This is a genomic window from Aquabacter cavernae (assembly GCF_003993795.1).
GTDB lineage: Bacteria > Pseudomonadota > Alphaproteobacteria > Rhizobiales > Xanthobacteraceae > Aquabacter > Aquabacter cavernae.
On sequence record NZ_RWKV01000016.1, the window covers coordinates 1 to 226946 of the forward strand.

Genomic DNA, 226946 nt, shown 5'->3' on the forward strand with positions numbered 1-226946 from the left:
TCGAACACCACCGCGCTCTCGCTGGCATTGCTCTCCGTCACCTCGTCCGCGAGGAAGCGGGGGGCGCTGTCGGCGTAGAAGTCGCAGTTCCAGGCGCACTTCTCCACTTCCGCCTCGGCCTCGGGCAAAGGCTTGCCCATCTCCTGGGTGATGAGCAGGCCGTACCGCTCCTTGCCCGCCCGCAGCACGCGGGCCATGCGGCGCAGAAGCTCCACGCGCTCGGACAGCGGCGTGCGCGCCCAGATCGCCTGGGCGGACACGGCACCCGTCAGCGCCGCATCCACCGCAGATGCGTCATGCGGCTCGAAACGCGCAAGCTCTGCGCCCGTCGCGGGGTTGAGGGAGATGATCATCTGAAATCCTCAGCTCAGGCAGCGCGCGACGGGCTGGCGGCGACGAGACGGGCAATGACCGCCTTGGCGAAAGCCGTCGTACCGGTGGTGCCGCCAAGATCGCGGGTGCGGGTGGCCGGCTCGTCGATGGTCGCCTCAACGGCGGCCTCGATCACAGCGGCCGCCGCGATGAGCGCATCGTTGCCATCGCGCCGGCCGCGCCAGTCCAGCAGCATGGCGGCCGACAGGATGAGCGAGGTGGGATTGGCGATGTCGCGGCCCGCAATGTCGGGGGCGGAGCCGTGCTGCGCCTGGGCGACGCAATTGTTGGCGCCCGCATTGATGGACCCGCCAAGGCCCAGGCTGCCGCACAGTTCGGACGCCTCGTCGGAGAGGATGTCGCCAAACATGTTGGTGGTGACGATCACGTCGAACGTATCGGGGCGACGGATGATGTGGGCGCTCGCCGCATCGACGATCAGGTCGTCCAGCTCCACGTCCGGGAAGTCCTGCGCCACGCGACGCACTTCCTGGAGGAACAGCCCGTCGGACAGGCGCAGCACATTGGCCTTGTGGACCGCGGTCAGCTTCTTGCGTCGGCCCCGGGCGATCTCGAACGCCGCACGCGCCACACGGGCGCTGCCCTTCGCCGTCACCTTGCGCACCGCCAAAGCGATGTCGGGCTCCGGCATGAACTCGCCGCCACCGGCGAACATGTTGCGGTCGGCGTAGAAGCCCTCGGTGTTCTCACGCACGATGATGAGATCCATGGGCTTGCGCAGGATGGACATGCCCTCGCGCGACCGGCACGGGCGCACATTGGCATAAAGCTCGAAGGTCACGCGCAGCGCGCCGGAGGGGTTGATGCCGCCCTTGTCCTTCGCGGGATATTCGTAATGGGACACCGGGCCGAGAATGACGCCGTCCATCTCCGGCACGCGCTTCATCACCGGGTCCGGCAAGGTGGTGCCCTGCTCCTTCAGCGCCTTGAGGCCGATATCCATCTGTTCAAAGGAAAGGCCGAGACCGAGCCTTTCGTCGGCGGCCTTGAGGACCGCGAGCGTCGCCTCGGTGATTTCGGGGCCGATGCCGTCGCCGGGGAGCACGAGGATCTTCATCAGAAGTGTCCGTTCTTCAGGAGGGAAAATCGAAGAGCCGCGCCGCATTGGCAGCGAGGATGCGGTGGAAGGCGGCGTCATCGCCGCACCATGACTTGAGCGTGCGCAGCGCGGCTGCGCTGTCGATCTCGCGGAACGGTTCCACCGTGAGCGGCCCGCGGGCCGCCCGGTCCTTTCCGCCGCCGGTGTGCGGCCAGTCGGAGGCCCACACCATGCGGTCGGGCCGGGCCTGGATCATGGCGCGGGCGATGGGCTCAAGGTCTGCGGATCCGGCCAGTGCGGAGGCGCGGTAGAGCGCCGACAGCTTGACCCACACCTTGCCCGTCGCGAGAAGGTCGATGAGTTCCGCAAAGCCGGGCTGGCTCGGCCCGCGCTCCGCCTTGGCTCCGGCGAAATGGTCGAGAATGACGGGAGACGGGCTGGCGGCGATGGTTTCGGCCAGCCCCGGCAGCAGGGCCATGTCCGCATAGATCTGCACCGCGAAGCCGTGGCCGGCCACGCGACCGGCCGTAGCAGCGAAGGCATCCAGCGCGGCTTCGACGCGGGTCTCACCCTTGGATTCGAGATTGACGCGCACGCCCCGCACGCCGGCCGCCCACAGCGCCCGCAGATCGGCGGCGCTCGTGGCGCCGGGGTCGATCACCGCCACCGCCCGTCCGCGCCCCCGGAGCCGGGTAAGCGCATCGAGCAGGCAGGCATTGTCGGTGCCATAGACGCTGGCCTGCACCAGGACCACGCGGTCGATACCGAGCCCGTCGAGATGCGCCTCAAGCATGGCGAGGCTGGCGCGGCCGGGCGTGTAGGCCCGGCCATCCGCGAGAGGGAAGAGCGCCGGCTCGAACACATGGACGTGGCAGTCGCACGCGCCGGCGGGAATGCCGAGGCCGGCGACGTCGCGCTTCTGATCCGCCGTCACCGGCTTTGCCTCCGCCATCACCTGCCGCCCCACCCAGACTTTTATGTCGTTGAGGGATTGGTAGCGGAGCGTTTGGTACTTTTCAATCATAAAATACCAAACTTGATAGACTTCCAGTTTCCAACCGTCTCGGCGCCCGCCGCCGCTTGCAGGATGACAAGCGGCGGGGCACATGGACGGGCATGGAAACGCCGCTCGTCACACAGCTCGCCGCGCAGATCGTCGATCACATGAAGGCCGAGCGGATCGAGCCCGGCACGCAATTGGTCGAGCGAAAGCTGGCTGAGCAATTCCGCGTCTCCCGCTCGCCGGTTCGGCGGGCTCTGACGCTGCTGGAGCAGTCCGGCCATGTGGCGGCGAACCCCAGCCGGGGCGGCTTTACCGTGTGCGCCTTCGCCATGGACGCCGCCGCGCCGCCGAAGCCCTTGGCCTGGGACGAGGACGAGACCGCGTACCTGAAGATCGCCGAGGACAATCTGGAAGGCCGGCTGCCGGACAAGGTCACGGACAGCAAGCTGGCCCGCGATTACGGCCTCTCAAGCGCGCAGCTTCGCCGCGTGCTGGCGCGCATCGCCAATGAAGGCTGGATCGAGCGCCTGCCCGGCCATGGCTGGGCCTTCCTGCCCATGCTGAAATCCATGCAGTCCTACCAGGACAGCTATCGTTTCCGGCTGGCCATCGAGCCTGCGGCGATCATGGAACCCGGCTTCGTCCTCAACCGCGCGGCTTTGATCGCCTGCCGCATGCAGCAGCAGGAACTGGTGGACGGGCGCATCTGGGAAGTGTCCAACCCGACCCTGTTCGACCTCAACCGGAATGTCCACGAAGCCATCATCGCCTGCAGCCGCAACGTCTTCTTCATCGACAGCCTGAAGCGGGTGGACCGGCTGCGCCGGCTGATCGAGTACAAGCAATCCCTGGATCGCCAATATGCCGCTGTCCGGTGCAGCGAGCATGTGCAGCTCATCGACCTGCTTCTCGCGGAACGGCGCGAGGACGCGGCCGTTTTCATGCGGCGCCACCTCACCTCGGTCAGCATCGAGAAGATGATCGAACGCGCGCCGCGCGGCTGATCCTTGCAGCGGACGCCGGCGTGCCTGCCGCCGCCGGGAGCCGGCGGCGGATCGGGACTTTCGCCGAGAATGACGCGCCCTGCCTCACCGGCTGAGATAATCGAACGCCGAGAGGAGATGGCACTTCACCACATGGATGAATTCCTCCACCGGCACATGCTCGTCCACGCTGCCCATGCCGCGCGGGGCGGGGCCGTGGACGATGGCGGGCAAGCCCTTGTAGCGCCAGAGGCGGGCGTCGGTGGCACCCAGGCTGATGATGGGCGCCGGATCGATGCCTGAAATGTGCTTCGCGTTCTGGCGCACGTAATCCATCATCTCCGTGTCCGGCGGGGTCCAGGCCGGCTCCTCCGACAGGAGGACTCGGTAGGTCATTTCCGGATAACGGGCGACGATCTCGTCGATGCGCGGGAGAATGTCCTTCTCCGTCAGGCCGTTGGGCACGCGGATGTCCACCTGCACGCGGCATTCGGCGGCGATCATGTTCACCTTGATGCCGCCCGAGACGAGGCCGGGATTGACCGTCACCTTGCGGATGATGGAAGCCGCGCCCGCGCCATACTCGCCGTCGATCACCTGCGCCGCCGAGGTGATGGCGGATTCCAGGTTTCCGAGATCGGGAACGCTGATCTCCTTCAGCTTGGACAGTTCGGTGATCAGCTCGCTGGCGATCACCGTCGCGCTCGGGCTCATATGGGTATAGGCGCCGTGCGCGCCGGGCGTGCGGATGCGGAATTCCAGCCAGAGCGGCCCCTTCTCGCCGAAGCGGATGGTGCTGATGCCGCTCGGCTCGCCATTGAGGCAGCAATCGCCGAACACCTCGGGGCGATGCTCCGCCAGATAGCGCGCGCCCCAGGGGCCGAACGTCTCCTCGTCGGACACCACCACGAGGGAGAGCTTGCCCTTCAACTGCGCGCGGATGCGGCTGAGATAGGCATAGGTGAAGATGGACGCCGTGGTGCCGCACTTCATGTCGGCCGAGCCGCGCCCATAGATCTTTCCGTCCACCAGGGCGCCGCCCCACGGATCGTGGCTCCAGCCGCTTTCATCCTCCACCGGGAACACGTCCATATGGCCGTTGAGCGCCAGATGGCGACCGTCCGCGCCGCCCTCGAAGGAGGCGACGATGTTGGGCATGATCTCGTTGGGCGCGATCACCTCATAGGGAAGCTCCTGCGCCTCCAGGAACCGGCGCACATGCTCGGCGGCCACCAGCGTGTCGCCGGGCGGATTGGGGGTGCGGCAGCGGATGAAGTCCTGGGCGAACGCGATGAGCACCTCGCGGTCCGCATCCACCCAGGCTTCAAGATCTTGCTTCGTCACGGTCATGGGTCGCTCTCCAGGTCTTGCTGTTGGGGCGTGCCGATCCCGCGGCTCTCAATAGCCGGCGGCGGGATCGACAAGATGCAGGGGCGTCTGTCCGGACACGGCGCGACGGATGTTTTCCGTCACTTGCGCCATCGCCGTGTCCGGGTTGGTGGCGCTGGAATTGTGCGGCGTCACCGTGATGGCGGGATGCGTCCAGAAAGGATGCTCCGGGGGGAGCGGCTCCTGCCGGAAGACATCCAGAACCGCATGCCGCAGGCGGTCTTCATCGAGCGCGGCCACAAGCGCCGCGTCATCGACGAGCGCGCCGCGCCCCACATTGATGAGCGCGGCGCCGGGTCGGATCTCGTCGAAGAACCGGGCATCCACGATGTCCCGCGTCTGCGCGGTCAGCGGCAGCAGGAGAACGAGGATGTCGCATTGGCGCAGGAAGGCGGAACGCTCCACCTCCCCCGCATAGGTCTCGAACGCCATGCCGCTTCGGCGCGACCGGCTCCAGCCCAGCACGCGGAAGCCGATGCCCGAAAGAGCCGCCGCGCAGGCCTGGCCAAGTTCCCCGAGGCCCAGAATGCCCACGCAGGTGCGCTCCGGCGGCTGGGGGTGGATGAAGTCCCAGCGCCCGTCCCGCTGGGCCCGCGCGCTTTCCGGCAGGCGCCGGTGGAGCGCCAGGGTGTGCATCAGCACATATTCGCTCATGCGCGCGGTGAGGCCGGGATCCACCAGCCGCGCGATGGGCACGCCCTTGGGGAGCCGGGTGTCGGCGAGGAAATGATCGACCCCCGCCCCCAGAACCTGGATCAGCTTGAGGTTCGTGAGCGGCTCCAGAAGTCCCGGTGGGTGCTTCCAGACCACGGCCGCCGCCACATCCTCCGGCGGCACCCCGTCGAGGGTCCGGCGCATCTCGAAATCCGGCAAGGCGCGCTGGATCGCATCCGGCCAGCGCGGGTCGCTGGCGTCGCTGTGAAAAAGGATCACTAAGGGCCGGGATCCGGTCATGACCATTGCCATAGAGAGATGGATGGGAGGAGCGGAAACGGGCGGGCGCTATCCCGCCTGCGTCTCGATTTCCTGCTGGTAGCGGATGGCGATGGGGCTCACATTGTTGCGCCCGAGGAAGCTGCCCTTCTGGGAGCAGCGCACCACGTAATTGGCCGCCGGCCGCCGCGTGCTCTCATAGTCCCGGAGCGCCTGGTCGATGTCGCTCGTGTTCGCGAAGGCATCGCGAAGCGCCAGGGCATCGATGAAGGTCTGGCTCGCCCCCTGCGCCATGTCGGGCATCATGGGATGGGCCGCATCGCCCAGAAGGGTGATGCGGCCCTGGGTCCATGTGTAGGGGATGCCGTCCACGTCATAGAGCGGGCTCTCGACGATGATCTCCCGGGGCGTCATGGCCAAAGTCCGGGGGATATGCGTCTTCGTCCAGGCGCTGAAATAGGCGATGAAGTCGTCCAAAGTGGCGGCGCCCGACACGGAGCCGAACCAATAGGCCTTGCCCTCGCCGATGGGGATGACGGAGAGCCATCCGCCCGGCGTGTAGAAGCCGGTCTGCGCGGCTGGATCCACATCCACATCCGCCAGATCCACCACCGCGCGCCAGCGGAAGGCGTGGTGGTCGTTGGGCCGGAAGCTCACGCCGCCGATGATCTGCTCGCGAATGGTGGAATAGATGCCGTCCGCGCCGATGAGCACGTCGCACTCATAGCTCTCGCCATTGGTGAAATGGCAGACGGCTTTGTCGCCTTTGTCCTCGACGGACTTCACCTCGTAGCCGAACTTGATCTTCTCCATGCCGTACGCCTCGGCCAGCATGGTGCTCAAGGACAGGCGGTAGATCCCGACGGACGGCGCGCCGTATTTCTCCGGCCAGTCCTGCGTCTCCACATTGAAGAGGGGCTGCCCCTCGCGATCATAGCCGAGATAGCGGTCGAGCTTCACGCTCACCGCGTCGTAGCGCTCGCGCAGGCCGAGCCCGTAGATGGCGCGCCCGGCATTGGGCCACAGATTGAGCCCCGCGCCCGTGGCGCGTAGCAGCGGGGCCTTCTCGAAGACATCCACCTCGAAGCCCAGGGATGCCAGACCGATGGCGGCGGACACCCCGCCCAGTCCACCCCCGCAAATTCCAACGCGCATCTCGCTCTTCCTTCGACTGGACCGCCCGATTGGTTCACGTCTGGCGGCACGGGCCGGGCGTCGGGCGGGAGGGGCGCGCGCCCTCCCCGTCCGCCTCGCTTCAAGGCCGGGAAATATTCGTCTGCCCGGCGAACCGGGGAATGCTCACCCTTCAGGCGCGATTACTTGCGGCTCCAGGCGTCGGCCACCGCGTCGTGATAGGGGATCTTTTCCTTGGCGGGCGTGTATTGCCCCGTGGCGGTCATGTGGTTGACGTGCGCCGCGATCTCTTCGAGCGTGGCGAACCACACACCGCCCTTTTCCAGCATGGTCTGGATCATCTTCTCCATGTAGATCGCCCGCGAGAGGCGCCCCATGACGAAGGGATGCCAGACGGCGATCCACAGGCCGCCATACGTCCAGGCGGCCTCGAACTCGGCCATGAACACATCCATGGCCCGCTGCGGCGAGTTCACCTGGATGTGGTAGTTCAGGTCCGAATTGATGGTGAATTGCGGCCAGTCATCGAGGCCCCAATGGGTAGGAAGCTCCACAAGAGAGCCACGGTCGCCTTCCACGATATAGGGAACGTCATCCCCCATGAGGGATGAATCATAGGCGAATCCCTCGCGGCACAGGTAATTCAGCGTATTCTTCGAGAAGCGATAGCTCGGCGCCCGGAAGCCGCGCGGGCGCATGCCCGTCACCTTCTCCAAAGCCTCCAGGCTGCGCATGAACCAATAGTCCTCCATCTCGGCCGACAGCGTGTCGAGCCGCTCATGGAGATAGCCGTGGGCGCCCACCTCGTGGCCACCGTCCAGCATCATCCGGACCGTGTCGGGATAGCGCTCCGCCGTCCAGCCCGGCACGAAGAAGGTCTGTTTCAGGTCATACTGCTTGAAGATCTTCAGGATGCGCGGAACGCCCACCAGATCGTAGCGCAGCAGGGATGCGGTGCCGATCAGCGTGTCCGCCGTATGCCGGTGGGCATAGTGCAGAAGGCAATCGGTATCCATGTCGAAGGTGATGGCGACGGCGCAGCGGGCGCCATTGGGCCATGGAATGGGATTCTCGATCATGCCCCTTCTCCCTCGTCGGCTGGAGCAATGCTGAAATCTTGCCCGCCCCTCGCCGGAAGGAACGGCCGCGCAGCCTCGTGCCTGCGGTGCGCGGCCATCTCCTCGGGAGGGCGTGGAGCCGGCGGCGGGCGCCGCCGGCCAAGGGTCACTTCTTGTCCGTCGCCGGGGCTTCGGTGACCGTGCCGAACGGCGCCAGGTTGGGGGCGTCGAAATAGCGGCCGGTCATGCCGTAGCCGTTGGCCATGCGCTCCCAGCGCCCGGTCAGGAGCATGAAGTCGATGGAGGTGTTCAGGAAGTTCAGGAGGTCCTGGTTGCCGCGCTTCACGGTCCAGGCGATGGGCAGCAGGTTGTAGGGGTTCGCCTGGAACAGATCCACCACGCCGGGCTGCACCGACGCATAGCGGCGCGCCTGCCAGGCATCCTCGACGCCCACATCCGCGCGGCCGGCCGAGACCTCCACGAAGGGCGCCGTGAGGTTGCCGGTGCCGAGGGCGACGATGGTCGCCTTCGGGAAATTCTCCCTCACATATTCCTGCGCCGCGCCGCCCTGGACGACAGCGATCTTGAGGCCGTCCTGGTTGAAGTCGGCGAGCGCCTTGAAGCGCTCGTCGCCCTTCTTCACGATGGCGCTGTAGCCGAGATAGTGGATGGGCTTGGTGAATTCGACCGCCGCCGCGCGCTGGATGGTGGCGAAGGTGCCCGCGATGGACATGTCGAACTGGCCCGACTGGAGGCCCGCCGCGAAGTTCGCCCAGGTGGTCTCCACCAGCACCGGCTCGACGCCGATGGTCTTGAAGATGTAGCGCAGGCCATCGACGTAATAGCCCTTCACCTCGCCCGTCGCCGGGTCCTTGATGGTGCCGGGGGGCGAGGGAATATAGCCGACCTTGATGGTCTTATCCTTCAGGATGCGGTCCATGACCTGCGCGCCCGCGGGCTGAGCCCCGGCGGAGACCATGAGTGCTGCCAGCATCCCCCAGAGGACGAGCGGACGGCGGAAAAGGCTCTTCATCAGGTGATCCTCTCTCTTGACGGCCAAAGGTGTCGGCCCGCTCAGCGCAGGACGCGTTGAAGGAATTCCGCGGTGCGCGGATGGGACGGGTTGGTGAAGATCTTTTCCGGCGTGTCGATTTCGACGCGATTGCCGTCGTCCATCATCATCACGCGGTCGGCCACATCGCGGGCGAAGGCCATTTCGTGGGTGACCACCACCATGGTCATGCCGTCGGCCGCGAGGGCGCGCATCACGTCCAGAACCTCGCCCACCAGTTCCGGATCGAGCGCCGAGGTGGGCTCGTCGAACAGCATCACCTCCGGGTTCATGGCGAGCGCGCGGGCGATGGCAGCCCGCTGCTGCTGGCCGCCGGACAGGGTCTCGGGATAGACATCCACCTTCGCGGAAAGGCCCACCCGATCCAGCAGGGAGCGGGCCTGCGCGACCGCGTCCTCGCGCTTGCGCCTCTGGACCACGATGGGCCCCTCGATGACGTTTTCGAGGACGCTCATGTGCGGGAACAGGTTGAAGTTCTGGGACACCATGCCCATGCGCGCCCGCACCGCCGCGATGCGGGCCGGCTTGTCCTTCACAAGCGCGCCGCTGGCGCTCTTGCGGTAGCCGACGAGCTGATCCCCCAGCCAGATCTCGCCGAAATCATAGGCCTCCAGGAAGTTCATGCACCGCAGAAACGTGCTCTTCCCGGAACCGCTCGGGCCGATGATGGCCAGCACTTCGCCTTTGGTGATGTCGAGGTCGATGCCCTTCAGAACCTGGTGGGTCCCAAACGATTTCTGCACATTACGTGCCTTGATCATGATCTCTTTCATTGGCGCAGCTGCCACTTCCGCTCGAGGCGCTGCGAGGCATAGATGATGGGGTAGATGATGACTGCGAAGGCCACGGCCAATACGGTGTAGATCTCCAGCGGCCGGTAGGTGCTGTTGATGAGGTTGTTTGCCTCGTGAAGCAGCTCGTAGACCGCCAGGGCCGAGCCCAGCGTCGTCAGCTTGATGAGCGAGGCGAACTCATTGATGAAGGGCGGGATCATCCGCCGGATCGCCTGGGGCAGGATGATCCTGCGCATGGACTGCGAATAGCTCATGCCGATGGCGCGCGCGGCGTCCCACTGGCCCTTGCTGATGGAATTCACCCCGGCCCGGAAGATCTCGCCGAAATAGGCCGCCGCATGCAGGCCGAGGCCCACGGACACCGAGGCGGTGTTGCTCAACTGGAGCCCCGTGAGGATCGGCAGCGAATAATAGATCCAGACCAGCTGCACGAGCGCGGGCGTGGAGCGGAACAGCTCGATGAAGGTGGCGGCCGGGGCGCGCAGCAGGACCATCTCGCTGCGCCGCATGAGGCCGAGCGCAAGACCCAGGGTCAGCCCGATCAGCGTCGCCCAGAAGGTGATCTGGGCCGTCACGATCGCGCCGCGGATGAAGACCGCGCGATAGTCCCAGACGATCTGGAAGTGCCAGGTATAATCCATAGGGTGTAGATCAGCCTCCAGACACTACCATATGTTGCGTCATCATCTTTGCATGCTGCATGCAACTTTTTAAGCAAAGCAAGGCATGTGCCAGCCGAACGATGGCGGACCTTAGGTGCGATTACGGAGGCCCATGCGGGATCGGAAACGGGGTGAAAAGTGGCGTCCGAGGCAAAGCCGTGCCCAATTCGCTGGCACCTGCCGCAGCGTTAATCAGAACACGAGGCGGTCGCGCTGCTCTTCATTCCACCGAAGGCCCTTCGAATGCGCGCGCCCCCTTGAACTTCGCGCCGACGCGCTGCAAGTCTCACTCTGCATGCAGCCCATCGCGGGTTCGCCGCAGGTCCGCCCAAGGCGAGATTGCGAGACGGGCTGCGCCTAAGACGCCCGGAAGATGGGCAAGGGATCAGAGGCCGGGAGAATGCGGAACAGTGCGGGGGAAAATGGGGGATCTTCCGGGCAGCAGACAGATCCTGCCGAACCGTCCCGGCTCCAGCGGACCGTTCTCGTGCAGCCGCTGACGCCTGCCGTCACGCGATCGGCGCGCGTGGCGGATCAGGTCTATCGCCATCTGCGCCGGGCCATCATTTCCGGCGAGATCGAATCCGGCGCCCGCCTGCGGGAAGTCGAGATCGCCCAGACGCTGAATGTCAGCCGGACGCCCGTCCGCGAAGCCATCTCCCGCCTCATCGGCGACCTGCTGGTGCGCGAGCACGAGACCACGGGCGTCGAGGTGGTCGATATGGCCAGCGACATGATGGACGTCCACCATATCCGCGAATCCCTCGAACTGTGCGCGGCCCGCCTTGCCGCGGAGCGCATCACCGACGCGCAGCTTCAGTTGCTGGAAGACCTCGTGGAGAGGGGACAGACCGCCTCGCCCGAAGAGCGGGTGCGCATCAACCACCAGTTCCACGTCACCATCATCCAGGCCTCGGGCTCGCCGCGCCTGATCGAGATGATCACCAGCTTCAACGAATATTTCCTGCATCCCGCCTGGATCACGCGCAGGGAAAAGAAGCTGGTCGGCCAGGCGCTCCGGGATCACAAGCAGATCGTTGACGCGCTGCGCGCCCGCTCCCCGGACCAGACGGAGAAGATCCTCCGCCGCCACCTGAAGCTCGGCCTCATGCAACTGGCCGACGGCGGGTGAGGGCAGAAACCTTCGACGTGGCGCCGACCGCAGGCCCGACCATCAATTCGGACCGACGTGATCGCCTTCCGCTCACCGCTCCCGGCGGATGCGCGGCGTGGCCCGCCTCGTCTCACATGCCCCAGGATCGAGATCGACCCACGGCAGGCAGCCAAGCATGCCATCTCGGGCCGGGCGCTTCCCCCTGCCCGAGATGGAGCTTACGCATGCGTGTGGCTTTGGGTGCTCAAGCGCCCTTGATCGCCGCCTGCAGCTTCTCTTCCTGCTCCGTGGAGAGGTTGGTCCAGAGCACCTTCCCACCGAACTTGGACATGTCAGCCACGACCTTGTCGGCGGTGACCTTCCGAACGAGCACGCACAAGGCCGCCTGTCCGATGCCCAGCGCGGAGCTGGCCTGCTTGACGAAGTCGTCGTTGATGCCGACGTCCGTGAACCTGCCCGCGAGCGCCCCGGCACCCGCTCCCACGGCCATGCCCAGCAGCGGGTTGAGGAACAACAGGCCCACAAGGCCGCCCCAGAGGCCGCCGGAAGCCGCGCCGGTCAACGTGGTATTGACCAGCTGGTGCAGCTTGATGGAGCCGTCTTCCTGGCGCACGGCGATGACGGCGTCGCCCAGCTCGATCAGGTATTCCTTCTGCAGCTTCAGCAATTCCTGCCGCGCAGCCTCCGCCTTTTCCTCATTCTCATACGCAACAACGATAAGGTCGGCCATGATACCCTCCTGCGCTGGAGACACGCCTTCATTCGGAAGCGTTTTCTCGCAACTCACTATATGCACATTGAACACTACGGCCCTTTGACCGGCCGGTGCCGGGAATAGCTTAAGCCCGAGCTTATGGGAACGGGTGTCAGCCCTGCCCCACCTGCGCCGCGGGGCGCAGCCGGACAGGCACGGACTTGTAGCTCGGAACACCGCTGGCGCGGTCGTAATCCTTATATCCAATCAGCACGTTCGCTTCGGGATAATAGGCCGCAACCGACCCGCGGGCGATGGGATAGGACACCGCCGTGACCCCGGCGAGGACCCGGTCTTCCTGCGCGACAATGTCGATGCAGTCCCCATGCGCGAGCCCCGCATCGGCAAGGTCATCGGGGTGGATGAACACCACGTCCCGCCGCCCCGTCACGCCGCGATAGCGGTCGTTCAGGCCGTAAATGGTGGTGTTGTATTGGTCGTGGCTGCGCAAGGTGGTGCAGACGAGCGTGCCTTCATCACGCCCGTCATCCTCGTCGAGCGCCGAGGAGGTGAGGAAATGCGCCTTGCCGTCCGGCGTGTTCCATTTGCGCTCCGATGCCGGAACCGGCAGGCGAAAGCCGCCGGGGGTGCGGATGCGGGCGTTGAAATCCGCGAAATCCGGAAACACCTCCTCGATCTTGTCCCGGATGCGGTCATAGTCCGCCACCATGCCCTCCCAATCGATGGTGCTGTCGGGCAGCGTCGCGCGGGCGATGGCCGCGAGGATGGACACTTCGGAGCGCAATTGGTCCGACGCCGGCTTCAGGCGTCCGCGCGAGGCGTGGACCATGGACATGGAATCCTCGACCGTCACCGACTGGGCGACACCCCCCTGCAGGTCGCGCTCGGTGCGGCCGAGGCACGGAAGGACATAGGTGTGCTTGGCGGTCAGCAGCGCCGAGCGATTGAGCTTGGTGATGATCTGGACATTCAGGTCCATCCCACGGAACGCGGCGAACGCCACCTGCGGGTCGGGCATGGCCACGGCGAAATTGCCGCCCAGCCCGATGAAGGCGCGCGACGATCCATCGGCCAACGCGGCCAGCGTGCGGACCGCATTGTGCCCGTGCTTGCGCGGCGCCTGGATGCCGAATGCCTTGTCCAGGCGCGCAAGGAAGGGTTCCGCCGGGATTTCCGTGATGCCGACCGTGCGGTCGCCCTGCACGTTGCTATGTCCGCGCAGCGGGCAAATGCCGGCGCCTTCCTTGCCCATGTTTCCGCGCAGCAGGAGCAGATTGACCACCTGGCGGACATTCTCGGTGCCGTGGCGGTGCTGGGTGATCCCCATGCCATAGCAGGCGATGACGCGCTCGGCCGACCAGTAGGTCTCGGCCATGCCCTCTATGGCCGCCCGCGTGAGGCCGGAGCGATGCTCGATATCGGTCCATTCGGTGCCGTTGAGATCCGCGACGAGGTCCTCAAAGCCGACCGTATGCTCGCCGATGAACACGCGATCCAGCAGGCCGGGACCGCCATTGCCGAGATCGGCGGTGTCGGCGGCCAGAAGGGCCTTCATCATGCCCTTCAGCACGGCCACGTCCCCGCCGACCTTCACCTGATGGTAGGAGGACGCGAGGGGCGTGGACTGGAGGGTAAGCATCTCCACGGGGCTCTGCGGCGGGGCGAAGCGCTCCAGGCCGCGTTCCTTCAACGGGTTGAGCACGACGATGGGCTTGCCGCGCAGCGAAACCTCGCGCAGCGTGGTCAGCATGCGGGGATGATTGGTTCCCGGATTGTGGCCGATGCAGAACACCGCGTCCGCCGCATCGAAATCCTCCAGCGTCACCGTGCCCTTCCCCACGCCGATGGACTGGGGCAGCCCCACGCTGGTGGGCTCGTGGCACATGTTCGAGCAATCGGGGAAATTGTTGGTGCCGAACGCCCGCGCGAACAGCTGGTAGATGAAGGCCGCCTCGTTGGAGGCCCGGCCGGACGTGTAGAATTCCGCCTGGTCGGGATGATCAAGTGCCTGCAGCTGCGCGGCGATCCCCGCGATGGCCTCCTCCCAGGAGACCGGCACCATACAGTCCGTGGCGGGATCATAGCGCAGCGGCTCGGTGAGCCGGCCGACATTCTCCAGGTCATGATCCGACCAGGTCCACAGCTCGGAAACGGTATGGCCGGCGAGGAACTCCGCCGTCACGCGCTTGGAGGTGGCTTCCCACGTCACGGCCTTGGCGCCGTTCTCGCAGAACTCAAAGGATGAGGTGTGCTTGGGATCAGGCCACGCGCAGCCGGGGCAATCGAAGCCGTCAGGCTGGTTCATCTCCATCAGCGCGCGGGTATCCGGGCTGGTGCCCATTTCGTTGCGCACCGCCTTCGCTACGGCGGCAAGCGCGCCCCACCCGCCGGCCGGGCCGGAATAAGGGGCGACGCCTTCAACAGGTTCATTGCTCATGGGACGACCTCGTTGGCTCGGTGACGAATGGACTGAACACATCCCGCCTCTGCTGCGCTGCGCGCGACAGCCGATGAGCGGGACGGAAAACGCATAAGCTCGAACTCAATCTCGTCGCGCATCGCCCGCGCAGGTGTCAGCCCGGCGTGACCAACACACCTGCCTCCAGCCGCACGATTTCGTCGGCGAAGGCTTGTGCTGCGGCGGGATCGTGCGTGATCAGGAGCGTGGTGCGCCCATGGGTGGCCATGGCGAGGGAGGCCAGAAGGCGACGCGCGGTTGTTGCGTCGAGGTTTTCCGTGGGCTCGTCCAGCACCAGAATGCGCGGCTCCCGCACCAAGGCGCGGGCCAGGACCAGCCGCCGCGCTTCGCCCGCCGACAGCCGCGTGCCGCCTTCGCCCACGAATGTGTCCAGACCATCGGGCAGGCGCGCCACGACATCGGACAACAACGCTGCATCCAGAGCGCGCGCCATGGCCGCCTCGTCGGCCTCCGGCGCCGCCATGAGTAGGTTGGCCCGGATGGAGCTGTTGAACAGATGGGTCTCCTGCGCGGCCACGCCCACCAAGGCGCGCAGATCCTCCGGGCGATACAGGCGCAGATCGTGCCCGCCGAGCCGGATGTCGCCGTCATACTCCCAGAAGCGCAGCAGAAGGCGCCCGATGGAACTCTTGCCCGCCCCGCTCGGCCCGAGGATGGCGATCCGCCGCCCGCTGGGGATATGCAGGTCCAGCCCGTCGAGCGCGAACGGGGCCGCCGGCCCGTACCGCAGGCGCACGGCGGAAAAGCGCAGGCTGAAATCGTCCGGGACGGGTGAAGGCGCGACCGGGGATGTCACGTCCGGCGGCGTGTCCGCGAGGGCGAACATGCGGCGCGCGGCGGCCATCACCTCGCCCCAGCGCTGCACGGCGGCCGGCAAGGTCGCGACGGCCTCGAAGCTCGCCAGCGCCGCCAGGGTGAGCGCGGGGGCCATGGCCGGTGCGAGCGCGCCCGCCGTCACGCCGGCGATGGCCAGGACGGCGACGCCCCACAAAGCGAGGGACGCGCACAGGCCGAAGGCCGCCTCCGCCAAAGCACCATAGGCAGCAGCGCGCCGCTGGGCTTCCAGCAGGCGCCCGCTGATCCCGTCGATGGCCGCAAGCTGGCGCCCGCCGGCGCCCGCCGCCCGCAGGTCCGGCGCGCCCTGGACGAGATCCACCAGGGCCACCCGTAATTCGGCGCGCAAATGCACCGTTTCCGCGCTCGGCCGGGCGGCGGCCCGGCGTGTGAGCGCCGGCACGAGCCCGCCCGCGCACAGCAGCAGGCCCGCCACCACCACGGCCGCAGGTGGATGCAGGAGCGACAGGACGGCGATGATCGCCACCGCGCAGACGAGGGACACGGCGAGCGGCGTCCCCAGCCGCAGGAATGCGTGCTGGAGGGTGTCGATATCCGCCTGGAGGCTGGAGGCGAGATCGGCGCCCCGGCGGTCCTGAAGCTGGCCCGGCGAGAGGGGGATGAGGCGGCGGAACAGCCAGAGCCGCAGATGCGCCACGACGCGGAAGACCGCTTCATGGCTCAGGATACGATCCAGATAGCGCCCGCCGGTCCGCAGGATGGCGAAGAACCGGATCCCCGCCGCAGGCAGGAAATAGTTCATCATCCCGGTGGTGACACCGGCGATGGCCATGGAGGCGATGAACCAGCCCGCCACCGCCATGAGGCCGAAGCTGGCGAGAATGGTGACGCAGGCGGCGAGCCCGGCGAGCAGCATCCAGCCGCGCTGCGCGCCCGCGAGGCCCAATAGCCGGCCGAGGAGGGCGAAGTCCCCCTTCATGGCGCAAGCCCCGCATCGCGCAGCAGGGCGGAGAAGCGCGCGCCATCCGCCATGAGCTGCGCACGAGCCCCCGCCTCCACGATGCGCCCGTGATCCATGAAGAGGATGCGGTCCGCACGCTCCACCGTGGCGAGGCGATGGGCCACCACCAGCGTCGTGCGTTCGCGGGCGAGGTCGCGGACGGCCGCGCTCACCGCCGCCTCGGTCGCGCGGTCGAGGCCCGCCGTGCCTTCGTCCATGATGAGGAGGCGGGCATCCTGCTTGAGAAAGGAGCGGGCGAGAGCGATGCGCTGCACCTGCCCGCCCGAAAGGGTCTGGCCATGCTCACCCAGCGGCGTGTCATACCCTTTCGGGAGAGCCGCGATGAAAGCGTCCGCCGAGGCGTGGCGCGCGGCGGCACGCACCATTTCAAGATCGGCGGTGGGATCACCCAGCCGGATATTGTCCAGCACGCTGCCCGCGAACATGTGCGGCCGTTGCGGCACATAGGCGACGGCCCCCATGAAATGGGCCGGATCGAGGGCCCGCAGATCGTGACCGTCCACCAGGATGCGCCCGGACTGGGGGGTGAGGAAGCCGAGGAGCAGGCTCAGCAACGTGCTCTTGCCCGCCCCGCTCGCGCCCACCAGGGCCGTGATCTCGCCCGGCTTCAGGTCAAATGAGACCCCATCCACGGCCGGCCGCCCATCCTCCCAGGCATAACCCACCGCCTCGCACCGCACGACGATGCGGGGGCCGAAGGCGGGGCGCGCGGCGCCGGGAGCGGGAGCCTTCTCGCGCAGCAGGCCGAGGATGCGCTCGCCCGCCGCCAGCGCTTCCATGCGGGCATGATAGTCCACGCCGAGCTGGCGCAGCGGCGCGTAGAATTCGGGCGCCAGCAGCAGCACGAAGAAGCCCGTCTCGAAAGCGAGCATCCCGTCCAGGAGACGGAAGCCGATGAGCACGGCCACCACCGCGATGCCAACGGTGGCGAAGAATTCCAGCGCCAGCGCGGAGAGGAAGGCCACGCGCAGCACCTGCATGGTGGAGCGCCGGTAATCCTCCGATGCGGCGGCCAGGATCTCGGTTTCCCGCACTTCCGCATTCAACGCCTTGAGCGTGACAAGGCGCTGGAGCGCATCGAGAAGCCGGCCGGAAAGCCGCGTGAGGCTCTGCCATTGCCGCCGGTTCATCCCTTCCGCCTTCTGGCCGAGGATGATCATGAAGAGCGGGATGACAGGGGCGGTGGCCAGGAGCACGAGGCCGGAAATCCAATCGCGCGGCAACACCACGGCCAGGATCACCAGAGGCAGCGTGGCGAGAATGCCCATATGGCTGAGGAAGCGGGAGACATAGGGCTCCAGCCCGTCCACGCCCTCGATGACGATGGTCGCGAGATCGCCGGAGGCGGACGCCCGGCGCGCGGGGGCCACCGCCTCCACATGGCGCAGCAGTTGTGTCCGCACCCGGGCCTTGAGGCGGGCGGCGGCGGCCAGCGCCGCGCGGTCGGCACCGTGGGTGAGCGCGAAGCGCAGCAGGAGCAGGGGCAGAACCGGCAGGAGCCAGGGCCACGCGGCCTCCACCCCGCCTTGCCCCATCACCACCGGCGCGATGGCGGCGGCGATGAGCCAGGCCTGGGGCACCACGAGCGCGGCGGAGAGGGCGCCGAGCGCCATGGCCCGGCGCAGCAGCGGCCCGCCGGCCGCCTTGGCTTCACCGCGCAACCATGGCTCGACACGGGCCGCCTGCGCGGACGATGCGGCCTCGCTCCCCTTACCCATGGTCAGGCAAGGGGCGAGAAGGGAGGAGGAAGAGCGGGCGGATCACGAAGATGGACCGGCGCGAGGGCTCAGAGCCTCTTTGCGCCGTCGCCCTTGGCAGAGCCGGCGACGATGTGGACCACATCCCCCGCGGGCGCGGAGGCGTTGCCGCCGCCGGCCTTGGCCTCCTCCTGCGCCTCGAACAGGACGCCGGCGGAAACCGCCACCAGGATCATGAAGCCTGTGCCGAGCACCCAGGAGAGATACCAGGGACCGTAATCCCCCAGGATCACCGCGATCACGATGGCGATGACCGAGATCCCCATGGCGATGATATATTGCATGAACATGGGCGATCCCCTCAAAGCGCGTGTTCGGACGCCGCGACGTCCTTGACATCGACCTTGCCCCGCATGACCCAGAACGCCCAGCTAGTGTACCAGACGATCAGCGGCATGAAGACGAGGGTCCAGCCCGTCATCCAACCCAGGGTCCTGAGGCTGGAACCGGAATTCCAGACCGTCAGGCTATGCGAGGGGTTGGTGATGGACGGCATCATGAAGGGGAACATGGCCGCGCCCACGGTTCCCATGACGCCGATCCAGGCCAGCGCCCCAAGCCACCAGGCCAATGCCGGCCGGTTGGCGGCCAGGGACAGCACGCCGAGGATGAGACCGGCATAGGTGAGCGCCGGGAAGGTCCAGAGGGCGGGATACTTGGCATAGTTGGCGAGCAGCGCGCCGGCCTCGCGAACCACCTGCTGGTGCAGAGGGGTCTGCGCGGCGGCGGCGGCCGGCCCGCTCACCAGCTTGAACCCGTCCATCGTCGCCACCCAGAAGCCGCAGCCGGAGAAGACGACCACGGCCACGAGGGCGAAGACCACGGCGGCGGTGCGGGCCCGGTCGCTGACCGGCGCCGAAGCCGCAGCCGCAAGGCGCGTGCCGCCCATATAGATGGCGAGCGACAGGGACATCACCCCGCACAGGACGGCGAAGGGATTGAACAGGCTGATGAAGCTGCCGGTATAGTAGGAGGTGAGGCGCCAATCGAAATTGAACGGCACGCCCAGGATCACATTGCCGACGGCGGCGCCGAACACCACCATGGGGATGCAGCCGCTGATGAAGAGCGTCGCGTCCCACACATTGCGCCAGCGCTCGGACGGCATCTTGCTGCGGTACTCGAAGCCGAGCGGCCGCACGATCATGCTCCAGAGCAGCACCAGCATGACGATGTAGAAGCCGGAAAAGGCAGTGGCATAGACGAGCGGCCAGGCGGCGAAGATGGCGCCGCCGCCGAGGATGAACCACACCTGGTTGCCGTCCCAGTGGGGGCCGATGACGTTGATGGCCACCCGGCGCTCCACGTCCGTGCGGCCCACATAGCGCAGGATGGTGCCCACGCCCATGTCCATGCCCACCATCACGCCTATGCCGGTCAGCAGCACGCCCAGCAGCACCCACCACAGGACCTTCAGGAGGGCGTAGGCCTCCAGTGCGAAGAAACCTTCCATCTCAGTAGGCCCCCGCCAGCTTGGCCGCGCCCGCATGCCCGTGGGCTTCGGGGCCCTTCTTGATGAAGTGCAGCATCAGGAAAATCTCGACGATGGCGAAGATGGTGTAGAGCAGCACGAACCCGCTGATCGAGAACACCATGTAGGACACCGAGTGGGTGGAGGCCGAGAGCCAGGTGGGCAGCATCTCGTAGACCGACCAGGGCTGCCGCCCCACCTCCGCCACAAGCCACCCCATCTCGCAGGCGAGGAACGGCACGGGGATCATGAGCACCGAGGCCCACTGGAACCAGCGCTGCGTCTCCACCTTGTTGGCCAGCGACATCATGGTGGCGAGCACCATGTAGGCCAGCATCAGGAGGCCGAACCCCACCATCAGGCGGAATGACCAGAAGACGATCCAGACTTCCGGGATGGCGTCGCGTGCCGCCTGCGCGATGTCGGCATCGGTCACCTTGGTGAGATCGCCGCCGGGCGCGTAACGCTGCACCAGGAAGCCGTATCCCACATCGGCGCCGTGCGCCTTGAACTGCGCCAGTGCCGCTGCGTCCTGCGGGTTGGCGCTCAGCTTCTCCATGGCCTGGACCGCGGGAATGCCGTTGCGCACCCGCTCGCGCGCCCTCCCCTCCAGTTCGTCGATGGCCGGGACGGTGCCCGACCAGGAGTGCGTGACCAAGAGCGAGAGCAGGGCCGGGACGGTGATGGCGAAGTCGTTGCGCTGCTCCGCCTGGTTCGGCAGGGCGATGGCGGTGAACGACATGGGCGCCGGCTCGCTCTTCCAGAGCGCCTCCATGGCGGCCAGCTTCGTGGGCTGCACATGGGCGCCCACATAGCCGAGCGCGTCACCGAGGGTGAGCACGCCCGCGCTGCCCAGCACGCCGAACACCGCCGCCACCCGGAACGAGCGGCGCGCGAAATCGATGTGGCGCCTCTGCAGAAGATACCAGGCGCTGACACTGCAGACGAAGATAGCGGCCGTGACATAGCCGGCCAGCACTGTGTGCACGAACTTCGCCTGGGCGTCCGGGTTGAAGAACAGGTCGGCGAAGCTCGTCAGCTCCATGCGCATGGTCACCGGGTTGAATTCGGCGCCCTGCGGATGCTGCATGAACGAGTTGGCGACCAGGATCCACAGCGCGGAGAAATTCGAGCCCAAGGCCACGAGATAGGTGACGATGAGATGCTGCGCCTTGGTGAGGCGATCCCAGCCGAACACCATCAGGCCGATGAAGGTGGATTCCATGAAGAAGGCCATCAGGCCCTCGATGGCCAGCGGCGCGCCGAACGTGTCACCCACGAAGCTGGAATAGTAGGACCAGTTCGTGCCGAACTGGAATTCCATGGTGAGGCCGGTGGCCACGCCCAGGGCGAAATTGATGAGCAGCAGCTTGGTCCAGAACTGCGTCATCTGCCGGTAGATCTCCCGGCCCGTGGTCACATACACCGTCTCCATCACCGCCAGGAGAACGGTGAGGCCGAGCGTGAGCGGCACGAACAGGAAGTGGTAGAGCGCTGTCGATGCGAATTGCAGCCGCGACAGATCCACGACGAGATCATTCACCATGCACCAGCCCCCACGAATCGCTCGGCACCCCTGCGGCCCTGCGCAGTAACAATCCGGCGAGCGTTCACTGCTGAGGATGGCTCAAGTTATTCTAATTCGTCAACCGCATCGGCAGCTTTGCCGTGCAATCGCCACCAGTGCATTCAAAATACGCCTTGCATTCCTGAAACATATTCCGCTCAGGAGAAGAGATCAGCCGGCTACCTCTTTTTCTGAGCCTATGAAAATGGAAGTCTTTTTCTTGTACTTTATGCTCTTCAAAACTTATATTTTTTAGTTTTCTCAACGATATTAAAAGTTTTTCTGTGAAAAAAGAAACACATACGATTTCGATTTCTTACTGTAGCCCCCAGAGTTCAGTCTAATCAACGAACCGCAGGCGGGCGATGGGAAGGAGCAATGATGCGCGTGTTCATCAATATGCTGCACGCGATTAACGACGAGGCCCCGCTTCCGGACTGACGGCCTGCAACCCGGATGCAACGCATTGAAGCCGCTTTCACTCCCGTGGCTCAGTCTCGCGCCGCGAGCGCCGCCTTGAGGGCTGCATTTTCCGTTTCGAGTTCCGCCAGATGCTCGCGAAGGGGCAGAACGGCACGGGCGATCTCATCCTCCGTGAAGCGCGGCGTGATGTGTTGCGGGCAGTTCCAGTCGAACGCCTCGAGCCGGACCTTGAAAATCCGATCGGGCCTTGCCTTCGCCTTGGGATCGATGACGCGCTCCGTCAGCGCCGGATCCGCATCCACCGGCACCACTTCGATATGCCCATAGATCTTGAGCCGGGCCCGGCGCGGATAGTCCATCAGGATCATGGAGACACGGTCGTCGGCGCGCAGATTGCCCAGGCTGATATATTGCCGGTTGCCGCGATAATCGGCGAAGGCGATCGTGGTCTCGTCCATGAGCTTCACGAAGCCGGGCGCACCGCCGCGATGCTGGACATAAGGCCAGCCGGTCTCGGACACCGTCGCCATGTAGAAGCTGTCGCGCTGCGCGATGAAGGCGGCCTCATTGGGCGTGAAGCGGTCGAACGCGCGATGTCCCTGGAAATCCTCCCAGAGGTGGCTCGCGCCCATCTCCGCCTGTGCGGCGCGCACACTCGGCGTCACGGCGATATCCAGAAATCCGTAGGACATGGCCTTCTCCCCTTCACACCCGCAAATGAACCCGTTGGTGCATAGATAGAGCATTCCGCCTATCGAGATAATCCGATAAGAGTGAGAGATACTCTTCCAGAATTTGGAATAAAATGGACCGCCTGGAGGCCATGTCGATCCTGCTCCTCACCGTGGAGAAGGGCAGCTTCACGGCGGCGGCCAAGGCGCTCAACATGCCCTTGCCGACGGTGAGCCGAAAGCTGCGGGAGCTTGAAACCCATCTCGGCACGCAGTTGCTCGTGCGCAGCACACGGAAACTGGCGCTGACCGATGCGGGCGCCACCTATGTGGGCGCGGCCCGGCGCATCCTGCGGGAGATCGACCATGCGGAGCGTGTCGCGTCGGGCGAATTTGAAGCCCCGCGCGGCGAACTGGTGATCACGGCGCCCATCCTGTTCGGCCAATTGCACGTCCTGCCCATCGTGACCGAATTCCTGGCGACCTATCCAGAGATCTCGGTCCGGCTCCTGCTGTCGGATCGCAACCTTCATCTGATCGAAGACCATGTGGACATGGCCGTGCGGATCGGGACCTTGCCCGACAGCAGCATGGTCGCGACCCGTGTCGGCGCGATGCCGACCGTGGTGTGCGCGAGCCCCACGCTCCTGGCCACACGCGGCACACCGAAGCTGCCTGACGACCTCGCGGCCTTTCCGTGCGTGACGTTTGACGCGTTCGCTCCAAGAGCGATCTGGACCTTCACGCGCGGTGATGGATCCGGAACCGTCGAGATACCCATCACGCCGCGCCTGAGCGTGACCACGGCCGCGGCCGCCGTCTGGGCCGCCATGCAGGGCATCGGCGCGACGCGGCTGTTCCTCTACCAATGCGCGGACGCGCTGCGGCAGGGAGATCTCCTGCCGATCCTGCGTGACTTCCAGCTCGACCCGGCGCCCGTCAGCCTACTTCATGCCGCGCGCGGGGCTCTCCCGCTGAAGATGCGGGTTTTCCTCGATTTCGCGACAGGCCGCTTGCGAACCCGGCTGATCGGCCTGGGCCAATCCATGGCCGAATGAGCCGAAAGGTCCGCCGCATTGCCCCCGGTCATCGCGCGATCACAACAGCGGGGGGCGGTGCCTCACCGCGCGAAGGGCGTGCTAGGGTGACGAAGCGTCCGGCACGCTCCGAGAGAACCGCCAGCCCGGAATGCATCGAAGAATGCAAACCCAAGGAGGACTTCATGCCCGCGAAATACGTGAAAACTTTCGCCGCCGCTTGCCTTCTGACGCTTACCGCCGGGGCTGCTCACGCCCAGACCGCGGACATGACATTCTTCGTGTCCAGCGCGGGATCGGGCAAAGGGGCGGACCTTGGCGGCCTCGAAGGGGCGGATGCCATCTGCCAGCGCCTCGCGCAGGCCGCGGGTGTGGGCGGCAAGACCTGGCGCGCCTATCTCTCGACGCAGGCTGCGGGCGGGGCGGCGGCCGTGAATGCCCGCGATCGCATCGGCCCCGGACCGTGGCGTGATGCCAAGGGCGTGGTCATCGCCACCAGCGTCGCCGACCTGCACAGCGCCTCCTCCAATCTCACCAAGCAGACCGCGCTCAATGAGAAGGGCCAGGTCGTGAACGGTCGTGGTGACACGCCGAACACGCACGATATCCTGACAGGCTCGCAGCCCGACGGCACGGCCTTCGGCCCGGGCGAGGACCGGACCTGCGGCAACTATACCAAGAGCGGCACGGACGGTGCCGTGATGGTGGGCCACCATGACCGCACGGGCCTCGATGATTCTGCGGCGGCGAAGTCCTGGAACTCGTCCCACCTCTCGCGGGGCGGCTGCAGCCAGGATGCCTTGAAGGGCACCGGCGGCGCCGGCCTGCTTTATTGCTTCGCGACAAATTGATGCCGCGAACGTCACGCTCGTTGTGACGTTGCCAGAGAGACGTAGCCCGAGAGACGTGGCCTGAGAAAAGGGAGAGCGTGCGAAATGTCTTCTGAAACAGAAGATCATATGGGCCGCCGCGACTTCCTCGTCTCATCCATTGCCGTCATTGGCGCATCGGCGGCTCTGGTCGCCGATGCCGACCGCGCGAACGCGCAAGGACCGGCTGCCTCCCCTGCCGGCCCCACGCCCGGGAAACCCGGGGGAACGGTCTTCACCGGTGACGTGATCGACGGGAAGAAGGTGGTCAGCGCGCTCAACGTGGATGACCTGGAGCCCGGCAAGAAGCACCTTCTCTATTTCCAGGGCGTCCAGATGCCCACCGGCCAAACTTGGTATGTGTCGGTGGTGGTCGCGAAGGGCGCAAAGCCGGGCAAGCGCGTCGTCCTCGTCAGCGGCGTGCATGGCGACGAGATGAGTTCGGTGCACACGGTCCAGAGCGTGATGAACCAGCTCGACCCCGCGCAGATGTCGGGCACCGTGATGGCGGTCACGGACGTGTCCCGCCCGGCCTTGGAAGGCATGCAGCGCCGATGGCCCAATTCGGGCAGGGGCGCGGATCTCATCGACATGAACAGGGAGTGGCCGGGGAACGAAAACGGCCTCACCGCCCCCAGCCGCCATGCGGGGCTCCTGTTCAACCGCCTGCTGCGGCCGAATGCCGACGCCGCCATCGACTTCCACACCGGGACGACCGGCTTCGACGTCACGGCCTTCAACATCGGCGGCATGGATGTGCCCGAGATCAAGGCGATGGTGGAGCTCTACCCCGTGGGCCAGATCTTCGACAATCACGTCTATCCCGGCGTCCTCCACAATGCCTTGATCGATGTGGGCATCCCCGCCTTCACCCCGGAGATCGGCGCGGCGCGCGTCGTGGATCGCGAGATGAGCGCACTGTTCGTGGAGGGCACGCTGAACGTCATCAAGCACCATGGCATCCTTCCCGGGCCCATGGGCCGGACGGGCAAGGACGTGAACGTCTTCGTCGGCAACAGCGCCATCCCGATCCTTGCGACCCAAGGCGGCCTTGTGGAGCATCTGGTGAAGCTCAATGACAAGGTGACAGCCGGGCAGAAGGTGGCCGTCCAGCGCAACAGCTTCGGGGAAGTGGTGGCGGAATACACAAGCAGCGTCGCCGGAGAAGTCGCGGGCCAGCGCAGCGACGCCATGGCCGAGCCCGGCAATCCCCTCGCCTTCATCCTTTTCCAGAAGGCGACGCGGGACGGCGGCGATACCTATCCCGAGTGATCCTGCCTTCGATGCTCGCCTCTGCATGTTCGTGCCGATACGGCACGCTGTGGGAACGATCGAACACCGCAGTGGCCGTTGGAGATGGACACTACCAGAACCTGACCTCGGCAGTGCCCGCAATGGGTCAGCGCGGGCGGCGGAGCGATCACGGGAATGTACCGCGAGAGCGTCTCAGCCTTTCATGGAAACGCTGAGACGCTCACTCTCTTTGTTTTACCGCATTTCCTTCACGCGAACCGCTTCACACTTCGCTCGGAAACGCTCACTCTTTTTGTTTTACCGCGTTTCCTTCACGCGAACCGCTTCACACTTCGCTCGGAAACGCTCCAGCGTTTCAAGATTAAGTTATGAAATACGTAGCTGCTTGAATTCGACAAGGCCCCTTTACGCGGACGCAAGTCGCCGACGCAGCGGCAGACCGGCCAACAGGCCGGCGCCGCTTGCAAAGAGAAAGACCCATCCGGACAGGGCGCCGGCATGGATGCCGGACAGCAGCACGCCCACGGTGCAGCCAAGCGCCGTCATGGCGCCCCACCCCATGAGCAGGCCACCCGCAAGGCCGGCCACGACATCCTTCCCGGTGGGGCGCCTGGGCGCGAATTGCCCGGCCAGCAGTGCCGCGACGAAGCTCGCCCCCACAAGCCCGGTGATGAAAACGCCGTTCTCGGAGAGGAGAGCGGTCTGTATCGCCGTGGCGCAACCGCGGAACGTGTCCAGTCCATGGAGCGTATCAGGAAGCCAGCCGGCCGCGTTGGCGGCGGTGCGCGCCAGGCTTCCAATCTCGGCGGTGACGCCGAGGGGCCCCACCCGCAGATAGCTGGCCGCGGACAGCACGCCGACCGCAATGCCGCCGATTGCGGCGGGCCAGCGCGCCACGAACAGCGCATGGGCGACGCTGCGCAGGTCGAGGGGGCGGGACGTGACGGGCTCGGCAGTCCCCCGTGAGAAGCGCAGGGCCAGCGCCGCCAGAAGGGCAAGGACCAGGAAGGTCGCGCCCAATGTGCCGGCATAGCCGAGATGATGCGGCAGCCAGACCACCGGCGCGTTCGAGATGACCGCCAGATAGAGCGTATTCCAGGTGAGAAAGCCCAGGACGAAGCCGGCGATGGTGCCGATGAGCGCGAACGGGGATGTGGGCGAGCCCTCTCCCAGCCGATAGAGGTGGGCGGAGATGCACGAGCCCGATATGGCCATGCCGAGGCCGAATGCGAAGGCGGCGCCGGCCAGCACCACACTCACCGGGCCGATATGGGCATCGGGAGGCAGGCGACCGGGCAGCGGCACGGGCAACCACGCCCCGACCACCAGCACATAGCCTGCCGCCCCCACGGCGAGAGCAATGAGGATGGACAGCACGCCGCGCGGATCGCCGCCTTCAACCAGATCCCGCGTATGGCAGAAGAAGCAGAAGCGCGCCCGCTGGAGCACCACGCCGAACACCGCACCCAGCGCAAGGGAGAGGCTGAGCGACCTGGAAGCGGCATCGCCTGCGGCGAGGTGCAGAATCCCGAGCAGGATCGCGCCGGCGACGATGCCGGCGGTGAGGAGGGAGGCGGAGCGAGCCATGGGGATGCCTGGAACGGAAAGACGGCGGCCACCGAGGCGCCGCCGTCCATCGCGGAATGATGGAATGAGGATGTGAGGCGGAGCTATTTGCCCTGCCAGACCGTTCCGGCCACGTTGGCGATGGGGACGCCCACCGCGTTTCCGTACTCGGTCCAGGACCCATCGTAATTGCGCACCTCGTACCCCAGGATGCGGGAGAGCGCGAACCAGGTGTGGCTGGAGCGCTCGCCGATGCGGCAATAGACGATGACCGGCTTGGAGCCATCCACGCCCGCGTCCGCATAGAGCTTCTTCAGCTCCTCCTTGGACTTGAACTTGCCGGTCTCAGGATCAACCGCCTTCGACCAGGTGACATTCTTCGCGCCCGGGACGTGGCCGGCGCGGATCGACAGCTCACGCGAACCTTCCGGGGCGAACAGCTTGCCGGAGAATTCATCGGGCGAGCGGATGTCCACGATGACCGCATTCTTCTTGCCATCGACCACTTCCAGCACGTCCGCCAGCCGCGCGCGCAGTTGCGGGTTCGCCGCCGAAACGGTCAGGTCGGAGCGGGCATAGGCCGGAACCTTGGTGTCCAGCGGCAGGCCCAGCTTCTCCCAGTATTTGCGTCCACCATCCAGCAGCTTCACCTGATCGCCGAGGCCATAGATGTTGAAGACCCAGGCGCCCCAGGCCGCGAACCAATTATTGTTGTCGCCGTAGAGGACGATGGTGGTGTCCTTGGTGACGCCCGCCTTCTGGAGCAGGTCCTGGAACTTCGCGGAAGAGGCGATGTCGCGCCGCACGGTGTCCACGAGATCGGTATGCCAGTTGATGTTCACGGCACCGGGAATATGGCCGCGCTCATAGACGCCGGGATCGACGCTGACCTCGAACACCCGGACCTTCGGATTGTCGAGGTTCTTCGAGAGCCACTCCGCATCCACCAACGGCCCCTGTTGCGCCAGCGCGGCGACGGGCAGGAACAAGGCAAGGGCGCCTGCAACCAGCGCCCCCGCCCATGAGCGAGAGATCGACATGGGAATTTCCTTCGCATGGCCCGCTTCTTCGGGCCTTGGACGCGCAGGATTACCCAAGGGAATTTAAACGTCAATCATATCTATAGATTAAATTATATCACTCCCGAAACCCGCCCCACCAGCCCCCGCACCCCGCTCGTCATTGAACCTCCCCGCGAACCGAAGGGCGGATCCGCTTGCGGGCCGAGGGACTTCTGAAGCGACCGCGCGAGGTTCGCGAGCTGGGGCGCAATCTCCGTTTCGAGCACGGGCGTGGACAGGCTGGCGGCCGGGGCTCCGCAATTCAGCACATAGGGCACCGTGCCGTCCGGCATCGCGCGTGCGCGCGGCTCAGATCCAGCACATTTGGAATGTGATGCACTTGCAGCTCGTTTAGTTTTTTCTTTTTAAATCAATTCTTTAATAAAGAAGCTGGCGAGCGGAGGCCGACGAAGATGAGAACTATGAGATCGTCATAATTATCTGACAGATAAGCAGATCTTTCGCATTTTGCGGAAATCCGCGGGTTTCGGCAGCAGAAATGAAGAAGGGGCGGCCATATCGGACAAATGGCGGTGTTCTACGCCGCTTCACCTCACCGGAAATGTCACTCCGGTCAGTTCTTCGGAGAGGGTCCACAGGCGCCGCTGGACGGCCGGGTCGTAGGAGTCGGAGCTGGAGGTGACCAGCTTCGGATATCCGCGGACTTCACCCCACCCGCCGGGGCCGTAATATTGCCCCCCGAGGACGGCCGGATCGGTAGCGGCCCGCAGCGTCGGCAAGGCACCCATTTCGGGCTTTTGGGTAAGCAGCGGTGCCAGCCAGCGGATGGGGCCACGAAACGCGGCTGGCAGATTTCGGACGAGTTCCGTGTTGGACACTCCGGGATGGGCCGCCACCGCGATCGTGGTGCCATGCGGGGCGAGGCGGCGCTGCAATTCATAGGTGAACATCAGGTTGGCCAGTTTGGACTGGCCATAGGCGCCAGCGCGGCTGTACGAACGCTGCCATTGCAGGTCGTCGAAATGGATGGCGGCCTGAATACGATGGCCGGTGCTGCTGACTGTCACGACGCGGGAGCCGGGAACGGGCAGGAGGCGGTCGATCAGGAGACCTGTTAGCGCGAAGTGGCCGAGGTGGTTGGTGCCGAACTGCAGTTCGAAACCGTCCGAGGTGGTCTGCTTCGAAGTGTACATCACGCCGGCGTTGTTGATCAGAAGATCGATGCGCGGATAGGCGGCCCGCAGGTCGGCCGCCGCCGACCGGATCGAATTGAGCGAGGTCAGGTCGAGCGCCTGGACCGCAACGTCACCGGCGATGCGAGCGGCTGCCTGCTTGCCTTTCCCGACATCGCGGACCGCGAGAACCACTTTCGCTCCATGCGCGGCAAGCATCCGTGCCGTCTCAAAACCCAGCCCAATGTTGCCGCCGGTGACGATCGCGACCCGACCGTGCTGGCCGGGGATGTTCTGCTCGGTCCAATTGCTACTCATGACGCACTCCTATAGAACCGGCGGTCTGTAATAATGGAATTTAAAGACCGCCGGTCTTATGTCAAGAGACCGACGGTCTTTAATTGAGGGCGAAGGTTTGACTTTTCAGCGGGCGCGAAACGAGGAGCAGCGGGAGGCTCGACGCAGGGTCATCCTGGATACGGCGGCGGGGATGCTCGACGAGATGCCTTTGGCCGAGCTGAGCCTCAACGAACTCAGCCGCAGGGTGGGCTTGGCCAAGTCGAACGTCCTGCGCTATTTCGAATCGCGCGAGGCGGTGCTGCTCGAACTGCTGGACGATTTCCTTGGCCGCTGGCTCGTCGATCTGGCGGCCGAACTGGCCGGAGGCATCGACGCGCAGGCGGCGCCGGAAACACGATCCGCTCGGCTGGCCGAGATCCTCAGTTCCTCGCTGGCGGACCGGCCGGTGCTGTGCGACCTCTTCGGCGCGCAGGGCGGCGTCCTGGAGCACAATGTTTCGATCGAGGCGATCAAGCGGCACAAGCGGTCCTCGCTCGGCAGGCTCGCGACCATGACCGGACTCGTGCGGCAATATCTCCCCGAAATAGGTGACGGCGCGCAACTGTTCTGCCTGATGGGGCTTCTCTCGGCGGGCGCTATGTCGGCCTACGTTCCGCCGCCACCCAGCCTCCTCGCCGCGTATGCGGAAGAGCCTGCCCTTGGCGTCCTGCACATGGAACTGCGTGAGGCGCTGCGGGCGTCCTTCACCTCGACGCTTCTGGGGGTGCTACCACGTGCCTGACAGAGCATCGATCAACCAGCGGCTCATCCGCGCTGGATCTTCAGTCCCAGCATTCGATGCCACCATATCGGTCTGAAGCGTGGAATCGACGGTTCTCTTTACCGCATAGTGGTATGCGGCGATCGGCGGAAATATCGGGCCACAAAGGGAAATCGGCGGAGCTGGCGGAGAGAGAGGGATTGTCTCCCTAAAACCCGCTAAGCCATTGATATAGATGTGCCACATGCCGCGCACGGGTATCGCAACGGGTACAGTCGCCGTCGCTCTACGTCAACGGCTTGCGCGAGAATTCGCCTCCGGGGCAGTCTCGTCCTGGAACAGGGGCTGAGACAATGCGGACGATCATGATCATCGGAAGCCTCGCGCTGGCAGCGACGTCTGCGACGGCACGGGATCGTTGGGCTGGGGAATGGGCCGGAGATTGCGGACAAGACGTCCAATGCTGGATTACCATCTCCCCCGGCCGCTCAGGATACGCAATTGGGTGGGTGGTCGCCGATCGGATGGATGCGAACAAGGTCCTGTGCAGGCTCGATGTAACTTCGGTCAAGAATTCTCAGCGGCTCTCGGGGACGACCGCCGATGGTCGCGCGATCACCGTCATGATCGTCAAAGGGGGAGCCGCGATCCGGGTGGAGGGCACCCCTGCGGTTTCATGCGGGGGAGCAGAGCGGCCGGTGACGGGGGTGTATTCCCCGATCGGGGATTGAGCTGGACCAGCGAGAGCGCGACGCACTCTATAGAAGCAGAACGAGTTCGATTCCTCTTACCACGACGATTTCGCCGCCGAACCATCAACCTTTTTCAATGGAGGGTTCCATGGATGCGAGAGATGACTACGTTAATCGCATCAAATTGGCGGAGAATCAATTCAGACTAGCTTGCACTGTTCATCTGGCGGTGTGCAACGAATTGCAGACGCTTGATGTTCCCGTAGAATGGAACTTTGGAAGGCATCGCGTATCTTATCGCGAATTCGGATTGAGATCCGATCAAGCTCCTCTTGCCGCAAGCTTGCTCGAAGATACTGCCATGTTCGCGCTGGTGAGCACAATTCGCGATGCCTTGGTTAACGTATTTCCAAATACAAAAAGCAACGAAAATACCAAAATTGTTTCCGCGTACCAGATCAGCCGAATGATTCGAAATGCTTTCGCGCATTCAATGGTTGATCCTGTTTGGTCCATCGATTCCGATTGCGTAGATCGGGTGTTTGCCATCGAAGACGTCATCGAAATTAAGACCCGAGGGATTCATGGAAAGCGGGTGAAGTGGACGGATTACGGTGGTCCTCTGGCGATTTTTCATTTCGGCCGGTTCGTACGAGAGGTGCTTCTTGAATCGCCCGTAGATCCCAACAGAAAGGAACCCGATTTCCCCTCTATCGCCTCCTATCAATTGGGCCGCATGGTCTGGCGCAAGGTCGATGAGTTGCCTAACGGCTTGGTCGAGGTTGCCCGCGCAGGACCGGGCGAAAGCATCGATCTCGGGAATGGGTATCGTCTTGTTAATTTGGGCAAGGAAAATACCAAATGATGTCGAAGGCGCGTCGTGCTTTCCAATCCCTGATTGGGCGTCTTACGGGTTTCTCGACACCCATATTCGGGGTTTCGTGGGAGCCTCCCACGCTGGAGCGGGACGTGGTCAGGCGTCTCGTGACCTTCCTTGAGGACCGCCGGGTTCTATACGTCCCATACTGCCTGGAAATTCCCAGTGAGGTCGAAGCCTCTGTTCTCCTCATCAGGGAGGAGTTAACGCGAACCCTCCAGAGCCTTCCTGAGGCCTCTCCCGCGGCAGCCACTGCGCGGGCACTTCGTGCGGCCTGCCGCAAGTTCCTTGATGAGCCACGACCAGATTTCAGGAACATCTGCGGCCAATATGGTCGCTGGACTGATCGGATAGGCGACGAGCAGGCCGGATTCTTCGTCGCCCTCGGGGAGTTGCGGGCGTCATTCGGAATTCACGTCGGAACCTTGGCGATTGCCTATGGAATTGACGTCGAGGAGGAACTCGCCGCGATCCTTCCCTCAGAGGAAGCTTCCGAAGCATAGGAAGAGAATGCCTGTCCTCGCTTCGATGGTCTCAAAGTGTGTCTCCGCTTCCTAGGAGATGAAGGCTGGGAGCTTGGAAGGGCTGCCGCGTGAAGAAGGATGGTCGCCGTCCCCCATCGCCATCTTGAAGCAATGTGGAAGGGACTCAGGTTAAAAATGGACGAGGTCGTAGAAGCGATTGGACAGAACGTCATCGGCCGTAGGAGAGCGATCAGGCGGGGCCGTTGCGAGGCCATACAGCGCATATCATGGGTCGGGATGGATGATCCATCATCCCGATCCGGCCGCGTTCAGCGCTGCTCAAGAAGCGATCGCGATCCCGACCCTCGTCTCGCAGGCCAGCCGGAAAGGCGCCCCGGGAGAAGCCTGCCTTCTGCGGCTGCCCGCGCAGCTTGAATGAGCCGGTTTCCCCTTTCGCGCCATTCCCTCAGGCAGTGGGAGGGGCGGCAACGAACTTCGATTTCCCGGCGACGCCACTCGTCGCCGGGGATCGTTTCGAAGAAGGCCTGGAGGGCTGTATCCGAAGCGATGGTGACATCGCGACCGAGGAATGGACACCACCGCTGTCCCGGAAGCCGAATGCGCCGCCATCGATCATGGCTGCTGGCGGATCGTCCGTCGCACAGCAACCAAGCCCCGAGGTCGCCATCGTAACGGACATATTCGTGATGGGCATCACCAGTGGCCCGCCGGATGACGTATCGACGGAGACGGGATGCTGCGCGATCGGGCATCGTCACATCGCCAGATTGGGGCTGCCGGGATCGTCGCTTTCCGGCGTGTCCTTCGTCTCCTGGGAAAGCTGCTCAGGATCGGACTGGCGGCGTTGCATCGTGAGCTCTTCTGCACCGAGTGAACGGAAGCGGCCAAGTTCCGGGATGAGGTCTACCGGCTCGGCTTCGGCGAGTTCCCGGCGCTGGTCATCGTCGAGATATGAGCTCACGAATGCCCGGAGTTGCGGGCTCAGCCTTCCGAGCGCTGCGATGTCTCCTGCGGCGGCGGAGCGCAAGGTCTCCGCTTCTCGACTGCCGGCACGAACGAGGCCGACAGCGACGTCGTGCTCCTTGGCCTTTCGGACCTCAGCCTCCCATGCGCGTTGGGCGACATCGGAAGGCTGGCACCGATGCAACTCGACGCCTGCCCGCTGCGCCTCGAGCCAGAGCATGTCACGGTCGGCGCGGCTCCACGGGCCGGAAAGCTCGGCATCGCCGTCCCAAGCCTCACTGGCCTTGAGGATGATGGCTCTGGCGGCTTCCGGACTCAGATGCCCATGGAGTTCAACGTGGTCTCCCGTATCGTGGAGATGAGCACCTCCCGCGTCGACCCAAGCGCCATCGGGCGTCGGCGTCGCATCGTATCCGCGCTCACGCCACCACGTGACCAGACTTTCAGTGACGTGCGCCGAAACGGAGGTCGGGCGTGGCGTCGTGACACCAATCCGGCGGGCCTCACCCGCTGGCACGAGGCGTTCGATGTCCCAGCCGCCTGCGGCAGCCAGTTCTTCCGCCAACGTTCCCGCCCGGCCGACGGGCCCCCAGGTCCTGACGACGCCCGCCTTCCGATCTATCTCTACCCAGCCGCGATCACGCATGAGGATCCGCGTTGGCGTGGAGGGACCGCCGGCCTTCACCATGTGCAGATCGTCGCCCCATCCGGTGGCGTCGAAGCCGGGGACTGCTGCTGCGAGCAGCTTCGTCTTGTAATCCTGCTTGTGGCCGGTCGGGCCGAACCTCTTGATCGCCATCGTTGAATCCCTCCGTGCCTGGGATTCAGGATGTGGGAAAATGCTGCCGGCGGTAGCCGGCACGAGGATCCGCTGGGCATCGTCAGCCAGAGCCCCGATGTCGATACGGGAGAGAGCGAGCGCGGTTGCACGATCGCGGATGGAACGACGCATCGGGCGCAGCCGAATGGCCTCCGCGTTGGAACGGATACTGGTCACGTCGATCCGACGAAGAAGCGCTACCGTCGCCCGATCGGAAGCGGTCCAGCGGGTACGCGTGCCTGGATCTCCGTGAGCATTTCCGAGTGCTGTCCCAAGATCGCTACGATCGTCTTCAGCAGCGACTTGATCTCGTCGAGACTCCCGGACGCTTCGGGCTCCTCGAGGAGGCTCAGGAGCGGCAGGAGGCTGCGCCCGATCTCGTGGGCGCCACGGGCTTCCCGGAAGATGGCCTCGCCCGGAGACCTCGGGCGGCTGGTGTCGTCGGGCATCGTTCTGTTCCTCCTGATTGGGCATAGAAAGGGAGCCGAGACGTCGCCTGACGTCAGCGGCAACGATCCTCCTGCCGTCTTCTCGAGCGGCGGCAGCGAGGATGCGGGTGAGACCGTGGACGCCTGCGGTGCGGTCAATGACGATCGGGCCGCGATCCCCTCGAGCGAGACGCAGACCTTGATCGGCGAGGGCGGCGGCGAAGGCCGGGCCGTCATCGGAACTGCGCCAGGCAACAAGAGCAGCAGCGCGTATCTCGGTGATCGGGGTGCCGGTGCGGTCAGCTTGCCCCCGTTCTCGGGGAGTTTGAGTGGCCACCGGGCGGCGGCCGCCGAGAAATCCCGCGGCCTCCATCGCATTGGCGACGTCGCGACGCCCATCCTGCACAAGGGCCTGATGGACGGCGCGGTTGTGCTTGCCGCGCACGAAGGGGAGGCCGCATTCATGCTCGACGAGACGGCTCACCTTCTCGCGGCGGGCGTATTCATGTGAGAGGTCCGTGACCTTTCCGTCCGGGCGCACGAGGCTGTAAACTACATGGTAGTGCGTGCGCCGGCTCTTGATGTGCTCCACGCCGCAGCGAGGGGCATCCTGAAGGTCGAATTCACGCTCATAGGCCGCCAGGAAGGCGTTCGTGACCGCCTCTCCGTCAGCCCCTATGGGAGGGTCGACATGAAGGTGATGAACAGGCCGATCGGTGCGACCGCGCCGGGAGACGGCGACGAGCTCTGCGATCTGGGATTTCAGATCGGCGGAGACTAGGTGTCGGGCTTCAAGCAACCGAACCTCCTGACCTCCCTTGCGGCTCAGGAGGTGGCGGCTCAGGGCGGGACCGCCGGCGCCTCGCGTTGAGCCCGCAATCACGTCAACGGCTCAGGCGGGAAACGAGCCGGGCAACGTCGGACTGCACGGATCTCAGGTCTGCGAGGGCGTTCTCGGTGTCGGTATGAGCCGCGTGCCCTGTTTCCCGGAGAACGCGGCAAAGCTGGACGAGCGCCCCGCCGGTTCTGGCGATGGCTGCCGCGAGGGTGCTGACCTCGACGAGATCGGCGGACGGGATCGTGGCGGGTCGTCGGGGAGGCGAAGGGGGCAGTGAATGGAATTCACTACGGTTGGGGAGGGCGCGGACGATTTCCTGCCGGACCCAGCCCGCCTTTGACAACCCTGCTCGTGAAGCGGCTGCCTCGAGGGAGGCGAACAGGTCTGGAGCAAGACGAATGCAGACGCCGGGCTTCATTGCTTCGCTCCGGAGGAAGAGCCTTCGATCGGTTCCATGCTCGGCTCCATCTCGTGAGTGGGGGTCAACGGGGGAGGGAACTCCTCCCCCTTGCCAGCATCGGGGCACTGCCGCAGGCAGATGCAACGACGGCTGGCTCACCCACGGTCGATCGCCGGCGGAGAAACGACAAGCGGTCGGAGAGCGTGCCTTTCGGTAGCCCATGGGACTGCCCCAGGCTGCGCGGTTGCCGTTCGACGAGGAGTTCCCCTACTGTCTTCCCCGCTTTGGGGGAGTCGGGAATGAGTGCGGCGGTTGAAGCGTTCATAGCGCGCTGGCAGGGGCGTGAGGGCGGGCAGGAGCGGGCGAATTACGCGCTCTTCCTTCCGGAACTCTGCGCCGTGCTGGGGCTGGCCCCGCCCGAACCCGCCGGTGCGTCTTCCGAGAGCAATGACTACGTGTTCGAGCGGGCGGTGAAGGAGATCGGCCGCGACGGTGCTGTCTCGTCCAAACGCATCGACCTCTACAAGCGTGATTGCTTCATCCTGGAGGCCAAGCAGTCGCGTTTCGCCGGTGCCAAGAAGCTGGCCGACGCCCCTAAGGATGGCGGCGCGAAGACGCGCGGGCGTCGTGGCGCCGACCGGGCTTGGGACGTACTGATGATGAATGCCCGGCGGCAGGCCGAAGACTACGTGCGCCTGCTTCCCGCGACCCACGAGCCGCCGCCGTTCGTACTGGTCTGCGACGTCGGCCACTGTATCGAGGTCTATGCTAATTTCCGGCGCGACGGGAAGGCCTACGACCAGTTTCCGGATCGCGCCTCTTTCCGCATCTATCTGGAGGATCTGCGCGACGATGCCGTCCGCGCGCGGCTGAAGGCCATCTGGACCGAGCCCATGACGCTCGATCCTTCCCGCCACGCCGCGCGGGTCACGCGCGACATTGCCGAGCGGCTGGCGGCTGTGTCGAAGGCACTGGAGAAAGAGAGTTACGCGACCGAGGAGGTGGCCATGTTCCTCATGCGCGTCCTCTTCACCATGTTCGCCGAGGACGTGGGCCTGCTGCCGGAAGACTGCTTCAAGGCCCTGCTCAAGGAGTGCGAAGCGGATCCCGGGATCTTCCCCGGCATGCTCGAGGATTTGTGGCGGGCCATGGACGAGGGCGGGTTCACGGCCACCATCAAGACCAAGGTGCGCCGCTTCAACGGCGAGTTCTTCAAGAACCGCCGTGCCCTGCCGCTGGACAAGAGGGCCATTGGCGAATTGCGGGCGGCGGCGGCATACAATTGGCGCGACGTCGAGCCCGCCATCTTCGGGACCCTGCTGGAACAGGCGCTCGATCCCGTCGAGCGGCGGCGCCTCGGCGCCCATTACACCCCCCGCGCCTATGTGGAGCGGTTGGTCATTGCCACCATCATCGACCCGCTGCGGGCGGAATGGGCGCAGGTGCTCTCCACCACCGAGAGGCAGAAGGCGGCGGCGCGCGGCAAGGACGCGGCAGCAACCGTGAAGGCCTTCCACGACAAGCTGTGCGACACGCGGGTTCTCGACCCGGCCTGCGGTACAGGCAACTTCCTTTATGTCTCGCTGGAACTGATGAAGCGTCTCGAGGGCGAGGTGCTTGAGGCGCTGGCGGACCTCGGCGGGCAGGAGGCGCTGATCGGCCTCGAGGGCCATTCGGTCGACCCACACCAGTTCCTCGGGCTGGAGATTAATCCCCGCGCCGCAGCCATCGCTGAGCTGGTGCTGTGGATCGGCCATCTCCAGTGGCATGTGCGCACGCGCGGCGGCCAGCCCAGCGAGCCGATCCTGCGAGCTTTCAAGAACATCCACTCTCTGGATGCGGTGCTGACCTGGGACGGCTATCCGGCGCCGCAGTGGGTCGACCGCGCTGAGGCCTATCCCAACCCGTGCATGCCGGAATGGCCGAAGGCGGAGTTCATCGTCGGCAACCCGCCCTTCATCGGCGGGAAGGATCTGCGCGCGCGGCTCGGGGACGCCAAGACCGAGGCTCTGTGGGCGGCGCATCCGCACATGAACGAGAGCGCGGACTTCGTCATGTATTGGTGGGACCGCGCTGCCGACATCCTGCTGCGTAAGGGCACGGCGCTGCGTCGGTTCGGCTTCGTCACCACCAATTCCATCAGCCAGGTGTTTCAACGCCGGGTGATGGAGCGCTACCTCGCCGCCAAGAAGCCGCTGTCGCTGGTGATGGCCATTCCCGACCATCCCTGGACCAAGGCCGACAGGGACAGCGCCGCCGTGCGTATCGCCATGACGGTGGCGGCGAACGGCAAGCGCGAGGGCCTGCTGCGCGAGGTGATAGGCGAGGACGGCATCGACACTGATGCGCCGATCATCACCTTCCACGACCGGACGGGAACGATCAATTCGGATCTGACCGTGGGGGTAGATGTCGGCGAAGCAATCGAACTCGTGGCTAACAGCCATCTGTGCTCAAATGGTATGAAACCTTTGGGGGCGGGCTTTATCCTGTCAGCCAGCGAAGCGCGCCGAATGGGCTACGGTCTCGGACGAGGGGTGGAGCGTCACATTCGGCCTTATCGAAATGGGCGGGACATCGCGCAGCGATCGCGTGATGTTTACGCAATTGACTTCTATGGATTAGATATAGATTCCGTCCGGTCTCATTTTCCAAAAATTTATCAACATCTTCTTGAAACGGTTAAGCCAGAGCGAGAATTGTCTGCAGTTCGTTCAAAAACGAAAGATGCTCAAGAGTATGCTAGGCTTTGGTGGTTATTTTGCAAGCCAAGACAAGAAATGAGATCGTTCTTAAATAATTTATATAGATTTATTGTAACAGTTCAAACTTCTAAGCATCGCGTATTTTCGTACATGTCCAATGATTTGATGCCTGATCAAAAGCTTATGGTTTTTGGCTTGGATGGGGGACATCACCTAGGCATTCTGTCATCGAGAGTACATACTACCTGGACTCTTAGAACATGCGGCTGGTTAGGGGTGGGCAATGACTCTGTTTACGTGAAGACACGTACCTTTGATACCTTTCCCTTTCCTATCGTCACCTCGGTTCAGAAAGCTAAAATCCGCGACCTCGCCGAAGAGCTCGACGCCCACCGCAAGCGCGTGCTCGCCGCGCATGATCATCTCACCCTCACGGGGCTCTACAATGTACTGGAGCGCCTGAAGGCCGGGGCTGCGCCCGCCGACCTAGACGCGAAGGAGCGGCGCATCTTCGACGATGGTCTCATCCTCATCTTGAAGGAGCTGCACGAGAAGATCGACGCCGCCGTGGCCGATGCCTATGGCTGGCCCGTGGACCTCCCGGAAGAGGAGGTGTTGGCCCGCCTTGTCGCGCTCAACAAGGAGCGTGCGGCGGAGGAGAAGCGCGGCCTCGTGCGCTGGCTGCGGCCGGATTACCAGATCCCCCGCTTCGGCTCCGCCGCCGAAAAGGCGAAGCAGCTCGAAGCCGATCTCGGAGACGAAGTCCCCGAAGCGGCGACGGGCGGGCGTCCGGCTTTCCCGAAGACCGATCGAGACCAGACCATCGCCGTTATGGGCGTCTTGATGCAGGCCGCCGGGCCGCTCGACGCCGCCGCCATAGCCGCCACTTTCAAGTCCGCTCCGAAGGTACGAGCGGCGGTGGCCGATGTTCTCCAGGCCATGTTCCGGATGGGGCAGGTGGCCTCTACGGACGGTACCTCATTTGCGCTCCGTCGAGCAGCGTAACGCCATTGGCCCGGCACGCATCGTTGCCGGTCTTTGTCTTGGGAATGAGGAGGGAGTGGCCAGAGAGAAAGGGGCTTTCGACAGGCCATTTCGGAGAGGAGAGACTAGCGGACCGTGATGGGTAGATCGTCACCATGATCGTGGCGCCGTGGTGGGGCTTCTTTTTTACTATAGACCATATTCCCCACCCCCTCTTCACGGTCTCGGACAGGCGGGTGCACCTGAAATTGAGAAGCATGAAGGCGCTCGTCTCCATCGGGAAGGTCGGAGTATCAGGGGCCGCCGAATGCGAGGCGCATCCCGGCCCGAGCTGCCGAAGCCTTCTCGCGTTCGTTCGAGGAGAGGACGCCGTGCAGCGCTTTCTTGCCCCGGGCGATCAGCGCGGGGACATCCGCTGCCTTGGTCGCTTCCCAGAAGCTCGAATGCCCGATATCGCGAAGGAAAGCTGCGGCGTCCGCCCATGGCCCGGGGGCATGCTCGACTCGGTCAAGCAGCGTCGTATGGACTGCCTTGGTAGGGGTGGTTGCCCGCCGCTGCGTGACCTGTTCCAGGGCATCGGTGAGCCACTTAGCGCGAGCGTGTAGTTCGCTTTGGAGCTTGCCGAGACTGTACTTCCCGGTCGATGCCAGCAGCGCCTCGGCATCCTCAATGATCCGGAGCACGATCAGCATGCGGTCGATGACCTGAGGCACTAGTTCGTCGCGAGCTTCGTTGGCCATTTCCCGCAGCGTATCGGCCGCCGTCGGGGATGCCCGGATGACCTTGGCCTTCTCCGCGGCTTCATCATCCTTCTGTCTCTTGCGATGTGTCTTCACGATCTTGTCGACGTCTGCCACCTGGAGCTTCTCGCCCTCCTTCACGCGGTCAAGAACGTCCTCAAGGGCTGCTTCGGGTGCTGTTGAAAGGCGAACGATGGCGGTCTGCGGAAGCGCAAGATCCTCCAGCAGCATCGATTTATCCCGGAAGCATCGGAATACATTTATCGCATCCCTTGCCCACTGCTCCGACATTCCCGTTTCGGCCAGTATCCAGGGCCGCCATGCGCCATGGGGGAGCACGTCGCGCCACCTCTCCAATCGCTCGCCGATGTCCATGAGTGCGCCCAGCGCTTGAACTAAGCTCTTGCGGATTGCGTTTGCGTCCGCGCGCAGTGCCTTTCGTTGCTCGGCCGGGATCTGGTCGTAGTCAAAGCGGACGACGACGTCGGACGCCATTGTGTCGTTACTTGGTAGGCGTTTGGCCATTGGCGGGACCATCCTGCAAGGATCTGTTCTACGGACAACGGCAGAATGTTCTCAAATCCCCAATCATTGGGGATTTCTACCCGTGATGGCAGGCGTCACCGCGTCGTTCCGGCGGGCCAATTCGTGCGGACAGTCTTTCGGTCCAGACCGGTGCGGCGCGCTATACCTGCGACGGTGACCGTCTCTCCGGAAGCTTGCCCCTCTTCGATGGCTTCCCGGACCACCTCCGCTGATCGGGATCGGCGAAGCCCATGGGTGTAATGCGCACCGATAGCCTGCCGGGCACTGACGCCCTGAACGTCGACGACCTCGTTCGCGCAGGCACCGCTATCTCTTGTCTTGTCGGGCTTGCATAGATCGGGAGCCCAACGCGTAGCTGCATAATCCACGACGCGGTAGAGGATCGCTTGCGCCTGTTTCGGATGCTCCGCACTCTCGCTGGCGCGGGGCACTAGCGCTTCGAAGAGCTGCTGGGCAAGGGCGTCTCTGTCGCCGGTACGGATCGCCTCAAGGTAATCTACACTTTCGGCCCGGTGGAGCGCCTTGAGGGTTTCGTAAGTCCACGCTTGGAATGTTGCGAAGAGAACGTTGGACGCCTTGCGGTCTGTCCCAGCGAGCATCGAGGCGCTCTCCCGGATCATCGTCCGCCGGTTGGCCCGGGTATCCACCCAATCCCCCCACTCGCTGAGATTGGGAAATGTGGTTTCGTTCCAAATCGCGATCGACCAGAACGGGCTCAAGGGATTCTTGAAGCGCATGGCATTGGAGAGGGCACCGGGGTCGGCGCCGAGCGGAAGCAGCGCCTTCGTGATCCCTGCATGGACACCGCGCCAGAAAGACATGATGTCCCGTCGGCAGCGGGTATCGTTGGAGAACCATGTGCCTTGGTTGTACGGGAGGAGATAGATGGCATGTGGCCGCTCGATCCTCCCATCGTCGTCCTCGAAACCCACGACGACATGGGGCAGGCACGGCAGCCGGAGCTGCTCGAATTCGTATTGTAGCGCAGCCCAAGACGGGAACGTGTGATCGAGGTCTATCCGGAAGGCGCCGCGGACCTCACGGTTGAGTACAATCCAAGGTTCATCCAGCCCGAGAATTTTGGCGTCGGTATTGGACATGACGTCTTTCGAGCGACCGACCTGCATCTCACTCTGGCGTGGAGTGAGTTGCACGATGCGGCGGAGGACATGGCTAGCGTCAGACCGCAGCCCTTGCTCCAGGAATGGCTCGCGCCAACGCCCACCGATGTTGCCGCCGTGGAACTTGAAGCCCTCGGCGAGCCGCCGGTGAATCAGCTCGCGCCTGGCGATGAATCGCTCGATGAAGAGCTGGTTCTCTGGCGTGGCTTTGCCACGCTTCGGTGGCCGCCAGTCCGACATGGCTTCGCGCAGCCACCGCTCTTCGGCCCAACGGGTTTCAAACTCCCGGACTGGGCCGTCCGGCAGAGGCAAAATTTGTTGACGGTTCGGATCAGAGGAAGGCGTCGACTGGCTCGGGGGAATGCCGAGCCGGGCGGTCACCCGTCGATGCGACGGGCAGGTTTGACGCGTGCGATGCCGGTGATCATCCTAGACCTCGTTCACACCCCCCTCGCGAGCGCCTGCCAGCGCGATGACCGAGGGGGCCTTCAATTCAAGGCTGTGGTTCGGCGGCGAATGGGTCAAGCCCGCTTGGTGAAGGGGATCACCCGGACGACGCCATCCATGTCGAGCCGTCGGGCTATGGTCTGACTATCTCAAGAGTGCGCAGAAAATCGCACGAAATGCCCTTCGCGCGCGCGGCGACGCCAATCATGGCTCACGGGGGCTTTCGGCTCGGTTGCGGCCACCCACCTCTTCGGGGATCAGCGCGGACCTCCCCGGCGAGACCTTGGGACACTAGGTGGAGCTAGCCGCGCATCTTCTAGCTGGGTCGAAGCCAAGATTGGGTTCGCTTTTTGGGGCGGGCTATCTCGCTTGAGTGGTCTTCGACGCCGTCACCAAGTAGGGGCTGACGTCAAGCCCCTCGAGGAGGGGAAGTGCCGCGAGGACCTTGACTTCATCGACCCGCAATTGGCTCTTGCCATAACGGCGGCCAACGGTTTTCGGGGCGTGGCCGGTTTGACGGTCCGAAGTCCGCTCGTCGACCTTGGCGATGCTCATGATGTCCTTCGCGGTATGCCGCGAGGAATGGAAAGTCTGCTCGTAAGGCTTGTGGATTCCAATTTCCCGAAGACGTCGATTGAGACGTTTCGATGCCGCATCGGCGGGACGCTCGACTGCACCACCTTTCCCGGAGCGAAACGCATGAGGGAATATCCATTGGTCGTCAGTGCGAGATTTCGCGTACGCGACGAAACCTGCGTCGACTAGAATTTGATGCAAGGCAAAGGTACGGCGGGACTGCTTCGTCTTGATCTTCCGTTCCACCGTCTTGCCGCCCAGCATGAGAAGATCCGTCCTCAGGTCGGCTACCCAAAGCCCCGGCGTGATCTCATAGACATCCTTCCCCTGAAGGAAGACCAGCTCCCCCACGCGAGCACCGGTTACCGTACCGAGCAAAGGGAGCCATTTCAGATCCGGCCGGACTTCTCGCGCGGCTGCCGCGAACCAGATGTTCAGTTGCTCCACGGAGAATGGCTCCCGAGTTACGGACTCGGTCGCCTTGGACGAAATAGAAACGGGTGCGCTCAGTGGATTAAAGAACTTATGTTGCGCAGACAAGTATCTAAAAATTCCACGGAGCGGCGAAATATAATTCGCTTCGATAGAGGTTCGCGTTAAGGTCGATGATCGCCTATTTTCTGGCAGAGACTCATTGTATTCTGCGGATTCGGCGAGCGTTAAATTTTTCGTCTCTTCTCTCTTCGACCAATTCTCGGGAACTCGAACGAGAACGTTGGCAAAATGCTGGAAATCGGAAAACGTATAGGCTCCAGCAGGCTTGTCGCCAGCGAAGCTCATGAAGTTCCGAATTCTCGCCTCCAATGTTCGGACGCGCCGTGGGTCCGTTCCCTTGATCACTTGGTTCTCAATCCAAGGGGTTATGGTTGAAGACAAGAGCGGCCCCGCTGGCCCGCCGGTAAAGTGCTGCATCCGCCCGGCAAGCTCAGAGACCGTCGCCTCGATGGCATTCAGCCGCTGACTTCCCGCAGCACGACTTGCCTCCTTCACAGTGTCGCGGATCGCTAGAATTCTCTCCGAGGCATCGGACACGAAGGCCGCTGTACGCTTCTGCTCCTGATACCGGTCGGTGAGGAGGCGAAGCTCCAGGGCCTTGAGATCGGCCAGACGACGCCTCTCCGCAGACTCGGCAATGGCCTCCGCATCCGCGATGGACTGAATCAGCATCTCCTCGAGTGTCCGTATCAGCTCGTCGCGCGGATCGTCCTTGCCCATGAAGTCGCCGTTTCTTGCTGCCGAGAATCGAAGTTCGACCCACCCTGCCATGATCCTCACGATCCGACGAGCCGCTGGGAGAGGCATGGCCCCGAGCGGAATACGGATTGGCGACGAGCCGAACAGCGTGACAAGGTCGGACGGAATCCGAATCTGGAACCGCAGCCCGAATTGGCGTCTATCGAGGTACATGGCGCGAGTACACTCACGGGTACGAAGGCCCGCGTCGCTCATGAAACATCAATTAAATCAATGGGTTAAAGCTGGCGGAGAGAGAGGGATTCGAACCCTCGATACAGTTTCCCGTATACACGCGTTCCAGGCGTGCGCCTTCAACCACTCGGCCACCTCTCCGCAGGCGCTGGGCGCGCGGGGTTTTGCGGCAGCAGGACATTCCAGGGGAATGCCGGAGCCGCAAACCCTCGCCTCGGGTCCGCAGACGCGAACGGTGCCGGTTGAGAGCACCAACCCCAGGCGAGGCGGCGGAATATAGCGGTTCACATGGCTCTGGCAAGCCGTGTTTCGCCACTTTTCCGCGGAATTACCGCATGCTCTCAGTCGCGCAGCAGATCGTTGATGGAGGTCTTGGAGCGGGTCTGCTCGTCCACCCGCTTCACGATCACCGCACAGGCGAGCGAGGGGCCGGGGGTGCCGTCCGGCAGCGGCTTGCCGGGCAGCGCGCCGGGCACCACGACGGAATAGGCCGGAACCTCGCCGATGAAGATCTCGCCGGTCTCGCGGTCCACGATCTTGGTGGAGGCGGACAGGAAGACGCCCATGGAGAGAACCGAGCCGCGGCGGACCACGACGCCCTCAACCACCTCGGAGCGGGCGCCGATGAAGCAATTGTCCTCGATGATGACCGGGCCCGCCTGGAGCGGCTCCAGCACGCCGCCGATGCCCACGCCGCCGGAGAGGTGCACATGCTTGCCGATCTGCGCGCAGGACCCCACCGTCGCCCAGGTGTCCACCATGGTCCCCTCGCCCACATGGGCGCCGAGATTGACGAAGGACGGCATCAGCACGACGTTCGGGGCGATATAGGCGGAATGGCGCACGATGGCGCCCGGCACGGCCCGGAAGCCCGCCTTGCGGAAATCCGCGCTGTTCCACCGCTCGAACTTGGACGGCACCTTGTCCCACCACGCCGCGCTGCCGGGGCCGCCGGTGATGATGTTCATGTCGTTGAGGCGGAAGGACAGCAGGACCGCCTTCTTGAGCCACTGATTGACGGTCCAGGAGCCGTCTGCGGCCGGGGCGGCGACGCGCGCCTCGCCGGCGTCCAGCATCTTGAGCGCCTGCTCCACGGCTTCGCGCACCTTGCCGCGGGTGGAGAAGTCGATCTCGGCCCGCTTCTCGAAGGCGTCGTCGATGATGGTTTCCAGTTGCGCGTGGGACATGGGCTTCCTCTCAGGATCGTTCCGCCGGCAAGGCCGGCATTAAAGTAAGGCGGGCGGGCCTCAGCCACGCTCCTTCACGGCCAGGAATTTCAGCTTCGGCCATTCCTCGATGGCACGGTCCAGCACCCACTGGCTGCGGGCGAGATAGACCGGGGCATTGTCGCGATCGAGGGCGAGGGAGAAGCGGTTGCCTTCGGTGAAGCGTTCCACTTCCGCATGCTCGCCCGAGACCCAGCGGGCGGTGACGAAGGATACCGTCTCGTAGCGGATCGGCACGCCATATTCCTTCTCCAGCCGCGAGGCGAGAACGTCCAGCTGGAGCGTGCCCACCACGCCGACGATGGGCAGGGGATCCGCCATGGGGCGGAACACCTGCACGACGCCCTCCTCCGCCATGTCCTGGAGCGCCTTCTGAAGCTGCTTGGTCTTCATGTGGTCGCCCAGCATCACCCGGCGCAGGATTTCCGGCGCGAAGTCCGGAATGCCCTCGAAGCGGATGGTCTCGCCCTCTGACAGGGTGTCGCCCACCCGCAGGAGGCCGTGATTGGGAATGCCGATGATGTCGCCCGCCACCGCCTCGTCCACCGTCTCGCGCTCCTGGGCGAAGAAGAAGATGGGGTTGGCGATGGCCATCTGCCGCTTCTCGCGGGCATTGAACAGCTTCATGCCCCGCTTGAACGTGCCCGAGCACAGGCGCACGAAGGCCACGCGGTCGCGGTGGTTGGGGTCCATATTGGCCTGGACCTTGAAGACGAAGCCGGAAACGTTGTCCTCCTGCGGCTCCACCGTGCGGCCATTGGCCGAGCGGGCCAACGGGCTCGGGCCGAAGCCGCCCAGGCCCGCCAGCAGTTCCGGCACGCCCATCTCCTTGATGGCGCTGCCGAAGAAGACCGGGGAGAGATGCCCCTCGCGAAAGCTCTCCAGATCGAAGGGCGGCAGGATGCCGAGGGCGAGGCTCAGGCCCTCCACGCTCTCATTGAGGATGCGCTCCTCCACTCCTTCGAGGCCGATCAGGTCTTCCGGATGTTCAAACGGCACCACGCGGGTCAGCGGCCCGCCGCGCTCCTCCACCAGCAGCGCCCGCTTTCCGGGCACGTCGATGAGGCCGCGCGCGTCCACGCCCATGCCGATGGGCCAGGTGAAGGGGGTGAGATCCAGCGCCAGGGTGGCGGAGATGTCGTCCATCAGGCCGATGGGGTCCAGGCCCTCGCGGTCCACCTTGTTGATGAAGGTGAAGATGGGGATGTCGCGCAGCCGGCAGACCTCGAACAGCTTGCGCGTCTGGCTTTCGATGCCCTTGGCGGCGTCGATCACCATCACCGCCGCGTCCACGGCCGACAGGGTGCGATAGGTGTCCTCGGAGAAGTCCGAGTGGCCCGGCGTGTCCAGCAGGTTGAAGACGATGCCGTCGCGCTCGAACGTCATGACCGAGGAGGTCACGGAGATGCCGCGCTGCTGCTCGATCTCCATCCAGTCCGAACGGGTGCGGCGGCGCTCGCCGCGCGCCTTCACCTGTCCCGCCTGCCGGATGGCGCCGGACGCCAGCAGCAGCTTTTCCGTCAGCGTGGTCTTGCCCGCGTCGGGATGCGAGATGATCGCGAAGGTACGACGGCGCGTATAATCGGGGCCCCCGGACGAAGCGGCGGCAAGGGAGGCGGACGGGTCGAGCATGCGCCCTTCTAGCCGGAAATGCCCGCCGATCAAACAGGCGACACGTTCTGCGACCGTGATATGATTGATTCATTACAGGGAGAAGAGCATGTGCCGTGCCCTGCTTTCCGCAAGGGAAGCAAACATCAAAGGAGCGGCCGCCAAAGCAGCGGCAGCCATCGCCTTCTTCGGCCTGTTCCTCGCCGCCTCGCCGTCCCTGGCGCTCATGGCGCCGGAATATTACGAACGCGCGCGCGCCAATGCTCCCGATGTGGTCGTTCTGAAGGTCACCACCGTAACGGGGCCGGAAGCGGCCTATGGCAATTGCAAGGTGGAAGGCACGGTGACCGGGGTGGAGCGCGGCCGGCGCTATTCCGTGGGCGCGCCGCTGGCTGTGGAGGTTCCCTGCCGGAAGCCCGGCGCCAAGCCCCCGCTCGGAGCCGTCCTCTACAACGCCTTCGTCGATCTCCAGACCTATCCCTTCGGCCGCGCCTACCTGCTGGCGGACGGGAAGCTCTCCCTCTACCAATACCACCCGCTCCAGCGCTTTCCGTAAGGCCCTGGAGGGCAACGACTTTCAAGCGGTCGGGACGGTTCTCTCGGAAAGTGGCGTTACGGCCGGGCTCGCCCCGGCCACCCACGGGGTTCGACTGGGTTCACGCTCGACGCAGAGGCGTGGATGCCCGGGGAAAAACCCCGGGGCATGACGGACCTAAGAAGCCAAAATCCATCCATAGATCTGAATGTCGATCGGTCTTCGGCCGGGCACGGGAACGCCGCCATACGCGGCCTGAGACCGCGCGGAGTGAAGCGGCCGCTCCAACACCATTCGTGCGGAGCGGGCCGGGATGCGCGTCAGTCGCCGGTGCCGGGCTCCGGAGAGAACAGATCTTCCTTGCCGGGCTTGCCGTCCCACTCCTTGGCGTCCGGCGGCGCGTCACGTTTGATGGTCATGTTCGGCCAGACCTTGGCATACTCGGCATTCAGGGCGAGCCACTTCTCCAGGCCGCCCTCGGTATCCGGCTTGATGGCCTCGGCGGGGCATTCCGGCTCGCACACGCCGCAATCGATGCATTCGTCCGGATGGATGACGAGCATGTTCTCGCCTTCGTAGAAGCAGTCCACCGGACACACAGAGACGCAATCCGTGTATTTGCAGCGGATGCAGTTCTCGGTGACGACATAGGTCATTGACGTGTTCCTTACCGCCGGATCAACGGGCCCCGGCGCATTTAACGCGACTAATCCGTTATTTCCTCATAAGTCGCGATAGCTGATGTAGCATCCTCTCGCCGCTCGGAAAAGCCGATCACCCGAAGGACGCGCACAGCGTGATGAAGGCTGACCGTCACCACCTGCCCGATCCGCACCATGTGGCCGGCGCTGGTGACGCGGGCGCCATCGACCCGCACATGCCCCTCCCGCACCAGGGCGGCGGCATCTGCACGCCCGCGAACCACGCGGGCGTGCCATAGCCAGAGATCAAGCCGCTGGCGGGCCAAGGGCCCCGGAACGGTGGACGCCGGGTCGCTCACTCAGCCTCCCTTTTTGTCCGCCTCCATGCGCGCCTTGAGCGCGGCGAGGGCGGCGAAGGGGCTGTCCGGATCGGCCTGCTTCTCGCGGCGGCGATCCTGATGGACCTGGACGCGCTCGGGACGCGGACCGCGCTGGCCCTCGCCCTCGGGACGGGGACGGAACGGACGGTCGCCACGCGGCGGACGCTGCTGGCGCTCGCCCTCAGTGCCGGGCGCACCCTGCGCGGCACCCTCGCGGGGCTCACCGGAGCGCTGCTGACGGTTGCCGTGGCGGTGCTGCGGGCGGCCGCCTTCGCGCCGCTCCTCGCCTTCGCGGGAACGGTGATGGCCCTGTCCGCGCTCGCCGTGGCCGCGCTCGCCCTGGGGACGATCCCCCTGGGAGCGATCGCCCTGGCCGCGCTCGCCGTGCGAACGCTCGCGACGCGGAGCACCGGGCGGACGGCCCGGACGCCACACCTCGATCAAGGCCGGCTCGGACGGCTCCGCCGCTTCCGCGACAACGGAGGCCTCGCCGACGGCGGGTTCGTCCGCAACCGGCTCAACCGCCTCGTCATCGCTTTGCGGAGCGACTTCGGCCTCCACGGCCTCCTCGACGACAGCGACGGGAGACTCGGTCTCGGCAGCTTCGACCTCGACGGCCTCAGCCCCTGCGTCCTCAGCCTCGACAGCTTCAGCTTCGATGACTTCCGCCTCGGTAGCCTCGGTCTCGACGATGTCGGCAGCGGCCTCTTCCGGCGCTTCCGCTTCGTCGGAGGTCACCTCGGCGACGGCCTCCACATGATCGAACAGGAGGTCGGCCTCGATGGAGCCTTCCGGCGCGGGCGCAAGATCCGCCACCACGGGGGCGGCAGGCGCCTCGGCCTCCGGCGGCGGCGCCGCGCGGCGCTCCATGCGGTAGCCCAGCGACTTCAGGATGGACGCGAAGTCCTCGCCCGAGCAGCCCGCCAGCGAGGTCATGCCCACGGTGACGGTGAAGCCACGCCCGTCCACGGCACCCGCCGGCTTGGGGCCGGGCGACTGAGGACGCCAGGCCAGCGCAGGGCGGATCAGGTCCGCGAGGCGCTCCAGAATGTCCACGCGCACGGCCCGCTCGCCGCACACGCGGAAGCCGGCGGCGCGGTAGAGGCCCTTCTGGATCTCATGGTCCACGGGAATGGAGGTGCGGCCCGACGAGGCGAGGCTGGGCAGCTCGTCCAGGCCCTTCTGGGCGAGGCCGCCATGCTTGAGCGCATACAGCTCCAGCGCGAGCGCGCGGGGCGCAGGCTTCAGCAAGGCGGGCAGATAGATGTGGTGGGCGCCGAACCGCACGCCATAGCCACGCAGGGTGGCGCGGGCGGGCTGGTCGAGGGTCTTCATCTCCTCGCCAACCTTGGTGCGCTCCAGCACGCCGAGGCTCTCGACGATCTGGAAGGCGATGCCGCGGGCGATGCCCTGGAGGTCCTGCGCCTCGGCGAGCTTGGTGAGCGCGCCCAGCAGCTTCTCCACATGGGCCTTCACCCACAGCGCCACGCGCGCATCCACCTGATCGCGGGACGCGCCCGTCAGGTGCTCGTCGGCGATGATCTTGAAGCGCGGGGCCAGCACCGTGTCACCGGGGATGAGCTTGGCCACCGGCTCGCCGATCCAGCGGATCGTGCCGTCGGCGGTGAGGACGAACGCCTCGTCCACCGCGGCGGACAGGCGGGTCGCCCGCGCCTCGATCTCGCCGGCCAGGGCCTTCTGGGCCGCGGCGCGCAGGGCTTTTGCCTCCTCGCCGCCGGCGGAAGGGTCGGGTGCGAATTGAAAGCCCTGGAGGTGGCCGATCATGTGGCCCTCCACGGTGACATCGCCGGTCTTGCTGATCTCAGTTTCGAGCATCTTGTTCTCTCGCAGGCGCCGCATGAGCACGCTGGTCCGTCGATCCACAAAGCGTTGTGCCAATCGCTCGTGCAGCGCATCGGACAGCTTGTCTTCGACCCCTCTCGTGACGCCTTGCCAGTGGTCCGGATCCTTGAGCCAGTCGGGACGGTTGGCAACGAAGGTGAGGGTCCTCACCTGCGCGATCCGTCTCGACAGCGTGTCGATGTCCCCTTCCGGGCGATCGGTCAAGGCGATTTGACGCGCGAACCACTCGTCCGGGATGCGACCGCCTGTCCCGACATGGTCAAAAAGCGTGCGCACAAGCTCCGCATGGGCCCCCGGAGAAATCTTCCGATAGTCCGGCACCTGGCACACATCCCACAGCCGCTCCACCACCGCGGGGGCCGTGACACGGCTGAGAATCTCGGGGTCGCGGCCCATGATTTCCAGCACTTGCACGTCGTCGGCCGTGGGCGCGCGGGTCAGGCCCTCCTCCCGCGGCGGCAAGGAAAGGCTGTCCTGCAGCGCCTTGATGGAGGTATAATCAGGCACTGCGTTGCGCCATTGCAACACCTTAGCGGTGTCGAACACATGGCTCTCCAAACGCTCCACCAATTCCGGCTCGAATGCGGGGCAGCGGCCGGTGGTTCCGAACGTTCCGTCCCGCGTGGCGCGGCCGGCGCGGCCGGCGATCTGCGCCATCTCGGACGGATTGAGCCGCCGGAACTGCCAGCCGTCGAACTTGCGGTCGGACGCGAAAGCCACATGGTCCACGTCCAGATTGAGGCCCATGCCGATGGCGTCGGTGGCCACCAGATAGTCCACGTCGCCGCTCTGGTAGAGTTCCACCTGGGCGTTGCGGGTGCGCGGCGAGAGCGCCCCCATGACCACCGCCGCCCCGCCCCGCTGGCGGCGGATCAGCTCGGCGATGGCATAGACCTCGTCCGCCGAGAAGGCGACGATGGCCGAGCGCGGCGGCAGGCGGGTGATCTTCTTCTCGCCCGCGAACGAGAGCGTGGACAGGCGCGGGCGCACCGACACGGTGAGCCCCGGCAGCAGCTTTTCCAGCAGCGGGCGCATGGTGGCCGCGCCCAGAACCAGCGTCTCGTGCCGTCCGCGCCGGTTGAGCAGGCGGTTGGTGAAGACGTGGCCCCGGTCGAAGTCGCAGGCGAGCTGGATCTCGTCGATGGCCACGAACGCCACGTCCAGGTCGCGCGGCATGGCCTCCACGGTCGCCACCCAATAGCGCGCATTGGGCGGCTTGATCTTCTCCTCGCCGGTGATGAGCGCGACGTGCTTCGGGCCGATGCGGTCCACGATGCGCTGGTAGACCTCCCGCGCCAGCAGGCGCAGCGGCAGGCCGATGAGCCCGCTCTCATGGCCGAGCATGCGCTCGATGGCGAGATGGGTCTTGCCGGTATTGGTGGGGCCGAGCACCGCCGTCACCCCCCGCGCCCGGATCGAACGCGGAAGGACCGGGAGTTTGGTCACATCATCCATGGGCGGGGTACGAAATCCGGCGCTGAAGGTCTCGGTCTGTATCATATCGGGATGCCCGGCCCATTGCGCCACCCTTTCGGGCAAACGGACGCGGAACAAAGCGGGCCCGAATCGCTGATCCCGCCCCGGAGCGCCTTTGTTCCAAGGTCCTCAGGCCGCAGGCGTTGCTGTGCCGAACCGGCACCGAATCAGGGCTCGAAGCCGGTTGGCCCTGTGTTCTTCCGGGGAACCCCACCCTCCCGTCGCGGGTTGGATGCACAGGATCCGACAAGGAGAAACGCCATGCGCCTCGCATCCGCCGCGCTCCCCATTCTGGCGCTCGCCGCCGTGTCGCTGACCACCCTCGCGATTCCGGCATCCGCCGAGGACACACCCATGTCCGTGCCGGCCCCGCGCCAGCCGTCCGGCGCGCTCGTGCCCGATCCCCTGGCGACGCCCGGCAGCAGCCGGCAGGGCGGCGCCACACTGGAGACCGACCCGAACACCACAGGCACCATCCGCTCGCGCGATACCAAGGGGCTCCCGCAATCGCCGGAAAACCTCAACGTGCTCGGCTGCAAGCAGATCGACCCTCTGTGCCAGGGCGAACCGCGCCGCTGACCATGCTGCGGCGCACCCTGGAAGCCGCTTGACTTAGGCTGCCTGCCGTCGCTTGGTGGCGCCATGGAGCCTCTGGTTGAAGTGGCCGCCCCCCTTGAGGCGGCGGAAGATGCACGCGCGCGTCGGGAAGCGGATACGCCGCATTCGCCCGTGGTGCGGTTCGGGCCCGAGGCGCCGCTGAAGCTCGATGCCGGCGTGCTGCTGCCGGGCCTCCAGATCGCCTACCAGACCTATGGCGAACCCAATGCCGCGCGCTCCAATGCGGTGCTCGTCTGCCATGCTTTGACGGGCGACCAGCATGTGGCGAGCGTCAATCCCGTCACCGGCAAGCCCGGCTGGTGGGAGACCTTGGTGGGCCCCGGCAAGCCCATCGACACGGAACGCTTCTTCGTCATCTGCTCCAACGTGCTGGGCGGCTGCATGGGCACCACCGGCCCGGCCTCGCGCAATCCCGCCACGGGCAGCGCCTACGGCCTCGACATGCCGCTGGTCACCATCCGCGACATGGTGAATGCGCAGGCCATGCTGCTGGACCATCTGGGCATCGACGAATTGCTGTGCGTGGCGGGCGGCTCCATGGGCGGCATGCAGGTGCTGCAATGGGCGGCGAGCTATCCCGACCGGGTGCGCTCGGCCCTGCCCATCGCCACCGCCGCGCGCCATTCCGCCCAGAACATCGCCTTCCACGAAGTGGGCCGGCAGGCCGTGATGGCCGACCCGGAATGGCATGGCGGCCATTATCTCCAGCATGGCGTGACGCCCCATCGCGGGCTCGCCGTGGCGCGCATGGCCGCGCACATCACCTACATGTCCGATCAGGCGCTGCACCGCAAATTCGGCCGCCGCCTGCAGAACCGGGAATTGCCCACCTTCGGCTTCGATGCCGATTTCCAGGTGGAGAGCTATCTGCGCTACCAGGGCGAGAGCTTCGTGCAGCGCTTCGACCCCAATTCCTATCTCTATGTCACGCGGGCCATGGATTATTTCGACCTCGCCGCCGACTATGACGGGGTGCTGGCCAATGCCTTCCGGGGCAGCAAGACGCGCTTCTGCCTCGTCTCCTTCACCAGCGACTGGCTGTTCCCCACGCAGGATTCGCGCACCGTGGTCCATGCCCTGAACGCCTCCGGCGCCAGCGTCTCCTTCGCGGAGATCGACAGCGACAAGGGCCATGACGCCTTCCTGCTGGACGAGCCGGAGCTGACCGCCATCGCCCGCGGCTTCCTGGACAGCGCGGCCAAGGCCGCCGGCCTGCCCGCGGTGCGCACGCGATGAGCGGACCCGTGACCCTCCCCGCGCCCGCTTTGGTGAACCGCGAGAGCGGCGTGCGCACCGACCATGTGGTGGTCGCCGACATGGTGGCGGCGGGCGCGCGGGTGCTCGACGTGGGCTCGGGCGACGGCGCGCTGCTGGAATTGCTGGCCACCACCCGCGGCTGCGATGCGCGCGGCATCGAACTGTCCCGCGAGGGCGTGAATGCGGGCGTGGCGCGCGGGCTGGCGGTGGTGCAGGGCGACGCGGATGTGGACCTCGCGCACTATCCCGACGATGCGTTCGACTATGTGATCCTGTCCCAGACCCTCCAGGCGACCCGTCGCCCCCGCTGGGTGCTGGAGCAGATGCTGCGCATCGGGCGGCACGCCATCGTGTCCTTCCCCAATTTCGGCCATTGGCGCTCGCGGGTGGACCTGCTGCTGCACGGGCGGATGCCGGTGACGGAGAACATGCCGCTCGCCTGGTATGAGACGCCCAACATCCACTTCTGCACCATCCGCGACTTCGTGGACCTGGTGGAAGTGATGGGCGCGCGCATGGAAAAAGCGGTGGCGCTGGATTCCTCCGGCCATCCGGTGCGCTTCAACCTGCCCTGGTCGGTCTGGAACCTGCTGGGCGAGCAGGCGGTGTTCCTGCTGACGCGCAAGGACTGATACTAAAGGCCCGCGCGGCGCGTGAGCGACACCCGCTTGGCGCCGGTCAAGGACCGGGGCGGTTGGACTGAGCCTTCAACTCGCCGGAATGCCCTGGCCGAACACCGGCTCCAAGGACGGCACCAGCGAGGGACGCTTCACCGGCGCGGGCCGGTAGAGCTGCTTGGTGGCCTCCACGATATGCACCCCCGCGAAGGGCAGCGAGAGACCGCCGCCGAGGCGCTCCCACGCCACCGCCGTGCGCAGCAGCCAGCGGGAGGAGACCGGCGGGAAATAAAGCGCCTCGTCCCAGCCCACGGGCGTGAACAGCGCCTCCCGCAACAGCCGCACCACCTGCCCGCGCGAGAAGGGGCGCCCGTTGCCGAACGGCGTCGTGTCGAGCCGCGCCCACACGCCCCGGCGGCTCGGCACCACCGCCAGAAGCCGCCCGCCGGGCGCCAGCACGCGCCAGACCTCCCGAAGGCTGGCGGCGGCGTCGGGCGTCATCTCCAGCAGGTGGACCGCCACGACACGGTCGATGGAGGCGGTGGGGAGCGGCAAGGCGCCCTCGTCCGCCAGCGCCGCGAGGGTCGGCGCGGAGGAGGGCCAGCGCACAACGCCCTGGGCCGCCGGCATGAGGGCGATGCAGCGCTCCGCCTCCTCGCGGAATACGCCCAGATAAGGGGTGGCATAGCCGATGCCCAGCACGCTCAAGCCCCGCACATCCGGGAGCCGGGAACGGATGGCCCGGCCCAGCAAACGCCGGGTCACCACCCCCAGCGGCTGGGCATAGAAGCTGCGCAGATCGACGACGTCGAGGAACATACTCCCCCCTTCACGCTTGCTTTATAGCATGTCCAGGAGACGTGATGAGGGTTGCCCCGCCCCCCCGGCGTGCTACTCAGGGGCACATCTTCGAGCCTTTAGGAGACGGTTATGGCTGCCGAGATTCGGATCGTGCCCTGCCTCGCCGACAATTTCGCCGTGCTGATCCATGATCCGGTGGCGCAGGCCACGGCGGTCATCGACGTTCCCGAGGTGGGGCCGGTCCTCGCCGCGCTGGAGCGGGAAGGCTGGACGCCCAACCAGATCCTCGTCACCCATCACCATGCCGACCATGTGGACGGCGTCCCGGCCCTGAAGGCCCGCTACAATGCGACCGTCGTCGGCCCCAAGGCCGAGGCCGCAGCCATTCCCGGCATCGACGTGGAAGTGGTGGACGGCGACCCGGTGGCCGTGGGCTCGCTGGTGGGGCGCGTCATGGAGACCCCCGGCCACACCGCCGGCCATGTGGTCTATCTGTTCGAGGACGAGCGGCTGCTGTTCGCGGGCGACACCCTGTTCGTCATGGGCTGCGGGCGGCCCATCGAGTGCGAGCCGCCGGTGCTCTGGAAGTCGCTACAGCGCCTGCGCACGCTGCCGGACGACCTCGCCATCTATGTGGGCCACGAATACACCGTCTCCAACGCCAAGTTCGCCCTGAGCGTGGATCCGGACAACGGCGCGCTCCAGGCCCGCTTCGGCGAGGCGCAGGCGGCGCGGGCGGAAGGCCGTCCCACCATCCCCACCCGGCTGGGCGACGAGAAGCTGACCAACCCCTTCCTGCGCGCCGACGATCCGGCCATGGCCGCCCGTCTCGGCCTGGGCGAGGCGGACAGCGCGGCGGTGTTCACCGAGCTGCGCGCCCTCAAGAACAGCTTCAAGGGCTGAACCGTGCAGGCGATGCGCGCCGAGGAGGTCATCGCCCTTCTCGGCCTCCAGCCCCATCCCGAGGGCGGGCATTTCCGCGAGACCTATCGCGAGGCCGGTGGGGAGGGCGCACGCGGTGCCTCCACAGCCATCTATTTCCTGCTGGCGGCGGGCGAGCGCTCCTACTGGCACCGGGTGGATGCCTCCGAGGCGTGGCATTTCTATGCGGGCGCACCGCTCCTGCTGGAAATCGTCACGACCGAGGGCGACCGATCGGCCCACACCTTGGGCAACGACCTTGCCGCGGGCGAGCGCCCGCAGGCAGTGGTGCCGCCCCACGCCTGGCAGTCCGCGCGCTCGCTGGGCGCCTGGACCCTGGTGGGCTGCACGGTGGCGCCCGCCTTCCGGTTCGAGGGCTTCGAACTGGCCCCGCCCGGCTGGGAGCCTTGAGAGAGGCTAACCATCAAGGCGGTCTCTCAAACCTCGGCAGAGCGTCACGCCCTTAGACATTCTCCCTGCTTGGTGGAAGCGTCGGGCAGGCTCTGGTTATGGCGCACCGCACCTCCCTCTTCCCTCGCGGGAGAGGGCTGGGGTGAGAGGGCCTCTCCGCCAGCACAGACCTATGAGGTCACTCCAGGCGCCCCCTCACCCGCCTCGCATATGCTCGGCACCCTCTCCCGCGAGGGGAGAGGGGTGTAACGGCTGAGGCCGCCCTTAAAATACCAAGGCGTTCCCGGGCTCAGTTCCGCACGAAATGGCCGGGCCGGAAGGTCCACACCGTCAGGCCGGAAATGGTCCAACTCCGTACTTTCCAGCGCGGATCGAGGGGCGCGTCCGGGGCGGGCACCGCCTGAGCCTGTCCCTTGGCCGATGCCTTGGACGGCGCGGCCTTGGTGTCATCCACCGCCTTGCCGGGCGCATCGGCCCATGCGGAAGACCCGCCGAGGAGCAGGGCCGCCAGAAGAAGGGCGCGCGGCGCCCGTTTCGCCATCTCACGCATCAGGGCCTCCCGGAAAGGGAAACGGCGCCGCCCCGGAGAGGGACGACGCCGTTCGAGACTACACCCGCCGCGCCTGAAAAGCGCGATGGGACTTAAGGTCAGGCGCGCGCGAGATCGCTCAGCAGGCTCGCGGCCAGCGTGAGCTTGGACAAGGTGAGGCCGGAGGCCACGATGTCCTGCACGGTGGCACGGGAGCGCTCCACCTCCTTGCGGCGGCTCTCCACCCAGGCATTGACGGCATCCGCGCCGCTCTTGCCGGTGGCGAGCATTGAGATGCTCACGTCGCGCACGAAGGTCTCGATCTGGCCCATGGCCCGGTCGAGGGCGAGTTGGTCGTAATAATCGGGCGCCAGGATGCTGCCCGCCGCCGAGATCACCTCGTCCACCGCGAAATAGCGGCCCGCCGCGAAGAAGGTGGCGGCAGCCTCCGCTACCGGGCGGCCGGTCTGCTGGGAGAGGAGCACGATGTCCGTGCCCGCTTCCAGCGGCCGCAGCCCGGCAATGGTGCGCGCGAGATCCGCGGGCACCTGGGCGGCCACCAGTTCGTCCACCTTGCGGTTGCGCAAGGCGAGCCAGTTTTCCGGCAGGGTCTCGTCCAGCACCGCCGCGAGCGCGGTGACGCCGTCGCGATACTGCGCCACCACCGAGCCGAGGCCGGCGGCAAAGCTGGCATTGCGCAGGAACCAGATGGTCCGGGCGATGACCAGGGACTGCACCTCCGCATAGAGGCGCAACTGCACGTCGCCGGTGATGCGGTTGTCCAGCGCGTCGATGGCGGCATTGATGGCGGGCAGGCCGAAGCTGTCCCGCACCGCCACGAAGGCCCGCACGATGCCCGCCGCGTCCGCGCCGGTCTGGTCCGCGATCCGCGCCAGGGTGGCGGGGCCGCCCTGGTTGATGATGGCGTTGGCGAGCGCGGTGGCGATGATCTCCCGCCGCAGCCGGTGCGCCTCGATGGCGGCCGGGTAGCGGTTCTGGAGCGCGTGGGGGAAGTAGCCCACCAGTTCGTCCGCCACATAGCGGTCGTCGGGTACGTCGGTGGTGAGCAGTTCGGCATAGAGCGAGAGCTTGGCATAGGCCAGCAGCACCGCCAGTTCGGGACGGGTGAGCCCCTCCCCGCGCGAACGGCGCTCGTTGATCTCGCTGTCGCCGGGCAGATATTCCACCGCCCGGTCCAGCTCGCCCCGCAGTTCCAGCATCTGCATGAGCCGCTGCTGGAAGCCGGTATCGGCCGTGCCCGCCCGCTGGGCGAGGGACAGAGCCAGGGTCTGGAGATAATTGTTGCGCAGGACGAGATGGCCCACCTCGTCCGTCATCTCGCCCAGCAGCGCCGCACGGTCGGGCGCGGAGAGCACGCCCTCGGCCACCGGCATGGAGAGCGCGATCTTGATGTTCACCTCCACGTCGGAGGTGTTCACGCCCGCCGAATTGTCGATGGCGTCGGTATTGAGGCGCACCCCGCGCCGCGCCGCCTCGATGCGCCCGCGCTGGGTCATGCCCAGATTGGCGCCCTCGCCCACCGCCTTCACCCGCAGGTCTGCGGCGGCGATGCGGATGGCGTCGTTGGCCCGGTCGCCCGCCTGCGCGTCGGTCTCGAAGGAGGCGCGCACATAGGTGCCGATGCCGCCGAACCAGAGCAGGTCCGCTTCCGCCTTCAGGATGGCGGTCATCACCTCGTTGGGGGTGGCCTCCAGCTTCTCCAGGCCGAGCACCGCGCGGGCCTCGGGGGAGAGCGGGATGCTCTTGGCGGTGCGCGGGAACACGCCGCCGCCCTGCGAGATCAGGCTCGCATCATAATCCGCCCAGGAGGAGCGCGGCAGGTTGAACAGGCGCTGGCGCTCCGCATGGGAGACCGCCGGATCCGGGGTGGGATCGAGGAAGATGTGGCGGTGGTCGAACGCCGCCACCAGCTTCAGCGCCGTGGACAGCAGCATGCCGTTGCCGAACACGTCGCCCGACATGTCGCCCACGCCCACCACGCGGATGGAGGTGGTCTGGATGTCGATGTCGATCTCGCGGAAATGGCGCTTCACCGCCTCCCACGCGCCGCGCGCGGTGATGCCCATGGCCTTGTGGTCATAGCCCACCGAGCCGCCCGAGGCGAAGGCGTCGTCCAGCCAGAAGCCGTGCTCCTGGGAGATGCCGTTGGCGGTGTCGGAGAAGGTGGCCGTGCCCTTGTCGGCCGCCACCACCAGATAGGGATCGTCCCCGTCCATGCGCACCACATTGTCGGGATGCACCACGGCGCCGCCCTTCAGATTGTCGGTGACGTCCAGGAGGCTGGAGACGAAGATCTTGTAGGCGGCGATGCCCTCGGCCTGGATGGCGTCGCGCGAGCCGCCGGCGGGCAGGCGCTTGGGCACGAAACCGCCCTTGGCGCCCACCGGCACGATCACGGCATTCTTCACCTGCTGCGCCTTCACGAGGCCCAGCACCTCGGTGCGGAAGTCCTGCGGCCGGTCCGACCAGCGCAGGCCGCCGCGCGCCACATGGCCGAAACGCAGATGCACGCCTTCCACGCGGGGCGAATAGACGAACACCTCGAATTGCGGGCGCGGCAGAGGCAGCCCTTCCACCTTGGCGCTCAGATACTTCACCGCGATGGGGCCCTTCGGGCGCCCGTCCGTGTCGAGTTGGTAGAAGGTGGTGCGCAGCGCCGCGTCCACTAGGTTCAGGAAGCGGCGCAGGATGGTGTCCTCGTCCAGCGAGGACACTTCCGCGAGGGCCGCCTCGATCTCGCGGCGCAAGGGCTCCTCGCGGGCGGCGCGGGCGTCCGCATCGCCGTCCAGGCGCGGGTCGAAGCGCGCATGGAAGAGCTGCACGATGCGCGCCGCCACGTCCGCATGGCCCACCATGGTGGTCCACAGATAGTCCTGGCTGTAGGGGATGCCGGCCTGTCGCAGATAGCGCGCCAGGGCGCGCGCCAGGGCCACGTCCCGCCAGGTCATGGCGGTGTCCAGCAGCAGCGCGTTGAAGCCGTCGCTCTCGGCCTCGCCGCGCAGCACCACGGTCAGCAGGTCTTCCAGGCGCTCGGCGGAGCCGGACACCTCGATGGTGCCGCCATTGCTGCGCTCCAAGGACATGTCATGCACCCAGGAGGCGACGATCCCGCCGTCCGGGCCGGTGGGGCGCAGGCGATAGGTGCGCTCGTTGATGGGCTTGAGGCCCATATTCTCCAGCATGGGCACGCGCTCGGAGAGCGGCAGCGGCCGGCCGTAGGAGATGAGGCGCAGCGAGATGCGGGTCGCCGGGTCGTCGTCGCGCCGGTAGAAATCGAGGGCCACCGGCCGCTCGGCCGAGAGGCGCTCCAGGCGCTCGATGTCGGCCACGGCGGTCTCGACATCATAGGCCGCGCTGTAGCCCTCGCCGAAGGCCGAGCCGTAGCGCTCCATGAGGGCGCCGGTCCGGGCGCCATGGGCCTCGCGCAGCGCGTCGCGCAGCTTGTCGCTCCAGGACAAGGCGTCCTCGGTCACGGCCTGTTCCAGCGCCGCGCGGTCCACCACCGGCACCGGGCCGCCGCTGGGGCGGTTGATCATGAAATGCACGCGCGTCAAGGGCACGTCCGCGAGGAAGGTGGGGGTGAAGCCGCCCACCTTGCCGCCGAAGATCTCCGCGAGGCGCGCGCCGATGCGCGCCCGCAGCGGGCCGTCATACCGCTCGCGCGGGACGAAGACGAGCACGGACACGAAGCGCCCGAACGCATCCGGGCGCGGCAGCACGCGCACGCGCGGCCGGTCATAGAGGGAGAGGATGTCCAGGGCGTAGGGCAGCAGGGTGTCCGCATCGATCTGGAACAGGTCGTCGCGCGGATAGGTCTCCAGGACGGTGGCCAGCGCCTTGCCCGAATGGCTGTCCTCCTCGAACCCGGCGCGCTGCACCACCAGCGCGGACTTCAGGCGCAGATAGGGGATCTGCCGCACCGAGTGGGTGTAAACGTTGGAGGTGAACAGGCCGATGATGCGCAGCTCGCCGGTCTGGCGGCCGTCCGGGCCGTGCAGGCGCATGCCCACGAAGTCCAGATAGGCGCGCCGGTGCACCCGGCACCACTGGCTCGACTTGGTGATGAGCAGTGGCTTGGACGGATCGGTGAGGCCACCGGCCCCGACCACATCGCCCAGTTCCGTCACGGACGGATCCCGCAGGATGCCGAGGCCGCTCTCCGGCACCAGCGTGCCGTCCGGCCCGCACGCATATTTGCGCACGCCGATGAAGATGAAATTGTTGAGCGTGAGCCATTCCACGAAGTCCGCCGCCTCGGCGCGGTCGGACGTGGCATAGGGCAGCGCCTCGCTGCGCAGGGTCTTGGCGAGGCCTTCCACCTGGTCGCGCATGGCGAGGAAGTCGGCATTGGCCACGCGCACGTCGTCCAGCGTCTGGTCGAGCGCCGCCTTCAGGGCCGCCCGGCCCTCCTCGGTGTCGATCTGCTGGACGTGCAGGTGGATGAGGCTCTCATGGGGCATGTCGCGGTGCGCGGCGGCATGCAGGTCCGCCTCCACCCGCAGGAGCGCGCCGTCCGGCGCGCGCGTCACGGCAAGGATGGGGTGGGAGGTGAGCTTCAGGTCCAGCGCCCGGTCCGCCAGCTCGCCGGCCACCGAATCGAACAGGAAGGACATGTCGTCGTTGACGGCTTCGACCACCGTGATGGCGGGGGCGCCCGGCCAGTCGGGATTGTAGACCCGCACGTCCGGGCGGCCCGGCGCGCGGCGCGAGAGATGGGCGAACGCCTCCTCGGCGAGCCGCACCAGCGTATCCGGCGTCAGCGTCGCCACGTCTTCGGGCGCGGCGCCGTTGAGCAGCGCGGCCGCAAAGGTCTGCGGCACACCCTTGGTGGCGAGCGCATCGACCGCTGCGTCGATGCGCGCGCGGACCGCTTCCACCGTGGTGAGTTCAACTGTGTGGACTGTCATGGCCGGCTCCCCCGCTTGGCCCTGCATGAATGACATGCGGACTGACCTTCGAGACTCTATTCTTGCCCTGGTCGATCTCGCACGTCGGCACGATGAAACGATGACAAAACCTCAATAGGGACAGCACCATGACGGGCCAGAAGAAGACAGGCAAGCCGAAGAACGCGGCGAAAAAAACTGCCCCCAAGATGAGCGCGCCTGGAAAAAAGGCAAAGGTGACCGCGGCTGAGCCGAAGCTGCGCGACGACGCCCCCGCCATCGCGCTCGACCTTCCTCCGGCGCCGCTCGATGCCGCCACCCAGGCCTATTTCGACAAATGCGTGGAGAAGATCGGCTTCGTGCCCAACGTGCTCCAGGCCTATGCCTTCGACCTGACGAAGCTCGGCGCCTTCGCCGCCATGTATAACGACCTGATGCTGGCGCCCTCCGGCCTCTCAAAGCTGGAGCGGGAGATGATCGCGGTGGCCGTCTCCAGCGTGAACCGCTGCTATTATTGCCTGACCGCCCATGGCGCGGCGGTGCGGCACCTGTCCGGCGACCCGGTTCTGGGCGAGCAGATGGTCATGAATTACCGTGCGGCGCGGCTTGAGCCCCGCCAACGCGCCATTCTCGACTTCGCGGTGAAGCTCACGGAGCGCCCCCATGAAGTCGAGGAGGCGGACCGGGCGGCCTTGCGCGCCGTCGGGCTGTCGGAACGGGATGTTTGGGACGTGGCGGCCGTGACGGGCTTCTTCAACATGTCGAACCGCATCGCCTCCGCCACCGACATGCGCCCCAACCTCGCGTATCACGGCGAGGCGCGCGGTCCCGCCGCATAGCGAGGGAGTCGGGAGTTCGACATGATCCACGTCGTATAGTTAGACTATACGACGGAGAACAATCATGAGAATCAGCGCCCGCAACATCCTGGAAGGTACCGTGGTGGAAGTGGTTCGCGGGGCGACCACCGCCCATGTGCGCCTCGAAGTGTCCCCCGGCACCATCATCACCGCCTCCATCACCAATGAGGCGGTGGACCAGCTCGGCCTCGTGGCGGGCCAGCCCGCCTCCGCGGTGATCAAGGCGTCCGACGTCATGATCGCGGTGGATGACTGATGACCAGGACCGCCGCCGCCCTCCTGGCCGCGGCAGCCTGCCTGCTCGCTCCGCTGCCGCCCGCGGCGGCGGGGTGCCTCGACGGCCCCTGGCCGCTGGAGCGCGAATCACAGGTGCTCGCCGCCGCCGCCAGCGCCGCGCCCCTGGACAGCACCGCTCCGGTAGGCGTCAAACCGTTCCAGGCGCTCACTCTTGCCCTCGCTCCACCCACCGAACCGCCCGCGACCCCGCCCGCAAAAGGCGGCCCCAATGGCGGCTCCCTGCTGCTGCGGGTGGAGACGCCCAGCCTCTATCAGGTGACCTTGCCGGAAGCCGCCGCGGGTGGACATCGTGCAGCAGGAACAGACGCTGCCCCCCGCCGCCTTCACCCCCGCCAAGGACTGCCCCGGGGTGCGCAAGAGCGTGCGCTTCACCCTGAAGAGCGGCCCCGCTTTGCTGCACATCAGCCGCGCTGAAGCCACACGCCTTACCCTGGTGCTGTCACGGGTGGATACGCCCGGCGAGTAAGCCCCCGTCGCATATGACAATCCCCAGGCTGAAGCCTTGGAATCGATCATCCGTTCAAATTCGCCCTTTGGACGTATTGACGCCGGACGATCTTATCGTGATACGGTTCCGCAAAATTAAGAAGCGTCCTCGAAGGCGTTTGGAGGGAACCAGCCTGGGGCATCATGCCCCCCGGCCAAAGCGAGGGGATTTGACTGCGATATGGACACAGTCTCGGACGTGCCCTACATCGTTGAAGCATCCGGTCTAACGAAGGAATTCAAGGGTTTCGCGGCGGTCAAGAACGTCGACCTGCGGATCCGCCGGCACACCATTCATGCCCTGATCGGGCCGAACGGTGCCGGAAAGACCACCTGTTTCAATCTCATCACGAAGTTCCTGGAGCCCACGCGCGGGACCATCCGGCTGAACGGGCGCGACATCACGCGCACCAAGTCGGCGGATATCGCGCGGCTCGGCATGGTCCGTTCGTTCCAGATCTCCGCCACCTTCGGTCACATGACCGTGTTGGAGAATGTGCGCGTGGCGCTGCAGCGCAAGCTGGGCACCTCGTTCCACTTCTGGAAGTCGGAAGCCTCGCTGAGCGAGCTCAATGATCGCGCCATCGAGCTGATCAAGGACGTGGATCTGCTCACCTACACGAACCACCTCGCGGTGGAGCTGCCTTATGGGCGCAAGCGTGCGCTGGAGATCGCCACGACCCTGGCGCTGGAGCCCGAAATGCTCCTGCTGGACGAGCCCACCTCGGGCATGGGCCGCGAGGACATCGCGCGCACCGCAGACCTGATCAAGCGCGTCTCCCATAACCGCACCGTCCTCATGGTGGAGCACAACCTCTCCGTGGTGGCCAACCTCTCCGACCAGATCACCGTGCTCGCGCGCGGCGAGATCCTCACCGAGGGTCCCTATTCGGAGGTGTCGAAGAATCCCCAGGTGATCGAGGCCTACATGGGCACCGGGCACGGAGCGCACTGATATGGCGACCGCGAACGCAACGCCCCTGCTGCAGGTGAAGGATTTGCACGGCCATTATGGCGAAAGCCATGTGCTGCACGGCATGACCTTCGACATCAATCCCGGCGAGGTGGTGACCCTGCTCGGCCGCAACGGCGCGGGCAAGACCACCACCATGCGGGCCATCATGGGCCTGCTGCGCAAGCGCGCCGGCTCGATCCGCTACCAGGGCGTCGAGACGGTGGGCCTCGCCCCCAACAAGATCGCCCGCATGGGCATCGCCATCTGCCCGGAAGAGCGGGGCATCTTCTCCTCGCTTTCGGTGCGCGAGAACCTGCTGCTGCCGCCCGTGGTGATGCCCGGCGGCCTCAGCGTGGACGAGGTGCACGAGCTGTTCCCGCGCCTGGAAGAGCGCCGCAACAGCCAGGGCACCAAGCTTTCGGGCGGCGAACAGCAGATGCTGGCCATCGCCCGCATCCTGCGCACCGGCGCCAAGCTGCTGCTGCTGGACGAGCCTTCCGAAGGTCTCGCCCCGGTGATCGTGCAGCATATCGGCGAGATCATCCGAACCCTCAAGACGAGGGGTTTCACCGTGCTGCTCGTGGAGCAGAACTTCCACTTCGCCTCAACCGTCGCCGACCGCCACTATGTGGTCGAGCACGGGCGCGTGGTGGACATGGTTCCCAATGACAAGATCGCGGAAAACGCGGCGCGTCTGGAAACTCTCCTCGGCGTCTGACCGAGGTCTTTCGTGACATCGCGGCCGGCCCTAAGCCGGCAGGAGGAAACACATGCGTTTCACAGCCATGCTCATGGCCGCCGCCAGCGTGTTCGCTGTCTCGGCTGCTCATGCCCAGACCCCGGTCAAGGTGAAGATCGGCGTTCTCAACGACCAGTCCGGCCTCTATGCCGACCTCGGCGGCCAGGGCTCCGTCTGGGCCGCCAAGAAGGCGGTCTCGGACTTCAATGCGGCCTCCAAGGGCCTGCAGGTCGAGGTGGTCTTCGCCGACCACCAGAACAAGGCCGACGTTGGCACCTCCATCGCCCGTCAGTGGTATGACGTGGACGGCGTGGACCTGATCGTCGATACGCCCAATTCCGGCGTGGCGCTGGCCGTGAGCCAGGTCACCAAGGAAAAGAACAAGGTCTTCATCAATTCCGGCGCGGCGACCTCCGACCTCACCGGCAAGGCCTGCTCGCCCAACACGGTCCACTGGACCTATGACACCTGGGCGCTGGCCAACGGCACCGGCAAGGCCATGACGAAGAACGGTGGCGACACCTGGTTCTTCCTCACCGCCGACTATGCCTTCGGCCATGCGCTGGAGCGTGACACGTCTGAAGTCGTGAAGGCCAATGGCGGCAAGGTGGTGGGCAACGTCCGCGTGCCCCTCAACAATGCCGACTTCTCCTCCTTCCTGCTCCAGGCCCAGAGCTCCAAGGCGAAGGTCATCGGCCTCGCCAATGCGGGCGGCGACACCATCAACTCCATCAAGCAGGCTGCGGAATACGGCATCGTCGAGGGCGGCCAGAAGCTCGCCGGCCTGCTGATCTTCCTCACGGACGTGCATTCGCTCGGCCTCAAGACCGCCCAGGGCCTGAACCTGACCTCGGCCTGGTATTGGGACATGACGGACGCCAACCGCGCCTTCGCCAAGGAATTCTCCGCGGCGAACGGCGGCAAGTTCCCGACCGACGTGATGGCCGGTGTCTATTCCGGCGTCACCCATTACCTGAAGGCCGTCGAGGCCACCAAGAGCGCCAAGGACGGCGCGGCCGTGGTGGCGGAGATGAAGAAGATCCCGACCGACGACAAGCTGTTCGGCAAGGGCGAAGTGCGTGCGGACGGACGCCAGATCCATCCCATGTACCTGTTCGAGGTGAAGAAGCCGTCGGAGTCCAAGGGCCCCTACGACTACTACACCCTGAAGGCCACCATCCCGGCGAACGAGGCGTTCCGCCCGCTCGACCAGGGTGACTGCCCGCTCGTCAAGAAGACCTGACGTGACGCGCCGGCCGAGAGCGCAGCTTTCGGCCGGCCCTTCCCTCACAGAGACCACGATCCATGTTCGAGCTCATCGGCGTCGCGCCACAGGCATTGTTCGGTCAGTTGCTGCTGGGCCTCATCAACGGGGCCTTCTACGCCATGCTGAGCCTCGGGCTCGCGGTGATCTTCGGCCTGCTGAACGTCATCAATTTCACCCACGGCGCGCAATATATGATGGGCGCCTTCGGTGCCTGGATGGCGCTGAACTATCTCGGCATTCCCTTCTGGGGCGCCCTGATCGTCTCGCCTATCGTGGTCGCCATCATCGGCATGATCATCGAGCGCACGCTGCTGCGGCGGCTCTATAATCTCGACCATCTCTACGGCCTGCTGCTCACCTTCGGCCTCGCCCTCATCATCGAGGGCCTGTTCCGCAGGCAATACGGCTCCTCGGGCCTGCCCTACGGCAATCCCCTGCCGGGCGGCACCAATCTGGGCTTCATGTTCCTGCCCAATTATCGCGCCTTCGTGGTGGTGGCCTCGCTCGTCGTCTGCCTCGTGACCTGGTTCGTCATCGAGCGCACCAAGCTCGGCTCCTATCTGCGCGCCGCCACCGAGCGCCCTGACCTCGTCCAGGCCTTCGGCATCGACGTGCCGCGCATGATCACGCTCACCTACGGCTTCGGCGTGGGTCTCGCGGCCCTGGCCGGCGTGCTCGCGGCGCCTGCCTATCAGGTCAGCCCCACCATGGGCTCGAACCTCATCATCGTGGTGTTCGCGGTGGTGGTGATCGGCGGCATGGGCTCCATCATGGGCGCCATCGTCACCGGCTTCGGCCTCGGCGTGGTGGAGGGCCTCACAAAGGTCTTCTATCCGGAAGCCTCCTCCACCGTGATCTTCGTCATCATGGCCATCGTGCTCATGGTGAAGCCCACCGGCCTGTTCGGCACGGCGAAGTGAGAAGGGACTGACAATGACCACCACCCCTCTCGCCGTGACCGCCCCCCAGCAAGGCTTCTCTCCCGTGCGCATCCTCATCGGCATCGTGGTGCTCGCCGCGCTCATCGCCGCCCCGTTCGCGGTCTATCCCGTCTTCCTCATGAAGGTGATGTGCTTCGCGCTGTTCGCGTGCGCCTTCAACCTGATGCTGGGCTATACGGGCCTGCTCTCGTTCGGCCATGCCATGTTCTTCGGCGGGGCCAGCTATATCTGCGCCCATACCATCAAGGTGATGGGCTTCACGCCGGAACTGGGCATCCTGGCCGGCGTCGCCTTCGCGGCTGTGCTCGGCCTGCTGGTGGGCCTGCTGGCCATCAAGCGCCAGGGCATCTATTTCGCCATGGTGACCCTGGCCCTCTCGCAGATGTTCTTCTTCTTCTGCCTGCAGGCCAAGTTCACCGGCGGCGAGGACGGTCTCCAGGCGGTGCCGCGCCGCGCCTTCTTCGGCGTCTACGACATCACCTCCGACTTCAACCTCTATTATGCCGTGCTGGTGATCTTCCTCATCGGCTTCGCCATCATCTACCGCGCGGTGTATTCGCCCTTCGGGCAGGTGCTCAAGGCGATCCGCGAGAATGAGCCGCGCGCCATCTCGCTCGGCTATCGCGCCCAGCAATACAAGCTGCTCGCCTTCGTGCTGTCCGCCGCCCTCACGGGTCTTGCGGGCTCCACCAAGGCCATCGTCTTCCAGTTGGCCTCTCTCACCGACGTCGCCTGGCAGATGTCCGGCGAGGTGGTGCTGATGACCCTGGTGGGCGGCATGGGCACCATTATCGGCCCGGTGGTGGGCGCGGCGGTCATCGTCGCCATGCAGAACTACCTGGCCTCGCTGGGCGAATGGGTGCTGGTCATCCAGGGCGTCATCTTCGTTCTGGCGGTGTCCCTTTTCCGACGCGGCATCGTGGGCGAAGTCATCGCCTTCGTGAAGGCGCGCAAGGAGAAGGCTGGGGCCTGAGCCTTTTTCCCCGGGCCGGCATCCTGCGATGCCGGTCCGCGATCACTTCCCCCTTCCGCCGGACCGCCATCACATGATGCCGGTCCGTGATCACCTCTCCCTTCGCCGCACCGCCATCACATGATGCCGGTCCGCGATCACTTCTCCTCTTCGCCGGACCGCCATCAAATGATGCCGGTCCGCGATCACTTCCCCCTTCCGCCGGACCGCCATCAAATGATGCCGGTCCGCGATCACTTCCCCCTTCCGCTGGACCGCCATCAAATGATGCCGGTCCGGCATGGGCCCTCCCCCGCCTCCCATGGCAGACTGCGCCGAAACGGGAGGACGGGATGACACCCGATAACGTGATCGACCTCGGCCCCGCGCCTCTCATGGACGGGTTCCGCCTGCTGGACGTGGCGGCGAACGGCCTCACCTTCCGCGCCGCCGTCGCGGGTGAGGGACCGCCCCTCCTCCTGCTCCACGGCCATCCCCAGACCCACGTCACCTGGCGCAAGATCGCGCCCGCACTCGCCCGTGACTTCACCGTGGTGGCGGCGGACCTGCGCGGCTATGGCGACAGCGCCAAGCCCGCGGGCGGGCCGGACCACATCGCCTATTCCAAGCGCGAGATGGCCAAGGACCAGGTGGCGCTCATGGCGCGGCTCGGCCATCCCCGCTTCGCCCTGGTGGGCCATGACCGGGGCGCGCGCGTCGCCCACCGCATGGCGCTCGATCACGCCCCGGCCGTCACGCGGCTCTGCGTCATGGATATCGCGCCCACCGCCACCATGTATGCGCGCACCGACAAGGCCTTCGCCACGCGCTATTTCTGGTGGTTCTTCCTCATCCAGCCCCATCCCTTGCCGGAGCAGCTGATCGGTGCGGACCCGGACTATTTCCTGCGCCACCATCTCAACGGCCAGTCCAAGACGCCCGGCGCCACCGAGCCGGAAGCCTATGGGGAATATCTGCGCTGCTATCTGGACCCGGCCACCCGCCACGCCATCTGCGAGGATTACCGGGCCGCCGCCGGCATCGACCTCGTCCACGACGCGGCGGACGCGCAGGCCCGCATCACCGCTCCCCTGCTCGCGCTCTGGGGCGCGCGGGGGGTGGTGGGCGAGCTTTATGACGTGCTGGACACTTGGCGGGAGAAGGCGACGGATGTCTCCGGCCACGCCCTCGATTGCGGCCACCTGCTTCAGGAGGAGCGGCCGCAGGAGACGCTGGCCGCGCTGCAGGCGTTCCTGCGCGCCTGACGGCGGTTCGCGTCAAGTCGCTTGATCCCGGAGCCTTGCCCGGCTTCAATGGCGCCCGGTCGCTTGGATACGTTTGCCCTCGCCCACGGGAACGGGCATGTCCGCGCGGCATCAGGACCGCGCCGATGGGACACCCCGGCCGCGCGGAGCGAAACCCGCGCGGCGCCGGTCGAAGGCCGGAGCCGTTGGCACGAGACTTCCCCTTGCCCGATTTGCCCGCCGTCTCGGTCTGCATCCCCGCATCGCCCGATGCCGATGGACTCCTGGAGGATTTGGAGCTTGCGCTCGATTCCCTCGTGGTCCAGCGCTTCCTGGACTATGAGGTGGTGGTCACCGACGATTCGCGGGACGATGCGGTCGAGGCCCTGATCCGCACCTACGATTTCGGCGGCCGGATGCGCTATTTCCGCAATCCGCAGCCCCTCCAGGTGCCGCTGAACTGGGACGAGGCGGCCCGGCTCTCCCGCGCCCCGCTCATCAAGATGCTGCTGCCGCAGGATCGATTCGCCCATGCCGACGCGCTGGGGCGGTTTGTGCAGCTGATGGCGGACACGCCCGATGCCCTGCTGGGCGTTGCCGGCGCGACCCATGAGGAGACGGGCGAGGCTCTCGTTCCCACGCCGGAGACGGTGGCCGCCTTGCGGCGCCAGCCGGAGCGGCTGTTGCGGGAGAACCCGCTCGGTCCTCCCAGCACCACCATCCACCGCCGCACCCCGCCGCTGGACTATGACCTGCGCCTGCGCCTGAAGGCGGACGTGGACTTCTACATGCGGGCCCTGCGCCTCAATCCGCGCCTCGCCGCATTGGAGGAGCCACTGGTGCTGCTCGGCCCGCCCGCCGCGCCGCAGGAGACTGCGGGCGAAGTGCGCGAGGCTGTGCTGATGCTGGAAAAGGCCCTGGGCCAGGTGCGCGATGACCGCGACACCGCCAAGTTCCTTTGGGGGCTGATGAAGACGCACAAGGTGCGCAATGCGCGCCAGCTCGCGCGCATGGCCGATCCGCCCCCCTCGGTGCTGGCCTATGTCCAGCACCTGTTCGCCCATCCCCCCCGCGAGCCCCGTCGCGGGCTCTTCGCCTTCCTCGGCCGCCGCACGTAACGGCGACCGAGGACCTGCGTTTCCTCAGCCCGCCACGGCGGCGGCGATGGCGGCGCCGCATTGCGCGGTGGTCGCCGTGCCGCCCAGATCCCGGGTGCGGGTGGCGGGATCAGCAAGGGCCGTCTCGATGGCGGCGATCACCGCATCGGCGGCGTCCTTCTGGCCCAGATGCTCCAGCATCATGGCCCCTGACCAAATCTGGCCGATGGGATTGGCGATGCCCTGTCCCGCAATGTCCGGCGCCGAGCCGTGCACCGGCTCGAACATGGAGGGGAAGTCCCGCTCGGGGTTGATGTTTGCCCCCGGCGCGATGCCGAGCGAACCGGCCACCGCCGGGCCGAGATCGGACAGGATGTCGCCGAACAGGTTGGACGCCACCACCACGTCGAACCGATCCGGGTTCATGACGAAATGCGCCGCCAGGATATCGATATGGTACTGGTCGGTCCGCACGTCCGGATAGGCCTGCTTCACGGCGGCGAAGCGCTCGTCCCAGAAGGGCATGGTGTGGACGATGCCGTTGGACTTGGTGGCCGATGTCACATGCTTATTCGCGCGGGTGCGGGCCAGCTCGAAGGCATAGCGCATGATGGCGTCGGTGCCCTTGCGGGTGAAGACCGCCTGCTGGGAGGCGAATTCCTCGGGCGTGTCGCGATACATGCGCCCGCCGATCTCGGAATATTCGCCCTCGTTATTCTCGCGCACCACGAAGAAATCGATATCCTCAGCCGTGCGCCCCGCCAGCGGGCTGGTCATGCCCTTGAGCAGACGCACGGGGCGCAGGGCCACATACTGGCGGAAGTTGCGGCGGATGGGGATGAGCAGGCCCCAGAGCGAGACATGGTCGGGAACGCCGGGAAAGCCCACCGCGCCCAGATAGATGGCGTCATGGCCCTTGATGCGGTCGAGCCCGTCCTTGGGCATCATCTCGCCGTGCTTCTGGAAATAAGCACAGCTCCAGTCGAAATGATCCCACTGGAAGGAGAGACCGAAGCGCTTGCCGGCGGCTTCCAGCACGCGGATGCCCTCGGGCACCACTTCGTTGCCGATGCCGTCACCGGGAATGGTGGCGATGCGATACTGGGCCATGGACGTGCCTCCTTCTTGTTTCGCGCGAACCCTATCGCGGAGGGCGGGAAATGCCCTATGCCGATTGCACCTTGTTCCATATCGGGAGCGCATGGATGGAGGCGGCCTGGCTTGAGGACTTCCTCGCCCTTGCGGAGTGCATGAACTTTTCCCGCGCGGCGGAGCGGCGGAACATCACGCAGCCCGCCTTCAGCCGCCGCATCCGCGCGCTGGAGGCGTGGGTGGGCGCCCCGCTCATCGACCGCGACACCCATCGCCTCGCTTTGACCCCCGCCGGAACCGCCTTCCTGCCCGCCGCCGAGCAGGTGCTGCACCTTCTCCAGCGCGGGCGCACGGCGGCGCGCGAGACGGCGCAGGCGGGCGCGGGTGAACTCACCTTCCTCGCCACCCACGCTCTCTCCCTCACCTTCTTTCCCCAATGGCTGCGGAGCCTCGAAGGCGCGGTGGGCGACAGCGCGGTGCGGCTCATGGCCGACAATATGGTGGCCTGCGAGCGCCTGATGCTGGAGGGCCGCGCCCAGTTCCTCCTGTGCCACCACCATCCCGCCGCCCATCTGCGCCTGGAAGCGCCCGCCTTCCGCTCCGTGCGTCTGGGCGGGGACATGCTGGTGCCGGTCTGCGGGCGGGATGGGGACGGCGCACCGCTCCATTGCCTGCCGGGCACGGCGCAGGTGCCCCTGCCTTATCTCGCCTTCAGCACGGAATCCGGCATGGGTCGCATCGTCGAGGCGGCGCGGGCGGCGGGTGGACCTGCGGCGGCGCTGCGGCCGGTCTTCACCTCGCATTTGTCCACCGCGCTCGCCGCGCAGGCGGCGGCCGGGCGCGGCATCGCCTTCGCGCCGCTGAGCCTCGTGGCCGATGACCTCGAACCCGGCGGCCGCCTCGCGCGGGCGGGCGACACCGCCTGGGACATTCCCATGGATATCCTGCTGGTCCGCCCCCGCGCCCGCATGATCCCGGCGGCGGAAGCTTTTTGGGAGATGGCGGCGGGCTAGGTGGGATCGACCTTCAAGCGGTCTGGACGGCTTCTCTACGAAGCGTCGTCATGGCCGGGCTTGTCCCGGCCATCCACGCGGTTCCGCTAGGTGCGCGCTCGACGCAGAGGCGTGGATGCCCGGGACAAGCCCAGGCATGACGGCCCCTAGGTCAGGCTCGAATTTCCCCAAAAGGTCAATCCGAACTGAAGAGTGCTGCACCACGCAGGCTGCATCAACGTTCGTGGATCAAACTCGCGCGCCGGTCAGCCCAGCGCCTTCTCCAGCCGGTCGGCGATGGTGGTGAGAACCTTCACGCGGCACCAGTGCTTGTCCTGCGCCTCCACAAGGGTCCAGGGGGCGTAATAAGTGCTGGTGCGGTCCACCATGTCGGTGACGGCCGCATCATAGAGCGGCCATTTCTCGCGGTTGCGCCAGTCCTCCGGCGTCAGCTTGAAGCGCTTATAGGCGATGCGCTCGCGTTCCTCGAAGCGGCGTGCCTGCTCCTCGGGGGTGATGGCCAGCCAGAACTTCACCACCACATAGCCGGACTGGCTGAGCTGGTGCTCGAAATCATTGATCTCGCCATAAGCGCGCTCCCAGTCCGCCTCCGGCGTGAACTGTTCCACCCGCTCCACCAGCACGCGCCCGTACCAGGAGCGGTCGAACACCGCCACGTCCCCATGGCGGGGCACCGAGCGCCAGAAGCGCCACAGATAGGGCCGCGCGCGCTCCTCATCGCTGGGCGCGCTGATGGGATGGACGCGGAAATGGCGCGGATCCAGCGCCTGGCGCAGGCGCATGATGGTGCTGCTCTTGCCCGCCGCGTCGCTCCCCTCGAACACGCAGATGAGCCCGCTCTTGCGGAATGCCTTGCGCTCGGTGAGGTCCGTGATGCGCTCCTGCTGCGCCTCCAGCTGCTCGCGATATTCCTTGTCGGCCAGGGTCTGGCTGTAATCGAGGTTCGCCAGCAGGGAGACCTTGGGCAGGCTTTCCGGCTGGAAGGCCGGCACGGCGGCGGCCGGCGCGGGCTGCTCCGGGGCCGACGCCTTGCGCAGCATATCCATGAGCGCCTCGCCCACCATGGCGTCGCGGTAGCGCGGGTCTTCGGAGGGCACCACCACCCAGGGCGCCTCCACGGTGGAGGTGACCCGGAATGCCTCGGTCGCCGCCTCCTCCAGATGCCGGCGCTGCTTGCGCCCCTTCACCTCGGCCCATTCGCGCACCACGGGCCGGTCGGGATCGCGGTCACTCATGGCCTCGAAGCGGCCTTCCGCCTTCTCCGGCTCCAGATAGAGCCAGAGCTTCAGCAGGAGCACGCCCTCCTGCCAAAGCATGTGCTCGAAGCGGTTGGTTTCCGCGAGCCGCTCACTGAACCGCGCCCGACTCTCATCGCCCCTCACATGGGCCGAGAGGATGTCGTGATACCAGGAGCCGAGCACGATGCCGATCTGTCCCGCGCCCGGCATGTCCCGCCAATAGCGCCACATGCGCGGGCGGGCGCGCTCCTCGTCGGTGGGCGCCTCATAGGTGAGGGTGACGAGCTTGCGCGCATCCAGCCAGCCATAGAGCTGGTTCAGCACCGCCCCTTTTCCGGCTCCGTCCGCGCCGTTGAGCAGCACGAGAATGCTGCGTTTCTTTGCGGCGATCATCTCCGCCTGAATGTCGAGCAGGTCTTCCCGGAGCTTGGGTTCCATGGCCTTGAAGGCGGCCTTGTCGAGACGGCGCTCGATCTTCATGGATTCGAACATGATGGTCCTCGGTCGCGGCGGATGCGACCAATCTGGCGGACCAAGCATGGTCTTTCAATGACTTGACCCGGCAAACCCGCCACGGACCTCACTTCACCTCAGGCGGTGCCGTCTCCGACGTCTCATCGGGCACAACGGGCTTCACCTGGAGGCCTGAGAATGACACCTCGCCCGACGCATATTCCTCCGAGGCGGAGCGGGCATCGTGGACGAGACGGACCACCTGCACGCTGCAGCCGGGCGCTTCCGGCAACGTGATATCGAAGCTGAAATCCTGCCAGCCGCGCGGCGACCCGAAGAGCTGGGAGCTTTCGCCCGCCAGCGTGTTGGAGGGGAAGCAGCGCACCTGCCATTTCATGCCGCGCTTGGCACTCATGTTCCCGGCCTGCCGCCCGGAAAAGACATAGCTGCCGGGCCGCAGGGCGGCCACCTGGAGCACGCCGCCGAACCGCACCCGCCCCACCCCGAACTGGATGCGCAGCGCACGCTCATGCTGCTGGCCCGGAATGCGCACGAAGCGCGCGGTCACGTTCCGGCCGCGGCCGATCTGCCAGTCGAACGGCAGGCCGGAGGGGTCGGTGGCAAAATCCAGGTTCCGCACCGGCAGCAGGGCGGCCAATTCCGCGTCGCTCAGAAGCTGGAGCCAGGTGTTGAAGCTGCCGTCCGCATCCTTGGCCTTGAACAGGCGCGCCGTGAGATAGGGGCCGAGTTCCTTCGCCTCCGGCGGCGCCCCCGCCTCCTTCATGGCGATGAACAGCGCAACCGCGTTCTCATTGCTCACGAAATCGCCCAGCGTATTGAAGAAGGCCTTGCGCCAGGGCGGCGAGGTGGCCAACTCCGCCGCCAGCGCCGGGCGCCCCTCCGGATCGGAGGCGAGCGCGTAGAGATAGCTGAGGGCGAATTTGGACAAGGCCGGCATGGTGCGCAGGAGCGCATTGGCCTTGTCGAGCACGTCCGGATAATCGTGCCGCACATAGCTCTGGTTGAGCAGCCACAAGGCGGCCACCGGCTCGCGCCGGGAGCGCGCATAGGCGGCGCGCATGTCCCGCTCGGCGACCTCCGGGTCCCTCTCCATTTCCGCCTTCAGGCGCATGGCCTCCGCATCGAGCGGCGCACGCGCCAGGATGCGGTCGGCCAGTTCCGCGATGACGGCGCGGGTGGCATCGATCTGCTCCTGGGTGCCGAGCGGCGTGTCCCCCGCTTCCGAGGGCAGAGCCGGCACGCCATCCGCGTCTGCCGAAGTCTCAGTGGTTTGGGACGGATCGGTGGCGGGCGCCCCCGAGGCTCCAGGGTCGCTGGCTGACGGATCGGTCGCGGCCGGATCCGTCCCGTCAGCCGTGCGCGGGATCGCCGGTTCCTGCGCGCCGGGAACGCCGTCCGGTGGCGTGGACTGGGCCGCGATCAGCCGGTTCAGTTCAATGCGCGCCTGCAGCGCCTCCCCCTTCAGCACCACCGCATTGTTCGGCGCGAGGATCAAGGCAAGGCCGGGAGCGCGGCTCATCAAGGCGAGGGGCAGGGAGGTCGTGGCCACGAACACCAGAAGCAGCAGGCCGAGGACGCCGAACCCGGCCGCCCGCCGGGGATGGGCGGCGAGGGTCGCCTTCAAATTCCCGAAGAGGCGGGCGAAATCCGGGCGCGGCACGCGCGCGGCCAAGTCCTGGATCGGCCGTGGCACACGCACATTCAGACCGAACCGGGAGCGGGAGCCGGAGCGGCGATGTTGCTGGCGATGCCCCTGCCCCTTGCTCCTCTGGAAGAAGCGCTTCACGGGCGCCTCCGGAAGAGGCCGAGAATGCGATTCCACAGGCTTCTCGGCTGCATCCGGCGCGGGCGGACGGCGCCGAACGTGGCGGCGGAGAGGGTCGGCCAGCGCCGCATGGCGCCGGGCTGCGCCTTGCCGTTCGCTGCCTTGCCATTCGCTGCCTTGCCATTCGCTGCCTTGGCGCCAGCGACGGGTGGCCCCCGGCGCGGCGCGGCTTCCGCCTGGCCCCGCATCCGCTCGCGCTCATAGGCGGCGCGACGCTCGTCGGACTTCAGATTTTCCCAGGCGCGCGAGACGCGGGCGGTGAAGATCTCGCGATCCTGGTCCGCGCCCGAGCGCAGGGCATGCCGGTCGGGATGGAGCCAGCGCATGAGCATCGCCATGTTGTGGCGCAGCTCCGCATGGCTGGACCCGGTGGTGCCGCCGAGCACACGATAGCTGTCGGAGCGGCGATCCAGCAGGATCTGCTCGATGAAGAAGGCCGCCGCCTCTTCCAGCACATCGTCGGTATAGCCGGTGCGCCCTCTTGCCTTCGCCACCTCGGCCTCTTCCCCCACCGCCACGGCGAGAAGAGAGGCGACCCCCGGCGGCAGCGCGCCGCGCCGCACCGACCGCACGGAGGCGGGGTCCTTCATCAGGGAAAGGGCGGCCGAAAGCGCGTCGCGTCCCGCCATGGGTCACGCCGCCACGGAAGCGTCAGTGTCCGACTTCTTCGGGGCGGGCTTCTCCTGGGCCTCCGGCGGGGGATTACCATAGGAATAATGGGAATTGTCCTGCCCATAGCCGTAATTGTGCCCGTAGCCATAGCCGTAGCCATAACTGGAGGACCGTGCGTCATACTTGGTGAGCACGATGCCGAGCGGCGTGGCACGGGCCATCTGGAGCCGCGTGAGGGAGTTACGCACAAGACCCCGGCGGGCCTGGCCGGCGCCCACCACGAACACCGTCGCCGAGGCCGCCGCGCCGAGAAGCTGCGCATCCGCCAGGCCGAGCATGGGCGGGCTGTCGATGATGACGAGGTCGAACATCTCCAGCGCCACGGAAATGAGCGAGAAGATGTGCGTGCCGCCCAGGATGTCGGCGGCATTGGGCGGCAGCGGGCCGGAGGCGACCATCCAGAGATTGGCCACGTCCGTGTCCTGGATCACATCCTGGATCGGGCACATGCCGGTCAGGTAATTGGACAGGCCCACCGAATTGGAATGGCCCAGCTTGTCGTGCAGCGAGGGGCGGCGCATGTCCGCATCCACCAGCAGCACGGTCTTCCCGGTGACCGCGAAATGGCGGGCCAGCGCGATGGCGGTGGAGGACTTGCCCTCGGACGGGCCACCGCTGGTGACCACGATGGAGCGCGGCAGGCCGTGCTCGGTGGAGAATTGAAGGGAGGTGGCCAGCGAACGATAGGCTTCCGCCACCGGCGATCGGGGATTGCCCAGATCGGTGAGCAGGCCCTCCGGGAAATCGCTGGCGGGCACCACGCCCAGGATGGGCAGGCCCAGCGACCTCTCCACGTCGTCCGGGGACCGCAGCCGGTCGTCCAGCATCTCGATGAGATAGGCCGCGGCGAAACCCACGATCAGCCCGCCGAACAGGGCGATGGCGATGATCTTGAGGAATTGCGGATGGGACGGGGAATTGGGCACCGCCGCACGGTCCACGATGAAGATGTTGTTGGTGCCCACGCCCCCCGCAACGTCCACTTCCTTATAGCGCTGCAGAAGGTTGTTATAGAGCGATCGGTTGGAATCCACCTCGCGCTTCAGGATGCCGTAGCGGATGCTCTTCTTCTGAAGCTCCAGCACCTCGGTGGTGAGGTCCGTGATGCGGGCCTGCATCTGCTCTTCCTGGCGCAGCGAAGTCTCATAGCCCGCCTTCAGCGCGCTTCGCACCGTCGCCACTTCCGCGGCGATCTGCTTGTCCACGGCGGATATCTTGCTGGAGATCTCCATCATCACCGGATAGTTCGGCTTGAAGGTCTCCAGCTTCTCCTCATAGTCGCGCCTCAGGTCGTTGCGCTGGATGCGCAAGCCCTCAATGACCTTGTTGTTGAGGAGCTGCGGCAGGCTGGTGGAGGGCGTCTCATCCACCTGCTTCCACGCCTGCTCGGCCTGGATGCGGCTGGAAATCAGCACGCCCAGCGCAGCATTGGCGGCCGAGAGGTTGGTCTCCGCGATGGATTGCTGGTCGCTGGTCTGGACCATGTTCTCGCGCTCGGCGAAGGCGAGCATGGCCTTTTCCGATTCCTCCAGGCGGATCTTCAACTGCTTGAGCTGATCCTCCAGGAACACCTTGGCGTAGGAATTGGCCTCGAATCGGCGGTCCAGATTGGAGGCCACATAGGCATCCGCATAGGCATTGGCGACCGCAGCCGACCGGGCGCGGTTGGAATCGGTATAGGTGATGTCCACGAGGCGCGAGCCGGCCAGGGGCTTCACGACCATATCGTTGCGCAGGCGGCTGACGGCGCGACGCCGGTCAGCGGCCTCCTTGGCATCCTGGGCATCCGCCGCGTTCTCGTTGTCCGACGAGGAACCGAACGAAAACAGGCCGAGCACGGAGCCGAGCAGCGAAGGCTTGGCGCTTACGAAATCCGGCGCCTGGTCCAGCCCCATGGCAGCCACCACGCGTTCGGACATCGCGCGGCTGCGCAGCAATTCATGCTGGGTCTTCTGGAATTCCAGGCCGCCGATTTCGGTCGGCGAAGTCATGCCCCCTTCCACGACCTTGCCCGCCTCGCGGTCGATCTGGATGCGCACGGTGGCGGAATAGAGGGGGGTGGCGAGGAAGCAATAGACAGCGCCCAACGCGCCAAACGCACCGGCCGTGGCCAGGATGAGCTTGCGCCACTTGAGGGCGACACCGACGAAGCGCCGAATGGCACCGGCAAGGTCCGATCCCTCCTCGGGAATGTCGGCAACGCCATAGCTGCCGACACCATAGGAGTCGCGCGGGGCCGGAACGCTCCTCGGCTCGACCGGAACGGGAACGTTTCGGCCGCCCCCTCCCGGTCGGCCCGCTTCGACCAAATCACCGCGCATCGAGTACTTCCACCTTGCCTGCCCCTCACGGCCGGACGGAACGCCGCCCCGCCGGACAAGACCATGTTTCAACGCAACCGGACCGCAACTCGTCCGAATACTACCCTATGAAAGGCCATCAGGCATTCATCTTCGGCGGAGCGCCCGCCCCGGCCGGGAAACGGTCCCGCTCACGCCGCTCGCCCTCCGCGGCCCCTGCCTCAACATGACGTGACGGCAGATGTCCGCAGATAAAGGCCAAGGCGTCAAATATTGGCAAGCCCAAATGCTGGCCGCTCAGCCTCTGCTCTCACCAACGCCTGCTCCGCGCGCGTTAGATCCAGGCGAACGCATTCACCACCGGCACCACCGAGAGGATGCTCTTGAAAGCCTCCTTGGCATCGGACGAAGGCACCATGATCACGTCGCCCGCCACAAGCTGGGGATTGTCCACGGTCCCCTCGCGCACGTCGCGCATGTTGAAGCGTGCTGCCGCCTGGCGTCCTTCCACGGTCCGGAAGATGATGATGGTGCCGTCCGACAGGCTGGTGTCGATGCCCCGCGCCATGGCGATGGCCTGGACGAGATTCATGCCGCCCTGCAGGGGGAACACGCCCGGCTGGCGCACCACCCCGTCCACGGTGACCTTCTGGCTGTTATATTCCTTCACCAGCACGCTGACCTGCGGATTGCGCAGGTAATTCTCACCGAGCTTGCGGGCGAGATCCCGGCCCAGCTCATTGGGGGTGCGGCCCGCCGCCTGCACTTCGCCCACCAGCGGGAAGTCGATGCGGCCATTTTCACCCACCTGGACCACCTTGGTGAGATCGCCCACCTTGAAGACGGTGATATCCAGCAGATCCAGAGGCCCGATGCGATAGCTCTGGGAGCCGGGGGTGCGCTCGGCGACGGCCTCGTTCAGGAGGCGCGTGGGCACGCGCGCGCCAGCCGCCTCGGAACCACCGGCAGAGGCATCACTGGCGGCGGCAGCCGCCGCCGTCGAGGCCGCGGTCGGCGCGAAATTGACCGAGCCGCTGCCATCATTGGTGGACCCGCCGCTACCCGAGGAGCCGGCGCAACCTGCCAACAAGACCAGCAGCATCGCTGCGCCCAGCACCTTTAGCATGCCCCTCACCTTCCCCCTGCGGCTGCGGCCGCTCCACCCGGATGGGCGCACTTTCGCCCGGATCTCCGTCACACAGTATAAACGAAGGACGCCCGGATACCATCTGGCCTGCTTCCTGCGGCCCCACCAGGCGGCAGGCCGCCTTCCAGCCCTCCTCCAGGTCCGGCGGGCGCCCCACGGGATCATGCGTGTCGGTGGCCAGGATCTGCACCCGGCCCTCGCCGATCATCCGCTCCGCCCAATAGAGCGGGCGGCGCCCGAAGCGCCCGGTGAGCGAAGAGGCCGTGACCTGCATCCACACCCCGCGCTCGGCGAGCCGGACCATGAGGTCATACCCGTCCTCGATCCATTTCAGGCGCTCGGGATGGGTGATGATGGGCACATAGCCCGACAGCAGGATGGCGAAGACCAGATCGTCGAAGCGCGGCGGCGCCACATTGTGGGGCGGTTCCACCAGCACATAGCGCGTGTCGCCCAGGGTCAACAGATGGCCCTGGCGCAGGCCCGCGACGAAATCCGTCACCACATGGTTGTCGGCTCCGGGGAACAGAGTGAGGTCTATGCCCTCCTCGTCCAGGCGCATCTGGAGGCGCGCAACCGCCTCCCGGATTGCATTTCCCGAATTATGGTAAACGCCCGGTAAAATGTGCGGCGTGCAGGCCACGGCTTGGACGCCCTGCGCCTCATAGATGCGCGCCATCTCCAGCGACATCTCTTCGGAGCGGGATCCATCGTCGATACCCGGCAGAATATGGCTATGCAGATCGATCATCGGACAATCTCGGCTGCCGGGCGGAAAACGATTGCCACGACTGGCCGTCCTTGGGTTTTCCTCAAGATCCCCACGCTCAAAAAGCGACCGGATTGGGGCGCTTCACGGAAATCGGAGCGAAACTATCCCGCCGCCCTTAATGGCGCCTTGACGCCGGGGCCAAAAGGGCAGGCAAAATCTTCAGCTTGACCTTGTTTCTGTCACCCAAGGGCAACACGGGAAGCCTGGAGCGGGCCCGGAGGGACTGGACGCATTGCGGCACCAGACCCCCCATGTTATTTCGGACCATAATTAGTCTGAATTGGCGTGGGGTATTGATAGATGACGAACCGGATGATTCTTGCGGGGCTTAGCGCCGCCATCCTCGCCACCTCGTCGGTGGCGGCCATGGCCGCACCTTGCGGTCCCGCAGTTCTGTCCAAGGTGGACGGCAAGGTTCTCGTCAATCGCGGCGTCGGCTTCATGGACGGCAAGCCGGGCATGCCGCTTGCTGTGGGCGACCACGTGATGCTGCGCGGCGGCTCCGCCGAAGTCCTCTTCGTGAACGGGACGGGCAGCGCGCTTTCCGGCGCCAAGTCCATGTCCATCACCGCCTGCTCCGCTGATGCCTCCCGGCTGACCAGCCCCGCTTTGGCGCAGTTCGGTGGATTGGGACCTATCACCTCTACACTGCCTGCCGCCACACCTGTAAGGGTGACTAACATCACGCCTTATGAAGGTGGAGTGACGCAGCCCGTGAGTGATGCGATGACGACGACCATGGTCGTCGGCGGGGGCGTTGCAGCTGCCGCTATCGCTGGGTTGGCGATAGCCGCCGGCAATACAGGCGGCAGCAAGAGCACCCTGATCTCCGTCAGCCCCTGACGGGCGCGCCTCTGCGCTTAGACTTGAGAATTCAAAAGAGCCGGCATGACTCATGCCGGCTCTTTTGCTTTGCGCCCTTGCTCCGAACGGCCTGACACGCGCTGGGCTCCGGGGCGGCGCCCCCTCTTCAATCGAGCACCATACCGCTCGGACCGCCCTTGGGTGATCACACGCCAGAACAACGCACCCCGCGCTGCCGACAGGCGGATAGCCTGGAAGGCGCGACCCAGAAGCAGCCCCCTGAAGTTGCATCCACAGCATTCCCGCTGCGCGGATTGCGACTTCTGCCCAGACATGATATGCGGGACTTAATAATCCGAGTTGGGGTGGGGTACTGATTCATGAAACGTCGGATGGTCCTTGCGGGGCTGAGCGCCGCCATCCTCTCCACTTCGTCCGTCGCTGCGCTCGCTGCGCCGTGCGGTCCCGCTGTCCTGTCCAAGGTGGACGGCAAGGTTCTGGTCAATCGTGGCGTCGGCTTCCTTGACGGCAAGGCGGGCATGCCGCTCGCGGTCGGCGACCATGTGATGCTGCGCGGCGGCACCGCCGAAATCTTGTTCGTGAACGGCACGGGCAGCGCACTCTCCGGTGCCAAGTCCATGGCGATCACCGCCTGCTCGGCCGACGCTTCGCGGCTCACCAACCCGGCTCTGGCGGGGATTGCCATGGGCGACTCGGGTGCGCCTACGTCATCCAATTTTCTTTTCGGCTCCACTCCTGCGCTCCCGGACATGAACGGCAACACCAACACAGTCACCCGCGCAAACTTCGGTGTAGGCGGTGGCGGTGGTGCCAACTTGCTCGGCCTCGGCCTCGGCGTGGCGGGATTCGGCACGGTCATGGGAGTATCTGCCTCCAGAAGTTCCGGGAGCAACAATAGGATCATTTCGATCCAGCCTCTCCAGCCCGTGAGCCCCTGACGCTTCGTGTCTAAGCTTAGACCTGAGATTTCGGAAGGACCGGCATTTCCCATGTCGGTCCTTTTGCTTTGCGCCAGCGTGATGCTGGGCGGCGCGACGCGCGCCGGCGTGATCGGCGATGCCATCCTGCAGCTCGCCTCCGTTCCCTTCCTTCTCGTCGCCCTGTGGCTTTGGGCGGATCGGCTCAGCACAGAGACGGACTGGCGCGCGCGGCTTCGTCAGCCGTCCGTCCTGCTCGGCTGCGCCATGGCTGCGCTGAGCGCACTCATCCTTCTGGCGCAATTGATCCCGATCTTCGGCTCGGCGGCCTCGGGCGGCATCTGGAGCGAAATCGCACGACGGGGCGGTGAAGCGGGTGGCCCTGCGGTGGGGACCGGAAGCTCCAGCATCGCCCCGGACCTAAGCGCGGCGGCGATCGCCGCCGTCCTGCCTGCGCTGGCCCTGTTTCTGCTCGTCGCCCTGCTGAACCGCCGGGACCGCATGCGCCTCGCGGGCTGGGCGACGCTGCTAGGCCTTGTGAGCCTCATACTCGGCGTGCTGCAGGTCCTGTCCGGCCCCTCTTCACCGCTCCGCTTCCATTGGCCCACCAACACTCAGGAGGCGGTCGGCTTCTTCGCGAACCGCAACCATTTCGCCGCCCAGATGTACGTGACGCTGCTGTTCGGCATCGTCTGGCTGACGCATCGCTGGCAGGGCCGCTTCTCCGCACCGCGCTTCACCGCCGAAAAGGCGCAGGCGGCCGGAGTGGCGGTGAGCTTCGCGCTGCTGGTCTTGGGCGTCATCTTTCTCACGCGCTCTCGCGCCGGCATCGTGATCGCCCTACTGTCCATCGCCCCCCTTGTTATGGTAGCGCCCGCCATAACCCGCATCCTCACGGGCACCAGCCGAGGAACCTCCGGCACCCGCACAAAGGTGGCAGCGGCTGTGGCCATCCTGGTCCTTCTGATCGCGGCCCTCGGCGCAGAACGCGCAATGCCGCGCTTCGAGAACTCCATTCTCAATGATCTGCGCGTACCGATCCTGACAACCTCCTTGAGCGCACTGTCCCACGCCTTGCCCTCCGGCACCGGCCTTGGGACGTTTGTACCGGTCTTTCAAGCCCACGAAGGGACCGACCAGCTTCTCCAGATGTATGTGAACAGGGCCCATAACGACTGGATTGAGTTCATTATCGAAGCCGGCCTTCCCGGCCTGCTGTTAATCGCAACTTTCCTCGCCTGGTTCGGGATACGCTTTTTCTCGGTCTGGTTTCGGCCGGAAGCAGACCTTCGCGCGCAGGACATCCTCTTCGATCAGTTTTCCGCCGTTATCCTGCTGCTTCTGCTGCTGCATTCGGCGGTGGATTATCCGCTGCGAACCACAACGATGCTCTGCTATTTCGCCATGTGCTGTGCCTTCCTGGTGAGCCCGCCACGGCACGCGGTCCGATCGCCCGCACCTGATCTCCGGCAACGCTCCACGCGGGCGGGTTCGAAATCCGCCAGGGCCTTCCTGCGCGAGACGTGATGCAGCGCACTCCGGGAAAGCGCGAAAATATCGCAATCAAGCAGTTCAGGGTTTTCATTATAGACTGAAACACTTAGCTTCGCGCCGGATCGGTCAGGCCGATCGCGTACGAGCAGGGATATACAAGGCGCGACGCCTCTTAAGCAGCTCGCAATGGAAGCGGCACCCAGCGGCCCTACCTCTAGGGGATAGCAGCGTATCGGTTTCTTAATTGTACGATGGTACGGATACCTGCTTATTTTTTAGGGTAGGATAATGTTGAGGGCAGTTGGCGTGGCACATACGAGATTTAGCCTCGGCAGAACCGGCCGCTCGCTTCTGACGAACGTCTATTTTCAAGCCTTTGGCGGAATCGCGTTTGCTTTGGCAACTTCCGCGGTGATGATTCCGAATAATCGTGTCACGATATTCGATACGAATATCGTCAACACTTTCATCGGAACTCTTTCCGCCATTCTGCTCGGCTTTTTCATTCTGAGAAAACTCGAAGCCTTTCCGGGCACCCGCGCGATCGGATACGTCATCCCCGTATTCGCAACGTCATTCATGATCATATTCACGTTATTTTTGTTCATCCGCCTTGAATATGGGCGCGTTCAATTCATCAGCTCATTCATATTTACCTGCACATGGTTCATCGTCGTATTATATTTGGCGCATCGCTATAGCCGCCGTATCCTCGCTATTCTCCCCTTCGGCGATGCCCCTTCGCTCGTCGGGCTCCATGGCATTCATTGGAAGATGCTGACCAACTCCTCCGCAGTCCCGAATAGGGTGGATGCGGTCGTGGCCGATCTCAGCGCGGACCTGCCCGCCAACTGGCAGCTCTTTCTCACCGAGACCGTCCTGTCCGGCGTCCCCGTCTTCAACGTGAAGCAGGTGCGCGAGGTGCTGACCGGCCGTGTGGAGATCCGCCACCTTTCGGAGAACACGCTCGGCTCCCTGAACCCGAACGACGGCTTCCTGGCGCTCAAGGCTGTGTATGATTTCCTTCTGGCCGCCATTGCCCTCATCTGCCTTTGGCCGCTCCTGCTGGTGATCGCATTGGCCGTGAAAGTCGATTCACCCGGCCCGGCCCTGTTCCGCCAGCAGCGCGTGGGCCTGCGGGGCAAGGTCTTCACTGTCTACAAGTTCCGCACAATGGTCGTGTCCCCCATGACGACCACGCCGCGAGATTTTGCGAGAACCCTTCCTGACGACGCGCGCATCACGCGGTTCGGGCGATGGCTGCGCCGGTCCCGGCTGGATGAACTGCCGCAGATTCTCAATATCCTGAAGGGCGATATGAGCTGGATCGGGCCACGCCCGGAGGCCGTTCCCCTTGTGCGCTGGTATGAAGCGGAACTGCCCTTCTATCGCTACAGGCACATCCTGCGCCCGGGCATCACGGGCTGGGCACAGATCAACCAGGGGCATGTCACCGAGATCGATGAAGTTCTCGAAAAGCTTCACTACGACTTTTTCTACATCAAAAACTTCTCGGCCTGGCTCGATATCCTCATCGTCTTGAAAACCATCAAGATCATGGTGACCGGCTTCGGCGCCCGCTGAGGGCGGCCCCCCCGCGGCGGCGTCACCTGCCTTTTGCCGTCCCGTCCCACTGCGCGATGACGCCCCGATAGATATCGATGACGCGCTGCTGGTCGAACTCGCGCACCATCTTGGCTCGACTTGCCTGCCCCATTTCCACCTGCGCGCCATAGGGCAGATCCAGGAAGCGCCCCATGGCCACCGCAAGGCTATCCGCGTCGCGCGCATCGCAGAAGAAACCGGAAATATCCCGATCCACGACGGCCCGGCATCCGGGAACGTCCGACGCGATGAGAGGCCGCCCCATGGCCGCGGCCTCAATCAGCGTGCGCGGCGCACCTTCTCGGTAAGACGGCAGGACCACGCAATTGGCCGCCGCGATAGAGGGCCGGACATCGTCCGTCGTGCCCAGATATTCGACGCTCCCCTCCCGGACCCAGCCTTGCACGGTCGCGGCGTCAATGGCCGTCCTGTTCTGCGATCCGGTCGCGCCGAGCAGTTGGAAGCGGGCATCGATGCCCTGCGCCCGGATCATGCGCGCAGCCTCCACGAACTCATGCACCCCCTTGTCCCGCAACAGTCGGGCAATCATGAGGAAAACCGGCCTCGTGCCGGCAGCCGGATATGCCGTCATTGCAAAGCGATCAAGGTCGATGCCGGAACCTGGAACCAATTGCGCTTGCCGGGCATCCACAAGGCCCAAGTTCAGGAAAAGCTCCCTGTCATCCTCATTCTGAAACAGGATGACGGGGAGCCCCCTGAAGGCATGGCGGTACAACCGTTCTGCAACCGCCTGCATCAACCCGCCCGAGAGAAAGGCTGTACCGAGGCCCGTCACGTTCGGCACGAAAGAAACCCCCGCCCCCCGAGCGGCCATGGCGCCGAAAATATTGTTCTTGATGGTGTAGCTGAGGACAATGTCGGGCTTCTCTTGCCGAAGGATGTGCTTGAAGCGACGCAGCAGCATCAGGTCGGCGACGGGATTCAAGCCCTTCACGCTCATCTGGAGCGGCCGCACACGACATCCCATGCGCTCCAGATCCCCGATCGTATGATCGTGCGGCGCCAGAATTGTTACCTGATGGCCGTCATCCAGCAGGGCCGCCGCGAGCGTCCGACGAAAATTCCAGATGTTCCAGGCCGCATTCACGGTCATTAAGATATGCATTGACACGAATTATCCCGCGCGGCGTTCGACGTTACCAATTTTCAACAACGCAAATCATTTATTCAACAACAACCAAAGATGCCTGCTCCTCAGGAACCCCACTCCCGACGACTGCATTTGGCTTAATTTGAAAGCCCGCCTGTGCCCCCCCGATAACACGCAAGCCAGCGCTGTTCGGCCGCCCGGCCCCGAAGCGAGAAACGTGGAGTCCCTCAACGGAGAGAGATGCCGGGCGCTCGACAAGAATGGCGTCGCCCTCAACACCCTCGACCACGATGTTACGCAACGCGATCGAGAGAGCACCCGGGCCTTTTGGATCGGAGCCCGATGCATGAATGGCGGCGCCGAAGCGGCTGTCGGTGCCGGTCACATCGGTTAGCCTCCAATCTTCCAGACTTATGCCTACCCCCTCCCGAATCCGGGTCCAGCCGGATTTGGTGAGGCGGACATCGATCAACTTGATTTCCGGAACAGCCGGCCAGTTCCCATACGGCCCCGACCTTGAAAAGCCGATGTCAAACGCAGGAAACCTCCCGCTACCAGCCTCTACCCCTCGAACATTCCGGATAAGAATACGACCACCAACTGTCGGGCGACCAGGCTTCATCACCCCGGCCAAATACTCCTCATATGTCGGCGGCGTCGTCGGCTTGTAGTTCAACTTAACTATGTTCCCAACTTTCTCGGCGGACACGGCACTCACACTCACATCCTCTATTGAAGAGAAATCCAAACACTGCCCGCCATTCTTGAAAAAAACATTCGAGATATTGACATTAATTGCAACTCGATCAAAATCGATAGCCTCAACAAAATTATCGAATATTATATTGTCAACTACAACGTTATTAACATATGAAAAGTTCATACCCTGCGTTACATCTTTAAATGACAGATTATACATATGTATATTACTGCAATTCTGCAGCGTAATCGTTGAACCTGCCCGCTTTGGCAGGCCCTGAAACGAGCAGTTGGATATTTTCACGTCCTTCGACCCCACGATATGGAAGCTTCGAAGGTTTCGCCCCACGCCACTGCCATCGAACTCGAACCGCAGACCATCTACAGCAACCGGTCCAAGCGCGTTCTCGTCCGCGGTTTTGCGCGCGAGAAACGCGTAATTCACCTCGATCACGTCGGCCGGACGATATCCTCGAAATCGGACCGTCGCCCCGGAACCACTGAGCCTGAGGCCCGGCCGGGGAATGCTCACGGCAAAGTGGCAAGGTGACAAGGTATTGCCATAGGTGAAGGGACTGTCCTGGTTTGCGATTAAAAGCCAGACATTCTCTTGCCCGCCAAGATCTACAGGACGGCACAGATCGACGACCGCCTGAATTGCAGAGGTATCATCAGACCTCCCATCGCCAAACCCACCCACTTGCTTTGGACTCACCACTGGGTCGCTCAGAACCCAGGCTTGTCCGGTAGCATCGGTAAACGACGAGCCATCGGGACGGTCAGAACGGCGCCATGTGCCCCCACCTCCGTCTCCAACGACCCTGTAACCACCGGTTTGAAGCGTGCCTATGTTTTTCGCATACTGGCCCGTTCGGGCTTGCAGGGTGGTTTCGACATAGGCCAGCCCCTCATCGCCCCTCGCCTCACCGAGCTGACCGCGCAAAGCCACAAAACCAGCAGCGAGAAGCACCGCGCGTCGTGACAACGACTTATGGCCAAGCATGGTTTTCCCTCAGCTGCGATTGCCATTCAACGAACGGTGACACCGTGGAGTGCCTGAAAGCTCCCGTCGAGAGAGCCCCTAGGCCCTCCCGGCGAGAGCCACGGTACCTCGCATGACCTGCAAGGAAAACGTCAGGTGGGGCTCGATGACGACTGAAGCAGCCTCGAAGCGAGATAAAACCCACGCCCAATCCGCAATTCGCAATGGAGGCCAACTGTCCATAATCGCTAGCAATACCGCGCGCCACCCGACCAAAAAGTCCAAGACATGCCTACGCTTGGTTCCATGACCCTCGGGCGTTAATGTATGGCATGTGATCCGCTGGAACCTCCAGCGGCATTGAATGTGCCGTGATGAGCATGAACGGGATTTTCCATATAGTACGCGCCCACCCGACCGGGCTCACACGCACCGGCCGGCTGCACGGCTTCAGAATGCCGGGGATTCCGCCGCTCGCGGCGGACACTCCGCCGCCAGCGTCAGAGCGCGCGGCCATCGCAAATCGTCCGCCACCCCCAGCATCAAACCGGCCTTTAACAGCCGACATTTGGCTCGCATGACTCACCGGATCACAGTCTTGCCGGCTTCGCTTTGGACGGGTGTAGAGGAGCGTGCAATTCGCGCCGCCTCAACTCAAGCTTATCGTGGCGGCACGCATTGCTTGGGCAAAGATTTTTGCCGGATCCAGCCTTTAACAAAGCATGGGCCCCTTCCCAGCTTCCAGAGGCATACAGACAGGCGCCTCATGGGCTTCGATTCAAACGTCCACCAGTCCGCCCGCCATCTGACTGCATCAAATTCCACCGACGCAGGATCTGCGGGCACTTTCGAGACGAAACTCGCTCGCCACTTTGCCAATAGAACCGGGTTCGAGACAGGACAAACGTCCAACGAGTCAATCAAATGACTACCTATACATTGATAATTCTAATACTTTCGTGTTTGTTTTTTTCCATTCGGGCCCACGGAGTTTTTTCATTTTCGACGCTGGGAACAGTTGGACTTTTTGCCTATAGCATACCATCCGTTCTTGAAATTACTTACCCATTTCATTACGGCCTCAGTTCGCGCGATACGCCGCTCATTCCTGCCTCGACGGAGACAGGCATCGTAATGATAGCCGCCTGGACCACATTCACAGTGCTTATCGCGCTGCCGACCTCGAGACCGAGAACGCTACAAACGCCCATCCCTCTCCGTGACGAGACGGCATTGCTCTACGCACTTCTCATCCTGTTTGCGGCCGGCCTCCTTTATATGATGGTGAACCAAGGTCCCTTGTTTTTTCTGCATGCGCGCGACGAACAGGTTGAGAGTGGCGTAAGGCTCATTTGGCGTTGGATTGGTCCGGCGGGGCTTATTCTTGCTACGAACATGCGTCACTGGCCCGCCGCAGGCATATTTATCGCCGGAATATGCCTGCACTTCATATCCGGAGATCGAACAATTATCATCATATCGATGATGTGCTTCTTCGTTACCAGCTCAGATGGGCGATCTGCATTAAAATTGATGCTTCGCCCACGCGTTATCATGATAACGTTTATAGTTGTTGCTATCGCTTTTATTGGAAAACCTATATATATATCAATCAAAGCTGGATCTCTAGATCCACTATATTATTCAATTTCACCAGAAGGAATAGATCAGGTTTTAAAAGCTTACGAGCCACTGAGCACGTATAATATCATCGACCTTGTCGTTCGAAATGATTTTTATCTGCCTATTCACCTGCTCGCGGAGGGCGTTATTGGGCAATTTTTAATTGCGCCGTCTCTTTTTGGGATTGATAGCAATTCATTTAACACAGCGTTTACCGCCACTTTCGCAGACATGATTACATATGGAATTGCGGGTAATTATTGGGCCCAAGCATTTTCAACAGGTGGCTATATAATGGTAATATTATTTTCCGCACTATACGCCACGATACTTAGAACTTGCGATTACATATATCGCCAAAAATCCGGTGCGGTAAAAATTGGGGCAGCCCTGATCGGCGCGTTGTTTTCTGTATACATCCATCGAAACTCGCTCGACAATTGTCTCGCCTTTGTTCGGCAAATCGTCATCGCCTTAACATTGGCTAAACTGTTGGCTGGGCTATTGCTCTTTGATTCACGCCCCAAAGGTCGCCGCGTGGCACAGCGAAACTTCGCTGCAGCGTCCCGCCGAACGGGTTCCAACACCCCGCATCGGAGGGCGTGACGTGGAACCAAGCCTCAGTGCCGGCGGCACACCAACGATAGGACAGGGAGTGCAGGATAAATTGGACGCCCCCCGGACGCCCTCAGACGCCCTCCCTCTCCTTGCGATTTGCATTCCCAGCTACAACCGAATTGGCCTCCTAGTCCCTCTCGTCCGGAAAATTTTATCCCTCGACGGCCCGTTCGAAATTTGCGTTCACATCGACGGCTCAACGGACGGAACCCAGGACGCTCTGCGGGAAATCAATGACCCAAGACTGATCGTCACCTCCGCGAAGAACCAAGGAAAAACCAGCTCCCTTATCGCCGCCGTTCGAGCCTCACGTGCCGTCTTCGTCATGCCGTTTGATGATGACGACGAGATCGATTTAGCCGGGCTACGCGCCGCACTTCAGCGCTGCAACGAGCCCCTCCCCTCTCATATCGGCGGTTTTATTTATCACATGTCCGGTGAAGCCGGAGATTGGTCCCAGGCACCATTTCCCGAGAGAATCTCGAATTACATTAAACTGCGCGCAGATCAGGGTATAAACGGCGATAAGAAGGAAATTGTACGCAGAGAAATATTTAAGGAATGCGCCTATGACCCCAAAGGTGCATACCGACGCGCTCCGACCTCTTTGACCTGGGCACGCATAGCTATACAATATGATGCATACTGCCTTAACGAAAACCTGGGCGCAAAGCATTATCTATCGGGGGGCATTACAGCAAATATTACGCGCGTAAAGCTCAAGAACGCATACCCGATGTACCTCGTCTATCGTGTACATGTCATCGCTTTTTTTCGCGGGCGCTATCGGAGCACTCGCTACTTCCTGCGCGCGCTCGTCCGCATGATTGGATATGGCGTTTTGTCCCTGAAAGAGATCGGTCGAGGCCGCACGTCATGATCCGCAAGCTTATTGAGGGGCTTGGGATCCGAGCGCTGCCCGGCGTCCTCAATCTACTGGCGCTGGTGGCCCTTTCCGATCGGCTCACCCCAAGTGCCTTCGGTCTTTATTCGACAGCCGTTGCCGTCGCTGGCTTTATCACCAGCATGGTATTCGGGCCGCTTACCGCCTCTATCGTCGCTCATCACGCAAAGCATGATGTGGAGGGACGCGCCGGGCTCTACGAATCAACTGTCTTCACAACTGCGCTGGCCATCGCTCTTATATTGGCAGCGATTACCGGCATTATAAGTTCGATGGGGCTCTTGTCATGGACCTACATCGCGCCTGCGATCGCGCTGGGTATTTACACACTGGTTCTTGAGTTTTCGCGGGCACGCCTGAATTTCTGGTCCTACGGCATTGCATCCGTCTTTCAATCCATCGCCTTCCTGGCTGCCATCGTGATTTTGGTACAGGATCGCGATACTTCAACCCAAGCTCTTCTTGCTTTCACACTCAGTTATGTTCTTGCGATCGTTGTTTCTCTTGGACTCAGCGGTTGGCCACGGTTGATCGCGCCAGATATTGGCCTACTGATTCCAACCATTCGCTCTGGCGGAGGGTATACGCTCTCGATCGCATTGGAAAATGGTCTGTATCTCGGGATGAGATTTGTGGTGATGCTCTTTGGATCGTCGCAAGCGCTTGGGGTATTCTCATTCAGCGTTGACCTAGCGCAACGTGTTGTAGGAATATTTACGAACATCACCTCCTTCATTGTTGTCCCGCTTGCATTTAGAGGTCAAGCCTCTGGAGCAAGCAGGTTCAATTCGACGTTGTATAAGGGAGGGGCGATTGCCCTGCTCGTGTCCATTGCGGCGCTGGTTTGCACTCACGCGCTTCGCGAGCTCGGCATCGTCCCCGTTCTCAATGGCCCCTTGTTCGACCCCGCAGCATTTACGATTATTTCTTTCGCAGTAATCGTAAATCGCCTGAAGAAGTTAACGATAGATCCATTTGCGTTGCGAGCGAACCGCGCTGCGATTTTGGTTTTTGGCTTTGCCGTTGCTACTCCGATCGCGCTCGGACTTGCGATTGGCTTTCAGAAAGTCAGCCCTCTGGCCGCGCCGGCTGCCTATCTCTGCGGCTACATTATTGCGGCAATTTCGACGTTCATCGCTTTGCGCACGTTTGACAAGAGCGCTTTCACATGAGGGAAAGCCAAATCCAGTCAACTTGACGATAATCTGATCTGATGAAAATACGCTTTAAATTTAGCGTATTACAAAACTGTACCGCCGACTCAAGAGTCCTTGTCGAATATTTCATTGTAGACAGGCTTGGAAACGACTCCTAACTGACCGCTGAATCCAAAAGCATGCATCTGATCGTAAATGTCCTTCGGTGTTGCTGAAAAACGTGACAGCGCCTCTCTGTTGATTTCAATAATGACTCGGCGCACGCCTGTCTCAGAGAGCCACCCTGCCAAGCCGTTCAACACGAGAAGTTCCGCGCCTTCTACGTCGATTTTCACGATCGTTGTGCGCCCCCCCCTGAGGGTGTTGAGCGTCGCTTTCAGCACGTCCCCGCCCATGGTCAGAACTTCTGTCGTTCCGCTTTCCGAGAAATGGGCTCCTCCCGTATGTGAGCTTGGCCCAGCTTCAAACTTTTGGATGCTTATCGCGGTGCTGATAGCCGCCGGAAATGCCCAGACGTTATTTGCCTGGTTCAGGGAGATGTTACGGACAAGCCTTTGGAAGACCGGAAGTGAGGGCTCGAAAGCAACGACGCTACCCCCTGCCCCGACCCGCTTGGCCGCAACAAGGCTGAAGACACCGGCATTTGCTCCGATATCCACGAAGCAATCGCCCGCTTTGAGTATGCTCAATGCATCGAAGACATCGTCATAGACGCCGGTCAAAGACATTGCCGTTGTCGCGTCCGCAGCGGTCGTCATGAGTACACCGTATCGCGATCTGACGGGCACATCGCGGATCACCGTGGAGAGCGCACGGACAAAGCGCGACTTTCCTCTATGATTCGGACAACGGGTATACAGGCTGATTGCCCCGCCGACGACAGACTTCAAAAAGACCTCCCAGATTTACGCAAGAAATACATTAAACGCTCAATGTTTACGTCGCATCATCTAATCGATCTGCTCCCCGCACTATTCCGTTTCCGACACTTCATCGAGCAGCACACCGACACCCGCTATCCGTCCAGAAACGATACACGCCGTCCTTTGGGAGCAAGTTCGCCTTTGCGTGCTAAAATGCAGACCCAATGTTTCCGGCACGAAGGCAAGTGTGGATCTCTTCTCTACCCACCGCCCCTCTCGATCATGGCAACAAGGTAACTCGCCACCCCACGCCTACCCAGGAAGGGGATTATATCCGGCTCCCGCTCGCAATCCCGAGCCTCACAAAGGGCGTCTGCCAGCGCATCCGTGAGCGCACCTGTCAGCGGAACAACCGCCAGTCCGGGAATGGCATCCAGCTCACCCGCACAATCTGTGGTCACCACTCTCTTAATCCCACTCGCCAGCATTTCGAGGATAACGTTCGGAAAACCCTCGCGATCCGATGTCAGGAGCCCCAGCTCGCATTGGGCCAGGATAGCAGATGGCAGGGGATGAAACCCCGCGAATGTCACATGGCCGGCAATGCCAAGCGCCCGCGCCTGCGCTTCGAGGGCTTCCCGCAGCGATCCCTCGCCGATCATCACCAGATGCATCCCGGTTTCACCGGCCGCATGCAGCGCCTGGAGCGTGGCAATGGCGCGCTCCGGCGACTTGACGGGCTCCAGGCGGCCGCACCACGCAATCTTGATGCGATCCGCAGGCATTGTACCGATTGCATCCGGCGGCGCCATGCGCCGGCCCGCCTCGATCCGCTCCATGTCGATGGGATTGGGAAGCGTCGCGAGCTTTTCGCGGAACCGCCCCTGCGTATGAAAGTCCAGCGAGGCGCGCATCCGCTCCGTCTGGCAGACGATCAGGTCCTGGGCCCCATAGAGCTTGTACAGCATTCGGATCAGCGCCCCGCGGCGCCCGAAATTCCGATCGAAGATCGTTGTCGATTCACGCGCCACAAGGCGAACGACCCGCAAGGCTCCAAGACGGCGCATCAAGCTGCAGAGCGCGTTCAGATGCGTGCTGGAACTGAAGACGAACGCATATCTCTTACGGACCAGGCACCACAGCAGAGGGAGAAGCCCGCCGCCCTCGTTCGCGGCCAAGGTATAATGCAGCGTCACGTTGCCGAGGGCTTCGAGGTCATCGAGTGTGCCCGTCCGCGACCAGCACAGGACGAACACCTCCACACGGGCGAAGCGCCCGGACAGAGCCGCCTCGCGCGCCATCATGTGGACCATGCGCTCGGCCCCGCCCATGCGGTCGGACGGCATCAGGAACAGGGCGCTGCCCGTCCCGGCAGCCGGATGCGGCGCCCCCCCGCCGACGTCGCGCGCGGCCTCGCGCAGCCCGCTCACATTCGCGTCTCCGGCTTGCGCAGCACATAGATGAAGGTCTCGGCCGCGTCATTCTGCATGACGAGGTAGAACAGAAGCTGCGTCAGGCGCCAGGCCAGGAAGGCGGGAACGAACACCGAGAAATAGGACGACATCCAGAACAGCCGGCGCTCCTCCACCTCAAGCCCGTTGGCGCGCGCCAAGGCTTCGATCTGGCTGGGCGTGCAGCGGTCATAATAGGCCTTGAACCCGTCATGCCCTTCCCCCTTGTGGGGAAAGAGGGCAAACAGCACACGGCGCTTCACATTCTCCGGCAGGACGCGGTTGAGGCGCGCGAACATGGCATTGCGGCAGGGCGCGAAGATAAAGATCCGGCCGCCGGAGCGAACCGTGGACGCCATGGCGCGCATGGCCCCCGCCGTGTCCGGCACATGCTCCAGCGTCGCCTGGCAGATGACCACATCCGCGTCGCCCTCCCCCTGGAAGGTGCACAGGTCATGGGCGATGATCCGGTCATAGGCACCCGCCGGCGCGGCGGCCAGTTCGCCGGCATCGATATCGAGGCCGACCACGCGCGCGCCCAGCTCTGATTTGCGCGCCACGGAGAGATAGGGTTGCGACCCGCCGCCCAGATCATAGACGAGGTCATGGGCCTGCACCGCATGTGGCAGAACCTCCCGCAGGAAGGTGCCGTTGCCGTCCTGACGCAGCTTCTCCGGCAAGGCCCGATCGAGCGCCGCAGAGAGCTTTCTGTTCAATCCGACAAATTGCGATAGCACGCGCCGCCTCCGCTCTGTCCCGCGCCGCATGAAGACCCCATCACAGGCGCAGGTCCGATTCCTGCCGGGCCAGAAGGTGCTTCAGATCATACAGCACATGAAGCGGCTTGCCGTAGCGGCGGGCGCCCGCGCTTCCACCCGCGCGAAACGCATCGTGCGCCACCGCGAGCACCACCCCGTCATAGGCGCCCGCCTCCGGCGCCTCCACAAGGTCGATCCCGTATTCGTGGCGGGCCGCCGCCGCATCGGCCCAGGGGTCGTGCACGTCCACCTGCACGTCATAGTCCTTGAGCTCGGAAATCACGTCCACGACGCGCGTATTGCGCAGGTCGGGGCAGTTCTCCTTGAAGGTCAGGCCCAAGAGCAGCACGCGCGACCCGTGAACCTGGATCCGCTTGCGCAGCATGGCCTTCACCATCTGCCCGGCCACATAGGCGCCCATGCCGTCATTGATGCGGCGCCCGGCCAGGATCACCTGCGGATGGTATCCCATCGCCTCGGCCTTGTGGGTGAGGTAGTAGGGGTCCACGCCGATGCAGTGCCCGCCCACGAGGCCGGGGCGGAAGGGCAGGAAGTTCCATTTGGTGCCGGCGGCCTTCAGCACCGCCTCTGTGTCGATGCCCATGCGGTTGAAGATGATGGCCAGCTCGTTGATGAGGGCGATGTTCAGGTCCCGCTGGACGTTCTCAATGACCTTCGCCGCCTCGGCCACGCGGATGGACTCGGCCTTGTAGGTGCCCGCCGTCACGATGGAGGCATAGAGGGCGTCCACCTCGTCGGCGACCTCTGGGGTCGAGCCGGACGTGACCTTGCGGATCGAGGTGAGGCGATGGGTCTTGTCGCCGGGATTGATGCGCTCGGGCGAGTAGCCGCAGAAGAAATCCGTGTTGAAGCGCAGGCCCGAGACCTGCTCCAGCACCGGAACGCAATCCTCCTCCGTCGCCCCCGGATAGACGGTGCTCTCGAAGATGACGATGTCGCCCGCCTTCAGCACCTGGCCGACGGCCCGCGATGCGCGGATGAGGGGCTCCAGATCCGGCCGCTTATGCGCGTCCACCGGCGTGGGAACGGTCACGATGAAGATCCGCGCCGCGCGAAGGTCTTCGAGGTTGGAGGAAAACCGCAGGTGGCGCGCCTCCACCAATTCCTCCGGTGTCACCTCCAGGGTGCTGTCGCGCCCCTCGGAGAGTTCGGCAATGCGATGTGCGTTGATATCGAAGCCGATCACCGGACGTTGCTTGCCGAACTCCACGGCGAGCGGGAGGCCGACATAGCCAAGGCCGACAATGGCGAGTGTCTTCTGCGAAGATGTGATCATTCCTGCCCCGATCGGGATCACTTCCCGTAATATGCTCGGTACCACTCCACGAAACGTGCAATGCCATCCCGGAAATCGGTGTTCGGGCGATAGCCCGTCAAATGCTGCAGCAGGCTCGCGTCGGCCCAGGTGGCCGGAACGTCGCCCTTCTGCATCTCCATGTAATTGCGGATCGCCTTCTTGCCGAGGCAGTCCTCGATGGCGTCGATGAAGTCCAGCAACCGCACCTTGTCGGAATTGCCGATATTCACGATGCGGAACGGCGCGACCGGCGAGAGGCTGTCACCTTCGGGGACAACCCCATCCACCGGGCGCACGGGAACGGCGTCGATCAGCAGGCGGATGCCGCGCACCAGATCATCCACATAGGTGAAGTCGCGGTACATGTCGCCGTGATTGTAGATGTCGATCGGCCGGTCTTCGAGGATCGCGGCGACGAACTTGTAGAGCGCGAGATCGGGCCGCCCCCAGGTGCCGTAGACGGTGAAGAAGCGGAACATGGTGGTGGGCAGCGACCAGAGATGCGCATAGGCATGCGCCATGCTCTCGTTCGCCTTCTTCGTGGCCGCATAGATGGTGAGCTGGGTGTCGGCCTTCTCGGTCTCCGTAAACGGCATCAGCTCGTTCGCCCCATAGACGGACGAGGTGGAGGCCATCAGCAGGTGCTTCACCTCAAGCCGGCGGGCCGCCTCCATCACGTTGAAGGCGCCGATCACATTGGCGTCGAGATAGGCCCGGGGATTTTCCAGGCTGTAGCGCACGCCCGCCTGGGCGGCGAGATGCACGATGATGTCGGGCTGGAATTCATTGGCCATGGCGTCAAAGCGCGCCTGGTCCTCCAGCATGCCTTCCACGGCCTTGAAATTGGGGTTTTGCAGCAGCATCGCATGGCGGCGGCGCTTCAGGTTGACGTCGTAATAGTCCGTCATTCCGTCATAGCCCTGGACTTCGAAGCCCTCGGCCAGAAGCAGGCGTGCAAGATGGAATCCGATGAAGCCGGCCGTGCCGGTGATCAGAACTTTACGCGGCCCCTGCCCCTTTTCCATCACCGTCTTATTCCTTCAAGCCGGACAATATATCCGGGCGTCCGCCCACCGCACCCGCGGTCTCCTCCTGGCTCGCCGAAGGGCGAGCAGGGATGGAGCCTTCTTATCCTCGATTGCTCCGGCCTGGGTGGCGGATATGTCGTCGGCTGAGGAAAGCGCAGTTTGTCCCGCGACCAATAACGCGGCGACTGAGAGAAGCCAATTGTCGGGTAATATAAAACCCAGGATCCGGGACACGCGGATCGAGGTCTTTTTCCTCTCGTTCCGCGACCGGCGGATGGGAGGGCGGCATCGCGAAGTGCCCGCCGAAACACGCAATCGCACACGCCCCCGCGCAGACCGCTCTTGACCGGCGCCCGGCGGGGCCTTCCGATGGGTCCTGTCTTCGCCAGCCCTTCCGGACCCGATGCCCGCCTCTTCCTCCTCCCCTCTTTCTTCTTCGCTCCCCCGCATCGTCATCCTCTCCACCGGCGGCACCATTGCCGGGGCGGCGGATGCGCGCTCCAAGGGGGGCTACAATGCCGCGGCGGTGAGCGCGCAGAGCCTCATCGCCGCCGTGCCGGGCGCGGAGGAGATCGCGCGGATCGATTTCGAGCAGGTGGCGGCCATCGGCAGCCAGGACATTACGGACGCGGTCTGGCTCACCCTCGCCCGCCGCATCACGGAACTGGCGGCGCGCGACGATGTGGATGCCCTCCTCGTCACCCACGGCACCGACACCATGGAGGAGACCGCCCTCTTCCTCCATCTGACGCTCGCCACGGACAAGCCGGTGGTGATGGTGGGCGCCATGCGGCCCTCCACGGCGCTGTCGGGCGACGGGCCGGCGAACCTGCGGGCCGCGCTCATGGTGGCGACCCATCCCGAAAGCCGGGGGCGGGGCGTGATGGTGGTGCTGAACGACACCATTCACGGCGCGCGGGACGTGACCAAGACCAGCACCACGCAGGTGGAGACCTTCCAGTCCCCCAATCTCGGGCCGCTGGGTTATGTGACGCCCAATGGCGCGGTGTTCCTGCGCCCTGGAACGCCCCGCATCACCCTTCCCCTGCCCGAAAGCGCTCCATTGCCGCGTGTCTCCATCGTGCATGCCTATGCGGGCATGGACGACCTGCTGATCAAGGCGGCCATCGATGCGGGCGCCCGGGGGCTGGTGCTGGCGGGCGTGGGGGATGGAAATGCCGCCCGAACGGTCATCGCGGCCCTGGCGGAAGCGGCAAAGGCGGGCGTAGTGGGGGTGCGGGCGAGCCGCTGCCCCCTCGGCCCGGTCCTGCGCAATATCGAGGTGAGCGACGACGCGCTCGGCCTCGTGGCGGCGGGGTTGCACAATCCCGCCAAGGCCCGCGTGCTGCTGCAAGTGCTGCTCGCCAACGGCGTCACCACGCCCACCACCGTCCAGTCCGCGTTCGACCGGACGGATTGAGCGGCTGCATATCCGGATCCGGTAGAACCGGCCCATAGAGGTCGCCGATCGGCACTCGCCGCCAGCGGTTGCTCACCCGCAGTCCCCTTCGCAACGGTTCATGGCCGGGCTTGTCCCGGCCATCCACGTCGCACCGACAGCGCAGACGTCATTGGGCGTTCCCGGCGGCACCGCGTGGATGCCCGGGACAAACCCGGGCATGACGGCATGCTGCGGCATCCGATGCCGGGCGTGAATCCGTTCCGGCCTAAAGCGGCCCGAATTTCGGCGGGGGAATGCGGCGGCGGGAGGCGGCTTCATAGGCGGAGGCGATCTCCAGGAGCGCATCCTCCCGGCCCGGCTCCGCGCGGAACACCAGGGAAAAGGGCAGGCCCGGCTCGGGCAGATGGGTCGGCACTTCGGAAAGGCGCGAGACCCAGCGCGAGCTGTCCGGCAGCAGCGCATGCACGGGATCGTAGACCGTGGTCACGAAGCCCGCCGGCACCAGCACCTCGGTGAGGCCCGCATTGGGACCGTCGAAGGATTCCGGCAGCAAATTCTGGTCGCGGGAGGAATCCGTGCCCATGGTGGTGCGCGGCTGGGGCGCGCCGCCGATGAGCGCGGGGGCGAACGGCGTGTGGAGCCGCACCAGCGCGTCCAGCCGGTTCTCATAGATCACCATCATGTCGAGGCGCCGCAGCAGCTCCCGCAGCATGATGCGCTCATTCACGCCCTGGCGCTGGTCGAAGCGGTTGCGGATGTCGGTCACGTCCTCCCAATTGCGGAAGGCGGATTTCTGGTCGTCACCCCAGAATTTCGAACGGGCGTTGAGCGCCGCCCAGTCCTTCAGGGTCTCGGTGATGCCTTTGTCCGCCCAGTCTCGCACGCGACGGTCGAGATATTGGGAGATGTGGAAGCGGAAGGCGTTGGCCAGTTGCTGGGGCTGGATGGTGATGAGGTCCAGCGCCTCGGGCGGGGCGATCTGCCCTTCCGCGAGGCCCACCATATAGTCGATGGGCGCCATGTCGCCGGTGCCGAACACCTTGCCGGGCATGAATTCCGTGGGCCGGATGGCGGCCACGAATTCGGGGAAGAGCGGCTGGCCGTCACGGCCCAGGCGATAGAGCAAGTCCGGCATGAAGACCGGCACGAGGCGGGCGAGCGCCGCCTGGAAGTCCACCGCCATAGGCTCCACGTCCGGGTCCGGCGTGCAGTGGCGATGGGCGCTTTCAACCAATTGCGCGCCGAGCGCGTCGCGCAGCACGGCCTTCATCTCTCGGTCCGCCGCCTCCACGATGGGCCGCTCGGTCATGGAGCCGGGCGGAATGATCATGGATTCCCGGATGATGCCGATGCGCATCCCCTCCAGGCTCTTGCGCGCCCCCACATGCGCCGCGAAGGACGGAAGGATGGTGGGGCGCGGCACAGTGGTGAACACGTCGCGCGGGTCATAATAGGTGCCGTCGGGATTCTTCAGCGCGTCCAGAACCTTGGCGCAATCCGCCAGGGTGCGGGCGTGAATGCCCGTGCGGTCCACATGGATGTCCGCGCCGATGGCCCCGCCGTCGAAGCCCAGCAGCGCCTTGTGGGGCAGGATGAGCGCAATGCCGTTATGGTTGGAAGGGCCGCGACAGGAGGCGCGGGTCTCTTCGCCCAGGCTCGCCATGACCATGTTGGTGCTCACCGACACGCCGGAGCCGGAGGAGGAGCCCAGCGAGGCGGAGCGGGCGGTGTCGTAGGGATTGGCGGGCGTGCCGCCCCAGGAGGAGCGCTGATTGCCCAGGATGGAGGGCAGAAAGCTTTCCGCCACATGCGGCCCGCCGGGATCGCCCGCGCGACCGTTATATTCGGTCATCACCGCCTTCGCGAAGATGATGGCGCCCTTCCGGCGCAACTGCTCCACGAGGATGTGGTCGCGGGCGGGCGCGTCCATGTCATAGGCGGCATCGCCCCCGCCGGTGGAGCGCATGTCCTTGGTGTCGAACGCATCCTTGAAGGAGAAGACGACGCCATACATGGGCATGGCGTCCAGGTCCGGCTCACAGCCGTAGCGTTCGTCCAGCGCCGCCGCCTGCTCGCGGGCATCGGGAAGCTGGCGGAAGATCTCGCAGACCGGCGGCGCGCCCGCCGGCAGCGGGCCCTTGGACGGGTGCAGGTCGTAATCGCCCCGACAGGTGACGGAACGCTCGCCGCGGATGTTGAGGGTGGCCAGCGCATTCACTTGGCCCGCGTCGGGCGTGCCCACCACCCAGCCATATTGCTGGAGCACGGCCGGGTCCGAGGCGGTGGACTCCATGCGGCCATATTGCAGCGGCGGCCCGGCATAATCCTCAAGGTCCGGCATGAGGTCCGCCGCCTTCACCGTCTCGCTCGGGAACAGGGTCGGCACCTCGCCCCGCACCGCGCCCGCCACGGGGCCGATGGGCGCGCCGTCCGCCGTCACGAGGCGCACCGAGGGGCCGTTATAGGCGCGCACGCGGGCGAGATACTGCTCCACCACGTCCAGGCAGGTGGTGGCGCCGCTACGGATGGCGGCATGCAGCTCGGCGATGGTCGCCTCTTCCACGCGGAAAGGAGACGCGGAAGACGGGGCGGAGGAAGAGGTCACGGAAGGCCGTCCTTGCTTCAACAGGGCATGAGGGGAAAGCCGGCGGGCGGCCGGACATCGCAGGGCTGGAAACGCGAAAGGCGGATCAGGCGGGCCGGTCCACCAAGGCGGCTCCCACCAGCGCATCGCGGGGAATGAGCGCCGCCAGCGCCTCTTCGCTGAGCCCCTCCGTGCCTTCGGGACGAAGCGGCATGATCATGTAGCGAAGGTCCGCATTGCTGTCGTGAACGCGCACCTCCACATCGCCCGGAAAGGCGAGGCCGAACTCGCCCAGCACCTTGCGCGGCTCGCGCACCGCGCGGGAGCGATAGGCCTTGCTCACATACCAGGCGGGCGGCTCGCCCAGCAGCGAGCGCGGATAGCAAGAGCACAGGGTGCAGACCACCAGATTGTGGGTCTGCGGCGTGTTCTCGATCACCGTCAGCTTCGCCTCGGTGACGGCGATGTCCAGCTCGCGGGCGGCGGACTTGGCGTCGGCCATCATGCGCGCCTTGAAGGCGGGATCCACCCAGGCGCGGGCCACCATGCGCGCGCCCTGGTGGGGCGAGGCAAGGTCGTTCACCGCGAGGCGGCGCATGATCTCGTCGCCGGTGAGGATGCCCTGCTTGATCAGCATGCCCCGCATGGCGAGGTAGCGCGCCTCCGAATAGGTCAGCTCCAGGTCGTCATCCTCGCGGGTGGGATGGGGGCCGTGCGGATGGTCGTGGTCATGATCGTGGGCATCGTCGTGGTCGTGATCATGGTCGTGCGCGGTCATGTGGAGGGCTCCCTCGCTCAGGCCGGCTGTAGCCAGTGATGGTAGATTTCGATGACGAGTTGGTCCTGCGGGCGGCCCTCATAGTCCGGCCACAGGTCGGCCTGCGCGAAGCGCACGCGATAGAGCGGAATGCGTGCGCCGCCGACACGCCCATAGGCGCGCTCCTCGGGATTCTCGAAGTCGCCGCACACCTGGTCGATCACGCCCACCTTGCCGCGCACATAAAGCGGGGTGCGCACATGGCCGGGCTTGCCGAGGTCGAGAATGCGCACCTGCGCGCCCAGCGCGTGGCGCGGCGCGTCAGGCCACATGGTCGCGGGTTCCGGCGGTGAGGATGGCGAGGGCGCGCCGCTCCAGCTCCACGCCGTCCAGGATGCCCTTCTCCACCAGCAGCGCCGCGACACCATCCACGCGCCGCCCGTAGAAACTGGCGCCGGCATAGTGATCGGGCGTCATCTGCTCCACCGCGCGGCGGAATTCATCCAGATTGACCAGGCCCTTGGCGATGAGGACGTTGAACATCGCGATCATGGCCTTCTCCCAGTAAAGCTGGGGCACCTCCTCGCGCGGAACCGGGCCGGAGGGCAGCCCGCCCACGTCGGAAATCAGGCGCTCGCTCATGGGAGACCTCCTTGCGCGGACCACCCCGAAGGCAGGGCGGCGCAAGAAGCTTTACGTATATGCAAGAGACTTTCAAGAGCGCAGGCGCACGCCGGGCGCGGAAGCTCAGAAGGAAGGGGGCGCGTTCACGATCAGGAACTCCGCCTCCACCGCGAACGGATTGCGGTAGGTGTGGGAGAGATCCGACGGAAAGCTGAAGGAATCGCCCGCCTCCAGGGGATGAACGACGCCGTCGATCACCAGTTCCAGCCGACCGCGCAGGACATAGCCGAATTCCTCGCCGGGATGCGCGATCCCCTCGCCCGTGGAGGCGCCGCAGGCGAGCCGGTTGAGATAGGCCATCATCAGCCGCCCGGACTGAGACAGCCGCTCGATCTCGGCCCCCGCGCCGGACGGGTCGCGCAATTGCACCGGCCGGCGATCCGCCGCCCGCGCCACCACGCCCTCCGGCCGTTCAGACCAGTGCAGCAGGTCCGCCACCTTCAGGTTCAGCGCCGCGCAGATGCGTTGGAGCATGCGCAGCGAGGGCTCCACCTTGTTGTTCTCGATGCGCGAGAGCAGGCCCTCCGAGCAGCCCGCCCGATCCGCCAGTTCCTTCAGCCGCAGGCCATGGGCGCGCCGCATGAGCCGCAGATGGGGCCCGATGCCGCCGCCCGCGACTGCGTCCTTCTCGGCCTCCGGCTTTTGGCCCGCTTGCGTCATCAGGCGCCCCGCCGCCCCTTCTCGGCCAGCAGGCCCTCGAAATAGGCGATGGTCTTGCGCAGGCCCTCCCGCAGGGGGACGCTGGGTGCCCAGCCGAGCTGATCGCGGGCGCGGGAGATGTCGGGCCGCCGCTGGCGCGGGTCGTCCTGCGGCAGGGGCTTGCGCACCAGCTTGGAGGACCCGCCCACAAGGTCCAGCACTTCGCCCGCCAGTTCGGCGATGGTGAATTCTTCCGGATTGCCCAGATTGACCGGTCCGGTCACATCGTCGGGCGAGGTCATGAGGGCTTCGAGGCCGGCCACCAGATCGTCCACATAGCAGAAGGAGCGGGTCTGGCTGCCGTCGCCGAAAAGGGTGATGTCCTGGCCGGTGAGGGCCTGCACCACGAAGTTGGACACCACGCGCCCGTCATTGGGGTGCATGCGCGGGCCATAGGTGTTGAAGATGCGCGCCACCTTGATCTGCAAGGCATGCTGGCGATGATAGTCGAAGAACAGCGTCTCCGCGCAGCGCTTGCCCTCGTCATAGCAGGCGCGCGGGCCGATCGTGTTCACATTGCCCCAATAGGCCTCGGTCTGGGGATGCTCCTGCGGGTCGCCATAGATCTCGGAGGTGGAGGCCTGGAGGATCGGCACCTTCAGCCGCTTGGCGAGCCCGAGCGCGTTGATGGCGCCGATGACACTGGTCTTCGTGGTCTGGACCGGGTCGAACTGGTAGTGCACCGGGGAGGCCGGGCAGGCGAGATTATAGAGGGCGTCCACCTCGATATAGAAGGGGAACGTCACGTCGTGCCGCATCAGCTCGAAGCGGGGATGGCCGAGCAGGTGCTCGATGTTGCGCCGGGTGCCCGTGTAGAAATTGTCGATGCACAACACCTCGTGCCCCTGCGCCAGCAGCAGGTCGCACAGGTGCGATCCGAGAAAGCCCGCGCCGCCGGTGACGGCGATGCGCGCGGGCAGGAGGGATTTGGCGTCGAGCTGCATGAGGCGGGTCCGTCTGTCCTGCGCCCGCGCCGGAGAAAAGCGGGCCGCCCGTCTTCACCACACTCGCCCCGGCCCGCCAAGCCGAAAAGCGATTAGGCCGAAAAGCGATCAGCCCGCTTGCCCCGGCACGCGGGACGCCCTCACAGGAAGCCGATGGACAGCCACGGCACGGCGGCGATGACGAGGAGGCCGACGAACAGCGCCACCAGATAGGGCCAGATGGCGCTGATGGCTTCGTCCGGCGAGACATTGCCGATCTTGCAGGCGAGATAGAAGCCGATGCCGATGGGCGGGGTCATGAGGCCGATATTCATGGCCGTGACGATGACCATGGAATACTGGATGTCGTTGATCCCCAGCTTGCGGGCGATGGGATACATGAGCGGCGCCATGAGCACGATGGCCGGCAGCCCTTCCAAAATGCAGCCCAGCACCAGGAAGACGATGATGGACACGACCATGAAGCCGATCCAGCCGCCCGGCAGGCCCGCCATGAAGTTCGCGAGATCCTGCGCGATGCCCGCCTGGGTGATGGCCCAGGCCATGGCCACGGCGCAGGCCAGGATCATGAGGATGGCGCCGGTGAGCGCGGCGGTCTCCACCAGCATGGAATAACAGGTGCGCAGCGAGATGCCGCCATAGAGCACGACGCCGATGAAGAAGGCATAGACCACCGCGAAGGTCGAGACCTCCGTGGCGGTCGCCATGCCGCTCGACACCGCGCTGCGGATGAGGAAGGGCAGCACCAGGGCCGGCGCGGCGATGACGGCGGTGCGCAGGATGAGCTTGCCGGAGAGGCGGGTGACGCCGGTCATGTCCTCGTCGCGCGCCTTCCAGCGGGCGAGACCCGCCAGTGCCGCCAGCAGCACCATGGCCACCACGAAGCCGGAGGTGAACAAGGCGGCGATGGACACGCCCGCCACCGACCCCAGCACGATGAGCACGATGGAAGGGGGCACCGTGTCCGCCATGGCCGCGCCCGTGGCCAGCAGCGCGATCATCTCCTTGGGCTTGTGGCCGCGCCGCTTCATCTCCGGGAACAGAGCCGGGGCGACGGTGGCCATGTCCGAGACCTTGGAGCCGGAAATGCCGGAGACCACGAACAGCGAGCCCAGCAGCACATAGGACATGCCCGCCTTCACATGGCCCAGCAGCGAGGCGAGGAAATCCACGATGGCCTTGCCCATGCCCGTGCAGTCCAGGATGCACCCCAGAAGCACGAAGACCGGCACCGAGAGCAGGATGAGGCTCGACATGCCCTCGTCCATGCGCCCGATCATCACGAAGACCGGCACATGGGTGGAGAAGGCCAGATAGCTCACCGTGCCGATGCCGAAGCAGAAGGCGATGGGCACGCCGCCCGCAAGGCACGCGGCGACAAAGCCCACCAGGAACAGCACGATGGTGATGTTGCCCGCCTTCATGAGGGTGGGCGCAGCAAGCCAGAGCACGCCCAGCACCGCGCCGATGAAGACGATGCTCAGGAGAAGGTCACGCACCGTGCCGCGTCGCACCGCCTGGGCCACCGCCAGCGCCGCCATGCCGATGATGCCCACCGGCAGCGCGGTGGCGCGATAGGAGCCGGAAATGTTCAGGGCCGGCGTGGTGATGAAGGATTCCTCCATCATGTAGTCCACCGCCGGATAGGCGAGGGACAGGAGGAAGGCGGCCACCAGCAGCAGGCCCAGCGTCTCCACGAAGGCGGCGGTGGCGGGCGGCAGAAGGCGGGTGAAGAGGTTCAGCTTCAGGTGCTCGTTGCGGTCGAGCGAGATGATCGAGCCGAGCATGGCCAGCCAGATGAAGGCGATGGACGACACCTCGTCGATCCACACCACCGGCAGCGAGAAGAAATAACGGGAAATGGCCCCCATGAGCAGGAGGCCGACCACGGTGAGCAGCAGCAGCGAGGCCACCGCTTCCACGGGACGCATGAAGCGCGACCCCTTGCGGGGCGCCTCGGTTTCGGAAACCAGGGGCAGGCTGTCGTCGGCCGTGGAAGCCATGGCGGATGTCCGTTGAAATGGGGGGAGCCGGGGCGACGCGCGCCCCGGCCCTCAAAGGCTCAGGTGAGGATCAGGACAGCTTGCCGGAATATTTTTCCAGCATGGCCCAGGCCTCATCGCCATACTTGCCCTTCCACTCGGCATAGAAGCCGGCGGAGCGCAGCTTGTCGCGGAAGCTGTCGGGCGACGTGGCGTTGAAGGCCATGCCCTTCTCGCTCAGGCTCTTCTGGAGGCTGGCATTCAGCTCGGCCACGTCGGTGCGCTCCTTCTCACCGGCGATATTGATGTTCTTCGCCACGATGGTGCGCAGGTTTTCCGGCAGCCGCTCCCAGGCGCGGCGGTTGGCCAGGAACCAGAAGCCGTCCCACATGTGGTTGGTGAGCGAGCAGTTCTTCTGCACCTCGTAGAGCTTCGCCGTGGAGATGATGGCGAGCGGGTTTTCCTGCGCGTCCACCACGCCGGTCTGCAGCGCGGTGTAGACCTCGGCGAAATTGATGGAGGCCGGGGCCGAATCGAACGCCTTGAACATGGAGGTCCAGAGCGGGGAGACCGGCACGCGGATCTTCAGGCCCTTGAAGTCGGCGGCGGTCTGGATGGGCTTGGTGGACGTGGTGGTCTGGCGGAAGCCGTTGTCCCAGATCTTGTCCATGGCCACGATGCCGAACTTGGAGATCTGGCCGCGTACATAGGCGCCGAGATCCCCGTCCATGGCCTTCCACACGGTGGCATAGTCCGGAAAGGCGAAGCCGATGCCGGAAATGGAGGCGTTCGGCACCAGCGTGGAGAGGATCAGCGGCGAGAGGGTGAAGAACTCGATGCCGCCCGAGCGCAGCTGGCTCAGCATGTCCGTGTCGCCGCCCAGCTGGCTGGAGGGGAACACCTTGATCTCCACCTTGCCGTCGGTCTCCTTCTTGATGGCCTCGGCCATCTCGTTGGCGCGCACGTTCATGGGGTGCGTGACGGGCAGGTTGTTGGCGTACTTATAGGAAAATTCCGCGGTCTGGGCGCGCGCCACATGCGGTGCGGCAATGCCGCCCACGAGCATGGTGGCGGCGCTCGCCTTCAACAGGGTGCGACGGCTCACAGACATGTTCCATATCCTCCCTTGACGGCCATTCGGCCTGCTTCCATCCCGGGTCCATATGATGGACCAATTATTGTTGCTCCCGACGGGGCACTTGTGGCCACCGCCTCAACGGAGATAGAGTTTCTGGCAGAACCGACCATGGGCTGTCTAGCTCCAATCAAACAATCAGGTCCACCAGATGGATCACGGGAGAGGAAACGGCGCCGGCGACGAGGCGGCAGCCGGAGGGACGCGGAGCATCGAGCGCGCCATCGCTCTGCTGCTGCTGGTGGGTCGCGCGGGCGCGGCCGGCGCGCGGCTGTCCGATCTCGTGGCCACCTCTTCCCTCCCCAAGCCGACGGTGCGGCGCGTTCTTCTTGCCCTTGTGCGCTCCGGCCTGCTGGACCAGGACGGGCAGACGCGCCGCTATCATATCGGCCCGGAAGCCTATGTCCTAGGCACGCTGGCGAGCGCGCGGTTCGGCATCCATGCCTTGTCGCTGGACGGGCTCGCGCGCCTCGCGCGGGAGAGCGGGGATTGCGCCTTCCTCTCCGTGCCGCGCGACGATTTCGCGGTGTGCATCCATCGCGAGGAAGGCCCCTTCCCCATCCGCACCCATGTGCTCCAGGCGGGCGACCGCCACCCGCTGGGCATCGGCGCGGGCAGCCTCGCGCTGCTCTCAGCCTTGCCCGATGACGAGGCGGAAGCGGTGCTGGCGCGAAACGCGGCCCTGGTCGCGGCCGACTACCCCGCCTATCCGCCCGAGGTGCTGCGTGCCCTGGTGGCGCAGACCCGCGCGCGCGGCTATGCGGTCAATCCCGGCCTCGTGGTGGCCGGCTCCTGGGGCGTCGGCGTCGCCGTTCCCGGGCCGGACGGGCGTCCCGTGGGCGCGCTCTCCATCGCCGCCATCGAAAGCCGCCTCACCGAAGACCGCCAGCGCCTCGTCGCCCCGCTCCTGATGCGCGAGGCGGACCGGCTTGCGGCCGCCCTCGCCGGAGCCTCCCACACATCCCAGAAACCCGCGCCCCGCGCTGTGGCCAAGGCGCGGTCATGACCCATTTGAAGGCAGGAGCCCCATGGTGATGAGTTCCAACGGGCGCATTCTGCCCTGTACCAAGCGGGTCATGAACCTGTCCCACGTTCTGCGCCAGGCGGCGCGGCGCTTCCCGGACGCCATCGGCTTCGTCCATGGGGAGAGCGAGACCACTTGGGCTGAGATCAATGCGCGGGTGGATGCCCTGGCGGCGGGGCTGCTGGCGCGCGGCATCGTGAAGGGCGATCGCGTGCTGGTGCAGTCCAAGAACTGTCTCGAAATGTTCGAGAGCATGTTCGCCTGCTTCCGCATGGGCGCCGTGTGGGTGCCCACCAATTTCCGCCAGACGCCGGACGAGGTGGCCTATCTCGCCTCCGCTTCCGGTGCGGTGGCCATGATCTGCCACGCCGATTTCCCGGAGCATGTGGACGCCGCGCGGCGCGAGGCGCCCACCATCTCCACCCTCATCGCCATCGGCACCGCGCCGTTCGGCGAAAACTATGCCGACATGGTCGCCGCGCATCTGGGCACCCGGCCGCGCGTGGCGGACGTGGAGCATGACGATCCCTGCTGGTTCTTCTTCACCTCCGGCACCACCGGCCGCCCCAAGGCCGCCGTGCTCACCCACGGCCAGATGGGCTTCGTGATCACCAACCATCTGTGCGACCTGATGCCGGGCACCACGCACGAGGACGCCTCCCTGGTGGTGGCCCCCCTCTCCCACGGGGCGGGCATCCATCAATTGGTTCAGACGGCGCGCGCGGCCAAGACCATCCTGCTCCCCTCGGAGCGCTTCGACGTGGACGAAGCCTGGCGCCTCGTCGCCAAGTGGCGGGTCACGAACCTGTTCACCGTGCCCACCATCACCAAGCTGCTGGTGGAGCATCCCAGCGTGGATGCCCACGACCATTCCAGCCTGCGCTACGTCATCTATGCGGGCGCGCCCATGTATCGGGAGGACCAGAAGCGGGCCCTCGCCAAGCTCGGCAAGGTGCTGGTGCAGTATTTCGGCCTCGGCGAGGTGACCGGCAACATCACCGTCCTGCCCCCGGCCCTGCACGACGCGGAAGACGGCCCGGACGTGAAGCTCGGCACCTGCGGCCATGAGCGCACCGGCATGCAGGTGCAGATCCAGGACGAGGCGGGCAGCGAGATGGCCCCGTTCGAGACCGGCGAGATCTGCGTGTGCGGCCTCGCGGTGTTCGCGGGCTATTACAACAACCCCGAGGCCAATGCGAAGTCGTTCCGCAACGGCTGGTTCCGCACCGGCGACCTCGGCCATATGGACGAAGAGGGCTTCGTCTACATCACCGGCCGGGCCTCGGACATGTACATTTCCGGCGGCTCCAACGTCTATCCGCGCGAGGTGGAGGAGAAGGTGCTCCAGCATCCCGCCGTGGCGGAGGTGGCCATTCTCGGCGTGCCCGATCCCATGTGGGGCGAGGTGGGGGTGGCGGTGTGCGTGGCCCGTCCCGGCATCGCCATCGACGAGGGCGACCTCCTCGCCTTCCTGGACGGGAAGGTTGCCCGCTACAAGCTGCCCAAGCGGGTGTTCGTGTTCGAGGCCCTGCCGCGCTCCGCCTATGGCAAGATCACCAAGAAGATGGTGCGCGAGGAATTGGAGGCGCGCGGCCTGCTGCCCCTCGCCGCCCCGCAGGAGCGCCGCGCGTGAGCGACGGGCTGCGCCTGCTGGTCCATCCCGGCCCGGTGACGCCGGAGCGGCGCGAAAGCCTGACGGACACCCAGAGCCGCGCGGTGCGCTTCGCGCTTCTCCCCGGCGAGAGCCTGGCGGATGGCCTCTCCCGGGGCGCCGCCGCCGTCGGGGCGCGCTGCGCCACCTTCACGCTCCAGGGTGGCAGCTTCGCGCGTCTCGAATACTGCATCGCCGCCCCCAATCCTGAGGGGCCGCAGGTGGCGCGCTATTCGGTGCCCATCCCGGCCGGTCCCGCCACCGTGCTGGGCGGAGGCGGCGCGCTGGGCATCGCGCTGGACGGCAGCGCCCTCGTCCATTGCCACGCTTTGCTGGCAGGCGCGGACGGGGCCGTGTTCGGCGGCCATCTCCTGCCCGCCATGAGCATCGCGGGGGAGGACCCGCCCGTCATCCATGCCCGCGTTTATTCCGACGTGGCGGTCCGCCAGCGGCCGGACCCGGAGACCGCCATGTCCATCTTCCACCCGTCCATCTTTCACCCTGCCCCGGTTTCCCCATGACGGATACCCGCATCGAGACCGGCCGCACGGGCCGCCTGCTCTATGGCCGCGTGCGGCCCAATGAGGATCTGGTGGGCGCCATCGAGGCCCTGTGCCGCGACCACGCCATCACCGCCGCTCTCGTGCGCGGCAGCCTCGGTAGCCTCACCGAGGCGCGGCTGGACACACGCGGCGGACGGCAGATCCTCGTGTCCGGCGCGGCGGTGGAAACGCTGACGCTTTCTGGCGAGGTGCGCGACGGGCAGGCCGCCCTGTTCGGCACCGTCTCCGACGCCGAAGGCCGCGTTTTCGGCGGGCGTTTCGCGGCGGGCGGCAATCCGGTCTGCGTCACCTTCGAGGTGGCCATCGAGGAATGGATCGCGGACCCGCTTTGACAGCGCGTCCCACGGAAAGGGAGAAACACGAGTGCCTCATAACGCAAGCGTCCTGGTGACGGGCGGTGCCTCCGGCATCGGCCTCGCGCTGGCGGAACATCTTCTGGCGGACGGCTGGCGCGTCATCGTCGCGGACATCGCGCCCCCCGCTTTGGAGGCCGCGCGCGCGCATCTCGCCGGGCATGGCGACAGCGTCCATTACCTGACCCTGGACGTGACCAGCGAGCCGCAGGTGATCGCCGCCATCGCCCAGGCGGAAGCGGATTTCGGCCCCATCAAGGGCGTGGTGAACAGCGCCGGCATCGCCCGCGACATCCCGGCTTTGGAAACCTCGGCCGAGCTGTTCCGCACCATCCTCGACATCAACCTCATCGGCACCTTCCTGGTGTGCCGCGAGGCGGCGAAAGCCATGCTGGCCAATGGCGGCGGCTCCATCGTCAACATCGCCTCCATTTCGGGCCAGCGGGGCAATCTCGGCCGCGTCGCCTATGGCTCGTCCAAGGCGGGCGTCATCCAATTGACCAAGGTGATGGCGGTGGAGCTGGCCACGTCCGGCATCCGCATCAACGCCATCGCCCCCGGCCCGGTGGAGACGCCGCTTCTGAAGGAATTGCTGACGCCCGAGACCCGCGCCGCCTGGATGCAGGTGGTCCCCATGCGCCGCGCCGGCACGCCGGAGGAAATGGCCGGCACGGTGGCCTTCCTGCTGGATGATGCGAAGTCCGGCTTCGTCACCGGCCAGACCATCGGCATTGACGGCGGCTTCGGCGCGGGCGGGCTGATCAATCGGTGATGCCGGCGGAGCGCACGGTCGCACGCAGGCCGTTCGCTCCCGCCGCTTGGGGTAAGATTTTCCCCCTCCCAACCCTCCCCCGCACCGAAGTCGGATGCTTCCGACTTCGGCACGCTATCGAACCGAACTCGGCAACAGCCGAGTTCGGGCGGGAGAGGGCTTTTATGGCCCGCGCAACGGTCGGCTCCACTTCAGTGGGAGAGAGCTTTACCCACTCCTCGCAACGCAAAGCCCCCTCTCCCGCTTGCGGGGGAGGGCTGGGGAGGGGGAAGATACGCGACCATGACCGAGCGCTTCGCCATCCTCCCCTTCGCGCCCGCGCACCTCGCGGCCATCTCCGATTTGTGGGTCGCCACCTGGGCGAAGACCATGCCGGACATCGACTTCGAGGCCCGTCGCCCCTGGTTCCACGGCCATCTCGACACGCTCCAGGCGGGCGGCGCGGAGGTTCATGTGGCGCAGGCGAACGGCGGGGAGGTTGCGGGCTTCGTCGCCATCCATCCCGGCACCGGCTATCTGGATCAGCTGGCCGTCGCCCCCGCCTTCTGGGGCAAGGGCGCGGCTGAAGCGCTCATGGACACCGCGAAAGCGCGGGCGTCGGGCGGGATCCAACTGGATGTGAACCAGGACAATCCCCGCGCCATCGCCTTCTATGAGCGGCTCGGCCTCAAGATCGTGGCCGCCGCCACCAACCCCGCCTCCGGCCGCGCCATCTGGCGCATGGCGTGGCGGCCGGGCTGAGGTTTTCGGGAAGGCCCATTGTCTCCGTCATGCCCGGACTCGATCCGGGCATCCACGCGGCAGCGCCAGGGCAAGCCCAGAGAGGTCAGCACTCTCGGCACGGCGTGGATGGCCGGGACGAGCCCGGCCATGACGCACTCAAAGGGAGGGCGCGAGCGCGCTACCCTTCCGCTTCTTCCTTCAGGATTTCCAGCCGCAGCCATTCCTCCTCGGCCGCGTCCAGGTCCGCCTGGGCCTTGGCGAGGGCGGCGGAGGTCTTTTCGAACTTGGCGGGGTTCTTCGCGTAAAGGTCCGGGTCGGCCATGAGGGCGCCGAACTTTTCGATCTCGGCCCGCAGCCCGTCCATGGTCTTGGGCAGGCTCTTGAGAGCGTGCTGTTCGTGGAATGTGAGGCGCGGCTTCTTGGACGAAGCGGCCTTGGGCGAAGGCACCGAGGCACTGGGCGATGACGGCTTGGCGGAGGCCGCGGCCGCCTTGGCCTGCACGCCATGGCCGCGCTGGGTGATGAGGTCCGAATAGCCGCCCGCATATTCCTCGAACCGCCCCTCCCCTTCCGCCGCGATCACCGAGGACACGGTACGGTCGAGGAAGTCACGGTCATGGCTCACGAGGAGCACCGTGCCGGGATAATCCGCCACCATCTCCTGCAGCAGATCGAGAGTTTCGAGGTCGAGGTCGTTGGTGGGCTCGTCCAGCACCAGTAGGTTGGAGGGCAGCGCCAGGGCGCGCGCCAGCATGAGCCGCGCCCGCTCGCCGCCCGAAAGCACGCGCAGCGGGGAATGGGCCTGGTCGGGCGTGAACAGGAAGTCCTTGAGATAGCCCATCACATGCTTGGGCTGGCCGCCCACCATGAGCGTGTCGCCGCCCCCGCCTGTGAGCGCGTTGCGCAGGCTCATCTCCGGGTCGAGGGAGGTGCGCTTCTGGTCGAGGCTGGCCACTTCCAGATTGGCGCCGATCTTCACGACGCCCCCGTCCGGGGCGAGGTCGCCGATCAGCATCTTCAGGAGCGTGGTCTTGCCCGCGCCATTGGGGCCGACAATGCCCACCCGGTCACCGCGCAGGATGCGCGTGGAAAAGGGGCGCACCACCATGGTCTCGCCGAAGCTCTTGGTGATCTCCTTCGCCTCGATCACCAGCTTGCCGGAAACGTCCCCTTCGGTGACGGTGATCTTCACCGCGCCAGGGCCGCGCCGCTCCTCGCTGCGGTCCCTGCGCATGGAATGAAGCTGGCCGAGGCGGCGGACATTGCGCTTGCGCCGGGCGGTGACGCCGTAGCGCAGCCAGTCCAGCTCCGCCACGATCTTGCGGTCCAGCTTGTGGCGCTCCTTCTCTTCCTGCTCCAGCAGGTCGTCGCGCCAGCCCTCGAAGGCGGAGAAGCCCTGGTCGATGCGCCGCGTCGCGCCCCGGTCCAGCCAGACCGTGGAGCGGGAGAGATTTTCCAGGAAGCGCCGGTCATGGCTAATGATGACGATGGCCGAGCGCAGGCTTTTCAGCTCGCTTTCCAGCCACTCGATGGCGGGAAGGTCGAGATGGTTGGTGGGCTCGTCCAGAAGCAGCACGTCCGGCTCGGGCGCGAGGACGCGCGCCAGCGCGGCGCGGCGCGACTCGCCGCCGGACAGGCGCGCGGGCTCCTCCTCGCCGGTGAGGCCGAGCTGCTCCAGCAGGTACCGGGCGCGATAGTCCTCATCGCCCGGCCCGAGGCCCGCCTCCACATAAGCGAGCGTGGTCGCGAAGCCGGAAAAGTCCGGCTCCTGCGGGAGATAGCGCACGGTGGCGCCCGGCTGCACGAAGATGCCGCCGGTATCGGGTTCACCGATGCCCGCCGCGATGCGCAGCAGCGTGGACTTGCCCGAGCCGTTCCGGCCGACGAGGCAGATGCGCTCGCCGGGCGCGACGGAAAGCTCCGCCCCGTCAAGCAGGGGCGTCGCGCCGAAGCGCAGGTGGATGTCCTGAAGCTGGATGAGCGGAGGTGCCATGGGCGCGGCTTAACGCAAGTCCGCGCGCGAGGGAACCGCCCATCCGGCCTTGGACGGCCGACCGGACATGCCGAAAAGGCTGTTCCGGGCGCAGGTCATCGAGCGCGCGGCGCTCGCCGGTCAGGCGATACCGCGCGCGGACATCCGCACGCCCCGGCCAATACGGTCAGTGAACCGTCGGCGGTACGAACAGCTTGGTGATTTGATCCTTGAGGACGAGCTTGCGTCGCTTAAGTTCCGCAAGACGAAGCGGATCGGACGCGGGGCTGGCGAGTTCCCTGGAGATTTCCGACTCAAGCGCCGCGTGTCGGCGCTTCAACTCCTGAAGGTGCGACTGGACGGACATATTCTGCGTCTCCCTGTCTGCAACGAAGTTCAGTCTGTCACGGAGCCGGCGAAGAGTCGACCACCTCCGGGTAGGGAATATTGCTGCAAGGCAGCAAAAATCCCCGCTCATGCGCCGCAGCGCACAAGATTTATCTAATTGGGAAATCAAGCAAATTTAAGAGAGGTGGGTTCCCCGCGGCTTTTCCCGGACGGGTGCGCCCTTGCGGCGCTTGCAGGTGGCGGGCGCCGTGCCATATTCGGGACGGGGCCCGCTCCGGGCGTTGCGGAACAGTCCATGACCAGTGATGAGGAACGCGAGTTGCGGTCGCTTCTGGAGCGGCTGCGTCAGGAGCATCGGGATCTGGACGCCGCCATCACGGCGCTCGCCGCGGTCAACGGGTCCGACATCCTTCAGCTCCAGCGCCTGAAGAAGCGCAAGCTCCAGCTGAAGGATCGCATCGGCCATCTGGAAGACGAGCTGTTTCCCGACATCATCGCCTGAGCGCGGTGCCGAGCGCAGCGCGCGGCGGATCGCGGCAAGGGAACGCGCCAGAACTCAAAAATTGAAAAGCCGCCGCGCCGGAGCGCGACGGCCAATCTCAGCGGCCCGGTCCGGAGACCCGGCGACAAGGATCAGAGCTGGCCGAGCAGGGTCTGCGCGTTGGAAACGTCCGCCTTGGAGGGCACGTCTTCCACGTTCAGCACCTTCACCACGCCGTCTTCCACCACCATGGAATAGCGCTTGGACCGGATGCCGAGGCCGGCCGCCGAGCCGTCGAAGGTGAGGTCGAGCGCGCCGGCGAACTCGGCCGCCGGGTCGCACAGGAACAGGATCTTGCCGTCCGCGCCGGACGCCTTCTCCCAGGCGCCCATGACGAAGGGATCGTTCACCGCCACCACGGCGATGGTGTCGATGCCCTTGGCCCGGATCTCGTCCGCGCGGGCGATGAAGCCCGGCAGGTGGTTCTTGTGGCAGGTGGGCGTGAAGGCGCCGGGTACCGCGAACAGCACCACGCGCTTGCCCTTGAACACCTCGTCCGAGGTCTTGGGAACCGGGCCGTCGGCCGTGCTCACGCGGAAGGTGGCGGCAGGCAGGGTGTCGCCGACAGAAATGGGCATCGTTCTCTCCGCTTGGGGCTCGCCGGCCACGCCGCGCCGGACCTGTTCCGACACCGTCCGCGACCGGCCGCTGGGATTAGGGATGGCAAGGCCCCACCCGGATCGGTGATCCGGCCGGACAGGTCCATGCCTTAATCTGGGAACGCTGAGCGATCCAGCAAACCGCGTTCAGCCGGCGCGGCACAAAGCCGCCTCCGGTGCGCAGACAATAGAGGCATTTTCTGAGGGCGGAAGAGCCGATCGGTGCCCTCGGCCCGTGGACCCTGCTCAGTCCTTCGGGAGGGTGAGAACCGTCGCGACCGCGCGCGGGCCGTCCACCAGGGTCAGGTTCAGCTGCGCGCCCTGCCAGGTGGCGCCGGAAGGCAGGCCGTCCAGGGCCAGGGTGAAGCGGGTCCGGCCGGAGCTGTCCGGGGCGCGGGAGGGCAAAGGCAGCGCCCAGGCGTCGGTGGGGCCTTCCACGAACAAGTCGGCCTTCTCGCCGGTGGTGCTGGCGATCACTTCCAGCACGGGCGGGGTCGCCTTGCTGTCCACGGAGAAGGAGGCGACGGCGGGCGCTGCCCCGCCCACGGGCGCGGGTGACGGCAGCAAGGCGCGCGCGGCGGCGAGCGCGGGATTGGGCTTCGCCCCGCCCGGCGCCACATCCAGGGACAATTGGGCCTGCGCCGGCACGCACAGGGCCTCGCACACGGCGAAGTCCAGCGTCAAATCGAGGCGGGTCGGCTTGTCGGCCGCGTCCAGTTCCACCCGCACGGGCAGGATCACGCTGCCGCCCTTGTAGCCGATGGAGAAGCCGCTCGCCCCGTCCGAGAAACGGCGCGGGGCCGGGAAGTCCACCGCAGCGGCGCGCACATTGCGCGAGCCGGACCAGTCGAACCGGGGCGGGATGCCGCTGTCGCCGGGATAGCGCCAATAGGTCTTCCAGCCCGCCGCGAGGCGGATCTCGATGCCCGCCTCCAGCGTGCCCCCGTCAATGCCGCCGGAGAGCAGGCGCACCTCGGCACCCTGCGTGCGCACGAACGGCGTCTCCCCCGCCTGCGCGGCGGCGGGCAGGAGGAGGCAGAGCAGAGCGAAGGCGAGGCGCGGGGCGAATGTCATGCTCTCTCGCCTACCGCGTCACGGGCGCGAGCGCAAAGGCCGGTGGTGCACTTTCCCGTGACGCACGGGAAGCACGGGCCTTGGCACCGTCAAGGCCGTTTCCAAATCACCGGCATCGGGTTACGATTCCCCCATGACGGTCGATCTGAAGAGCCTTGCTCCCGGCGGTGCGCCCGAATTTCTCGACGGGAAGATGCTGATCGCCATGCCCTCCATGGAGGACGAGCGCTTCTCCCGCACGGTCATTTATCTGTGTGCCCATTCCGAGGAAGGGGCCATGGGGATCGTGGTGAACCAGGCCGCCACCCACATCAAGTTCGCCGACCTGCTGGTGCAGCTGGACGTGGTTCCGGCCACCCGGCGCATCCTGCTGCCCAAGACGGCGGACGCGGTGAAGGTGCTGCGCGGCGGCCCGGTGGAAACCGGGCGCGGCTTCGTGCTGCATTCGGCGGATTATTTCGTGGAGAATTCCACCCTCGCCATCGATGACGGCATCTGCCTCACCGCCACCCTGGACATTCTCAAGGCCATTGCGGGCGGCGGCGGCCCCGCCAATGCGGTGCTGGCGCTGGGCTATGCGGGCTGGGCGCCGGGGCAGCTGGAAACCGAGATCCAGGCCAATGGCTGGCTGCATTGCCCGGCCGATCCCGAGCTGGTGTTCGGCGACGGGATCGAGGGCAAATATGACCTGGCGCTGCGGCGCCTCGGCATCGTGCCCGGCATGCTCTCCATGGATGCCGGCCACGCCTGAGCGAAGGTGCCTTACGCCGCCACGTTGAACTGGAGCGCGGCAAGGCGGGCATAGAGGCCGCCCTTCGCCACCAATTGCCCGTGGGTGCCCTCATCCACGAGGCGCCCGCCTTCCATCACCAGGATCCGGTCGGCGGAAAGCACGGTGGAGAGCCGGTGGGCGATGACCAGCGTGGTGCGCCCGCGCATGGAATGCTCCAGCGCCGTCTGCACCAGGGTCTCGCTTTCCGCATCCAAGGCGGACGTGGCCTCGTCCAGCAGCAGGATGGGAGAGGCCCGCAGGATGGCGCGGGCGATGACGATGCGCTGGCGCTGTCCGCCGGACAGCGTCACGCCCCGCTCGCCCACCTGGGTGTCCCAGCCCTCAGGCAGGCGGGCCACGAACTCGTCCACCAGCGCCGCGCGGCCCGCCGCCTCCACCTCGGCGTCCGAGGCCTCGGGCCGGGCGAGGCGAATGTTTCCGCGCACCGTGTCGGCGAAGATGGCCACTTCCTGCGGCACCAAAGCGATCTGGCGACGCACCGCCTCCGGATCGCAGCGGGCGATGTCCACCCCGTCCAGCAGGATGCGGCCGGCCTGCGGGTCGTAGAAGCGCTCCAGCAACTGGAACACCGTGCTCTTGCCCGCCCCCGAGGGGCCGACCAGCGCCACGCGCTCGCCCGGGCGCACGGTGAAGCTGACGCCGTCCAGCGCCCGCTGTCCGGGCCGCGTGGGATAGGAGAAGGCGACGCCCTCGAAGGCGACGGCGCCGGACACGGGAGCCGGCAGGGCCGCGGGCTGTGCCGGCGCGCGCACCTGCGGCTCGGTCTTCAGGAGTTCTCCGATGCGCTCGGCCGCCCCCGTGGCGGCGGACACCTCGCCCCAGGTCTGGGAGAGCTCCCCGAGACTGGAGGCGGCGAGCACCGCGAACAGCACGAACTGGCTGAGGTCACCCGCCGACATGGTGCCCGAGAGCACCGCCTGGGCACCCACCCAGAGCACGGCGACGATGGAGGCGAACACCAGGAAGATGCCGATGCCGGTGAGCAGCGCCCGCGCGCTCGTGGCGGTGCGGGCCGCCTCGAAGGCGCGCTCGGCCTCGCCCGCGAAATGGTCACGCGCCACGCCTTCCGCGCTGGACGCCTGCACCGCGCGGATGGCGCCCACCACCTCGGCGGCATAGGCGGAGGCGTCGGCCAGCCGATCCTGCGCGAGGCGGGTGCGCCCGCGCACCTTGCGGCCGAACGCCACCAGCGGCAGCACGATGAAGGGGATGGCCGCGAGCACGAGGCCAGACAGGCGCGGGCTCGTCACCACCATCATGGCCACGGCGCCGATGAACAGCGCCATGTTGCGCAGCGCGATGGAGGCGGAGGTGGCGAGCGCCACCTTGATATGGGTGGTGTCGGCGGTGAGGCGCGAGGTCAGCTCGCCCACGCGCGCCTGATCGTAGAAGGCGCCGTCCAGCCGCACCAGGCGGGCGAACACCGCCGCGCGCAGGTCCGCCACCACCCGCTCACCGAGGGTCGTCACCAGATAGAAGCGCGTGGCGGACGCCGCCGCGAGCACCGCCACCACGATGGCCAGCACGCCGAAATAGCGGTCGATCATGCCCACATGGTCGGTGGCGAAGCCGTAATCGATCATGCGCCGCACGGCCACCGGCAGGCTCAGCGTGGCGAGCGCCGCCACCACCAGCGCCACCAGCGCCCCCGCCACCCGGCTGCGATAGCGCAGCGCATAGGGTATCAGAGTGAGGAGGGGGCCGAGCGAGCGCCGCTTGCGACCTTCCGCTTGGGACTTGGCGAGATCCTCGCGCGGGGTTCCTGATGTGTCGGCTTGTGTCAACGCATGCTCTCGGCTATAGACCCGCCACTTCCGTCAGGAAACGAATTCATACCGCTGCCGATCGGGCGAAAGCGCGAGGCGGCGACAAGGACTGGTCCCATGAAAAGCGACATTCATCCCGACTACCACTTCATCAAGGTGGTGATGACGGACGGCTCCGACTACACGACCCGCTCCACCTACGGCAAGGCGGGCGACTCGCTCCAGCTGGATATCGACCCCCGCACCCATCCCGCGTGGACCGGCGGCACCCAGCAGCTCCTGGACCGTGGTGGTCGCGTGTCGCGCTTCAAGAACAAGTTCGGCGGCCTGCTGAAGGGCTGAAGCCCGACGCGGCACGCCTTGTCCTGACAGGGAACCTCCCAAAGAAGAGCCGCCTTGCGGCGGCTCAGGCGAGACAGGGAGGAACGTCACGCACCGCGCGGCCATCATCTTCGGCCGCGATCCCGGAGCGAAAGGCGCCCGCAGGGACAGCGTCAGGATGACGCAAAAGGGTTAAGCGGATTTTAACGGCCGGCCGGCCGGAGAGGCGCCCGAAAGGGCGCCTGTTTGCGTTTGAGGTGGGCTGCGGCTGCGAGATAGCGCGCTTTATGCCTTTCCGCTGCGCTGACCGGCTCGCGTTTCTCTCGGCCGGCAGCCGCCCAAGGCCGTCCCCGGACTTGGCCCCCTCCCCACCCCTCCCCCGCAAGCGGGAGAGGGGTGGGGAGGGGGAAACCGCGAGTGAGGAGGAAAAGACAAGCGCCCACAAGCCCCGCCCCCCCTCTCAGAACTTGAACACCGAGGACGCCGCGTCCCGCGAGGCGCGCTTCTTGTCCAGGGTGGCCTTCAACCGCTCGATCTCGGCATGATAGAGCACGATGCGCTCCTCGATCTCCGCCTCGGACAGGCGTGAGAGGTCGGCGCCGGGCTGCAGCTCAACGGGCTTTGGCCGGGGCCGATCATCGTCCATCATGCTCGCCTCCTCAGGACCGGCATTCGCGCGGATATCCGGCATTTGCGCGCGGATCGAGCTTTGTTACACCATCTTGCATTGCCCCGCGCCGTCACGGTGTCGATTTCGCCGAACCCGCCTCACCGGAACCCGACCATGACCGCATTGCCCGAGACCATGACCGCCATCACCATTCCCGTGCCCGGCGGGCCGGAGGCCCTGGTTCCGGGCGAGCGGCCGGTGCCCCGGCCCGGTCCCGGCGAAATCCTGGTGCAGGTGGCGGCAGCGGGCGTGAACCGGCCCGACGTGGTCCAGCGGCGCGGCCTCTATCCGCCGCCGCCCGGCGCCTCCGACATTCCCGGCCTGGAGATTGCCGGCACCGTGGTGGCGCTCGGCGAGGGCGCCACGCGCTACATGATCGGCGACAGGGTCTGCGCCCTGGTGACGGGCGGCGGCTATGCCCAATACTGCCCCACTCCGGAGGCCACCGCCCTCCCCGTTCCCGAGGGCCTCGGCCTTCTGGAGGCGGCGGCCATCCCCGAGACCTTCTTCACCGTGTGGAGCAACGTGTTCGACCGCGCCCGCCTCGCCCCCGGCGAGACGCTGCTGGTGCATGGCGGCGCGGGCGGCATCGGCACCACGGCCATCCTGCTAGGCAAGGCGTTCGGCGCCCGCGTGCTCACCACGGCCGGCGGGCCGGAGAAATGCGCCGCCTGCCTGACGCTCGGTGCGGACGTGGCCATCGACTACAAGACCCAGGATTTCGTGGCCGAGGTGAAGGCCGCCACCGGCGGCAAGGGCGCGGACGTGATCCTCGACGTGATCGGCGGCTCCTATATCCAGCGCAATTTCGAGGCCGCGGCCACGGACGGGCGCATCGCCCAGATCGCCTTCCAAGACGGCTCCAAGGCGCAGGTGGACTTCATGCGCCTCATGCTGAAGCGCCTCACCCATACCGGCGCCACGCTGCGCTCGCGCCCGCTGAAGGACAAGGCCGCCATCGCCCGCGCGCTGGAAGAGAAAGTGTGGCCCTTCCTCGCCGCCGGAACGCTGCGCCCGCTCATGGACCGCACCTTCCCCCTGACAGACGCCGCCGGCGCCCATGCGCGCATGGAGGCGAGCGCCCATATGGGCAAGATCGTGCTGGAGGTGGCGTGAGCACCAGCGGGATGAAGGGAAGCGAATACCTGCACGCGGGCGGCGCCCTGCCCCGGCCCGGACAGGCGAACGCGGCCTTCGCCTTGCTCCAGCCGCAGGGGCGCTTTAGTGATGGGCTTTCGACCCGGCCGCAGGCTGGGCGCGGAGGCTTGCCGTTGCGTCTTTTCCTAGCTCTGTGCGTGCTGCTGCTTGCCGCTTTGGCGCCGCTCGCGCCGGCTGAGGCGGTGGAGGCGGTGGCGATCCGTCTCAACGCCCGGGTGACCGATCTCCTGCCCGCCGTGGAGCGCATCGCGACCGATACGGACCGCATCCAGATCTCCACCGTGCCGGGCACGGACGGCATCGTCCGACGCATCGAGGTGCATGCCGCGGACGGGCGCCAGAAGGCCGACTGGATCGTCTTCGCGCTGGCCAACAATACCGACGAGCAGGTGGACCGGCTGATCGTCGCGCCCTTCTACCGCATGGTGGGCTCGGGCCTGTTCTGGCCGGACCTCGGCAATCGCCGCATCCTCAATCTCACGCCCAGCCAGGGCTTCAAGCCCGAGCGGCAGGCGGCCCCCGACGCGGACGTCTTCCTCGTCACGCTCGATCCCGGCTCCACCGTCACCTTCATCGCGGAAATGACCGGCCCGAGCCTGCCCCAGCTCTATCTGTGGGAGCCGGACGCCTATAAGGACAAGGTCAACAGCTTCACCCTCTATCACGGCATCGTCATCGGCATCGCGGCGCTGCTGGCGCTGTTCCTCACCATCCTGTTCGTGGTGAAGGGCTCGGTGATGTTCCCGGCCGCCGCCGCGCTGGCCTGGGCGGTGCTGGGCTATATCGGCCTTGATTTCTCCTTCTGGTCCAAGGTGTTCGGCCTCTCCCCCGTGGCGGAGCAATTCTGGCGCGCGGCGGGCGAGGCGGTGCTGACCGCCACCTTGCTCGTCTTCCTGTTCGCCTATCTCAATCTCAACCGCTGGCATGTGCGCTATGTGCATGTGGCCGCCGGCTGGCTCGCCTTCCTGGCGGCCCTGGTGGTGGTGGCGCTGCTGGACGCGCCCATGGCGGCGGGCATCGCGCGTCTCTCCTTGTTCACCGTGGCGGTGCTGGGGCTGGGCGTGGTCATCTGGCTGGCGCAGCATTCCTACGACCGCGCCGTGCTGATCATCCCCACCTGGCTCCTGCTGGTGGTGTGGGTGGTCATGGCGGGCCTCACCGTGGAAGGGCTCGTCACCAACGATCTCGTGGCCCCCGCCCTCTCCGGCGGCCTCGTGCTCATCGTCATGCTCATCGGCTTCACGGTGATGCAGCACGCCTTTGCGGGACTGGGCGTCATCCAGGGCTCCTCCTCCGAGCTGGAGCGCCGCGCGCTGGCGCTGGCGGGCTCCGGCTACATGGTGTGGGACTGGGACGTCGATTCCGACCGCATCTACACCTCCCCCGAGGCCGAGGAGGCGCTGGGCCTCAAGCGCCGCTCGTTGGAGACCGAGGCGGCGGGCTGGCTGGAAGTGCTGCACCCCGCCGACCGCGACCGCTTCCGCGCGACATTGGACGGCATCATCGACCAGCGGCGCGGGCGCATCGACCAGGATTTCCGCCTGCGCGCCATCGACGGCCATTATCTCACCTTCAACCTGCGCGCTCGGCCCGTGGTGGGCGCGGACGGCGAGGTGGTGCGCTGCATCGGCACGCTCACCGACGTGACCGGTGAGCGCATGGCCGCCGAGCGCCTGCTGCACGACGCGGTGCGCGACAATCTCACCGGCCTGCCCAACAAGGAATTGTTCCTGGACCGGCTGGACCAGGCCATCACCTTCGCGCGCATCGACGACACGCTGAAGCCCACCGTGATGTTCATCGACCTCGACCGCTTCAAGCAGGTCAATCTGTCGGTGGGCATGGCCATGGCGGATTCCATCCTGCTCACGGTGGCCCGGCGCATGATGCGCCTCATGAAGCCGCAGGACACGCTGGCGCGCATTTCCGGCGACCAGTTCGGCCTCATCCTCATGTCTGAGCGCGATCCCGAGCGCATCACCACCTTCGCGGACACGCTGCGCCGCTCGCTGCGCGCGCCCATCACCTTCGCCGACCGGGAAGTGTTCATCACCGCCTCCATCGGCCTCGTCCTGGCGGGGCCCGACCTTGCCAAGCGCAACGAGGTGCTGAAGGACGCGGAACTGGCCATGTATTTCGCCAAGCGCATCGGCGGCGACCGCATCGAGGTGTTCCGCCCCGCCATGCGCCAGCAGAAGATCGACCGCGTCTCCCTGGAGGCGGACCTGCGCCAGGCGCTGGAGCGGGACGAGATCCTGGTGCGCTATCAGCCCATCGTGCGCCTCGGCGACCGGGGCATCGGCGGCTTCGAGGCCTTCCTGCGCTGGCGCCATCCCACGCTGGGCGAGCTTTCCGCCAGCGAATTCCTGCCCATCGCGGAAGAGAGCGGGCTCATCCTCGAACTCGGCCTGTTCGCTTTGGAGAAGGCGGCCCGCCAGCTTGCCCAATGGCAGCGGCAGGTGCGGGTGGAGCCGCCCTTGTTCATGAATGTGAACGTCTCCTCCCGCCAGTTGCTGCGGCACGACCTCATCCAGGACCTCAAAGCCGTCCTCTCGCGCAATCCGGTGGCCCCCGGCTCGCTGAAGCTGGAAGTGACCGAGGCTTTGGTGATGGAGAACCCGGAATATGCCGCCGTCATGCTGGCGCGCATCCGCGAGCTTGGCGCGGGCCTGTGCCTGGACGATTTCGGCACCGGCCAGTCGGCCCTCTCCTATCTCCAGCGTTTCCCCTTCGACACCATCAAGATCGACCGTCGCTTCGTGCATGAGAGCGCCAAGGGCGCGGCGCGGGCGGCCCGGCCGGTCATCGTGGGCTCCATCATCGACCTCGCCCACCATCTGGGCATGGACGTGATCGCCGAGGGCGTGGAGAAAGACGCGGAGGCCGAGGAAATGGGCGCCTTCGGCGCCGAATACGCCCAGGGCGTGCTGATGGGCGAGCCGCTCACCAGCGAGGAATGCCGCGCGCTGTTCGAGCCGGCCTCCTCCGAGCCCCGGCGCAAGCGGCAGGCGGCGGCGGGCTGAGGCGGCCCGGCTTCCCGAAAAGGGGACGCACCTAAAACGGCAGGTCCGCCACCAGCGTGGCGATGAAGGCGGTGATCAGCAGGATGAGGCTGGTGCGCCGCCCGGACACGAAAAGCAGGGCCACCAGCACGCCGACGGTGACGATGGTGGCCGCAAAGGAGACGAGACCGCCCTCCTCCTCCCCCATATCGATGCCGCTCAGCGCCAGCGCGCCTTGATAGGCGAGCACCACGAAATTGACCGCCAGCAGGCCGCCGATGACGATGGTGCGCACCTTGAAATAATAGGCGTCGAAATCGGACCAGAGCTTCACGTCCACCGGGAAGACGAAGGTGGACAGGCCGAAATAGACGCCGATCACCGCCATGAAGCCCGCGAGCGCGAACAGGTTCGAGGGCACATGGGGGCCGATGACGCCGAAATTGAACCAGAAGGTCACCTGGTCCAGGAGCATAAAGGCCCCGAGGATGGGGATAAGCCAGCCAACATGGATGGGCGGGCCCGCCACCTCCTCCACCCCGTGCCGGATGCGCCAGAGGCGGGCGAAGCCTTTCAGCAATTCCGACACCGCCAGCGCGAGCACGATGCCGAACACCCGCGCCACGAGGTCGAAATTGCTCATGGCCTGCCCTCAGCCGCCCTTATAGACGCGCCGGTAGCGCCGCCCGAGAGAGGTGAGCACCTCATAGCCGATGGTGCCGCCATGGGCGGCCAGTTCGTCCACCAGGATGCCCTCGCCCAGGATCACCGCCATGTCGCCCCGCGCAACCGCATCCTCGGGCAGGTCCGTCACGTCCACCGCCGTCAGGTCCATGGAGACGCGGCCCACCAGGGGGCAGCGGCGCCCGGCGATGATGGCGTCCGCGCCCGGCAGGCCGTCGCTGGCGCCGAAGGCGCGCAGGAAGCCGTCCGCATAGCCGAAGGAGAGGATGGCGATGCGGCTGTCGCGGCCGAGGCGCTGGGCGGCGCCGTAGCCCACCGTGTCGCCCGGCAGGCCGTGCCGCACCTGGATCACCGGAACCTCCAGCCGCACCACCGGCTTGAGCGGCGCCGTCCCCGCCACCGCCGCGCCGCCATAAAGAGCGATGCCCGGCCGGGTGAGGTCGAAATGATAGTCCGGCCCCAGGAAGCAGCCGGCGGAATTGGCGAGCGAGGCGGCAACGCCGGGAAACGCCGCCGCCGCCCGCGAAAAACGCTCGCGCTGGAGCGCGGTGAGCGGATGGCCGGGTGTGTCGGCGCAAGCGAGATGGGTCATGACCAGGGAGGGCGTGAAGCCCGCCCCCCTCTGGCCGAGGGCCTGCGCCTCCTCCACCGTGAGGCCGAGCCGGTTCATGCCCGTATCCACATGGATGGCGGCGGGCAGGTCCGCGCCGCGTGCCGCGCAGAAGTCCGCCCAATCCTCGATCTCGGCGCGGCTGCCCAGAACCGGGCGCGCGTCACAGGCGAGCAGCACCTCTCCATTGCCCGGCAGCAGGCCGCCCAGAACATAGATGACCGCTTCGGGGAGCACCTCGCGCAGCCGCGCGGCCTCTTCCACCAGTGCCACGAAGAAGGTGCGCGCGCCCGCCGCCCACAAGGCCGGGCCGGCGCGCTCCACCCCCAGGCCATAGGCATTGGCCTTGACCACGGCGGCGCACTGGGCGGGAGCGACCCGGGCCGCCAGCGTGCGCCAATTGTCGGCGAGGGCGGCAAGGTCGATGGTGAGGACGGCGCCGGTGGCGCCGGGAAGGTCTGTCATCTGGGTTCCGGGAAGTGGTCCGGCTGGGCGAGGTTGGAGAAGCGGGTGAATTGCGCCTCGAACTGTACCTTCACCGTGCCGGTGGGGCCATGGCGCTGCTTGCCGATGATCACTTCGGCGGTGCCCTCACAGGCCTTCATGTCGGCCTCCCACTTGAACCATTCCTCCGTGCCGGGCTTCGGCTCCCGGCTTTTCAGATAATATTCCTCGCGGAACACGAACATGACCACGTCCGCGTCCTGCTCGATGGAGCCGGATTCGCGCAGGTCCGACAATTGCGGCCTCTTGTCGTCCCGGCTTTCCACCTGACGCGACAATTGGGAGAGCGCCATGATGGGCACCCTCAGTTCCTTGGCCAGCGCCTTCAGGCCCGTGGTGATCTCGGTGATTTCCTGCACGCGCCCCTGGGACGAGCTTTTGGAGGAGCCGGTGAGAAGCTGGAGATAGTCCACCACCATGAAGTCGAGGCCGCGCTGGCGCTTCAGGCGCCGGGCGCGGGCCACCAGCTGGGCGATGGAGATGCCGCCGGTATCGTCGATATAGAGCGGCACCACCTGCATGGTCTGGGCGGCGGCGGCGAGCTTCGAGAACTCGCTCTCCGAGATGTCGCCGCGACGCACCTTGTAGGAGGGGATCTCGGTCTGCTCGGCGAGGATACGGGTGGCCAATTGCTCGGCGGACATTTCCAGCGAGAAGAAGCCCACAATGCCGCCCGACAGGTTCTTCACCGCCCCGTCCGGCTGGGTCTCGCCGCGATAGGAGGCGGCGATATTGTAGGCGATGTTGGTGGCGAGCGAGGTCTTGCCCATGGCCGGGCGCCCCGCGAGGATGATCAGGTCCGAAGGCTGGAGGCCGCCCATCTGGTGGTCGAGGTCATCGAGGCCCGAGGCGATGCCCGAGAGATGCCCGTCGCGCTGATAGGCATTGGACGCCATGTCCACCGCCTCGCGCAGCGCCTCGCCGAAGCGCAGGAAGCCGCCGTCATAGCGCCCGGTCTCGGCGATGGCGTAGAGCCGCTTCTCCGCCTCCTCGATCTGCTCCTGGGGGCTCGCCTCCACGGGCGCGTCATAGGCGTCGGTGACGATCTCCTCGCCGATGCGGATCAACTCGCGCCGCACCGAGAGGTCATAGATGGCGCGGCCGTAATCCTCGGAATTGATGACCGTGGTGGCTTCCGCCGCGAGCCGCGCCAGATAGCGCGGGCCGGACAGGCCGGCCACGTCCAGGTCGGCGGGCAGGAAGGTCTTCAGCGTCACCGGCGTCGCGATCTTGCCGGCGCGCACCAGCGAGGAGCACAGCTCGAAGACCCGGGCGTGGATGGGCTCGTAGAAATGCTCCGGCTTCAGGAAGTCGGAAACCCGGTAGAACGCCTCGTTATTCACCAGGATGGCGCCGAGCAGCGCCTGCTCCGCCTCCACATTGTGGGGGGCCTGGCGATAAGAAGCGTCGAGCTGACCCTTCGCGACGGGCAAATCGAGCATGGTCTCCCCCATCATGGCCGGAGGATGGGTTTAGCAAGTCCGCTCCACGATCCACAGGGGCAGACTCGTTCCCGGTCCGGTTTTACCGAGAAAGAATTCCGGGGAAAGGTCTCTCCCTGCCTTTCACGAAATTGGGTTTGATGGAAGGCGCCCACCACCCATTCGCAGGATTGCGGCAGCATATGGGTTTACGTTAGAGCCTGATGTGATCAGGTTGGAACGGCCTGATCGGTGGATCCGCCTCCCGGCATTGGCCGGGAGCGATCCGGGACCCGTAATCGAAGCACCGTCGTGCCGCGAGCCGGGCCAGCCTCCACACATTCAGCAGGCGGCCCGTGGCGGCCCGAACCGGAAGGAGCCCGCCGTGGCCGAAGCCTCCAGCACGGAACTGGTGCAGATCGTCTCTGTGCTCGGCGCGGGCGTCATCGCGGCCCCGCTGTTCAAGCGCGCGGGCCTCGGCTCGGTGCTCGGCTATCTCGCCGCAGGCATCGCCATCGGGCCGTTCGGCCTCAAGGTCATCTCCGCGCCGGAAGCGGTTCTGCATTTCGCGGAACTGGGCGTGGTCATGTTCCTGTTCGTCATCGGCCTGGAAATGCGCCCCTCGCGCCTGTGGGGCCTGCGGCGGGAGATTTTCGGCCTCGGCGCCGCGCAGGTGTGCGTCTGCGGCGCGCTGCTCACCGGGCTCGGCGTGCTGGCGGGCCTGCCGCCCGCCGTGGCCTTCATCGCCGCCATGGGCTTCGTCCTGTCCTCCACCGCCGCCATCATCCAGATCCTGGACGAGAGCGGCGAGACACCGACCCCCGCCGGCCAGCGCGCGGTCTCCATCCTGCTGCTGGAAGACCTGGCCATCGTGCCGCTGCTGGCGCTCGTCGCCCTCCTCGCCCCGGCCACCGGCACCAATGTGCGGGCCGACTGGACCAATCTCGCCATGGCGGCAGGCGCCGTGGCCGTCGTGGTGGCGGCCGGGCGCTGGCTGCTCAATCCCTTGTTCGCCCTGCTTTCAGCGGCCCGCGCCCGTGAGGTGATGACCGCCACCGCTCTGGTGGTGGTGCTGGGCACCGCCCTTCTCATGCAGGTCTCCGGCCTCTCCATGGCCATGGGGGCGTTCCTTGCCGGCGTGCTTTTGTCCGGCTCCAGCTATCGCCACCAGCTGGAGGCCGACATCGAGCCGTTCCGTGGCCTGCTGCTCGGTCTGTTCTTCATGGCGGTGGGCATGTCGCTGGACCTGAAGGTGGTGGCCGACGACTGGCTCCTGGTCGCCCTTGCTGTCGCCGGCTACATGGTGGTGAAGGCGGTCGGCATCTTCGGCGTGGCGCTCGCCTTCCGCTCGGGATGGCGCGAGGCGGTCTCGCGCTCGGCCCTGTTCGCCCAGGGCGGCGAATTCGCCTTCGTTCTCTATGCGGCGGCGGTGGCCGAGGGCCTGTTCGACCCGCGCACCAACGCCATCATGGCCTCCACCGTCATCCTCTCCATGGTGCTGACGCCGCTCTGCGTCATCGCCGCCCGCCGCCTGCTGCCGGCCCCCGCCCCCGATCTCAACGGTGTCGAGGCGCCGGACGGGCTGGGCGGCTCCGTCCTGCTCATCGGCTTCGGCCGGTTCGGCCAGATGGTCAGCCAGGCGCTGCTGGCCCGCGACATGGACGTGACCATCCTCGACAACGATCCCGAGATGATCCGGGGCGCCGCCGAGTTCGGCTTCAAGATCTATTATGGCGACGGCACCAATCTCGACGTGCTGCGCGCCGCCGGCGCCGGGTCCGCCCAGGCCATCTGCATCTGCATCGACAACCAGAAGGGCACCGACAAGGTGGTGGAGCTGTGCAAGGCCGCCTTCCCCTCCGCCGGCCTCATGGTGCGCGCCTATGATCGCGGCCACGCCTTGCGCCTCTTGGAAGAGCAGGTGGAGGTGCAGGTGCGCGAGACGCTGGAATCCGCCTTCCTGTTCGGCCGGGAGACGCTGGAATATCTCGGCCTCACCCCGGAAGAGGCGGAGGAGACCATCGCCGACATCCGCCGCCGCGATGCCGAGCGCCTGTGCCTGGAGCAGACCAGCGGCCTCTATGCCGGGCGGGAGCTGCTCCATTCCAACGCGCCCATCCCCGAGCCCAAGCCCGCGCCCTTCACCCCGCCGCGCCACGCCGCCCAGCCGCTCAACCCCGCCGCCGGCGCCATCGCCGCCAAGGCGCGGGACGCGGCGGACGCCGCGACACCCGGCTGACCCCCCGCGCAATCGTCACCGGCATGGGCTATATGAGCGTCCATGCAGCCTATCCTTCGAGTCGAAAACCTCTCCAAGGTCTATGAGGGCGGGTTCACGGCCCTCAAGGACGTCAGCCTGGAGCTTAACCAGGGCGAGATCTTCGCCCTGCTGGGCCCCAACGGCGCTGGCAAGACCACGCTCATCTCCATCGTCTGCGGCCTGGTCAATCCCAGCGCCGGCAAGGTGGAGGTGGCCGGACACGACATCATCACCGACTATCGCGCCGCCCGCGCGCTGATCGGCCTCGTTCCCCAGGAACTGAAGACCGATTCCTTCGAGAGCGTGTGGGCCACCGTCGCCTTCTCGCGCGGCCTGTTCGGCAAGAAGCGCGACGACGCCCGCATCGAGCGGGTGCTGCGCGACCTGTCGCTCTGGGACAAGAAGGACAACAAGATCATGACCCTCTCGGGGGGCATGAAGCGGCGGGTGCTGATCGCCAAGGCGCTCGCCCACGAGCCGCGCATCCTGTTCCTGGACGAGCCCACGGCCGGCGTGGACGTGGAACTGCGCCGCGACATGTGGCGGCTGGTGCGCCAGCTGAGCGACGAGGGCGTCACCATCATCCTCACCACCCATTATCTGGAAGAGGCGGAGGAGATGGCGGACCGCATCGGCGTGATCCGCAAGGGCGAGCTGATGCTGGTGGAGGAAAAGACCGCCCTCATGCGCCAGTTCGGCCAGAAGCGGCTCACCATCCATCTCGCCGCGCCCCTCGGCACCATTCCCTCGGCCTTCGCCGGGCATAACCTGACCCTGTCGGCGGACGGGCGAGACCTCGTGCTGGTCTACGGCACCGGGCAGGGCTCGGCGCCGGTCTCCGACCTGCTGCGCGGCCTCGCCATGGCCGGCATCGCCTATCACGACCTGGAGACCCACCAGTCGTCCCTGGAGGATATCTTCGTCGATCTGATGCGGGAGAACGCATGAACGTCCATGCCGTCAAGGCCATCTACCTGTTCGAGATGGCACGCACCTGGCGCACCCTGCTCCAGAGCGTGGTCTCGCCCGTCATCTCCACGGCGCTCTATTTCATCGTGTTCGGCTCGGCCATCGGCGGCCACATGGCGCCCATCGACGGGGTGGCCTATGGCGCCTTCATCGTGCCGGGCCTGATCATGCTGACCCTGCTCACCCAGTCCATCTCCAACGCCGCCTTCGGCATCTATTTCCCCCGCTTCGTGGGCACCATCTACGAGGTGCTCTCCGCGCCCATCTCCTATGTGGAGATCGTGCTCGGCTATGTGGGCGCGGCGGCCACCAAGTCGGTGATGCTCGGCATCATCATCCTCGCCACCTCCACCTTCTTCGTGGACGTGAAGGTGCTGCATCCGGTGTGGATGGTGAGCTTCCTGGTGCTGACCGCCGTCACCTTCTCCCTGTTCGGCTTCATCATCGGCATCTGGGCGGACGGGTTCGAGAAGCTGCAGATGATCCCGCTGCTCATTGTGACGCCGCTCACCTTCCTCGGCGGCAGCTTCTATTCCATCGACATGCTGCCGCCCTTCTGGCGCTCCGTCACCCTGTTCAACCCGGTGGTCTATCTGGTGTCGGGCTTCCGCTGGAGCTTCTTCGGCGTCTCCGACGTGAATATCGGCATCAGCCTCGGCATGACCCTGGTGTTCCTCCTGGCCTGCCTCGTGGCGGTGTGGTGGATCTTCCGCACCGGCTACCGGCTGAAAAGCTGACGGCGCGAGGCATGGACGCGCCCGCCCTGCGCCTTGCCACCCCCGCGGACCTTGCGGCGGTGGAAGCTTTGGTGCGGGCGGCCTATGCCCCCTACATCCCCCGCATCGGCCGCCCGCCGGGGCCCATGGGCGACGACTATGCCGCCCTGATCGCCGCCGGGCAGGTCCATGTGGCCGAACGCGCCGGACAGGTGGACGGCGTTCTCGTGCTGCTGCCCGAGGCGGATGGCCTGCTGCTGGACAATGTGGCGGTGGCCCCGCGTGCCCAAGGGCAAGGACTTGGCCGCGTACTGCTGGCCTTCGCGGAAGAGACGGCGCGGGCGGCGGGCCATGCCGCCATCCGCCTCTACACCAACGCCGCCATGGCCGAGAACATCGCCCTCTATGCCCGCCTCGGCTATGCCGAGACCCATCGGGCCGACGAGGCGGGGTTCCGGCGCGTCTATATGTCGAAACGCCTGCCCCCATCGGACGGAGACACCCCATGAAACTCTATTGGGCCCCGCACACCCGCGCCTTCCGCACCCTCTGGATGCTGGAAGAGGCGGGCCTTCCCTATGAACTCCAGCGCATGGATATCAACGGGGAAGAGCTGAAGAGCGCGCACTACCGCGCCATCAATCCCATGATGAAGGTGCCCGCTCTGGAAGACGGCGCGGCGAAGCTCGCCGAGAGCGGCGCCATCTGCGCCTATGTGGCGGACCTCGCCCCGGACGCTGGCCTTGCCCCACCCATCGGCGACCCGGCGCGCGGGCGCTATCTGCACTGGATGTTCTTCGACGCCGCCTGCGTGGAAGCGGCCTTCGTGGAGAAGCTCGCCAAGGTGGAAATCCCCGCCCGCGCCGCCGGCTGGGGATCGTTCGACCGGGTGATGGGCGTGATCGAGGACCTGGTCTCGACCGGCCCCTGGGCGCTGGGCGAGCGCTTCACCGCCGTGGACGTGATGATCGGCAGCGACATCTGGTACGGCATCCACCTGCTGAAGGTGATCCAGGACCGCCCGATCCTCGCCGCCTACGCGGAACGCTGCATGGCCCGCCCGGCCTTCCAGCGCGCCGAGGCCATCGAGGCGAAGGTGCTGGCGGCCGGGTGAGGCTTGTGTTCGTGGGCGAGGCGGAGGGGGCCGCTACAAAAGTGCCGCGCATGCGGCAAGTATCCCAGCACCCCTTTTAGGTCCAGTCCCGACCTTGGATCCGACGGCAGCGCTCAGCCCACATAACGCCGCTGCGTCTCCGCGAAGATGTCCAACACCTGCTGACGAAGCATGTCAGGCGAATACGCATTCACCACCTTGTTCTGCGCGCGCTGAACCTGCGCGAAACGGGCGGCGGGGTCGCCGGCGAGGCTGTCCAGCGCAGCAAACCATTCGTCCGGCGTCTCGGCCAGGAGACCACAGCCGTCCGCGCAACACTCATCGTAGACCGTCCCCCGGCTCGCCACCACCGCTGCGCCGACGGACGTATATTCAACCCATTTCGTATTGGCCTTCACAAGGTTGAACGTCGTCCTCACGAGGGGGCAAATGCCAATGTCCCACTTGCGCGCAGCAAAGGCGTCGAGGAACTCGGCATAATTGCGCACCGGAGGCACTATGACGATGCGATCACCGAACTCCTCAAGTTCGGCAGGCTTCGGAATGGAGCCGAACAACTCGAAGGTCAGATGCGGATGTCGGCGCAGAACCTGGACAAAAGGTGGCAGCACCATTTCCAGATCATGGGCATGGTCGAACCCCATGTAACCGACACGGGTCACCGGCCGAAGTTCAGCTGGAGCAATGATGGTCCCCGAGCCGCAGATCGCTCCGGAGATGATCGGCGCCTTCGCCCCCAGTTCGACCATGCGCGACTTCAGATTTTCAGTCGAGCAATAGACGAGATCCGCCTTGTTCAACAAGGTGCGCAACGTCGCCAAGCGGCGGGGGCCATTATGGTAAGCATGCTTCTGCGCACCAAACTCCAGCGGGACATTCAAAAGGTCATCGTCGATATGGAATAAGATTGGAATATTGTGAATGCGCGCCCAATCGATCATCGCGTCCACATGTGGGCCGCCATAACGGCAGAACACGATCAGATCCGGCTCGAAATCCGTCAGTCCATTGATAAAATAATCCAATGCCTGCGGGGGCGTGAGCTTGTTCTGCTTGAGATGGTCTTCGGCCAGCAAGGCATAGTGAAGCTCGCCCGCAGCAACCACATCGGCCAGAGGCTTCACGAAGAAAATCTGGAGCGTCGGCAGAAAGCTCGGGCTGATGAACATGACCCGGCGGGTGAGCCGCGGCTCCTTTTTTGCGCGCACTTCCGGGCCCGCGGTCCGCACGCAGCTTGCCTCCAGCGCCTGATCGAATGCGGAAAGCACCTGTTTCGTCAGCGCTTTCGGCGCATAGTCTGCGGCGAGACGGTCCTGCGCCCGGCGGACCTGGGCAGCGCGGGCAGCGGGATCGGTCGTCAGCGCCTCCAGGGCGGCAAGCCATTCCTCCGGCGTCCCCGCCAGGATGCCGGCCCCGTCCGCGCAGCATGCGTCATAGGCCGCCCCCGCACTGGCCACGACCGCGGCGCCGGCGGCGGTATATTCCACCCATTTGGTATTGGCCGTCTTCCGATTGAACGGCAGCGGCGCCAGCGGGCAGAGGCCGATATCCCATTTGCGCTCGGCCAGCGCTTCCAGGAACGCATCATGGTCCCGCACCGGAGGCACCATGACGATGCGATCGCCGAACGGCTCCAGTTCCGCCGGCTTGGGCATGGTGCCGAACAGTTCGAACGTCACCTGATCGTGCCGGCGCAGATACTCCGCCACTGCTGGAACAACGAGACTGAGATCATCGGAATGGTCGAAGCCCGTATAGCCCACCGTGCGCACCGGCCGCTCCTGCGCCGGGGACAGGACGGATGCCGCCGCATGGATGTCGCCGCTCATCATGGGCGCCTTGAAGCCCATCTCCTCGAAATGCCGCCGCAGGGGCGCGGTGGAGCAATAGACCAGATCCACCGCGTCCAGCAGATGGGTCACGGCAGACCGACGCGGAGGGACATTGTGGATCGCGGCCTTGGGCTCGCCAATCTCGGCGGGCTCATCCAGCAGATCGTCGTCGATATGGAAAAGCGTCGCCACACCGCTGCGCCGAGCCCATTCGGTTATGAAGGGCGCGTGCGCGCCATTATAGCGACAGAAGACGACCAATGACGGCGCGAAGGATTTCAGCCGCGCCTCGACCCAGTCCTGGCGATCCACCGCCGACAGGTGCCCGCCGACGACGGTGGACATGTCTTCATCGCTCAGGACCTCCGTGGCAATCCGCCCCTCGGATATCTCCCGTGAGAGCGGTCCCATGAAGCTCGGTTGCACGCTGGACTGCGGGCCGTTCACCACGAACATCACCCGCGATTCCGGCGCCGGCCGGGGAGCGGGAAGCGCGAAGGCGGGATCCGCCCGCCGGGCGGCGCCCAGCATCAGCCCTGCGAAGCGGCGATAGGATGCCTGCGGGTCCGCCATCAATTGCTGGCGGGCGAGAAACGCCGCCTGCCGCTCCAGGAAGGGGGCGGGATCGGCCTGCGCGGCGCGGGCGAACGCCACCCAATCCGCGATGCCGCTCACATGGGCAAGCCCCTCGTAATTGCTCGCATCCATGCCGCCCGCCGGATCGTGCCAGACGGCGGTTGGAATGCCCGAGAGCACCATGTCGATGATCACGGACGACGGCGCGGAGATGCCGTAGGCGTAGCGGGAGAGGTCCACCTTGTAGATGGGGTTGTTGTTGATGATCACGTTGTCCGGCAGGGCGACATTGTTCTTCAGCACATATTGCCCGCCCGGATGAGGGCGCAGGATCACCTCTTCGCCCTGCCCCTCCAGGGTCTCGCAGAACGCATTGAAGACAGAGACGAAGTCGCCCTTGAAGTCGCCCGAGGCGCTGAAGCGCACGGAATGGAGATTCTCGCACACGATGCCCCGGCGGCTCTTGCGCAGGGAGACCGGCCGCTGCAGCAAAGCGGACGGGCCGGTCACCAGCAGCTTGTTCCGCTGGGACGGTGCCAGCGCCGTCAGCCGCTCCGGCGCGCACCAGCCGCAGACCACGTCGGCGGCGAACGCGATCTCGCACCCGTGCGCCTGATCATGGGCGCGGGACTGCAGAAAGCCGACGCATTCATAGCCATGCTGGAGCGTCGCCTTCACATAGGACGAGGGCGCCACGCGCATGGCGTCATGGATGAATTGATGGGCCGACAGGTTGGATTCGCTTCCCGCGAACAGGATGCCGCCGCCGCCCTGGAGCAGGCCGAACGCCTCCGCCGCATCCCCGAACGTGTCGAGCCGCGCGCCCGTGGCCGCCGCAATCTCCTCCAGCTCGGCACGCCAGGTGCCCGCCCGATCGCGCGTCTCGAAGGGGCGCGCCTGCAGGATCCGCGGGGTGAGCCCGAGGTCGCGGGCGAGGAAAACCAGCGGGCGCAGGACATTCACGTCCTGCAGGAGATTCACCAGGAAGACGGCGGCGGGCGCAGGCATCAATGAGGCATCCATGACGATCCGGGAAAGCCGGCGGGAATGCGCCAGGGCTGTCTCAACTCCTCGGAGAGAATGAGGGGGATGTCCGGAAACAGTTCGCGCGTGAGGCGCGCCACTTCGGACAGGAGCACGCAATGGCCGCTGCCCAGCGTGCTCGGCAGCTTGAGCGTAGCCAGATCCAACCCCTCGCGCGACAGCGGCGCGCCCAGCGACACGCGCTGGTAGGTGGTTTTGCCGAGGGTCACCTGGCGCCCCCACCGGACTCGGCCCGCCTCGATGACCGGCACGAGACCCTCGCGGACCAGAAGCTCCGGCCCGCTCTCCGCCGTCCCGGCGTTGAGGCGGATGTCATAGTCGAGCTTCTGGGGAGAGAGGGGCGTTCCCACCGAGAGCGCCCCCAGCGTGCGGGCGAAATCGTGCGGGACATCCCCGCTATCCCGTCCGTGGATCACGGCCGCGAAGGGTTGCCCCACCACTCTCTTGCCCGCCCGCTGCCAAGCCAGAGGCTCCAGGCACCGCAGAAAAGCGGCAAACCCCTCGGTCTCCCGGACGGGATCGGCATATTGGGCGAGGGCATCCGCGAGGGCGGATACGCTTTCGCCGTTCAGGCGCGCCACGCCGCGCTTGGCGTCCTGCGCCAGCTCGGCACCGCTGCGATAGATGAGCGGCCCGAAGCAGGCATAGAGCGGATAGCCGGCGGAGAGGACCTGGACCCCGGCGCTCAGCGCGGTCACGGCACGGTTCAGGGACTTGACGGTGCTGAAGGGCTGGCCGTTCACCGGCAGGAAGGCGGCGAAGCTCTCCCCAAGCAGGGCCTTCTCCGCAGCCTCGCTCCATTCGGACATCTCGAACGGCACGGGCAGGCGCTTCAGAGCGGTCAGGGCTTCGGCCGTCATGGCCCTGCGATTGGTGCAGATCTTGAGGCGGACATCAAGGCCATGCCCGCGCAGGGCGTCCAGTTCCCCGGAAAAAGCCACGAGGTCCGAAAGGCCGACGGGGAAGTTCGGATTGTCACCCATGCCGAACCACGCCACCTGCAGGACGCCCGTCGCGCCCACCATTGCCTGCTTGCCCAGCAGCGTGTCCGCGAGCGCACGCGCATCGAACGCCTCGAACGGATCGTTCATGACATGGGCAGGCACTTGCGGAACCAGCCGGCGGCTCACCTGCTCCAAGGCCGGCGTGGAACACAGGACGAAATCGGACGCCTGGATGCAGGCATGGAACCAAGCCCGCAGATGGGCAAAGCGACTGTCCTCCACCTCGCTGAAATAGTCGTCGAACAGATCGACCCCCACGAGGCGCCCCGCGCTGCGCGCCCATTGCGCCACCAGGGCGGCCCGCACGTCGTAGCATTTGCTGATCAGATACACGTCGCCATCCGGCACGGCGCCGGTATGGACGCGCTCCAAGGGGACGAGATCGATGTCGCACCCCAGCGCCTTCAACGGTTCTGACAGGCGGCCATAGCGGATGCGCGCGCCGGCCTGGCGCCGATAGTCCTCGTTCGGCGTGATAACGCGGATCTTCATGCCACAATCCTGGAAGCCGTCACGGATGCCTCATGGCCAGCCGCGAGGACGATGCGATCCGGCGCCGGAGGCCGGGGCGCCGCGCCCTCCGCAGAGAGAAGGGTCGCCGAAAGGGCAAAGGTCACAAGGTTCATGCTGTGGTCGCGGGCCGACTTCTGCCAGAACGCCGTCGCCGGCGCACCATTCAGGTCATGTCCCGGCTTGAACCCGCCACGACGAACCCAGTCGTGACGCCGAACCATGAAGAGATCGGCGGATGGCGCCGCCATGGGCCAAGCCGCCGGCGGAAGCGCGGCAAGCAAGGAGGAAAGCGGGGCCGGCGCGGGTGGCATGTCCGTCTGCCCCGGGGGCAGGGCGAAGCGTCCTGCATCCACCATCTGGACCCGCTCGTCCCGCTTCCTGGCGCTGCCGGCCAACAACGGACAGCTTACGGAGGCCACCTGCGGCTGGGCGAGCAATGCGGCGAAGGCGGCCAGGGTGCGGGCATCGTGCAGCAGCACGCCCTCCCCCAGGACGGCGAGCAGATCCGCTTCCGCAAGTTCCACGGCCCGATTGTAGCGCACATGCCGGGCGGTTTCGGCGCCCGACAGCACCAGATGGCCGGTCAGCGGAAAATGCCGGCGCAACGCCGGGAGCATGTCGGGAGCGGTCTCGGCGGTCGCCGATGCGATCACCTGGATCGCACGCAGCCCGTGCTGGAGCGCGAGCGCCTCCAGCACGGCGGCGAAATACAACGGATCGGCACCGCACGACAGCACCACCGAGACACGCGGCTCCGGCTTCAGGGCTCCGGCCGCCGCCCCCACCAATGTGGAGATGGGCGCCTCCGGGGCGAAGGGCGCAACCCATTCCACGCCCTGGCGGGCAAGCGGATCAACGAAGCGAAGCGCAGCGGGCCACGGGCGCTCGCCCGCCATCGCCTGCCGCGCCGGCCCACCGCCGAACAGCGGAAAGGGGGCGAGGCCCGAAGGCTGCAGGCTGTCCAGCCCGTCCGCCGCCGGGGGGGCCACCATCCAGGAGGGTTTGCAGTCCGACGGCCGAACCGCCACGAAGGCGGCGAAGGCGCTGTCGCCCGGGCCGGGGCCGCGGAACAGGGCCTGAAGGGTCGGGACGCCATCCACCGGCAGGCGCAGGACAGGAGCATCGACCGGCGCCCGCGTGCCCTTGGGCGGTGTCAGGAACGCGGCCTCGGCCAGCCACTGCGCACCATCCGACTGGTCCTCGCCGAGCAGAGGGCGGATCGCAATACCGAGCACATCGCCGAGCCAGAACCGCAATCCGCGGTCGAAAATGCGCTCTGCGCCCGTTCCACCCGTAAGATCCAGATCAATGCTTCCCACCGCCGGGCGAAGACCGTGCTCCCTCCAGGATTCCAGCAGCGTCCCGCTGAGGCGCCTCACCGCCTCCAGCCCGGAATGACCGGGCGCGCAGGCCAGCGCCTCGCCATGGTGCGAGCCACCGCGCAGAAGGCAGGGAAACGGCAGGAGACAGGCATCGGAAAGCCGTCCGCGCGTGTCCGTCACCACCAGCAGAAGCGGGAGAAATGCGTCGCGCATGGCCATGTCGGCAAAGGCCGGAGCCCCCTCGACGACGCTGCACGCGCCGATGACCTCCAATCCGGCCCGCCCATATTGGAGACCGGCGACCACCCGGGCCTCTCCCCCGGTGGCGTCAAGGCGAAGCCGAAGCGTGTCCCCCGCCTCGATGCTCGCATCGGCGAAGACGGGCGCACCGGCGCAGGAGAATTTCAGAATCTCAGCCCGGTCGGCCGCGACGCCCGCCGCCGCCTCGTCGAGGGCCTGCTTCGCCTGGCCGGCCGCCTGCGACCAGAGCAGCCCGAGCCCCCGCGGCCCGCTCAAATGCCGCGCCAGCCGCAGGGCACCGATCAGCGTCGCCACGGCATGCGCGTGCGGTTCGGCGAAACCAATGACCGACGAACCGCCTCCAAAAGCCACCTCACCCGGCCCGCAGTCGAAGGACAGTTGCGGGAGAATGGCAGCCACGGTCAGGGGAACAGATGGCGAAGCGGGGGCGGGAAGGGCCGGCTCGCTTACCAGCGTGGTGGTCAGGGCACGGCCTTCCCCTTCGCCGAACCGCAGATAATGAAGCAGCGGATTGATACCGCCTTTCGCGACATCGGGATTCTGGACGAGATAGACACCCGAACTGAAACGCGGGCCCGGATCGCGCCCTTCCTGCCCGCCAAACCACAGGTAATGCAAAGCCGGATCGACACCGTCGGCGGACACATCCGCATTGCGCGCGAGATACCACTCGGCATCGAAAAGCGCGCTCGCCTTCACCGTGGCAAGGTCCGCCTCCTCGGCGAGCATCGCGGCGGCGGGAGGCACGGCGGCGGCGGCGGGACCGGCCAGGCGGGACGGAAACACCGCGCGCCCCTCCGCCCGGCCATAGCGAGCATAGTGAAGCAGCGGGTTCAGGCCCGCGCCCACCACATCCGGATAGGCCTCGAGATAGGCCAATGAACTGAAGGACGGGCCGGGATCGCGCCCCTCGGGCGCGCCATGCAGCAGGTAATGGCGCAGCGGATCGATGCGCGAATCCGCAACGTCCTGATAGTTCTCCAGATACCAGGATCGGTCGAACAGCCCGCTGGCCGCGACCTCCGCCGCGTCCTCCTCGATGCGACGGCGGCGGCGGGACACGGTGCGCATCAGGCCCCGCGCCCGCACTTCCAGGCGCACCACGGGACGGATGAGCTTCCAGATATAGCTGCCGTCCAGCAAAGCGGAATTGACCGCGGCCTCGTCGAGGGCCGGCTGAATCTCCTTCAGCGCCGCCGAGGTGGCCGCCCACTGCGTTTCCCTTTCGGCAAGGGCAGCCTCGAGCCGCGCGGTGCCCGCCCGCTCGGTGCGCAGGGCCTCCTCGAGCGTCCGGGCCAGCCCGCGCTCGGCCCCGAGTTCCGCGCGGGCCCCCCGCAATTGCTCGGCAAAATCGGACAGGCGGGTTTCAAGCACCCCGATTCGCAGCGTAGTGTCCCGGTCACCGTCTCCGGCGATGCTTTCCACGAAGGCGATCAAATCCTTGGCGGTCACGAGAACCGGCGCTGCGCCTTCCGCCCCCTCCACGGACGCAGGACCGCCACCTTTCGCACCACCTGACGCGCCCCCGGCAGGCCACCGCCACCCGCCACCCGCTTTGACCACCATATCGTTGCCCAGCCTCTCCAGCCCAGAGACACGTGCCGACACCTTCCAACAGGATGCGTACCACGACCGAAGCTATTGGAATCCCTCTACAGTATCCCTCCGGACACCGTTCGACCATAGTAATTTACCAGAATGGCCTATACATAGGGGAGCCCCTAAAATGTATAGGGCCCAAGTGACATTGGACCAATTCCACTCCAATGGAGCCGTAAGATGCAAGATAAGCTGAAAGTTTATGTTGGCTATGACAGCCGCGAGGACATTGCCTGGCAGGTATGCCAGCACTCGATCAAGCGGCATGCGAGCAAAGAGATCGAAGTCTACCCGCTGAAGCAGCCGAGCTTGCGCGAACTGGGGCTCTATACGCGGCCGCTCGACCAGAGCGCCACAACCGAATTCTCGCTGACGCGCTTCCTCGTGCCGTATATCGCGGCGCACGACGGATGGACCGTGTTCTGCGATTGCGACTTCCTCTATACGGATGACATCTACAAGGTTCTGGAGGGCATTGATCCTTCCAAGGCCGTCTATGTGGTGCAGCACGACTATGTGCCCGCGAACTCCATTAAGATGGATGGCAAGGCGCAGACCACTTATCCTCGGAAGAACTGGTCGTCCTTCATCCTGTTCAACAACGCGCACCCAGCGGTGAAGGCCCTCACCCCCGAAGTGGTGAACACCGCGACCCCCGGCTTCCTCCATCGCCTCCAGTGGGTGGATGACAAGGATATCGGCGAACTCTCGCTCACCTGGAACTTCCTGGAAGGCGAATATCCCAAGGCCGAGAAGATCCCGATCGTCATTCACTATACAAATGGCGGCCCGTGGTTTGAAAACTGGCAGAATGTCGATTACGCCGATTTGTGGGTCGCCGAGAAGGCACTCTACGAGGCTTCGGCCCGTACGATGGAAGCTGCCTGAGCTTATCAATAGCGAGTGAGGGGCGCCGGTTTCATCGGCGCCCGAACCGCCCGGTTGATGCGCGAGCGGGGGGGGGGCGGCAGTCGCATCCGCGACAGCCTGTCGCCACAGATCCACGGCGACAGGCCGGTCGGCCTCGATTGGCTGGACGGCCCCGGCATCGAGTTCCGCCGGGAATCGGTCCGCACCGAAAAGGCGCTGCGGTCAGCGCTGGAAGGCGTGGACACGGTCATCCATCTCGCGCTGAGACCGGAACCGGCCGGTCCATGTCAGAGGTGGTACGGTAGAATTCCGTGAACGCCTACGGCACCGCGCTCCTGCTGGACATCCCGGCCAACGATCCGGGCGTCATCCTGGGGCGGCGCTTTCGCGCCCTCATTCCGGAAGCCCCTGCCCGTTCGCCCCGCCTTCCGCACCTCCCAGCACCAATCCCGGCAGGAAAACCGGCGGGGTGCGGCGGCCCTTTATGGCGCGGGCCAGGAGGCGCACGGCCGGGCGGTCGGCCCGGGGGTGAACGGGTTGAAGCTCCAGGGCGCCGAAGCGGCCCGACAGCGCGGTCAGCAGCAGGGCCAGTTCGCTCGGCCGCAGGATCAGCGCCAGCCGCCCGCCGGGCTTGAGGCAGCGGGCGGCGGCGGTCACCCAATGGGCGAACAACCCCTCATCGGCCATGTGCGCCCGCGCGCGACCGCCATCGGGCGAGGTCCGGTGCGCGGTGGAGAGATTGAAGGGCGGGTTGGCCAGAACGAGATCCACCGGCGGGACGTTCGGTCCCCGCCCCCGGTTGAGGTCGCACACGTCCGCGCACACCACCGCGCAGCGCTCCGCGAAACCGTTGCGGGCCGCATTCTGTTCGGCGAGGGCGGCCAGATCGGCCTCGCGCTCCACCAGCACCGCCCGCGCGCCCGGGTGCAGGGCCAGCGCCACCAGCCCCGCGCTCCCGACGCCCGCGCCGAAATCCATGAGCGTGCGGTCCCCCTCCCCCGCCATGCCCGCCAGCAGCAGCGCGTCATGGCCGAAGCGATGCCCGCGGCGCGGCTGGCGTAGCACCAGCCGGCCGTCCAGCAGCGCATCGTCCGTGGTCTCGAACGGCAGGGGGGTGTCAGGGGCCGTCATACAGCACATGCCCCAGATCGGCGTCCCGCAGCAGGCGGCGGGCGGCATCCCACTCATCGTCCGGCACCAGAATGCGGCGCGGCAGCACGCCGATGGAGCCCTCAATGGCGCTCACATAGGCGTCCGCCAGAAGGCAGGTGATGTCCGCCGCCGTCAGCAGGGCTTCCACCGCCGAGATCAGCACCACGTCGTTGGTCCGCACGATGTCCCGCATGGCACCCCACTCTGCGCCCGGCCGTCCCGGCCATCTTCGCCCGACGGGGCGGATTGACACGTCGCCCTCGGGGGCCCTGCACCGGACCCTTGCCTCAGCGGCTCCAGGAAGCCCCGGGGCGCCTCATTCTTCAATGAGCCAGGCCGTGTGCCGCGTTGCGGCCGCAGACGGAAGGCCGGCGACTTCGCAGCGCCCGCTCCGCCAATTCGCGCGGTGCGACTTGCACGTTACCCGCTCTCCTCCCTATGGTGCGCCCGCCTGATTGACAAGCGGGAGCCATTCTTGGCCGTCGTCCTTCCGTTCGAGCCGAACGAACCTTCCCTGGATGCCCTTGTCCGCCTCGTGAAGGGGGACATGGACCGGGTGAACGCGACCATTCTCGCGCGCACCGGCTCCGATGTGGCCATGATCCCGGAGGTGGCGAACCATCTCATCTCCGGCGGCGGCAAGCGGCTGCGGCCCATGCTGACCCTCGCCTGCGCCGCGCTCAGCGGCTACCAGGGCGAAGGCCATGTGAAGCTCGCGGCGTCCGTTGAGTTCATGCACACGGCCACGCTGCTGCATGACGACGTGGTGGATGAGAGCGACATGCGGCGCGGCAAGCTCGCCGCCCGCAAGCTCTGGGGCAACGAGGCCAGCGTCCTGGTGGGCGACTTCCTGCTGGGCCAGGCGTTCAAGATGATGGTGGAGGTGGGCTCCCTCTCCTGCCTCGACATTCTCTCCACGGCCGCCTGCACCATCGCCGAGGGCGAGGTGATGCAGCTCGCGGCCGCCAAGAATACCGAGACGTCCGAGGACGATTATCTCGCCGTCATCCGGGGCAAGACGGCGGAATTGTTCGCCGCCGCCTGCGAGGTGGGCGCGGTGCTCGGCCAGCGTTCCAAGGGCGACCAGGGCGCGTGCCGCAGCTACGGCATGAATCTGGGCATCGCCTTCCAGCTGGTGGACGACGCGCTGGACTATGGCGGCAGCCAGGCCAAGCTCGGCAAGAATGTGGGCGACGATTTCCGCGAGGGGAAGATCACCCTTCCCGTGGTTCTCGCGTTCCGGCGCGGCGATGCGGAAGAGCGCGCCTTCTGGAAGCGGGCGCTGGAGACCGGCGACGCCACGGACGAGAATCTCGCTGTTGCGGTGGGCCTGCTCACCAAGCACCGGGCGCTGGCCGACACCATCGAGCGTGCCCGCCATTACGGCGCCATGGCCAAGGATGCCCTGGCCCTGTTCCCGAACGGCGCCGCCAAGGATGCGCTGACGGAAGCGGTGGATTTCTGCATCTCCCGCGCCCATTGAGGGCGGGTCCGGCCGGTGGGCCGATAGGCGCTAGTGCGCCAGCGCGCGCGGCATGAACAGGATGATGGCCGCCCCGGCGAGGCAGATGACGCCGCCGGTGATGTCCCAGCGGTCCGGTCGCATCCCCTCCGCGGCCCACATCCAGACCAGCGACGCGATGATATAGACGCCGCCATAGGCCGCGAAGGCGCGCCCGGCGACGCTCGCTTCCACGAGTGTCAGCGCCCAGGCGAACAGGACGAGGCTCGCCACCCCCGGCAACAGCCAGAGTGGTGAGCCGCCCGAGCGCACCACATGCCAGAAGGCGAAGCATCCGGCGATTTCCGCGATGGCGGCCACCACATAGGCAAGAATCGTCATCGCAGCACCGTTGAGCGGACCCACCAGCCGGGGCGCGCGGTTGAGACATGGCGGGACAAGCGGGCCGCCGCGCGGCAATCCGCCACCAGCGCGAACACCGTCGCCCCCGAGCCGGACATGCGCACCAGCAGCGCTTCCGGCCGCGCCGCGAGCAGGGCCTTCGCGGCGGCGATGTCCGGCGCCAGCGCCATGGCCGGGGGCTCCAGATCATTGGGCAGCCCGGCGATGAGGGAGAGGAGCGCGTCTCCCTCCACCCTCGGCCAGGGATCGGGATGGGCAGGCCCCGCCAGCGAAGCACCCGGCGCAAGGCCCAGCCCCTTGAAGACCGGCGGCGTGGGAACGCTCGCCCCGCAATTCACCAGCACGGCGAACACGGGCGGCAGATCGAGCGGGGGAGACAGGTGATCGCCCGTCCCGCCCATGAGGCGCGCGCGCGGGTCGAGGCACACCGGAACGTCCGAGCCGGTCACCCGCGCCGCGTCCAGCAGCGCCGGATGGTCCGGCGCCAGGCCGTTCAGCCGCGCCAGCAGGCGCAGGGCCGCCGCCGCGTCGGAGGATCCTCCACCCAGCCCCGCCGCCACGGGCAGGCGCTTTTCCAGCCGGAACGCGCCCAGCCGCAGCCCGGGAACGCGCGCCGCCAGCGCACGGGCGGCCTTCAGCACGAGATTGTCGTCATCGGGGCCGGCGGCCTCGGCGCGGGGGCCGGTGACGGTGAGAGCGAGCGGCACGTCGGGCGTGAGGCCCAGGCGATCCCCGACGCCCGCGAAGGCCACGAGGCTCGCGAGATCGTGAAACCCGTCCTCGCGCCGCCCGAGCACGCGCAGCGTCAGATTCACCTTGGCCGGCGCGCGGGCCGCAAGTGCCTGCGGGGTCGCAAGTTGCTGCATGGCCGCACCTTATGCCGCTCCGCGCCGAACGCGACAAGGTGCGGTGCGGCGTGATGTCCCCGGAATGCTTGCGGCGCGGGAGGAAACCGGCCATCCTCCCGCCATGTATGGCCTTTCTGCTGCCATTCGGCGCCGGTGCGCGGGCCGTCATGCGGGGGATCCTCCCGGCGCGGCGGCTTGTCCGGTCAAGGATCGCATTGCAACGTTCACAGCCGATGGCGAATCGGCGGCCCAGAGGGCGCGCGGGCGCTGCTTCCGGACCGGCCCCTTGTCGCTGAGCTTCAGGATTTCCGCACGGTGAAGATCTTTCTCTCTCGCTCGCCCCTGGCCCTCGCGGCTGCCTTCAGCGCCGCCGTCACCGTGGCGGTGCCGTCCTTCGCCCGCGCGGATTATCCACCGATCGTGGACCCCACCATCGCGGGAAGCTACCTGTCCGCCCGGATCGCCAGCACGGAGCGCGATTCCGACGCCGCCGTCGCCTATCTGCGCGCACTGCTGAAGATGGACCCGCGCAACGAGGAAGTGCTGGAACGCGCCTTCTTCGCCATGCTGGTGGACGGGGACGTGGAGGATTCCATCCCCCTCGCGGAACGGCTGGTGAAGCTGGACCGTTCGCACCGCATCGCGCGGCTGGTGCTTGCCGCCCGCGCCATCAAGAAGAACGAATATCAGCGCGCCCGCACCAATCTGTCGCTCTCGGTGCGCGGCCCCATCGGCGATCTCACTGCCACCCTGCTGGCGGCCTGGACCATGATGGGCTCGGGCAATGCCAAGGCGGGCGTGGAGATGGTGGACCGCCTGCAGGGTCCGGACTGGTACGCCGCCTTCAAGGATTTGAATGCGGGCCTGATCCTGGACGCGGCCGGCCTCAAGAAGGATGCGGGCAAGCGGCTGGAAGCGGCCGTGAAGTTCGACCCCTCCTCCGTGCGGGCGGTGGACGCCTTCGGGCGGTGGACCTCGCGCAATACCGGCATCCCGGCGGCGCTGGAGATCTACCAGAATTTCGAGAAGCTGCTGCCCCGCCATCCGCTCATCCAGGCTGACATCGCGGAGCTGAAGGCGGGCAAGACCCTGCCGCTGCTCATCAAGACCCCGCAGGAAGGCTCGGCCGAGGTGCTGTACGGCCTCGGCGCGGCCCTGGCGCGCCAGGGGGGCGAGGATCTCGCCCTCGTCTATCTCCAGCTCGCCTTGTGGCTCTATCCGGAGCATCCCCTGGCGAGCCTGACCCTGGCGGACCTCTACGAGCAGCTCAAGCAGCCGCAGCAGGCCATCCAGGTCTATGAGAAGGTGCCGGGGGACTCGCCCCTGAAGCGCAATGCCGAAGTGCAGATGGCGGTCAATCTGGACGCCATCGACAAGGCTGAAGAGGCCCGCAAGCACCTGCAGGCGCTGATCAAGCAGGACCCGAAGGACCTGGAGGCGCTGGTGGCCCTGGGGGGCATCGAGCGCAGCCGGAAGCAGTTCGCGGAATGCGTGAAGACCTATGACCAGGCCATCGCCCTCATTCCCACGCCCCAGCGCAACACCTGGACGCTGTTCTATTTCCGCGGCATCTGCAACGAGCGCAGCAAGAACTGGACGCAGGCGGAAGCGGACCTGAAGAAGGCGCTGGAGCTGTTCCCCGACCAGCCGCATGTCCTCAACTATCTCGGCTATAGCTGGGTGGACCAGGGCGTGAACCTGGAGCAGGGCCTGGACATGATCCGCAAGGCGGTCGCGCTGCGCCCCGATGACGGCTACATCGTGGACAGCCTGGGCTGGGCCTATTACCGCCTCGGCCGCTACGAGGAGGCCGCCGGCGAGCTGGAGCGCGCCGTGGAGCTGAAGCCCCAGGACCCGGTCATCAACGACCATCTGGGCGATGCCTACTGGAAGGTGGGCCGCAAGCTGGAAGCCACCTTCCAATGGGCCCATGCCCGCGACCTGAAGCCCGAGCCCGAGGATCTGGCCAAGATCACCAAGAAGCTGGAGAGCGGCCTGGATGCCGCCGAGGCGGAGCCGCCGGTGAAGCAGGCCTCCGACCAGCAGAAGGGCGGCTGATCCCCGCAGCGCCCGGTCCAGTGGGCAGGCGCCGTCAGACGCACCAATGAGAAAAGGCCCGCGAGCATGGCTCGCGGGCCTTTTTCATGTCGGGGCGGCTTCGCCGCGCCGGGGGATCGCCGACCCAGCCCATGCCCCTGCCCGGCGGCGCCGGGCGGGACAGGGCTCACTGACCCTGGTTGTCGCCCCGGATCTCGCGCGCCGCGCGGGCGAGGATTTCCACCACGCGAAAGTCTCCGCCCCGGTCCGTCTCAAGACGGGCCTTCACGGCATCGCGCAGGTCTTCCATGGCGGCGGCCACGAGGCGGGGCAGGTCATTGGCGGGGCGGGCTTCCTGGCCCTCCTCGCCCGCGCCCATCCAGCGCCGGAACTTGCTCATCTTCAGGCCGATCTCCGAGAGGCGGCCAATGAGCGTGTCGGCCAGCGCCCGGTTCTCCTCCAGGTGCGCCTCGCCTTCCGGAGTGATGGCGTAGCGCTTCTTGGCGCCATCCGCCTCGGCGGTCACATAGCCCGCCTCTTCCAGATAGGTCAGGGTGGGATAGACGACGCCGGGGCTCGGCGAATACCAGCCGCCGGTCTTCTCCTCGATCAGCTTGATGATCTCGTAGCCGTGGCGCGGCTGCTCGGCGATGAGCGAGAGCGCCAGGAGCTTGAGGTCGCCCTGGGCGAGCATGCGGCCGAGGCGGAACATGTCGCCGCCGCCACCGCCGCGCCCACGGCCACCACGCCCGAAACCGCCACCATGACCGCCGCCCTCGCCGAACCGGCCCGCGCCGAAGCGCTCGGGGGACCATTGGGGTCTGCATCCAAACATGGGAATGTCCTTATTGTTCGATATATCTTTCGATAGCATGACGTGAGATATATCGTAAGATACACTCCGTTCGCAAGGGGCCTGCCGAAAAATCGCCGTTAGGCCCCGCTTCATGTTTGCGCGCCATTGATGGAAGACACGGGAGGCGCCCATGGCCATGACGGACGAGGACAAGGCGTGGCGCGCATCGGGCGCCCTCCTCTCGGCCTGTGCCGTCGATGTGGGCGCGGCGGCGGAGGGCTGGCTGAACCGCCTTGCCCATGAGCGGCGCCTTTCGCCCAAGACGCGGGAAGCCTATGCCCGCGACCTCGCCCAGGTTCTCCTCATCCTCACGGACCATCTGGGCGGGCGGCCGGATATTGCCGCGCTCGCCACCCTCACCCCCGCCGACATGCGCGCGGTGCTCGCCGCGCGGCGCGGCACGGGGGCGGCCCCGCGCAGCCTCGTGCGCCTGCTGGCCGCCGCCCGCTCCTTCGCCCGCCATCTGGAGCGGGAGGGGCTGGGCAAGGTGGCGCCGCTCTCTGCCGTGCGCGCGCCCAAGGTGCCCAAGGGCCTGCCGAAGCCGGTGAGCATGGACGCCGCGCGTGCGTTATCGGACCCCGACAGCCGGGCCGGGGAAGCCCGTGCGCCGTGGATTCTGGCGCGGGATGCCGCCGTCATCGCCTTGCTCTACGGGGCGGGCCTTCGCATTTCCGAGGCGCTGGGCCTCACGGCCGGGCAGGTGCCGCGCGACGGCGCGGAGGGGCGCCTCACGGTGACGGGCAAGGGCGCCAAGACGCGCATGGTGCCGCTCATCGCCCCCGTCTCCCAGGCCATCGTGGATTATGTGCGCCTCTCCCCCTATGGGCTTCAGGCGGACGGCCCCCTGTTCCGGGGGGCGAAGGGCGGCCCGCTCTCGCCGCGCATCGTGCAATTGGCGGTGGAGCGCATGCGCGGCGCCCTCGGCCTGCCGGACAGCGCCACGCCCCACGCGCTGCGCCATTCCTTCGCCACCCATTTGCTGGCGCGCGGCGGCGACCTGCGGGCGATCCAGGAATTGCTGGGCCACGCCTCCCTCTCCACCACGCAGATCTATACGGCGCTGGACGATACCGCCCTCATGCGCGCCTATCGCGCGGCGCATCCGCGCGCCTAGAGCGTTTCCGAGCGAAGTGTGAGGCGGTTCGCGTGAAGGAAACGCGGAAAAACACTCTGAAATTTATCCGCGCGAGAAGATGCGCCGCCGCAGGGCGGCGACCCGGGCGAGGAAGCCCGCGCCATTGGCCATGCGCGCCCGCACCCCGGCGATATAAGCCTTTAAGGGCGCCACTTCCCGGTCGGCCCAGGCCTTGGCCTTCAGGCAGACATCCACCAGCCATGCGAACCAGTTGATGGCCCGCAATTGCGGCTCGCAGGCGCCGTAGACGAAGGCCATGAGGCCGACGCCCACCAGCTTCTCGAACAGCAGGCTCGCCGCGCCCAGCGTCCAGTGATGGTGCGAGAAGCCCCAGAGCGCCACGAGGTTCAGCGGCTCCACCAGCAGGATGGGAACGAGGAACAACAGAAGCGCGCCATAAGGCGGCAGGCGCCGGGCCCAACAGGCAATGGCCGCCTTCAGGCGGGCGAAGGGAATGAGGGCGGCGCACCAGTCCACCAGCGGCCCCAGCCGCCGCCACAGCCACGCCTCCAGCAGGAACAGCGCCGCCAGCACCACCAGAAGCGGCCGCGCCCAGCGCGGCGCGCGGCGGAGCGGTTCGGGAGAGGGGGCCGGAGGATGCATGGCGGTAAATTAGCCGGCTTGCGTGACGCGGGCGAGGCGGAGCGACCCGGCACCGCCCGCACGGATCAACAGGGCGTGAGGATCGCCCCTTCCATTACCTTCGCACTGCCGCAACGTCATCAAAGGGCTTGGCGGGCGCGCCTCAAGGCGTAGGCTTTCGGGGTGGCTCACACCGGAGTTTCGACCATGAAGCGTCTGACTTTCGCCGTCTGCCTGCTGTCCGCCCTCGCCAGCGCCCCGGCCTTGGCCGATTGCGCGGGCATGGCGTCCACCTCGACCGGGACCACCACCACCACGGCCTCCACCGCCACCGGACATACCGGCGGCTGAAGACCCGAAGGAAGCGCGCGCCCGACGCAAACGGGCGCGCGTTTCGCTTTAGTCTTCCGCGCTCATTTTGGCGATCATGGCCTCGGACAGCTCGAAATTGGCCGTCACGGTCTGCACGTCGTCATTGTCCTCGAGGTTTTCCACGAGGCGCAGCAGCTTCTCGGCGGTCTCGTCGTCCACCGCCACCGTGTTCTGCGGGCGCCAGACGAGGCGGGCCTTGGAGGGCTCGCCGAATTTCACTTCCAGCGCCTTCTGCACCTCGGCCAGCGCATCGGCCGCGCAGATGATCTCATGGCCGTCCGGCGAGGAGGACACGTCGTCCGCCCCCGCATCGATGGCCGCGTCCATCATGGCATCGGCGCTGGCCTTGGCGGCCGGATATTCGATGAGGCCCACGCGGTCGAACATGAAGGACACCGCGCCGGTCTCCGCCAGGTTGCCGCCGGACTTGGTGAAGTAGGAGCGCACCTCGCCCGCCGTGCGGTTGCGGTTGTCGGTGAGCGCTTCCACGATCACGGCGCAGCCGCCGGGGCCGTAGCCCTCGTAGCGGATCTCCTCGTAATTCTCCGAATCGCCGCCCGCCGCCTTCTTGATGGCGCGCTCGATATTGTCCTTGGGCATGTTCTCCGCGCGGGCCGCGAGAATGGCGGCGCGCAGGCGCGGGTTCATGTTGGGGTCCGGCATGCCCATCTTGGCCGCGACGGTGATTTCGCGCGCCAGCTTGGAGAACAGCTTGGACCGCATCGCGTCCTGCCGCCCCTTGCGGTGCATGATGTTCTTGAACTGTGAATGTCCGGCCATGAACGCCTCCGGCTTCAGAGCGCGATCCGTTCGAGGGAGCGCTCTCTTAGATTTGGGAGACTGATTTACCGGCCCTGTCGAAGACCAGGATCGGATCAGGCTCCGGGGGTGCCGGCCCCGCGCGCCGCGCATGCGGCGCCGCCCGGGCCGGGGTGAAGGTATTTTCGATGGCGCCTTATAGGTCGGCACGGCGCCACAGAGCAAGAAAGGGCCTCACCCTTCCCAGAAAGCGGGCCGCGCCTCGCTGAGCGACCCGCCGAGGCGCACCGGCGCCACCTTCAGCGCCCGCCCCGTGCGATCGCAGCTTTCCACCGCGAGGCCCGACAGCGAAGCCGGGCCGGACGCGGGCTCGAAGCGGGAGGAGCCGATCTTGCGCGTGAAGCGGCGCAGGGGTTCCTCCTTGTCCATGCCGATCACCCCGTCATAGCAGCCGCACATGCCCACATCCGTCATGAAGGCGGTGCCGCCCGACAGGATGCGGTGGTCGGCGGTGGGCACATGGGTATGGGTGCCCAGCACCAGCGTGGCGCGCCCGTCGCAATAATGGCCGAAGGCCTGCTTCTCGCTGGTGGTCTCCGCGTGGAAGTCCACGACGACCGCATCCGCATGGTGGCCCAGTTCCGCCCCCTCCAGGCAGCGGTCCACCGCCGCGAAGGGATCGTCCAGGGGGTCCATGAAGGTGCGGCCCATGATGTTGGCCACCACCACGCGGGCATCGTTCTTGGCGGTCACCATGGTGACGCCCTTGCCCGGCGTGCCCGCCGGGAAATTGGCGGGGCGCACCAGCCGGTCCACCCGCTCGATGAAGACCAATGCCTCGCGCTGGTCGAAGGCATGGTTGCCCAACGTCACCGCATCGGCGCCCGCCGCGATGAATTCCTCATAGATGGCCTCGGTAATGCCGAAGCCGCCCGCGGCATTCTCGCCGTTCACCACCACGAGATCGAGCCGCCAGCCGGAAACGAGACCGGGCAGCAGGGCGGTGACCGCTTCGCGGCCGGGCCGCCCCACAACGTCGCCAAGAAAAAGAATGCGCATGTTTAGCCGCCACACAGAAAGGCTGCGGTCTCTGTTATCATCCCATCCACCGGTTCGTCATGGGGCTCGGCCGGAACCTCCGCCACCTCCTGGCAGGAAAAACCATAGCCGAAGGCCCGCACGCTCCGCTCCGCCCGCAACAGAGCCAAGGTCCGGTCGTAGAAACCCGCGCCATAGCCGATGCGATAACCGCGCCGGTCAAAGGCCGCGAGCGGAACCATGAGATCGTCCGGCACCAGATCCGGCGCATGGGCGCCCGGGGTCGGAATGCGATACGGCCCCTGCGGTTCCAGCAGGTCGCCCGGCCGCCAGGCCCGAAAGACCAGCGGCGCATCCCGCGTCACCACCACGGGCAGCGCCACCGCAACGCCGGCATCCCAGAGAAGCGCGGCCAGCGGCGCGGTGTCGATCTCGTCCCGGAACGGCGCGAACAGGGCCACCACGCGCCCGCTTCCCGGCGACAGCAGCGCGGGCGCATGGGCGGCGGCGGTGGCGGCGGCAAGCGCCCGGCCCGCCTCGCCCATGGCCGCGCGGCGCGCCAGGGCCTCCCGGCGAAGGGCGGCTTTTTGCTCCGGGAGCGAGGGGGGAGAAGACACCGGCAGCATGGCCTGCCTGAAAAGGGGACTGAAAAAGCAAGGGGCGGAGCCGCAGAAGCCGTCGGACGTCGATCCCGGGAAACCTACACAGTAGGTGGGCGCCGTATGTCCGAGCCCACGGGCAAGGACAGGTACAGCTCCCTTAAGGATCGATAAGGCCCCGGGGAAAAGTGTCCTAACGCACCCCGCAGCACCGCTTGATCTCAATGTAGGCGCAGCCGGGCATTTCCGCCAGTGGGCTCGTCTGCCTGTCCCCCGTCCTCGACCGGGGACAGGCCCGCCTCAGCCCATCCCCACCACGCGGGCGGAGGGCGGGGCGATCTCGCGGGCGAGGCGCTCCAGCGTCTCGGCGGCCTCGTCGATGGTGCGGGCCACCGCTTCCTCGCTGGCCTCGATGCGGGCAAGGGCGTTGGCGCGCGCGTCGCGCTGGCCGTCCAGGTCGCTCTCCAGGGCGCGGATGCGGGTGCGGGCCTCGAACAATTCGTCGGCAATGGTGACCGCCGCCATGACAGTCAGCCGCTGGTCGCCGATCTCGCCGAAGGCGGTGCGCAACTGGCTGATGCGCGCATCCACGTCGCGGGCGAGGCGGATCAGATGCTCTTCCTGCCCCTCGTCGCACGCCATGCGATACTGGCGGCCCGCGATGGTGACGCTCACCTGAGCCATGGATCAGCCCCCGTGGGTCGCAAGCACGTCGCGGATGGTGCCCATGGCCACATCCAGGCGGCGCGTGACCTCCTGGCTCACATCGCCAAGGTCGCGGACGCGCGCGCAGGCGTCGTCCAGTTCCTGGGCGAGCCGGGCCCGGTCATTCCCCATGGCATGGAGCTGGGCGAGCAATGCCTCGTGCTGGCGATCCATCTCGCGCCTGCGCTCCACCGCCGAGGTGAGGGCATCGAGCGCCGCGCCGAGGCGCTGGGTGGCCAGCTCAATGGGGCTGAGGTCCGGTGGGCGTTGCTTCACGGCATACATGCGCAAGAGTTTAACTGAGTCGAGGCAGAAACCATCAACAAGTTCCCACTTGTTAACGCAATTAAGTCATGGCTGACACTGCGGGAACCTTGCGGGACCGCGCAAGCCCGGCCGTACCGGGCCAATTCAAAGAGGGGAACAGGAAGCCATGAGACTGGGATTTGGTCCGCCGGGAAAACGCGCGTCATATCTGATCGCCCCGCTGGTTCTTGTATCCGCCCTTGCCTTGCCCCTGGCCCTTCCCGTGGCCGGCCCGGCCTTCGCCCAGGCGGCGAAACCCGCACAGCCCGCCACGCAGGCCGCCAAGCCCGCCGCTGACCCCGAAACGCTCATCCGTTCGCTCTACCGGCATTATCTGGAGACGACGCCCGACAGTTACGTGGCCTTCGACTATACAAACCCGTCCATTGCCAAAGAGTATTTCGATCCGGCCCTGGTTAAGCTCCTGGTGGCCGACGGGAAGCGCGACCAGTCGCGGCTGGATTTCGACCCGTTCGTGGACGCGCAGGAATTCGAGATCAAGTCCGTGGACTATGAGACCAAGCCCTCCGGCGGCAAGGAGGCCATGGTCAGCGCGCGCTTCACCAATTTCGACCAGAACACCCTGGTCATCTACAAGCTGGTGCGCACGCCCGCCGGCTGGCGCATAGCGGACGTGCTCTGGGCGGGGGGCGGCAACAGTCTCAAGAAGCTGCTCGCGGCGACGGGCTCTTGATTCCATTGACTCTGCCCGCCCTGCGCGACGATGGGGCGCGCCGGGTGGACGCACGGGGCACTTGACGTTCGGACAGTGCTGGGTTTGACAGCCGAAGCGGCGCTGCTATCACTGCCGCCGCCGAGGCTGTCCCCTCAGCCCCAGCCTTATCCTGGTCCGGAACGAGGCGCCCTGCGGCGCCGGAGACACGCCCCGAATGATGAGCCGCACCCTTCACGACCGCATGGCGAACGCTATCCGGTTCCTCGCCATGGATGCCGTCGAGGCGGCCAATTCCGGTCATCCGGGCCTGCCCATGGGCGCTGCGGACATCGCCACCGTCCTGTTTTCCAAGGTGATGCGCTTCGACCCCGCCGCGCCCCATTGGGCGGACCGGGACCGTTTCGTGCTCTCCGCCGGCCACGGCTCCATGCTGCTCTATGCCCTGCTGCATCTGGTGGGCTACGAGAACGTCACCATCGACGAGCTGAAGCGCTTCCGCCAGATGGGCTCGCTCACCCCGGGCCACCCCGAGAATTTCGTCACCACCGGCATCGAGACCACCACCGGCCCGCTCGGCCAGGGTGTCGCCACCGCCGTGGGCATGGCCATGGGCGAACGCCTGATGACGGCCCGCTTCGGCGCCGAGGCGGTGAACCACTTCACCTATGTGCTGGCCTCCGACGGCGACCTCATGGAAGGCATCAGCCAGGAAGCCATCGATCTGGCCGGGCACCTGAAGCTCGCCAAGCTCATCGTCATGTGGGACGACAACAAGATCTCCATCGACGGCTCCACGGACCTGTCCGGCTCCACCGACCAGCTCGCGCGCTTCGCCGCCTCCGGCTGGGACGTGACGCGCATCGACGGCCATGACCCGGAGGCGATCCTCGCCGCCCTGGAAGCCGCGCAGAAGACCGGAACGCCCAGCCTGATCGCCTGCCGCACCGTCATCGGCAAGGGTTCGCCCGCCAAGGCCGGCAGCGAGAAGGTGCACGGCTCTCCGCTCGGCGCTGCCGAGATCGAGGCCACCCGCAAGGCGCTGGGCTGGGATGCCGGCCCGTTCGAGATTCCCGCCGACGTCGCCGCCGCCTGGGGCGAGGCGCGCGCCAAGGGCGCCGCCGCCCGCGCGGCCTGGGAGGCCCGGCTGGCCGCCCGTCCCGCCACCGAGCGCGCCGAGTTCGAGCGCCGCATCTCCGGCGAGATCCCCGAGACCGCCCTCGCCGAGGCCATCGCGGCCGTGAAGGCGAAGGCCGTGGCCGATGGCGGCGCCGTCGCCACCCGCAAGTCCTCCGAGATCACGCTGGACGCCATCACCCTGGCGGTGCCCGAGATGCTCGGCGGCTCGGCCGACCTCACCGGCTCCAACAACACCCGCGCCAAGGGCCAGAAGTCCGTCACCCCCGACGATTTCTCCGGCGACTTCGTCCATTGGGGCGTGCGCGAGCACGGCATGGCCGCGGCCATGAACGGCCTCGCCTTGCATGGCGGCGTCATCCCCTATTCGGGCACCTTCCTGGTGTTCTCCGACTATTCCCGCCCCGCCATCCGCCTCGCGGCGCTCATGGGCGAGCGGGTGGTGCATGTGCTCACCCACGATTCCATCGGCCTCGGCGAAGACGGCCCCACCCACCAGCCGGTGGAGCATCTGGCGGCACTGCGCGCCATTCCCGGCCTGCTGGTGCTGCGCCCCTGCGACACGGTGGAGACCGCCGAAGCCTGGGAGATCGCGCTGAAGGCCAAGGACCGGCCGAGCGCGCTGATCCTCTCGCGCCAGAACCTGCCGCTGCTGCGCGGCGCGGACACGGCCAACCGCAGCGCGGAAGGCGCCTATGAGATCGCCCCCGCCAGCGGCGCGGCGCAGGTCTCCCTGTTCGCCACCGGCTCGGAAGTCTCGCTGGCCATGGACGCCCGCAAGCTCCTGGAAGAGAAGGGCGTGCCCACCCGCGTGGTGTCCGTGCCCTCCTTCGAGCTGTTCCTCGCCCGCCCCGCCGCCGAGCGCGCCGCCGTGATCGGCACCGCGCCCGCGAAGGTCGGCATCGAGGCGGCCATCCGCATGGGCTGGGACGCCATCATCGGCTCCGACGCGGCCTTTATCGGCATGAGTTCTTTCGGCGCCAGCGCGCCGGCCAAGGAACTCTTCAAGCATTTCGGCATTACGCCTCAGGCGGTCGCGGACGCGGCCCTCTCCCAGCTCAAGCAGGCGTGAGACTTCAAGCGGGCCGCCCGGACACCGGACGCGGCCCGCAACAATGAACGGCCAGCCTTGAGGGCCGGCAGATGGAGGATGACATGACGGTGAAGGTGGCCATTAACGGGTTCGGTCGTATCGGGCGCAACGTGCTGCGCGCCATCATCGAATCGGGCCGCACCGACATCCAGGTGGTGGCGATCAACGATCTCGCCCCCGTGGACACCAACGCCCACCTGCTGCGCTTCGACAGCGTGCACGGCCGCTTCCCCGCCGAGGTGACGGTGGACGGGGACTTCCTCGTCATCGGCCAGAACAAGATCAAGGTGACCGCGGTCCGCGATCCCGCGCAGCTTCCCCATAAGGAACTGGGCGTGGACATCGCCCTGGAATGCACCGGCATCTTCACCTCCAAGGAGAAGGCTTCGGCGCACCTCACCGCCGGCGCGAAGCGCGTTCTGGTCTCCGCCCCCGCCGACGGCGCGGACATCACCGTCGTCTACGGCGTGAACCACGACAAGCTCACCGCCGACCACTTCGTGGTCTCCAACGCCTCCTGCACCACCAACTGCCTCGCCCCCGTGGCGAAGGTGCTGAACGACGCGGTGGGCATCGAGCACGGCTTCATGACCACCGTGCACGCCTACACCAACGACCAGCCCTCGCTGGACCAGGTGCACAAGGACCTCTACCGCGCCCGCGCGGCGGCCCTGTCCATGATCCCCACCTCCACCGGTGCCGCCAAGGCGGTGGGCCTCGTCCTGCCGGAGCTGAACGGCAAGCTGGACGGCGTCTCCATCCGCGTGCCGACCCCGAACGTGTCGGTCATCGACCTGAAGTTCGTGGCCAAGCGCGAGACCACGGTTGCCGAGATCAACGCGGCCATCAAGGCGGCGGCCGACGGCCCGCTGAAGGGCGTGCTGGGCTATACGCTCGCCCCCAACGTCTCCATCGACTTCAACCACGACCCCCACTCCTCCACGTTCCACATGGACCAGACCAAGGTCATGAACGGCACCCTGGTGCGCGTCATGTCCTGGTACGACAATGAGTGGGGCTTCTCGAACCGCATGGCCGACACCGCCGTGGCGCTCGGGAAGCTGGGCTGAGCGCGGGCGGGGAGCCGACATCATGGCTGCTTTCCGCACCCTCGATGATGCGGACGTCGCTGGAAAGCGCGTCCTCATCCGCGTGGACCTCAACGTTCCCATGGATAACGGTCGCGTCACCGACGACACCCGCATCCGGGCGATCGAACCCACCGTGCGCGACGTGACCGAACGGGGTGGGCGGGCGATCCTGCTTGCCCATTTCGGCCGCCCCAAGGGCCGCGAGGCCGACCAGTCGCTGGCGCCCATCGCGCGGCACCTGGGCGCATGCCTGGGCCTACCGGTCCGCTTCGCCGACGACTGCATCGGGGAAGCCGCCGAGGCGGCGGTGAACGAGTTGCGCGACGGCGAGGCGCTGTTGCTGGAGAACACCCGGTTTCATGCGGGTGAAGAGAAGAACACGCCGGAATTCGTGAGCGCTCTGGCGAAGCTCGGCGACATCTACGTCAATGACAGCTTCTCCACCGCCCACCGCGCCCACGCCTCCACCGAGGGGCTGGCCCACCAGCTTCCGGCCTTTGCGGGCCGCTCCATGGAGAGCGAGCTGGACGCGCTGGGCAAGGCCCTGGAAGCCCCCGAACGCCCGGTCCTGGCCGTGGTCGGCGGCGCCAAGGTCTCCACCAAGCTGGAATTGCTGGGGAATCTCACCGCCAAGGTGGACCTGCTGGTGATCGGCGGCGGCATGGCCAACACCTTCCTCGCGGCACTTGGCCACGATGTGGGTAAGTCCTTGTGCGAGCACGACCTTGCGCCCACCGCGCTCAAGATCATCGAGACCGCGAAGGTGGCGGGCTGCGAGATCGTCCTGCCGGTGGACGTGGTGGTGGCCAAGGACTTCAAGGCCAACGCCCCCCACCGTGTGGTGCCGGTGACCGAGGTGGCGAGCGACGAGATGATCCTCGACGCCGGCCCCGCAACAATCGCGCTGGTTCAGGAAAAGCTGAACAAGGTCAAGACGGTGGTCTGGAACGGCCCGTTCGGCGCCTTCGAACTGACGCCGTTCGATGCCGCCACCGTGGCGGTCGCCCGCTCCGTCGCCCAGGCGACCGAGGCCGGGCACCTGCTCTCCGTGGCGGGCGGCGGCGACACGGTGGCCGCGCTCAACCATGCGGACGCGGCCGGTGGCTTCTCCTACGTCTCCACGGCCGGCGGCGCGTTCCTCGAATGGCTGGAGGGCAAGGCCCTTCCCGGCGTCGAGGCACTGCGGCGCTGAAGCCATAATGTTACGACAATTCTCGAAGATCACGTCGCATCGGCGGCACTCCAGGGATGGTGAAAACAATGAACACTGCAGAGCTTGACGCGATCGCTCAGAAGATGGTGGCGGACGGCAAGGGCATCCTCGCCGCCGACGAGAGCACCGGGACCATCCAGAAGCGCTTCGACGCCATCGGCGTCGAGAACACCGAGGACAATCGCCGCGACTATCGCGAGCTGATGTTCCGCACCGTTCCCGCCATGCGGGACTATGTCTCCGGCGTGATCCTGTTCGACGAGACCATCCGCCAGAAGGCCAAGGACGGCACGCGGCTGGTGGACCTCATCACCGCCGCCGGCGCCCTTCCCGGCATCAAGGTGGATGCGGGCGCCAAGCCGCTCGCCGGCTGCCCGGGCGAGACCATCACCGAAGGCCTCGACGGCCTCGGCGGCCGCCTGAAAGAATATTACGACCTCGGCGCCCGCTTCGCGAAGTGGCGCGCGGTGATCGATATCGGCGCGGGCATTCCCAGCTACACCGCCCTGCGCACCAACGCCCATGCGCTCGCCCGCTATGCGGCCCTGTGCCAGGAAAACAAGATCGTTCCCATCGTGGAGCCGGAAGTCCTCATGGACGGCGACCACGGCATCGAGCGCTGCCTTGAGGTCACCGAATGGACCCTCAAGACGGTGTTCGAGGAACTCTATTACCAGCGCGTGCGCCTTGAGGGCATGGTGCTGAAGCCCAACATGATCGTGCCCGGCAAGAAGTCGCGCACCCAGGCCTCCGTCCAGGACGTGGCCGAGAAGACCGTGCGGGTGCTGAAGAACTGCGTCCCCTCCGCGGTGCCCGGCATCGCCTTCCTCTCCGGCGGCCAGTCGGACGAGGACGCCACCGCCCATCTCGACGCCATGGTGAAGCTGGGCGGACTGCCCTGGAAGCTCACCTATTCCTACGGCCGCGCCCTCCAGGCCGCCCCGCAGAAGGCGTGGGCCGGCAAGGCCGAGAATGTGGGCGCCGCCCAGGCCGCCTTCAATCACCGCGCGCGCATGAATTCGCTGGCCGCCCTCGGCCAGTGGTCGGCCGAGCAGGAGAAGAAGGCCGCGGCCTGACGGCCCGCCCGATCCCGCATGAACCAACCCGCCGCGCCCCGTGCGCGGCGGGTTTTTCTTTGCCCCCCAGGGCAATGCCGGGGCCAAGGCCCGGCCCGCCGCGTGCTACAAGCGCACGGCGATTCCGCCAACCGGGTCCTCCGCCCCGTTTTCGCCAGCTTCCTGTCCGACCGATCGATCCCATGCCCGACGACAGCACCGCCATCCGCCTCATGCTCATCCTGCCCGCCGGCTTCGCTCCGGAGGCGGCCTCGGCCCTTGCCCGCGCGGGCGACGTGGCCGCGGTGATCGCCCGCTGCGGCGAGGCGCCCGAAGAGCGCGCGCGGCTCACCCGCCTCGCCGGCCTGCTCCAGCAGGAGGGCTGCGCGGTGGTGGCGGAGGGGCGGGCAGACCTTGCCAAGCCCCTCGGGCTGGACGGCGCGCATCTGGACGGCATTGGCGGCCTCAAGGCCGGCCTCCCCGCCTTGCGGCCCGGCCTGATCGCCGGGGTCGGCGGCCTCACCACCCGCCATGACGCCATGGAGGCGGGCGAGGCGGGCGCCGATTATGTGCTGTTCGGCGGCACCGGCGCGCCGTTCGAGGAGACGCTCGACGGCGTCTCCTGGTGGGCCGAGCTGTTCGAGGTGCCCTGCGTGGGCGTGGCGGGCACTCTCATGGAAGTGGTCGCCCTCGCGGGGAGCGGCGCCGACTTCATCGCGCTGACGGGCGATCTGCTGACCCCCGAAGGCGTGGCGGAGGCCCAGGCCCGCGCGGCGGGGGCCGGCGCGTGACCTTTCGCCCGGTACCGCCCCTTCTCCTGAGCGCCCTCCTGAGCCTGGCTCCGGCAGTCGCTGCCTTGGGCGCGCAGGCCGCGCCCGCGTCCGCTCCGGCCGCGGCCCAGGCACCGCACCCCCCCCAGCTTCCGCCCAACCTGCCCCCATCAGCCGGCAATCTGCGCTTCAACCAGCCGACCCTGCCCAACCTGATGACTCCCACGGACAAGCCTGTCCCCGTCGCTCCCGAGGGCGCGGACATCGCCTACGGCGCCTATCAGAGCGGCTTCTACATCACCGCCGCCCAGGAGGCGCTGAAGCGGGTGAAGGCGGGCAATGACCCCGCCGCCTTCATTCTGCTGGGCGAGCTCTATTCGCGCGGCTTCGGCGTGCCCTACGATCCGCCCCGCGCAACGGAATATTACCGGCGCGCTGCCGATGAGGGCGATGCCGGCGCCATGTTCGCGCTGGGCATGGCCGCGCTCACGGGCCAGGGCGTCGCCCAGAATGACGCCGCCGCCGCCCGCTGGTTCGAGCAGGCCGCCAAGGCCGGCCATGGGACCGCCGCCTATAATCTCGGCCTGCTCTACATGCAGGGCCGCTCCGTGCCGCCGGAAATCACCACCGCCGCGCGCTGGTTCCGCCAGGCGTCGGATGCGGGGGTTCCGGATGCCGAATACGCGCTTTCCGTGTTGCTGCGGGAAGGCAATGGCGTGGTGCCCGACAAGTCCACCGCCATGCGCCTGCTGACCCAGGCTGCCCTCCAGGACCATGTGACCGCCCAGGTGGAACTGGCCATCGCCACCTTCAACGGCGACGGTGTCCTGAAGAACGAGACGGCCGCGGCGGCGCTGTTCCGCAAGGCGGCCCTCTCCGGCAACGCCATCGCGCAGAACCGCTATGCCCGCCTGCTCTCCGCCGGACGGGGCGTGCCGCAGGACCGCACCATGGCGGCCGCCTGGTATCTGCTGGCGCGAATGCGGGGCCTTCCCGACGCCTATCTTGACGAAGTTGTCGCCTCTCTTCCCCCCGCGGAGCGGGAGAAGGCCGAGGCGCTCGCGCGCAAATGGGCGCTCACCACGTCCGACATCAAGGCCCCGCCGCCGGCCCGCTGACGGCCGGATCCCCCCGGGCATGCAGGATGGCAGGCCAGCCATGCCTTGACGGCGCGGCCGGGGACGGGCACACGAAGCCGCTTTCTACCATCGACCCCGATCCCGGATCGGTGCCGCATGGGTTTCGCTCAGGTGCCGCGCGCGGCCCCGCGCACTGGCAGGACAACGACATGATCCGCACTCCCCTCATGACCGTGATGGTCCAGGCCGTTCGCAAGGCGGGCCGCGCCCTCGTTCGCGATTTCGGCGAGGTCGAGAACCTTCAGGTGTCCGCCAAGGGACCGGCCAACTTCGTCTCGGCGGCAGACCGCAAGGCGGAAGAGATCCTGTTCACCGAACTCTCCAAGGCGCGGCCGGGCTTCAGCTTCCTCATGGAAGAGCGCGGCCGGGTGGAGGGCACGGACGTGTCCAACGAGTGGGTCATCGACCCCCTGGACGGCACCACCAACTTCCTTCACGGCATCCCGCTGTTCGCGATCTCGGTGGGGCTGGTGCGCAACGGCCTTCCCTATGCGGGCGTGATCTTCAATCCGGTCGCGGATGAGCTGTACATCGCCGAAAAGGGCCAGGGCGCCTATCTCAATGACCGTCGCCTGCGCGTCGCCGCCCGGCGCAAGCTGGCCGATTGCGTGGTGAGCTGCGGCCTGCCCCATCTCGGCCGGGGCAACCATGCCCGGTTCAACCGGGAGCTTGCGGCCGTGCAGACGCAGGTGGCCGGCCTGCGCCGCACCGGCGCCGCCGCCCTCGACCTCGCCTGGGTGGCGTCCGGCCGCTTCGACGCCTTCTGGGAGCGCGACCTGCAGTCCTGGGACATGGCCGCGGGCCTTGCCCTGGTGCGCGAGGCGGGCGGCTATGTCTCGGATCTCGACGGCGGCGACAAGGTCCTGGAGAAGGGCGACGTGATCGCCGGCAACGAGGACATGCACCGCGACCTGCTGGCGCTCCTCAAGAGCGCCTGACGGCCGGGGCGCCTGCCCCGTCCCGCCCTACCGTACGAGGATCGCGCGGAAATCGTTCACGTTGGTGAGCGTCGGGCCGGTCTTCACCAGCCGGTCGAGGCGGGCGAAGAAGCTGTAGCCGTCATTGTCCGCCAGCATGTCCAGGGGCTTCACGCCCGCAGCGGCGGCCTCCTCGAGGATCGCGGCGTCGAACCAGGCGCCCGCATTGTCCTCGGTCCCGTCCACCCCATCGGTGTCGCAGGCGATGGCCGAGAGGCCCTTTTCACCCTTCAGGGCAAGGGCGAGCGCCAGCAGGAATTCCACATTGCGCCCGCCGCGCCCGGTGCCGCGCACCGTCACCGTGGTCTCGCCCCCCGACAGCAGCACGCCCGGCGCCGCCAGCGGCACCCCATGGGTGGCGGCGGAACGGGCGATGCCCGCGAACACGGTGGCGGCTTCGCGCGCCTCGCCCTCGATGGCGTCGCCCAGGATGAGCGGCGTGAGACCCAGTTCCCGCGCCTTGGCGGCGGCGGCTTCCAGGGCCATGAGGGGCGTCGCGATCATGTGCACCTCCTGCCCCGGCAGCGCATCGCCCGACACCGTGTTGGCGCGGATGATGGCTTCCTGGGCGGGCGTGACGGGAATGGCATAGCGCTTCATGAGCGCCAGCACGCCCTCGGGGTCCGACGCCTCGGGGACGGTGGGGCCGGAGCCGATGGCACCGGGATCGTCCCCCGGCACGTCGGAGATGAGATAGGTCACGCAGCGCGCGGGCGCGATGGCGGCGGCAAGGCGACCACCCTTGATGGCGGACAGCGACTTGCGCACCTTGTTCATGATGCCGATGGGCGCGCCGGACTTCAGCAGCGCCTTGTTGAGCGCCTGCTTGTCCTCCAGCGACATGCCCTCCGCCGGAAGGGTCAGCAGCGCCGAGGCCCCGCCCGACATGAGGCAGATGACAAGATCGTCCGGCCCGGCGGAGCGGGCGAGATCCAGGATGCGCCGGGCCGCGTCGAAGCCTGCCGCATCCGGCACGGGATGGGCCGCTTCCACGATCTCGATATGCTGCGTCTCGCAGCCATGGCCGTAGCGGGTCACGATCAGCCCCTCGCAGGGGCGCCCCCATTCCGCCTCGAACGCCCGCGCCATGCGGGCGGAGGCCTTGCCCGCGCCGATCACGATGGTGCGCCCCTTGGGCGGCGCCGGCAGGCGGCCCGCGAACTTGCCTTCCGGCAAGGCGGCGGCGAGCGCGGCCTCGAACAAGGCGCGCAGGATGTCCTGGTCGGACAGGGTTTGGGCGGTCGAAATCTCAACGGGCGGCATGGCGGCTCCCTGGGCTCCTCGATGGGGCGCGGCGTCGTGCGGTGCCGCGGCGGCCGGTCCCTGAGGGCGCGGTTCTTATGATTTCTGAGTAGCCGCCCTGCCCGCGCCGATCAATGGCCGATGGTCTGCGAAGGCCCGGCGCAGCCCCTCCGCCAACGCCTGCGCCGCCGGGGAGAGCGGGCGCCCGGCCCGCGTGATGAGGCCGAAGGCCCGCGTCACCACCGGCCGCTCCAGAAGTCGGGTGGCAAGGCCCGCGCGCGGGAACATGGCGAAGGTCAGTTCCGGCAAGGCGGTGACGCCGAGCCCCGCCGCCACCAGCGCCACTGCGGAGGGGATCTGCTCCACCTCGAAGCGCGGCACCACCGCCGCGTCCGCCGCCGCAAGGCCCCCGTCCACCTGCTTGCGCACGGAGGTGGTGCGCGCCAGCGCCACGAAGGGATAGGCACCGAGTGCGCTCCAGGGGAGCGGCCCCCGCCCCGCCAGAGGATGGCCCTTGCGCATGAGCAGATGCACCCGGTCCGTGCCCAGCGGCTCATAGGCGAGCAGGTCGCTGGCCGGGCGCATGGTGACGGCAATGTCCGCGATGCCATCCTCCACCAGCGCCACGGCCCGCTCATGCAGCACGTCGCACACATTCAGTTCGGCGTCCGGAAAGGCGTGCCGCAAGGCATCGGCGGCGCCGGGCAGCAGCGCCGCCGCGATGGAGGGCAGGAGGGCGATGGTCACGCGCGGGCGCCGGGCACCGCGCTCGGCAATGTCCTGGAGACCGGTGCGCACGTCCCGCGCCACCTCCTCCGCCAGCCCCGCCAGAGCACGCCCCTCCTGGGTCAAAGCGAGGCGGCGGGTGGAGCGCTCGAACAGGCGTACGCCCAGCTCGCCTTCCATGCGCCGGATGGTCTCCGACAGAGCGGGCTGGGAGATGCCCAGTTGCCCCGCCGCCTGCGTGAAACTCAGGGCGCGGGCGGCGCAGGCGAAGACTTCCAGCTGGCGGACGGTGATATTCATCGCTCTACCCTATGAGTCCATATAGTAGCATTATTTGACACGATGAATATCTCGCCCCAGCCTTTCCTCACCCTGCGCAGACGGGGAATGAGGAGGCGCGTTGATGGTGGGACCTGCTACAGCCGGGACGGATGTCGTGCGGATCGGCTCCGGCGCCGGATTTGCGGGCGACCGCACCGATGCGGCGGGCCCGGTGGTCGCCGAACTGGCGCGCCATGACGGCCCGCGCTTCCTCATCTTCGAGACTTTGGCCGAGCGCACCCTCGCCTTGTGCCAGCTCGCCCGCCGCGCGGACCCGGCCAAGGGCTACAGCCCTGCCTTGGAAAAGCTCCTGGCGCCCGTTCTTTCGGATTGCCTGAAGGCCGGCATTCGCATTGTCGGCAATTTCGGCGCCGCCAATCCGCAGGCCGCCGCCGCGCGCATCGCGGACCTCGCCCGCGCCATGGGCCATGCGCCGCGCATCGGCGTGGTCACGGGGTCCGACCTCGACCCCGCCCGCCCCGTGGCTGAGTATGCCGCGCGGGAGATGGGCACGCTGCTCGCCGGGCGCTCCGAGATCGTCTCGGCGGACGCCTATATCGGTGCCGCCGCCATCGCCGACGCCCTGGAACTGGGCGCGGACATCGTGGTGACCGGCCGCGTCGCCGACCCCGCCTTGGCGCTCGGCCCGCTGCTGCATGTGTTCGGCTGGTCGCCCCAGGACTGGGACAGGATGGCGGCGGGGACGCTGGCCGGGCACCTGCTGGAATGCGGCGCGCAGGTCTGCGGCGGCTATTTCGCCGATCCCGGCGCCAAGGACGTGCCGGGCCTTGCGGATGTGGGCTTTCCCATCGCCGAGATCGGCCGCGACGGCACCATCACCATCACCAAGCCGCCGGGCACGGGCGGGCGGGTGGACCGCTTCACCGTGACCGAGCAGATGCTCTACGAGATCCACGACCCCGCCGCCTATCTCACCCCCGACGTGGTCATGGACATCACGCAAGCGCGCGTGGAGGAGTTGGGGGCGGACCGGGTCCGCATCACCGGCGTGAAGGGCAAGCCCCGGCCAGAGACGCTGAAGGCCACGGTCTGCTTCGAGGCGGGCTATCTGGCGGAAGGGGAAATCTCCTATGCCGGTCCCAATGCCGCCGCCCGCGCGCGCCTCGCGGCGCAAGTGGTGCGCGAGCGCCTGGCCCGGCGGGCGCCGGGCCTCGGATTGCGGGTGGATGCCATCGGCATCGCCTCGGTCTTCAACGACACGGCGGGCGCCACGCTGGACGGCCTGTTCCCGGCCACTGAGAGCGCGGACGTGCGCCTGCGCTTCTCCGCCCAGTCCTCGGACAAGGCCCTGCTCGATCTGATGCTGGACGAGGTGGAAGGCCTTTACTGCGCGGGCCCGGCGGGTGGAGGGGGCGTGCGGCGCCATCTCACCGCGCGCCTCGCCAGCGCCTCCTGCCTCGTGGAGCGCGCCTGGACCGCCCCCCGCGCCACCCTGTTCGGAGCGGCGTCATGACCGATCCCGTCCTGCTGCACCGCCTCGCCTTCGCCCGCGCGGGCGACAAGGGCAACCGGCTGAATCTCGCCTTGGTCTGCCGTGTGCCGGAGGCGTTCGACGCGCTCGCCGCGCAGGTGACGGCCGAGCGCGTCGCCGCCCATTTCGCGGCCCGCCACCCGTCACGGGTGGTGCGCTACGACCTGCCCAATCTCAACGCCTTCAACTTCGTGCTGGACGATGTGCTGGACGGGGGCGTGAACGCCTCGCTTGGCCTCGACGGCCACGGAAAGACGCTCTCCTTCCACCTGCTGGCCTTGCCCCTCGACCCCGACGCGGCCGTGCGCCGCGCGCTTCTTGCCGTTGAAACCACAATCTGAAAATCCGGAGGAAACACAAATGCCCATGGGATTCACCCTGACACGACGCGCCGCGCTGGCGGGCCTCGCTCTCACGCTGGCGGGCGCCGCGCCCGCCTTCGCCCAGTCCTATCCCACCAAGCCCATCCGCTTCGTGGTGCCGTTCGCGGCGGGCAGCGCCACGGACACGCTGGCCCGTGTGCTCGGCCAGAACGTATCGTCCCAGCTCGGCCAGCCGGTGGTGGTGGAGAATGTGCCGGGCGCCAACGGCCAGATCGCCGCGAGCCAGGTGGCTCGCGCCGCGCCGGACGGCTACACGGTGCTCATCACCTCCAATTCCACCCACGCCTCCAACCAGGCGCTGGTGAAGAAGCTCTCCTACGACCATGTGAAGGACTTCGAGCCCATCACCAAGCTCGGCTCCATCACCCTCGCTTTGGTGGTGAACCCCTCCTTGCCGGTGAATTCCACCCAGGAGTTGATCGCCTATGCCAAGGCCAATCCCGGCAAGCTCTCCTTCGGTGCCGGCTCCACCTCCTCGCGCCTCGCGGTGGAGATGCTGAAGACCGCCGCCGGGGTGGACCTTCTCTATGTGCCCTATAAGTCCAACCCGCAGGCGGTGTCCGATCTCCTCGGCGGACAGGTCCAGGTGATGTTCGCGGATATCTCCACCACCCTCCCCTCGGCGCGGGCGGGCAAGCTGAAGGCGCTGGGCGTCTCCAGCGCGGAGCGCTCGCCGCTGGCGCCCGAATTGCCCACCATGCGCGAGGCGGGCCTGAAGGAGTATGAGCTGACCGCGTGGTTCGCCGCCTTCGCCCCGGCCAAGACGCCCAAGGACGTGGTGGACATCCTCAACAAGGCCATGGTGAAGGCCATGGGCGAGAAGAGCGTCACCGACGCGCTGCTGGCGGCGGGCGTGGAGCCCTCCTCCTCCACCCCGGCGGAACTGGCCGCCTTCGTGGAGACGGAAACCGCCAAGTGGGCGAAGATCACCAAGGCCGCCGGCATCGAGCCGGAATGAGACCAAAGGCCCGCGCGGCATTTGAGCGAAACCCACGCGGCCCCGGTCAAAGACCGGGGCCGTTGGTATGAGATGACGCCTCCGCGCCCGTTCCAGCGGGCGGGGAAGGTGCAAGGTCCGCGGCGAGGGCCTATATGCGGGGCATGAGTCATCCCCTCGTCTTCGACCGCGCGCTCGCGCGCCGACGCCTTGCCCGAGCAGCGGGGCTCGGCCCTGCCGATTTCCTCCTGGACCGTGCCGCCACGGACCTCGCGGACCGGGTCGCCACGGTGAAGCGTCGTTTCGAGCGGGCTCTCGACCTCGGCACCCCCACCGACGCGGTGGCGCAGGCCCTGGCCGATCCCGCCACCTGGCTCGGCATGGCGCCGGAGCAATCGGGCATCGGCACGCTCCATCGCGCCGCCCCGCAGGCGGACCGCGCTCTTGTGGCGAGCCGGGACGTGGTGGCGGACGAGGAGGCCCTTCCCTTCGCGGACGGATCGCTGGACCTCGTCGTGTCCGCGCTCGCCCTCCAGAATGTGAACGACCTGCCGGGCAGCTTCGCCCAGATCCGCCGCGCTTTGCGGCCGGACGGCCTGTTCCTCGCGGCCATGATCGGCGGGACGAGCCTGTCGGAACTGCGCGAGGCCTTCGCGGTGGCGGAAAGCGAAACCACGGGCGGGGTCTCCCCGCGCGTCGCCCCCTTCGTGGATGTGCGGGATCTTGGCGGCCTGCTCCAGCGGGCGGGCTTCGCGTTACCGGTGACGGACGTGGACCGCGTCACCGTGCGCTACGCCACGCCCTTCGCCTTGTTCACGGACCTGCGGCGCATGGGGGCGGCCAATGCGCTGGCGGAACGCCGCCGGGTGCCCTTGCGTCGCGCCACTTTGCTGCGGGCGGCGGAAGTCTATGCCGAACGGTTCAGCGATCCGGACGGACGGGTGCGGGCGACGTTCGAGATCGTCTGGCTTTCGGGCTGGGCACCCCATGAAAGCCAGCAGAAGCCCCTCAAGCCCGGCTCTGCGAAGATGCGCCTCGCCGAGGCCCTGGGCACGCAGGAAGCCAAGGCCGGGGACGCCTCCTAGAGCGTTTCCGGTGAACTCCGGTTCGCCGGAAATGCTCTACGGCTTTGTTTCTACGCATTTTCTTCACGCGAACCGGAGTCCACTTCGCTCGAAAATGCTCTAAGCCCCGCGCGCGCCCATCTTCGCCACCAGCCCCTCAAGCTGACCGCGCAGGCGCTCCATGTCGCCCGGCGGGAGAGCGGCGGCAAATGTCTCTTCCGCCTCCCGGCTCAGCCGCACCAGTTCGCGGGAGGCCGCATCGCCCCGCACCGTGAGCCGCGCGAGCTTGGCCCGCCCGTCCGCAGGGTCGGGCATCACCTCCAGATAGCCGAGGCCCGCGAGGCTCTCCACCAGATAGGCCATGCCCTGCTTGGTCATGTGAGCGCGCTCGGCCAGATCGCTCACCCGCGAGCCACCGGCCGCGATGTGGCGGAACACGTTGGAATGCGCCCGCCGGATATCCGCGAAGCCCCGCGCCGCGAGGCTCCCATAGACCTGCTCCGACAGGCATTCATAGGCATGGCGCAGGAGATAGCCCAGCGTACGCTGGGTTTGCGAAATGTTGGGTCCGGTCATTTCCCCTCCTTGACATATAGACAGAAGACTTGTCTATAAAAGACAGGCATTCTGTCTAATTCAAGAGCAAATACGGAGCAGGACGATGGATGGGTATGGGGCAGGCGGGGCACTGAACGTGCTGAGCCCGGCGGGTGTGGGGCGGTTCGAGCGGGTGCTCGGGGTGCACATGATCTACAAGCTGGAGCCGCACCAGTCGGCGGGCACGCTCTCCTGCATGGAGATCACGGTTCCGGTGGGCCAGGGCATCCCGCCCCATCGCCACGGCGTGGAAGACGAATGCTTCTACGTGCTCGACGGCGCCATCCGCTTCGAGGGCGAGGATTGCGCGGGCGGCGCCATGGTGCTGGAGACGGGCGGCTTCTTCTACGGCCCGCGCGGGCGCGTGCACGGCTTCTTCAATCCCGGGCCGAAGGAAGCAAAGCTCCTGGTGCTCGCCAACCCGAGCACCAGCATCACCGCCATGTTCGGCAAGCTGTCGGACATCACCGAGCGCGGCCTGGAAAACCTGGATTTCGGCGAGGTGGCGGCCACCTGCGGCGCCCACGGAATCGATTTCGTGCGCCCCGCCTGACGCGGCCGGGATGAAGACGGCCGGGGCCTCAGGCCCCGTGCTTGTCCAGGAACGCCTCGATGGGCAGCGCGCGGAAATCCTCCAGCGCGGCCCGCAGGCGCGCATGGTCCCAGTCCCACCAGCACAGCGCCAGGAGGCGCGCGACCACCGTGTCGGGAAAGCGCATCTTGATGACCCGCGCGGGCACGCCGCCCACCACCGCATAGGCCGGCACGTCCCGGCTCACCACGGCCCCGGCCGCCACCACCCCGCCGGTGCCCACGCTGCGCCCCGGCAGAATGATGGCGCCATGGCCGATCCACACGTCATGGCCCAGCGTGACCGGATGCGCGCGCCGCCACGCGAAAAAGTCGTCCTCGTCCGTCGCATCGTCGAAATAGGCGGCGGCGCGATAGGTGAAGTGGCTCTGGCTCGCCCGCCACATGGGATGGTTGCCGGGATTGAGCCGCGTCAGCGCAGCGATGGAGCAGAACTTGCCGATCCGCGCATAGGCGATGTCGGAATCGTGCTCCACATAGGAATAGTCGTCCATCTCCACCTCGTGCAGACGCACGCGGGGGCCGACCTGCGTATAGCGGCCGAGGCGGCTGTCCGTGAGGACGGCGCTGGAATCTATGGTGGGGGCGACGCCGAGGCGCTGCATGGCGTCACGAGGTCCGCAGCAGCGCGCGGTGGAGGATGCGGAACCGTTCGTCCGGCTGCTCCTGGCGGAACACGCACACATCCGCAACCGCCACGGGCAGATGGGCGCTCGCCACCGCATAGGCGTCCGACAGGGCGTTGAAGGCATGGGGTCGCTGGTCGTCGCTCAGTGGCCCGGTCAACGTCATGTGGAAGCGGAAATCCTCGAACACATAAGGGTAGCCGTAGCGGGCCAGATGCTCCCGCTGGCGCGCCGACAGATCGTCCGGGCGACGCCGGGCGACCTCCGCCGGGGTGAGCGGCGCGCGCAGGCCGTCCAGTTCCTCCACGGCCCCTTCCGCCAGCGCCGAGAGGGCGGGGGTCGGCATGCCCGGCACCAGCGCCACGAAGGAGCCGAGCGCGGTCACTTCCAGCGCCGCAAGCTCGAAGGTGTGATGGCCGCCCGCAAATGCGTCCACGGCGGAGATCAGGTCGGCCTCCGCCATGCCCCCGGCAAGCCGGAAGGGGGCCTTCAGCGTGCCGTGGAAACCGTAGCGTCGCGGCTCGGCAGTGAGGCGGCGCCATGTCTCGCCGTCGAAGCCGGACAGGTCCGGCGCCGGCAGGTCGCAGCCGGTGGCGGCGTCATAGCCGACGACGCGCGAGCCGAAGGACCACAGGAAGCTGTCGGGCGGCGGCGCGAGATAGACGGCATAGCGCGCGGTCACGGGACACCTCTCGTGGATCGGGTTCGGTGCGGCCGGGAGACCCGTCCGTCCAACGCCCTTCCTGGCGTCCGCCCGCGCTTTGGTCAAGGTGGGGATGCCCCTGCATCCCCCTCCCCGCCTTCAGAAGGCGCGCGCGCCTTCCACCAACACTTCCCGCACCACGGGCGTGTCGCCCACGAAGCGGAAGCGCAGCAGGTCGGCCCGCAGGCCGGGCGCGAGGCGTCCCCGGTCGGACAGCCCCGCCATGCGCGCCGGGGCGGATGTCACCAGCGCCAGGGCACGGGGCAGGTCCATGGCGCCCGTGCGGGCCAGGGTCGCCACCGCCTGGAGGAGGCTGGCGGGCACATAATCGGAGGCGAGCGCATCCAGCAGCCCCTCGGCGGCGAGGTCCTTCATGGCGACGCCGCCGGAATGGGAGCCGCCGCGCACCACATTGGGTCCGCCGCCGATGGTGGTGAGGCCCGCCTCGCGGGCGGCGCGGGCCGCCTCCAGGGTGGTGGGGAATTCGCTGATGGTGCAGCCCGCGTCCCGCGCGTCCGCCACATGCTCGGGCGTGGTGTCGTCATGGCTGGCGCGCACGATCGTCGTCTCGCCCAGCAGGCCGGCAAGATGGGTGAAATTGGCCGCCACGGCCGCGCGGCCCCGCTCGGTGCGCTCCGTCAGTTCCACTTCCACATCCTCGGCGGTCTTGCCGATGCCCAGCAGGAAGGTGCGCAGATTTTCCAGGTTCCGCCATTGGCGCGTGCCGGGCGTGTGATCCATGAGAGAGGCGAGGCCGACACGCGGACGCCCCAGTTCCGGCTCCACCAGGGCCAGCACGTCCGGGTCGGTCAGCTCGCAGCGCAGATGGATGCGGTGGTCGGCGCGGAACAGGCCCGCATTGTCCTCCACCGCGTCCAGCATGATGCCGAACAATTCCTTGCGCACGGACTTCGCCTGGTCGAAACCGCCCGCGCAGATGGCGTCGAACACGGTGGTGACGCCCGCCGCCACGGTCTGCGCGTCATGGGCGAGGGCTGCGGCGCGGTGGTCCGGCCACACCACCTTGGGGCGGGGCACGAAATGGCCTTCCAGCGCGTCCGTGTGCAGGTCGATGAGGCCGGGCGCCAGATGATCGCCCCCACAATCGACGGCTCCGGGCAAATGCGAGCGCCCGCGCTCCACCGCCGCGATGCGCCCGTCCCGCACATGCACCGTTCCGTCCTCGACGCGGTCGTCGAGCACCAGCAGGGCATTGGTCAGCACGATTTCGGACACGGGTTTCTTCCTTACAGCGGGCGCATCGACCGGCTCTGTCATGCCCCCGTGACGGAGACATGACGGGTCAGTGCGCCTCCGGCTTCACCTTGTAGAGCTGGAACCGCGCCCCCTCCGCCACGAGGTCGAGGCGCTCGGGGTCCGGGTTCAGGTCGCCGGGCTCCGTATAGAGCACATACACGTAATCGAAATGCTTGGGCCAGAGGTCCCAATAGCGCGGGCCGTCCGGCGTGGAGCTGTCGGCGCTCACCTGCAATTGCTCGACGGTGGGCGGGAAGCCGTCCTCGGTGTCCACGAAATCCCGATAGGGCGGGTTCGCCCGCAGGATCTGCTTGCCCGGAACCGTGAAGGCGGTGGTCACCAGCGCGCCCTTCTCGATCATGGCGAGGCAGGCGGCGTGGACGAGGCCGAGATCCATGGGCGCACCGCCGCCGCGCGGATCCGCATAGGCCACCAGCACCCGCGAGCCCCGGTCGATCTTGGCGACGGACGCGCGGAACCCGTCGGTCCAGGCGGTGAGGCGGTCCCACATCACCTGCACCTCCGTCACGCGGATGCAGAGCAGCAGCACCAGCAGCACCGCGAAGGCCCGCCGCACGAGGCGGCTGCGCAGATCCACCCGCACGCAGGCCAGGACCATGAAGGCCAGCGCCGTGGGAATGCGCTGGTCGGCCATGTAGGTGGCAAAGGCCGTGCGCGGCATGGCGAGATAGACGAGGCCGCCGACGATGAGCAGCGGAATGAGGAGCGGCGCGGTGCGCATGAGGCCGTGGCGCAGCGCCCACACCCCCGCAATGGCCACCACGCCCGTGAGGCCGAAGGCCACCACGTCGTAATAGACATTGATGATGAACTCGACGCCCGTGACCTTGCCCTGTGGCGCCCAGTAATTCTCGCCCGAAAGACCCAGCGTCGGGCTCAGCGCCATGAGCGGGACGGCGGCGAGGAAAGGCAGCCCCGCCGCGCACAAGGAGAGAAGGCGAGGGCGCAGCGGCGTTCCGCGCGTCTCCCACAGCCGCCCGATCTCGAACGCCAGCAGGCCGATGCCGTACACGCCCAAAGCCACCAGATGGCAGAAGAACAGGGCGACGACGAAGACGGTCGCCACCCCATAGCGCACCGGCCGCTCCCGCAGGCTCACCCAGGCGGCAAGCGCCAGCAGAGCGAGGCCGATGCCGAAGATGTAGTTCATCACCCCGATGAGGAAGATGCCGTTATAGAGCAGCGGGAAGGCCAGCAGCGGGGTGGCCGACCACAGGCCGAACAGCGCCCGGTTGAGCGCCAGCGTGCCGAAGGTGATGAGGGCGAAGCAACCGAGCGTATAGATCTCGCCCGCCACATAGACGCTGGTGAACCGATCGATGACCGGCACGATCAGGTCCATCATCAGATTGGGGATGACCGCCCATTCCACCGAATAGAAACGCGCGAGGTCCGCGTCCCGCCCGCCCTGGCCGATGACGTGCATGCGCGCCAGATGGTTCGCATAGTCCGAGAGCGGGGGCACCGGATGGGTCACCACCGGGATCGCCACCAGCGCGAACAGCAGCACGAACAAAAGGAAGATCACGCGGGGACCGAGATCGGCGGGCCGGCGCGGAAAGGCGGGTCGAAGGCTCATCCAGGGAATCCGGAGCAGGCGCGGGTCTGCGGCCCGCATTGCTCTAAGCCCAATTGTGGTGGTTGCGAGGCCGTCATGGCTGCCCCTTAAGGAGAGGCATTCAGTTTTTCGCGCCGATGGTCTAAAACGCGCCGCCCCCGTAACGAAAGACCCGCCCATGAGCGCGCAAAACCCGCTGATCGACGCGCAAGGCCAGCTCCAGGCCGAAGTGCTCGCAAAAGCCCTCCCCCATATGCAGCGCTATGACGATTCCATTGTCGTGGTGAAGTATGGCGGCCACGCCATGGGCAACGAGGACGTGGCGCGGCACTTCGCCGAGGACATCGTGCTTCTGGAGCAGTCGGGTGTGAACCCGGTGGTGGTCCATGGCGGGGGACCGCAGATCGGCGCCATGCTGGAGAAGCTGGGCATCAAGTCGCAGTTCGCGGCGGGCCTGCGCATCACCGACAAGGCCACCGTCGAGATCGTCGAGATGGTGCTCGCGGGCTCCATCAACAAGCAGATCGTGGGCTACATCAACGCCGCCGGCGGCAAGGCCATCGGGCTTTGCGGCAAGGACGGCAACATGGTCATCGCCAAGAAGGCGTCCCGCACCATCACCGATCCGGAAAGCCAGATCGAGCATGCGGTGGATCTCGGCTTCGTGGGCGAGCCGGACACGGTGGACACGACCGTGCTCGACCAGATCCTGCGCCGCGAGCTGATCCCGGTGCTCGCGCCCGTGGCGGCCGCCTCGGATGGCGGCACCTACAACGTGAACGCCGACACCTTCGCGGGCGCCATCGCCGGCGCGCTGGGCGCCAAGCGCCTGCTCATGCTCACCGACGTGCCCGGCGTGCTGGACAAGAACAAGCAGCTCATCCCGGAACTCACCATCGCGGAAGCCCGGCGGCTGATCGCCGACGGCACCGTGTCGGGCGGCATGATCCCCAAGGTGGAGACCTGCATCTATGCCCTGGAGCAGGGCGTGGAAGGCGTGGTCATCCTCGACGGCAAGGTGCCCCATTCCGTGCTGCTGGAACTGCTCACCGATCACGGGGCGGGAACCCTCATCACCCGGTGACATCCATGGCCCCCGAGCCGCGAGGCTTCAACGAGGTCGAGACCTGGGTCTTCGACCTCGACAACACCCTCTATCCCGCCCAGCACGACCTCTGGACGCAGCTGGACGCGCGGATGCGGGACTATGTGGCCCGCTTCCTCGGGGTGACGCCGGAAGAGGCGTTCGTGGTCCAGAAGGACTATTACCGCCGCTACGGCACCTCGCTGCGCGGGCTGATGATCGAGCACGGGCTGGACCCGACGCCCTTCCTCGCCCATGTGCATGACGTGGACCTCTCGGGCCTCGACCCCTCCCCGCGCCTCGCGGCGGCCATCGAGCAGCTTCCGGGCGTGAAGCTCGTTTATACGAACGGCTCGGAACGGCACGCGCAGAACGTGCTGGACCGGCTGGGGCTCGGCGGGCATTTCGCGGCGGTGCACGACATCGTGGCGGCGGAGTTCCATCCCAAGCCCACCGAGGAAGCCTATCTGCGCTTCCTGCGCGCCCACGGGGTCGCGCCGGACCGGGCCGCCATGTTCGAGGATCTCGCCCGCAACCTGGAAGTGCCCCACCGCCTGGGCATGGCCACCGTGCTGGTGGTGCCCCCCGACGAGACGGTGGAAACCCGGCAGGCGTGGGAGTTCGAGGGCCGGGAAGCGGCCTATGTGGACCATGTGACCCAGGACCTTGCCGGCTTCCTGGAGCGGCTGGGGACCGGGGCATGAGCGAAACCGCGTCCGAAATCCCCGCCGAGATCCGCACCCTCACACCCGACGAAGTGGACATGGCGGTGGAATGGGCCGCCGGGGAAGGCTGGAATCCCGCCCTCCACGATGCCCAGCCCTTCCAGGCGCAGGACCCGGAGGGCTTCCTCGGCCTGTTCGAGGGCGAAGCGCTCACCGCCTGCATCTCGGCCATGACCTATGGCGAGGTGTTCGGCTTCATCGGCTTCTATATCTGCCGGCCGGAGCGGCGCGGCCATGGCCTCGGCCTGCGGCTCTGGCAGGCGGCCATGGAGCGCCTCGGCACGCGCACCATCGGCCTCGACGGCGTGGTGGCCCAGCAGGATAATTACCGCACGTCCGGCTTCGTCCTGGCCCACCGCAACATCCGCTTCGGCGGGCGCCCCATCAGCCTGCCGGGCGCGGGCGGCGTCACCCCCATCGAGCGGGCCGATTTCCCGGCCCTGTTCGGCTTCGACCGGGCGCATTTCGGCTTCGACCGGCCGGGCTTCCTCGAACGCTGGCTGGTGCCGCCAGAGGGCACGGCCCTCCTCGCCCGCAGCGGCGACGCGGTGACAGGCTACGGGGTGGTCCGCCGCGCCCGTGAGGGACACAAGATCGGCCCCCTGTTCGCGCAGGACGACGACACCGCCCGCGCCCTCTATGCGGGCCTCTCCACCGCCGCCCATGCCGCCGCCCCGGACGCGCCTTTGTTCCTGGACGTGCCCGAACCTAACGAGGCGGCCCGCACCATGGCCCAGGAGGCGGGGCTCTCCCCGGTGTTCGAGACCGCCCGCATGTATCGCGGGGACGCTCCCGACCTGCCGGTCGCGCGCATCTACGGTATCACCAGCTTCGAGCTGGGATGAGCCGCCCCTCGACGGGCGGCCTGCTTTATGTAAATGAAGCTTACATGATCGGGATCCCATCATGAGCTGGTCGAAGTCGGACCGCGACGGCCCCCGCGCCTATCACCACGGCAACCTGAAGGAAGCCCTGGTGCGCGCGGTGCTGGACCTCATCGGCGAGAAGGGGCCGGGCGGCTTCACCTTCGCGGAGGCGGCGCGCGCCGCGGGCGTCAGCCCGGCCGCGCCCTACCGCCATTTCAAGGACCGGGACGAATTGATGGCCGAAGTGGCCCTGCGCGGCTTCTCGGCGTTCGCGGACGCGCTGGAGGCTGCCTGGGACAAGGGCCGCCCCGACCCCCGCACCGCATTGGAGCGGCTGGGCCGCGCCTATCTCGCCTTCGCCCGCACGCAACCGGCTTATTATGCCGCCATGTTCGAGGCCAATGTGCCAGCGGATGCCACGCCGGAACTGCGGGCGGCCGGCGACCGGGCCTTCGGCGCCCTGCGCAACGCGGCGGAAGCGGTTGCCGCGAGCCTGCCGTCCCGTCCGCCCGCCCTCATGCTGGCGCTGCACATCTGGTCGCTCGCCCACGGCATCGCCGACCTGTTCGGTCGTGGTGACAAGGCACGGCGCAACCTGCCCATGCCCGCCGAGGACCTGCTGGAGGCGGGCGTGCTCATCTATCTTCAGGGTCTCGGCGCCGATCCGAACCGCTGATTTCCGCGTCTCCGTCCCCGGGCACCGCTTGACAGAAACCAGCCTCACACGCATATATGTAAATGTTATTTACATTCACACCGAAAGGGTTCGCCCGTGACACTCGTATCGAAACTGGATGGCCTCGGCACCGGGGCGTGGGTCGCGCTGGCGATCCTCGGCTTCGTGTTCTGGTGGCCGGTGGGCTTGGCGCTGCTGGCCTTCACCATCTTCAGTGGGCGCATCGGCTGCGGCCATCGCATGAGCCGCTGGCAGGACAAGATGGACCGCATGTGCGGCGGCGGCCGTGGACCGGGCGGCAACGGCTTCTGGGGCCCGCCCTCCTCCGGCAACCGCGCCTTCGACGACTACCGCGCCGAAACGCTGAAGCGCCTGGAAGACGAGCAGCGGGAGTTCAAGGACTTCCTGGAGCGCCTGCGGATGGCGAAGGACAAGGCCGAGTTCGACCAGTTCATGGCCGACCGCCGCCGTGGCGGCCCCGCCGGCGACAACACGCCGGACGTTCAGCCGCAAAGCTGACGCGCCCGGACAGCACCATAGATCGGACCGCCGGCCTTCGGGCCGGCGGTTTTGTTTCGGGCTGGGACCGACCCCTTTTGCGCGCGCTTTATTGCCCCCGACAAAGGGACAAGTGCTTCGCCGATGCCGCGAGAAATGCGTTGACGGAACAGGCCCGCATCCCTTCCATGCGGCCATGACCTATCTCTATCTGTTCATCGCCATCGTGGCGGAAGTGATCGCCACGTCCGCCCTGAAGGCCGCGGAAGGCTTCACCCGCCTCGGCCCCTCCATCATCGTGGCGGTGGGCTATGCGATTGCCTTCTATTGCCTGTCGCTGGTGCTGCGGACCATGCCGGTGGGCATCGCCTATGCGGTCTGGTCCGGGGTCGGCATCGTCCTGGTGGCGGGCATCGGCGCCGTGCTTTACGGCCAGAAGCTGGACCTGCCCGCCATTGTCGGGCTCGGCCTCATCATCGCGGGCGTGCTGGTGGTGAACCTGCTCTCCAAGACCGTTTCCCACTAGGGCCCGAAAGACCCCCGGCGCCGTCAGGCGGCGCGAGGCGTGGGAAGGAACATCTCGAAGACACGCCCGGCGGCATCGCGCTGCGCCTGGAAGATGGCGCCCGCCACCCCCCGCGCCTCGGCATTCGCCTCCTCCGCCAGCGACATGGCCGTGGGGAAAGGCGCCACCACCTGGGCAATTACCGTATCGCTGTCGAAGGCGAGGTCCGCATCGAACTTACGGGCCATCTTCTGCATGGGGCGGTTATAGGCGAGGCAGTTCATCTGCAGGGTGCGGATGCCGCGATTGCGGGCAGCCAGGATGAGGCGCTCCATCAGCAGGGTGCCGAGGCCGTGTCCCTGATACTCGGTCTCCACGCTGAACGCCGCCTCCGCCTCCTGGGCCAGGATCTCCGAAAGGGGATAGAGTTCACCGGCCGCGCGCAGCGTCCCGTCCAGGAACGCCCCCATAACGATGGAGCCCGAGCGGAACACCCGCCCGGCATAATGGGTGACGAATTCCTCGCTCACCGAGGAGCCGAACCGGCTGCGCCGGCTGTCCGTGTCGAGGCGGAGCATATGGTCGCGAAACAACAGCGCTTCCGCCGGCCACAGGCGGCGAATCACCGGGATCGCGTCCCCCTGTTCGGTCATCATGCGGGCCTCCTGATCCATTGGACCGTGGCCCGCAACCTATGTGCATTGCAACAAAGGTCAAGGAGACTGACCTAAGAGATAAGCACACTCCCTTTGAGGGAAAGGCATTATCAATCTGATATCAAACAGGAAATGGGGTGCCATGCGAAAACGGCATCCCTGATGCGCTGCAGCATGGAAGCTCCAGCGCCGCGAGGCCGCGCCTCACATCTTGTCGCGCGCGGAGAGAGCCGCGGAGAGGCCCTTGAGCGAGATGGGCAAGGTGATCGTGGACTGATTGCGGTCCTGGAACACCAGGGAGCCCGCCCCCGTGGCCGAGGAGATGGCACTCGCCTGCTGGGGCGTCAGGTCCACGTCCGCGATGCACGCGCGGATGCAGAACTTGAAGGCGACCGGAATGGGCTTGCCGTTGTCGCCCACGGTGAGCTGCGCGCCCGCCGGCAGCCACACGCCCACCGGAAGCTGGAGCACGAGCCGCAGGGGCGCGTCGCTCTTCAGCTTGCCGAACACCACCTGGGCGGTGAGGCCCTGCTGGGCATTGCCGATCTGGAGGGTCTGCGCCACCTCGCACACCTTGGCACCGCCCGTGCCCTCGCCGCGCTCGCAGCGAACCACCCAATCGTCATAAGTGGCGCTGGTGCGGGTCGGCCCCTCATCCTCGCTGGCGCCAAGCGCAGGCTTCTGGGCCGCAGGGGCGGCGGGAGCCGGCTTCCTGGGCTGCTGCGCGGGCGCGGGAGCGGCAGGCGCCGCCGGTGCCTGAGCGAATGCACCGCCCATACCCGTCAGGACGAGGGCGCCCGCCAGGGCACAGACACGCAGAACGGAGAAATCGCGGCTCATGGGTTCACTCGCTGGGACACCAAACCCACACTGCATACCAATACCGCACCACGGTGCCAACCACGGCTCCGATACCGGCGCGTTTCCGAACATCACAGCGCGCGAGAAAAGGTTCACGGCGGCGTGTACGCGATCTAGCATGTGGGTCTCCAGAGGGACCAACATACAATGATGCGCTCGCTTCGCCCCGTTCTCGCCGCCGGCCTGTTCGGCCTCCTTCCGTCCGTGGCCTTCGCCCATACCGGCGTGGGCGATGCGCACGGCTTTAGCCACGGCTTCTTCCACCCGCTCACCGGCATCGACCATGTGCTCGCCATGGTGGCCGTGGGCATCCTGGCCTGGCAGTCGGGTGGGCGCGCGGTCTGGGCCGTACCGCTGGCCTTTGTCGGGCTGATGGTGGCGGGCGGCGCGCTGGGCGCGACCGGCATGGATCTGCCTTATGTGGAAATCGGCATCGCGCTGTCCGTTGTGGTGCTGGGCGCCGCCGTGGCCTACGGCGTCACCCTGCCGCTCGCGGCGGCGGTGGGCCTTGCGGGCTTCTTCGCCCTGTTCCACGGCCACGCCCACGGCGCCGAGATGCCCGAGAATGCCAGCGGCCTCGCTTATGGTGCCGGCTTCGTCATCGCCACCGTCATGCTGCATCTGGCTGGCATCGGCGTGGGCATGGGCATTGCCCGCATCGGCGAGCGCCATGGCGCGGCGCTGGTGCGCGCGTCGGGCGCCGCCATCGCGCTCGGCGGCGTGGTGCTCCTGGCGCGCCTGTCGGTCTGATCCGCTAGAGTGTTTCAGCCTTTCGTGGAAACGCTGAAACACCCACTCTCTTTGTTTTCCGCGTTTCCTTCACGCGAACCGCTTCACACTTCGCTCGGAAACGCTTTACCGGGCGAGGAACGCCTCGCACAGTTCCACCGTCCCGCGCGTATAATCCGGCCCCAGCGCGCGGGCGGTGTCGGTCTCCTTGTGGGAGGCCAGCCACGCAGTGAGCAGGATGCGGCGCAGCGTCACGAATAAAGGCAGCAGCCCCGCATCCGCCTGGGACAAAGGCGCCACGCGCCGGTAGCCGTCGGCCCAGGCCGCAGCGAGGGCAGGAACATAGGGCTCGTGCTCGATGAAGCTCACCGCCGCCGCGAAGTCGTAGAGGAACCACGAGAAGCCGCAATCGTCGAAGTCGATCAGCGACAGGCCCGCTGTGTCCACCAGCAGGTTGGCGAGCCGGAGGTCCGCATGGATGAGGCCGAACACGTCCGGCCCCTGGCCGATCACGGCCAGGTCCCGCTCCAGTCGCGCGGCCGCCCGCCCGATCACCCGCGCGCCGTCCGCCTCAAGCCCCAGGCCCGCGCGCCAGTCGCCCCAATGGGGGGCGGTGCCGAGCGTGGTCTCGAAGGTCCAGACCTTGCGCCGGAACCCCTCCGGCCGCCGCCAGGAACGGGCATGGCCATGCAGCCGCGCCGTCAGCGCGCCGAGATCCGCGAACCAGCCGGAAAGGTCCGCCCCCGGCTCCGGCGCCGCTCCAGGTAGATAGCGGAACGCCACCACATGATGCAGCCGCCCGCCGGGTGTCAGGTCCTGGATGAAATCCCCGTCCCGCGCCGCCACCGGGCACGGCACGGGAAGCTCTCCTTCCAGGGCCCGCAGCCAAGCCAGCTCCGACGCGATCTCGGCGCGGTCGTGATAGCCCGGCCGGTGGACGCGCAGCACCAGATCCCGCGTGCCGTCCTCAGCGCGGAAGGCCACGTTCTCCGACACGGACAGGCATTCCAGCCGCGCATCGGGGGCAAGCCCCCATCGCGGCAAGTCCGCCCGCAGGGCGCTCTCGGCCGCCTGCACGAATCCCTCGTCCAGCACCGGTCTCTCCCGCGCATGAGATGGAGCCGCTCTCTATCAAGAGGTGAGCGGTCGGTTCAACCCGAAGGGGCCGGTGTCATGCGCTCATCCGGGAACACGTCGCGGTGTTTTTTGCGCGTATGCAAACGATCCCGTGGCCGGACGCATTGAAGCGCAAGGCGTTTCACGTCATAGCTCGAAAGCCTGCCGCGACCCCGCGTGCCATCCATCGAGGTGGAAGCAATCCATGCCCCCCCGCCTGCCCCGCCCCGCTGCACCCTCCGCCCCCGCTGGCGTGAGCATTGATCTGTCGGCGGCAGTGGCGGCGGTGACGCAGGATGAGCCGCGCGTGCTGTCCGTGCGCGGCGGGGAGCGGCCTGCCCTGCCCTCGGGCCCGCTGGAAAGCGACCACCGCACATTGGAGGCCGGGCTGCGCTCCTGGGTGGAGAAGCAGACCAACCAGACCCTCAATTATGTGGAGCAGCTCTACACGTTCGGCGATCTCGACCGGCAGGATGACGGGGCACGGGCGCTGTCGGTGGCCTATCTCGCTCTGGTGCGGGAAGCCCGGCCGGCGGGCGAGATCGAAGCATCCTGGCTCGACTGGTATTCCTGCTTCCCCTGGGAGGACTGGCGCGCCGGGCGCCCTGCCATCCTCGACACGATCGAGGCGGGTCTGGACGCATGGGCCGGGCGTGCGGGACATGCGACGGCGGCGGATATCCGGCGGGAACGGCGGCGGCTCGCCTTCGGCTCGGGTGGCGCCTGGAACGACGAGCGGGTGCTGGAGCGCTACGAACTGCTCTATGAGGCGGGCCTCGTCCAGGAAGCCGCGGACACCGTGGCCGACGGGGGTACAGCCCCCCCGCTCGGCCGGGCCATGGCCTTTGACCATCGCCGCATCCTCGCCACCGCCATCGGCCGCCTGCGGGGCAAGATCAAGTATCGCCCCGTGGTGTTCGAGTTGATGCCGCCCGCCTTCACCCTGCTCCAGCTCCAGCGCGCGGTGGAAGCCCTGTCCGGCATGCGCCTCCACAAGCAAAATTTCCGCCGCCTGGTGGAGACACAGGGGCTCGTGGAAGAGACCGGAGAGACCGCAACCGAGACCGGCGGGCGCCCCGCCCGTCTCGTACGGTTCCGGCGCGAGGTGCTTCTGGAGCGCCCCGCCCCCGGTGTGCGTCCCGCTGCCCCGCGTCGATAAAGCGTTTCCGAACGAAGTGCGAAGCGGTTCGCTCGGAAACGCAGAAACACTCCAGGGGCCCTCAGGCCCCCAGGATCGCCGCCTCGCCTTCCAGCACCGTGCCCTCGCCCTGGGTCGCGGACAGTTCGAGGCCCGATGCCTCCACGGCGAGGTTTTCCGCGAAGAAGCGGGCCGTGGCGATGCGGGCCGCGTGGCGCGGATCGCTTTCCCCCGCCGCCTGCGCCCCATGAGCCGCCAGCGCCACGCGGGCGAGATAAGCCCCGCCTGCCGCGCGGGCGAACAGCGCGAGATAGGGTGTCGCGCCCGCCAATGCCTTCACCGGCTCGTCGGGCATCCAGTCCAGCATGCGCCGGGTGGCGCGGGCCAGCGCATCCACCGCTTCCGCAAGGCGCTCGCCCGTATGACCAAATTCGGGAGCATTCAGCGCGGAGATGCGCGCGGCATCCTCGCGATAATCGGCGATGAGCCCATCCACGAGGCTACCCTCGCGCACCGGCAGCTTGCGGGTGACGAGGTCAATGGCCTGGATGCCGTTGGTGCCCTCATAGATGGCGAAGATGCGGGCATCCCGGAAATGCTGGGCGGCGCCGGTCTCCTCGATATAGCCCATGCCGCCATGCACCTGGATGCCCAGCGAGGACACCTTGATGCCCGCATCGGTGGCGAACGCCTTGGCGATGGGGGTGAGCAGGCTCGCCTCGTCCAGGGCGGCCGCCCGCTCCGCCGGGTCTGGCAGGCGCCGGGCGCGGTCGAGGGCATCGGCGGTGCGCAGGCACAGCGCGCGCGCGGCTTCCGTCTCCGCCCGCATGGTCAGCAGCATGCGCCGCACGTCGGGATGGGCGATGATGGGGCTCATTTCGGAGGCGGGCGCTCCGGGCGCGCGACCCTGGCGACGCTCCTTGGCGAAGGCCAGCGCACGCTGGGTGGCGCGCTCGGCCACCGCCACGCCCTGGATCGCCACCGCGAGGCGGGCATTGTTCATCATGGTGAACATGCAGGCGAGGCCGCGATTCTCCTCGCCGACGAGATAACCGACCGCGCCCTCCCCGCTGTCGCCATAGCTCATGGTGCAGGTGGGCGAGCCGTGCAGGCCCAGCTTGTGCTCCAGCCCCACCACCTTCACGTCATTGTGTGCGCCCAGCGTGCCGTCCGCATTCACCAGGAATTTGGGCACCACGAACAGCGAGATGCCCCGCGTTCCGGCGGGCGCATCGGGCAGACGCGCGAGCACCAGGTGGACGATGTTCTCGGCGATGTCGTGGTCGCCGTAGGAGATGAAGATCTTGGAACCGAAGACGCGGTAGGTGCCGTCCTCCCGGCGCTCGGCGCGGGCGCGCAGCGCGGCAAGGTCCGAGCCCGCCTGCGGCTCGGTGAGGTTCATGGTGCCGGTCCAGGTGCCGCTCACCAGCTTGGACAGGTAGACGTCCTGCAGGGCCTTCGAGCCGTGCATGGTGAGCGCTTCCACCGCGCCCATGGTCAGCACCGGGCCGATGCCGAAGGCCGGCGAGGCGCTGTTCCAGAACTCGGTGAGCACGGAGGTGATGCTGCTGGGCAGATGCTGGCCGCCGAACGCCTCCTCAGCGGACACGCCGTTCCAGCCGGCCTCGCTCCAGGCGGAATAGACCTCTTTCCAGCCGGGCGCGGTGGTGACGCTGCCGTCCTTCAGCACGGGGCCCTTGGTGTCGCCCACCCGGTCCAGCGGCGCGATCTCGTCGGCGGCGAACTTTCCGGCCTCTTCCAGGATGCTGTCCACGAGGTCGAAGGACAGATCCACCAGCCCCTGCTCCATGAGAAGCGGCAGCGAGGTGCAGGTCTTGAGGAAGAAGGACGTCTCCTCGACGGGCGCACGATAGGTCATGTGAATTCCACCTCCCCCTGTTCGCGGCGCATGCACCGCATTGACGGCGGCCTTGGCCCGGCCTTAGAGCCTGCTGCCTGTCCAGCCTGCTTGTATGGCCCGAAGACCGGGCGGAACGCCACATAGACGGAAGCAGGACACCGCCGTCAATTCGGCCCGGCCCCAGGCCGCCGGACCGCCACGACCCCGGCGCCCCGCAAGACGACCCGGAACACGCCCGAAAGACGCATATGCCCGAAGCCGCGCTCCCGTCCGCCTCCCGCCCCACGCGCATCCTCGATGCGCGTGGGGATGGCGCAGCCGCGCTGGAAGCCGCGCGGATCATCGCCGCGGGCGGCCTCGTCGCCTTCCCCACGGAAACCGTCTACGGCCTCGGGGCGGATGCGGGTAATCCCCGTGCGGTGGCCGCCGTCTATGCGGCCAAGGGCCGCCCCGCCTTCAACCCGCTCATCGCCCATCTGCCGGACCTTGCGGCCGCCATGGCGCTGGGCGACTTCTCGCAGGCCGCCCGGCGCCTGGGCACCGCCTTCTGGCCCGGGCCGCTCACCTTGGTGGTGCCCTGCCGCGACATGGCGGCGGTGTGCGACCTCGCCCGTGCAGGACTCGACACGGTGGCGCTGCGCGTGCCCGACCATGCGGCGGCCCGCGCCTTCCTGGAGGCGGCGGCCCGCCCCGTGGTGGGGCCGAGCGCCAACCGGTCGGGCCATGTCTCGCCCACTTTGGCCGAGCATGTGGCCGCTGACCTCACCGGGCGCATCGACGTGATCCTGGACGGTGGCGCGACGCCGGTGGGCGTCGAATCCACCATCGTGGACTGCACGGGGCCCCATCCCACTTTGCTGCGCCCCGGCGGAATCCCCCGCGCGGCGCTGGAGGACGTGCTGGGCCACGCATTGCCGGACGCCGCGGCTGACGATGATGCCGAACGACCCCAGTCTCCCGGCCGCCTCGCCTCTCATTATGCCCCGAACGCGGCCGTGCGGCTCGATGCGGACGAGGTGCGGCCGGGTGAGGCGTTGCTGACCTTCGCGGGCCATCGCCCGCCCGGCACTGAGACCGCCGCCATCGTGTTCGACCTCAGCCCTTCCGGTTCCCTTGAAGAGGCGGCGGCGAACCTCTACGCAGCATTGCGCCAGCTTGATGCTGCCGGAGCCGAGGCCATCGCCGTCGCGCCCCTGCCGCATGAAGGGCTGGGCGAAGCCATCGCCGACCGGCTCGGCCGGGCGGCCGCACCCCGGCCCCTGGTTCCGCAAGGAGACTGACATGACCTCCGACATCACCCACGCCACCGATACGGACACCGATGCCCTGGTGGCGCTGTGGGACGCGGCCGGTCTCCTGCGCCCCTGGAACGACGCCCGCGCCGACATCGCGCTGGCGCGGCGCGGACCGCACTCCACCATCCTCGTCCTGCGCCGGGACAATGCCCTCCTCGGCTCCGTCATGGTGGGCCATGACGGGCATCGGGGCTGGATCTACTATCTGGCGGTGGCACCGGATCGCGTTCGCCAGGGCTTCGGGCGCAAGCTCACCCGCGCGGCGGAAGACTGGCTGCGGGCGCGCGGCATTCCCAAGCTCATGCTCATGGTGCGGCCGGAAAACGAACAGGTCCGCGCCTTCTATGCCGCCGCCGGCTATGAGGAGGAGCCGCGCATCGTCTTCTCCCGGCGGCTGGACGGCAAATAGTCCAACCCCGCCGGCCCGGGATCAGCCGGGCCGGGCGCGGTGGCAGTCCACCAGATGGTCGTCCACCAGTCCGCAGGCCTGCATGGCGGCATAGACGATGGTGGGGCCGCAGAACTTGAACCCCGCCGCCTTCAGGCGCTTCGAGAGCAGGCGGGATTCCGCCGTCTCGCCGGGAATGTCAGACGGGACGAGCGGGCGGCGCACGAAGGTCTCGCCGCCGACGCTCTCCCACAGGAAGGCGGAGAAATCGACGCCCTTCTCCCGCAGTTCCAGATAGGCACGCGCGGACAGGATCGCACCTTCGATCTTCGCCCGGTTGCGCACGATACCGGCATCCGCCATCAGCGCCGCCACCTTTTCGGGGCCGTAGCGGACGATCACCTCCGGCTCGAACCCGTCGAAGGCACGGCGGAAATTGTCCCGCTTGCGCAGGATGGTGATCCAGGCGAGGCCCGCCTGGAAGCCGTCCAGCAGCAGCTTCTCGAACAAGGCGCGAGAGTCGCGCTCGGGCACGCCCCATTCCTCATCGTGATAGGCCATGTAGACGGGATCGGTGCCGCACCAGGGGCAGCGGCAGAGACCGTCGGGGTGACGGAAAGCTTCACGCATCTATGCCTCGTGACTCAGGAGTTATGCTATCCATGGTAGCGCCCATCATCCCACGCACCTGACCCATGAGCCTGATCCATAACGAGAGAACCAAGCTTACGGCGAATGCGCTGGACCGGGCTTCCACTGCGTGCCTGACCGTAGGAGTATTGGGACCGGCCGCCGCCGCTCTCTATGGATTGGGAAACGTCACCACCCCACCCGCCAATGTGCTCATCATCATCGGCAGCGGACTTTGGCTTGTCGCCTCGGCGATGCTACACTTGCTGGCAAGAGGCATGTTAGGACGCCTTAAATGACGACGCTGTGGATTTACGCCTATGTGGTTCTGCCTCTCGTGATCATCGCGATGGGCTACGCAGCTACGCGGCTCGACGGTCCCCGTCACAGCGGTCCCGCCGAATAACCTATCCTTCCATCGTGAAAGTCGCCCAATCCGGCTTGTGGAGCGTCACTTCGATGCCCGCAGCCTTGAGGGGAAGCCCAGCGGCGCGGGCGTCCGCCACGCGGTCGAGACGGGCGAGGGCGATGCCCTGGGTGCCTGCGGAAGACCCCATGCGGCCCACCGGCTTCTCCCCGGCGAAAATCTCGGAGCCGGGCTCGGGCGGATGCTCGAAGCGGGCGATGACGGAGCGGGTGCGGGCGGTGCCGCGATGCTGCATGCGGCTCACCACTTCCTGGCCCACATAGCAGCCCTTCTTGAAATCAATGCCGCCCAGTTGGTCCATGTCGGTCTCGTGGGGGAAGGCGTCGCCATAGACGAAGTCCGCCCCGCCCTTCGGGATGCCGAGCCCGATGCGGTGCGCCTCATAGGCCGACGCATCGGCGAACCCCTCCGGCTCGGCGGGCAGCACGATCCGTGACCCCAGGGCGGGAATGCGGGGATCCGGAAAGGCCAGGGCACCGTCCGGCAGGTCCCATCCCTCGCCCCACCCCGCCGCCACCGCGGCGTCCGGGAGAATGGACAATTCCACCTTGGCCCGCAGGCGATAAAGGCCGAGGCGCTTGAGGAGGTCGGCCACCAGCACCAGGGGTCCATCCAGCAGGAACAGATCCGGCTCGGGCGCATAGATGAGGAAGTCGAACAGAATCTTGCCTTGCGGCGCCAGCAGCGCGCCGAACCGCGCGCCGTCCGCCGCCAGCGTCTCCACGTTGCAGGTCACCACATTGTGGAGAAAATGACGCGCATCCGGGCCGCTTACCCGGACCAAGGCACGATCGGTGAGAAATGCGAGGGGCATGCCCGCTCCTTGTCAGAATTCCCTGAGAGACTTAAAGCCCCCGACGACCCCTCTCAAGAGAGCCCCGCTCATGGCTGACACATTCGACCTCCTCCTGAAAGGCGGCACCGTCGTCACCCCCAACGGCGCGGCCGTCACCGATATCGGCGTGACCAACGGCGCCATCCGCGCCATCGGCACTCTCTCTGCCGCCCAGGCGGGCGAAACGGTGGACTGCACGGGGCTGCATGTGCTGCCCGGCGTCATCGACACCCAGGTCCATTTCCGCGAGCCCGGCCTCGACCACAAGGAAGACCTGGAGACGGGCTCCCGCGCCGCCGTCATGGGCGGCGTCACTGCCGTGTTCGAGATGCCGAACACCAATCCCCAGACCACCAACCCCGCCGCGCTGGAGGACAAGCTCGCCCGCGCCAAGGACCGCATGCATTGCGACCACGCTTTCTATGTGGGCGGCACCCACGAGAATGTGGCTGATCTGCCGGAACTGGAGCGCCTGCCGGGCGCCGCGGGCATCAAGGTGTTCATCGGCTCCTCCACCGGCTCGCTTCTGGTGGCTGATGATCCGGGCGTGCGCGCCATCCTGAAGGTGATCCGCCGCCGCGCCGCCTTCCATTGCGAGGACGAGCCGCGCCTCAATGAGCGCAAGCCGTTGCGCGTGCCGGGCGATGCCTCCTCCCATCCCGTCTGGCGCGACGAGATCGCGGCCCTGACCGCCACCCGCCGCCTTGTGACGCTGGCCCGCGAAGTGGGCGCCCGCGTGCATGTGCTGCATGTGACCAGCGCCGAGGAGATCGCCTATCTCGCCGAGCACCGGGACGTGGCCTCGGTGGAGGTGACGCCCCACCACCTCACCATGGCGGCGCCCGAATGCTACCAGCGTCTCGGCACGCTGGCGCAGATGAACCCGCCGGTGCGCGAGGCGCGCCATCGCGCGGCCCTGTGGCGCGGCATCCTTAACGGCGTGGTGGACGTGCTGGGGTCCGACCATGCGCCCCACACGCTGGAGGAGAAGGCGAAGCCCTATCCCGACACGCCCTCGGGCATGACCGGCGTGCAGACCCTGGTGCCGCTGATGCTGGACCATGTGGCCGAAGGGCGCCTCAGCCTGGAGCGCTTCGTGGACCTCTCCAGCGCCGGACCCGCGCGCCTGTTCAACATCGCCTGCAAGGGCCGGATCGCCACCGGCTACGATGCCGACTTCACCGTGGTGGACCTGAAGCGCCGCACCACCATCACCAATGGCTGGATCGCCTCGCGCGCGCAGTGGACGCCCTATGACGGCGTCGAGGTCACCGGCTGGCCTGTGGGCACCTTCGTGCGCGGCCGCAAGGTCATGTGGGAAGGCGAATTGACCACGCCGTCCGTGGGCGCGCCTGTGCGCTTCCTGGAGACGCTTGAACCGGGTCGCTGAAACCCGGCCCCTTCGGCCCCTGTCCATGACGGGGGCCGGGGCGGATCGCCCAAGCCCCGCGCGATTGGCCTATTGGGCGAGGGCGGCATTGCCGCCGCCGAGCGCCCGGATCGCCTGCGCGGCGGCCCGCTCGCCGGACGCCCAGGCGCCGTTGAGCGTGCCCCAGAGGGTTTCGTGGGCGTGCTCACCCGCGAAGGCGAGGCGGCCGGACACCACTTCCGTGAAGGCGCGCCGCAGATTGCCCGCGCCCGGCAGGGCACAGGACCAGGCGCCCAGCGCATAGGGCTCCTTGGTCCAGCGGGTCTGGTGGACCTTGCCCACGCGCGCCGCAAGCGAAGAACCGAAGGACCGGCCCAACGCCTCTTTCAGGAAGGCGGCGCCCGAATTGGGCGGACCGTCCGCCAGATCGGCAGCGAGCTTGCCGCCCACTTCCATGAGGTGAAGGTCCGAACCGCCGAGGCGCGCCACCAGGGAGAAGGTCCGGCTCGAATCCGCCTTCACCTGAACGCTCTCATCCTCCTGCAGGCGCAGGGGATTGCCCGGCCATTCAAAGATGATGTGGTCATAGGCGCCCAGCGTGATGCGCTCGATGGCGGCGCGATAGCGCGCGGGCAGGTTGCCCACCCTGAGCTTGCCGGAGGCCATCATGCTGGGCGGCACCGCCAGGATGGCGAAGCGGCCCGTTACCGTGCCCTTGCGGGTGACCACCTGGACAAGACGCGGCCCCAGTTCCAGCGAGGTGGCCGCCGTGTCGGTGCGCACGGTCAGCGGCGCGGCAAGGCTGGAGATGAAGGTGCCGACGCCGGTGCGCACGAAAGCGCCGGGGTCGCGCGGCTCGGCGCGGGAGAAATCCACCGTGGAGACCTGGTCGAGATCCTTGGCGCAGGTGGCGGGGCCGAGGATGAAGGCGGCGCTCTGGCCCCAGGGGGCAAGGTCCGGCATTACCCGCGCAGCAGGCAGATCGCGACCCGCATCGCCCGCCGCGCCGATGGCGCGCTCGCCCCGACGCAAAGCTGCGACATAATCCTCATAATCGCTCTCGCGCGCCTCGCGCCCGTTCACGAACAGGCGGGCCGCGTCCGGCGCGGCATAGAGCGGCGCGCGCGCCTCGGTGCCCAGCGCCACCAGGGGATTGGTGGCGGGGTCATAGAGGCGGAAGGCGCCGAGATCCACGGGGCGGCCGAACAGTGCGGCGTCGGTGAGCGCCCGGCCGCCGGTGCGCCGCGAGGCTTCCAGCAGCGCATAGCTCAATCCTGCCGCGGCCACGCGCCGGGCGGCGGCGATGCCGGCAGCGCCCGCGCCCACGATCACCACGTCCACATTTCCCGTGGACTGCCCCAGCGCCCGCGTGGCACCGAGGCCCGCGAGGGGAAGGGAGGCGGCGCCGGCCAGGAAGGCACGGCGGGAAACGGGGGTCAGGGGGTTCGTCACGGCGCGCGCACGCTAACATGGCGGGGGCCGCATGGCGACGGGCTCATGGCCGGGAGCCGCCGGTTTGGTTCACGAATCCCGGCAAACGTCCCAGACTCCGGCCGGAGCCGAGGGCGTCAATTGCTGCGCGCGGCCACGAAGTGGGCGGCTTGCGCGAGGATCATGCCCTTGGCGCCGAACGGTACAAGGGCGGCCTCCGCCTCCCGCACCAGATCATCCAGCAGTTCGCCCGCCGCCTCGCGTCCCAGGGCCGCCACCAGGGTCGCCTTGCCCGCGCCCGCATCCTTGCCCACCGCCTTGCCCATGGCCTCGGCGGTGCTTTCCAGGTCGAGAATGTCGTCGGCGATCTGGAACGCCGCGCCCACGGCGCGCCCATAGGCGGCAAGTGCCGCGCGCTGGCCGGAACCCGCGCCGCCCAGCACCGCGCCCATGTCCACCGCCGCCGCCAGGAGCGCGCCGGTCTTCATGGCCTGAAGGTCGCGGATCTCGCCCAGAGACAACGCCAGCGGCGCGCCGCCCGCGAACCGCCCCTCGGCGGCGAGATCGAGCATCTGCCCGCCCACCATGCCGCCCAGGCCCGAGGCGCGGGCGAGGATGCGCACCAGTTCCACCCGGCGGGCAGGGTCCGCATGGGCCTCCTCCCCGGCAAGAAGATCGAAGGCGAGGGTGAGCAGCGCGTCGCCCGCCAGGATGGCGGTGGCCTCGCCATAGGCGGCATGGACGGTGGGCCGTCCCCGGCGCAGCAGATCGTTGTCCATGGCGGGCAGGTCGTCATGGATGAGCGAATAGCAATGCACGCATTCCAGCGCGCAGGCCGCCGTGATGGACGCCTGCGGCGGCACATCGAACAAAGCCGCCGCCTCCATCACCAGAAACGGGCGCAGGCGCTTGCCGCCGTCCAGGGCCCCGTGGCGCATGGCCGCCATCAGCCGCTCCGGGCGCACGCGCTCGCCGGGCAGAGGGGCGCCGGACAGCGCCTGCTCCAGCCGGGCTTCGGTGAGGGTGGCAGAGGCCTTGAGGCGCTCGGCAAGGGAAAGGTCTGTCACGGGCGGCGTCACGGGCTATGAATGGCCAAGCCGGGGTGCCCCATGGGGCGGCCGGGGTCAAGGGGTGGCGCGGATCAGGCGCGATGGAACCGAAGCTTCGGCGCGGCCGTTGAAGGAAAAACGGGGACGGGACGCATGCGGTTCTGGGTACGGCGGTTGGCTTTGATCCTGGCGGTGGTGATCGCCATTCCGCTGGTCTTGTCCATTCTTTATTCGGTGTTCAACCCGGTCTCGACCCTGATGATCTGGCGCTGGGCAAGCGGGGAACGGGTGCAGCGGGAGTGGGTGCCGCTCACCGATATGTCACCTGTCCTGGTGCGTACCGTTGTCGCCTCCGAGGACGCGAATTTCTGCAACCATTGGGGTGTCGATTTCAGAGAGATCCAGGCCGCCATCGCCAAGGCGGACGATGACCTGGAGGATGTCCGGGGCGCCTCCACCATTCCCATGCAGCTCGCCAAGAACCTGTTCCTCTGGAACAGCCGCTCCTTCGTGCGCAAGGGCCTGGAACTGCCCCTCTCGCTCTGGCTCGATCTGGTCCTGAGCAAGCATCGCCTGCTGGAAATTTATCTCAACATCGCCGAATGGGGACCGAACGGGGAGTTCGGCGTGGAGGCCGGTGCCCGGCGCGCCTTCCGCATCAGCTCCGCCGCGGTGAATGCCGACCAGGCCGCGCTCCTCGCCGTGATGCTGCCCAGTCCCCAGCGGCGCGACGCGGGCCGTCCCTCGCCCGGACTGCGGCGGCTCGCGGACCGGCTGGAGACGCGCACCGTCTCGGAGGGGCCCCAGATCGTCGATTGCCTCGGCCTGAAAGACTGACGCGCCTTGATCCGGCCGCGCGACGGCGGCAGAAGGAGTGCCGAGAGGATACCCATGACCGACGCCGCCGCCGAAAAGACCGCCCCCCGCAAGCTGAGCCCCGGCCTAAAGATCGCCCTGGAACTGGGACCGCTGGTCCTGTTCTTCGTGGGCAATTCCTATGGCGGCATCTATGCGGCCACGGGCCTGTTCATGGTGGCGACCTTCGCCGCGCTCGCCGCCATGTGGATCCTGGCCCGGCGCATCGCCGTCATGCCCCTGGTGTCCGCCGCGGTGGTGCTGGTGTTCGGCACCCTGACCCTGGTGCTGCAGGACGACCACTTCATCAAGCTGAAGCCGACCCTGGTGAACGCGCTGTTCGGCATCGCGCTCCTGGGCGGTCTCGCTCTGCGCAAGCCGCTCCTGCCCTACGTGTTCGACGGCATGGTGCAGCTCACCGATGCGGGCTGGCGCATCCTCACCATTCGCTGGGGGGTCTTCTTCCTCGTGATGGCGGTGGTGAACGAGATCGTGTGGCGCAATTTCTCCACCGATGCCTGGGTGAGCTTCAAGACGTTCGGCTACCTGCCGCTCACCATCGTGTTCGCCCTCGCCCAGGCGCCGCTCATGTCCCGCTACGAGCTCAAGGCACCCGAGGCGCCGCCGGAGACGCCGCGCTGAGCTTCGCCACCAGCGGGAGCAGCGTGTCCTTCACGCTCGCCTCGGTGAGCGGCCCCACGAATTTGTGGGCGATGGTGCCGTCCGGGGCCACGAGGAAACTTTCCGGCACGCCATAGACGCCCCAGTCGATGGCGGCGCGCCCGTTGGGGTCCACGCCCACCGCCGTGAAGGGCAGGCCATACTGCCCCAGGAAGCGGCGCGCATTGTCCGGCGCGTCCTTGTAATTGATGCCGACCACCCGCAGGCGCGGATCCTGCGACAGGGCCATGAGGAGGGGATGCTCCTCCCGGCAAGGCGCGCACCAGGATGCCCAGACATTCACCAGGGTGAGATGCCCCTTCAACGTGGCGGCATCAATGCCCGGCACGGGCTTGCCCGCATTCATCAGTCCCGGCAGCGGCGCCAGTTCCGCCACGGGCGCGGCACGCCCGATGAGCGCGGAGGGAATGCGCGAGGGATCGCCCGCGAACAGGCGGAACAGGAACAGCAGCGCCAGCGCCGCGAACAGCGCGACCGGCAGGATGGCGAGCCACGAGCGGCGGCGACGCGGCGCGGTGTCTGGCTCCTCGCTCATGGCGTGCGCCTTTCCGAGCGGCGGCGAACACCGCGCGCCTCAAGGTCCGCCAGCGCGCGGCGCTGGGCGCGGTTGTCCAGGATGAGCACCAGGGTCAGCGTGAGCAGACCCGCGAAGGCGACCCCATAGGCCGCCAGGATGAAGGCACTGTGGGTCATCAGGCGCTCGCCTCCGCCGCCCGTGCTTCCAGAACCTCCACCCGGCGGCGCAGGATTTCCGTGCGCATGGCCAGCATGTGGAGCGCGAGAAACAGCAGCGAGAAGCCCAGCGCGCAGGTGAGCAGCGGCCAGAGCATCGCCGGCGCGATGGTGGGCCCGTCCATGCGCAGCACGGAGGCGGGCTGGTGAAGGGTGTTCCACCAGTCCACGGAGAATTTCACGATGGGCAGGTTGATGACGCCCACCAGCGTGAGCACCGCTGCCGCACGCCCCGCCCGGCCGGGATCGTCCACCGCCGCGCGCAGCGCCATGAGGCCGAGATAGAGCAGCAGCAGCACAAGGACCGAGGTGAGGCGCGCGTCCCACACCCAATAGGTGCCCCACATGGGCCGTCCCCAAAGTGCCCCGGTCACGAGGCACAGGAAGGTGAAGGTGGCGCCGATGGGCGCGGCGGCCTTGTGGGCCACGTCCGCCAAGGGATGGCGCCAGACCAGGATGCCCAGCGCCGAGGCGGCCATCATGGAATAGCCGAACATGGCGAGCCAGGCGAACGGCACATGGATGTACATGATGCGCACGGTCTCGCCCTGCTGGTAGTCGGCGGGCGCCGTGAAGGCGAGCGCGATCCCGGCCGCCAGCACGGCCACCGCCGCCACCGAGAGCCAGGGAAGAACGCGCCCGGACCAGGCCAGAAAGCGGGTCGGGTTGGCAATGTCGATCAACGCCATGGAACGCTTCTAGACCAGTTGCACGCCGGACGGGAGGGGTGGCGCCCGCCACATGCGCCGCGGCAGGGGAACACCCCACACGGCGCCGCGTTCACAGATGCGTGTCATCCCATGTCCTAACGAAAAGTTGGATCGACGTCCCACCTTCCCCTCCGGGATAGTCGGACAAGGCGAACCGGAGATTGACCCATGACAAGCCTCTTCTCATTCAGGAGCGCGGTCGCCGGGGTAACAGCCGTTGTGCTGACGGCCTCCGTGGCCGCCGCCCACCACGGATGGTCGTGGGCGGACGCAGACCAGATCGAACTGAAGGGCACGATCACCGATATCTATATCGGCCCGCCCCACCCCACGCTGAAGGTGCAGACGCCCAATGACGGGCTGTGGACCATGGAACTCGGCAATCCCACGCAGACCCGCACGGCCGGCTTCGTCGAAGGCTCGGCCAAGGTGGGCGACGCCATAACCGCCCTCGGCAACCGCTCCCAGGATAAGCAGGAAAAGCGCATAAAGGCGGTGCGCATTACCGTGGGCGGAAAGACCTACGACATCTATCCCGAGCGGATCCGGAAAAATTGACCCGGCCGGGCTTGCCCCAGTGACGCCGAGCTTAGCCCAGTGACGTGGCTGGAAGCGCTCTCCCACTGGCAGGTGGCGGCCGCGCTGCGTCATTGGGTCTCCGCCTATGCCCTGGTGAACGCCGCGCACATCATCGGCATCGGCCTGCTCATAGGGGCGATCGCGACCCTCGACCTGCGGCTGCTCGGTGCCTTCCGCGCATCGTCGCTGCAGGACCTCGCCCCTCCCCTGTCCCGCATGGCCGCCTTCGGCCTGCTCCTGGCCGTTTGCACCGGCTTTCTCCTTTTCTGCGTGCGCCCCGTGGCCTATGCGGAAAACCCTGCCTTCCTGACGAAGCTGGCCTTGGTGGCTTTGGGCACCGCCAACGCGCTGGCGCTGCGCGCGAGCGGGGGCTGGCGGCGGGTAAAGGCCGGCGGACCAGCCTCAATGCGCGTGAAGATCGCCGCCGTACTTTCGCTTGTACTGTGGACTGGAGCGGTGCTGTGCGGGCGCTGGATCGGCTTCAGCCAGGAATAGAATTTCGCACCGCACATAACGGCATTCATTCCGCATCGGAACCTTTGGGCTTTCATCTCCGTTGCTTCATGCAAAGGAGACCTGAACCATGAAAGCGAATATTTTCGCCGTCTTTATTGGCGTTACCGCCCTTTCCATCACGCCTGTGGCTGCCCAGGGCGTCGTCCGGGGCGCCCAGCAGGGCGCGGCGGTCGGCAATGATGTCGCAGGGCCGGTCGGCGGCGCCGTGGGCGGTGCGGTCGGCGCGGTGGGCGGTGGCATTGCGGGCGGCGTGAAGGGAGTGCTCGGCATTCCGCAGAGCACGTCCACGAAGGGCGCCAAGGCCAACACGCCCACCGCCACCCGCACCGCGCAGCCCGGCACCACCATGTCGCCCGCCGATCCCCATGGCGGCGATGCGCACACGGAAGGTTCGCCCAGCCGCGCGCGGTGAGCCAGCCCATAATCTGATCGCGTCGGACGCTGGCCCCGTGTCTGCGTCCGGCGCGTGATCCTCTCTCCTCTTGGCCCCAGCGCCCCGCGCCAACCGCGTCACGGGCGCGCTGTGCGGCCCCGTGCCCTTGAAACCTGTGGCAAGCCATGTCAGCACCGTGTCCATGGAGGGTCCGCCATGGGCACAGAAACCGGGGACATCCGCATCGCAGACGGCCGGGCATTGGAAGCCCACCCCCTGCGCGCCGCCGTGCTCGCCGAACTTCACGCGCGGCCGTTCGTGCCGACCAGCGCCCCCCGGCGCTTCCTGCATGTGGGCTTCCTGACCGCCCCCACCGCCGCCCAGGCCTCGCGCGAGGGGATCGCCGCCTTCTGTGCGGCCCGTGGCTTGCCCGGCCCCGCGCCCGGCGCCAAGCATCACCGCATGGAGATGGGCGGCGCCAACCTCCGCTGGGAAAGCCACGCGGAATTCTCCACTTACACCTGGGACTTCCCGGCGCTCGACATCGCGCCCGGCGAGGCGCCCTTCCAGCTGCCGTTCCATCCGCCTTCGGGCAGCTTTGTCGGCATTCTCGCGGAGATTCCCCAGCCCGGCCCGCTTTTGGTGGCGGTGGACCTGCATCTCATCTGCGACACCGCCGACGACCTCCAGCTCAATTCCGTATTCGACCGCGCGAGCCTCGCCCGCGCCGACGTGAATGACGGCGAGGCCGAGATCGCCACCGACTTCAAACCGGACCCGGCGGGCTTCGTGCGCGTCCTGGTGCGCGACCGGGGCCTGTCGCCGGAGGCGGCGGGCGCGCTGGTGCAGAGGGTTCTGGAGATCGAGACCTATCGCCTGCTGGCCCTTCTCGGCCTGCCCGAGGCCCAGCGCCTCGCGCCCGAGCTTGCCCGCATCGAGGCCCAACTCGCGCACCTCACCGAAGCCATGCGCCAGAGCGAGGGGCTTGCCGCCAACAACCGCATGCTGGACGAGTTGGTGGCCCTGTCCGCCGAGCTGGAGGCGGGAGCCACCGCCTCCCTGTTCCGCTTCGGCGGCAGCCGGGCCTATGAGGAGATCGTGCGGCTGCGTCTCGTCACCATCCGCGAGCAGGCGGTGCCGGGATATCCCACCTGGCAACGTTTCCTGGACCGCCGCATGGCCCCCGCCATGCGCACCTGCCTCACGGTACAGGAGCGCCAGGCCAACCTTTCCGCCAAGCTGGCCCGCGCGGCGGACCTGCTGCGCACCCGCGTGGACGTGGAGGTGGAACAGCAGAACCGCGACCTCCTCGCCTCCATGAACGAGCGCACGCGCCTGCAATTGCGGCTCCAGCGCACGGTGGAGGGCCTCTCCGTGGCCGCCATTTCCTATTATGTGGCCAGCCTCGTCCACCTGCTGGTGGACGGCATCCACGAGGGCGGCATCGACGCCCGCTTCGGCTTCGCCCTGGATCCCGGACTGGTGACGGCCCTGTCCGTGCCGGTGGCGGTCCTGCTGGTCTGGTCCATGGTCCGGCGCATCCGCCGGGCCCATGCGGACCATGATTGAGGTCCCATGGGGGGATCCCATCCCCCATCCCCAGGTTTCCTCATCTCGACGTCACGCAAGGAGCAGCGGCCTTGGATCATGAACGCGAGTACAACAACCGCGCCCGGGTTCCCGCCTGGAGCGAGATCTTCGAGGACTGGCGCCAGAGGTCCGCGCAGCTGCGCGGCACTGTGGCGGCGGCGGACCTCGGCGTGCCCTACGGACCGACCGAGCGGCAGATCCTCGATATCCTGTGGCCCGACACGGGGCGGGACGCGCCGGTGGTGCTCTATATCCATGGCGGCTACTGGCAATATTCCCACCCCCGCGACGTGAGCTTCGTGGCGCAAGGGTGCCTCGCCAACGGCGTCGCGGTGGCGCTGGCGGGCTATGATCTCGCGCCCGACGTGCCCCTCGCCACCATCATCCGGCAGGTGCGCGGGGCGGCGGTCACGCTCCATCACCGGGTGCGCAAGCGCCTTGCTGTGGCCGGGCACTCGGCGGGTGGGCATCTGTCCGCCGCCCTCACCGCCACAGCCTGGCATGACCTGGACACGCGCGGCCCCGACGATCTGGTGACCGGCGGGATCGGCATTTCCGGCGTCTATGATGTGGCGCCCCTGGTCCACACCTCCATGAACGACAAGCTGCGCTTGACCGAAGACGAGGCGGAACGCCTGTCGTCCATCCGCTGGCCGGTGCCGGCGGGGCGCAGCTTCGCCGCCTTCGCGGGCGGGGCGGAAAGCGACGAATTCCGCCGTCAGGCGCGCGACCTCGCGGCCCACTGGTCCGCCGCAGGTGTTGCCGCCGAAGCCCATGAGGTGGCGGACGCCAACCATTTCACCGTGGTGGAGCAGATGGCCGATCCCGCCTCGCTCATGGTCCAGCGTCTCGTGGCGCTGGCCCGCGATGCGGCCGGGCGGGCCTGACATGGCGCGCTCCCGTTCCGGGACCGGCGGCCGATTTGCGCCCGCGCTCCCGACGCTGGCGCTCCTGCTGCCCCTGATTCCGGCGGCCCCGCCCGCCTCGGCCCAACCTGCGCCACCCGTCGCGGCGGCGCAGAGCGCGCGCATCCCCCTGCTCCCCCGCCCCGACCGCAGCGGCTTCGCCAATTTCGTGGCCGTTCAGGTGGGCGGCGGCCGACCGGCCGGGGTGCTGCTGGACACCGGCTCCACCGGCCTCAGGATCCGCGCCGAGGCGATGGGCCCGGACGTGCAGCTCACCGACATCCCCCTCACCTATTCCTATTCCAGCGGCAACGTGCTGACCGGGGTGCTGGGGCGGGCGCTGGTGGCGTTTCCCGGCTCGGATCCGCGCGTCGCGACGCCCAGGCCCATCGCCATCCATGTGGTGCAGTCCATCACCTGCAAGCCGGACGTGCCCCGCTGCCCCGGCTGGATGCCGGGCGAGATGGGAGTGATGGGCGTCGGCTACAGCCCCCTGCCGGTCTTCAACCCGCTGGCGCAGCTGGGCGGCAACCTCAACACCGGCTTCATCGTGGCCGCCAACGACCTGACGGACCCCAAGCTGCGTCCGCATCTGGAGGTGGGCCTGACGGCGCAGAACAGCCAGGGCTTCGCCCGCGTGCCGCTGGAGCGGGCGGAAGCGCTCCAGCCGGACGGCCTCACGGCCTGGAACACCAAGAGCGTGCCCGCCTGCTTCTCGGTGAATGGTGGCCCGCCCGGCTGTTTCGCCACCGTGTTCGACACCGGCGCGGGCACGGGCAGCTTCGAGGTGCCCGGGCTCAGCAGGGGGCAGTTGCGCACGCCGGTGCCGCGCGGCGCCAAGGTGACCACCGAGGTGAAAGGCGCGCTCAGCCTCACCATCGAGGCGGGCGGGCGCCCCTGGACCGACCGGTATCGCTACGAGCCGCCCCATGGCCATCCGGAAGGGTATAATTCCGGCGCCATGGTGTTCCGCCATGTGCGGGTGCTGTTCGATGCGGCGCAGGGCCAGATCGGCTTCGCGCCGCTGCCGTCACCGGCCACCGCATCGCCCCCCGCCCGCTGACCACTCGCGGGCGCTTCCCCGGGACGCGATCGCGCTTTATACCATCGGCCCCGGCCTGCGACCGGTGCCGAGTGGGTCCGCTCAAACGCCGCGCGAGCTTGACCAAAGGGCCCATGAGGCACGCTCACGGGCCCTTTGGTATGACACATCCTCCCGTCCCCGCAGGCGCCGCCGGAGCCCCCATGCTGCCCCTTCAGATCGCCATCGTCCCCGTCACGCCCTTCCAGCAGAACTGCTCCATCCTGTGGTGCACGGCCACCAACAAGGCGGCAGTGATCGATCCCGGCGGCGACCTGCCGCGCATCCGCGCCGCGCTGGAAGAGACCAAGGTGGACGTGGAGAAGATCCTCCTCACCCACGGCCATGTGGACCATGCGTCGGCGGCGAAGGAGCTGGCGGACAGCCTCGGCGTGCCCATTGAGGGGCCGCACGCGGCAGACCAGTTCCTCATCGATGACCTGCCCCGCAACGCCGCCCAGTACGGCTTCCCCCCCGCCCTCAGCTTCACGCCGGACCGCTACCTGGAAGAGGGGGAGACGGTGAAGCTGGGCGACCTCTCATTGGACGTGCTGCATGTGCCCGGCCACACGCCGGGCCATGTGGTGTTCGTCCACGGGCCGAGCCATGTGGCCATCGTGGGCGACACGCTGTTCCAGCGCTCGGTGGGCCGCACGGATTTCCCCTACGGCAATCACGACCAGCTCATCTCGGGCATCGTGGAGAAGCTGCTTCCGCTGGGAGACCAGACCGTGTGCGTGCCCGGCCACGGTGCTCTGACCAGCATCGGCGACGAGCGCGCTTCCAACCCCTTCCTGCCCCGCTGATCTTCCCCGGCTGATCCTGCTCCGCTGAGCCTGCCGCACGGAGGCCGCGCCTCTTGCGGCAGCGCGCGGGCGCACCATGTCTTGGTGCATGACCACGCATCAGGGCACCGACTGGAGCCATCTCGACGCCGACATACGCGACCAGGCGCAGCGCGACGAGAAGGCGGTGCGCCGGGGCTTCTGGCGGAAGCTCCAGCGCAATGCCGCCGCTGTCCCCTTCGCGGAGGACGCGGTGACGGCCTATTTTGCCGCCTTCGACCGCGACACGCCGCTGAAGGTGCGGGCGGGCCTCATGGGCGCGCTCGCCTATTTCCTCATGCCCGCCGACATGGTGCCGGACTTTTTGCCCGTGCTCGGCTTCGGTGACGATGCGGCGGTGTTGATCGGCGCCATCAAGCTGCTGGCCTCCAACATCCAGCCCCACCACCGCGACGCCGCCCGCGCCACGCTGGACGACATGAAGGCCCCCGGCCCGTAAGCCGGCGCGTCACGCGCCGGCCGTGAGCACCACCTTGCCCTTCACCCGCCGCTGGGAGATCTCCGCCAGCGCCTCGGCGCAGCGCTCCAGCGGGAAGGTGGCATCCACATGGCCCGAGAGGCGGCCCGACAAGGCATGGCCCATCAGATCCTCCATGGCTGCCCGGCACCACGCAGGGTCCGTGCGGCACTTGGTGCCGAAGGCGACGCCGCGCGCATCGCAATTCTTCAGGAGCAACAGGTTGAGCGGCAGCTTGGGAATGTCGCCCGCGGCGAAGCCGATCACCATCAGCCGCCCGCCGGAATTGAGCGCCCGCACCGCCACCTCGGACAGGTCGCCGCCCACCGGGTCGAACACCATGTCGATGCCCGCCTCCCCGCCCAACGCCTTCAGCCGCCCCTTGAAATTCTCGGTGGTGTAATCGATCCCCTCGTCGGCGCCGTGGGCCTTTGCGAAGGCAAGCTTTTCCGCCGAGGACGCGCAGGCGATGACCCGGGCGCCAAGCGCCTTGCCCAGCTCCACCGCGGCAAGGCCAACGCCCCCCGCCGCCCCCAGCACCACCAGCGTCTCTCCGGGCTGCAGGCCGCCCCGGTCGCGCAGGGCATAGAGGCCGGTGCCGTAGGTGACCGTGAGGCCCGCCGCCTTCACAAAATCGAGACCGTCCGGCACCCGCGCGAGACTCTCCGCCGGCACCACAAGGCGCTCGCGGGCGGCGCCGAAGGAGAGATAGCCGGCGACCCGGTCGCCCACCGCCCACTCCGTCACGCCCGGACCCACGGCGCGCACATGGCCCGCAAACTCCCCGCCGGGCGAGAAAGGCAGGTCCGGCTTCACCTGGTAGCGGTCGCGGATGATGAGCGTGTCGAAGAAATTGAGGCCGATGGCGGCGACATCCACCACCACCTCGCCAAAGCCGGCCTCGGGCTCGGGAAGATCACGGATCACCAGATTTTCAGCGGGTCCGTGAGCTTCGCACAAGACTGCTTTCATGGAATATCCCTCATATCCACCGCTGCGGTCCCGGCGGCTGGATGAGCCGGGTCCCTTTCATGTTAAGGAAACGGCAATTGGTATGTGCGCCATTTTTTCGTCTGCGTCCCCCTATAGGGGCGTTCTCAGATGCTGCGACGACGTTCGTTTTCCGGTTCGCTTAAGTCCATAGGAGAAGTCATGGCTCCGTACCGCACATGGTCCGCCGTCCTCGGCGCCGCGCTCGCCATGGGCCTTGCCGCTCCGGCATTGGCCCAGGGAGCAGCCCAGCCCAAGCCGGTGGCGCAGTTCGGCGACTGGAGTGTCTATACCGGCCAGAGCGGCACCTCGAAGGTCTGCTACGCCCTCGCCCAGCCCAAGGATCGCAAGCCCGAAGGGCTTAACCGCGATCCCGCCTATTTCTTCGTGAGCACCCGCCCCGGCGAGAAGGTGCGGAACGAAGTGAGCATCACCATGGGCTTCGGCCTGAAGGAGGGCAGCGAGGCCAAGCTGACCGTCGGCTCCCAGGTGTTCCAGCTCTACACGAAGGACGAGGGCGCCTGGGTGCGCAACGTGGCCGAGGAAGGCAAGCTGGTGGACGCCATGAAGAAGGGCAAGGACCTCACCATCGCCGGAACTTCCGGCCGCGGCAACGTCACCACCGACCGCTATTCCATGAGCGGCCTCGGCCAGGCGCTCGACCGCGTGGCGCAGGAATGCAAGTGATCGAATGCAAGTGATCGGCGGATCGAGCGGCAGGTGAGCGGGGCCTGATACCCCGCACATCCGGTCAAAATCCGCTTCAGTGGCAGGAATCGGCGGGTTTCGCCCGAAGCCTGCCGCATTCCCGCGCTTGAGAAGCGCCACACCTTCGCAATCGCAGCTTTCCGTGCCCGCCTGTGGCGGCGGACGCGGGAAAGCTTTATGTGTGGCCAATGACGCGCGTGATCGACCAGACCCCTGCCCCTGCCGCCCCCATGAGCGCGGGGCTGCCCAGCCTCGTGGGCCTCGACCGGGACAAGCTCGCCTTGGCGCTGGCCGCCATCGGCGTGAGCGAGCGCGAGCAGCGCATGCGCGTCAACCAGCTCTGGCACTGGATCTATCTGCGCGGCGCCCTGGACTTTTCGGAGATGACCAACGTCTCAAAGCATCTGCGGGCGCGGCTGGAGGAAGTTTATTCCCTGTCGCGGCCGGAGATCGTGGTGGAGCAGGTCTCCCAGGACGGTACCCGCAAATGGCTGCTGCGCCTGCCCGCCGACACGCCCGGCGAGAAGCCCCACGAAGTGGAGTGCGTCTATATCCCCGAAAGCGACCGGGGCACGCTCTGCGTGTCCAGCCAGGTGGGATGCACGCTCAATTGCTCCTTCTGCCACACGGGCACCCAGCGCCTGGTGCGCAACCTCAGCGCCGCCGAGATCGTGGCGCAGGTGATGGTGGCGCGCGACCGGCTGGGCGACTATCCCGGCCGCGAGCGGGCGGTGGGCCCCGGCCTGCCCACCGAGGGCGACCGGCTGGTGACCAATATCGTCTTCATGGGCATGGGCGAGCCGCTCTATGCCTATGATTCGGTGGCCGAGGCCATCGAGATCCTGTCCGACGGTGACGGCCTCGGGCTCGGCAAGCGGCGCATCACCGTGTCCACCTCGGGCGTGGTGCCGGAGATCGAGCGGCTCGGCCGCGATGTGGGCCCCATGCTCGCCATCTCGCTGCACGCGGTGCGCGACGACCTGCGCGACGTGCTGGTGCCCATCAACAAGAAATATCCCATCGCCGAGCTGATGCAGGCCTGCCGCACCTATCCGGCCGCCTCCAACGCCAAGCGCATCACCTTCGAGTACGTGATGCTCAAGGGCGTGAACGACAGCCCGGCGGATGCCAAGGCGCTGGTGAAGCTGCTGGAAGGGGTTCCGGCCAAGATCAACCTCATCCCCTTCAATCCCTGGCCGGGCACCAAATATGAGTGCTCCGACTGGGAGACCATCGAGCGCTTCTCGGACATCGTGTTCCGCGCCGGCTATGCGAGCCCCGTGCGCACCCCGCGCGGCCGCGACATCCTCGCCGCCTGCGGCCAGCTGAAGAGCGAGACGGAAAAGCTCTCCGCCCGCGAGCGCCTCGCCCTGCGCGCCATGGCGGCGGCGGCGGAATAAACGTGGACTCTGTCCTGCGGCTGATCCTGCGCGTGCTGCTCATCCCCACCGGGGTGATGGTAGCGGCCACCGTCCAGGGGCTCATCATCCTGTTCGGCCAATGGCAGATCGATGCGGTGGCCGCCGGCATCCGCGATCCGCAGGATGCCATGGCCTTCACAAGCGCGGTGTTCCTCGCCGGGTTCCTGAGCGTGGTCTATCTGTTCCTCACCTGGGCCATTGGCGCCATCGGCATCCTGTTCGCGGAAGCCTTCGCCGTGCGCTCCTGGTGGTTCCACATCGCCAATGGCGCGGTGAGCGCTTTCCTGGCGGTGCAGATCTTCCCGCTCTTCATGGACGAGCCCGCGCCGCTGGAGGACCGTTTCTACATCCTCGCGGCGGGGCTGGCGGGCGGCCTCGTCTATTGGCTGATCGCGGGCTGGAGCGCGGGCTTCTGGAAGACCGTGCTCGCCCCACCCCGCGCGCCTGCCACCTGATCTGCGGGCTCAGGCCGCGCGGGCGGCGATGTCCCTGGCGTGGTCCAGGGCCAGTTCCAGCCGGTCGTTCCCCCAGAACAATTCGCCGTCCGCCGTCACGAAGGTCGGCGCGCCGAACACGCCCGCCGCCTTGGCATGCTCGGTCTGCGCGCGCAGGCGATCCTTATTGTCCTGCCGCTCGGCCGCCTGGATCACGTCCGCGCAGAAATGGCCGAGCCCCGCCAGCACCTGGCGCACCACCTCCCGGTCGCCGATATCCTGGCCCTGGGCGAAGGCGCGATGGAAGATCTGGCGGGTGAAGGGCGGGCGCGAGGCGTCGTTGAGGAGCACCGCCACCCGCGCCGCCAGAAGCCCGTTGGCCGGGAAGACCGGCGGGCGCGTCACCGGCGGCAGGCCGTAGCGGGCCGTGAGCCGCTCCATGTCGCGCCACATGTGGCGGCCCTTCTCCGGATAGAGGTTGAAGGGCGAATCGGCATGGCCCTGGGCCGCGAAGATGGGGCCGAGCAGGAACGGCCGCCAATGGACCTCCACGCCGGCCGCCTCGGCCAGCGGACCAATGCGCGCCGCGGCGAGATAGGAGTAGGAGGAACCGAACTCGTAATAGAAATCGAGGCTTGCCCTGGCCATGGGACATACTCCAGGCTAAATCGGCGCCATTCTTGGCCCCCGCGCGCCGGGCGCGCAAGGCGATGGATCAAACCCGCGGCAGGTTTCCGGCGCGGTGTGGAACGCAAGGCAGGTGAGAGTTGAAGCTGGCCGTATTTCTCGCATTGGTGATCGGTGCGGCCGTCGCAATCCTGTTCTCGGTGTTTCCGGAATGGGACCTCGCCATCACCGCCAGCTTCTGGGACGCCGCCTCGGGCCGCTTCCATGTGGCGGGCCTCGACTGGTCCAAGACGGTGCGCTCCGCCGCCAACATCATTCCCTGGCTGTTCGCCGGCCCCGCCTTCGCGGCCATCATCCTGAAGCTGATCTTTCCCGAGCGGCGCATGTTCATGTCGGCGCGCGCCGCCGTGCTGCTGGCCGTCACCATGGCGATGGGGCCGGGCCTTCTCGTGAACGGGCTGCTCAAGGAGCATTGGGGCCGCCCGCGCCCGGTGCATCTGGAAACGTTCGGCGGCAAGGACGTCTTCAATCCCTGGTATTCCTACGGTGGAGCCTGCCCCACCAATTGCTCCTTCGTCTCGGGCGAGGGATCCCTCGGCTTCTGGCTGCTGGCCCCCGCAAGCCTCCTGCCGCCGCCCTATAAGGGCGTCGCCATGGTGGCCGCCGCCGGGTTCGGCACGTTGGCGGGCGGGCTGCGCATCGCCTTCGGCGGGCATTTCTTCACCGACGTGGTGTTCTCGGCGGTACTCACCGTGCTGCTCATCGCCCTCACCCGATTCCTGCTCTATGACCGCAAGCGACCGCCCTCGGACGCGAGGATCGAGGACGGGATCGGGCGGGCGGGCTTCGCCATCCGCCGCCTGTGCTGCGCCGTCTGGCGGCGCGTGCGCCGGGCCGTGCAGGACCACTTGCCACGGCGCGGCTCCGGCCTATAGTCCGCGCCACTTTCTGAAATTCCGTGAGAAGCGTGATGGCCCGCGACGTCAAGAAGGTTGTGCTTGCTTATTCCGGCGGGCTCGACACCTCCGTGATCCTGAAATGGCTCCAGACCACCTATGGCTGCGAGGTGGTGACCTTCACCGCCGATCTCGGCCAGGGCGAGGAGCTGGCTCCGGCGCGCGAGAAGGCGCTGCTGCTGGGCATCAAGCCGGAGAACATCTTCATCGAGGACGTGCGCGAGGAATTCGTGCGGGACTATGTGTTCCCCATGTTCCGCGCCAATGCGCTCTATGAGGGCCAGTATCTGCTGGGCACATCCATCGCCCGTCCGCTCATCGCCAAGAAGCAGATCGAGATCGCCCGCAAGGTGGGCGCGGAAGCGGTCTCCCACGGCGCCACCGGCAAGGGCAACGACCAGGTGCGCTTCGAGCTGGGCTATTACGCCCTGGAGCCGGAAATCACCGTCATCGCCCCCTGGCGCGAATGGGACCTGACCTCCCGCACGCGCCTGCTGGAGTTCGCCGAGAGCCACCAGATCCCCATCTCCAAGGACAAGCGCGGCGAGGCGCCCTTCTCGGTGGACGCCAACCTTCTGCACTCCTCCTCGGAAGGAAAGGTGCTGGAAGATCCGGCCGATGACGCGCCGGACTATGTCTACCAGCGCACCATTTCCCCCGAGAGCGCGCCCGACAAGGCCACCATCATCGAGATCGGCTTCCAGCAGGGCGACGCCGTCTCCATCGATGGCGAGCTTCTGAGCCCGGCGACGCTGCTTGCCCGCCTCAACGAGCTGGGCAAGGAAAACGGCATCGGCCGCCTGGATCTGGTGGAAAACCGGTTCGTGGGCATGAAGTCGCGCGGCATCTACGAGACGCCCGGCGGCACCATCCTGCTGGCCGCCCATCGCGGCATCGAGAGCATCACGCTGGATCGCGGCGCGGCGCACCTGAAGGACGAGTTGATGCCCCGCTATGCGGAGTTGATCTATAACGGCTTCTGGTTCGCCCCCGAGCGCGAGATGCTCCAGGCCGCCATCGACCTGTCCCAGCGCTATGTGACGGGCACGGTGAAGGTGAAGCTCTACAAGGGCAATGCCACGGTCGTCGGCCGCGAGAGCCCCTATTCGCTCTACAATCAGGACCTCGTGACCTTCGAGGAAGGCGCGGTGGCCTATGACCATCGCGACGCGGCCGGCTTCATCAAGCTGAACGCCCTGCGCCTGCGCACCTACGGCGCCCGCGCCCGCAAGTCCAACGGCTGAGCACCGCCGCCGGCTGAGTTGCTCCCTCTCCCTTTCGGGAGGGGGAGACGCCGCCGCGCGGCGCCCCTACAGCCCCGCAATGGCCCGGGCGAAGTCCTTCGCGGCGAAGGGCTGGAGATCGTCCGCCCCCTCGCCCACGCCGATCAGATGCACCGGCAGGCCATGCTTCTCGGCGATGGCGACGAGAATGCCGCCCCGCGCCGTGCCGTCCAGCTTGGTCATGACGAGGCCGGTGACCCCCGCCACCTTGCCGAACACCTCCACCTGGGAGAGCGCGTTCTGGCCCACCGTGGCGTCCAGGACCAGCAGCACCGCATGGGGCGCGGTGGCGTCCTGCTTGCGGATCACCCGTACCACCTTCTCCAGCTCCGCCATCAGCTCTGTGCGGTTCTGGAGACGCCCGGCGGTGTCGATCATGAGCACGTCCACGCCCTCGGCGCGGGCTTCCGTGATGGCATCGAAGGCGACGCCCGCCGCGTCCGCGCCCGGCGCGCGGGCGATGACGGATGCGCCGGTGCGCTGACCCCAAACCTTGAGCTGCTCGATGGCGGCGGCGCGGAACGTATCGCCCGCCGCCAGCATCACCTTCAGCCCCTCGGCGCGCCACTGGGAGGCGAGCTTGCCGATGGTGGTGGTCTTGCCGGAACCGTTCACGCCCACCATGAGCAGGATGAAGGGCTTGTGGGCGCGGTCGATCTCCAGGGGCTTCGCCACGGGGCCGAGGATGGTCTCCACTTCCGCCGCGATGAGGCCCTTCACCTCCTCGGGCGCGATCATCTTGTCATGCCGCCCCTTGGCCACCCGCTCCACGATGCGCCCGGAAACGGTGACGCCGAGATCGGCGCGGATCAGGATGTCCTCCAGCTCCTCCAGGGTCTCCGCATCCAGCTTGCGCTTGGAAACGAGGTCGGTGATGCCCTGGGTAAGCGCGGAAGCGGTACGGGAGAGGCCACTTGTGAGCCGGCTCCAGAAGCTCTTTTTCTCCGGGATCGGCGCGACGATCGCTGCTTCCGCGATCTGGACCGGAGGTTCCGGCTCCTCCTCGACGACGGGAGCAGGCTCTACCACTTCCGGCTCGGCAGCGACGGGCTCGGGAGCCTCCACACTTTCCTGCGGTGCCGGGACGAAGTCTGTCTCCGAGGTGGCGGGAGGCGCGGGGTCTTCCGCAGCCTCCACGGGTGGCACGTCCTGCGGGGGAATGGGCTCGGGCGCCGGCTCGACAGTCTCTAGCGCCTGAGGCTCGGGCGCCTCCTCCGGCGCGCGCTCTTCAACCGTGCCTTCCGGGCTCGCGGGCGCCTCGTCGCGGCGGCCCATAAGCCGGCTCCAGAAGCCGCGCTTCTCGGGCGGAGGGGCTGCGTCCTTGGGGTCTGTCATGGTGTCAGGCCGCGATCAGCCGCGCGCCGTCATGACCGGCGATGCGCAGCGGGAGAAGGGCTCCGCGCGCCGCCGGACGGGCGAGGCGCACGGGGGTGAAATGCTCCGTCCGGCCCATGAGGCCGCCGCCTTCGATGAGGACCGAACGCCGCGCGCCCACCGCGCCGGACAGGTGGCGGCGCAGCGCCTCCTCGCCCTTTTCGCGCAGGCGCCGCGCCCGGTCCTTCACCGCCTCGCGCGCCACCTGGGGCATGCGGGCCGCCGGGGTGCCGGGACGCGGAGAGAAGGGGAAGACGTGCAGAAAGCTCAGCCCGCAGGCCTCCACCATGTCGAGGCTGTTACGGAACATGGCCTCGGTCTCGGTGGGAAAGCCCGCGATCAGGTCCGCACCGAATACGAGGTCGGGGCGCAGACGGCGCATCTCCGCCACCAGCCGGATGGCGTCGGCGCGCAGATGGCGCCGCTTCATGCGCTTCAGGATCAGGTCGTCGCCGGACTGGAGCGAGAGATGGAGATGGGGCATCAGCCGTTCCTCCTCCGCCAAAGCGCGCAGCAGGTCGTCATCCGCCTCCACGCTGTCGATGGAGGAGAGGCGCAGCCGCTTCAGATCCGGCGTGTGCTTGAGGATGGCGCGCACCAGCTTGCCCAGCGTCGGGGCACCGGGCAGGCCCTCCCCGTAGGAGGTGAGATCGACGCCCGTGAGCACCACTTCGGCGTGCCCCGTCTCCACGAGGCCGCGCACCTGCGCCACCACTTCGCCCATGGGCACGGAGCGTGAGTTTCCCCGGCCATAGGGGATGATGCAGAAGGTGCAGCGATGGTCGCAGCCATTCTGGACCTGCACGAAGGCGCGCGTGTGCCCGTCAATGCCGTCCAGCATGTGCAGGGCGGTCTCGCGCACGGACATGATGTCGTCCACCACCACCCGCGCCTCGGCGCCCACGCCGAAGTCCAGCGCGGCCCTTGCCGCCGTCCAGGTCTCAGGCGCGCTCTTGGCGCCGTTGCCCACCACCCGGTCCACTTCCGCCATTTCGGCGAAGGTCTCCGGCTCGGTCTGGGCCGCGCAGCCGGTGACGATGATGCGCGCGTCCGGCCGGTCGCGCTTCAGGCGGCGGATGGCCTGGCGGGCCTGCCGCACGGCCTCCTGCGTCACCGCGCAGGAATTCACGATCACCGTACGCTTGAGGCCCGCCTGCGCGGCGGCCCGGCTCATCTGTTCGGATTCCAGGATGTTGAGCCGGCAGCCGAAGGTCATGACCTCCACCGGCCCGGCCGCGGGCCCGCTCATGGGGCCTCGGCCAGCATCTGCGGCGTGAGGCGCCCGGAAAATTCGTGCGCCACGGGGCCGGTCATCAGCACATGCCCGTCGCTCTCGCGCCAGGCGATGGTGAGGTCGCCACCGGGCAGCGTCACCTTGCTGAGGCGCCCCGCGCGGCCGGTGCGCGCCGCCGCCACCGCCGTGGCGCAGGCCGCCGTGCCGCAGGCGCGGGTGCGCCCGGCGCCGCGCTCCCACACATGGAGCAGGATATGGTCCCGCGTCAGCATCTGCGCGAAGGAGATGTTGGCCCGCTCCGGGAACAGGGCATTGTGCTCCAGCTCGGCGCCGAGCCGCTCCACATCGGTCGCATCCGCGTCGGGCACGAAGAACACCGCATGGGGATTGCCCATGGAGACGAAGCTCGCCGGGCCGAGGAATTCGTAGCCGGGAATGTCGCAGGCGGACGTGTCGCCCACGTCGCGGGCGAGCGGGATGTCCGCCCAGCCGAGGCGCGGCGGCCCCATGTCCACGCGCACCAGACCGTTGGCTTCCACCACGCAATCCAGAAGGCCCGCCGCGCTCTCGAACAGCGTGTGCGGCGCGCCGGTGCGCGCGCTCTCCAAGGCCGCGATGCAGCGCGTGCCGTTGCCGCAGGCGGCGGATTCGGAGCCGTCGGAATTCAGGATCTTCACGAACGCGGCCGTGTCTTCCCGGTGGGGGGGATAGAGCAGCATGGCCTGATCGAAGGGCAGGACGCCGGGACGCGCCAGCGCGCGCGCCGCCTGCGGCGTCACCTCCACGGGATCGACGCGCAGATCCAGCACGAGAATCTCGTTGCCGAGCCCGTTCATCTTCACAAAGGCGCGATCCGCGAGGCTGGCCATGGTCCGTTCGTCAGATGCCGTCTCAACTGCGCAGTGGGCGGCGCTGCGGCAGGCGCCGCCGTCCCGCCTTATATGGCGGGCACAGGGTCGCACGCCACCCCCCTTGGCGCGCGGCGGGCCTTCGGCCAGAACATGCAAGATGCGCGCGGCGGGGCGCAAGGCGAGGACCGGCAGGATGACGTTCGGGAATCTCATACGCGGTGCTCTGGTGCTGATGCTGGCGAGCGGCAGCGCCTTGGGGTCCGCTTCGGCGCAGGCCCCCGCCTCGCCTCCGGCTGCGACTCCCGCGCCCACAGATGCGCCCGCCCCATCCGCACCTGCGGTACCGGCCCCCGCAGCGCCGGCCCCTGAAGCCGCGCAGGCCCCGGCGGCGCCCGCAAGCCCGGCTCCGGGCGGCGCCATCCAGAGCGCCCCCTTGCCCGCGCCCGGCACCGCCGCGCCGCCGCCTGCCGCCGCGACCCCCGCCCCGCCCGCCGCCGGGCCGGGCGGCCCGCCCCACACCGACACGGTGACGGGCGAGACGCAGGTGCTCAATCCCATGCCGGTGCTGGTCAAGACCGGCAGCGCGAGCTGGGAAGAGGGCTTCGACACCATCGTCGCCACCGTGGACGCCATCACGGCGGAAATGAACCGCATCGGCCTCAAGCGGACCGGCGACGTGATCGTCTCCTACACCTCGTCCGACGAGGCGGGCTTCGAGTTCGAGGCACAGGTGCCTTTCACGGGCCAGAGCGCGGAGAAGCCCGGAGACGGTGTGAAAATCGGCGCCTCGTTCGCCGGGCGGGTGATGAAGTTCCACCATTCCGGCTCGTTCGCCGACATGGACACCACCTATGAGGGGATCGCCAACTATCTCGATTCCCGGAACATCGAGGGCCAGGACTTCTATATCGAACGCTACGTCACCGACCCCTCCACCGCCGCTCCCGAAGCGTTGGAAGTGGACATCTTCGTGCCCCTGCGTTGACCGGCGCTTTGCAGACGGGCGCGAATCTTCTTCATTAGGGGTCAGCATCCCCGGACCGCTCGCGTCCGGCGAAGGGAGGCGCCCATGCCGCGGCTCTTCACAGCCATCCAAGTTCCGGCGGATGTCGGCCTCGAGCTGTCCATGCTGCGCGGGGGGCTTTCCGGAGCGCGCTGGATCGACCCGGAGAATTACCACATCACCCTGCGCTTCGTGGGCGACGTGGACGAGGTGCTGGCGCGCGAGGTCATGTACACGCTCGGCCAGGTGCGCCGTCGTGCCTTCGACCTGTCCCTGGATGGGGTAGACCAGTTCGGCGGCCATAAGCCGCGCTCCCTGTTCGCGTCCGTGCGGGCGAACCCGGCGCTGAAGGAATTGCAGGCCGACCATGAGCGCATCATGCAGCGCCTCGGCCTTGCCCCCGACCGGGCCTACAAGCCCCATGTGACGCTGGCGCGCCTGCGCGACGCTTCAAGCCGGCAGGTGGCTGATTATCTCGCCACGCGCGGCAGCTATCGCAGCCAATCCTTCCACGTGCCGCGCTTCGTGCTCTTCTCCTCGCGCGATTCGGTGGGGGGCGGCCCCTATCTGGTGGAAGCGGCCTATCCGCTCGCCTGAGCTTTCGGCGAACAACATTTCAAGGGACGACGCATGGCCAAGGACTGGAGCGCCCAGCAATATCTGAAGTTCGAGGATGAGCGCACGCGGCCGTCCCGCGACCTGCTGGCCCATATTCCCCTCGACGCTCCCCGCCTGTGCGTGGACCTGGGCTGCGGGCCGGGCAATTCCACCGAACTGGTGGCGGCGCGCTTCCCCGATGCCGAAGTGATTGGTATCGACACCTCGCCCGACATGCTGACCGCCGCCCGCAAGCGCCTGCCCGGCCTGCGCTTCGAGGCGGGGGACGCCTCCCATTTCACGCTTGAAGCACCGGCGGACCTGATCTTCGCCAATGCGGTGCTCCAATGGGTGCCCGACCACGACACCCTGTTCCCGCGCCTCCTGTCGCTGCTGGCGCCGGGCGGGTGCCTCGCCGTGCAGATGCCGGATAATCTCGACCAGCCCTCTCACGCGGCCATGCGCGAGACCGCGCTGGACGGCCCCTGGACCGCAAAGCTCGCGGAAGCCGCCGCCGCGCGCACCAAGCTGCCGTCAGTGGGGGCCTATTACGACATGCTGATTGCCCAGGCGGCGCGGGTGGACATCTGGCACACCATCTACCAGCACCAGCTGGACGGCATCCCCGCCATCATCGAATGGCTGAAGGGCACGGGCCTGCGCCCCTTCCTGGACCCGCTGGACGCGGACGAGCGCACCGCTTTCCTCGCAGCCTATGGCAAGCGGCTTGAAGCGCATTATCCGGTGCGGGCGGACGGCAAGGTGCTTCTCGCCTTCCCGCGCCTGTTCCTGGTGGCCCAGCGGGCATAGGGCAGCCCCTGCCCTATGCCCCCTCTGGGGGCAAGGAACAACCGCCTACAGCGCCTCGCCGCGCAGCAGGCGCGGGACGGCGCCGGTGAGCCCGGCGGCGTCCTTGATGAACAGTCCCTTGAGGCGCGGCAGGCGATCCACCATGCCGAGGCCCACGTCCCGCATGAGGCGCAGCGCATCGGAGCGGTTGGAGAACAGGCGGTTGAGCGCGTCCGTCGCCACCCCCATGGCCAGCGTGTCGAAGCGCCGCCAGCGCTGATAGCGCTCCAGCACGTCCGGGCCGGCGAAATCGAGGCCCACGCGCGCCGCATCGGTCACGGCCTCGGCCAGCGCCGCCACGTCCCGCAGGCCCATATTGAGCCCCTGCCCGGCAATGGGGTGGATGAGATGGGCCGCATCCCCCACCAGCGCGAAGCGCTCGCCCACGAAGCTGCGCGCCATGGCGAAGCCCAGCGGGTGCACGGCAGGTGCCGAGACGCGCCGCACCCAGCCGAGCGCATGGCCGAAGCGGGTCTCCAGTTCCTCCTGGAAGATGGCCTCGGGCAGAGCGGCGATGCGCTTGGCATCCTCATGGCGCTCGGTCCAGACGATGGAGGCGCGATTGCCCGGCAGCGGCAGCGTGGCGAACGGCCCCGGCGGCAGGAAATGCTCCAGCGCGCACCCCTCGTGCGGCCGCTCATGCTCCACGGTGAAGGTGATGGCCGACTGTCCGTAAGCCCAGGCGACGTTGCGGATGCCCGCCATGTCCCGCAGCCGCGAGCGCGCCCCGTCGCACGCCACCAGCAAGGCGGCCGTCAGCGAGCGCCCAGCGCCATAGGTCACCTCCACGCCGGAGCGGCGGGTGGTGAAATCCGAGACGGGCGCGGGAATGAGGTCGATGCCGGCGGCGCGGGCCGTGTCGGTCAGTGCGTCGAGAAGCCGCGCATTGGGCACCATGTGGGCGAACGGCTCGCCCGGCTGCACATCGCCGTCGAAGGTGAGAAAGACCGGACGCGCCACGTCGCGGGTCCGGCTGTCGGTCACCTGCATGGAGCGGATGGGCTCGGCCTCCGGCCCCAGCCGGTCCCACACGCCGAGCGTGGTCAGGAGGCGGCGGGCCCCCGCCGCAATGGCCGAGGCGCGCACGTCGCCGGACGTATCGCGGCCGATGGTGGGATCGAAAACGGTGATGCGCGCATCCGGCCCAAGCCCGTCGCGCAGCGCCAGAGCGAGGCTGAGGCCCGCGAGCCCGCCGCCCGCGATCGCCACATCCGCCCGCGCCACATCCGTGCGCCCGGCCTCGGCCGCGTGGCCCTGCGAATATTCACCCATGAGATCCTCCCGGCACCTGAGGCGCCACATGCGCTTGACGCGGCCGTGCCCGCAAGCTCCAGTCGCGGCTGCCATCCACAAAGACAGCACCCACAGAGCCCGCGCCATGACCGACCACGTCGCCGCCTTCCTGGACATCCTCGACCTGGAAGCCCTGGAGATCAATTTGTTCCGGGGTCGCAGCGCCTCGCCGGCCGGCGGGCGCGTGTTCGGCGGCCAGGTGGTGGCGCAGGCGCTGGTGGCGGCCCGCCGCACCGTGCCGGACGACCGCGTCGCCCATTCGCTGCACGGCTATTTCCTGCTGGGCGGCGATCCCACCGTGCCCATCGTCTATGACGTGGACCGCATCCGCGACGGCCGCAGCTTCACCACGCGCCGCGTGGTGGCGATCCAGCACGGGCGGGCCATCTTCTCCATGTCCGTCTCCTATCAGGTGGAGGAGGACGGGTTCGAGCACCAGTCCGTCATGCCGGAGGTGCTGATGCCCGAGGAACTGCCCGGCGACGAGGTCTGGCGCGAGCGACTGCTGGCCCGCTACCCCTCGTCCGCCGTGCGCGGCTGGATGGCCCTGCGCCCGCTGGAGATCAAGCCGACCAGCCTGGACTCCCCCTATCTGGGCGGTTCCGGCCAGCCCACCCGGCCCAGCCTCTGGATCCGCGTGCGCGGCCCGGTGCCCGACGACCTGCCGACGCACCAGGCGGTCCTCACCTACGCCTCGGACCTCTCTTTGCTCCAGGCGGCGCTGCTGCCCCACGGCAAGAGCGTGTTCGACCCGGACATGCAGTGCGCCAGCCTCGACCACGCTTTGTGGTTCCATCGCCGGTTCCGGGCCGACGAATGGCTGCTCTACGTCCAGGAAAGCCCGGCCGCCTTCGGAGCGCGCGGCTTCTGCCGGGGCGAGTTCTTCACCCGTGACGGGCGGCTGGTGGCCTCGGTGACACAGGAAGGCCTGATGCGCCCCGTGCCCCCCACATGACCGACAGATGCGCACGTCGCCTAAAAAATAGGCGATAAATTGGGCCCCGCCGCGACCGCAACGTGGCGAGTCACCCCATGGCGAGAAAATAAGCAGTACACATTGCCCATCCGTCCCGTCTGGCACGGTCCTTGATTATGACTTCCCCAGGCCCGCGGCCATGGCACGGAATTCACCGTTCCGATCGGCGGGGTCCAGAGAAACGCCCACGATCCGCTTTCCGGCGGAGGGCCTAAGGGGACAGGGACCGATCCATGAAGATCGTCATGGCCATTATCAAGCCGTTCAAGCTGGAGGAGGTGCGCGACGCCCTCACCGGTATCGGGGTTCACGGCCTCACCGTGACCGAGGTGAAGGGGTACGGCCGCCAGAAGGGCCATACCGAGATCTACCGCGGCGCTGAATATGCCGTGAGCTTCCTGCCGAAGCTCAAGATCGAGGTCGCGGTTCCCACCGACCAGGTCGCCAAGGTGGTGGAGGCGATCTCCGTGGCCGCCAAGACCGGCCAGATCGGCGACGGGAAGATTTTCGTCTTCCAGATCGACCACGCCGTGCGCATCCGCACCGGCGAGACCGACGCTGACGCGCTTTGAGCTTTCCCCATTCGACGGAGCCTTTTTCCATGACGCTCAAGACCTGGTCCCGCGTGGGACTGCCCACCCTTCTCGCGGCGGCGGCGATTTCGCTCCCCGTGCTGGCGCAGACGGCTGCGCCCACCCCTGACGCCATTCCGGCTGTTGCCGCCCCCGCCATCAACAAGGGCGACACCACCTGGATGCTGGTGTCGGCCTGCCTGGTGCTGATGATGTCCGTCCCGGGCTTGGCCCTGTTCTATGGCGGCCTCGTGCGCTCCAAGAACATGCTGTCCGTGCTGATGCAGGTGTTCTACTCGGTGGCCATCGTCGGCATCATCTGGGTGCTGTACGGCTACTCGCTCGCCTTCACCGGCGGCTCCGACTTCATCGGCGGCTTCGCGAAGGCGTTCCTGAAGGGCGTGGCCCCGGAATCGGCGACGGGCACCTTCTCGGTGGGCGTGTCCATTCCCGAACTGGCCTTCGTGGCCTTCCAGATGACCTTCGCCATGATCACGCCCGCGCTCATCTTCGGCGCGTTCGCGGAGCGGGTGAAGTTCTCCGCCATCGTGCTGTTCGTGCCGCTCTGGGTCACGTTCATCTATTTCCCGATGGCGCACATGGTGTGGTACTGGGCCGGCCCGGACGCGGTGGATGCCGCCGCCAAGGCGCTCGCCGCCGCTGCTGACGGCGCCGCCAAGACCGCTGCCCAGGAAGCCCTCGACGCGGTCCTCGCCGATGCCGGCCTCATCTACAAGTTCGGCGCGCTGGACTTCGCGGGCGGCACCGTGGTGCACATCAATGCGGGTATCGCCGCTCTGGTGGGCTGCATCATCATCGGCAAGCGCACCGGCTACGGCAAGGAAGCCCTCTCGCCCCACTCCCTGACGCTGACCCTGGTCGGCGCCGGCATGCTGTGGGTCGGCTGGTTCGGCTTCAATGCCGGCTCCAACCTGGAAGCCAACGGCCTCACCGCCCTCGCCATGATGAACACGTTCCTCGCCACCTGCGGCGCGGCGCTGTCCTGGATGATCATCGAGTGGCTCGCCAAGGGTAAGCCTTCCATGCTGGGCGTGGTGTCCGGCGCGGTGGCCGGCCTTGTGGCCGTGACTCCCATGGCGGGCTTCGCGGGCATCATGGGCGCCCTGGTCTCGGGCCTCATCGTCGGCGTGCTCTGCTTCTTCTTCTGCACCACCGTGAAGAATGCCTTCGGCTACGACGACTCGCTGGACGTGTTCGGCGTGCACGGCGTGGGCGGCATCTTCGGCGCCATCGCCACCGGCATCGTGGTGAGCCCGGCGCTCGGCGGCACCGGCGTGTTCGACTACACGACCGGCGCCGTCGCCGAGTACAACATGGCCACCCAGGTCATCGCCCAGCTCAAGGGCGTGGGCGTGACGATCCTGCTCTCGGGCATCGGCTCGGCCATCCTCTTCTTCATCGTCAACGCGGTCGTCGGCCTGCGCGTGTCGGTGGAGAAGGAGCGCGAGGGTCTCGACATCACCGAGCACGGCGAGCGCGCCTACCACTCGTGAGGTCTCCGGGCCGGGGACATCCCCGGCCCGTTCCAAGATAAAAAGAGGGGAAGTCGGGGCCTCGGCGGAAACGCCGGGGCCTTGGCCGTTTAGGGCCGGTCTTCCGGGCGCGGACAGTCCAGGCGGGGCCTTCCGGACACCGCCATCCCCGCGCCGGAGCGGCGCGGGGCCCGTCCGCACGGTCTTTCTTGTTGGCCGCCCGCCTGCTAGAAGCCCGGCATGGCCTTTTTCATCCTCAAGGCGCGCAGCGCGGCGCAGCGAATTACCGGCCCGGCCCCCCGCCGGCGCGCCTGACGCGCGCGGGACAGGCCGGGTATTGCGCCGCCGCGACGACGACCCCTCATCCGAGCCTCGATCCATGACCGACAAGACGCCGTCCGAAACCCCGTCCACGGACTATTCCGCGACCCTGTTCCTGCCGCAGACCGCCTTCCCCATGCGCGCGGGCCTGCCCCAGAAGGAGCCGGAACTGCTGGCCCGCTGGGCGGACATGAAGCTGCGCGAGCGCCTGCGGGACGTGGCGCGCGGCCGCCCGCGCTTCGTGCTGCATGACGGCCCGCCTTATGCCAACGGCAACATCCATATCGGCCACGCGCTCAACAAGATCCTCAAGGACGTGGTGACGCGCTCCCAGCAGATGCTGGGCCACGATTCCAACTATGTGCCCGGCTGGGACTGCCACGGCCTTCCCATCGAGTGGAAGATCGAGGAAGAGAATTACCGCAAGAAGGGCAAGTCCAAGCCGGACCTGAAGGATTCGGCCGCCATGATCGCCTTCCGCCAGGAGTGCCGCGCCTATGCCGCGCACTGGCTGGACGTGCAGCGCGCGGAGTTCAAGCGGCTCGGCGTGGAGGGCGACTGGGACCATCCCTACATGACCATGAGCTTCGCCGGCGAAGCCCAGATCGCCCGCGAGATCATCAAGTTCGCGGAAAACGGCCTGCTCTATCGCGGCTCCAAGCCCGTCATGTGGTCGGTGGTGGAGAAGACCGCTTTGGCCGAGGCGGAGGTCGAATATCACGACCACCAGTCGGACATGGTGTGGGTGAAGTTTCCGGTGCTCTATCCGGTGCGGGACGGGGCAAAGATGACGCCAGAGGGCTTGGCTTTGGCCAGCTTGGCCGGCAAACAGCCCTCGGTGGTCATCTGGACCACCACGCCCTGGACGCTGCCGGGCAACCGCGCCATCTCCTTCTCGTCCAAAATCTCCTACGGCCTCTATGAGGTCACGGACGCGCCGGCCGATAACTGGGCGAAGGTGGGCGACAAGCTGATCCTGGCCGACAAGCTGGCCGAGGACGTGTTCAAGACCGCCCGCGCCACCGCCTTCACCCGCCTTGGTGACGTCCCTGCGGACGTGCTCGCGAACCTCGTCACCGCCCACCCGCTCGCGGCCATGGGCTACGACTTCAAGGTCCCGCTCCTCGACGGCGACCATGTCACCGACGATGCGGGCACCGGTTTCGTGCACACCGCGCCCAGCCATGGGCGCGAGGACTTCGAGATCTGGACCCAGAACCGGCGCTGGCTCGAAGAGCGCGGCATCAATCCCGCCATCCCCTATCCGGTGGACGAGGACAGCTTCTACACGGCCCAGGCCCCCGGCTTTGCGGGCAAGCGCGTCATCACCGAAAAGGGCGAGACGGGCGATGCCAACAAGGCGGTGATCGAAGCTCTGGTCGCCGCCGGAAACCTGCTGGCGCGCGGGCGCCTGAAGCACCAGTACCCCCATTCCTGGCGCTCCAAAAAGCCGGTCATCTTCCGCAATACGCCCCAATGGTTCATCGCCATGGACCAGGACATCCGCAATGCGGACGGCGGCCCCGCGCCGCGCCCCGCGACCCTGCCGGGCAATGCGTCGGACACCCTGCGCGAGCGCGCGCTCTGGGGCATCAAGACGGTGCAGTGGGTGCCGGAAGCGGGCGAGAACCGCATCACCGGCATGATCGCCAACCGTCCGGACTGGGTGGTCTCCCGCCAGCGCGCCTGGGGCGTGCCCATCGCCGTCTTCGTGAAGGAGAAGGGCGACGGCGAGGTGGAGATCCTGAAGGACGCCGCCGTGAATGCCCGCATCGCCGCCGCCTTCGAGGCGGAGGGCGCCGACGCCTGGTACAAGGACGGCGCCCGCGCGCGCTTCCTGGGTGACCGCGCGGCCGAAGGCTGGTCGAAGGTGGACGACATCCTCGACGTCTGGTTCGATTCCGGCTCCACCCACACCTTCACCCTGGAGGTGCGCGACGACCTGAAGGCCGACCGCGCCCCCGAGGGGCCGGACCGGGTCATGTATCTGGAAGGCACGGACCAGCATCGCGGCTGGTTCCATTCCTCGCTGCTGGAAAGCTGCGGCACGCGCGGGCGCCCGCCTTATGACGCGGTACTCACCCACGGCTTCGTGCTCGACGAGGACGGGCGCAAGATGTCCAAGTCGCTGGGCAACGTGGTTTCGCCCCAGGACGTGATCAAGGTCTCCGGCGCGGACATCCTGCGCCTGTGGGTCTGCGCCTCAGACTATTCGGACGATCTGCGCATCGGCCCGGAAATCCTCAAGACCACCGCCGACACCTATCGCAAGCTGCGCAACACGCTGCGCTGGCTGCTGGGCTCGCTGCACCACTACCGCGCCTCGGAGCGGGTGGCCTTCGCGGACATGCCCGCTTTGGAGCGGCTCATCCTGCACCGCCTGCAGGAGCTGGACGGGCAGGTGCGCGCCGCCTATGCCGCCTTCGACTACAAGAAGGTCCACGCGCTGCTCACGGCCTTCATGACCAGCGAGCTGTCGGCCTTCTATTTCGACGTGCGCAAGGATGCGCTCTATTGCGACCCGATCTCCTCGGTGACGCGGCGCGCCTGCCTCACGGTGCTGGACGAGACGTTCAACCGCCTCGTCACCTGGCTCGCGCCCATCCTGTGCTTCACCTGCGAGGAAACCTATCTCGCCCGCACCGGCGGCACGGACGCCTCCGTGCACCTGCTCACCTTCCCCGAGACGCCCGCCGCATGGCGCGATGACGCGCTGGCGGACACATGGCGCAAGGTGCGTCAGGTGCGCCGCGTGGTGCTGGGCGCGCTGGAAGTGGAGCGCGCGGCCAAGCGCATGGGCTCCTCCCTGGAGGCGGCGCCCGTGGTCCATGTGACCGACGCGGACCTGCTGGCGGCCCTGGACGGGGTGGATCTGGCGGAAGTGTGCATCACCAGCGGCCTTGAGCTGCGGACCGATGCCGGGCCCGAGGGCGCCTTCCGGCTGGAGGATGTGCCCGGCGTCGCCGTGGTCCCCGCGCGTGCCGAGGGGCGCAAGTGCGCCCGCTCCTGGAAGATCTCGGCCGATGTGGGCGAGGATCCCGATTATCCCGACGTGACCCCGCGCGACGCCCTGGCGCTGCGCGAGCTGGCCGCCCGCGCGGCTGCGGAGTAGCCCATGCCGCCCCTTCTCCTCGGCCTCCTCACGGCTTTCCTGGTGCTGGCCCTGGACCAGGGGAGCAAGCTCGCCGTGCTCCGCTGGTCGGAAAGCTGGACCGGACCCGGCCAGCAGATCCTGCCCTTCATGGACTTCGTCTATCTGTGGAACACCGGCATCAGCTACGGCCTGTTCCCCCAGGGCGAGACCGGGCGCTGGGTGCTGCTGGCCATCAAGGTGGTGGCGGCGGTCCTGTTCGCGGCGTGGCTCGCCCGCACGTCGCGGCGCCTGGAGGCCATCGCTCTCGGCCTTTTGATCGGCGGCGCGCTGGGCAATGCGGTGGACCGGCTGGTCTATGGCGCGGTGTTCGATTTCATCTCGCTGCACGCCTTCGGCCTGCGCTGGTACGTGTTCAACATCGCCGATGTGGCCGTCGTTGTGGGCGTGATCGTGCTCCTTTATGATGCACTCTTTACGCGCGCCTCAAAAACGCCGCCCTCGGACGTCAGCCGTTAGAGCCTGAGAGCGGGTGGCGCCGAGCGCGGGTCCCGAGGAACAACCCATGAGGGTGAACATGACACGGTTTGGCTTCATGGGCCGCGGACACCGTCGCGGCCTTCTGCGTGCGGCCCCCGCCGCTTCTCTCGGCCTGGTGCTGATGGGCGGGCTCGCCCTTGCTCCGCTGCCTGCCGCCGCGCAGGAAGGCGACGGCGACTTCTTCCGCAACGTGTTCAGCGCCATCGGCCTGGTGCCCGACGAGAAGTCGCCGATCCAGTATCGCGAACGCGCGCCCCTCGTGGTGCCCCCGCCCGGCGTCGGCGCCTCGGGCGTCCTGCCCGCCCCCAAGGCGGGTGCGGCGGCTACCAATCCCAACTGGCCCAAGGATCCGGACGTCCTGCGCGCGCAGGCCGCCAATGCCGAGGACCGCACGCCCGTGGGCTTGAACGGCATCGACCAGCGCGGCCAGCCCCTGCTGCCCTCCCAGCTCAACAATGTGCGCCACAAGCCCACCGCCAGCGTCACCAATGGCGCGCCCGTGGGTGCCGACAAGCGCGGCCGCGACGAGCTGATGCCCAGCGAACTGGGCTTCTTCGGCTGGACCAAGGGCCTGAACGGCGGCTTCACCGAAGACAAGCCGCTCACCTTCACCGGCGAGCCGACCCGCGAAACCCTCATCGACCCGCCGCCCGGCTACCAGACGCCCGCGCCCAATGCGCCCTACGGTACGGTCGAGAAGAAGCAGGAAGCCTTCAAGCTGCCGTCCTTCTTCGACATGCAGAACACCAGCACCCGCAACTGATCGCCGCGCGGCCGTTCATCGGCCGCGCCGGGGCTGGAGGGAATTCCGACATCGTGACTATGAGACGTTTTGCCATGGCCGCCATCATTGCCGCCGCTTCCGCCTCGGCTGCCCTCTCCGACGCCCACGCCGCGGGGCCCGAGATCAGCCAGTTCGAACTCGCCAACGGCATGAAGGTCATGGTCATTCCCGACCATCGCACGCCGGTCGCCACCCATATGGTGTGGTATCAGGTGGGCTCGGCCGACGAGCAGCCCGGCAAGTCCGGCATCGCCCATTTCCTCGAACATCTCATGTTCAAGGGCACCGACAAGGCGCCCGCAGGGCAGTTCTCGGCCGAGGTGGCGCGCCTGGGCGGGCAGGAGAATGCCTTCACCTCCTACGACTACACCGCCTATTACCAGCGGGTAGCCAAGGAGCACCTGGAAAAGGTGATGACCTTCGAGGCCGACCGCATGACCGGCCTCAAGCTCACCGACGAGGTGGTGCTGCCGGAGCGGGACGTGGTGCTGGAAGAGCGCCGCATGCGCACCGACAACGATCCCGGCGCGCGCCTGTCGGAAGCGCTCCAGGCCACCAGCTACATGAACCATCCCTACCAGCACCCCATCATCGGCTGGGAGCATGAGATCAAGCAGCTGAACCGGGAAGACGCCCTCGCCTTCTATCGCCGCTATTACGCGCCCAACAATGCGGTGCTGGTGGTGGCTGGCGATGTGGACCCCGCGCAGGTGAAGGCGCTGGCGGAGAAGACCTACGGCCAGATTCCGCGCGCCGACACCCCGCCCCGTGCCCGCCCGCAGGAACCCGAGCCGCAGGCACACCGCCGCGTGGAATTGACCGACCCGCGCGTCGCCCAGCCCACGGTGCAGCGTTCCTATCTCGTGCCCTCCTACCGCACCGGCGAGGGCCGCGAGGCGGTCGCGCTGGACCTTGCCGCCCAGATCCTGGGCGGCGGCCAGACCGGCCGCCTCTATCGCTCGCTGGTGGTGGACCAGGGCCTCGCCGCCGGAGCGGGCGCCTGGTACCAGGGCACGTCCTATGACGCGACCCGCTTCGGCGTCTCCGCCGCGCCCCTGCCGGGCGTGACGCTGGAGAAGCTGGAAGGCGCCATGGACGGCGTGGTGGCCAAGCTCGCCGCCGAAGGGCCGGACGAGCTGGAGCTGGCCCGCGCCAAGACCCGCCTCACCGCCGACGCTATCTATGCCCGCGACAATCAGGCGACGCTCGCCCGCATCTATGGCGCGGCCTGGGCCACCGGCATATCGGCGGACAAGGTGAATGCGTGGCCGGACGAAGTGAAGGCTGTGACGGCGGACGAGGTGAAGGAAGCGGCGCGCCGCTATCTCACC

At 67.0% G+C, this 226946-nt stretch carries 209 protein-coding genes, 1 tRNA gene, 1 other RNA gene and 1 pseudogene (1 of these 212 running past the window's edge); 106 read left to right on the top strand and 106 right to left on the bottom strand.

Annotation, left to right across the window (positions count from 1 at the left end; genetic code table 11):
- From EJJ38_RS15755 to EJJ38_RS15765, 3 genes are all read right to left on the bottom strand, one after another.
- Window positions 1-353, bottom strand: a 353-nt coding sequence (locus tag EJJ38_RS15755) for an aldehyde dehydrogenase family protein (protein WP_127091108.1), incomplete at its 3' end; no start/stop codon positions are given.
- 14 nt (window positions 354-367) lie between these two features.
- Entirely contained in the window at window positions 368-1450 is a 1083-nt protein-coding gene (locus EJJ38_RS15760; protein WP_127091109.1) for an isocitrate/isopropylmalate dehydrogenase family protein, read from the bottom strand.
- Window positions 1451-1466: 16 nt separating this feature from the next.
- Window positions 1467-2384: an amidohydrolase family protein gene (locus EJJ38_RS15765; RefSeq protein WP_164738533.1), complete on the bottom strand. Its 918-nt coding sequence runs from the start codon at window positions 2382-2384 to the stop codon at window positions 1467-1469.
- A gap of 164 nt (window positions 2385-2548) precedes the next feature.
- Between EJJ38_RS15765 and EJJ38_RS15770 the strand changes: the two genes are divergently transcribed.
- The gene (locus tag EJJ38_RS15770; protein WP_127091111.1) at window positions 2549-3439 is read left to right on the top strand and encodes a GntR family transcriptional regulator; all 891 of its coding nucleotides are present in this window, start codon (window positions 2549-2551) and stop codon (window positions 3437-3439) included.
- 84 nt (window positions 3440-3523) lie between these two features.
- Here EJJ38_RS15770 and EJJ38_RS15775 read toward each other — a convergent pair whose 3' ends face one another.
- The 7 genes from EJJ38_RS15775 to EJJ38_RS15805 all read right to left on the bottom strand — a co-directional run bounded on the left by EJJ38_RS15775 (window position 3524) and on the right by EJJ38_RS15805 (window position 10439).
- Entirely contained in the window at window positions 3524-4768 is a 1245-nt protein-coding gene (locus EJJ38_RS15775; protein ID WP_127091112.1) for a M20/M25/M40 family metallo-hydrolase, read from the bottom strand.
- A 48-nt stretch (window positions 4769-4816) separates the two neighbouring features.
- The gene (locus EJJ38_RS15780) at window positions 4817-5740 is read right to left on the bottom strand and encodes a 2-hydroxyacid dehydrogenase (RefSeq protein ID WP_164738534.1); all 924 of its coding nucleotides are present in this window, start codon (window positions 5738-5740) and stop codon (window positions 4817-4819) included.
- Window positions 5741-5809: 69 nt separating this feature from the next.
- Complete coding sequence (locus EJJ38_RS15785; protein ID WP_127091114.1) at window positions 5810-6895, bottom strand: FAD-dependent monooxygenase; 1086 nt, start codon at window positions 6893-6895, stop codon at window positions 5810-5812.
- Window positions 6896-7056: 161 nt separating this feature from the next.
- Window positions 7057-7953, bottom strand: a complete 897-nt coding sequence (locus EJJ38_RS15790) for a polysaccharide deacetylase family protein (protein WP_127091115.1) — start codon at window positions 7951-7953, stop codon at window positions 7057-7059.
- A gap of 145 nt (window positions 7954-8098) precedes the next feature.
- Window positions 8099-8965, bottom strand: a complete 867-nt coding sequence (locus EJJ38_RS15795; RefSeq protein WP_127091116.1) for a substrate-binding periplasmic protein — start codon at window positions 8963-8965, stop codon at window positions 8099-8101.
- 41 nt (window positions 8966-9006) lie between these two features.
- Window positions 9007-9765: an amino acid ABC transporter ATP-binding protein gene (locus tag EJJ38_RS15800; RefSeq protein ID WP_127091117.1), complete on the bottom strand. Its 759-nt coding sequence runs from the start codon at window positions 9763-9765 to the stop codon at window positions 9007-9009.
- Window positions 9766-9773: 8 nt separating this feature from the next.
- Window positions 9774-10439, bottom strand: a complete 666-nt coding sequence (locus EJJ38_RS15805) for an amino acid ABC transporter permease (RefSeq protein WP_127091118.1) — start codon at window positions 10437-10439, stop codon at window positions 9774-9776.
- A gap of 508 nt (window positions 10440-10947) precedes the next feature.
- Here EJJ38_RS15805 and EJJ38_RS15810 point away from each other — a divergent pair.
- Window positions 10948-11592, top strand: coding sequence for a GntR family transcriptional regulator (locus tag EJJ38_RS15810; protein ID WP_164738535.1), 645 nt, complete (start codon window positions 10948-10950; stop codon window positions 11590-11592).
- Window positions 11593-11818: 226 nt separating this feature from the next.
- Here the strand turns inward: EJJ38_RS15810 and EJJ38_RS15815 are convergent, their stop codons facing one another.
- The 8 genes from EJJ38_RS15815 to EJJ38_RS15850 form a co-directional block, all read right to left on the bottom strand.
- Window positions 11819-12304, bottom strand: a complete 486-nt coding sequence (locus EJJ38_RS15815) for a DUF1269 domain-containing protein (RefSeq protein ID WP_127091120.1) — start codon at window positions 12302-12304, stop codon at window positions 11819-11821.
- A 136-nt stretch (window positions 12305-12440) separates the two neighbouring features.
- The gene (locus EJJ38_RS15820) at window positions 12441-14726 is read right to left on the bottom strand and encodes an FdhF/YdeP family oxidoreductase (RefSeq protein WP_127091121.1); all 2286 of its coding nucleotides are present in this window, start codon (window positions 14724-14726) and stop codon (window positions 12441-12443) included.
- Between the two features lie 136 nt (window positions 14727-14862).
- Window positions 14863-16542 carry a thiol reductant ABC exporter subunit CydC gene (gene cydC, locus EJJ38_RS15825; protein ID WP_127091122.1) on the bottom strand — a complete coding sequence of 560 codons (1680 nt, stop codon included), beginning with the start codon at window positions 16540-16542 and terminating at the stop codon, window positions 14863-14865.
- Window positions 16539-18245, bottom strand: coding sequence for a thiol reductant ABC exporter subunit CydD (gene cydD, locus EJJ38_RS15830; protein WP_205666192.1), 1707 nt, complete (start codon window positions 18243-18245; stop codon window positions 16539-16541). The genes cydC and cydD overlap by 4 nt, the downstream gene beginning before the upstream one ends.
- 125 nt (window positions 18246-18370) lie before the next feature.
- Window positions 18371-18631, bottom strand: coding sequence for a hypothetical protein (locus EJJ38_RS15835; RefSeq protein ID WP_205666193.1), 261 nt, complete (start codon window positions 18629-18631; stop codon window positions 18371-18373).
- An 11-nt stretch (window positions 18632-18642) separates the two neighbouring features.
- Window positions 18643-19794, bottom strand: a complete 1152-nt coding sequence (cydB, locus tag EJJ38_RS15840; protein WP_205666194.1) for a cytochrome d ubiquinol oxidase subunit II — start codon at window positions 19792-19794, stop codon at window positions 18643-18645.
- 1 nt (window position 19795) lies between these two features.
- Entirely contained in the window at window positions 19796-21358 is a 1563-nt protein-coding gene (locus tag EJJ38_RS15845; RefSeq protein WP_127091124.1) for a cytochrome ubiquinol oxidase subunit I, read from the bottom strand.
- Between the two features lie 512 nt (window positions 21359-21870).
- Window positions 21871-22494 (bottom strand): pyridoxamine 5'-phosphate oxidase family protein, encoded by a 624-nt coding sequence (locus tag EJJ38_RS15850; RefSeq protein WP_127091125.1) that lies wholly within the window; start codon window positions 22492-22494, stop codon window positions 21871-21873.
- A gap of 131 nt (window positions 22495-22625) precedes the next feature.
- Here EJJ38_RS15850 and EJJ38_RS15855 point away from each other — a divergent pair, with 131 nt between their 5' ends.
- The 3 genes from EJJ38_RS15855 to EJJ38_RS15865 all read left to right on the top strand — a co-directional run bounded on the left by EJJ38_RS15855 (window position 22626) and on the right by EJJ38_RS15865 (window position 25651).
- Window positions 22626-23531 (top strand): LysR family transcriptional regulator, encoded by a 906-nt coding sequence (locus tag EJJ38_RS15855; protein ID WP_338021888.1) that lies wholly within the window; start codon window positions 22626-22628, stop codon window positions 23529-23531.
- A 164-nt stretch (window positions 23532-23695) separates the two neighbouring features.
- The gene (locus tag EJJ38_RS15860) at window positions 23696-24361 is read left to right on the top strand and encodes a hypothetical protein (protein WP_127091127.1); all 666 of its coding nucleotides are present in this window, start codon (window positions 23696-23698) and stop codon (window positions 24359-24361) included.
- Between the two features lie 84 nt (window positions 24362-24445).
- On the top strand, window positions 24446-25651 hold the full coding sequence (locus EJJ38_RS15865; RefSeq protein WP_127091128.1) for a M14 family metallopeptidase: 1206 nt from the start codon (window positions 24446-24448) through the stop codon (window positions 25649-25651).
- Window positions 25652-26038: 387 nt separating this feature from the next.
- Here the strand turns inward: EJJ38_RS15865 and EJJ38_RS15870 are convergent, their stop codons facing one another.
- The 3 genes from EJJ38_RS15870 to EJJ38_RS15880 all read right to left on the bottom strand — a co-directional run bounded on the left by EJJ38_RS15870 (window position 26039) and on the right by EJJ38_RS15880 (window position 29711).
- The gene (locus EJJ38_RS15870; protein ID WP_127091129.1) at window positions 26039-27220 is read right to left on the bottom strand and encodes a YeeE/YedE family protein; all 1182 of its coding nucleotides are present in this window, start codon (window positions 27218-27220) and stop codon (window positions 26039-26041) included.
- 83 nt (window positions 27221-27303) lie between these two features.
- Complete coding sequence (locus tag EJJ38_RS15875) at window positions 27304-28239, bottom strand: sulfurtransferase (protein ID WP_127091130.1); 936 nt, start codon at window positions 28237-28239, stop codon at window positions 27304-27306.
- Between the two features lie 569 nt (window positions 28240-28808).
- Window positions 28809-29711: an SDR family NAD(P)-dependent oxidoreductase gene (locus tag EJJ38_RS15880; protein WP_127091131.1), complete on the bottom strand. Its 903-nt coding sequence runs from the start codon at window positions 29709-29711 to the stop codon at window positions 28809-28811.
- A gap of 58 nt (window positions 29712-29769) precedes the next feature.
- On the opposite strand from EJJ38_RS15880, the gene EJJ38_RS15885 reads away from it, so the two are divergent.
- From EJJ38_RS15885 to EJJ38_RS20355, 4 genes are all read left to right on the top strand, one after another.
- Window positions 29770-30474, top strand: coding sequence for a TetR/AcrR family transcriptional regulator (locus EJJ38_RS15885; protein WP_274704740.1), 705 nt, complete (start codon window positions 29770-29772; stop codon window positions 30472-30474).
- A gap of 819 nt (window positions 30475-31293) precedes the next feature.
- Window positions 31294-32010, top strand: coding sequence for a hypothetical protein (locus EJJ38_RS15890; protein ID WP_127091133.1), 717 nt, complete (start codon window positions 31294-31296; stop codon window positions 32008-32010).
- Entirely contained in the window at window positions 32007-32525 is a 519-nt protein-coding gene (locus EJJ38_RS15895; protein WP_127091134.1) for a DUF6650 family protein, read from the top strand. Before EJJ38_RS15890 ends, EJJ38_RS15895 begins: the two co-directional genes overlap by 4 nt.
- Window positions 32526-32787: 262 nt before the next feature.
- Window positions 32788-32925, top strand: a complete 138-nt coding sequence (locus EJJ38_RS20355; protein WP_164738536.1) for a hypothetical protein — start codon at window positions 32788-32790, stop codon at window positions 32923-32925.
- Window positions 32926-33261: 336 nt separating this feature from the next.
- On the opposite strand, the gene EJJ38_RS15900 is transcribed toward EJJ38_RS20355, so the two are convergent.
- The gene (locus tag EJJ38_RS15900; RefSeq protein WP_127091135.1) at window positions 33262-34467 is read right to left on the bottom strand and encodes an LPD7 domain-containing protein; all 1206 of its coding nucleotides are present in this window, start codon (window positions 34465-34467) and stop codon (window positions 33262-33264) included.
- A 20-nt stretch (window positions 34468-34487) separates the two neighbouring features.
- Window positions 34488-34739 (bottom strand): hypothetical protein, encoded by a 252-nt coding sequence (locus tag EJJ38_RS15905; protein ID WP_127091136.1) that lies wholly within the window; start codon window positions 34737-34739, stop codon window positions 34488-34490.
- On the opposite strand from EJJ38_RS15905, the gene EJJ38_RS15910 reads away from it, so the two are divergent.
- Window positions 34726-35229, top strand: a complete 504-nt coding sequence (locus EJJ38_RS15910) for a hypothetical protein (protein WP_127091137.1) — start codon at window positions 34726-34728, stop codon at window positions 35227-35229. The two genes, EJJ38_RS15905 and EJJ38_RS15910, sit on opposite strands and share 14 nt — an antisense overlap.
- On the opposite strand, the pseudogene EJJ38_RS20910 reads toward EJJ38_RS15910, so the two are convergent.
- A pseudogene (locus EJJ38_RS20910) lies at window positions 35230-35601 on the bottom strand (relaxase/mobilization nuclease domain-containing protein); the annotation flags it as partial. It lies immediately after the preceding gene.
- A 654-nt stretch (window positions 35602-36255) separates the two neighbouring features.
- Between EJJ38_RS20910 and EJJ38_RS15920 the strand changes: the two are divergent.
- Window positions 36256-39666 (top strand): class I SAM-dependent DNA methyltransferase, encoded by a 3411-nt coding sequence (locus tag EJJ38_RS15920; protein WP_127091139.1) that lies wholly within the window; start codon window positions 36256-36258, stop codon window positions 39664-39666.
- 272 nt (window positions 39667-39938) lie between these two features.
- Here EJJ38_RS15920 and EJJ38_RS15925 read toward each other — a convergent pair whose 3' ends face one another.
- The 6 genes from EJJ38_RS15925 to EJJ38_RS15950 all read right to left on the bottom strand — a co-directional run bounded on the left by EJJ38_RS15925 (window position 39939) and on the right by EJJ38_RS15950 (window position 47361).
- Window positions 39939-40910: a DUF3102 domain-containing protein gene (locus EJJ38_RS15925; RefSeq protein WP_164738537.1), complete on the bottom strand. Its 972-nt coding sequence runs from the start codon at window positions 40908-40910 to the stop codon at window positions 39939-39941.
- Window positions 40911-41005: 95 nt separating this feature from the next.
- Window positions 41006-42433 (bottom strand): hypothetical protein, encoded by a 1428-nt coding sequence (locus EJJ38_RS15930; RefSeq protein ID WP_245454285.1) that lies wholly within the window; start codon window positions 42431-42433, stop codon window positions 41006-41008.
- A gap of 426 nt (window positions 42434-42859) precedes the next feature.
- Window positions 42860-44482 carry a site-specific integrase gene (locus EJJ38_RS15935; protein ID WP_164738538.1) on the bottom strand — a complete coding sequence of 541 codons (1623 nt, stop codon included), beginning with the start codon at window positions 44480-44482 and terminating at the stop codon, window positions 42860-42862.
- 72 nt (window positions 44483-44554) lie between these two features.
- Window positions 44555-44644 (bottom strand) — tRNA-Ser (locus EJJ38_RS15940).
- A 200-nt stretch (window positions 44645-44844) separates the two neighbouring features.
- Window positions 44845-45690, bottom strand: coding sequence for a 2,3,4,5-tetrahydropyridine-2,6-dicarboxylate N-succinyltransferase (gene dapD, locus EJJ38_RS15945; RefSeq protein WP_127091142.1), 846 nt, complete (start codon window positions 45688-45690; stop codon window positions 44845-44847).
- 60 nt (window positions 45691-45750) lie between these two features.
- Window positions 45751-47361 (bottom strand): peptide chain release factor 3, encoded by a 1611-nt coding sequence (locus tag EJJ38_RS15950; protein ID WP_127091143.1) that lies wholly within the window; start codon window positions 47359-47361, stop codon window positions 45751-45753.
- 88 nt (window positions 47362-47449) lie between these two features.
- On the opposite strand from EJJ38_RS15950, the gene EJJ38_RS15955 reads away from it, so the two are divergent.
- Window positions 47450-47896, top strand: coding sequence for a hypothetical protein (locus tag EJJ38_RS15955; protein ID WP_127091144.1), 447 nt, complete (start codon window positions 47450-47452; stop codon window positions 47894-47896).
- Between the two features lie 299 nt (window positions 47897-48195).
- Here the strand turns inward: EJJ38_RS15955 and fdxA are convergent, their stop codons facing one another.
- Genes fdxA through EJJ38_RS15970 form a run of 3 tightly spaced genes read right to left on the bottom strand, consistent with a single transcriptional unit; the run spans window position 48196 to window position 52214 of the window.
- Complete coding sequence (gene fdxA / locus EJJ38_RS15960; RefSeq protein ID WP_127091145.1) at window positions 48196-48531, bottom strand: ferredoxin FdxA; 336 nt, start codon at window positions 48529-48531, stop codon at window positions 48196-48198.
- A gap of 50 nt (window positions 48532-48581) precedes the next feature.
- Window positions 48582-48842 (bottom strand): S4 domain-containing protein, encoded by a 261-nt coding sequence (locus EJJ38_RS15965; protein ID WP_127091775.1) that lies wholly within the window; start codon window positions 48840-48842, stop codon window positions 48582-48584.
- Between the two features lie 33 nt (window positions 48843-48875).
- Entirely contained in the window at window positions 48876-52214 is a 3339-nt protein-coding gene (locus tag EJJ38_RS15970) for a helicase-related protein (RefSeq protein ID WP_127091146.1), read from the bottom strand.
- A 282-nt stretch (window positions 52215-52496) separates the two neighbouring features.
- Between EJJ38_RS15970 and EJJ38_RS15975 the strand changes: the two genes are divergently transcribed.
- From EJJ38_RS15975 to metW, 3 genes are all read left to right on the top strand, one after another.
- Window positions 52497-52814, top strand: coding sequence for a hypothetical protein (locus EJJ38_RS15975; RefSeq protein ID WP_127091147.1), 318 nt, complete (start codon window positions 52497-52499; stop codon window positions 52812-52814).
- A 63-nt stretch (window positions 52815-52877) separates the two neighbouring features.
- Window positions 52878-54089 (top strand): homoserine O-acetyltransferase MetX, encoded by a 1212-nt coding sequence (gene metX, locus EJJ38_RS15980; RefSeq protein WP_127091148.1) that lies wholly within the window; start codon window positions 52878-52880, stop codon window positions 54087-54089.
- A complete protein-coding gene (metW, locus tag EJJ38_RS15985; RefSeq protein WP_127091149.1) occupies window positions 54086-54742 on the top strand; it encodes a methionine biosynthesis protein MetW in 657 nt (218 codons plus the stop codon). The genes metX and metW overlap by 4 nt, the downstream gene beginning before the upstream one ends.
- 75 nt (window positions 54743-54817) lie before the next feature.
- Here the strand turns inward: metW and EJJ38_RS15990 are convergent, their stop codons facing one another.
- On the bottom strand, window positions 54818-55546 hold the full coding sequence (locus EJJ38_RS15990) for a class I SAM-dependent methyltransferase (protein ID WP_127091150.1): 729 nt from the start codon (window positions 55544-55546) through the stop codon (window positions 54818-54820).
- A 111-nt stretch (window positions 55547-55657) separates the two neighbouring features.
- Between EJJ38_RS15990 and gloB the strand changes: the two genes are divergently transcribed.
- Together gloB and EJJ38_RS16000 are read left to right on the top strand one after the other, a co-directional pair.
- On the top strand, window positions 55658-56431 hold the full coding sequence (gloB, locus tag EJJ38_RS15995) for a hydroxyacylglutathione hydrolase (RefSeq protein WP_127091151.1): 774 nt from the start codon (window positions 55658-55660) through the stop codon (window positions 56429-56431).
- Window positions 56432-56443: 12 nt separating this feature from the next.
- Window positions 56444-56860 (top strand): cupin domain-containing protein, encoded by a 417-nt coding sequence (locus tag EJJ38_RS16000; protein WP_127091777.1) that lies wholly within the window; start codon window positions 56444-56446, stop codon window positions 56858-56860.
- 289 nt (window positions 56861-57149) lie between these two features.
- Here the strand turns inward: EJJ38_RS16000 and EJJ38_RS16005 are convergent, their stop codons facing one another.
- Window positions 57150-57410 carry a hypothetical protein gene (locus tag EJJ38_RS16005; protein ID WP_127091152.1) on the bottom strand — a complete coding sequence of 87 codons (261 nt, stop codon included), beginning with the start codon at window positions 57408-57410 and terminating at the stop codon, window positions 57150-57152.
- A gap of 98 nt (window positions 57411-57508) precedes the next feature.
- A complete protein-coding gene (locus EJJ38_RS16010; RefSeq protein ID WP_127091153.1) occupies window positions 57509-62317 on the bottom strand; it encodes an NAD-glutamate dehydrogenase in 4809 nt (1602 codons plus the stop codon).
- A gap of 188 nt (window positions 62318-62505) precedes the next feature.
- Between EJJ38_RS16010 and EJJ38_RS16015 the strand changes: the two genes are divergently transcribed.
- The 10 genes from EJJ38_RS16015 (at window position 62506) to EJJ38_RS16055 (ending at window position 71155) form a co-directional block, all read left to right on the top strand.
- Entirely contained in the window at window positions 62506-63135 is a 630-nt protein-coding gene (locus EJJ38_RS16015) for a peroxidase-related enzyme (protein ID WP_127091779.1), read from the top strand.
- 64 nt (window positions 63136-63199) lie between these two features.
- Complete coding sequence (locus EJJ38_RS16020; RefSeq protein ID WP_127091154.1) at window positions 63200-63412, top strand: TOBE domain-containing protein; 213 nt, start codon at window positions 63200-63202, stop codon at window positions 63410-63412.
- 330 nt (window positions 63413-63742) lie between these two features.
- Window positions 63743-63919: a hypothetical protein gene (locus tag EJJ38_RS20360; RefSeq protein ID WP_205666195.1), complete on the top strand. Its 177-nt coding sequence runs from the start codon at window positions 63743-63745 to the stop codon at window positions 63917-63919.
- Window positions 63920-64120: 201 nt separating this feature from the next.
- Window positions 64121-64894: an ABC transporter ATP-binding protein gene (locus EJJ38_RS16025; RefSeq protein ID WP_127091155.1), complete on the top strand. Its 774-nt coding sequence runs from the start codon at window positions 64121-64123 to the stop codon at window positions 64892-64894.
- A 1-nt stretch (window position 64895) separates the two neighbouring features.
- Complete coding sequence (locus EJJ38_RS16030) at window positions 64896-65612, top strand: ABC transporter ATP-binding protein (protein WP_127091156.1); 717 nt, start codon at window positions 64896-64898, stop codon at window positions 65610-65612.
- A gap of 52 nt (window positions 65613-65664) precedes the next feature.
- Window positions 65665-66876, top strand: coding sequence for an ABC transporter substrate-binding protein (locus EJJ38_RS16035; RefSeq protein ID WP_127091157.1), 1212 nt, complete (start codon window positions 65665-65667; stop codon window positions 66874-66876).
- A gap of 62 nt (window positions 66877-66938) precedes the next feature.
- The gene (locus tag EJJ38_RS16040) at window positions 66939-67820 is read left to right on the top strand and encodes a branched-chain amino acid ABC transporter permease (RefSeq protein ID WP_127091158.1); all 882 of its coding nucleotides are present in this window, start codon (window positions 66939-66941) and stop codon (window positions 67818-67820) included.
- Window positions 67821-67833: 13 nt separating this feature from the next.
- Window positions 67834-68814, top strand: coding sequence for a branched-chain amino acid ABC transporter permease (locus EJJ38_RS16045; protein ID WP_127091159.1), 981 nt, complete (start codon window positions 67834-67836; stop codon window positions 68812-68814).
- A 374-nt stretch (window positions 68815-69188) separates the two neighbouring features.
- Window positions 69189-70058, top strand: a complete 870-nt coding sequence (locus EJJ38_RS16050) for an alpha/beta fold hydrolase (RefSeq protein ID WP_420836892.1) — start codon at window positions 69189-69191, stop codon at window positions 70056-70058.
- Window positions 70059-70261: 203 nt separating this feature from the next.
- Window positions 70262-71155, top strand: a complete 894-nt coding sequence (locus EJJ38_RS16055; RefSeq protein WP_164738540.1) for a glycosyltransferase — start codon at window positions 70262-70264, stop codon at window positions 71153-71155.
- Between the two features lie 24 nt (window positions 71156-71179).
- Here EJJ38_RS16055 and EJJ38_RS16060 read toward each other — a convergent pair whose 3' ends face one another.
- Window positions 71180-72244, bottom strand: a complete 1065-nt coding sequence (locus tag EJJ38_RS16060) for a tartrate dehydrogenase (RefSeq protein ID WP_127091162.1) — start codon at window positions 72242-72244, stop codon at window positions 71180-71182.
- Between the two features lie 50 nt (window positions 72245-72294).
- Here EJJ38_RS16060 and EJJ38_RS16065 point away from each other — a divergent pair, with 50 nt between their 5' ends.
- Window positions 72295-73239, top strand: a complete 945-nt coding sequence (locus EJJ38_RS16065; protein ID WP_245454287.1) for a LysR family transcriptional regulator — start codon at window positions 72295-72297, stop codon at window positions 73237-73239.
- Window positions 73240-73484: 245 nt separating this feature from the next.
- On the opposite strand, the gene pap is transcribed toward EJJ38_RS16065, so the two are convergent.
- The 6 genes from pap to EJJ38_RS16095 form a co-directional block, all read right to left on the bottom strand.
- Window positions 73485-74969, bottom strand: a complete 1485-nt coding sequence (pap, locus tag EJJ38_RS16070) for a polyphosphate:AMP phosphotransferase (protein WP_127091163.1) — start codon at window positions 74967-74969, stop codon at window positions 73485-73487.
- An 88-nt stretch (window positions 74970-75057) separates the two neighbouring features.
- On the bottom strand, window positions 75058-76737 hold the full coding sequence (locus EJJ38_RS16075; RefSeq protein ID WP_127091164.1) for a hypothetical protein: 1680 nt from the start codon (window positions 76735-76737) through the stop codon (window positions 75058-75060).
- Window positions 76734-77405 carry a J domain-containing protein gene (locus EJJ38_RS16080; protein ID WP_127091165.1) on the bottom strand — a complete coding sequence of 224 codons (672 nt, stop codon included), beginning with the start codon at window positions 77403-77405 and terminating at the stop codon, window positions 76734-76736. The genes EJJ38_RS16075 and EJJ38_RS16080 overlap by 4 nt, the downstream gene beginning before the upstream one ends.
- Window positions 77406-77408: 3 nt before the next feature.
- Entirely contained in the window at window positions 77409-79769 is a 2361-nt protein-coding gene (locus EJJ38_RS16085; RefSeq protein ID WP_127091166.1) for a GumC family protein, read from the bottom strand.
- Window positions 79770-80082: 313 nt separating this feature from the next.
- Window positions 80083-80850 (bottom strand): polysaccharide biosynthesis/export family protein, encoded by a 768-nt coding sequence (locus tag EJJ38_RS16090; protein WP_245454288.1) that lies wholly within the window; start codon window positions 80848-80850, stop codon window positions 80083-80085.
- Window positions 80807-81646 carry a tyrosine-protein phosphatase gene (locus tag EJJ38_RS16095; protein ID WP_127091168.1) on the bottom strand — a complete coding sequence of 280 codons (840 nt, stop codon included), beginning with the start codon at window positions 81644-81646 and terminating at the stop codon, window positions 80807-80809. Before EJJ38_RS16095 ends, EJJ38_RS16090 begins: the two co-directional genes overlap by 44 nt.
- A 321-nt stretch (window positions 81647-81967) precedes the next feature.
- Here EJJ38_RS16095 and EJJ38_RS16100 point away from each other — a divergent pair, with 321 nt between their 5' ends.
- From EJJ38_RS16100 to EJJ38_RS16115, 4 genes are all read left to right on the top strand, one after another.
- Window positions 81968-82510, top strand: a complete 543-nt coding sequence (locus tag EJJ38_RS16100; protein WP_127091169.1) for a hypothetical protein — start codon at window positions 81968-81970, stop codon at window positions 82508-82510.
- 341 nt (window positions 82511-82851) lie between these two features.
- Window positions 82852-83430: a hypothetical protein gene (locus EJJ38_RS16105; protein ID WP_127091170.1), complete on the top strand. Its 579-nt coding sequence runs from the start codon at window positions 82852-82854 to the stop codon at window positions 83428-83430.
- Window positions 83431-83481: 51 nt separating this feature from the next.
- The gene (locus EJJ38_RS16110; RefSeq protein WP_127091171.1) at window positions 83482-84936 is read left to right on the top strand and encodes an O-antigen ligase family protein; all 1455 of its coding nucleotides are present in this window, start codon (window positions 83482-83484) and stop codon (window positions 84934-84936) included.
- A 273-nt stretch (window positions 84937-85209) separates the two neighbouring features.
- On the top strand, window positions 85210-86487 hold the full coding sequence (locus EJJ38_RS16115; RefSeq protein WP_164738541.1) for a sugar transferase: 1278 nt from the start codon (window positions 85210-85212) through the stop codon (window positions 86485-86487).
- A 22-nt stretch (window positions 86488-86509) separates the two neighbouring features.
- Here EJJ38_RS16115 and EJJ38_RS16120 read toward each other — a convergent pair whose 3' ends face one another.
- Both EJJ38_RS16120 and EJJ38_RS16125 read right to left on the bottom strand, forming a co-directional pair.
- Window positions 86510-87622 carry a glycosyltransferase family 4 protein gene (locus EJJ38_RS16120; protein WP_127091173.1) on the bottom strand — a complete coding sequence of 371 codons (1113 nt, stop codon included), beginning with the start codon at window positions 87620-87622 and terminating at the stop codon, window positions 86510-86512.
- A gap of 70 nt (window positions 87623-87692) precedes the next feature.
- A complete protein-coding gene (locus EJJ38_RS16125) occupies window positions 87693-89321 on the bottom strand; it encodes a right-handed parallel beta-helix repeat-containing protein (protein WP_127091174.1) in 1629 nt (542 codons plus the stop codon).
- A gap of 903 nt (window positions 89322-90224) precedes the next feature.
- Here EJJ38_RS16125 and EJJ38_RS16130 point away from each other — a divergent pair.
- The 3 genes from EJJ38_RS16130 to EJJ38_RS16140 are packed head-to-tail and all read left to right on the top strand — an operon-like array spanning window position 90225 to window position 93617.
- A complete protein-coding gene (locus EJJ38_RS16130; RefSeq protein ID WP_127091175.1) occupies window positions 90225-91529 on the top strand; it encodes a hypothetical protein in 1305 nt (434 codons plus the stop codon).
- A 1-nt stretch (window position 91530) separates the two neighbouring features.
- Window positions 91531-92421, top strand: a complete 891-nt coding sequence (locus EJJ38_RS16135) for a glycosyltransferase family 2 protein (protein WP_164738542.1) — start codon at window positions 91531-91533, stop codon at window positions 92419-92421.
- Window positions 92418-93617, top strand: coding sequence for a hypothetical protein (locus EJJ38_RS16140; protein WP_127091177.1), 1200 nt, complete (start codon window positions 92418-92420; stop codon window positions 93615-93617). Before EJJ38_RS16135 ends, EJJ38_RS16140 begins: the two co-directional genes overlap by 4 nt.
- A gap of 89 nt (window positions 93618-93706) precedes the next feature.
- Here EJJ38_RS16140 and EJJ38_RS16145 read toward each other — a convergent pair whose 3' ends face one another.
- The 5 genes from EJJ38_RS16145 to EJJ38_RS16165 form a co-directional block, all read right to left on the bottom strand.
- The gene (locus tag EJJ38_RS16145; RefSeq protein WP_127091178.1) at window positions 93707-94492 is read right to left on the bottom strand and encodes an FkbM family methyltransferase; all 786 of its coding nucleotides are present in this window, start codon (window positions 94490-94492) and stop codon (window positions 93707-93709) included.
- 233 nt (window positions 94493-94725) lie between these two features.
- Window positions 94726-95895: a glycosyltransferase gene (locus tag EJJ38_RS16150; protein WP_127091179.1), complete on the bottom strand. Its 1170-nt coding sequence runs from the start codon at window positions 95893-95895 to the stop codon at window positions 94726-94728.
- Complete coding sequence (locus EJJ38_RS16155; protein WP_164738543.1) at window positions 95892-96596, bottom strand: methyltransferase domain-containing protein; 705 nt, start codon at window positions 96594-96596, stop codon at window positions 95892-95894. Before EJJ38_RS16155 ends, EJJ38_RS16150 begins: the two co-directional genes overlap by 4 nt.
- 97 nt (window positions 96597-96693) lie before the next feature.
- A complete protein-coding gene (gene tviB / locus EJJ38_RS16160; protein WP_127091181.1) occupies window positions 96694-97971 on the bottom strand; it encodes a Vi polysaccharide biosynthesis UDP-N-acetylglucosamine C-6 dehydrogenase TviB in 1278 nt (425 codons plus the stop codon).
- Window positions 97972-97988: 17 nt separating this feature from the next.
- Window positions 97989-99017, bottom strand: a complete 1029-nt coding sequence (locus EJJ38_RS16165; RefSeq protein ID WP_127091182.1) for an NAD-dependent epimerase/dehydratase family protein — start codon at window positions 99015-99017, stop codon at window positions 97989-97991.
- Between the two features lie 406 nt (window positions 99018-99423).
- Between EJJ38_RS16165 and EJJ38_RS16170 the strand changes: the two genes are divergently transcribed.
- A complete protein-coding gene (locus EJJ38_RS16170) occupies window positions 99424-100440 on the top strand; it encodes an asparaginase (protein WP_127091183.1) in 1017 nt (338 codons plus the stop codon).
- Between the two features lie 247 nt (window positions 100441-100687).
- On the opposite strand, the gene EJJ38_RS16175 is transcribed toward EJJ38_RS16170, so the two are convergent.
- The 8 genes from EJJ38_RS16175 to EJJ38_RS16210 form a co-directional block, all read right to left on the bottom strand.
- Window positions 100688-103027 (bottom strand): amidase family protein, encoded by a 2340-nt coding sequence (locus EJJ38_RS16175; protein WP_164738544.1) that lies wholly within the window; start codon window positions 103025-103027, stop codon window positions 100688-100690.
- Window positions 103028-103112: 85 nt separating this feature from the next.
- The gene (locus EJJ38_RS16180; RefSeq protein WP_127091185.1) at window positions 103113-103784 is read right to left on the bottom strand and encodes a nitrile hydratase subunit alpha; all 672 of its coding nucleotides are present in this window, start codon (window positions 103782-103784) and stop codon (window positions 103113-103115) included.
- 17 nt (window positions 103785-103801) lie between these two features.
- On the bottom strand, window positions 103802-104095 hold the full coding sequence (locus EJJ38_RS20820) for an SH3-like domain-containing protein (RefSeq protein WP_127091186.1): 294 nt from the start codon (window positions 104093-104095) through the stop codon (window positions 103802-103804).
- Window positions 104085-104405, bottom strand: coding sequence for an SH3-like domain-containing protein (locus EJJ38_RS20825; RefSeq protein ID WP_127091187.1), 321 nt, complete (start codon window positions 104403-104405; stop codon window positions 104085-104087). The genes EJJ38_RS20820 and EJJ38_RS20825 overlap by 11 nt, the downstream gene beginning before the upstream one ends.
- A 105-nt stretch (window positions 104406-104510) precedes the next feature.
- The gene (locus EJJ38_RS16195; protein ID WP_127091188.1) at window positions 104511-105107 is read right to left on the bottom strand and encodes a cupin domain-containing protein; all 597 of its coding nucleotides are present in this window, start codon (window positions 105105-105107) and stop codon (window positions 104511-104513) included.
- The gene (locus tag EJJ38_RS16200; protein WP_127091189.1) at window positions 105107-106090 is read right to left on the bottom strand and encodes a UDP-glucuronic acid decarboxylase family protein; all 984 of its coding nucleotides are present in this window, start codon (window positions 106088-106090) and stop codon (window positions 105107-105109) included. Before EJJ38_RS16200 ends, EJJ38_RS16195 begins: the two co-directional genes overlap by 1 nt.
- Before the next feature lie 140 nt (window positions 106091-106230).
- Entirely contained in the window at window positions 106231-108093 is a 1863-nt protein-coding gene (locus EJJ38_RS16205) for a TRAP transporter large permease (RefSeq protein ID WP_127091190.1), read from the bottom strand.
- 70 nt (window positions 108094-108163) lie between these two features.
- Window positions 108164-109183 carry a TRAP transporter substrate-binding protein gene (locus EJJ38_RS16210; RefSeq protein ID WP_127091191.1) on the bottom strand — a complete coding sequence of 340 codons (1020 nt, stop codon included), beginning with the start codon at window positions 109181-109183 and terminating at the stop codon, window positions 108164-108166.
- A 175-nt stretch (window positions 109184-109358) separates the two neighbouring features.
- On the opposite strand from EJJ38_RS16210, the gene EJJ38_RS16215 reads away from it, so the two are divergent.
- The 6 genes from EJJ38_RS16215 (at window position 109359) to EJJ38_RS16240 (ending at window position 114311) form a co-directional block, all read left to right on the top strand.
- Window positions 109359-110213, top strand: a complete 855-nt coding sequence (locus EJJ38_RS16215; RefSeq protein WP_127091192.1) for an IclR family transcriptional regulator — start codon at window positions 109359-109361, stop codon at window positions 110211-110213.
- A gap of 22 nt (window positions 110214-110235) precedes the next feature.
- Window positions 110236-111864, top strand: coding sequence for an acyl-CoA synthetase (locus tag EJJ38_RS16220; RefSeq protein ID WP_164738545.1), 1629 nt, complete (start codon window positions 110236-110238; stop codon window positions 111862-111864).
- Window positions 111861-112403: a PCC domain-containing protein gene (locus tag EJJ38_RS16225; RefSeq protein ID WP_164738546.1), complete on the top strand. Its 543-nt coding sequence runs from the start codon at window positions 111861-111863 to the stop codon at window positions 112401-112403. The genes EJJ38_RS16220 and EJJ38_RS16225 overlap by 4 nt, the downstream gene beginning before the upstream one ends.
- The gene (locus EJJ38_RS16230; protein ID WP_127091195.1) at window positions 112400-112777 is read left to right on the top strand and encodes a PPC domain-containing DNA-binding protein; all 378 of its coding nucleotides are present in this window, start codon (window positions 112400-112402) and stop codon (window positions 112775-112777) included. Before EJJ38_RS16225 ends, EJJ38_RS16230 begins: the two co-directional genes overlap by 4 nt.
- Before the next feature lie 31 nt (window positions 112778-112808).
- A complete protein-coding gene (locus EJJ38_RS16235) occupies window positions 112809-113570 on the top strand; it encodes an SDR family NAD(P)-dependent oxidoreductase (protein WP_127091196.1) in 762 nt (253 codons plus the stop codon).
- A gap of 282 nt (window positions 113571-113852) precedes the next feature.
- Window positions 113853-114311, top strand: coding sequence for a GNAT family N-acetyltransferase (locus tag EJJ38_RS16240; RefSeq protein ID WP_127091197.1), 459 nt, complete (start codon window positions 113853-113855; stop codon window positions 114309-114311).
- 160 nt (window positions 114312-114471) lie between these two features.
- On the opposite strand, the gene EJJ38_RS16245 is transcribed toward EJJ38_RS16240, so the two are convergent.
- The gene (locus tag EJJ38_RS16245; RefSeq protein WP_127091198.1) at window positions 114472-116286 is read right to left on the bottom strand and encodes an ABC-F family ATP-binding cassette domain-containing protein; all 1815 of its coding nucleotides are present in this window, start codon (window positions 116284-116286) and stop codon (window positions 114472-114474) included.
- Window positions 116287-116452: 166 nt separating this feature from the next.
- Complete coding sequence (locus EJJ38_RS16250; RefSeq protein WP_127091199.1) at window positions 116453-116632, bottom strand: YdcH family protein; 180 nt, start codon at window positions 116630-116632, stop codon at window positions 116453-116455.
- Window positions 116633-116908: 276 nt separating this feature from the next.
- On the opposite strand from EJJ38_RS16250, the gene EJJ38_RS16255 reads away from it, so the two are divergent.
- Window positions 116909-117115, top strand: coding sequence for a YdcH family protein (locus EJJ38_RS16255; protein ID WP_127091200.1), 207 nt, complete (start codon window positions 116909-116911; stop codon window positions 117113-117115).
- 131 nt (window positions 117116-117246) lie between these two features.
- On the opposite strand, the gene EJJ38_RS16260 is transcribed toward EJJ38_RS16255, so the two are convergent.
- Both EJJ38_RS16260 and EJJ38_RS16265 read right to left on the bottom strand, forming a co-directional pair.
- Window positions 117247-117732, bottom strand: a complete 486-nt coding sequence (locus EJJ38_RS16260) for a peroxiredoxin (protein ID WP_127091201.1) — start codon at window positions 117730-117732, stop codon at window positions 117247-117249.
- 267 nt (window positions 117733-117999) lie between these two features.
- Window positions 118000-118827: a protein-disulfide reductase DsbD domain-containing protein gene (locus EJJ38_RS16265; protein WP_127091202.1), complete on the bottom strand. Its 828-nt coding sequence runs from the start codon at window positions 118825-118827 to the stop codon at window positions 118000-118002.
- A 133-nt stretch (window positions 118828-118960) separates the two neighbouring features.
- Here EJJ38_RS16265 and EJJ38_RS16270 point away from each other — a divergent pair, with 133 nt between their 5' ends.
- Entirely contained in the window at window positions 118961-119578 is a 618-nt protein-coding gene (locus tag EJJ38_RS16270; RefSeq protein WP_127091203.1) for a YqgE/AlgH family protein, read from the top strand.
- A gap of 11 nt (window positions 119579-119589) precedes the next feature.
- Here the strand turns inward: EJJ38_RS16270 and EJJ38_RS16275 are convergent, their stop codons facing one another.
- Complete coding sequence (locus EJJ38_RS16275) at window positions 119590-121404, bottom strand: ABC transporter transmembrane domain-containing protein (RefSeq protein WP_127091204.1); 1815 nt, start codon at window positions 121402-121404, stop codon at window positions 119590-119592.
- A 99-nt stretch (window positions 121405-121503) separates the two neighbouring features.
- Between EJJ38_RS16275 and rpmE the strand changes: the two genes are divergently transcribed.
- Window positions 121504-121728: a 50S ribosomal protein L31 gene (gene rpmE, locus EJJ38_RS16280; protein WP_127091205.1), complete on the top strand. Its 225-nt coding sequence runs from the start codon at window positions 121504-121506 to the stop codon at window positions 121726-121728.
- 439 nt (window positions 121729-122167) lie between these two features.
- Here the strand turns inward: rpmE and EJJ38_RS16285 are convergent, their stop codons facing one another.
- A complete protein-coding gene (locus EJJ38_RS16285; protein WP_127091206.1) occupies window positions 122168-122356 on the bottom strand; it encodes a DUF1192 domain-containing protein in 189 nt (62 codons plus the stop codon).
- A 135-nt stretch (window positions 122357-122491) separates the two neighbouring features.
- On the opposite strand from EJJ38_RS16285, the gene EJJ38_RS16290 reads away from it, so the two are divergent.
- Window positions 122492-123493: an NAD(P)H-quinone oxidoreductase gene (locus tag EJJ38_RS16290; protein ID WP_127091207.1), complete on the top strand. Its 1002-nt coding sequence runs from the start codon at window positions 122492-122494 to the stop codon at window positions 123491-123493.
- A 149-nt stretch (window positions 123494-123642) separates the two neighbouring features.
- Window positions 123643-126558 (top strand): EAL domain-containing protein, encoded by a 2916-nt coding sequence (locus EJJ38_RS16295; RefSeq protein ID WP_420836890.1) that lies wholly within the window; start codon window positions 123643-123645, stop codon window positions 126556-126558.
- A 31-nt stretch (window positions 126559-126589) separates the two neighbouring features.
- Here EJJ38_RS16295 and EJJ38_RS16300 read toward each other — a convergent pair whose 3' ends face one another.
- Genes EJJ38_RS16300 through EJJ38_RS16310 form a run of 3 tightly spaced genes read right to left on the bottom strand, consistent with a single transcriptional unit; the run spans window position 126590 to window position 129777 of the window.
- Complete coding sequence (locus EJJ38_RS16300; protein WP_127091208.1) at window positions 126590-127180, bottom strand: hypothetical protein; 591 nt, start codon at window positions 127178-127180, stop codon at window positions 126590-126592.
- A gap of 9 nt (window positions 127181-127189) precedes the next feature.
- The gene (gene alr / locus EJJ38_RS16305; protein ID WP_127091209.1) at window positions 127190-128296 is read right to left on the bottom strand and encodes an alanine racemase; all 1107 of its coding nucleotides are present in this window, start codon (window positions 128294-128296) and stop codon (window positions 127190-127192) included.
- On the bottom strand, window positions 128293-129777 hold the full coding sequence (locus tag EJJ38_RS16310; RefSeq protein ID WP_127091210.1) for a replicative DNA helicase: 1485 nt from the start codon (window positions 129775-129777) through the stop codon (window positions 128293-128295). The genes alr and EJJ38_RS16310 overlap by 4 nt, the downstream gene beginning before the upstream one ends.
- A gap of 364 nt (window positions 129778-130141) precedes the next feature.
- Between EJJ38_RS16310 and EJJ38_RS16315 the strand changes: the two genes are divergently transcribed.
- From EJJ38_RS16315 to EJJ38_RS16335, 5 genes are read left to right on the top strand one after another with little or no spacing between them, the layout of a single operon-like run.
- Window positions 130142-131995 carry a monovalent cation:proton antiporter-2 (CPA2) family protein gene (locus EJJ38_RS16315; protein WP_127091211.1) on the top strand — a complete coding sequence of 618 codons (1854 nt, stop codon included), beginning with the start codon at window positions 130142-130144 and terminating at the stop codon, window positions 131993-131995.
- A 42-nt stretch (window positions 131996-132037) separates the two neighbouring features.
- Window positions 132038-132964, top strand: coding sequence for an ABC transporter ATP-binding protein (locus tag EJJ38_RS16320; RefSeq protein WP_127091212.1), 927 nt, complete (start codon window positions 132038-132040; stop codon window positions 132962-132964).
- Window positions 132961-133722 carry an ABC transporter permease gene (locus EJJ38_RS16325; RefSeq protein WP_127091213.1) on the top strand — a complete coding sequence of 254 codons (762 nt, stop codon included), beginning with the start codon at window positions 132961-132963 and terminating at the stop codon, window positions 133720-133722. The genes EJJ38_RS16320 and EJJ38_RS16325 overlap by 4 nt, the downstream gene beginning before the upstream one ends.
- Before the next feature lie 11 nt (window positions 133723-133733).
- Window positions 133734-134210, top strand: coding sequence for a GNAT family N-acetyltransferase (locus EJJ38_RS16330; RefSeq protein WP_127091214.1), 477 nt, complete (start codon window positions 133734-133736; stop codon window positions 134208-134210).
- Window positions 134207-134815, top strand: coding sequence for a glutathione S-transferase family protein (locus tag EJJ38_RS16335; RefSeq protein ID WP_127091215.1), 609 nt, complete (start codon window positions 134207-134209; stop codon window positions 134813-134815). Before EJJ38_RS16330 ends, EJJ38_RS16335 begins: the two co-directional genes overlap by 4 nt.
- A gap of 113 nt (window positions 134816-134928) precedes the next feature.
- Here EJJ38_RS16335 and EJJ38_RS16340 read toward each other — a convergent pair whose 3' ends face one another.
- From EJJ38_RS16340 to EJJ38_RS16350, 3 genes are read right to left on the bottom strand one after another with little or no spacing between them, the layout of a single operon-like run.
- A complete protein-coding gene (locus EJJ38_RS16340; RefSeq protein ID WP_164738547.1) occupies window positions 134929-138231 on the bottom strand; it encodes a glycosyltransferase family protein in 3303 nt (1100 codons plus the stop codon).
- Complete coding sequence (locus EJJ38_RS16345; RefSeq protein WP_127091217.1) at window positions 138231-139763, bottom strand: hypothetical protein; 1533 nt, start codon at window positions 139761-139763, stop codon at window positions 138231-138233. The genes EJJ38_RS16340 and EJJ38_RS16345 overlap by 1 nt, the downstream gene beginning before the upstream one ends.
- Window positions 139760-142819 carry a YML083C domain-containing protein gene (locus tag EJJ38_RS16350; RefSeq protein WP_127091218.1) on the bottom strand — a complete coding sequence of 1020 codons (3060 nt, stop codon included), beginning with the start codon at window positions 142817-142819 and terminating at the stop codon, window positions 139760-139762. Before EJJ38_RS16350 ends, EJJ38_RS16345 begins: the two co-directional genes overlap by 4 nt.
- A 327-nt stretch (window positions 142820-143146) precedes the next feature.
- Between EJJ38_RS16350 and EJJ38_RS16355 the strand changes: the two genes are divergently transcribed.
- Window positions 143147-143854: a glycosyltransferase gene (locus EJJ38_RS16355; protein ID WP_127091219.1), complete on the top strand. Its 708-nt coding sequence runs from the start codon at window positions 143147-143149 to the stop codon at window positions 143852-143854.
- A gap of 375 nt (window positions 143855-144229) precedes the next feature.
- Here EJJ38_RS16355 and EJJ38_RS16360 read toward each other — a convergent pair whose 3' ends face one another.
- Together EJJ38_RS16360 and EJJ38_RS16365 are read right to left on the bottom strand one after the other, a co-directional pair.
- Window positions 144230-144967, bottom strand: a complete 738-nt coding sequence (locus EJJ38_RS16360) for a tRNA1(Val) (adenine(37)-N6)-methyltransferase (RefSeq protein ID WP_127091220.1) — start codon at window positions 144965-144967, stop codon at window positions 144230-144232.
- Window positions 144954-145181, bottom strand: coding sequence for a putative signal transducing protein (locus EJJ38_RS16365; protein WP_127091221.1), 228 nt, complete (start codon window positions 145179-145181; stop codon window positions 144954-144956). Before EJJ38_RS16365 ends, EJJ38_RS16360 begins: the two co-directional genes overlap by 14 nt.
- Window positions 145182-145463: 282 nt before the next feature.
- On the opposite strand from EJJ38_RS16365, the gene EJJ38_RS16370 reads away from it, so the two are divergent.
- Window positions 145464-146471: a polyprenyl synthetase family protein gene (locus tag EJJ38_RS16370; RefSeq protein WP_127091222.1), complete on the top strand. Its 1008-nt coding sequence runs from the start codon at window positions 145464-145466 to the stop codon at window positions 146469-146471.
- A 30-nt stretch (window positions 146472-146501) separates the two neighbouring features.
- On the opposite strand, the gene EJJ38_RS16375 is transcribed toward EJJ38_RS16370, so the two are convergent.
- Both EJJ38_RS16375 and EJJ38_RS16380 read right to left on the bottom strand, forming a co-directional pair.
- Window positions 146502-146831 (bottom strand): YnfA family protein, encoded by a 330-nt coding sequence (locus EJJ38_RS16375; protein ID WP_127091223.1) that lies wholly within the window; start codon window positions 146829-146831, stop codon window positions 146502-146504.
- Window positions 146828-147718, bottom strand: coding sequence for a 4-(cytidine 5'-diphospho)-2-C-methyl-D-erythritol kinase (locus EJJ38_RS16380; protein WP_127091224.1), 891 nt, complete (start codon window positions 147716-147718; stop codon window positions 146828-146830). The genes EJJ38_RS16375 and EJJ38_RS16380 overlap by 4 nt, the downstream gene beginning before the upstream one ends.
- A 297-nt stretch (window positions 147719-148015) precedes the next feature.
- Between EJJ38_RS16380 and EJJ38_RS16385 the strand changes: the two genes are divergently transcribed.
- Window positions 148016-149758 (top strand): tetratricopeptide repeat protein, encoded by a 1743-nt coding sequence (locus EJJ38_RS16385; RefSeq protein WP_127091225.1) that lies wholly within the window; start codon window positions 148016-148018, stop codon window positions 149756-149758.
- Window positions 149759-149924: 166 nt separating this feature from the next.
- On the opposite strand, the gene EJJ38_RS16390 is transcribed toward EJJ38_RS16385, so the two are convergent.
- A complete protein-coding gene (locus EJJ38_RS16390; protein ID WP_127091226.1) occupies window positions 149925-150572 on the bottom strand; it encodes a PadR family transcriptional regulator in 648 nt (215 codons plus the stop codon).
- Window positions 150573-150723: 151 nt separating this feature from the next.
- Here EJJ38_RS16390 and EJJ38_RS16395 point away from each other — a divergent pair, with 151 nt between their 5' ends.
- Window positions 150724-151707 (top strand): tyrosine recombinase XerC, encoded by a 984-nt coding sequence (locus EJJ38_RS16395; RefSeq protein WP_127091227.1) that lies wholly within the window; start codon window positions 150724-150726, stop codon window positions 151705-151707.
- Window positions 151708-151770: 63 nt separating this feature from the next.
- On the opposite strand, the gene EJJ38_RS16400 is transcribed toward EJJ38_RS16395, so the two are convergent.
- Entirely contained in the window at window positions 151771-152331 is a 561-nt protein-coding gene (locus tag EJJ38_RS16400; RefSeq protein ID WP_127091228.1) for a hypothetical protein, read from the bottom strand.
- 186 nt (window positions 152332-152517) lie between these two features.
- Here EJJ38_RS16400 and EJJ38_RS20365 point away from each other — a divergent pair, with 186 nt between their 5' ends.
- Window positions 152518-152661: a hypothetical protein gene (locus EJJ38_RS20365; protein WP_164738548.1), complete on the top strand. Its 144-nt coding sequence runs from the start codon at window positions 152518-152520 to the stop codon at window positions 152659-152661.
- Window positions 152662-152709: 48 nt separating this feature from the next.
- Here the strand turns inward: EJJ38_RS20365 and EJJ38_RS16405 are convergent, their stop codons facing one another.
- The 6 genes from EJJ38_RS16405 to EJJ38_RS16430 form a co-directional block, all read right to left on the bottom strand.
- Entirely contained in the window at window positions 152710-153462 is a 753-nt protein-coding gene (locus EJJ38_RS16405; RefSeq protein WP_127091229.1) for a YebC/PmpR family DNA-binding transcriptional regulator, read from the bottom strand.
- A 213-nt stretch (window positions 153463-153675) separates the two neighbouring features.
- Entirely contained in the window at window positions 153676-154500 is an 825-nt protein-coding gene (locus EJJ38_RS16410) for a TIGR00282 family metallophosphoesterase (protein WP_127091230.1), read from the bottom strand.
- A gap of 2 nt (window positions 154501-154502) precedes the next feature.
- A complete protein-coding gene (locus EJJ38_RS16415) occupies window positions 154503-155105 on the bottom strand; it encodes a 5-formyltetrahydrofolate cyclo-ligase (RefSeq protein WP_127091231.1) in 603 nt (200 codons plus the stop codon).
- Window positions 155106-155138: 33 nt separating this feature from the next.
- Window positions 155139-155293: non-coding RNA, 6S RNA (ssrS, locus tag EJJ38_RS16420), on the bottom strand.
- A gap of 85 nt (window positions 155294-155378) precedes the next feature.
- Window positions 155379-155762, bottom strand: coding sequence for a cell division protein ZapA (locus EJJ38_RS16425; protein WP_127091232.1), 384 nt, complete (start codon window positions 155760-155762; stop codon window positions 155379-155381).
- 3 nt (window positions 155763-155765) lie between these two features.
- Window positions 155766-156068, bottom strand: a complete 303-nt coding sequence (locus tag EJJ38_RS16430; protein ID WP_127091785.1) for a DUF4164 domain-containing protein — start codon at window positions 156066-156068, stop codon at window positions 155766-155768.
- A 148-nt stretch (window positions 156069-156216) separates the two neighbouring features.
- Between EJJ38_RS16430 and EJJ38_RS16435 the strand changes: the two genes are divergently transcribed.
- The 8 genes from EJJ38_RS16435 to EJJ38_RS16470 all read left to right on the top strand — a co-directional run bounded on the left by EJJ38_RS16435 (window position 156217) and on the right by EJJ38_RS16470 (window position 165198).
- Window positions 156217-156783, top strand: coding sequence for a YqhG/Tai3 family protein (locus EJJ38_RS16435; protein ID WP_127091233.1), 567 nt, complete (start codon window positions 156217-156219; stop codon window positions 156781-156783).
- A 196-nt stretch (window positions 156784-156979) separates the two neighbouring features.
- A complete protein-coding gene (gene tkt, locus EJJ38_RS16440) occupies window positions 156980-158971 on the top strand; it encodes a transketolase (protein ID WP_127091234.1) in 1992 nt (663 codons plus the stop codon).
- An 83-nt stretch (window positions 158972-159054) separates the two neighbouring features.
- Window positions 159055-160062: a type I glyceraldehyde-3-phosphate dehydrogenase gene (gene gap, locus EJJ38_RS16445; RefSeq protein WP_127091235.1), complete on the top strand. Its 1008-nt coding sequence runs from the start codon at window positions 159055-159057 to the stop codon at window positions 160060-160062.
- A 22-nt stretch (window positions 160063-160084) separates the two neighbouring features.
- Window positions 160085-161275 carry a phosphoglycerate kinase gene (locus tag EJJ38_RS16450; RefSeq protein WP_127091236.1) on the top strand — a complete coding sequence of 397 codons (1191 nt, stop codon included), beginning with the start codon at window positions 160085-160087 and terminating at the stop codon, window positions 161273-161275.
- A gap of 68 nt (window positions 161276-161343) precedes the next feature.
- Window positions 161344-162372 (top strand): class I fructose-bisphosphate aldolase, encoded by a 1029-nt coding sequence (locus tag EJJ38_RS16455; protein WP_127091237.1) that lies wholly within the window; start codon window positions 161344-161346, stop codon window positions 162370-162372.
- A gap of 182 nt (window positions 162373-162554) precedes the next feature.
- Window positions 162555-163142: a thiamine phosphate synthase gene (locus tag EJJ38_RS16460; RefSeq protein ID WP_127091238.1), complete on the top strand. Its 588-nt coding sequence runs from the start codon at window positions 162555-162557 to the stop codon at window positions 163140-163142.
- On the top strand, window positions 163139-164239 hold the full coding sequence (locus EJJ38_RS16465) for an SEL1-like repeat protein (protein WP_127091239.1): 1101 nt from the start codon (window positions 163139-163141) through the stop codon (window positions 164237-164239). The genes EJJ38_RS16460 and EJJ38_RS16465 overlap by 4 nt, the downstream gene beginning before the upstream one ends.
- 170 nt (window positions 164240-164409) lie before the next feature.
- Window positions 164410-165198: an inositol monophosphatase family protein gene (locus EJJ38_RS16470; protein ID WP_205666196.1), complete on the top strand. Its 789-nt coding sequence runs from the start codon at window positions 164410-164412 to the stop codon at window positions 165196-165198.
- Window positions 165199-165225: 27 nt separating this feature from the next.
- Here the strand turns inward: EJJ38_RS16470 and EJJ38_RS16475 are convergent, their stop codons facing one another.
- Window positions 165226-166500, bottom strand: a complete 1275-nt coding sequence (locus EJJ38_RS16475; protein ID WP_127091240.1) for a glycerate kinase type-2 family protein — start codon at window positions 166498-166500, stop codon at window positions 165226-165228.
- A gap of 75 nt (window positions 166501-166575) precedes the next feature.
- Window positions 166576-167505 carry a LysR family transcriptional regulator gene (locus tag EJJ38_RS16480; protein ID WP_127091241.1) on the bottom strand — a complete coding sequence of 310 codons (930 nt, stop codon included), beginning with the start codon at window positions 167503-167505 and terminating at the stop codon, window positions 166576-166578.
- Between the two features lie 103 nt (window positions 167506-167608).
- Here EJJ38_RS16480 and EJJ38_RS16485 point away from each other — a divergent pair, with 103 nt between their 5' ends.
- The 4 genes from EJJ38_RS16485 (at window position 167609) to EJJ38_RS16500 (ending at window position 171423) form a co-directional block, all read left to right on the top strand.
- Window positions 167609-169000 (top strand): acyclic terpene utilization AtuA family protein, encoded by a 1392-nt coding sequence (locus tag EJJ38_RS16485; RefSeq protein ID WP_127091242.1) that lies wholly within the window; start codon window positions 167609-167611, stop codon window positions 168998-169000.
- Window positions 168997-169359, top strand: coding sequence for an AtuA-related protein (locus EJJ38_RS16490; RefSeq protein ID WP_127091243.1), 363 nt, complete (start codon window positions 168997-168999; stop codon window positions 169357-169359). Before EJJ38_RS16485 ends, EJJ38_RS16490 begins: the two co-directional genes overlap by 4 nt.
- Window positions 169360-169378: 19 nt before the next feature.
- Window positions 169379-170359 (top strand): Bug family tripartite tricarboxylate transporter substrate binding protein, encoded by a 981-nt coding sequence (locus tag EJJ38_RS16495; protein WP_205666197.1) that lies wholly within the window; start codon window positions 169379-169381, stop codon window positions 170357-170359.
- Window positions 170360-170502: 143 nt separating this feature from the next.
- Window positions 170503-171423 (top strand): methyltransferase domain-containing protein, encoded by a 921-nt coding sequence (locus tag EJJ38_RS16500; protein WP_127091791.1) that lies wholly within the window; start codon window positions 170503-170505, stop codon window positions 171421-171423.
- 99 nt (window positions 171424-171522) lie between these two features.
- Here EJJ38_RS16500 and EJJ38_RS16505 read toward each other — a convergent pair whose 3' ends face one another.
- Window positions 171523-171978, bottom strand: coding sequence for a MarR family winged helix-turn-helix transcriptional regulator (locus EJJ38_RS16505; protein WP_127091244.1), 456 nt, complete (start codon window positions 171976-171978; stop codon window positions 171523-171525).
- A gap of 85 nt (window positions 171979-172063) precedes the next feature.
- On the opposite strand from EJJ38_RS16505, the gene EJJ38_RS16510 reads away from it, so the two are divergent.
- Window positions 172064-172552, top strand: coding sequence for a cupin domain-containing protein (locus EJJ38_RS16510; RefSeq protein WP_127091245.1), 489 nt, complete (start codon window positions 172064-172066; stop codon window positions 172550-172552).
- Between the two features lie 28 nt (window positions 172553-172580).
- On the opposite strand, the gene EJJ38_RS16515 is transcribed toward EJJ38_RS16510, so the two are convergent.
- From EJJ38_RS16515 to EJJ38_RS16530, 4 genes are all read right to left on the bottom strand, one after another.
- On the bottom strand, window positions 172581-173195 hold the full coding sequence (locus EJJ38_RS16515) for an LbetaH domain-containing protein (RefSeq protein ID WP_127091246.1): 615 nt from the start codon (window positions 173193-173195) through the stop codon (window positions 172581-172583).
- 4 nt (window positions 173196-173199) lie between these two features.
- Window positions 173200-173898: a DUF1045 domain-containing protein gene (locus EJJ38_RS16520; protein WP_245454291.1), complete on the bottom strand. Its 699-nt coding sequence runs from the start codon at window positions 173896-173898 to the stop codon at window positions 173200-173202.
- Between the two features lie 120 nt (window positions 173899-174018).
- A complete protein-coding gene (locus EJJ38_RS16525; protein WP_245454292.1) occupies window positions 174019-175155 on the bottom strand; it encodes an alpha-D-ribose 1-methylphosphonate 5-triphosphate diphosphatase in 1137 nt (378 codons plus the stop codon).
- Between the two features lie 67 nt (window positions 175156-175222).
- Window positions 175223-176776 (bottom strand): hypothetical protein, encoded by a 1554-nt coding sequence (locus EJJ38_RS16530; protein WP_127091248.1) that lies wholly within the window; start codon window positions 176774-176776, stop codon window positions 175223-175225.
- A gap of 157 nt (window positions 176777-176933) precedes the next feature.
- Here EJJ38_RS16530 and argB point away from each other — a divergent pair, with 157 nt between their 5' ends.
- The 6 genes from argB to EJJ38_RS16560 all read left to right on the top strand — a co-directional run bounded on the left by argB (window position 176934) and on the right by EJJ38_RS16560 (window position 181130).
- Window positions 176934-177839: an acetylglutamate kinase gene (argB, locus tag EJJ38_RS16535; protein WP_127091249.1), complete on the top strand. Its 906-nt coding sequence runs from the start codon at window positions 176934-176936 to the stop codon at window positions 177837-177839.
- A gap of 5 nt (window positions 177840-177844) precedes the next feature.
- On the top strand, window positions 177845-178543 hold the full coding sequence (locus EJJ38_RS16540; protein WP_127091250.1) for a pyrimidine 5'-nucleotidase: 699 nt from the start codon (window positions 177845-177847) through the stop codon (window positions 178541-178543).
- A complete protein-coding gene (locus tag EJJ38_RS16545; protein ID WP_127091251.1) occupies window positions 178540-179409 on the top strand; it encodes a GNAT family N-acetyltransferase in 870 nt (289 codons plus the stop codon). The genes EJJ38_RS16540 and EJJ38_RS16545 overlap by 4 nt, the downstream gene beginning before the upstream one ends.
- 61 nt (window positions 179410-179470) lie before the next feature.
- Window positions 179471-180106 carry a TetR/AcrR family transcriptional regulator gene (locus tag EJJ38_RS16550; RefSeq protein ID WP_127091252.1) on the top strand — a complete coding sequence of 212 codons (636 nt, stop codon included), beginning with the start codon at window positions 179471-179473 and terminating at the stop codon, window positions 180104-180106.
- Between the two features lie 96 nt (window positions 180107-180202).
- Complete coding sequence (locus tag EJJ38_RS16555; RefSeq protein ID WP_127091253.1) at window positions 180203-180625, top strand: DUF2852 domain-containing protein; 423 nt, start codon at window positions 180203-180205, stop codon at window positions 180623-180625.
- 175 nt (window positions 180626-180800) lie between these two features.
- A complete protein-coding gene (locus EJJ38_RS16560; protein ID WP_127091254.1) occupies window positions 180801-181130 on the top strand; it encodes a DMT family transporter in 330 nt (109 codons plus the stop codon).
- Window positions 181131-181153: 23 nt separating this feature from the next.
- Here EJJ38_RS16560 and EJJ38_RS16565 read toward each other — a convergent pair whose 3' ends face one another.
- Complete coding sequence (locus EJJ38_RS16565; protein ID WP_164738549.1) at window positions 181154-181765, bottom strand: GNAT family N-acetyltransferase; 612 nt, start codon at window positions 181763-181765, stop codon at window positions 181154-181156.
- Window positions 181766-181969: 204 nt separating this feature from the next.
- Window positions 181970-182605 (bottom strand): invasion associated locus B family protein, encoded by a 636-nt coding sequence (locus tag EJJ38_RS16570; RefSeq protein ID WP_245454293.1) that lies wholly within the window; start codon window positions 182603-182605, stop codon window positions 181970-181972.
- 168 nt (window positions 182606-182773) lie between these two features.
- Here EJJ38_RS16570 and EJJ38_RS16575 point away from each other — a divergent pair, with 168 nt between their 5' ends.
- The gene (locus tag EJJ38_RS16575; RefSeq protein ID WP_127091256.1) at window positions 182774-183376 is read left to right on the top strand and encodes a HupE/UreJ family protein; all 603 of its coding nucleotides are present in this window, start codon (window positions 182774-182776) and stop codon (window positions 183374-183376) included.
- A gap of 105 nt (window positions 183377-183481) precedes the next feature.
- Here the strand turns inward: EJJ38_RS16575 and EJJ38_RS16580 are convergent, their stop codons facing one another.
- Window positions 183482-184450 (bottom strand): phosphotransferase enzyme family protein, encoded by a 969-nt coding sequence (locus EJJ38_RS16580; protein ID WP_127091257.1) that lies wholly within the window; start codon window positions 184448-184450, stop codon window positions 183482-183484.
- A gap of 226 nt (window positions 184451-184676) precedes the next feature.
- Between EJJ38_RS16580 and EJJ38_RS16585 the strand changes: the two genes are divergently transcribed.
- Window positions 184677-185630, top strand: coding sequence for an NUDIX hydrolase (locus EJJ38_RS16585; protein WP_127091258.1), 954 nt, complete (start codon window positions 184677-184679; stop codon window positions 185628-185630).
- A gap of 61 nt (window positions 185631-185691) precedes the next feature.
- Here the strand turns inward: EJJ38_RS16585 and EJJ38_RS16590 are convergent, their stop codons facing one another.
- Window positions 185692-187488 (bottom strand): acyl-CoA dehydrogenase family protein, encoded by a 1797-nt coding sequence (locus tag EJJ38_RS16590; RefSeq protein WP_127091259.1) that lies wholly within the window; start codon window positions 187486-187488, stop codon window positions 185692-185694.
- A 230-nt stretch (window positions 187489-187718) separates the two neighbouring features.
- On the opposite strand from EJJ38_RS16590, the gene EJJ38_RS16595 reads away from it, so the two are divergent.
- Window positions 187719-188750, top strand: coding sequence for an L-threonylcarbamoyladenylate synthase (locus EJJ38_RS16595; RefSeq protein WP_127091260.1), 1032 nt, complete (start codon window positions 187719-187721; stop codon window positions 188748-188750).
- Between the two features lies 1 nt (window position 188751).
- Window positions 188752-189174 carry a GNAT family acetyltransferase gene (locus EJJ38_RS16600; RefSeq protein ID WP_127091261.1) on the top strand — a complete coding sequence of 141 codons (423 nt, stop codon included), beginning with the start codon at window positions 188752-188754 and terminating at the stop codon, window positions 189172-189174.
- A 21-nt stretch (window positions 189175-189195) separates the two neighbouring features.
- Here EJJ38_RS16600 and EJJ38_RS16605 read toward each other — a convergent pair whose 3' ends face one another.
- Together EJJ38_RS16605 and ygfZ are read right to left on the bottom strand one after the other, a co-directional pair.
- Window positions 189196-189783 carry a DNA-3-methyladenine glycosylase I gene (locus EJJ38_RS16605; protein ID WP_127091262.1) on the bottom strand — a complete coding sequence of 196 codons (588 nt, stop codon included), beginning with the start codon at window positions 189781-189783 and terminating at the stop codon, window positions 189196-189198.
- 407 nt (window positions 189784-190190) lie between these two features.
- Window positions 190191-191024, bottom strand: coding sequence for a CAF17-like 4Fe-4S cluster assembly/insertion protein YgfZ (ygfZ, locus tag EJJ38_RS16615; protein ID WP_127091264.1), 834 nt, complete (start codon window positions 191022-191024; stop codon window positions 190191-190193).
- A 70-nt stretch (window positions 191025-191094) separates the two neighbouring features.
- On the opposite strand from ygfZ, the gene EJJ38_RS16620 reads away from it, so the two are divergent.
- Complete coding sequence (locus EJJ38_RS16620) at window positions 191095-192435, top strand: dihydroorotase (RefSeq protein ID WP_127091266.1); 1341 nt, start codon at window positions 191095-191097, stop codon at window positions 192433-192435.
- 69 nt (window positions 192436-192504) lie between these two features.
- Here EJJ38_RS16620 and EJJ38_RS16625 read toward each other — a convergent pair whose 3' ends face one another.
- Both EJJ38_RS16625 and EJJ38_RS16630 read right to left on the bottom strand, forming a co-directional pair.
- Window positions 192505-193866, bottom strand: a complete 1362-nt coding sequence (locus tag EJJ38_RS16625; RefSeq protein ID WP_127091268.1) for a flavin monoamine oxidase family protein — start codon at window positions 193864-193866, stop codon at window positions 192505-192507.
- Window positions 193867-193982: 116 nt separating this feature from the next.
- The gene (locus EJJ38_RS16630) at window positions 193983-194912 is read right to left on the bottom strand and encodes a polyprenyl synthetase family protein (protein WP_164738550.1); all 930 of its coding nucleotides are present in this window, start codon (window positions 194910-194912) and stop codon (window positions 193983-193985) included.
- Between the two features lie 135 nt (window positions 194913-195047).
- Between EJJ38_RS16630 and mtgA the strand changes: the two genes are divergently transcribed.
- Both mtgA and EJJ38_RS16640 read left to right on the top strand, forming a co-directional pair.
- On the top strand, window positions 195048-195731 hold the full coding sequence (mtgA, locus tag EJJ38_RS16635) for a monofunctional biosynthetic peptidoglycan transglycosylase (RefSeq protein ID WP_245454294.1): 684 nt from the start codon (window positions 195048-195050) through the stop codon (window positions 195729-195731).
- Window positions 195732-195785: 54 nt separating this feature from the next.
- On the top strand, window positions 195786-196391 hold the full coding sequence (locus EJJ38_RS16640; RefSeq protein WP_127091271.1) for a septation protein A: 606 nt from the start codon (window positions 195786-195788) through the stop codon (window positions 196389-196391).
- On the opposite strand, the gene EJJ38_RS16645 is transcribed toward EJJ38_RS16640, so the two are convergent.
- Genes EJJ38_RS16645 through EJJ38_RS16655 form a run of 3 tightly spaced genes read right to left on the bottom strand, consistent with a single transcriptional unit; the run spans window position 196354 to window position 197851 of the window.
- Window positions 196354-196965 carry a DsbE family thiol:disulfide interchange protein gene (locus EJJ38_RS16645; protein WP_127091273.1) on the bottom strand — a complete coding sequence of 204 codons (612 nt, stop codon included), beginning with the start codon at window positions 196963-196965 and terminating at the stop codon, window positions 196354-196356. The two genes, EJJ38_RS16640 and EJJ38_RS16645, sit on opposite strands and share 38 nt — an antisense overlap.
- A complete protein-coding gene (ccmD, locus tag EJJ38_RS16650; protein ID WP_127091275.1) occupies window positions 196962-197123 on the bottom strand; it encodes a heme exporter protein CcmD in 162 nt (53 codons plus the stop codon). The genes EJJ38_RS16645 and ccmD overlap by 4 nt, the downstream gene beginning before the upstream one ends.
- Window positions 197123-197851 carry a heme ABC transporter permease gene (locus EJJ38_RS16655; protein ID WP_127091277.1) on the bottom strand — a complete coding sequence of 243 codons (729 nt, stop codon included), beginning with the start codon at window positions 197849-197851 and terminating at the stop codon, window positions 197123-197125. The genes ccmD and EJJ38_RS16655 overlap by 1 nt, the downstream gene beginning before the upstream one ends.
- Window positions 197852-198040: 189 nt before the next feature.
- Here EJJ38_RS16655 and EJJ38_RS16660 point away from each other — a divergent pair, with 189 nt between their 5' ends.
- The 8 genes from EJJ38_RS16660 to EJJ38_RS16695 all read left to right on the top strand — a co-directional run bounded on the left by EJJ38_RS16660 (window position 198041) and on the right by EJJ38_RS16695 (window position 204200).
- Window positions 198041-198430 (top strand): DUF6152 family protein, encoded by a 390-nt coding sequence (locus tag EJJ38_RS16660; RefSeq protein WP_127091279.1) that lies wholly within the window; start codon window positions 198041-198043, stop codon window positions 198428-198430.
- A gap of 39 nt (window positions 198431-198469) precedes the next feature.
- The gene (locus EJJ38_RS16665) at window positions 198470-198946 is read left to right on the top strand and encodes a DUF2214 domain-containing protein (RefSeq protein WP_127091281.1); all 477 of its coding nucleotides are present in this window, start codon (window positions 198470-198472) and stop codon (window positions 198944-198946) included.
- A gap of 88 nt (window positions 198947-199034) precedes the next feature.
- Entirely contained in the window at window positions 199035-199379 is a 345-nt protein-coding gene (locus tag EJJ38_RS20490) for a hypothetical protein (RefSeq protein WP_205666198.1), read from the top strand.
- Between the two features lie 177 nt (window positions 199380-199556).
- Window positions 199557-200909, top strand: coding sequence for a DUF3422 family protein (locus EJJ38_RS16675; protein ID WP_127091283.1), 1353 nt, complete (start codon window positions 199557-199559; stop codon window positions 200907-200909).
- A gap of 71 nt (window positions 200910-200980) precedes the next feature.
- A complete protein-coding gene (locus EJJ38_RS16680) occupies window positions 200981-201817 on the top strand; it encodes an alpha/beta hydrolase (RefSeq protein ID WP_164738551.1) in 837 nt (278 codons plus the stop codon).
- Window position 201818: 1 nt separating this feature from the next.
- A complete protein-coding gene (locus EJJ38_RS16685; RefSeq protein WP_127091287.1) occupies window positions 201819-202898 on the top strand; it encodes a hypothetical protein in 1080 nt (359 codons plus the stop codon).
- Between the two features lie 182 nt (window positions 202899-203080).
- Entirely contained in the window at window positions 203081-203722 is a 642-nt protein-coding gene (locus EJJ38_RS16690; RefSeq protein ID WP_205666199.1) for an MBL fold metallo-hydrolase, read from the top strand.
- 88 nt (window positions 203723-203810) lie between these two features.
- Complete coding sequence (locus EJJ38_RS16695) at window positions 203811-204200, top strand: YkvA family protein (RefSeq protein WP_127091291.1); 390 nt, start codon at window positions 203811-203813, stop codon at window positions 204198-204200.
- Window positions 204201-204209: 9 nt separating this feature from the next.
- On the opposite strand, the gene EJJ38_RS16700 is transcribed toward EJJ38_RS16695, so the two are convergent.
- Window positions 204210-205190, bottom strand: a complete 981-nt coding sequence (locus tag EJJ38_RS16700) for an NADPH:quinone oxidoreductase family protein (RefSeq protein ID WP_127091293.1) — start codon at window positions 205188-205190, stop codon at window positions 204210-204212.
- Window positions 205191-205370: 180 nt separating this feature from the next.
- On the opposite strand from EJJ38_RS16700, the gene EJJ38_RS16705 reads away from it, so the two are divergent.
- The 3 genes from EJJ38_RS16705 (at window position 205371) to EJJ38_RS16715 (ending at window position 207792) form a co-directional block, all read left to right on the top strand.
- Window positions 205371-205895 (top strand): invasion associated locus B family protein, encoded by a 525-nt coding sequence (locus EJJ38_RS16705; protein ID WP_127091295.1) that lies wholly within the window; start codon window positions 205371-205373, stop codon window positions 205893-205895.
- Window positions 205896-206104: 209 nt separating this feature from the next.
- Window positions 206105-207316 carry a dual-specificity RNA methyltransferase RlmN gene (gene rlmN, locus EJJ38_RS16710; protein WP_127091297.1) on the top strand — a complete coding sequence of 404 codons (1212 nt, stop codon included), beginning with the start codon at window positions 206105-206107 and terminating at the stop codon, window positions 207314-207316.
- A 2-nt stretch (window positions 207317-207318) separates the two neighbouring features.
- The gene (locus EJJ38_RS16715; protein WP_127091299.1) at window positions 207319-207792 is read left to right on the top strand and encodes a hypothetical protein; all 474 of its coding nucleotides are present in this window, start codon (window positions 207319-207321) and stop codon (window positions 207790-207792) included.
- A 9-nt stretch (window positions 207793-207801) separates the two neighbouring features.
- Here the strand turns inward: EJJ38_RS16715 and EJJ38_RS16720 are convergent, their stop codons facing one another.
- Entirely contained in the window at window positions 207802-208419 is a 618-nt protein-coding gene (locus EJJ38_RS16720; RefSeq protein ID WP_127091301.1) for a 2-hydroxychromene-2-carboxylate isomerase, read from the bottom strand.
- A 119-nt stretch (window positions 208420-208538) separates the two neighbouring features.
- Between EJJ38_RS16720 and EJJ38_RS16725 the strand changes: the two genes are divergently transcribed.
- Together EJJ38_RS16725 and EJJ38_RS16730 are read left to right on the top strand one after the other, a co-directional pair.
- Entirely contained in the window at window positions 208539-209333 is a 795-nt protein-coding gene (locus EJJ38_RS16725) for a phosphatase PAP2 family protein (RefSeq protein WP_127091303.1), read from the top strand.
- Between the two features lie 35 nt (window positions 209334-209368).
- Entirely contained in the window at window positions 209369-210598 is a 1230-nt protein-coding gene (locus EJJ38_RS16730) for an argininosuccinate synthase (protein ID WP_127091305.1), read from the top strand.
- Window positions 210599-210664: 66 nt separating this feature from the next.
- On the opposite strand, the gene ftsY is transcribed toward EJJ38_RS16730, so the two are convergent.
- From ftsY to dapF, 3 genes are read right to left on the bottom strand one after another with little or no spacing between them, the layout of a single operon-like run.
- Window positions 210665-211972, bottom strand: a complete 1308-nt coding sequence (ftsY, locus tag EJJ38_RS16735) for a signal recognition particle-docking protein FtsY (protein ID WP_245454295.1) — start codon at window positions 211970-211972, stop codon at window positions 210665-210667.
- A 4-nt stretch (window positions 211973-211976) separates the two neighbouring features.
- Window positions 211977-213260 carry a tRNA (N(6)-L-threonylcarbamoyladenosine(37)-C(2))-methylthiotransferase MtaB gene (mtaB, locus tag EJJ38_RS16740; RefSeq protein ID WP_127091307.1) on the bottom strand — a complete coding sequence of 428 codons (1284 nt, stop codon included), beginning with the start codon at window positions 213258-213260 and terminating at the stop codon, window positions 211977-211979.
- On the bottom strand, window positions 213257-214114 hold the full coding sequence (gene dapF / locus EJJ38_RS16745; protein WP_127091309.1) for a diaminopimelate epimerase: 858 nt from the start codon (window positions 214112-214114) through the stop codon (window positions 213257-213259). Before dapF ends, mtaB begins: the two co-directional genes overlap by 4 nt.
- A gap of 175 nt (window positions 214115-214289) precedes the next feature.
- Here dapF and EJJ38_RS16750 point away from each other — a divergent pair, with 175 nt between their 5' ends.
- The 3 genes from EJJ38_RS16750 (at window position 214290) to tam (ending at window position 216506) form a co-directional block, all read left to right on the top strand.
- A complete protein-coding gene (locus EJJ38_RS16750) occupies window positions 214290-215081 on the top strand; it encodes a GyrI-like domain-containing protein (protein ID WP_127091311.1) in 792 nt (263 codons plus the stop codon).
- Between the two features lie 84 nt (window positions 215082-215165).
- On the top strand, window positions 215166-215696 hold the full coding sequence (thpR, locus tag EJJ38_RS16755; RefSeq protein ID WP_127091313.1) for an RNA 2',3'-cyclic phosphodiesterase: 531 nt from the start codon (window positions 215166-215168) through the stop codon (window positions 215694-215696).
- 33 nt (window positions 215697-215729) lie between these two features.
- Window positions 215730-216506, top strand: a complete 777-nt coding sequence (tam, locus tag EJJ38_RS16760) for a trans-aconitate 2-methyltransferase (RefSeq protein ID WP_127091315.1) — start codon at window positions 215730-215732, stop codon at window positions 216504-216506.
- A gap of 45 nt (window positions 216507-216551) precedes the next feature.
- Here the strand turns inward: tam and EJJ38_RS16765 are convergent, their stop codons facing one another.
- Complete coding sequence (locus tag EJJ38_RS16765; protein ID WP_127091317.1) at window positions 216552-217817, bottom strand: ubiquinone biosynthesis hydroxylase; 1266 nt, start codon at window positions 217815-217817, stop codon at window positions 216552-216554.
- 106 nt (window positions 217818-217923) lie between these two features.
- On the opposite strand from EJJ38_RS16765, the gene tesB reads away from it, so the two are divergent.
- The 7 genes from tesB to EJJ38_RS16800 all read left to right on the top strand — a co-directional run.
- Complete coding sequence (tesB, locus tag EJJ38_RS16770; RefSeq protein WP_127091319.1) at window positions 217924-218793, top strand: acyl-CoA thioesterase II; 870 nt, start codon at window positions 217924-217926, stop codon at window positions 218791-218793.
- A gap of 254 nt (window positions 218794-219047) precedes the next feature.
- Window positions 219048-219386 carry a P-II family nitrogen regulator gene (locus EJJ38_RS16775; protein ID WP_127091321.1) on the top strand — a complete coding sequence of 113 codons (339 nt, stop codon included), beginning with the start codon at window positions 219048-219050 and terminating at the stop codon, window positions 219384-219386.
- Between the two features lie 29 nt (window positions 219387-219415).
- Window positions 219416-220900 (top strand): ammonium transporter, encoded by a 1485-nt coding sequence (locus EJJ38_RS16780; protein ID WP_127091323.1) that lies wholly within the window; start codon window positions 219416-219418, stop codon window positions 220898-220900.
- A 358-nt stretch (window positions 220901-221258) separates the two neighbouring features.
- Entirely contained in the window at window positions 221259-224312 is a 3054-nt protein-coding gene (gene ileS, locus EJJ38_RS16785; RefSeq protein WP_127091325.1) for an isoleucine--tRNA ligase, read from the top strand.
- Between the two features lie 3 nt (window positions 224313-224315).
- The gene (gene lspA / locus EJJ38_RS16790) at window positions 224316-224810 is read left to right on the top strand and encodes a signal peptidase II (protein WP_127091327.1); all 495 of its coding nucleotides are present in this window, start codon (window positions 224316-224318) and stop codon (window positions 224808-224810) included.
- 58 nt (window positions 224811-224868) lie between these two features.
- A complete protein-coding gene (locus EJJ38_RS16795) occupies window positions 224869-225594 on the top strand; it encodes a hypothetical protein (RefSeq protein WP_127091329.1) in 726 nt (241 codons plus the stop codon).
- 74 nt (window positions 225595-225668) lie between these two features.
- A protein-coding gene (locus EJJ38_RS16800; RefSeq protein WP_127091331.1) for a M16 family metallopeptidase crosses the window boundary here: on the top strand, window positions 225669-226946 show its 5' portion. The gene runs 87 nt beyond the window's last position; only the first 1278 of its 1365 coding nucleotides appear in the window; its start codon is at window positions 225669-225671; the stop codon falls past the right edge of the window.

Bases quoted from the DNA above. Each gene is read 5' to 3' on its own strand.
- EJJ38_RS15860 (WP_127091127.1), top strand. From the start codon at position 23,696: ATGCCCGCGAAATACGTGAAAACTTTCGCCGCCGCTTGCCTTCTGACG.
- dapF (WP_127091309.1), bottom strand. From the start codon at position 214,114: ATGGCCAGCCTCGCGGATCGCGCCTTTGTGAAGATGAACGGGCTCGGC.
- EJJ38_RS16750 (WP_127091311.1), top strand. From the start codon at position 214,290: ATGACGTTCGGGAATCTCATACGCGGTGCTCTGGTGCTGATGCTGGCG.
- EJJ38_RS16230 (WP_127091195.1), top strand. From the start codon at position 112,400: ATGACGGATACCCGCATCGAGACCGGCCGCACGGGCCGCCTGCTCTAT.
- EJJ38_RS15785 (WP_127091114.1), bottom strand. From the start codon at position 6,895: ATGCGCGTTGGAATTTGCGGGGGTGGACTGGGCGGGGTGTCCGCCGCC.
- EJJ38_RS16690 (WP_205666199.1), top strand. From the start codon at position 203,081: ATGCTGCCCCTTCAGATCGCCATCGTCCCCGTCACGCCCTTCCAGCAG.
- EJJ38_RS16290 (WP_127091207.1), top strand. From the start codon at position 122,492: ATGACCGCATTGCCCGAGACCATGACCGCCATCACCATTCCCGTGCCC.
- EJJ38_RS16485 (WP_127091242.1), top strand. From the start codon at position 167,609: ATGGTGGGACCTGCTACAGCCGGGACGGATGTCGTGCGGATCGGCTCC.
- EJJ38_RS16170 (WP_127091183.1), top strand. From the start codon at position 99,424: ATGCCCGCCTCTTCCTCCTCCCCTCTTTCTTCTTCGCTCCCCCGCATC.
- EJJ38_RS16530 (WP_127091248.1), bottom strand. From the start codon at position 176,776: ATGAGCCTTCGACCCGCCTTTCCGCGCCGGCCCGCCGATCTCGGTCCC.
- EJJ38_RS15820 (WP_127091121.1), bottom strand. From the start codon at position 14,726: ATGAGCAATGAACCTGTTGAAGGCGTCGCCCCTTATTCCGGCCCGGCC.
- lspA (WP_127091327.1), top strand. From the start codon at position 224,316: ATGCCGCCCCTTCTCCTCGGCCTCCTCACGGCTTTCCTGGTGCTGGCC.
- EJJ38_RS15855 (WP_338021888.1), top strand. From the start codon at position 22,626: ATGTCGATCCTGCTCCTCACCGTGGAGAAGGGCAGCTTCACGGCGGCG.
- EJJ38_RS15890 (WP_127091133.1), top strand. From the start codon at position 31,294: ATGGATGCGAGAGATGACTACGTTAATCGCATCAAATTGGCGGAGAAT.
- EJJ38_RS16700 (WP_127091293.1), bottom strand. From the start codon at position 205,190: ATGAAAGCAGTCTTGTGCGAAGCTCACGGACCCGCTGAAAATCTGGTG.
- EJJ38_RS16430 (WP_127091785.1), bottom strand. From the start codon at position 156,068: ATGTATGCCGTGAAGCAACGCCCACCGGACCTCAGCCCCATTGAGCTG.
- EJJ38_RS15770 (WP_127091111.1), top strand. From the start codon at position 2,549: ATGGAAACGCCGCTCGTCACACAGCTCGCCGCGCAGATCGTCGATCAC.
- EJJ38_RS16180 (WP_127091185.1), bottom strand. From the start codon at position 103,784: ATGACCGCGCACGACCATGATCACGACCACGACGATGCCCACGATCAT.
- mtaB (WP_127091307.1), bottom strand. From the start codon at position 213,260: ATGAGCGGGCCCGCGGCCGGGCCGGTGGAGGTCATGACCTTCGGCTGC.
- rlmN (WP_127091297.1), top strand. From the start codon at position 206,105: ATGACGCGCGTGATCGACCAGACCCCTGCCCCTGCCGCCCCCATGAGC.
- EJJ38_RS16645 (WP_127091273.1), bottom strand. From the start codon at position 196,965: ATGAGCGAGGAGCCAGACACCGCGCCGCGTCGCCGCCGCTCGTGGCTC.
- EJJ38_RS16365 (WP_127091221.1), bottom strand. From the start codon at position 145,181: ATGCGGGACATCGTGCGGACCAACGACGTGGTGCTGATCTCGGCGGTG.
- EJJ38_RS15935 (WP_164738538.1), bottom strand. From the start codon at position 44,482: ATGTACCTCGATAGACGCCAATTCGGGCTGCGGTTCCAGATTCGGATT.
- EJJ38_RS16585 (WP_127091258.1), top strand. From the start codon at position 184,677: ATGCCCCCCCGCCTGCCCCGCCCCGCTGCACCCTCCGCCCCCGCTGGC.
- EJJ38_RS16310 (WP_127091210.1), bottom strand. From the start codon at position 129,777: ATGCTCGATTTGCCCGTCGCGAAGGGTCAGCTCGACGCTTCTTATCGC.
- EJJ38_RS16775 (WP_127091321.1), top strand. From the start codon at position 219,048: ATGAAGATCGTCATGGCCATTATCAAGCCGTTCAAGCTGGAGGAGGTG.
- EJJ38_RS16005 (WP_127091152.1), bottom strand. From the start codon at position 57,410: ATGCGTGAGATGGCGAAACGGGCGCCGCGCGCCCTTCTTCTGGCGGCC.
- EJJ38_RS16250 (WP_127091199.1), bottom strand. From the start codon at position 116,632: ATGTCCGTCCAGTCGCACCTTCAGGAGTTGAAGCGCCGACACGCGGCG.
- EJJ38_RS16245 (WP_127091198.1), bottom strand. From the start codon at position 116,286: ATGGCACCTCCGCTCATCCAGCTTCAGGACATCCACCTGCGCTTCGGC.
- thpR (WP_127091313.1), top strand. From the start codon at position 215,166: ATGCCGCGGCTCTTCACAGCCATCCAAGTTCCGGCGGATGTCGGCCTC.
- EJJ38_RS16015 (WP_127091779.1), top strand. From the start codon at position 62,506: ATGAGCGCGCCTGGAAAAAAGGCAAAGGTGACCGCGGCTGAGCCGAAG.
- EJJ38_RS16605 (WP_127091262.1), bottom strand. From the start codon at position 189,783: ATGCGTGAAGCTTTCCGTCACCCCGACGGTCTCTGCCGCTGCCCCTGG.
- EJJ38_RS15765 (WP_164738533.1), bottom strand. From the start codon at position 2,384: ATGGCGGAGGCAAAGCCGGTGACGGCGGATCAGAAGCGCGACGTCGCC.
- EJJ38_RS16020 (WP_127091154.1), top strand. From the start codon at position 63,200: ATGAGAATCAGCGCCCGCAACATCCTGGAAGGTACCGTGGTGGAAGTG.
- EJJ38_RS16345 (WP_127091217.1), bottom strand. From the start codon at position 139,763: ATGAAGATCCGCGTTATCACGCCGAACGAGGACTATCGGCGCCAGGCC.
- EJJ38_RS16390 (WP_127091226.1), bottom strand. From the start codon at position 150,572: ATGTTTGGATGCAGACCCCAATGGTCCCCCGAGCGCTTCGGCGCGGGC.
- EJJ38_RS16100 (WP_127091169.1), top strand. From the start codon at position 81,968: ATGACGAACCGGATGATTCTTGCGGGGCTTAGCGCCGCCATCCTCGCC.
- EJJ38_RS16540 (WP_127091250.1), top strand. From the start codon at position 177,845: ATGGCCCCCGAGCCGCGAGGCTTCAACGAGGTCGAGACCTGGGTCTTC.
- EJJ38_RS16165 (WP_127091182.1), bottom strand. From the start codon at position 99,017: ATGGAAAAGGGGCAGGGGCCGCGTAAAGTTCTGATCACCGGCACGGCC.
- EJJ38_RS16360 (WP_127091220.1), bottom strand. From the start codon at position 144,967: ATGACGGCCCCTGACACCCCCCTGCCGTTCGAGACCACGGACGATGCG.
- EJJ38_RS16395 (WP_127091227.1), top strand. From the start codon at position 150,724: ATGGCCATGACGGACGAGGACAAGGCGTGGCGCGCATCGGGCGCCCTC.
- EJJ38_RS16030 (WP_127091156.1), top strand. From the start codon at position 64,896: ATGGCGACCGCGAACGCAACGCCCCTGCTGCAGGTGAAGGATTTGCAC.
- EJJ38_RS20490 (WP_205666198.1), top strand. From the start codon at position 199,035: ATGAAAGCGAATATTTTCGCCGTCTTTATTGGCGTTACCGCCCTTTCC.
- EJJ38_RS15835 (WP_205666193.1), bottom strand. From the start codon at position 18,631: ATGTTCATGCAATATATCATCGCCATGGGGATCTCGGTCATCGCCATC.
- EJJ38_RS16095 (WP_127091168.1), bottom strand. From the start codon at position 81,646: ATGATCGATCTGCATAGCCATATTCTGCCGGGTATCGACGATGGATCC.
- EJJ38_RS15805 (WP_127091118.1), bottom strand. From the start codon at position 10,439: ATGGATTATACCTGGCACTTCCAGATCGTCTGGGACTATCGCGCGGTC.
- EJJ38_RS16780 (WP_127091323.1), top strand. From the start codon at position 219,416: ATGACGCTCAAGACCTGGTCCCGCGTGGGACTGCCCACCCTTCTCGCG.
- EJJ38_RS16195 (WP_127091188.1), bottom strand. From the start codon at position 105,107: ATGACGCAAGCGGGCCAAAAGCCGGAGGCCGAGAAGGACGCAGTCGCG.
- EJJ38_RS16545 (WP_127091251.1), top strand. From the start codon at position 178,540: ATGAGCGAAACCGCGTCCGAAATCCCCGCCGAGATCCGCACCCTCACA.
- EJJ38_RS16575 (WP_127091256.1), top strand. From the start codon at position 182,774: ATGATGCGCTCGCTTCGCCCCGTTCTCGCCGCCGGCCTGTTCGGCCTC.
- EJJ38_RS16210 (WP_127091191.1), bottom strand. From the start codon at position 109,183: ATGTCTGTGAGCCGTCGCACCCTGTTGAAGGCGAGCGCCGCCACCATG.
- EJJ38_RS16510 (WP_127091245.1), top strand. From the start codon at position 172,064: ATGGATGGGTATGGGGCAGGCGGGGCACTGAACGTGCTGAGCCCGGCG.
- tam (WP_127091315.1), top strand. From the start codon at position 215,730: ATGGCCAAGGACTGGAGCGCCCAGCAATATCTGAAGTTCGAGGATGAG.
- EJJ38_RS16045 (WP_127091159.1), top strand. From the start codon at position 67,834: ATGACCACCACCCCTCTCGCCGTGACCGCCCCCCAGCAAGGCTTCTCT.
- EJJ38_RS16270 (WP_127091203.1), top strand. From the start codon at position 118,961: ATGACGGTCGATCTGAAGAGCCTTGCTCCCGGCGGTGCGCCCGAATTT.
- EJJ38_RS16795 (WP_127091329.1), top strand. From the start codon at position 224,869: ATGACACGGTTTGGCTTCATGGGCCGCGGACACCGTCGCGGCCTTCTG.
- EJJ38_RS15865 (WP_127091128.1), top strand. From the start codon at position 24,446: ATGTCTTCTGAAACAGAAGATCATATGGGCCGCCGCGACTTCCTCGTC.
- EJJ38_RS16215 (WP_127091192.1), top strand. From the start codon at position 109,359: ATGGATCACGGGAGAGGAAACGGCGCCGGCGACGAGGCGGCAGCCGGA.
- gap (WP_127091235.1), top strand. From the start codon at position 159,055: ATGACGGTGAAGGTGGCCATTAACGGGTTCGGTCGTATCGGGCGCAAC.
- EJJ38_RS15920 (WP_127091139.1), top strand. From the start codon at position 36,256: ATGAGTGCGGCGGTTGAAGCGTTCATAGCGCGCTGGCAGGGGCGTGAG.
- EJJ38_RS16405 (WP_127091229.1), bottom strand. From the start codon at position 153,462: ATGGCCGGACATTCACAGTTCAAGAACATCATGCACCGCAAGGGGCGG.
- fdxA (WP_127091145.1), bottom strand. From the start codon at position 48,531: ATGACCTATGTCGTCACCGAGAACTGCATCCGCTGCAAATACACGGAT.
- EJJ38_RS15775 (WP_127091112.1), bottom strand. From the start codon at position 4,768: ATGACCGTGACGAAGCAAGATCTTGAAGCCTGGGTGGATGCGGACCGC.
- EJJ38_RS15815 (WP_127091120.1), bottom strand. From the start codon at position 12,304: ATGGCCGACCTTATCGTTGTTGCGTATGAGAATGAGGAAAAGGCGGAG.
- metW (WP_127091149.1), top strand. From the start codon at position 54,086: ATGAGCGGACCCGTGACCCTCCCCGCGCCCGCTTTGGTGAACCGCGAG.
- EJJ38_RS16265 (WP_127091202.1), bottom strand. From the start codon at position 118,827: ATGACATTCGCCCCGCGCCTCGCCTTCGCTCTGCTCTGCCTCCTCCTG.
- pap (WP_127091163.1), bottom strand. From the start codon at position 74,969: ATGTTCGAATCCATGAAGATCGAGCGCCGTCTCGACAAGGCCGCCTTC.
- cydB (WP_205666194.1), bottom strand. From the start codon at position 19,794: ATGGAAGGTTTCTTCGCACTGGAGGCCTACGCCCTCCTGAAGGTCCTG.
- EJJ38_RS16570 (WP_245454293.1), bottom strand. From the start codon at position 182,605: ATGAGCCGCGATTTCTCCGTTCTGCGTGTCTGTGCCCTGGCGGGCGCC.
- EJJ38_RS16470 (WP_205666196.1), top strand. From the start codon at position 164,410: ATGATCCGCACTCCCCTCATGACCGTGATGGTCCAGGCCGTTCGCAAG.
- EJJ38_RS16695 (WP_127091291.1), top strand. From the start codon at position 203,811: ATGACCACGCATCAGGGCACCGACTGGAGCCATCTCGACGCCGACATA.
- EJJ38_RS16300 (WP_127091208.1), bottom strand. From the start codon at position 127,180: ATGAGCAATTTCGACCTCGTGGCGCGGGTGTTCGGCATCGTGCTCGCG.
- EJJ38_RS16025 (WP_127091155.1), top strand. From the start codon at position 64,121: ATGGACACAGTCTCGGACGTGCCCTACATCGTTGAAGCATCCGGTCTA.
- EJJ38_RS20825 (WP_127091187.1), bottom strand. From the start codon at position 104,405: ATGAGCGAGCGCCTGATTTCCGACGTGGGCGGGCTGCCCTCCGGCCCG.
- EJJ38_RS15950 (WP_127091143.1), bottom strand. From the start codon at position 47,361: ATGCTCGACCCGTCCGCCTCCCTTGCCGCCGCTTCGTCCGGGGGCCCC.
- EJJ38_RS16500 (WP_127091791.1), top strand. From the start codon at position 170,503: ATGAGTCATCCCCTCGTCTTCGACCGCGCGCTCGCGCGCCGACGCCTT.
- EJJ38_RS15990 (WP_127091150.1), bottom strand. From the start codon at position 55,546: ATGTTCCTCGACGTCGTCGATCTGCGCAGCTTCTATGCCCAGCCGCTG.
- cydC (WP_127091122.1), bottom strand. From the start codon at position 16,542: ATGAAGGGGGACTTCGCCCTCCTCGGCCGGCTATTGGGCCTCGCGGGC.
- metX (WP_127091148.1), top strand. From the start codon at position 52,878: ATGGAGCCTCTGGTTGAAGTGGCCGCCCCCCTTGAGGCGGCGGAAGAT.
- EJJ38_RS16130 (WP_127091175.1), top strand. From the start codon at position 90,225: ATGACTACCTATACATTGATAATTCTAATACTTTCGTGTTTGTTTTTT.
- tesB (WP_127091319.1), top strand. From the start codon at position 217,924: ATGACCGACCACGTCGCCGCCTTCCTGGACATCCTCGACCTGGAAGCC.
- EJJ38_RS16590 (WP_127091259.1), bottom strand. From the start codon at position 187,488: ATGACCTATCGTGCGCCCGTCGAGGAGACGTCCTTCTTCCTCAAGACC.
- EJJ38_RS16505 (WP_127091244.1), bottom strand. From the start codon at position 171,978: ATGACCGGACCCAACATTTCGCAAACCCAGCGTACGCTGGGCTATCTC.
- EJJ38_RS16460 (WP_127091238.1), top strand. From the start codon at position 162,555: ATGCCCGACGACAGCACCGCCATCCGCCTCATGCTCATCCTGCCCGCC.
- EJJ38_RS16495 (WP_205666197.1), top strand. From the start codon at position 169,379: ATGCCCATGGGATTCACCCTGACACGACGCGCCGCGCTGGCGGGCCTC.
- EJJ38_RS15885 (WP_274704740.1), top strand. From the start codon at position 29,770: ATGTCAAGAGACCGACGGTCTTTAATTGAGGGCGAAGGTTTGACTTTT.
- EJJ38_RS15925 (WP_164738537.1), bottom strand. From the start codon at position 40,910: ATGGCCAAACGCCTACCAAGTAACGACACAATGGCGTCCGACGTCGTC.
- EJJ38_RS16455 (WP_127091237.1), top strand. From the start codon at position 161,344: ATGAACACTGCAGAGCTTGACGCGATCGCTCAGAAGATGGTGGCGGAC.
- EJJ38_RS16285 (WP_127091206.1), bottom strand. From the start codon at position 122,356: ATGATGGACGATGATCGGCCCCGGCCAAAGCCCGTTGAGCTGCAGCCC.
- EJJ38_RS16335 (WP_127091215.1), top strand. From the start codon at position 134,207: ATGAAACTCTATTGGGCCCCGCACACCCGCGCCTTCCGCACCCTCTGG.
- EJJ38_RS16490 (WP_127091243.1), top strand. From the start codon at position 168,997: ATGACCGATCCCGTCCTGCTGCACCGCCTCGCCTTCGCCCGCGCGGGC.
- EJJ38_RS16560 (WP_127091254.1), top strand. From the start codon at position 180,801: ATGACCTATCTCTATCTGTTCATCGCCATCGTGGCGGAAGTGATCGCC.
- argB (WP_127091249.1), top strand. From the start codon at position 176,934: ATGAGCGCGCAAAACCCGCTGATCGACGCGCAAGGCCAGCTCCAGGCC.
- EJJ38_RS16565 (WP_164738549.1), bottom strand. From the start codon at position 181,765: ATGATGACCGAACAGGGGGACGCGATCCCGGTGATTCGCCGCCTGTGG.
- EJJ38_RS15850 (WP_127091125.1), bottom strand. From the start codon at position 22,494: ATGTCCTACGGATTTCTGGATATCGCCGTGACGCCGAGTGTGCGCGCC.
- EJJ38_RS16325 (WP_127091213.1), top strand. From the start codon at position 132,961: ATGAACGTCCATGCCGTCAAGGCCATCTACCTGTTCGAGATGGCACGC.
- EJJ38_RS16640 (WP_127091271.1), top strand. From the start codon at position 195,786: ATGACCGACGCCGCCGCCGAAAAGACCGCCCCCCGCAAGCTGAGCCCC.
- EJJ38_RS16380 (WP_127091224.1), bottom strand. From the start codon at position 147,718: ATGCAGCAACTTGCGACCCCGCAGGCACTTGCGGCCCGCGCGCCGGCC.
- EJJ38_RS16330 (WP_127091214.1), top strand. From the start codon at position 133,734: ATGGACGCGCCCGCCCTGCGCCTTGCCACCCCCGCGGACCTTGCGGCG.
- EJJ38_RS16410 (WP_127091230.1), bottom strand. From the start codon at position 154,500: ATGCGCATTCTTTTTCTTGGCGACGTTGTGGGGCGGCCCGGCCGCGAA.
- EJJ38_RS16685 (WP_127091287.1), top strand. From the start codon at position 201,819: ATGGCGCGCTCCCGTTCCGGGACCGGCGGCCGATTTGCGCCCGCGCTC.
- EJJ38_RS15970 (WP_127091146.1), bottom strand. From the start codon at position 52,214: ATGGATGATGTGACCAAACTCCCGGTCCTTCCGCGTTCGATCCGGGCG.
- EJJ38_RS16705 (WP_127091295.1), top strand. From the start codon at position 205,371: ATGGCTCCGTACCGCACATGGTCCGCCGTCCTCGGCGCCGCGCTCGCC.
- EJJ38_RS16620 (WP_127091266.1), top strand. From the start codon at position 191,095: ATGGCTGACACATTCGACCTCCTCCTGAAAGGCGGCACCGTCGTCACC.
- EJJ38_RS15880 (WP_127091131.1), bottom strand. From the start codon at position 29,711: ATGAGTAGCAATTGGACCGAGCAGAACATCCCCGGCCAGCACGGTCGG.
- EJJ38_RS16415 (WP_127091231.1), bottom strand. From the start codon at position 155,105: ATGCTGCCGGTGTCTTCTCCCCCCTCGCTCCCGGAGCAAAAAGCCGCC.
- EJJ38_RS16255 (WP_127091200.1), top strand. From the start codon at position 116,909: ATGACCAGTGATGAGGAACGCGAGTTGCGGTCGCTTCTGGAGCGGCTG.
- dapD (WP_127091142.1), bottom strand. From the start codon at position 45,690: ATGTCCCACGCGCAACTGGAAACCATCATCGACGACGCCTTCGAGAAG.
- EJJ38_RS16435 (WP_127091233.1), top strand. From the start codon at position 156,217: ATGAGACTGGGATTTGGTCCGCCGGGAAAACGCGCGTCATATCTGATC.
- EJJ38_RS16080 (WP_127091165.1), bottom strand. From the start codon at position 77,405: ATGGCGGGACGCGACGCGCTTTCGGCCGCCCTTTCCCTGATGAAGGAC.
- EJJ38_RS16050 (WP_420836892.1), top strand. From the start codon at position 69,189: ATGGACGGGTTCCGCCTGCTGGACGTGGCGGCGAACGGCCTCACCTTC.
- ftsY (WP_245454295.1), bottom strand. From the start codon at position 211,972: ATGACAGACCCCAAGGACGCAGCCCCTCCGCCCGAGAAGCGCGGCTTC.
- EJJ38_RS16660 (WP_127091279.1), top strand. From the start codon at position 198,041: ATGACAAGCCTCTTCTCATTCAGGAGCGCGGTCGCCGGGGTAACAGCC.
- gloB (WP_127091151.1), top strand. From the start codon at position 55,658: ATGGCTGCCGAGATTCGGATCGTGCCCTGCCTCGCCGACAATTTCGCC.
- EJJ38_RS16450 (WP_127091236.1), top strand. From the start codon at position 160,085: ATGGCTGCTTTCCGCACCCTCGATGATGCGGACGTCGCTGGAAAGCGC.
- EJJ38_RS16475 (WP_127091240.1), bottom strand. From the start codon at position 166,500: ATGCCGCCCGTTGAGATTTCGACCGCCCAAACCCTGTCCGACCAGGAC.
- EJJ38_RS16400 (WP_127091228.1), bottom strand. From the start codon at position 152,331: ATGCATCCTCCGGCCCCCTCTCCCGAACCGCTCCGCCGCGCGCCGCGC.
- EJJ38_RS15895 (WP_127091134.1), top strand. From the start codon at position 32,007: ATGATGTCGAAGGCGCGTCGTGCTTTCCAATCCCTGATTGGGCGTCTT.
- EJJ38_RS16765 (WP_127091317.1), bottom strand. From the start codon at position 217,817: ATGGGTGAATATTCGCAGGGCCACGCGGCCGAGGCCGGGCGCACGGAT.
- ygfZ (WP_127091264.1), bottom strand. From the start codon at position 191,024: ATGCCCCTCGCATTTCTCACCGATCGTGCCTTGGTCCGGGTAAGCGGC.
- EJJ38_RS16200 (WP_127091189.1), bottom strand. From the start codon at position 106,090: ATGCAGCTCGACGCCAAATCCCTCCTGCCCGCGCGCATCGCCGTCACC.
- EJJ38_RS16720 (WP_127091301.1), bottom strand. From the start codon at position 208,419: ATGGCCAGGGCAAGCCTCGATTTCTATTACGAGTTCGGTTCCTCCTAC.
- EJJ38_RS16515 (WP_127091246.1), bottom strand. From the start codon at position 173,195: ATGCAGCGCCTCGGCGTCGCCCCCACCATAGATTCCAGCGCCGTCCTC.
- alr (WP_127091209.1), bottom strand. From the start codon at position 128,296: ATGACAGACCTTCCCGGCGCCACCGGCGCCGTCCTCACCATCGACCTT.
- EJJ38_RS16065 (WP_245454287.1), top strand. From the start codon at position 72,295: ATGCCCTATGCCGATTGCACCTTGTTCCATATCGGGAGCGCATGGATG.
- tkt (WP_127091234.1), top strand. From the start codon at position 156,980: ATGATGAGCCGCACCCTTCACGACCGCATGGCGAACGCTATCCGGTTC.
- EJJ38_RS16105 (WP_127091170.1), top strand. From the start codon at position 82,852: ATGAAACGTCGGATGGTCCTTGCGGGGCTGAGCGCCGCCATCCTCTCC.
- EJJ38_RS16205 (WP_127091190.1), bottom strand. From the start codon at position 108,093: ATGGCTTCCACGGCCGACGACAGCCTGCCCCTGGTTTCCGAAACCGAG.
- EJJ38_RS15845 (WP_127091124.1), bottom strand. From the start codon at position 21,358: ATGGTGAATGATCTCGTCGTGGATCTGTCGCGGCTGCAATTCGCATCG.
- EJJ38_RS16140 (WP_127091177.1), top strand. From the start codon at position 92,418: ATGATCCGCAAGCTTATTGAGGGGCTTGGGATCCGAGCGCTGCCCGGC.
- EJJ38_RS15760 (WP_127091109.1), bottom strand. From the start codon at position 1,450: ATGAAGATCCTCGTGCTCCCCGGCGACGGCATCGGCCCCGAAATCACC.
- EJJ38_RS16125 (WP_127091174.1), bottom strand. From the start codon at position 89,321: ATGCTTGGCCATAAGTCGTTGTCACGACGCGCGGTGCTTCTCGCTGCT.
- EJJ38_RS16085 (WP_127091166.1), bottom strand. From the start codon at position 79,769: ATGCGCGGTGATTTGGTCGAAGCGGGCCGACCGGGAGGGGGCGGCCGA.
- EJJ38_RS20355 (WP_164738536.1), top strand. From the start codon at position 32,788: ATGATCCATCATCCCGATCCGGCCGCGTTCAGCGCTGCTCAAGAAGCG.
- EJJ38_RS16425 (WP_127091232.1), bottom strand. From the start codon at position 155,762: ATGGCTCAGGTGAGCGTCACCATCGCGGGCCGCCAGTATCGCATGGCG.
- EJJ38_RS16120 (WP_127091173.1), bottom strand. From the start codon at position 87,622: ATGACCGTGAATGCGGCCTGGAACATCTGGAATTTTCGTCGGACGCTC.
- EJJ38_RS16340 (WP_164738547.1), bottom strand. From the start codon at position 138,231: ATGCCTGCGCCCGCCGCCGTCTTCCTGGTGAATCTCCTGCAGGACGTG.
- EJJ38_RS16655 (WP_127091277.1), bottom strand. From the start codon at position 197,851: ATGGCGTTGATCGACATTGCCAACCCGACCCGCTTTCTGGCCTGGTCC.
- EJJ38_RS16110 (WP_127091171.1), top strand. From the start codon at position 83,482: ATGTCGGTCCTTTTGCTTTGCGCCAGCGTGATGCTGGGCGGCGCGACG.
- EJJ38_RS16000 (WP_127091777.1), top strand. From the start codon at position 56,444: ATGCGCGCCGAGGAGGTCATCGCCCTTCTCGGCCTCCAGCCCCATCCC.
- EJJ38_RS15795 (WP_127091116.1), bottom strand. From the start codon at position 8,965: ATGAAGAGCCTTTTCCGCCGTCCGCTCGTCCTCTGGGGGATGCTGGCA.
- mtgA (WP_245454294.1), top strand. From the start codon at position 195,048: ATGCGGTTCTGGGTACGGCGGTTGGCTTTGATCCTGGCGGTGGTGATC.
- EJJ38_RS15870 (WP_127091129.1), bottom strand. From the start codon at position 27,220: ATGGCTCGCTCCGCCTCCCTCCTCACCGCCGGCATCGTCGCCGGCGCG.
- EJJ38_RS16675 (WP_127091283.1), top strand. From the start codon at position 199,557: ATGGGCACAGAAACCGGGGACATCCGCATCGCAGACGGCCGGGCATTG.
- EJJ38_RS16040 (WP_127091158.1), top strand. From the start codon at position 66,939: ATGTTCGAGCTCATCGGCGTCGCGCCACAGGCATTGTTCGGTCAGTTG.
- EJJ38_RS15790 (WP_127091115.1), bottom strand. From the start codon at position 7,953: ATGATCGAGAATCCCATTCCATGGCCCAATGGCGCCCGCTGCGCCGTC.
- EJJ38_RS16220 (WP_164738545.1), top strand. From the start codon at position 110,236: ATGGTGATGAGTTCCAACGGGCGCATTCTGCCCTGTACCAAGCGGGTC.
- EJJ38_RS15875 (WP_127091130.1), bottom strand. From the start codon at position 28,239: ATGTCGATCTCTCGCTCATGGGCGGGGGCGCTGGTTGCAGGCGCCCTT.
- ccmD (WP_127091275.1), bottom strand. From the start codon at position 197,123: ATGACCCACAGTGCCTTCATCCTGGCGGCCTATGGGGTCGCCTTCGCG.
- EJJ38_RS16375 (WP_127091223.1), bottom strand. From the start codon at position 146,831: ATGACGATTCTTGCCTATGTGGTGGCCGCCATCGCGGAAATCGCCGGA.
- EJJ38_RS16240 (WP_127091197.1), top strand. From the start codon at position 113,853: ATGACCGAGCGCTTCGCCATCCTCCCCTTCGCGCCCGCGCACCTCGCG.
- EJJ38_RS16595 (WP_127091260.1), top strand. From the start codon at position 187,719: ATGCCCGAAGCCGCGCTCCCGTCCGCCTCCCGCCCCACGCGCATCCTC.
- EJJ38_RS16010 (WP_127091153.1), bottom strand. From the start codon at position 62,317: ATGACAGTCCACACAGTTGAACTCACCACGGTGGAAGCGGTCCGCGCG.
- ileS (WP_127091325.1), top strand. From the start codon at position 221,259: ATGACCGACAAGACGCCGTCCGAAACCCCGTCCACGGACTATTCCGCG.
- EJJ38_RS16480 (WP_127091241.1), bottom strand. From the start codon at position 167,505: ATGAATATCACCGTCCGCCAGCTGGAAGTCTTCGCCTGCGCCGCCCGC.
- EJJ38_RS16035 (WP_127091157.1), top strand. From the start codon at position 65,665: ATGCGTTTCACAGCCATGCTCATGGCCGCCGCCAGCGTGTTCGCTGTC.
- EJJ38_RS16730 (WP_127091305.1), top strand. From the start codon at position 209,369: ATGGCCCGCGACGTCAAGAAGGTTGTGCTTGCTTATTCCGGCGGGCTC.
- EJJ38_RS16550 (WP_127091252.1), top strand. From the start codon at position 179,471: ATGAGCTGGTCGAAGTCGGACCGCGACGGCCCCCGCGCCTATCACCAC.
- tviB (WP_127091181.1), bottom strand. From the start codon at position 97,971: ATGATCACATCTTCGCAGAAGACACTCGCCATTGTCGGCCTTGGCTAT.
- EJJ38_RS16320 (WP_127091212.1), top strand. From the start codon at position 132,038: ATGCAGCCTATCCTTCGAGTCGAAAACCTCTCCAAGGTCTATGAGGGC.
- EJJ38_RS16355 (WP_127091219.1), top strand. From the start codon at position 143,147: ATGCAAGATAAGCTGAAAGTTTATGTTGGCTATGACAGCCGCGAGGAC.
- EJJ38_RS20365 (WP_164738548.1), top strand. From the start codon at position 152,518: ATGAAGCGTCTGACTTTCGCCGTCTGCCTGCTGTCCGCCCTCGCCAGC.
- EJJ38_RS15905 (WP_127091136.1), bottom strand. From the start codon at position 34,739: ATGCCCGACGACACCAGCCGCCCGAGGTCTCCGGGCGAGGCCATCTTC.
- EJJ38_RS15955 (WP_127091144.1), top strand. From the start codon at position 47,450: ATGTGCCGTGCCCTGCTTTCCGCAAGGGAAGCAAACATCAAAGGAGCG.
- EJJ38_RS16090 (WP_245454288.1), bottom strand. From the start codon at position 80,850: ATGCTGCTGGTCTTGTTGGCAGGTTGCGCCGGCTCCTCGGGTAGCGGC.
- EJJ38_RS16260 (WP_127091201.1), bottom strand. From the start codon at position 117,732: ATGCCCATTTCTGTCGGCGACACCCTGCCTGCCGCCACCTTCCGCGTG.
- EJJ38_RS15975 (WP_127091147.1), top strand. From the start codon at position 52,497: ATGCGCCTCGCATCCGCCGCGCTCCCCATTCTGGCGCTCGCCGCCGTG.
- EJJ38_RS20820 (WP_127091186.1), bottom strand. From the start codon at position 104,095: ATGTGGCCTGACGCGCCGCGCCACGCGCTGGGCGCGCAGGTGCGCATT.
- rpmE (WP_127091205.1), top strand. From the start codon at position 121,504: ATGAAAAGCGACATTCATCCCGACTACCACTTCATCAAGGTGGTGATG.
- EJJ38_RS16600 (WP_127091261.1), top strand. From the start codon at position 188,752: ATGACCTCCGACATCACCCACGCCACCGATACGGACACCGATGCCCTG.
- EJJ38_RS15800 (WP_127091117.1), bottom strand. From the start codon at position 9,765: ATGATCAAGGCACGTAATGTGCAGAAATCGTTTGGGACCCACCAGGTT.
- EJJ38_RS16060 (WP_127091162.1), bottom strand. From the start codon at position 72,244: ATGGCCCAGTATCGCATCGCCACCATTCCCGGTGACGGCATCGGCAAC.